208 protein-coding genes, 9 tRNA genes, 1 pseudogene and 1 riboswitch (1 of these 219 cut by a window edge) are annotated in these 230686 nt (G+C 41.9%); of the genes and pseudogenes, 135 read left to right on the top strand and 83 right to left on the bottom strand.

Annotated features, from left to right (window positions below):
• From parE to FTU29_RS06970, 7 genes are all read left to right on the top strand, one after another.
• Positions 1-724 carry the 3' end of a DNA topoisomerase IV subunit B gene (gene parE, locus FTU29_RS07000; protein ID WP_180066486.1) on the top strand. 1157 nt of this gene lie to the left of the window's left edge, so only the last 724 of its 1881 coding nucleotides appear in the window; its start codon lies off the left edge, out of view; its stop codon occupies positions 722-724.
• A 374-nt stretch (positions 725-1098) separates the two neighbouring features.
• The gene (urtA, locus tag FTU29_RS06995; RefSeq protein ID WP_180121092.1) at positions 1099-2385 is read left to right on the top strand and encodes an urea ABC transporter substrate-binding protein; all 1287 of its coding nucleotides are present in this window, start codon (positions 1099-1101) and stop codon (positions 2383-2385) included.
• A gap of 95 nt (positions 2386-2480) precedes the next feature.
• Positions 2481-4115 carry an urea ABC transporter permease subunit UrtB gene (urtB, locus tag FTU29_RS06990; RefSeq protein ID WP_180121090.1) on the top strand — a complete coding sequence of 545 codons (1635 nt, stop codon included), beginning with the start codon at positions 2481-2483 and terminating at the stop codon, positions 4113-4115.
• A 4-nt stretch (positions 4116-4119) separates the two neighbouring features.
• The gene (urtC, locus tag FTU29_RS06985; RefSeq protein WP_180121088.1) at positions 4120-5193 is read left to right on the top strand and encodes an urea ABC transporter permease subunit UrtC; all 1074 of its coding nucleotides are present in this window, start codon (positions 4120-4122) and stop codon (positions 5191-5193) included.
• Positions 5190-6011, top strand: coding sequence for an urea ABC transporter ATP-binding protein UrtD (gene urtD, locus FTU29_RS06980; protein ID WP_180121087.1), 822 nt, complete (start codon positions 5190-5192; stop codon positions 6009-6011). Before urtC ends, urtD begins: the two co-directional genes overlap by 4 nt.
• A gap of 10 nt (positions 6012-6021) precedes the next feature.
• Positions 6022-6720 (top strand): urea ABC transporter ATP-binding subunit UrtE, encoded by a 699-nt coding sequence (gene urtE, locus FTU29_RS06975; protein ID WP_068532840.1) that lies wholly within the window; start codon positions 6022-6024, stop codon positions 6718-6720.
• A 354-nt stretch (positions 6721-7074) separates the two neighbouring features.
• Positions 7075-7557 (top strand): DUF1877 family protein, encoded by a 483-nt coding sequence (locus FTU29_RS06970; RefSeq protein WP_180121085.1) that lies wholly within the window; start codon positions 7075-7077, stop codon positions 7555-7557.
• A gap of 17 nt (positions 7558-7574) precedes the next feature.
• Here FTU29_RS06970 and FTU29_RS06965 read toward each other — a convergent pair whose 3' ends face one another.
• Together FTU29_RS06965 and FTU29_RS06960 are read right to left on the bottom strand one after the other, a co-directional pair.
• Entirely contained in the window at positions 7575-8075 is a 501-nt protein-coding gene (locus FTU29_RS06965) for a GNAT family N-acetyltransferase (RefSeq protein ID WP_180121084.1), read from the bottom strand.
• Between the two features lie 101 nt (positions 8076-8176).
• Positions 8177-8914, bottom strand: coding sequence for an outer membrane protein OmpK (locus FTU29_RS06960; RefSeq protein ID WP_078190594.1), 738 nt, complete (start codon positions 8912-8914; stop codon positions 8177-8179).
• A gap of 497 nt (positions 8915-9411) precedes the next feature.
• Between FTU29_RS06960 and FTU29_RS06955 the strand changes: the two genes are divergently transcribed.
• From FTU29_RS06955 to FTU29_RS06935, 5 genes are all read left to right on the top strand, one after another.
• Complete coding sequence (locus tag FTU29_RS06955) at positions 9412-9777, top strand: HPF/RaiA family ribosome-associated protein (protein ID WP_078190593.1); 366 nt, start codon at positions 9412-9414, stop codon at positions 9775-9777.
• A 128-nt stretch (positions 9778-9905) separates the two neighbouring features.
• Positions 9906-10448: an ankyrin repeat domain-containing protein gene (locus FTU29_RS06950; protein ID WP_180121082.1), complete on the top strand. Its 543-nt coding sequence runs from the start codon at positions 9906-9908 to the stop codon at positions 10446-10448.
• Between the two features lie 14 nt (positions 10449-10462).
• Positions 10463-11233 carry a transporter gene (locus FTU29_RS06945; protein ID WP_180054175.1) on the top strand — a complete coding sequence of 257 codons (771 nt, stop codon included), beginning with the start codon at positions 10463-10465 and terminating at the stop codon, positions 11231-11233.
• Between the two features lie 54 nt (positions 11234-11287).
• On the top strand, positions 11288-13084 hold the full coding sequence (dsbD, locus tag FTU29_RS06940; protein ID WP_180121080.1) for a protein-disulfide reductase DsbD: 1797 nt from the start codon (positions 11288-11290) through the stop codon (positions 13082-13084).
• A gap of 2 nt (positions 13085-13086) precedes the next feature.
• A complete protein-coding gene (locus tag FTU29_RS06935) occupies positions 13087-13755 on the top strand; it encodes a glutathione S-transferase family protein (protein WP_180121078.1) in 669 nt (222 codons plus the stop codon).
• A gap of 34 nt (positions 13756-13789) precedes the next feature.
• Here FTU29_RS06935 and FTU29_RS06930 read toward each other — a convergent pair whose 3' ends face one another.
• The gene (locus FTU29_RS06930) at positions 13790-14956 is read right to left on the bottom strand and encodes a GGDEF domain-containing protein (protein WP_257226904.1); all 1167 of its coding nucleotides are present in this window, start codon (positions 14954-14956) and stop codon (positions 13790-13792) included.
• A gap of 281 nt (positions 14957-15237) precedes the next feature.
• Between FTU29_RS06930 and FTU29_RS06925 the strand changes: the two genes are divergently transcribed.
• Positions 15238-15807 (top strand): FMN-dependent NADH-azoreductase, encoded by a 570-nt coding sequence (locus tag FTU29_RS06925; protein ID WP_180121074.1) that lies wholly within the window; start codon positions 15238-15240, stop codon positions 15805-15807.
• An 88-nt stretch (positions 15808-15895) separates the two neighbouring features.
• On the opposite strand, the gene FTU29_RS06920 is transcribed toward FTU29_RS06925, so the two are convergent.
• Entirely contained in the window at positions 15896-16807 is a 912-nt protein-coding gene (locus tag FTU29_RS06920; protein ID WP_078193228.1) for an alpha/beta hydrolase, read from the bottom strand.
• A gap of 155 nt (positions 16808-16962) precedes the next feature.
• On the opposite strand from FTU29_RS06920, the gene FTU29_RS06915 reads away from it, so the two are divergent.
• Positions 16963-17400 carry a DUF2147 domain-containing protein gene (locus FTU29_RS06915; RefSeq protein ID WP_078193227.1) on the top strand — a complete coding sequence of 146 codons (438 nt, stop codon included), beginning with the start codon at positions 16963-16965 and terminating at the stop codon, positions 17398-17400.
• 104 nt (positions 17401-17504) lie between these two features.
• Here the strand turns inward: FTU29_RS06915 and FTU29_RS06910 are convergent, their stop codons facing one another.
• On the bottom strand, positions 17505-17852 hold the full coding sequence (locus FTU29_RS06910; protein ID WP_180121072.1) for a Spx/MgsR family RNA polymerase-binding regulatory protein: 348 nt from the start codon (positions 17850-17852) through the stop codon (positions 17505-17507).
• A gap of 629 nt (positions 17853-18481) precedes the next feature.
• Positions 18482-19300: an exodeoxyribonuclease III gene (locus FTU29_RS06905; protein WP_180121070.1), complete on the bottom strand. Its 819-nt coding sequence runs from the start codon at positions 19298-19300 to the stop codon at positions 18482-18484.
• 40 nt (positions 19301-19340) lie between these two features.
• Here FTU29_RS06905 and pyrE point away from each other — a divergent pair, with 40 nt between their 5' ends.
• The 3 genes from pyrE to FTU29_RS06890 all read left to right on the top strand — a co-directional run bounded on the left by pyrE (position 19341) and on the right by FTU29_RS06890 (position 21555).
• Complete coding sequence (gene pyrE, locus FTU29_RS06900) at positions 19341-19991, top strand: orotate phosphoribosyltransferase (protein ID WP_078190583.1); 651 nt, start codon at positions 19341-19343, stop codon at positions 19989-19991.
• A gap of 291 nt (positions 19992-20282) precedes the next feature.
• The gene (locus tag FTU29_RS06895) at positions 20283-21005 is read left to right on the top strand and encodes a hypothetical protein (RefSeq protein ID WP_078194509.1); all 723 of its coding nucleotides are present in this window, start codon (positions 20283-20285) and stop codon (positions 21003-21005) included.
• A gap of 85 nt (positions 21006-21090) precedes the next feature.
• The gene (locus FTU29_RS06890) at positions 21091-21555 is read left to right on the top strand and encodes an SMI1/KNR4 family protein (RefSeq protein WP_076753373.1); all 465 of its coding nucleotides are present in this window, start codon (positions 21091-21093) and stop codon (positions 21553-21555) included.
• A 41-nt stretch (positions 21556-21596) separates the two neighbouring features.
• On the opposite strand, the gene FTU29_RS06885 is transcribed toward FTU29_RS06890, so the two are convergent.
• Positions 21597-21794 (bottom strand): DUF3565 domain-containing protein, encoded by a 198-nt coding sequence (locus tag FTU29_RS06885; RefSeq protein WP_180024624.1) that lies wholly within the window; start codon positions 21792-21794, stop codon positions 21597-21599.
• 125 nt (positions 21795-21919) lie between these two features.
• Positions 21920-22822, bottom strand: a complete 903-nt coding sequence (locus FTU29_RS06880; protein WP_180121068.1) for a sensor domain-containing diguanylate cyclase — start codon at positions 22820-22822, stop codon at positions 21920-21922.
• 326 nt (positions 22823-23148) lie between these two features.
• On the opposite strand from FTU29_RS06880, the gene gshB reads away from it, so the two are divergent.
• The 8 genes from gshB (at position 23149) to lpxC (ending at position 32513) form a co-directional block, all read left to right on the top strand.
• On the top strand, positions 23149-24093 hold the full coding sequence (gshB, locus tag FTU29_RS06875) for a glutathione synthase (protein ID WP_180121066.1): 945 nt from the start codon (positions 23149-23151) through the stop codon (positions 24091-24093).
• Between the two features lie 303 nt (positions 24094-24396).
• A complete protein-coding gene (gene murG, locus FTU29_RS06870) occupies positions 24397-25494 on the top strand; it encodes an undecaprenyldiphospho-muramoylpentapeptide beta-N-acetylglucosaminyltransferase (RefSeq protein ID WP_180121064.1) in 1098 nt (365 codons plus the stop codon).
• A 14-nt stretch (positions 25495-25508) separates the two neighbouring features.
• Positions 25509-26957, top strand: a complete 1449-nt coding sequence (gene murC / locus FTU29_RS06865; protein WP_078190576.1) for a UDP-N-acetylmuramate--L-alanine ligase — start codon at positions 25509-25511, stop codon at positions 26955-26957.
• Positions 26958-27016: 59 nt separating this feature from the next.
• Positions 27017-27946, top strand: coding sequence for a D-alanine--D-alanine ligase (locus tag FTU29_RS06860; RefSeq protein ID WP_078193219.1), 930 nt, complete (start codon positions 27017-27019; stop codon positions 27944-27946).
• A gap of 3 nt (positions 27947-27949) precedes the next feature.
• A complete protein-coding gene (locus FTU29_RS06855; RefSeq protein WP_180121062.1) occupies positions 27950-28804 on the top strand; it encodes a cell division protein FtsQ/DivIB in 855 nt (284 codons plus the stop codon).
• A 68-nt stretch (positions 28805-28872) separates the two neighbouring features.
• Complete coding sequence (gene ftsA / locus FTU29_RS06850; protein WP_180084436.1) at positions 28873-30135, top strand: cell division protein FtsA; 1263 nt, start codon at positions 28873-28875, stop codon at positions 30133-30135.
• A gap of 159 nt (positions 30136-30294) precedes the next feature.
• Positions 30295-31485, top strand: coding sequence for a cell division protein FtsZ (ftsZ, locus tag FTU29_RS06845; protein WP_111884463.1), 1191 nt, complete (start codon positions 30295-30297; stop codon positions 31483-31485).
• A 125-nt stretch (positions 31486-31610) separates the two neighbouring features.
• Positions 31611-32513 (top strand): UDP-3-O-acyl-N-acetylglucosamine deacetylase, encoded by a 903-nt coding sequence (gene lpxC / locus FTU29_RS06840; RefSeq protein ID WP_078193215.1) that lies wholly within the window; start codon positions 31611-31613, stop codon positions 32511-32513.
• Positions 32514-32610: 97 nt separating this feature from the next.
• Here lpxC and FTU29_RS06835 read toward each other — a convergent pair whose 3' ends face one another.
• Positions 32611-33051, bottom strand: a complete 441-nt coding sequence (locus FTU29_RS06835) for a DciA family protein (protein WP_180121060.1) — start codon at positions 33049-33051, stop codon at positions 32611-32613.
• A 106-nt stretch (positions 33052-33157) separates the two neighbouring features.
• Between FTU29_RS06835 and FTU29_RS06830 the strand changes: the two genes are divergently transcribed.
• From FTU29_RS06830 to FTU29_RS06820, 3 genes are all read left to right on the top strand, one after another.
• Positions 33158-33853 (top strand): M23 family metallopeptidase, encoded by a 696-nt coding sequence (locus tag FTU29_RS06830; protein ID WP_078193213.1) that lies wholly within the window; start codon positions 33158-33160, stop codon positions 33851-33853.
• Between the two features lie 281 nt (positions 33854-34134).
• Positions 34135-36837, top strand: coding sequence for a pyruvate dehydrogenase (acetyl-transferring), homodimeric type (gene aceE, locus FTU29_RS06825; protein ID WP_180121058.1), 2703 nt, complete (start codon positions 34135-34137; stop codon positions 36835-36837).
• Positions 36838-36839: 2 nt separating this feature from the next.
• Positions 36840-38825, top strand: coding sequence for a 2-oxo acid dehydrogenase subunit E2 (locus FTU29_RS06820; protein WP_180121056.1), 1986 nt, complete (start codon positions 36840-36842; stop codon positions 38823-38825).
• 48 nt (positions 38826-38873) lie between these two features.
• Here the strand turns inward: FTU29_RS06820 and FTU29_RS06815 are convergent, their stop codons facing one another.
• Positions 38874-39584, bottom strand: a complete 711-nt coding sequence (locus FTU29_RS06815) for a methyltransferase type 11 (RefSeq protein ID WP_180121054.1) — start codon at positions 39582-39584, stop codon at positions 38874-38876.
• A 58-nt stretch (positions 39585-39642) separates the two neighbouring features.
• Positions 39643-39785: riboswitch (yybP-ykoY riboswitch) on the top strand.
• Positions 39786-39859: 74 nt separating this feature from the next.
• Here FTU29_RS06815 and FTU29_RS06810 point away from each other — a divergent pair.
• From FTU29_RS06810 to recJ, 7 genes are all read left to right on the top strand, one after another.
• Positions 39860-40438, top strand: a complete 579-nt coding sequence (locus FTU29_RS06810; RefSeq protein ID WP_078193209.1) for a TMEM165/GDT1 family protein — start codon at positions 39860-39862, stop codon at positions 40436-40438.
• 194 nt (positions 40439-40632) lie between these two features.
• Positions 40633-41430, top strand: a complete 798-nt coding sequence (locus tag FTU29_RS06805; RefSeq protein WP_078190564.1) for an MBL fold metallo-hydrolase — start codon at positions 40633-40635, stop codon at positions 41428-41430.
• 98 nt (positions 41431-41528) lie between these two features.
• Positions 41529-41894, top strand: a complete 366-nt coding sequence (locus FTU29_RS06800; protein WP_180121052.1) for a YkgJ family cysteine cluster protein — start codon at positions 41529-41531, stop codon at positions 41892-41894.
• A 220-nt stretch (positions 41895-42114) separates the two neighbouring features.
• On the top strand, positions 42115-43581 hold the full coding sequence (gene guaB / locus FTU29_RS06795; protein WP_078190562.1) for an IMP dehydrogenase: 1467 nt from the start codon (positions 42115-42117) through the stop codon (positions 43579-43581).
• A 118-nt stretch (positions 43582-43699) separates the two neighbouring features.
• Complete coding sequence (glmM, locus tag FTU29_RS06790) at positions 43700-45031, top strand: phosphoglucosamine mutase (RefSeq protein WP_180121050.1); 1332 nt, start codon at positions 43700-43702, stop codon at positions 45029-45031.
• Between the two features lie 18 nt (positions 45032-45049).
• On the top strand, positions 45050-45706 hold the full coding sequence (gene pdxH / locus FTU29_RS06785; protein WP_180121049.1) for a pyridoxamine 5'-phosphate oxidase: 657 nt from the start codon (positions 45050-45052) through the stop codon (positions 45704-45706).
• Entirely contained in the window at positions 45707-47410 is a 1704-nt protein-coding gene (recJ, locus tag FTU29_RS06780) for a single-stranded-DNA-specific exonuclease RecJ (protein WP_180121047.1), read from the top strand. It begins immediately after the preceding gene.
• A 71-nt stretch (positions 47411-47481) separates the two neighbouring features.
• Here the strand turns inward: recJ and FTU29_RS06775 are convergent, their stop codons facing one another.
• Positions 47482-48267 (bottom strand): putative porin, encoded by a 786-nt coding sequence (locus FTU29_RS06775; RefSeq protein ID WP_180121045.1) that lies wholly within the window; start codon positions 48265-48267, stop codon positions 47482-47484.
• Positions 48268-48593: 326 nt separating this feature from the next.
• Complete coding sequence (locus FTU29_RS06770; protein ID WP_180121044.1) at positions 48594-49412, bottom strand: putative porin; 819 nt, start codon at positions 49410-49412, stop codon at positions 48594-48596.
• A 181-nt stretch (positions 49413-49593) separates the two neighbouring features.
• On the opposite strand from FTU29_RS06770, the gene prfB reads away from it, so the two are divergent.
• The 5 genes from prfB (at position 49594) to FTU29_RS06745 (ending at position 54672) form a co-directional block, all read left to right on the top strand.
• Positions 49594-50689, top strand: a protein-coding gene (gene prfB / locus FTU29_RS06765) for a peptide chain release factor 2 (protein ID WP_111884474.1) whose coding sequence is annotated in 2 segments (ribosomal slippage) — positions 49594-49665 and positions 49667-50689 — 1095 coding nt in all. Because the reading frame shifts where the segments join, the coding sequence is not laid out codon by codon here.
• Between the two features lie 154 nt (positions 50690-50843).
• Positions 50844-51143 carry a helix-turn-helix transcriptional regulator gene (locus tag FTU29_RS06760; protein WP_078190555.1) on the top strand — a complete coding sequence of 100 codons (300 nt, stop codon included), beginning with the start codon at positions 50844-50846 and terminating at the stop codon, positions 51141-51143.
• A 37-nt stretch (positions 51144-51180) separates the two neighbouring features.
• Positions 51181-52269, top strand: a complete 1089-nt coding sequence (locus FTU29_RS06755) for an alkene reductase (RefSeq protein ID WP_180084429.1) — start codon at positions 51181-51183, stop codon at positions 52267-52269.
• Between the two features lie 87 nt (positions 52270-52356).
• On the top strand, positions 52357-53637 hold the full coding sequence (locus tag FTU29_RS06750; protein ID WP_180121042.1) for a 3-deoxy-D-manno-octulosonic acid transferase: 1281 nt from the start codon (positions 52357-52359) through the stop codon (positions 53635-53637).
• A 324-nt stretch (positions 53638-53961) separates the two neighbouring features.
• Entirely contained in the window at positions 53962-54672 is a 711-nt protein-coding gene (locus tag FTU29_RS06745; RefSeq protein WP_180121040.1) for a 16S rRNA (uracil(1498)-N(3))-methyltransferase, read from the top strand.
• Here FTU29_RS06745 and FTU29_RS06740 read toward each other — a convergent pair.
• Entirely contained in the window at positions 54658-55629 is a 972-nt protein-coding gene (locus FTU29_RS06740) for a mechanosensitive ion channel family protein (protein ID WP_078193200.1), read from the bottom strand. The two genes, FTU29_RS06745 and FTU29_RS06740, sit on opposite strands and share 15 nt — an antisense overlap.
• A 123-nt stretch (positions 55630-55752) precedes the next feature.
• Entirely contained in the window at positions 55753-56331 is a 579-nt protein-coding gene (locus tag FTU29_RS06735; protein ID WP_180121038.1) for a DUF805 domain-containing protein, read from the bottom strand.
• Between the two features lie 284 nt (positions 56332-56615).
• On the opposite strand from FTU29_RS06735, the gene acs reads away from it, so the two are divergent.
• On the top strand, positions 56616-58559 hold the full coding sequence (gene acs, locus FTU29_RS06730; protein WP_111884479.1) for an acetate--CoA ligase: 1944 nt from the start codon (positions 56616-56618) through the stop codon (positions 58557-58559).
• 305 nt (positions 58560-58864) lie between these two features.
• Positions 58865-60043: an acyl-CoA dehydrogenase family protein gene (locus FTU29_RS06725; protein WP_180121036.1), complete on the top strand. Its 1179-nt coding sequence runs from the start codon at positions 58865-58867 to the stop codon at positions 60041-60043.
• Positions 60044-60114: 71 nt separating this feature from the next.
• Here FTU29_RS06725 and FTU29_RS06720 read toward each other — a convergent pair whose 3' ends face one another.
• The 4 genes from FTU29_RS06720 to msuE all read right to left on the bottom strand — a co-directional run bounded on the left by FTU29_RS06720 (position 60115) and on the right by msuE (position 64648).
• Positions 60115-60729, bottom strand: a complete 615-nt coding sequence (locus tag FTU29_RS06720) for a riboflavin synthase subunit alpha (protein WP_180022763.1) — start codon at positions 60727-60729, stop codon at positions 60115-60117.
• A 125-nt stretch (positions 60730-60854) separates the two neighbouring features.
• Positions 60855-62273, bottom strand: a complete 1419-nt coding sequence (locus tag FTU29_RS06715; RefSeq protein ID WP_180121034.1) for a deoxyribodipyrimidine photo-lyase — start codon at positions 62271-62273, stop codon at positions 60855-60857.
• Positions 62274-62770: 497 nt separating this feature from the next.
• Complete coding sequence (gene sfnG / locus FTU29_RS06710) at positions 62771-63877, bottom strand: dimethylsulfone monooxygenase SfnG (protein WP_180121033.1); 1107 nt, start codon at positions 63875-63877, stop codon at positions 62771-62773.
• Between the two features lie 39 nt (positions 63878-63916).
• Positions 63917-64648 (bottom strand): FMN reductase, encoded by a 732-nt coding sequence (gene msuE, locus FTU29_RS06705; RefSeq protein ID WP_078190544.1) that lies wholly within the window; start codon positions 64646-64648, stop codon positions 63917-63919.
• Between the two features lie 374 nt (positions 64649-65022).
• Between msuE and FTU29_RS06700 the strand changes: the two genes are divergently transcribed.
• Positions 65023-65673, top strand: a complete 651-nt coding sequence (locus FTU29_RS06700; protein WP_078190543.1) for a response regulator transcription factor — start codon at positions 65023-65025, stop codon at positions 65671-65673.
• 169 nt (positions 65674-65842) lie between these two features.
• Here FTU29_RS06700 and FTU29_RS06695 read toward each other — a convergent pair whose 3' ends face one another.
• Both FTU29_RS06695 and FTU29_RS06690 read right to left on the bottom strand, forming a co-directional pair.
• Positions 65843-66610, bottom strand: a complete 768-nt coding sequence (locus tag FTU29_RS06695; protein WP_180121031.1) for a hypothetical protein — start codon at positions 66608-66610, stop codon at positions 65843-65845.
• A gap of 429 nt (positions 66611-67039) precedes the next feature.
• Entirely contained in the window at positions 67040-70528 is a 3489-nt protein-coding gene (locus tag FTU29_RS06690; protein ID WP_078193193.1) for a PAS domain-containing hybrid sensor histidine kinase/response regulator, read from the bottom strand.
• 181 nt (positions 70529-70709) lie between these two features.
• Here FTU29_RS06690 and FTU29_RS06685 point away from each other — a divergent pair, with 181 nt between their 5' ends.
• Both FTU29_RS06685 and FTU29_RS06680 read left to right on the top strand, forming a co-directional pair.
• The gene (locus tag FTU29_RS06685) at positions 70710-71042 is read left to right on the top strand and encodes a DUF485 domain-containing protein (RefSeq protein WP_078193192.1); all 333 of its coding nucleotides are present in this window, start codon (positions 70710-70712) and stop codon (positions 71040-71042) included.
• A 1-nt stretch (position 71043) separates the two neighbouring features.
• Positions 71044-72759, top strand: a complete 1716-nt coding sequence (locus tag FTU29_RS06680; RefSeq protein ID WP_111884487.1) for a cation acetate symporter — start codon at positions 71044-71046, stop codon at positions 72757-72759.
• Positions 72760-72847: 88 nt separating this feature from the next.
• Here FTU29_RS06680 and FTU29_RS06675 read toward each other — a convergent pair whose 3' ends face one another.
• Complete coding sequence (locus tag FTU29_RS06675) at positions 72848-73222, bottom strand: hypothetical protein (RefSeq protein ID WP_180008801.1); 375 nt, start codon at positions 73220-73222, stop codon at positions 72848-72850.
• A gap of 251 nt (positions 73223-73473) precedes the next feature.
• Here FTU29_RS06675 and FTU29_RS06670 point away from each other — a divergent pair, with 251 nt between their 5' ends.
• Entirely contained in the window at positions 73474-74169 is a 696-nt protein-coding gene (locus tag FTU29_RS06670; protein ID WP_180008803.1) for an ion channel, read from the top strand.
• A gap of 58 nt (positions 74170-74227) precedes the next feature.
• Here the strand turns inward: FTU29_RS06670 and omp33-36 are convergent, their stop codons facing one another.
• Positions 74228-75103 (bottom strand): porin Omp33-36, encoded by an 876-nt coding sequence (gene omp33-36 / locus FTU29_RS06665; protein ID WP_180121029.1) that lies wholly within the window; start codon positions 75101-75103, stop codon positions 74228-74230.
• A gap of 1096 nt (positions 75104-76199) precedes the next feature.
• Here omp33-36 and FTU29_RS06660 point away from each other — a divergent pair.
• Positions 76200-77906 (top strand): diguanylate cyclase, encoded by a 1707-nt coding sequence (locus FTU29_RS06660; RefSeq protein WP_180121021.1) that lies wholly within the window; start codon positions 76200-76202, stop codon positions 77904-77906.
• Between the two features lie 41 nt (positions 77907-77947).
• On the opposite strand, the gene FTU29_RS06655 is transcribed toward FTU29_RS06660, so the two are convergent.
• A complete protein-coding gene (locus tag FTU29_RS06655) occupies positions 77948-78757 on the bottom strand; it encodes a toxin-antitoxin system YwqK family antitoxin (protein WP_180121019.1) in 810 nt (269 codons plus the stop codon).
• Positions 78758-78951: 194 nt separating this feature from the next.
• Between FTU29_RS06655 and blaOXA the strand changes: the two genes are divergently transcribed.
• Positions 78952-79803: a class D beta-lactamase gene (gene blaOXA, locus FTU29_RS06650; RefSeq protein ID WP_180121017.1), complete on the top strand. Its 852-nt coding sequence runs from the start codon at positions 78952-78954 to the stop codon at positions 79801-79803.
• Between the two features lie 419 nt (positions 79804-80222).
• On the opposite strand, the gene FTU29_RS06645 is transcribed toward blaOXA, so the two are convergent.
• Both FTU29_RS06645 and uvrA read right to left on the bottom strand, forming a co-directional pair.
• On the bottom strand, positions 80223-80735 hold the full coding sequence (locus FTU29_RS06645) for a hypothetical protein (protein WP_180121015.1): 513 nt from the start codon (positions 80733-80735) through the stop codon (positions 80223-80225).
• Between the two features lie 59 nt (positions 80736-80794).
• On the bottom strand, positions 80795-83626 hold the full coding sequence (uvrA, locus tag FTU29_RS06640) for an excinuclease ABC subunit UvrA (protein ID WP_180121013.1): 2832 nt from the start codon (positions 83624-83626) through the stop codon (positions 80795-80797).
• 179 nt (positions 83627-83805) lie between these two features.
• On the opposite strand from uvrA, the gene FTU29_RS06635 reads away from it, so the two are divergent.
• The 3 genes from FTU29_RS06635 to FTU29_RS06625 all read left to right on the top strand — a co-directional run bounded on the left by FTU29_RS06635 (position 83806) and on the right by FTU29_RS06625 (position 85574).
• On the top strand, positions 83806-84189 hold the full coding sequence (locus FTU29_RS06635) for a hypothetical protein (protein WP_180121011.1): 384 nt from the start codon (positions 83806-83808) through the stop codon (positions 84187-84189).
• 134 nt (positions 84190-84323) lie between these two features.
• Positions 84324-84662: a GlpM family protein gene (locus tag FTU29_RS06630; RefSeq protein WP_180121009.1), complete on the top strand. Its 339-nt coding sequence runs from the start codon at positions 84324-84326 to the stop codon at positions 84660-84662.
• Between the two features lie 189 nt (positions 84663-84851).
• Positions 84852-85574: a hypothetical protein gene (locus FTU29_RS06625; protein WP_180121007.1), complete on the top strand. Its 723-nt coding sequence runs from the start codon at positions 84852-84854 to the stop codon at positions 85572-85574.
• Positions 85575-85681: 107 nt separating this feature from the next.
• On the opposite strand, the gene tenA is transcribed toward FTU29_RS06625, so the two are convergent.
• On the bottom strand, positions 85682-86347 hold the full coding sequence (gene tenA, locus FTU29_RS06620; protein WP_078193179.1) for a thiaminase II: 666 nt from the start codon (positions 86345-86347) through the stop codon (positions 85682-85684).
• A 207-nt stretch (positions 86348-86554) separates the two neighbouring features.
• Here tenA and FTU29_RS06615 point away from each other — a divergent pair, with 207 nt between their 5' ends.
• The 4 genes from FTU29_RS06615 (at position 86555) to ahpC (ending at position 90646) form a co-directional block, all read left to right on the top strand.
• On the top strand, positions 86555-87640 hold the full coding sequence (locus tag FTU29_RS06615; RefSeq protein WP_180035454.1) for a DUF475 domain-containing protein: 1086 nt from the start codon (positions 86555-86557) through the stop codon (positions 87638-87640).
• A 155-nt stretch (positions 87641-87795) separates the two neighbouring features.
• On the top strand, positions 87796-89160 hold the full coding sequence (locus FTU29_RS06610; RefSeq protein WP_111884498.1) for an MFS transporter: 1365 nt from the start codon (positions 87796-87798) through the stop codon (positions 89158-89160).
• Between the two features lie 51 nt (positions 89161-89211).
• Positions 89212-89799, top strand: a complete 588-nt coding sequence (gene ssb, locus FTU29_RS06605) for a single-stranded DNA-binding protein (protein WP_078193176.1) — start codon at positions 89212-89214, stop codon at positions 89797-89799.
• 283 nt (positions 89800-90082) lie between these two features.
• Complete coding sequence (gene ahpC, locus FTU29_RS06600) at positions 90083-90646, top strand: alkyl hydroperoxide reductase subunit C (RefSeq protein WP_078190520.1); 564 nt, start codon at positions 90083-90085, stop codon at positions 90644-90646.
• Positions 90647-90713: 67 nt separating this feature from the next.
• Here the strand turns inward: ahpC and FTU29_RS06595 are convergent, their stop codons facing one another.
• Both FTU29_RS06595 and ycaC read right to left on the bottom strand, forming a co-directional pair.
• On the bottom strand, positions 90714-91637 hold the full coding sequence (locus FTU29_RS06595; RefSeq protein WP_180025069.1) for a LysR substrate-binding domain-containing protein: 924 nt from the start codon (positions 91635-91637) through the stop codon (positions 90714-90716).
• Positions 91638-91744: 107 nt separating this feature from the next.
• Positions 91745-92371 carry an isochorismate family cysteine hydrolase YcaC gene (gene ycaC, locus FTU29_RS06590; protein ID WP_078193174.1) on the bottom strand — a complete coding sequence of 209 codons (627 nt, stop codon included), beginning with the start codon at positions 92369-92371 and terminating at the stop codon, positions 91745-91747.
• A 327-nt stretch (positions 92372-92698) separates the two neighbouring features.
• On the opposite strand from ycaC, the gene FTU29_RS06585 reads away from it, so the two are divergent.
• The 3 genes from FTU29_RS06585 to FTU29_RS06575 all read left to right on the top strand — a co-directional run bounded on the left by FTU29_RS06585 (position 92699) and on the right by FTU29_RS06575 (position 96135).
• Positions 92699-93577, top strand: coding sequence for a pirin family protein (locus FTU29_RS06585; protein ID WP_078193173.1), 879 nt, complete (start codon positions 92699-92701; stop codon positions 93575-93577).
• A gap of 430 nt (positions 93578-94007) precedes the next feature.
• On the top strand, positions 94008-95306 hold the full coding sequence (locus FTU29_RS06580; protein ID WP_143221600.1) for an FAD-dependent oxidoreductase: 1299 nt from the start codon (positions 94008-94010) through the stop codon (positions 95304-95306).
• Between the two features lies 1 nt (position 95307).
• Positions 95308-96135, top strand: coding sequence for a cyclopropane-fatty-acyl-phospholipid synthase family protein (locus FTU29_RS06575; protein WP_180121005.1), 828 nt, complete (start codon positions 95308-95310; stop codon positions 96133-96135).
• Positions 96136-96186: 51 nt separating this feature from the next.
• On the opposite strand, the gene FTU29_RS06570 is transcribed toward FTU29_RS06575, so the two are convergent.
• The 3 genes from FTU29_RS06570 to FTU29_RS06560 all read right to left on the bottom strand — a co-directional run bounded on the left by FTU29_RS06570 (position 96187) and on the right by FTU29_RS06560 (position 97198).
• A tRNA-Thr gene (locus tag FTU29_RS06570) sits at positions 96187-96262 on the bottom strand.
• 189 nt (positions 96263-96451) lie between these two features.
• Complete coding sequence (locus tag FTU29_RS06565) at positions 96452-96679, bottom strand: hypothetical protein (protein ID WP_078190515.1); 228 nt, start codon at positions 96677-96679, stop codon at positions 96452-96454.
• Positions 96680-97107: 428 nt separating this feature from the next.
• Positions 97108-97198: transfer RNA gene (locus tag FTU29_RS06560), tRNA-Ser, on the bottom strand.
• Positions 97199-97320: 122 nt separating this feature from the next.
• Here FTU29_RS06560 and FTU29_RS06555 point away from each other — a divergent pair.
• A complete protein-coding gene (locus tag FTU29_RS06555) occupies positions 97321-99201 on the top strand; it encodes a potassium transporter Kup (RefSeq protein WP_180121003.1) in 1881 nt (626 codons plus the stop codon).
• Positions 99202-99403: 202 nt separating this feature from the next.
• On the opposite strand, the gene FTU29_RS17645 is transcribed toward FTU29_RS06555, so the two are convergent.
• On the bottom strand, positions 99404-100120 hold the full coding sequence (locus tag FTU29_RS17645) for a hypothetical protein (RefSeq protein WP_180121001.1): 717 nt from the start codon (positions 100118-100120) through the stop codon (positions 99404-99406).
• A 263-nt stretch (positions 100121-100383) separates the two neighbouring features.
• Here FTU29_RS17645 and FTU29_RS06545 point away from each other — a divergent pair, with 263 nt between their 5' ends.
• Both FTU29_RS06545 and FTU29_RS06540 read left to right on the top strand, forming a co-directional pair.
• Positions 100384-101472, top strand: coding sequence for a DNA/RNA non-specific endonuclease (locus FTU29_RS06545; protein WP_180121000.1), 1089 nt, complete (start codon positions 100384-100386; stop codon positions 101470-101472).
• A gap of 117 nt (positions 101473-101589) precedes the next feature.
• Positions 101590-101838 (top strand): hypothetical protein, encoded by a 249-nt coding sequence (locus FTU29_RS06540; RefSeq protein WP_111884516.1) that lies wholly within the window; start codon positions 101590-101592, stop codon positions 101836-101838.
• A 99-nt stretch (positions 101839-101937) separates the two neighbouring features.
• On the opposite strand, the gene aqpZ is transcribed toward FTU29_RS06540, so the two are convergent.
• Positions 101938-102624, bottom strand: a complete 687-nt coding sequence (gene aqpZ / locus FTU29_RS06535; RefSeq protein WP_111884517.1) for an aquaporin Z — start codon at positions 102622-102624, stop codon at positions 101938-101940.
• A 165-nt stretch (positions 102625-102789) separates the two neighbouring features.
• The gene (locus tag FTU29_RS06530) at positions 102790-103800 is read right to left on the bottom strand and encodes an AraC family transcriptional regulator (protein ID WP_078193156.1); all 1011 of its coding nucleotides are present in this window, start codon (positions 103798-103800) and stop codon (positions 102790-102792) included.
• A 111-nt stretch (positions 103801-103911) separates the two neighbouring features.
• Here FTU29_RS06530 and FTU29_RS06525 point away from each other — a divergent pair, with 111 nt between their 5' ends.
• On the top strand, positions 103912-104532 hold the full coding sequence (locus tag FTU29_RS06525; protein ID WP_180120998.1) for a hypothetical protein: 621 nt from the start codon (positions 103912-103914) through the stop codon (positions 104530-104532).
• A gap of 375 nt (positions 104533-104907) precedes the next feature.
• Here the strand turns inward: FTU29_RS06525 and hisF are convergent, their stop codons facing one another.
• A complete protein-coding gene (gene hisF, locus FTU29_RS06520) occupies positions 104908-105669 on the bottom strand; it encodes an imidazole glycerol phosphate synthase subunit HisF (protein ID WP_373423585.1) in 762 nt (253 codons plus the stop codon).
• Positions 105670-105779: 110 nt separating this feature from the next.
• Between hisF and FTU29_RS06515 the strand changes: the two genes are divergently transcribed.
• From FTU29_RS06515 to FTU29_RS06505, 3 genes are read left to right on the top strand one after another with little or no spacing between them, the layout of a single operon-like run.
• Positions 105780-106730: a homoserine kinase gene (locus tag FTU29_RS06515; protein WP_111884520.1), complete on the top strand. Its 951-nt coding sequence runs from the start codon at positions 105780-105782 to the stop codon at positions 106728-106730.
• A gap of 27 nt (positions 106731-106757) precedes the next feature.
• The gene (locus tag FTU29_RS06510) at positions 106758-107384 is read left to right on the top strand and encodes a DUF1294 domain-containing protein (RefSeq protein WP_180022370.1); all 627 of its coding nucleotides are present in this window, start codon (positions 106758-106760) and stop codon (positions 107382-107384) included.
• Positions 107385-107423: 39 nt separating this feature from the next.
• Positions 107424-107816 carry a hypothetical protein gene (locus tag FTU29_RS06505; RefSeq protein ID WP_168378990.1) on the top strand — a complete coding sequence of 131 codons (393 nt, stop codon included), beginning with the start codon at positions 107424-107426 and terminating at the stop codon, positions 107814-107816.
• Positions 107817-107906: 90 nt separating this feature from the next.
• Here the strand turns inward: FTU29_RS06505 and FTU29_RS06500 are convergent, their stop codons facing one another.
• The 8 genes from FTU29_RS06500 to hisB form a co-directional block, all read right to left on the bottom strand.
• A complete protein-coding gene (locus FTU29_RS06500) occupies positions 107907-108794 on the bottom strand; it encodes a DMT family transporter (RefSeq protein WP_180024922.1) in 888 nt (295 codons plus the stop codon).
• Positions 108795-108863: 69 nt separating this feature from the next.
• The gene (gene hisA, locus FTU29_RS06495) at positions 108864-109595 is read right to left on the bottom strand and encodes a 1-(5-phosphoribosyl)-5-[(5-phosphoribosylamino)methylideneamino]imidazole-4-carboxamide isomerase (protein WP_078190493.1); all 732 of its coding nucleotides are present in this window, start codon (positions 109593-109595) and stop codon (positions 108864-108866) included.
• A gap of 193 nt (positions 109596-109788) precedes the next feature.
• On the bottom strand, positions 109789-110553 hold the full coding sequence (locus tag FTU29_RS06490) for a hypothetical protein (RefSeq protein ID WP_180120996.1): 765 nt from the start codon (positions 110551-110553) through the stop codon (positions 109789-109791).
• A 433-nt stretch (positions 110554-110986) separates the two neighbouring features.
• A complete protein-coding gene (locus FTU29_RS06485) occupies positions 110987-111652 on the bottom strand; it encodes a 3'-5' exonuclease (protein ID WP_180035466.1) in 666 nt (221 codons plus the stop codon).
• A 155-nt stretch (positions 111653-111807) separates the two neighbouring features.
• On the bottom strand, positions 111808-112281 hold the full coding sequence (locus tag FTU29_RS06480) for a DUF805 domain-containing protein (protein WP_180035467.1): 474 nt from the start codon (positions 112279-112281) through the stop codon (positions 111808-111810).
• A gap of 230 nt (positions 112282-112511) precedes the next feature.
• Complete coding sequence (locus FTU29_RS06475; RefSeq protein WP_180120995.1) at positions 112512-113021, bottom strand: DUF805 domain-containing protein; 510 nt, start codon at positions 113019-113021, stop codon at positions 112512-112514.
• Between the two features lie 130 nt (positions 113022-113151).
• A complete protein-coding gene (gene hisH / locus FTU29_RS06470; protein ID WP_180120993.1) occupies positions 113152-113769 on the bottom strand; it encodes an imidazole glycerol phosphate synthase subunit HisH in 618 nt (205 codons plus the stop codon).
• On the bottom strand, positions 113769-114362 hold the full coding sequence (gene hisB, locus FTU29_RS06465) for an imidazoleglycerol-phosphate dehydratase HisB (RefSeq protein ID WP_078190487.1): 594 nt from the start codon (positions 114360-114362) through the stop codon (positions 113769-113771). The genes hisH and hisB overlap by 1 nt, the downstream gene beginning before the upstream one ends.
• A gap of 97 nt (positions 114363-114459) precedes the next feature.
• On the opposite strand from hisB, the gene FTU29_RS06460 reads away from it, so the two are divergent.
• The 10 genes from FTU29_RS06460 (at position 114460) to FTU29_RS06415 (ending at position 121258) form a co-directional block, all read left to right on the top strand.
• The gene (locus FTU29_RS06460) at positions 114460-114849 is read left to right on the top strand and encodes a GNAT family N-acetyltransferase (RefSeq protein ID WP_078193146.1); all 390 of its coding nucleotides are present in this window, start codon (positions 114460-114462) and stop codon (positions 114847-114849) included.
• A 194-nt stretch (positions 114850-115043) separates the two neighbouring features.
• Positions 115044-115119: transfer RNA gene (locus tag FTU29_RS06455), tRNA-Phe, on the top strand.
• A 137-nt stretch (positions 115120-115256) separates the two neighbouring features.
• A tRNA-Phe gene (locus FTU29_RS06450) sits at positions 115257-115332 on the top strand.
• Positions 115333-115489: 157 nt separating this feature from the next.
• Positions 115490-115939, top strand: coding sequence for a hypothetical protein (locus FTU29_RS06445; RefSeq protein WP_180106120.1), 450 nt, complete (start codon positions 115490-115492; stop codon positions 115937-115939).
• A complete protein-coding gene (locus FTU29_RS06440; protein WP_180116111.1) occupies positions 115939-116661 on the top strand; it encodes a hypothetical protein in 723 nt (240 codons plus the stop codon). The genes FTU29_RS06445 and FTU29_RS06440 overlap by 1 nt, the downstream gene beginning before the upstream one ends.
• A gap of 104 nt (positions 116662-116765) precedes the next feature.
• Entirely contained in the window at positions 116766-117500 is a 735-nt protein-coding gene (locus tag FTU29_RS06435) for a class I SAM-dependent methyltransferase (protein WP_180120991.1), read from the top strand.
• Between the two features lie 193 nt (positions 117501-117693).
• Complete coding sequence (locus FTU29_RS06430) at positions 117694-118221, top strand: hypothetical protein (protein ID WP_257226903.1); 528 nt, start codon at positions 117694-117696, stop codon at positions 118219-118221.
• 192 nt (positions 118222-118413) lie between these two features.
• Positions 118414-119163 (top strand): hypothetical protein, encoded by a 750-nt coding sequence (locus FTU29_RS06425; protein ID WP_180120990.1) that lies wholly within the window; start codon positions 118414-118416, stop codon positions 119161-119163.
• Between the two features lie 79 nt (positions 119164-119242).
• Positions 119243-119521, top strand: a complete 279-nt coding sequence (locus FTU29_RS06420; RefSeq protein WP_078190480.1) for a hypothetical protein — start codon at positions 119243-119245, stop codon at positions 119519-119521.
• Positions 119522-119896: 375 nt separating this feature from the next.
• Entirely contained in the window at positions 119897-121258 is a 1362-nt protein-coding gene (locus FTU29_RS06415; RefSeq protein ID WP_180120988.1) for a GGDEF domain-containing protein, read from the top strand.
• Between the two features lie 55 nt (positions 121259-121313).
• Here FTU29_RS06415 and FTU29_RS06410 read toward each other — a convergent pair whose 3' ends face one another.
• Positions 121314-121934: a hypothetical protein gene (locus FTU29_RS06410; protein ID WP_180120986.1), complete on the bottom strand. Its 621-nt coding sequence runs from the start codon at positions 121932-121934 to the stop codon at positions 121314-121316.
• 297 nt (positions 121935-122231) lie between these two features.
• Here FTU29_RS06410 and tehB point away from each other — a divergent pair, with 297 nt between their 5' ends.
• A complete protein-coding gene (tehB, locus tag FTU29_RS06405) occupies positions 122232-123104 on the top strand; it encodes an SAM-dependent methyltransferase TehB (RefSeq protein WP_180116106.1) in 873 nt (290 codons plus the stop codon).
• Between the two features lie 149 nt (positions 123105-123253).
• Here the strand turns inward: tehB and FTU29_RS06400 are convergent, their stop codons facing one another.
• From FTU29_RS06400 to fadB, 3 genes are all read right to left on the bottom strand, one after another.
• Positions 123254-123973, bottom strand: a complete 720-nt coding sequence (locus FTU29_RS06400) for a hypothetical protein (protein WP_180116105.1) — start codon at positions 123971-123973, stop codon at positions 123254-123256.
• Between the two features lie 369 nt (positions 123974-124342).
• Positions 124343-125515: an acetyl-CoA C-acyltransferase FadA gene (fadA, locus tag FTU29_RS06395; protein WP_180036233.1), complete on the bottom strand. Its 1173-nt coding sequence runs from the start codon at positions 125513-125515 to the stop codon at positions 124343-124345.
• 12 nt (positions 125516-125527) lie between these two features.
• Positions 125528-127681: a fatty acid oxidation complex subunit alpha FadB gene (gene fadB, locus FTU29_RS06390; RefSeq protein WP_180120984.1), complete on the bottom strand. Its 2154-nt coding sequence runs from the start codon at positions 127679-127681 to the stop codon at positions 125528-125530.
• Positions 127682-128152: 471 nt separating this feature from the next.
• Here fadB and lpxO point away from each other — a divergent pair, with 471 nt between their 5' ends.
• On the top strand, positions 128153-129067 hold the full coding sequence (gene lpxO, locus FTU29_RS06385; RefSeq protein ID WP_111885964.1) for a lipid A hydroxylase LpxO: 915 nt from the start codon (positions 128153-128155) through the stop codon (positions 129065-129067).
• A 152-nt stretch (positions 129068-129219) separates the two neighbouring features.
• Here lpxO and FTU29_RS06380 read toward each other — a convergent pair whose 3' ends face one another.
• Positions 129220-129450, bottom strand: a complete 231-nt coding sequence (locus tag FTU29_RS06380) for a hypothetical protein (RefSeq protein ID WP_180120975.1) — start codon at positions 129448-129450, stop codon at positions 129220-129222.
• Here FTU29_RS06380 and FTU29_RS06375 point away from each other — a divergent pair.
• From FTU29_RS06375 to FTU29_RS06365, 3 genes are all read left to right on the top strand, one after another.
• Positions 129449-130531 carry a diguanylate cyclase domain-containing protein gene (locus tag FTU29_RS06375; protein ID WP_180120973.1) on the top strand — a complete coding sequence of 361 codons (1083 nt, stop codon included), beginning with the start codon at positions 129449-129451 and terminating at the stop codon, positions 130529-130531. The genes FTU29_RS06380 and FTU29_RS06375 overlap by 2 nt on opposite strands.
• Positions 130532-130712: 181 nt before the next feature.
• The gene (locus tag FTU29_RS06370) at positions 130713-131123 is read left to right on the top strand and encodes a PH domain-containing protein (RefSeq protein WP_180120959.1); all 411 of its coding nucleotides are present in this window, start codon (positions 130713-130715) and stop codon (positions 131121-131123) included.
• Positions 131124-131170: 47 nt separating this feature from the next.
• Entirely contained in the window at positions 131171-132421 is a 1251-nt protein-coding gene (locus FTU29_RS06365; RefSeq protein WP_180120957.1) for a WG repeat-containing protein, read from the top strand.
• A 26-nt stretch (positions 132422-132447) separates the two neighbouring features.
• Here FTU29_RS06365 and FTU29_RS06360 read toward each other — a convergent pair whose 3' ends face one another.
• Positions 132448-133494: an AAA family ATPase gene (locus FTU29_RS06360; protein WP_180120955.1), complete on the bottom strand. Its 1047-nt coding sequence runs from the start codon at positions 133492-133494 to the stop codon at positions 132448-132450.
• 178 nt (positions 133495-133672) lie between these two features.
• Here FTU29_RS06360 and uvrC point away from each other — a divergent pair, with 178 nt between their 5' ends.
• The 3 genes from uvrC (at position 133673) to pgsA (ending at position 137095) form a co-directional block, all read left to right on the top strand.
• Positions 133673-135472 carry an excinuclease ABC subunit UvrC gene (gene uvrC, locus FTU29_RS06355; protein WP_180120954.1) on the top strand — a complete coding sequence of 600 codons (1800 nt, stop codon included), beginning with the start codon at positions 133673-133675 and terminating at the stop codon, positions 135470-135472.
• Positions 135473-135608: 136 nt separating this feature from the next.
• Complete coding sequence (locus tag FTU29_RS06350) at positions 135609-136403, top strand: thioesterase family protein (RefSeq protein WP_180121162.1); 795 nt, start codon at positions 135609-135611, stop codon at positions 136401-136403.
• 104 nt (positions 136404-136507) lie between these two features.
• A complete protein-coding gene (gene pgsA, locus FTU29_RS06345) occupies positions 136508-137095 on the top strand; it encodes a CDP-diacylglycerol--glycerol-3-phosphate 3-phosphatidyltransferase (RefSeq protein WP_078190467.1) in 588 nt (195 codons plus the stop codon).
• A 912-nt stretch (positions 137096-138007) separates the two neighbouring features.
• Here pgsA and FTU29_RS06340 read toward each other — a convergent pair.
• Both FTU29_RS06340 and argH read right to left on the bottom strand, forming a co-directional pair.
• The gene (locus FTU29_RS06340) at positions 138008-138280 is read right to left on the bottom strand and encodes an oxidative damage protection protein (protein ID WP_180084384.1); all 273 of its coding nucleotides are present in this window, start codon (positions 138278-138280) and stop codon (positions 138008-138010) included.
• A 27-nt stretch (positions 138281-138307) separates the two neighbouring features.
• Positions 138308-139738, bottom strand: a complete 1431-nt coding sequence (gene argH / locus FTU29_RS06335) for an argininosuccinate lyase (protein ID WP_180120952.1) — start codon at positions 139736-139738, stop codon at positions 138308-138310.
• Between argH and FTU29_RS06330 the strand changes: the two are divergent.
• The 30 genes and pseudogenes from FTU29_RS06330 (at position 139729) to FTU29_RS06185 (ending at position 169109) form a co-directional block, all read left to right on the top strand.
• Positions 139729-140882, top strand: a pseudogene (locus FTU29_RS06330) (sensor histidine kinase). The gene argH and the pseudogene FTU29_RS06330 sit on opposite strands and share 10 nt — an antisense overlap.
• A 53-nt stretch (positions 140883-140935) precedes the next feature.
• Positions 140936-141676: a LytTR family DNA-binding domain-containing protein gene (locus FTU29_RS06325; RefSeq protein ID WP_078190465.1), complete on the top strand. Its 741-nt coding sequence runs from the start codon at positions 140936-140938 to the stop codon at positions 141674-141676.
• Between the two features lie 95 nt (positions 141677-141771).
• Complete coding sequence (gene hemC, locus FTU29_RS06320) at positions 141772-142689, top strand: hydroxymethylbilane synthase (RefSeq protein ID WP_180024939.1); 918 nt, start codon at positions 141772-141774, stop codon at positions 142687-142689.
• A 3-nt stretch (positions 142690-142692) separates the two neighbouring features.
• Complete coding sequence (locus tag FTU29_RS06315) at positions 142693-143472, top strand: uroporphyrinogen-III synthase (protein WP_180120948.1); 780 nt, start codon at positions 142693-142695, stop codon at positions 143470-143472.
• A complete protein-coding gene (locus FTU29_RS06310; RefSeq protein ID WP_180120947.1) occupies positions 143469-144311 on the top strand; it encodes a hypothetical protein in 843 nt (280 codons plus the stop codon). Before FTU29_RS06315 ends, FTU29_RS06310 begins: the two co-directional genes overlap by 4 nt.
• Positions 144312-144317: 6 nt before the next feature.
• Positions 144318-145511: a heme biosynthesis protein HemY gene (locus FTU29_RS06305; RefSeq protein WP_180120945.1), complete on the top strand. Its 1194-nt coding sequence runs from the start codon at positions 144318-144320 to the stop codon at positions 145509-145511.
• Between the two features lie 9 nt (positions 145512-145520).
• Positions 145521-145952: a thioesterase family protein gene (locus FTU29_RS06300; RefSeq protein WP_180120943.1), complete on the top strand. Its 432-nt coding sequence runs from the start codon at positions 145521-145523 to the stop codon at positions 145950-145952.
• Between the two features lie 142 nt (positions 145953-146094).
• On the top strand, positions 146095-146421 hold the full coding sequence (locus FTU29_RS06295; protein WP_078190459.1) for an H-NS family nucleoid-associated regulatory protein: 327 nt from the start codon (positions 146095-146097) through the stop codon (positions 146419-146421).
• A gap of 167 nt (positions 146422-146588) precedes the next feature.
• Positions 146589-147332 carry a type II secretion system protein N gene (gene gspN, locus FTU29_RS06290; protein ID WP_180120941.1) on the top strand — a complete coding sequence of 248 codons (744 nt, stop codon included), beginning with the start codon at positions 146589-146591 and terminating at the stop codon, positions 147330-147332.
• Positions 147332-148198 carry a type II secretion system protein N gene (locus FTU29_RS06285; protein ID WP_180120934.1) on the top strand — a complete coding sequence of 289 codons (867 nt, stop codon included), beginning with the start codon at positions 147332-147334 and terminating at the stop codon, positions 148196-148198. Before gspN ends, FTU29_RS06285 begins: the two co-directional genes overlap by 1 nt.
• A gap of 42 nt (positions 148199-148240) precedes the next feature.
• Positions 148241-150472 carry a type II secretion system secretin GspD gene (gspD, locus tag FTU29_RS06280; RefSeq protein ID WP_180024946.1) on the top strand — a complete coding sequence of 744 codons (2232 nt, stop codon included), beginning with the start codon at positions 148241-148243 and terminating at the stop codon, positions 150470-150472.
• 77 nt (positions 150473-150549) lie between these two features.
• On the top strand, positions 150550-151299 hold the full coding sequence (locus FTU29_RS06275; RefSeq protein ID WP_180120932.1) for an FHA domain-containing protein: 750 nt from the start codon (positions 150550-150552) through the stop codon (positions 151297-151299).
• Positions 151300-151376: 77 nt separating this feature from the next.
• The gene (gene gph / locus FTU29_RS06270; RefSeq protein WP_180120930.1) at positions 151377-152045 is read left to right on the top strand and encodes a phosphoglycolate phosphatase; all 669 of its coding nucleotides are present in this window, start codon (positions 151377-151379) and stop codon (positions 152043-152045) included.
• A gap of 117 nt (positions 152046-152162) precedes the next feature.
• Positions 152163-153656 carry an anthranilate synthase component I gene (gene trpE, locus FTU29_RS06265; protein WP_180121160.1) on the top strand — a complete coding sequence of 498 codons (1494 nt, stop codon included), beginning with the start codon at positions 152163-152165 and terminating at the stop codon, positions 153654-153656.
• Positions 153657-153754: 98 nt separating this feature from the next.
• Positions 153755-153830 (top strand) — tRNA-Thr (locus FTU29_RS06260).
• A gap of 54 nt (positions 153831-153884) precedes the next feature.
• Positions 153885-153968: transfer RNA gene (locus FTU29_RS06255), tRNA-Tyr, on the top strand.
• 38 nt (positions 153969-154006) lie between these two features.
• A tRNA-Gly gene (locus FTU29_RS06250) sits at positions 154007-154082 on the top strand.
• A gap of 23 nt (positions 154083-154105) precedes the next feature.
• Positions 154106-154180, top strand: a tRNA-Thr gene (locus FTU29_RS06245).
• 155 nt (positions 154181-154335) lie between these two features.
• Positions 154336-155526 (top strand): elongation factor Tu, encoded by a 1191-nt coding sequence (gene tuf, locus FTU29_RS06240; protein WP_180120928.1) that lies wholly within the window; start codon positions 154336-154338, stop codon positions 155524-155526.
• Between the two features lie 55 nt (positions 155527-155581).
• Positions 155582-155657 (top strand) — tRNA-Trp (locus FTU29_RS06235).
• A 76-nt stretch (positions 155658-155733) separates the two neighbouring features.
• Positions 155734-156174: a preprotein translocase subunit SecE gene (secE, locus tag FTU29_RS06230; RefSeq protein WP_078189832.1), complete on the top strand. Its 441-nt coding sequence runs from the start codon at positions 155734-155736 to the stop codon at positions 156172-156174.
• A gap of 7 nt (positions 156175-156181) precedes the next feature.
• Complete coding sequence (nusG, locus tag FTU29_RS06225; RefSeq protein WP_078189831.1) at positions 156182-156715, top strand: transcription termination/antitermination protein NusG; 534 nt, start codon at positions 156182-156184, stop codon at positions 156713-156715.
• A gap of 115 nt (positions 156716-156830) precedes the next feature.
• Positions 156831-157259 carry a 50S ribosomal protein L11 gene (gene rplK, locus FTU29_RS06220; protein ID WP_004868049.1) on the top strand — a complete coding sequence of 143 codons (429 nt, stop codon included), beginning with the start codon at positions 156831-156833 and terminating at the stop codon, positions 157257-157259.
• A 3-nt stretch (positions 157260-157262) separates the two neighbouring features.
• Entirely contained in the window at positions 157263-157958 is a 696-nt protein-coding gene (gene rplA, locus FTU29_RS06215) for a 50S ribosomal protein L1 (RefSeq protein ID WP_078189830.1), read from the top strand.
• Positions 157959-158259: 301 nt separating this feature from the next.
• Positions 158260-158766: a 50S ribosomal protein L10 gene (gene rplJ, locus FTU29_RS06210; RefSeq protein ID WP_111885844.1), complete on the top strand. Its 507-nt coding sequence runs from the start codon at positions 158260-158262 to the stop codon at positions 158764-158766.
• Between the two features lie 48 nt (positions 158767-158814).
• Entirely contained in the window at positions 158815-159186 is a 372-nt protein-coding gene (gene rplL, locus FTU29_RS06205) for a 50S ribosomal protein L7/L12 (protein ID WP_180120927.1), read from the top strand.
• A 303-nt stretch (positions 159187-159489) separates the two neighbouring features.
• Entirely contained in the window at positions 159490-163578 is a 4089-nt protein-coding gene (gene rpoB / locus FTU29_RS06200; protein ID WP_180024736.1) for a DNA-directed RNA polymerase subunit beta, read from the top strand.
• A 141-nt stretch (positions 163579-163719) separates the two neighbouring features.
• Entirely contained in the window at positions 163720-167919 is a 4200-nt protein-coding gene (gene rpoC / locus FTU29_RS06195; protein WP_078192842.1) for a DNA-directed RNA polymerase subunit beta', read from the top strand.
• A gap of 160 nt (positions 167920-168079) precedes the next feature.
• Complete coding sequence (locus FTU29_RS06190; protein WP_111885842.1) at positions 168080-168622, top strand: hypothetical protein; 543 nt, start codon at positions 168080-168082, stop codon at positions 168620-168622.
• A 130-nt stretch (positions 168623-168752) separates the two neighbouring features.
• Positions 168753-169109: a DNA transfer protein p32 gene (locus FTU29_RS06185; RefSeq protein WP_180120925.1), complete on the top strand. Its 357-nt coding sequence runs from the start codon at positions 168753-168755 to the stop codon at positions 169107-169109.
• 50 nt (positions 169110-169159) lie between these two features.
• Here FTU29_RS06185 and FTU29_RS06180 read toward each other — a convergent pair whose 3' ends face one another.
• Positions 169160-169642 carry a DUF4442 domain-containing protein gene (locus tag FTU29_RS06180; protein WP_078189823.1) on the bottom strand — a complete coding sequence of 161 codons (483 nt, stop codon included), beginning with the start codon at positions 169640-169642 and terminating at the stop codon, positions 169160-169162.
• 128 nt (positions 169643-169770) lie between these two features.
• On the opposite strand from FTU29_RS06180, the gene FTU29_RS06175 reads away from it, so the two are divergent.
• From FTU29_RS06175 to FTU29_RS06150, 6 genes are all read left to right on the top strand, one after another.
• Positions 169771-170646 carry an alpha/beta fold hydrolase gene (locus tag FTU29_RS06175; protein ID WP_180078033.1) on the top strand — a complete coding sequence of 292 codons (876 nt, stop codon included), beginning with the start codon at positions 169771-169773 and terminating at the stop codon, positions 170644-170646.
• A 95-nt stretch (positions 170647-170741) separates the two neighbouring features.
• The gene (locus FTU29_RS06170) at positions 170742-172109 is read left to right on the top strand and encodes a Na+/H+ antiporter family protein (RefSeq protein WP_180120923.1); all 1368 of its coding nucleotides are present in this window, start codon (positions 170742-170744) and stop codon (positions 172107-172109) included.
• A 307-nt stretch (positions 172110-172416) separates the two neighbouring features.
• Positions 172417-173004, top strand: a complete 588-nt coding sequence (locus tag FTU29_RS06165; RefSeq protein WP_180024739.1) for an OmpW family protein — start codon at positions 172417-172419, stop codon at positions 173002-173004.
• Between the two features lie 158 nt (positions 173005-173162).
• Positions 173163-173510: a lysozyme inhibitor LprI family protein gene (locus FTU29_RS06160; RefSeq protein WP_078189819.1), complete on the top strand. Its 348-nt coding sequence runs from the start codon at positions 173163-173165 to the stop codon at positions 173508-173510.
• A gap of 117 nt (positions 173511-173627) precedes the next feature.
• Positions 173628-175547, top strand: coding sequence for a molecular chaperone HtpG (gene htpG, locus FTU29_RS06155; RefSeq protein WP_180120921.1), 1920 nt, complete (start codon positions 173628-173630; stop codon positions 175545-175547).
• 153 nt (positions 175548-175700) lie between these two features.
• Positions 175701-175976, top strand: coding sequence for a hypothetical protein (locus FTU29_RS06150; RefSeq protein ID WP_180120919.1), 276 nt, complete (start codon positions 175701-175703; stop codon positions 175974-175976).
• 68 nt (positions 175977-176044) lie between these two features.
• Here FTU29_RS06150 and FTU29_RS06145 read toward each other — a convergent pair whose 3' ends face one another.
• The 5 genes from FTU29_RS06145 to FTU29_RS06125 form a co-directional block, all read right to left on the bottom strand.
• Positions 176045-177184: a hypothetical protein gene (locus FTU29_RS06145; RefSeq protein ID WP_180120917.1), complete on the bottom strand. Its 1140-nt coding sequence runs from the start codon at positions 177182-177184 to the stop codon at positions 176045-176047.
• Positions 177185-177282: 98 nt separating this feature from the next.
• Entirely contained in the window at positions 177283-178731 is a 1449-nt protein-coding gene (locus tag FTU29_RS06140; protein ID WP_180120915.1) for a hypothetical protein, read from the bottom strand.
• Positions 178732-178742: 11 nt separating this feature from the next.
• Positions 178743-178922, bottom strand: coding sequence for a hypothetical protein (locus FTU29_RS06135; protein ID WP_078189814.1), 180 nt, complete (start codon positions 178920-178922; stop codon positions 178743-178745).
• Between the two features lie 351 nt (positions 178923-179273).
• Positions 179274-179462 (bottom strand): hypothetical protein, encoded by a 189-nt coding sequence (locus FTU29_RS06130; RefSeq protein WP_078192831.1) that lies wholly within the window; start codon positions 179460-179462, stop codon positions 179274-179276.
• A gap of 234 nt (positions 179463-179696) precedes the next feature.
• Positions 179697-179945, bottom strand: coding sequence for a glycine zipper domain-containing protein (locus tag FTU29_RS06125; RefSeq protein WP_078192883.1), 249 nt, complete (start codon positions 179943-179945; stop codon positions 179697-179699).
• A gap of 237 nt (positions 179946-180182) precedes the next feature.
• On the opposite strand from FTU29_RS06125, the gene FTU29_RS06120 reads away from it, so the two are divergent.
• On the top strand, positions 180183-180383 hold the full coding sequence (locus FTU29_RS06120) for a dodecin family protein (protein ID WP_067761311.1): 201 nt from the start codon (positions 180183-180185) through the stop codon (positions 180381-180383).
• Between the two features lie 75 nt (positions 180384-180458).
• Here FTU29_RS06120 and FTU29_RS06115 read toward each other — a convergent pair whose 3' ends face one another.
• The 5 genes from FTU29_RS06115 to ompR all read right to left on the bottom strand — a co-directional run bounded on the left by FTU29_RS06115 (position 180459) and on the right by ompR (position 186036).
• Positions 180459-181145 (bottom strand): DsbA family protein, encoded by a 687-nt coding sequence (locus FTU29_RS06115; protein ID WP_111885832.1) that lies wholly within the window; start codon positions 181143-181145, stop codon positions 180459-180461.
• A 149-nt stretch (positions 181146-181294) separates the two neighbouring features.
• On the bottom strand, positions 181295-181714 hold the full coding sequence (locus tag FTU29_RS06110) for a GNAT family acetyltransferase (RefSeq protein WP_078189811.1): 420 nt from the start codon (positions 181712-181714) through the stop codon (positions 181295-181297).
• A 126-nt stretch (positions 181715-181840) separates the two neighbouring features.
• Positions 181841-183358: an acetyl-CoA hydrolase/transferase family protein gene (locus tag FTU29_RS06105; RefSeq protein ID WP_078189851.1), complete on the bottom strand. Its 1518-nt coding sequence runs from the start codon at positions 183356-183358 to the stop codon at positions 181841-181843.
• A 206-nt stretch (positions 183359-183564) separates the two neighbouring features.
• The gene (locus FTU29_RS06100) at positions 183565-185025 is read right to left on the bottom strand and encodes an ATP-binding protein (protein ID WP_180024744.1); all 1461 of its coding nucleotides are present in this window, start codon (positions 185023-185025) and stop codon (positions 183565-183567) included.
• Between the two features lie 246 nt (positions 185026-185271).
• On the bottom strand, positions 185272-186036 hold the full coding sequence (gene ompR / locus FTU29_RS06095; protein ID WP_078189809.1) for a two-component system response regulator OmpR: 765 nt from the start codon (positions 186034-186036) through the stop codon (positions 185272-185274).
• 335 nt (positions 186037-186371) lie between these two features.
• On the opposite strand from ompR, the gene FTU29_RS06090 reads away from it, so the two are divergent.
• Positions 186372-188732 carry a Tex family protein gene (locus FTU29_RS06090; RefSeq protein ID WP_180120913.1) on the top strand — a complete coding sequence of 787 codons (2361 nt, stop codon included), beginning with the start codon at positions 186372-186374 and terminating at the stop codon, positions 188730-188732.
• 250 nt (positions 188733-188982) lie between these two features.
• Entirely contained in the window at positions 188983-191163 is a 2181-nt protein-coding gene (locus FTU29_RS06085) for a SulP family inorganic anion transporter (protein ID WP_180120911.1), read from the top strand.
• 71 nt (positions 191164-191234) lie between these two features.
• Here FTU29_RS06085 and FTU29_RS06080 read toward each other — a convergent pair whose 3' ends face one another.
• The 7 genes from FTU29_RS06080 to FTU29_RS06050 all read right to left on the bottom strand — a co-directional run bounded on the left by FTU29_RS06080 (position 191235) and on the right by FTU29_RS06050 (position 197527).
• Positions 191235-191549: a hypothetical protein gene (locus FTU29_RS06080; RefSeq protein ID WP_078189807.1), complete on the bottom strand. Its 315-nt coding sequence runs from the start codon at positions 191547-191549 to the stop codon at positions 191235-191237.
• A 72-nt stretch (positions 191550-191621) separates the two neighbouring features.
• Positions 191622-192701, bottom strand: a complete 1080-nt coding sequence (locus FTU29_RS06075) for a patatin-like phospholipase family protein (RefSeq protein ID WP_180120910.1) — start codon at positions 192699-192701, stop codon at positions 191622-191624.
• A 106-nt stretch (positions 192702-192807) separates the two neighbouring features.
• Positions 192808-193215 (bottom strand): hypothetical protein, encoded by a 408-nt coding sequence (locus FTU29_RS06070; RefSeq protein WP_180120908.1) that lies wholly within the window; start codon positions 193213-193215, stop codon positions 192808-192810.
• A 104-nt stretch (positions 193216-193319) separates the two neighbouring features.
• Positions 193320-194939, bottom strand: coding sequence for an AarF/ABC1/UbiB kinase family protein (locus FTU29_RS06065; protein WP_111885633.1), 1620 nt, complete (start codon positions 194937-194939; stop codon positions 193320-193322).
• A gap of 18 nt (positions 194940-194957) precedes the next feature.
• Positions 194958-195626 (bottom strand): SCP2 domain-containing protein, encoded by a 669-nt coding sequence (locus tag FTU29_RS06060; RefSeq protein WP_180115931.1) that lies wholly within the window; start codon positions 195624-195626, stop codon positions 194958-194960.
• 16 nt (positions 195627-195642) lie between these two features.
• Complete coding sequence (gene ubiE, locus FTU29_RS06055; protein ID WP_078192823.1) at positions 195643-196587, bottom strand: bifunctional demethylmenaquinone methyltransferase/2-methoxy-6-polyprenyl-1,4-benzoquinol methylase UbiE; 945 nt, start codon at positions 196585-196587, stop codon at positions 195643-195645.
• Positions 196588-196813: 226 nt separating this feature from the next.
• Positions 196814-197527 carry a hypothetical protein gene (locus tag FTU29_RS06050; protein ID WP_078192822.1) on the bottom strand — a complete coding sequence of 238 codons (714 nt, stop codon included), beginning with the start codon at positions 197525-197527 and terminating at the stop codon, positions 196814-196816.
• 205 nt (positions 197528-197732) lie between these two features.
• Here FTU29_RS06050 and FTU29_RS06045 point away from each other — a divergent pair, with 205 nt between their 5' ends.
• A complete protein-coding gene (locus tag FTU29_RS06045; RefSeq protein WP_180084363.1) occupies positions 197733-199151 on the top strand; it encodes a phosphate--AMP phosphotransferase in 1419 nt (472 codons plus the stop codon).
• 141 nt (positions 199152-199292) lie between these two features.
• On the opposite strand, the gene FTU29_RS06040 is transcribed toward FTU29_RS06045, so the two are convergent.
• On the bottom strand, positions 199293-199814 hold the full coding sequence (locus tag FTU29_RS06040; RefSeq protein ID WP_078192820.1) for a hypothetical protein: 522 nt from the start codon (positions 199812-199814) through the stop codon (positions 199293-199295).
• A 179-nt stretch (positions 199815-199993) separates the two neighbouring features.
• Here FTU29_RS06040 and FTU29_RS06035 point away from each other — a divergent pair, with 179 nt between their 5' ends.
• The 6 genes from FTU29_RS06035 (at position 199994) to FTU29_RS06010 (ending at position 214374) form a co-directional block, all read left to right on the top strand.
• On the top strand, positions 199994-203779 hold the full coding sequence (locus tag FTU29_RS06035; protein WP_180120906.1) for an exodeoxyribonuclease V subunit gamma: 3786 nt from the start codon (positions 199994-199996) through the stop codon (positions 203777-203779).
• Positions 203776-207546 carry a UvrD-helicase domain-containing protein gene (locus tag FTU29_RS06030; RefSeq protein WP_180120904.1) on the top strand — a complete coding sequence of 1257 codons (3771 nt, stop codon included), beginning with the start codon at positions 203776-203778 and terminating at the stop codon, positions 207544-207546. Before FTU29_RS06035 ends, FTU29_RS06030 begins: the two co-directional genes overlap by 4 nt.
• 194 nt (positions 207547-207740) lie before the next feature.
• Positions 207741-209468, top strand: coding sequence for an exodeoxyribonuclease V subunit alpha (recD, locus tag FTU29_RS06025; protein WP_257226905.1), 1728 nt, complete (start codon positions 207741-207743; stop codon positions 209466-209468).
• 868 nt (positions 209469-210336) lie between these two features.
• Positions 210337-210606: a 30S ribosomal protein S15 gene (gene rpsO / locus FTU29_RS06020; RefSeq protein ID WP_067761248.1), complete on the top strand. Its 270-nt coding sequence runs from the start codon at positions 210337-210339 to the stop codon at positions 210604-210606.
• Positions 210607-210879: 273 nt separating this feature from the next.
• Complete coding sequence (pnp, locus tag FTU29_RS06015; RefSeq protein WP_180078135.1) at positions 210880-212967, top strand: polyribonucleotide nucleotidyltransferase; 2088 nt, start codon at positions 210880-210882, stop codon at positions 212965-212967.
• A 138-nt stretch (positions 212968-213105) separates the two neighbouring features.
• Positions 213106-214374 (top strand): magnesium transporter CorA family protein, encoded by a 1269-nt coding sequence (locus tag FTU29_RS06010; protein WP_180120902.1) that lies wholly within the window; start codon positions 213106-213108, stop codon positions 214372-214374.
• A gap of 50 nt (positions 214375-214424) precedes the next feature.
• On the opposite strand, the gene FTU29_RS17415 is transcribed toward FTU29_RS06010, so the two are convergent.
• The 11 genes from FTU29_RS17415 to FTU29_RS05960 all read right to left on the bottom strand — a co-directional run bounded on the left by FTU29_RS17415 (position 214425) and on the right by FTU29_RS05960 (position 223988).
• Positions 214425-214616, bottom strand: coding sequence for a DUF2147 domain-containing protein (locus tag FTU29_RS17415; RefSeq protein ID WP_257226902.1), 192 nt, complete (start codon positions 214614-214616; stop codon positions 214425-214427).
• Positions 214613-214858: a hypothetical protein gene (locus FTU29_RS17410; RefSeq protein WP_257226901.1), complete on the bottom strand. Its 246-nt coding sequence runs from the start codon at positions 214856-214858 to the stop codon at positions 214613-214615. The genes FTU29_RS17415 and FTU29_RS17410 overlap by 4 nt, the downstream gene beginning before the upstream one ends.
• A 158-nt stretch (positions 214859-215016) precedes the next feature.
• The gene (locus FTU29_RS06000; protein ID WP_078192816.1) at positions 215017-215280 is read right to left on the bottom strand and encodes a YdcH family protein; all 264 of its coding nucleotides are present in this window, start codon (positions 215278-215280) and stop codon (positions 215017-215019) included.
• A gap of 81 nt (positions 215281-215361) precedes the next feature.
• On the bottom strand, positions 215362-215700 hold the full coding sequence (locus FTU29_RS05995) for a chaperone modulator CbpM (protein WP_111885626.1): 339 nt from the start codon (positions 215698-215700) through the stop codon (positions 215362-215364).
• Positions 215701-215710: 10 nt separating this feature from the next.
• Entirely contained in the window at positions 215711-216673 is a 963-nt protein-coding gene (locus tag FTU29_RS05990; RefSeq protein WP_180035035.1) for a DnaJ C-terminal domain-containing protein, read from the bottom strand.
• A gap of 141 nt (positions 216674-216814) precedes the next feature.
• Positions 216815-217279 (bottom strand): DUF2147 domain-containing protein, encoded by a 465-nt coding sequence (locus FTU29_RS05985; protein WP_078192815.1) that lies wholly within the window; start codon positions 217277-217279, stop codon positions 216815-216817.
• Positions 217280-217468: 189 nt separating this feature from the next.
• Positions 217469-217933: a DUF2147 domain-containing protein gene (locus tag FTU29_RS05980; protein WP_180120900.1), complete on the bottom strand. Its 465-nt coding sequence runs from the start codon at positions 217931-217933 to the stop codon at positions 217469-217471.
• 285 nt (positions 217934-218218) lie between these two features.
• Positions 218219-218671: a DUF2147 domain-containing protein gene (locus FTU29_RS05975; RefSeq protein WP_180120899.1), complete on the bottom strand. Its 453-nt coding sequence runs from the start codon at positions 218669-218671 to the stop codon at positions 218219-218221.
• A gap of 247 nt (positions 218672-218918) precedes the next feature.
• A complete protein-coding gene (gene hslO / locus FTU29_RS05970; RefSeq protein WP_111885623.1) occupies positions 218919-219794 on the bottom strand; it encodes an Hsp33 family molecular chaperone HslO in 876 nt (291 codons plus the stop codon).
• A gap of 50 nt (positions 219795-219844) precedes the next feature.
• Positions 219845-221686: a monovalent cation:proton antiporter-2 (CPA2) family protein gene (locus FTU29_RS05965; protein ID WP_180120897.1), complete on the bottom strand. Its 1842-nt coding sequence runs from the start codon at positions 221684-221686 to the stop codon at positions 219845-219847.
• A 79-nt stretch (positions 221687-221765) separates the two neighbouring features.
• On the bottom strand, positions 221766-223988 hold the full coding sequence (locus FTU29_RS05960) for a primosomal protein N' (RefSeq protein WP_180120895.1): 2223 nt from the start codon (positions 223986-223988) through the stop codon (positions 221766-221768).
• A 150-nt stretch (positions 223989-224138) separates the two neighbouring features.
• On the opposite strand from FTU29_RS05960, the gene gspF reads away from it, so the two are divergent.
• From gspF to FTU29_RS05940, 4 genes are all read left to right on the top strand, one after another.
• Positions 224139-225344 (top strand): type II secretion system inner membrane protein GspF, encoded by a 1206-nt coding sequence (gspF, locus tag FTU29_RS05955; protein ID WP_180120893.1) that lies wholly within the window; start codon positions 224139-224141, stop codon positions 225342-225344.
• A gap of 36 nt (positions 225345-225380) precedes the next feature.
• Positions 225381-225818, top strand: coding sequence for a type II secretion system major pseudopilin GspG (gspG, locus tag FTU29_RS05950; protein WP_078189784.1), 438 nt, complete (start codon positions 225381-225383; stop codon positions 225816-225818).
• 283 nt (positions 225819-226101) lie between these two features.
• Positions 226102-226437: a hypothetical protein gene (locus tag FTU29_RS05945; protein WP_078189783.1), complete on the top strand. Its 336-nt coding sequence runs from the start codon at positions 226102-226104 to the stop codon at positions 226435-226437.
• Between the two features lie 250 nt (positions 226438-226687).
• Positions 226688-227026 (top strand): tRNA-binding protein, encoded by a 339-nt coding sequence (locus tag FTU29_RS05940; protein WP_180120891.1) that lies wholly within the window; start codon positions 226688-226690, stop codon positions 227024-227026.
• Between the two features lie 83 nt (positions 227027-227109).
• Here FTU29_RS05940 and lnt read toward each other — a convergent pair whose 3' ends face one another.
• On the bottom strand, positions 227110-228669 hold the full coding sequence (gene lnt, locus FTU29_RS05935; RefSeq protein ID WP_078189782.1) for an apolipoprotein N-acyltransferase: 1560 nt from the start codon (positions 228667-228669) through the stop codon (positions 227110-227112).
• On the bottom strand, positions 228666-229505 hold the full coding sequence (locus FTU29_RS05930) for an HlyC/CorC family transporter (protein WP_078189781.1): 840 nt from the start codon (positions 229503-229505) through the stop codon (positions 228666-228668). Before FTU29_RS05930 ends, lnt begins: the two co-directional genes overlap by 4 nt.
• 200 nt (positions 229506-229705) lie before the next feature.
• On the opposite strand from FTU29_RS05930, the gene tusA reads away from it, so the two are divergent.
• Both tusA and FTU29_RS05920 read left to right on the top strand, forming a co-directional pair.
• Positions 229706-229963 (top strand): sulfurtransferase TusA, encoded by a 258-nt coding sequence (tusA, locus tag FTU29_RS05925; RefSeq protein ID WP_078189780.1) that lies wholly within the window; start codon positions 229706-229708, stop codon positions 229961-229963.
• Positions 229964-230096: 133 nt separating this feature from the next.
• Positions 230097-230686: phage late control D family protein (locus tag FTU29_RS05920; RefSeq protein WP_180120889.1), on the top strand; the 590-nt coding region annotated here is incomplete at its 3' end.

The following is a 230686-nucleotide window of genomic DNA, read 5'->3' as shown; positions in this document are numbered from 1 at the left end:
TGAACGTAAAAAGATTGTTTCAGGTCCAGCTTTACCAGGTAAATTGGCTGACTGTGTGGGGCATACCCTCGAAGAATCAGAACTGTTTATTGTGGAAGGGGATTCTGCAGGTGGTTCTGCAAAGCAAGCACGTGATAAGAACTTCCAAGCGATCATGCCGATCCGCGGTAAGATTTTAAATACTTGGGAAGTGTCTTCAGACGAAGTTTTGGCATCGCAAGAAGTACACGATATTGCAATTGCCATTGGCGTTGATCCGGGCAGTGATGACTTATCTGAATTACGTTATGGCAAAATTTGTATTTTGGCCGATGCCGACTCGGATGGTTTGCACATTGCGACTTTACTCTGCGCACTATTCGTCAAACATTTCCATACTTTGGTTGAGGAAGGACATCTGTTTGTGGCGATGCCACCGCTGTTCCGTATAGATGACAATAAAGATGTGCACTATGCCTTGGATGAAGATGAACTAGAAAGCATCTTAAAGAAATGTAAAACCAAAAATCCTCAAATCACACGATTTAAAGGGCTAGGCGAGATGAACGCGAGTCAGCTGCGTGAAACGACTATGGATCCCGATACACGTCGTTTGGTGCAACTAGACTTGGATGACGTACAGTTTACTTCAGGTTTACTCGACAAATTATTGGCGAAGAAGCGCTCTTCAGACCGTAAGCATTGGTTGGAACAGAAGGGTAATTTGGCCGATTTAGCGGTTTAAAATTGCAACAAGGAAAAAACCACGCAAGTGGTTTTTTTTTGCTTCAAATTTAGGAAAAGCTGCATGATTTGTGTGCTAAAACACCGTGTTTTTTGAAAAACGTCGCAAAATTGTTCAATTATAGGTCAAATGTTGGATACAAGTTTGTATGCATCTTTGCGGTGATTTTACGATTTTTGAATTGACCCATAAAAAATTAAAAGCAAATTTTATGATTGTAACTATGTGAAAAATAACATTTAAAAATAAATAAAAGCACTCAATCAAAATAAAAAATAAGGCTTGGCACAGTTATTGAATTGCTCTGTTGTGATGAAAGACAACAAATGCATTTTAAAAATGTGAATTACAAGCTTAGGTTGGGAGTGTGAATAATGTTTCAACGCAATGTATTTGCTAAAAGTATTTTAGCGGCAACGATGACTGGGGCGATTGCTTTAACGGGCTGTTCAAAACCTGCAGAAGAAAAAACAGAAAGCGCTACATCAGAACCAAAAGCCGCTGCAGCAAGTGGCGATACTATTAAAGTCGGGATCTTACATTCGCTGTCAGGCACGATGGCGATCTCAGAAACTTCTCTAAAAGATACGGCCTTGATGGCGATTAATGAAATTAATGCCAATGGCGGGGTATTGGGCAAAAAACTAGAACCTGTGGTGGTGGATCCGGCATCGGACTGGCCATTATTTGCGGAAAAAACCCGTCAGTTGATTACCCAAGACAAAGTAGCCGTGATTTTTGGTTGCTGGACGTCGGTATCTCGTAAGTCGGTTTTACCCGTGGTTGAAGAATTAAATGGCTTATTGTTCTACCCTGTTCAGTATGAAGGTCAGGAACAATCTAAAAATATTTTCTACACAGGTGCAGCACCGAATCAGCAAGCGATTCCTGCTGTCGAATATCTGATGAGTGAAGAGGGTGGTAAGGCAGAACGCTTTGTACTGTTGGGCACAGACTATGTTTACCCACGCACTACCAACAAAATATTACGTGCATTCTTGAAGTCAAAAGGCATTGCCGATGCAGACATCATGGAAGAATACACGCCATTTGGTCATAGCAACTATCAAACCATTGTGGGCAATGTGAAGAAGTTTGCGGCAGGGAAAAAGACTGCTGTGATCTCGACCATTAACGGCGATTCAAATGTGCCGTTCTATCGTGAATTGGGCAACCAAGGCATCAAAGCTGCGGACATTCCAGTGATGGCGTTCTCTGTAGGTGAAGAGGAATTACGCGGTATCGACACCAAGCCGCTGGTCGGACACTTGGCATCGTGGAACTACTTCATGTCAGTGAAAAATCCAATGAATACTGAATTCACCAATAAAATGAAGCAGTATGCCGTGGAATACAAATTGCCAAATGCAGACAAGTTTGTGACCAATGACCCGATGGAAGCTACCTATGTCGGCATCAATATGTGGAAACAAGCGGTAGAAAAAGCAGGAAGCACAGATGTCGATAAAGTGCGTGAAGCTATGGCCGGCCAAGAATTTAAAGCTCCATCGGGCTATACCTTGCAAATGGATGCGTCGAACCATCATTTGCATAAACCAGTCATGATTGGTCAGATCCGTGCCGATGGTCAGTTTGATGTGGTACACAAAACTGCAAAAACCATTGCTGCAGAGCCATGGAGTCCGTATATCCCTAAATAATTCAATCCGAATGCCTGTTGCTATTGTGTAGCAGGCCTTTTTTGATGTGATCCCTAGATGGGGTTGTTCTATTACTCAATAGGGATGCTTATAAGATGAAAAAATTACGCAATTTTCCGATCCTTTTTTTATTCCTGAGTCAATTATTCTGTCTGCAAATCGTGCATGCAGAAACAGCAGCGGATGTGGTGCCTACGGTGCAATCTGTGCAGCAAGTTGACGCCATTCAGCAATTTGTTCGCGGGAGTTTTACCGAGCGACGCAGCTTACTCAATCAATGGCCGGGCGATATTGAATCCTTAGATCAGTTGGCCGCATTGGTCGAAAAAGACCAGTTATATAGTGGTCAAAGCGGTCAAACCTATATTTTAGAAACTGACGAAAAATTATTGAGCTATCCAGATTTGCAAACCGTGACGGATTGGCCTGCCGATTTATCTCAAGTCACCTTGGTGAATACCCTTCGTAAAGCCTTAACGTTTGCGCAAGCGAAAGAAAAGCTGCAATCGGATGATTTAAACCAGCGTTTAGATGCGATCGATATTTTAGAAAATAACTTGGCTGAGTTGGATGTTAAAAATATTAATCAATTGTATTTAAATGAAAAAAATAACAAAGTTAAAGCCCGTTTAGCGCAGCTCAAAGCACGCTTGGATTATCAAAACCCCGATGTATTACAAAAAATACAGGCGGCCAAAGTGCTGGAAGATTCTAACCGTCCCGATGTGTTGGCAATGGTGGAGCAGGAATTACAACAAGCCAATCTGCATCCCGAGTTAAAAGCTGCACTGACGGAAGCCAAGAGCAATATTAAAACTCGGATTCAGGCGAGTGAATGGACTGGACATGTCTTTTCAGGTCTCAGCACGGCCAGTATTTTACTGCTTGCAGCGTTGGGACTAGCCATCACTTATGGTCTGCTAGGCGTAATTAACATGGCGCATGGTGAACTGATCATGATCGGGGCCTATACCACGTATGTGGTGCAAAGCCTGTTTAGGAGTCATCTCAGTAGCTATGTCGATTGGTACCTCATTGCCGCGATTCCTGCCGCATTTATTGTAAGTGCTCTGATCGGCATGTTGATTGAACGTACTGTTATTCGTCCCTTGTATGGCCGTCAATTGGAAACACTATTAGCCACCTTTGGTGTGAGCTTAATTTTGATGCAATTGGTGCGCATGGTTTTTGGTGCGCAGAACGTTGAGGTGTCGAATATTTCATGGCTGTCAGGAGGGATCGCTGTGACACCGAGTCTGATACTGCCTTATAACCGCATTGCCATTATTGGCTTTACCGTTGCGGTACTGTTGTTACTGGTTTACTTGCTGAATAAAACCCGCTTTGGTTTATTTGTTCGTGCCGTGACGCAAAACCGTCAAATGGCACAGGCCGTGGGTATCCGTTCTAGCCGTATTGACATGATGGCTTTTGGTTTAGGTTCGGGGCTTGCAGGTCTAGCAGGCTGTGCCTTAGCACAAGTCGGCAATGTCGGTCCTGATTTAGGACAAAACTATATTATCGATGCGTTCTTGGTGGTTGTGGTGGGTGGTGTTGGCCAAGTATGGGGCGCAGTACTGGCTGCATTAGGTCTAGGTGTTAGTGGCACAGTGCTGGAAATCGGCATGGGTGCAGTCTTAGCGAAAATTATTCTACTGGTTCTTGTGATTTTGTTTATTCAAAAACGTCCACAAGGTTTGTTTGCCATCAAAGGCCGTTTTGTGGAGTAAGCGCATGAAAATCACTTCGTTATTATCGGATAAACCCTATAGCGGTATGGCGATTGCCGTGTGCTTTGCCATTTTGCTGATTTTGCCTTGGTTACATGTATTGCCAGCCGATTCAGCACTGCATTTATCAGCGTATTGGGTCACGCTCATTGGCAAGATTATGTGTCTCGCCTTGGTGGCATTGGCCTTAGATTTGGTTTGGGGCTATGCCGGCATTTTAAGTTTGGGACATGGTCTGTACTTTGCCTTGGGCGGCTATGCCTTTGGCATGTATCTCATGCGTGAAGCGGCAGGCGATGGCTTACCCGATTTTATGCGCTTTTTGAGTTGGACCGAGCTACCGTGGTACTGGATGGGCACTGAACATATCATGTGGGCATTAGCTTTGGTGGTTTTGGTCCCAGGACTGATTGCCTTCATTTTTGGCTTCTTTGCCTTCCGCTCCAAAATTAAAGGCGTGTATTTTTCAATTATTACCCAAGCCATGACCTTTGCCGCTGCGCTACTGTTTTTCCGCAATGAAACAGGCTTTGGCGGTAACAACGGCTTTACCGGTTTTAAAACCATCTTAGGTCTAGATATTACCTCTGCACCAATGCGCGCAACCTTGTGTTTCCTCACTGCACTGACTTTGCTGGTCTGTTTTGTCGGTTTACGTCACCTGATGAATAAACCCTATGGTCGCGTACTTGGTGCAATTCGTGACAGTGAAAACCGTTTGCAATATTTAGGTTATCGCACCTTATGGTACAAGCTCTCTGCATGGGTGTTGTCAGCAGTGATCGCAGGGATTGCTGGTGCTCTGTATGTCCCTCAAGTCGGCATTATTAACCCGAGTGAAATGAACCCTGTCAATTCGATTGAAATGGCGGTGTGGGTGGCTGCAGGGGGACGCGGTACGCTGATTGGCCCAATTTTGGGTGCAGGTTTAATCAATGGGGTGAAGACCTATTTCACGGTGGCTTATCCAGAGGCATGGCTATTGATTTTAGGTGCGCTGTTTATTGTGGTAACGATATTTCTGCCAAAAGGTGTGATTGGGTTATTAGAGCGGTTTAAAAAGGAGCGCAGCGAATGAATGATCAATGGGTTCAACCGCATGGCGGTCATGCTGCTGAAGGTTATGGACGACCAAAGGAGCAGGGTGCGGATTTCAGTCACGGGATTGCCTTGTATTTAGAAAAAGTCAGTGTCTGGTTTGATTCTTTCCGTGCATTAAATGATTTGTCGTTATATATCAAAGAAGGTGAGCTGCGCTGCATCATTGGTCCCAATGGTGCAGGCAAAACCACGCTGATGGATGTGATTACGGGGAAAACTCGCCCAACAGCAGGTTCGGCTTTTTTTGGGCAAACCTATGATTTGGCAAAAATGAGTACAGAGCAAATTGCAGAAGCCGGGATCGGTCGTAAGTTTCAAAAGCCTACTGTATTTGAAAATTTTACCGTGATGGAAAACCTGTTATTGGCTGCACCGAAAGATAAACGGGTGAAAAAGAGTTTTTTCAGCAAACTTGATCCAGATGCGCAAAATGCCTTGGACGAATCTTTAGCACAAATCCGCTTAGAAGAATTGATTCATAAACCGGCAGGGCTGTTGTCACATGGTCAAAAGCAGTGGTTAGAAATAGGCATGCTACTGATGCAGCGTCCAAAGTTGATTCTGCTGGATGAACCTGTAGCAGGGATGACCGATGCTGAAACAGAGCGTACCGCAGAGCTGTGTTTAGAGTTGAAAAAGAACCATACCCTTATCGTGGTTGAACATGACATGAGCTTTATTGACACCATCAGTGAAAAAGTCACCGTGTTGGCGCAAGGTGCGATTTTGGCCGAGGGTACATTGGCCGAAGTCCAAGCCAATGAAGATGTCATTGAAAAATATCTTGGACGTTAAGGAGCAGACCATGTTAGAAGTCAAAGACGTCAATCAGTTCTATGGTGGCAGTCATATTTTAAGAGATGTGACATTTGCCGCTCCTGTGGGCGCATGTTCGGTGGTGCTCGGGCGAAATGGTGTGGGTAAAACCACCCTCTTAAAATGTTTAATGGGTATTTTACCAATCAAGTCAGGGCAGATCTTACTGGATGGCAAAGACATTTCTAAACTGAGTCCAGAGCAACGTGTACGTGAAGGCTTGGCTTATGTACCGCAAGGACGGGATATTTTCTCGACCTTGACCGTTGAAGAAAATATTTTGATTGGGATGGCAAAATTTAAGGGCGCTAAGACCCGAAAAGTGCCAGAACATCTCTACGAAATTTTCCCCGTATTGGATGAAATGAAACATCGTCGAGGTGGAGATTTATCTGGTGGTCAGCAGCAACAATTGGCGATTGCCCGTGCGCTCGCTTCCGAACCACGGGTATTGATTTTAGATGAACCGACTGAAGGTATTCAGCCCTCGATTATTAAAGACATTGGTCGTGTGATTCGTCAGTTAGCTGATGGCGGAGAAATGGCGATTGTTTTGGTTGAGCAGTTTTACGATTTTGCAGAAGAACTGGCAGATGAATATACCGTGATGGCGCGGGGGCAAGTGATTGCACAAGGTGTCGGTAGTGAAATGCCTGAAAAAGGCATTCGGGAACTGGTGGCGATTTAACATTTAGTTGACTACGATGTGTGGCGGGCTTGTATGAATCAAGCTCGTTACTCTTTTAATTCAATTTACTAAGATCAAAAAATCGTTGCTGGTCATGGCAGTGGCATCAAAAAAACGAGGGGCTTCAAAAAAAATTTGTTTTAAGCCATAAGCTTAAGTTGTTCTCAGCATTGTCATTTGAAGCTTCAGCATCTAGTGCTTAAATGATGCTAAGCGCAGTACTGAAACTTGGGTAAAAGGCGAATTGGAATCCATCAGTATTCGATCAAATGCGGCCGAATATACAAAATATCTGCTTTATTTTTGTGTGGATTACATTAATCTAAATGTACGACATAACAAGAAGATAAGAATATGGACGCGATATTATATTTGATCCCACCGAATGATTTGGAAACACTGATTTTAGAAGCAGAAACCCCTCAAGATGTCTTGGATTCACCTTTTGTACAACACTCCTTTTTTTTAGGGGAAGCGTGGCAAGAGTTGAATCCATTATTAAGCCTGAACAGTGATTCAGCTGCGGCACTGAGTTATGCCATTCAGGCAGAACATCCATTGTCAGAGCGACGCCCGGGACTGAGCCTTGCAGTGCATTACAATACTGTAGTTCGCGTTGCAGAAATCCATCAGGCATTACAGCAGTTAAGCGTGGATGAAATCAAAAAACGTTATTTGGTCACGATTGCTGAAACCGCACCTGAGCAAGAGCTTAAATTGGCCGAATTAAAACTGCTTTTTTTACAGTTACAAGATCTTTATCGTGATGCGGTGCATAATAACCTATCGGTGCTGAGTGTGATACAAGATGGTATTCGTTTGGATAAATTACCATAAACACAGCTCAACACGGGCTATAACTGAAGTTGCATCAGGACCAGATCACGCCATTCACCAAACTTTTGTCCCACTTCAGGCATATAACCTGTTTGCTTAAAGCCTAATTTTTTGTGCAGGGCAATCGAGGCGCTATTGCCGTGATCTATGCCAGCGATCATGACATGCATATTTTGGCTTTTAGCATGCTGAATTAGGTGCTCTAATAATTGCTGACCGAGACCCAGTCGAGCATAGTTTGGGTCAATATAGACAGAATGCTCAACAGTATGTCGATAGCCAGCAAAATGACGGAAAGAACCATAGTCAGCATAACCGGCGATTTGCTGTTGATCCTGATCTTCAATCACCACAAATGGAAAATTTTGCTTTTGGAATTCCAGCAATTTCTGTTGAAAAGAGTCAAGGGTATAAGCTTGATCATTCCATGTAGCAAAGCCGTTGAGAACTTCATGATTATAGATTGCGAGCATGGCCGCTAAGTCTTGTGGAATTGCAGGTCGAATGAGAAAAGACATGCGCAAATTTCTGATAAAAATAAAGTCAATTTAAAAACTTAGGCATAAAAAAAGCAAGGTAAAGAACCTTGCTTTTTTCTTCATCGCGTTCTGAGTCGAACTTAGAAGTGGTATTTCACCAAAGCACTGACATCGTTTTGGTCTACGCCTTTAATACCAAATTTGTTGTTCCAAACTGAATGTTCGATACCAACATATAATTTAGTTTTTGGTGAAATGTGTTTACCCACATTCCATTTGTACTGAGATGTCCAGTTTAATTCACTTGCATGGTCTGCCTCAGCAGTAGACCAGTCTAGGAAGGCATCTGCTAAAAACTCTTCTGAACCTAATTTGAACGGCACTGCATAAGTGATTGTCATTTGATAATCATCTTTAGTTTTGTCGTTAGCCGCTTTATAGAAGTTCACATTCGCATATTGTGTATATGGAATATCGAGAGAGAAACCTACACCGTACAAGAAGTTGTTAAATTCAGAGTTGTGGTGATCGTAACCGGCATTATGTTCCCAAGTCGTTGCAATAAGAACGTCTTTGATTGGACCCATAGAAAGGTCTTTACCAGAAACTTCACCTAAGCTTAAACGTGGCGCTAATTCTGCATAAGTTGATTGATCATCGTTACCATCCAATTGTTGGTCAACGAAGAAGAATACATCTGAATATTTCAGTTTAGCTGCATATTCGGCTGTGATCGTTGTACGGTCTTCAGTACCAACTTCATAGTTTTCACCATATAAGCCAGTTAAGCTGAAATCTTGCCATACGATAGGTGAAGCTTGAGTGAAAGCAGCAGCAGATGCTAATGCACATGATGCAACGATTTGTGTAAGTTTCATTAAAAAAATATCTCCCCCCGAGAAGCACTGAAAGCATACAGATTATTAAGCAAAAATAAAGCCAAATTTTACTCAACGGCAAAATTGTTTTGTAATTTGAAGGGGAAATATGCCGTGAATGATCAATGACGGTAAAAGCGAGATTTTGAGTTGGAATGGAATTGTACAAATAGAAGGTGGGCGTCGAGGAAATGCACAAAAATATGACCCAAATCAATTAAAACAATGCAAATCTACAATAAAGTCTTACTTTTTGTATGGATATTAAAAAAATATCAAAATAGCACTTGCAAAATTCTAACTTAAGACCGATATTCGAAGTATAAGGACACGGATCTGCAGACTCTAAAGTGTTCATCATTCAATGTGGAGGACGACGTTCCATACAAAGTTGAAGATGGTCATTGCTGTAACATTTACAGCAAATGTAACGTGCCAAGATAATAAGTTTTGCACAAATATTTATAGATATTACAGATAGATATGAGGATGATATTATGAACATAGAAATCCGTACAGATAAAAACATTATAAACAGTGATCGATTAATTACATACGTTCGTGCAGAACTTAATGAAGAATTTCAGCGCCATAGTGAACGCATTACTCACTTTTCGGTGCATTTAAGTGATGAAAATGGGGACAAGGGCGGTAGCGACGACATTAAATGTATGATTGAAGCGCGTCCTGCTGGTTTGAAGCCTGTGGTGGTCAACCATCGTGGTCATAATGTAGATACAGCTATTCACGGTGCAATTGATCGACTTAAACGTAGTCTTGAACATGTGTTCGAAAAGAAAGAGAACCCACGCAGTACACAACCTGCTTTTGCTGAAGCAGATGACAGCGTAGACGACGAATAAGTCTCAAAATTTAAAAAAGCCCTGCGGGGCTTTTTTTGTGTGTTTTGTATTTTGTTTTACATGAAATTCAAACAAACGCAGCTTTATTCGGCATAATAGATCAAAATAGATTGAAGTGAGCTTTCCCGATGTTAACAGCGCAACAACAGCTTTTTGTGCAAGCGTTAGAAGAACAAGATCTTGCACAGGTGCAACGCCTGTTGGCAGATGGTCTAAATCCAAATTTTATCGATTTTGAAAAAGGACCAGCCGTTTCTGTATGGTCTGATGGTTTGTTTAAATGGTGGGAAATGGTTTGCGAAGCGTATGAAGCAGGTGAACCCTTAACAGCTGAACAGAAAACACAACATTTAGACGTACATATGCAAATCTTGGAAGCGCTGATTCAAGCCAAAGCCAATGTGCATTTATGGGATGCTGAAGAAATTTATGGTCCATTATGGGACGCCGCGAGTGCAGCATGTGTCCCTGCGGTACAGCGCTTATTGGATGAAAAAGTGAATCCAAATATGATTGATAGCGATGGTTTAACCATTTTGTCGTCGATTAGCGAATTATTTTTTGACTGTGATTTTGACGCGGTAAATTGGTCGGAAGCATTGGAAGAAGAAAAACAAACCTTGGAGCTTTTGCGTAGCCATGGCGCAAAAATGAGCAAAGAATTAGCATAATTGTGAGTAAAAACATGACTGTATTTAAAGTTTTAAGCATTGCAACATTATCCAGTTTGAGCCTGTCTGCATTTGCGGCGGATTTTTCATTTGACCGTCCGGGCGCGGGTATGGGCACAGGCATTACCCCTGTAGGTCGTTTGGCATGGGAACAAAGTTTGCCAGCAGCGAGCTATAGTGAAAGTCGTGATGACAATGGTGAAAAAGTAAAAAACACCACTTTAAATGCAGACATGTTATTCCGTACTGGTTTGGCAAAAGATTTGGAATTGCAATTGGGTTGGCAAGGTCCTGCATGGTCTAAAACCAAAGTTGCGGGTCGCTCAGTTGAAGAAGATGGTTTGGGTGATGTCAGCATTGGCCTGAAAAAAGCCATTGATTTGAATGATGAGAAATTGTCGATGGCCATTCTTGCAGAAGCCATTATTGCAACAGGCAATGAAGGCTTTAGTGCTGAAGATGACATTTATAGTCTGACTTCCGCTGTGGCTTATGATTATAGCGATACAATTGGGACTTCAATGACCATGCGTTATGAAGTTCAAGATGGTGATTGGGCTGTGAGTGCTATTCCTGGATTGGAATATCAAATAGCGGGTAATTTATCGGGTTTTTCTGAGCTGGTTTATCGCAAAGCAGAGAGTACCGATCAGGAAGTGTCATTAGCATCAGGTTTGACGTATGCCGTTTCAGATCGTATGCAGTTGGATGCGAGCGTTGGTCTAGAACTCACTGGCGGTCATAAAAATTATCAGTCAGGTTTAGGTGTATCTTACCTGTTCTAAAAGAATCCTAAATTTTAAAACGTATAAATACAGACTGAGGATGAATTCAGCTGAATGAAACAATGGACTTATGTTGCGGCAGCGGCTGTGCTGTCGTTCAGTATGGGCGTCTCTGCTCAGGATGCATTACTTTCAGCTGAAGATGCTTTTCCTTTCTCGGTCGTCTCTGAGCGTGCAGATCAGGCGGAGCTGAGTTGGGATATTCCAGCGCATTATTATCTGTATCAGCACAAAATAGAGGTGAAGCAGGGCAATCAAGTTTTAGCTTTGGATTTGCCTGCTGCTGAGAATTTAAAAGACGATAACTATGGTCATACGCAGGTGTATTACCAACAGTTGAGTTTTAAAATTCCGACTCAAAAACTGCAGACCTATCAAGTCAGTTGGCAAGGCTGTGCCAAGGATCGGGTGTGTTATCCACCACAGAGCATCAGCTTTGAAACGGATGCTTCTGGCTTGGTCACACAGCAAAATCTTGCCAGTCCAAATAAACGCTTACTCGACTTTGCAGCAGAAAATACTGCCGAACAGCCTATGGCGAATCGTTTAGATCAGCAGCGGGCAGAGAATGCTGCATTGGCTTCTGAACGCTATACCGCAAGTGACCAAATGTGGTCTGAAAAATTAGCACAAAGCTCTATATTTTATGGACTTTTACTGTTTTTTGGACTGGGTTTTTTGCTGGCTTTTACCCCATGTTCATTGCCAATGCTGCCGATTTTAACCTCACTGATTGTCCGCGACAGCCGAGGTTTAAAAGCATGGATGATTGCACTGACTTTTGTCACCAGTATGGCGATGGTGTATGCCATTCTCGGCTTGGTGGCATCGTCTGCAGGTTTGAATTTCCAGCGTTGGTTGCAACAACCCTCGACTTTAATTGCCTTTAGCGTGCTCTTTGTAGTTTTTGCCCTGAATTTATTTGGTTTATTTGAACTGAAATTGCCACGCAGTTGGGTCAATCGCTTAGACCAAGCGCAGTCGATGCAAAAGGGCGGTAGTCTCGTTGGCACTGGAGTCATGGGGATGATTTCAGCATTGCTGGTCGGTCCTTGTATGACAGCACCGTTGGCAGGTGCATTATTATTCATTTCCCAAACCCAAAGTCAGTGGCAAGGTGCATTATTGTTATTCACCCTCGGCTTTGGCATGGGGACCCCACTATTGTTGGCCAGTGTCCTTGGCTCACGGGTATTGCCTAAAGCGGGATTGTGGATGAATCAAATCAAGGTGCTTTTTGCTTTCATCATGTTGGCATTGGCTTTGTATTTTATTCGACCATTGATCAATGAAGCTTGGTTACAGTGGTTATCCCTTGCTCTGGGGCTGGTGTTTAGCGCTTATGTGCTTTGGCGCATTTTATGGCGCAGTACTCAGCTCAAATGGTTATATATCTTGGTGTTCTGTGCAGCTGTACCTTATATTGTGTACAGTCAATATCAACACAGCCAACGTTTTTTAGTCGAAGAAAGTCAACAACAAAGTGCTTGGCATGTGGCGCATACAGCGGAAGAGTTTCAACGTTTGTTAAGTGAAATTCCTCAAGGTCAATCCGCGATTATTGATGTCTATGCCGATTGGTGTGTGGCCTGCCAGCCGATTGAACATAAAGTTTTAAAATCGGCTGCGGTACAACAGGCTTTGGCACCGTATTACTTAATTAAGTTAGATTTGAGTCAGTATGATGCAACCCATCAAGTACTGCTCAATCAATGGGATATTTTAGGGCCACCGACCTATTTATTTTTAGATACAGCGCATCAAGAGATACGTGGACTGCGTTTGACGGGTGCTTTTAGCGAGAAAGAATTGCTAGCGCAATTGGAAAAATTTAAATCGCGTGGAGAATAAAAATGATGCAATTATATATTGCCAATAAAAACTATTCGACGTGGTCTATGCGACCGTGGTTGGTGTTACACGCGTTTAATTTACCCTTTCAAGAGATCTTGATTCCTTTTTCTGAAGAAGCAGATGGCGGAGCATTCAAGCAGCAAATGTTAGCCCTACATGCCAATGGTAAAGTGCCCCTACTGCAACATGACGGTGTGATGATTTGGGACTCATTGGCAATTTGTGAATATTTGGCAGAGCAGTTTCAAGATCTTCCACTGTGGCCTAAAGATCCCGCGCAACGCGCATGGGCACGTAGTATTTGCGCGGAAATGCACAGTAGTTTTATGCAATTGCGTAGCTTATGTAGTATGAATCTGCAGGCGGATTATGGTCGTCATGGTCAGAGATTATGGTCTGAACATGCTGAATTGCGTGCTGAAGTGACTCGAATCGAGCAGATTTGGTCGAGTCGTCCTGCGGTGGATGGCTTTCTATGCGGTGAATTTAGTATTGCCGATGCATTTTTTGCACCCGTGGTGACACGTTTACAGACCTTCCAGCTACCTGTTAGTGACAACACACAGCGTTATATGCAAAAGATTTTGCAGCATCCTTCTGTGGTGGCATGGATCACGGCTGCTCAACTGGAACAGCCAGTCCGCCGTATGGAACAGTATCTTCGTTAAAAGCTTAATGCCACGTCTGACTTGTAGAAAAGTTTTAAACCAAATGGCTAAAGCTTTGTTGTTCGGTGTAAGCCATGACCATGTTACGGCCGCCAGCTTTAGCTGCATATAGCGCCTGATCTGCATGGGTCAGCAATTGTTGCGGTACCAATTCTGGCGTAGAAATCGCAATGCCAAAACTGGCTGTCACATGAATTGACTGACCGTCATGTCCCCAAATTTCAAGCTGCTCAATGGCTTTTCGACAGCGCTCTGCAATGAATATTGCTTGTTCCAAGTTAGAATTTTTTAACACCAAAATAAACTCTTCCCCGCCAAAACGCCCAACCACATCACTACCGCGTAAATGTTGGTTTAATACTTGGCTGACGAGAATCAAGGTTTCATCGCCTTTATCGTGTCCATATTCATCATTGATGCGTTTAAAATGGTCTAAGTCCAACAAGACCAGTGCATATGTATCTGTTTTAGCACTATCGAGCTGTTCCAAACACTGATTGATACTGCGTCGATTAAATAAATTGGTCAGTGGGTCGACTTGACTGAGTTTTTGAATCAAATGCTCACGGTGACGCCATTGGCTCAGTAAGATTTCAAATAAAGCCAGACAGGTTAATAAAATAGGAACAATGAAAAAGATCATTGAGAAGAGCCAAAAACTATTTTGATAGCCATAGGCATGAGGTTGAAAAATCGGGGCATAGGGAATAATGCCGCGAATACTCAAATACATGCAAATAGATAAAAAAATCGTGGCTGGAATCAGCATGCTATAGACGATTTTTCGTGTAAATAGCACTAATCCAACGGTCACTAGGCTCACATAGGAGATCATGGTGGCTGGGCTCATGACACCAATTAAATAACCATCACGACATAAAGAAATGACGAATAAGCCGACCGAAAGATAAGGTAAAACAAGCTGAATTTTTGGGTTTTCTTTTCCAGCATAGCAAGGCCAAATCAATAGCACCATTAAGCTAAAAAAGACGATGTTGGTCCACAATTGAGAGTGGATGAGTTCAAGGTTAACCCACTGCCAAAGTTCTGGCGTGAGTGAAATATATAATTTCCAAATGATCCAAAGCAGATGAATGGCTGAGCCAAGCATCAGCATGAGCATACACTTTTTCAGGATACTCCAATTCATGACCACTTCATCTTCCAGTAAATACTGGGCGATTCTATTGCGAAGGATCATGTCACGTATGCTTGATTTCACCGTCATCCTGTGTCATTGCCCTGTTCGAGTTATCAGTTTTTTTCTTAAAGTTTATATAGATATCATTTTATAGGCTTACATTAGCATGAAAATTTACACTTGATAACGGTCAAGAACCGCTCAGTAATTTTAAATTTTTTACGAGTTCAAAAAAATTGTTCTAAAAATAAAACATACTGTCATAAGGATCGGGATTATTCTATTTATGAAAAGTGATTACACTAGGCTCAAGTTAATAACAACAGCTTTAGGTTTTAGTCATGAAAATTTTGCATATTGATTCAAGCATCATGGGCGACGCTTCAGTTTCACGTCAACTCAGCGCTGAAATTGTACAACAGCTACAGCAAAAACATGGTGATGCGGCACAGGTTCAATATCTCGATTTAGCAGTACATCAGATTCCACATCTCAGCAGTGAAATTTTGATGGGTCAAAATGCAGAACAATCGGCTTTAGGCGAGCAGTTGTTACAACAGTATTTAGATGCCGATGTGGTTGTGGTTGGTGCTGCTATGTATAACTTCGGTTTGCCATCAACTTTGAAAGCATGGATTGACCGTATCAGTGTTGCAGGTCGTACCTTTAAATATACAGAACAAGGTCCAGTGGGTTTGGCAGGTGACAAAAAAGTCTATATTGCCAGCAGTCGTGGCGGTGTGTATGGCGATAACAGCCCTGTAGATTATCAAGAAGGTTTATTAAAAGCCGTGTTTAATTTCACAGGTGTCAGCGATATTGATGTGATTCGTGCCGAAGGTGTCAATATGGGACCAGATATGAAAGCACAGGCAATGGCGACAGCTCAGACTCAAATTCAAGCCATTTAATAGATTGACATTTCCCTCTTAGGTCAGCATCTGCTGACCTTTTTTTATGGTGACTTTGATCTGTTCTTAGGGAATTAGTTTTCAGGGATTAGTCCTGATCTAGTCGGTGTGCAAAATCGGCTAAATCACTCAGCGCACGCTGTCCTTCTTCAAACCATGGGCTAAACATTTGGAAGTTATGCCACATGCCAGTGTATAACTTGAATTCGACATCTAGGCCGGCTTCTTCTGCTTTGACTTTAAAACGCTGCGCATCATCCAATAAAATTTCTTTAGAACCCACTTGAATATGAATCGGAGGTAGTCCTTTGAGCTCTGCAAAAAAAGGCGAGACCAATGGATCAGCTCGATCGACCGAGCGGGGTACATAATAATCAATGCCTGTTTCAAGGGCTTCTATGCTTAACAGCGCATCATGCTTACGGTTATAACGCAAAGACTCACTGCTCAGGGTCAGGTCTAAAAACGGTGACATCAACACCAAACCACTGACTTGTGGAAGTTGGTCCTGTTGAATTTTAAGGGCTAAGGCAAGTGCCAAGTTTGCACCACAAGAGTCGCCTGACAAAATAATGTCTTTGGCTTGAACCCCTTGATCTAATAACACCGCATACACATCAAAAAGGGCATCGAGTGCTTCAGGGAACTGTGCTTCTGGGGATAAAGGATAATCCAAATGTAACACTTGCATTTGCGTGCGTGCCGCAACTTGAGTCAGAAACGCCCGATGCGTGTTCATCGAACCCAAGAAAAATGCGCCCCCATGAATATGAAAAATGAGTTGGGTCGATGCCTGTTGTGGTTTGATTTCTTCGGCTTTTAAGCCGGCTAAGCGAATAGGACGAATTTGTACATCGGGGTTTTGGGGAAATGCACGACACATTTGTTCCAAAGCAAACCTTAAAGTATTGGGCGGTAAATTGAATTGGCTCGGCCCACGAATTGTGGTTTTTAAAATGCTTTCTGTAATCAGTTGTTTCGTCAGTGGCGATATCTTCATTGTCTTTCCATCTTTTTCTATTTTTGGAATCGTGTGAGCATATTTACCAACACAAATTACAAGGTTACACTAAACGGTCACATACAAAAATTGATAAATTGTTGTGACTTTTGGATACTAATGTCGTCTATATCAGACCAGGGAAATAAACAAAAATGAAAAAAATTGCACTAGCATTAGGATTGATGAGTTTAGCCGCATTTGCAAATGCTGCAGATCCGCTAAATGGTACAACTTGGAAAACCATTGATGATAAAACCAAGCAGCCAAAAGCGATTGTAAAATTCACTGAACAAAAAAATGGTACGCTTTCTGCGAGCATTCAGTCAGTTTTGACACCAGGTGAAGAAAACGCTTGTAAAAAATGTGAAGGCCCATATCACAACAAATCATTAAAAGGCTTACGTATTGTGACAGGTCTTAAAAATGTAGGTGGTACAAGCTATGAAGACGGTTCAATTTTGGATCCTCAATCAGGTAAAACTTACAAGTTAAAAGGTCAATTGGCTGATGGTGGCAAAAAACTAGAGCTTCGCGGCTTTATTGGCGTTGCTGCTTTAGGTCGTAATCAAACATGGATTCGTGCCAACTAATTTGACATGATTCAAACAAAAAAAGCCTGACAATGTCAGGCTTTTTTATAGCCTATTTTCAGCCACAATTGAACTAGAGCCGTGCATGAGTGTGATAAAAAAATTTATTTCAATGCACGGTAAGCGCTTTCATCAAAGCCAATCAATAAATCGCTACCTGTATCGAGTACAGGACGTTTAATCATGCTGCTATGCGCTATTAAACATTGAATCAAATTTTCTTCACTGGCTAACGCTGTCTGTTGCTCTTCTTCACTGAGTTTTTTCCATGTTGTGCCTTTTTTGTTGAGAATCACATCAGCGCCTTTGGCATTAAGCCATTTTTTTACGGTTTTAGCATCAATCGCTTGTTTTTTATAGTCATGAAATTCGTAGCTTAGGCCTAATTCGTTGAGCAAGTCGAAAGCTTTTTTCATGGTATTACAGTTTTTGATGCCATAAATTTTAAGCATGAACAGGTGTCCTCAATTATTCAAACAATAAGATAAAAATACAATTCAGCATTATCCTACAGGCTAATTCATCAATGCTCAAAGCTCGATCTGGATGTGGATTGAGAAATAAATGTTTTGCTGTAAAAGTCGCATGTAATAAATATTGGGTATTGTCATCAAAACGACATTTTGGTCTTTTAGAATAGCCTACAGAACAAAACGATGCTCAGAAATGAAAGCGATGCAATAACAAGAAAATTCAGCTTAAGGTTGCACAGTCAAAAGTAGAAAGAAAGCGAGAATAAGAAAATGCTGTGCAGATCGAATTTTTAGCTGTTTTATTTGGGGGATGTTTGAGTCTATAGATGTGGGGACTAGATAAGAGAAAACCCGCATTTAATCATCCTGATCATGCGGGTCTCAATCCAACGTCCATTGTCACATCCTTGAAAACAAGCTAAATCATTTAGTTTGTTTTTATACTTCCTTCGGCGTCCAATCCTTTTATGTCATCCTGACATGTCCCTTTGCCGTGCGACCATAATGCTATGTTCAAGTTATGAGATAAATCCACAAATTCGTCATGTAATGTGAGAAATAAGCTCTAATTGAGTAAACAATCGTTCACTCAATTAATTGTTGGAAGCTTAAATTTTATAATCAATAATGACAGGGGCGTGGTCGCTAAACCATTCATCTTTAAATATCCAAGCATTGACTGTACGTTCTTTCCAGTCTGGTGAACATGCATGGTAGTCGATACGCCAACCCACATTTTTGGCACGCGCTTGTCCTCGGTTAGACCACCAAGAGTAAAGCTCGGCTTCTTTACGTACCTCACGGAAGGTGTCGACATAGCCAAGCTCATCATAAATATGATCGAGCCATGCACGTTCATGTGGTAAGCAGCCTGAAGCCTTTTGGTTCCCAGACCAATTTTTAATATCAATACGTTTATGCACGATGTTGTAGTCACCGCAAACAATCACTGACTTATTTTCAGCACGCCATTGCTTCAAAATTTGTTTGTATTCGTTTAAAAATAAATCTTTACGTGCCTGAGCTTCTTCACCCGATGAACCAGAAGGCAGGTAGAGCGAGCAAATATGTGCAGTTTGTCCAAGTCCTAAATCGAACTCAGCAGAAATAAAGCGGCCTTGGCTATCGGCTAATTCAAAGCCTAAGCCATCTTTCACTGATACAAAGGGTAGGCGGCTATAAATCGCAGTACCGGCATAGCCTGGGCGTTCTGCAGGGAAAAGGTGTGTAAACCAACCTTCGGGTTTAAATTTATCGGTCCATTGTTCATGGGTAATGCGGCTTTCTTGCATGCAGATGACATCGGCATCTGAAGTTGCCATCCAGTCAAAAATACCTTTTTTTTCAGCGGAACGCAGACCATTCACATTAATTGAAACGACACGTAAAATTTTTTGATCACTTGGATAGCTACTCTTTGGTATCATGCTCAGGTTTAACCTCAAACTTAAAAAAATGGAGCACCTCATGACAGCGCAAGCGGCATTTAATCCACAAGCTTTTATCGAACTCGCATTATCACGTGGTGTGCTTAAATTTGGTGAGTTTACTTTAAAATCGGGTCGTGTGAGTCCTTATTTTTTTAATGCAGGTCTACTAAACGATGGCGAAGCCTTATCATTATTGGCTTCTGGCTATGCAGCTAAATTAACAGAATGCGATAATGTGGAAGTGGTCTTTGGCCCAGCTTATAAAGGTATTCCATTTGTAGCAGCAACGGCTGTCGCACTGTCACAGAACCATGGTGTGAGCGTACCTTGGGGCTTTAACCGTAAAGAAGCGAAAGACCATGGCGAAGGCGGTGTATTGGTTGGTGCGTCTGTTGAAGGTAAAAAAGTCTGGATTATTGATGATGTGATCACTGCGGGTACAGCGATTCGTGAAGTGGTGACTATTTTGAAAAATGCTGGCGCGCAAATTGCGGGCGTATTGGTTGCACTAGACCGTCAAGAAAAAGGACAAGGTGATTTGTCTGCGATTCAAGAAGTACAAAAAGAACTCGAAATCCCAGTTCATGCCTTAATTACCATGAAAGATTTGATGACTTTCTTAGAGGCTAAAGGTGAAACTGAAGCTTTAGCGAAAATGGAAGCGTACCGTGTGAAGTATGGGATCTAAGATTTTTTAGATTTTAGGGTTATAAAAAAGGAAGCGGAAGCTTCCTTTTTTTGTGTAGTTTTGAGATTAGGATTGTTGAATTTAGCTAATCAAAAATGTGGAAAAATTGATTGGTTGGTATTCATGAAACGTGAAAAATCATTAAAAAAGCCCAACCCGAGATGATTGGGTTTTTCTCTATTTTATAACACTATGATTTATAATAAATAAAAATAGAATTTCGTATAACGTGTATTATGTTAATTTTAGGAAAGCTCACTAATCATCAAATTAAAAATATAAGAGAGACTTATGGACTCATATCTTAATTCAGGGGCTGGTTTTCCTGCTGGAACACGTATAAATACAGACAAAGGTTTAATCGCCATTCAGAACATTAAAGTCGGAGATTTAGTACTGTCAAAGCCAAAAAATGGTGACGGAGAGTTATGCTATAAACCTGTTATAAGAATATCTACTTGTGAGAATAGTGAGATTTGGGAGCTAACCTATTTCCAAATTAAAGCAAATACAGATTTATCAAAATTAAATAAAAGCAAATTATTGCAACTTTCTCGCAAAGGAAAAATGGTCAGTAATATGCTGAGGTCTAATCAGACATTCTGGGTTAAGAATATTGGATGGACGCGCTTGGATGAGTTGAAGAACGGTCAAGCTATAGAAACATCTGATCAAGAAATCATTGGTCTTGTTTTTATGGTGAATCCATTACGAAAAACAAGTATGGAAAATGTGGCTGGAAGTTACCATCCTAGCAATATATTTAATGCGGATAAAAAAGGTTTTGATATTGAAAATGTTGAATATTTTACTTTTATCAAATATGGCTTAGAAGGACCTATCGAATGTATAGGTGATGATAATGTACCTAGTCCAATATGTGTTAATGGTGAAAGTGTTCACGTTCTCTCAGAGACATTCCGATTAAAAACTTACAGCTTTGACGTTGAGGATGATTATACTTGCTTTATTACGAAGCTAGGATTGTGGGTTAATAATACTGCCTATAAATAATATAAGAAATAAATTACTAATTTTCTTATTTAACATAATGGCGATTATACGAAATTTCGTTATTCCTAGCAGGTAAAACAATCATATGCCTTATCAAAACTTAAATATTATGTATGACTTCGGACCAATCGACGTAAAGGTCATAGAAATTTTTGAGCAAGATAATAAAATTAATTTTCCTTTAAGTTATAAAAAGCTGATTGCTTCCCACAATGGGGTGCAATTTATTGAGAATAGCTTTGAATATTCTGATTCTAACAATGAAGTTGGAGAATCTAGCATAGCCTTTTGTTGTTTTGGACAAGGGGTAGGAGGTGATCATATTGAAAACTGTCAAGATCAGGATATATATGGCCATGATAAGATAGTCGTCTTTGGACTAAATGGTTGTGGTGACTATATCGGATTTGACTACAGATCTGACGTTAATAATCCGAAAGTAGTTCTTATGTACCATGATCAATATATCAAGGATCAACATGGACAGCCTAAATTAGAATTGATAGAAGTATGTGATAGTTTTGATAATTTTTTGAACTTACTAAGATAGCTTAAATTATTAGCCTGAGACTATATTTAACATAAAATCTCTTATACGAAACTCTCTTCATCACACTTCTTACATTCCAACATTACCCCTAACTTTTCTTTCCGTCCTTGCTCAGTGATAACCCAAGGACGGTTTTGCCATGGAGGATCATGGCGGACATGCTGTGTATGACCACAAGCTAAAATGGCATACCAATGATTTTCATCATCCAAGGCAAAATCAACAATGGCTTGCTGCATATCAAACACCTATCTAAATTAAAATGATGCTGAAAAGGGAAAAGAGTTCATGTTGAGCAATCACAACGGCTTGAATATCGAATTGCAAAATAGACTGTGAAATTTGGTTTATTTCTGGCGCACGCTTAGGCTGCGACAATTCTATTTTTCCCGCCATGTTTGGCTTTATACAGCGCTAGATCAGCGCGCTTAATCGTATCTTCATAGGTGCAATCTTCAGGCATGATGGTTGTCACTCCTATGCTCACGGTGACATGCGCGTTATCTATTGAAAACCGACTTAACTCTTTTCTGGAATGTTCATGAATCCGTTTGGCAAACTGGATGGCCTGCTCGCAGCCCGTGTTGGGCAAGGCGACCACAAACTCATCTCCGCCTAAGCGGCAGGCGCAATCGGTCTTACGCAGCGTTAAACGAAGAATATCTGCGACTGCTCGGATTGCTTCATCACCAACATGATGGCCTTTGCTGTCGTTGATCTTTTTGAGGTTATCAAGATCGAACATCAAGATCGAGGCCTGTATGGAATGCCGTAGGTATGACTCATAATGTAATGCTAAGTCATGCTCTAATTTTCTTCGATTGAAAAGACCGGTTAACTGATCTGTATGGCTGAGTTCTTTCAGCTTGATTTCCAGGTTGTGACGCGCTGAAATATTACTTGCGACCCAAAGTACAACGTCTTCTTCATCTACTGAAAAACTAAGGGCTTGGATGCGCACCTCAAACCAAATGGGCTCTTCAGGACCATAATCGGGCAGACCTTTTACATCCCTATTGCTCAATTCGTACTCTTCGATGAGTAGATTTCCTGACGCTAGAGCTTGGTCGATCAGTTGCATAAACAAGTTGGCTTTATCTGGCTTGATCACATCTGAAATATAGGTACCCACAAGACCGGAACCATCGTGGTAATAGCGATTATCGCGCCCACCAAAAACCGCAACGTATTTTCCACTACGCGATATGACAAATGCAGGGTCTGGTAAAGCATCAAGAATGATAGCCATCTGCTCAATGTTGATCATCAATGAATTCTATTTTTTTTATTTACAATAATTAACACAATATCTAAAAAAAATAAAAAATCACGTATTTTTTAACCAAAAATAGGGCTAAGTATATTTGGAACTAATTAAACAGGTAGCAATGCTTTGGTATTTATTTATACAGACCTATCACATGATGTTATTAAAGCTTATTTCCATTATTGAGATAAGGCGGATGATAGAAATGTTTTGAAATATTGCATGCATCACACGAATCCATACATACACATGCAAAATCAGAATAAACAAAAGAAAAATCTCGGCTATACTCATTCATAAATTAATAATGAACAGAGCACTGAATAATGCGTGTACTTGTTGTGATGGATCCCATCGAAAATGTAAACCTAAAAAAAGATACCTCAATGGCGATGTTATGGGCAGCAGCACGTCGTGGACATGAGCTAGGCTATGCATTACAGCAAGATTTATATATCGATCAAGGCAAAGCCTTTGGTTTGATTTCACCGCTAAAAGTTTTTGAAGACTACAATCACTATTTTGAACTCGGCGAAAAACAAAAAGAATCAATTGCTGCTTATGACGTAGTTTTGATGCGTAAAGATCCTCCGTTTGACATGAACTTTGTCTACACCACCTATATTTTGGAACAGGCTGAACGCGAAGGCGCATGGATTATTAACAAACCACAAAGCCTACGTGACTGCAATGAAAAATTGTTTGCGACGCAATTCCCTGAACTTCAAGTACCGACCTTGGTGACTTCACAGCAAAGTCTGATTCGTGAATTTTTACAAGAACATGGCGATGTGATCGTGAAACCATTAGATGGCATGGGTGGTATGGGCATTTTCCGTTTATACCAAGATGGCGTAAACATTGGTTCAACCATTGAAATCCTGACTAACAACGGCACACAGCCGATTATGGCGCAGCGTTATATCCCCGAAATTGTGGATGGCGACAAGCGCATCTTGATGATCAATGGCGAGCCCGTACCGTATTGTTTGGCGCGTATTCCGCAAAATGGTGAAGTGCGTGGAAACTTGGCGGCAGGTGGCTTGGGCGAGGCGCGTCCATTGACCGAAAATGATAAAGCCATTGCAGCCAAAGTCGGGCCATTCCTTCGTGAAAAAGGTTTAGTCTTTGTTGGTCTGGATGTGATTGGTAATTACGTGACTGAAATTAATGTCACCAGTCCAACCTGCGTACGTGAAATTGATGCGCAATTTGGCACCTCGATTGCCGATGATTTATTCGATGTCCTTGAGGCAGGTTTAAAAGCTTAATTTTGCACTAGATTTAAAAGAGTCCTCCACGGGCTCTTTTTTTGTCCTGCCCTCAGGGGAGGGGAGCTTAAAAAGCAAAAAAAATGTAAGTGAATGCAATTAAAGTGAAAAATTGTCTGATTTTTTTTCAATTCTCATAGATTAATAATAAAACTAGTTTAAACTTTTAAAATAGTAGAAAAAAACAATCATACGCCTGTTGAAAAAAAGTAAATTACCTTTCACGGTCATGCGTTTGTGATTACAATTGTTAGCTTAAAATCGAATATCATTAGCCTCATTTTAGAATTGAAGAATTAGACAGTGACCGAAGTAACGCAAGTAAAGCCGAAACATGTCATGATGATGGCTGCCGGAACCGGTGGTCACGTCTTTCCAGCGCTCGCTGTTGCCAAAGAGTTGCAACAACAAGGCTGTGAAGTTTCTTGGCTCGCAACGCCAACAGGCATGGAAAATCGCCTGCTAAAAAATCATAATATTCCAATTTATCAAATTGATATCCAAGGCGTACGCGGCAATGGAGTCGTGCGTAAGCTGATGGCACCGTTTAAAATTCTCAAAGCTACTTTGAGTGCCATGCGTTATATGAAACAACTCAAAGTCGATGCAGTTGCAGGCTTTGGGGGGTATGTGGCTGGGCCGGGTGGCTTGGCCGCTCGGGCATTGGGCATTCCAGTCATTATCCATGAACAAAATGCGGTGGCAGGTTTTACCAATACGCAGTTGTCACGTGTGGCTAAAATTGTCTGTCAGGCATTTCCAAATACCTTTCCTGCACAAGATAAAATCGTGACTACAGGCAATCCTGTACGGAAGGAAATTACAGAAATTTTAAATCCGTCATGGCGTTACCAAGAGCGTGAAAAAGCTGGGCTGCCATTACGGGTTTTAATTGTGGGCGGCTCATTGGGTGCACGTGCCTTAAATGAATGTGTGCCAGCTGCCTTACAGCAATTAGAACAGCCCCTCAGTGTATATCACCAATGTGGTCAAAATAATGCTGAAAGCACATTGGCTCGTTATGCAAATTCACCTGAACATATGCAAGTTGAAGTTCAGCCGTTTATTGAAGATATGGCAGCAGCCTATTCTGCAGCGGATTTGATTATCTGCCGTGCTGGTGCGCTAACCGTCACTGAAATTGCGACAGCGGGTGTAGCAGCCGTCTTTGTTCCTCTGCCAAGTGCAGTGGATGACCATCAAACTGCAAATGCAGGGTTCTTGGCCAATATCAATGCTGCAAAAATTTGCCCACAAGTGGACATGACCGCAGAAAGTTTAACAGCGTTGTTGAAGCCGCTGATGAATCGCCAACGACTTATGGAAATGGCGGTTAAGGCTCGACAACAGGCACAACCCGATGCGACACAGCACGTGGTTGGTTTAATTCAAGATTTGTAAAATTCGAGTAATCTATGTCTCCATCAACGCCTGCCGATCAAGCGAAAAAGCTCATTAAAGTGCCAGAAATGCGCCGTATTAAACACATCCATTTTATTGGAATTGGTGGTGCGGGCATGTGCGGTATTGCCGAAGTATTGAAAAACCAAGGCTATAAAGTTTCAGGTTCAGATATTAAAGCGTCGAAAACCACGGCTCAGCTTGAAGAAAACGGCATTCAAGTTTTCATTGGTCATGCTGCTGAAAATATTCAAGGCGCCAATGTAATCGTGGTATCAACAGCTATTGATTCTGAAAACCCGGAAGTGAAAGCGGCGATTGAAACCCGTACACCTGTCGTGCGTCGTGCAGAAATGTTGGGTGAATTAATGCGTTACCGTCATGGTATTGCCGTTGCGGGGACGCATGGTAAAACCACGACAACCAGTCTTGTGACCTGCATGTTAGCAGAAGAAAATCTGGATCCAACTTATGTCATTGGTGGTTTGTTAAATCGTACTGGTGTGAATGCCGCATTGGGTGCAAGCCGTTATATCGTGGCTGAAGCGGATGAATCAGATGCGTCATTCCTGCATTTACAGCCGATGGCAACGATTGTCACCAATATCGATGCTGACCATATGGATACTTATGGCGGTAGTTTCGATGTATTGAAAGATACCTTCGTACAATTCTTACAGCGTCTTCCATTTTACGGTTTAGCCGTGATGTGTGGTGATGATGCCAACATCCGTGAAATTATGCCGCGTATTGGTCGTCCTGTCGTGACTTATGGTTTCAATGAAGACAACGACATTCGTGCTGTTGATGTGGCTCAAGAAGGCATGCAATCACACTTTACCGTTTTGCGTAAAGACCGTGAGCCGTTACGTTTAACCATTAACTTGCCGGGTCTTCATAACATCTTAAATGCCTTGGCAGCGATTGGTATTGCAACGGATGAAGGTGTTTCTGATGCTGCGATTGCGCGTGCCTTAGAAAGCTTCAGTGGTGTAGGTCGTCGTTTCCAAGTACAAGGCGAATTTGAAGTTGAAGATGGCTTGGTGAAATTGGTCGATGACTATGGTCACCATCCAAAAGAAGTCGAAGCGACCATTAAAGCGGCACGTGCAAGTCATCCAGATCGTCGTTTGGTGATGATGTTCCAACCGCACCGTTTTAGCCGTACGCGTGACTGTTTTGATGACTTCGTCGATGTCTTGTCACAAGTCGATCAACTGTTGTTATTAGAAGTTTATCCAGCGGGTGAAAAACCAATTGTGGGTGCGGATAGTCGTGCATTGGCTCGAAGCATTCGTCTACGTGGTGAAGTTGAGCCGATTCTCATCGATCCAGTAGAAGGCAACTTACAAGCAGTAATGAAAAAAGTGTTACAAGCAAATGACTTGTTATTAACACAGGGCGCAGGTAATGTTGGAGCAATCTCAATCGAACTTGCTCAAAACAATCTCTATGTAAAATGATCATCGCTTGGTGATCCAAAGTTTGTTTAGACCGTAGATAAAAGTTTAAGGATATAAACGTGTCAAATGCTTCAAAATTCGGCAAAGTTGCCGTGTTATTAGGTGGGAAATCTGCCGAACGTGAGGTTTCTCTCGATAGTGGTAAAGCTGTACTTGAAGCATTGGTGCGTTCGGGTGTAAATGCCGAAGCATTCGATCCGCAGCAACGCAGTGTGACTGAGTTGGTGGCTTATGACCGTGCATTTATCGTACTTCATGGCCGTGGTGGTGAAGATGGTCAAATTCAAGGTACTTTGGAATGGTTAAACATTCCGTACACTGGAACGGGCGTTCAAGGCTCGGCGATTGGTATGGATAAAGTCAAAACTAAACAAGTTTGGCAAGGTTCAGAACTACCGACAGCACCTTATCGTATTGTCAGCAAAGATTCAGATTTACAAGAAATTGTAGATTCAATTGGTTTGCCATTTATCATCAAGCCCGTGCATGAAGGTTCAAGCATAGGTATGAGCAAAGTTGAAAAAATTGAAGACTTTGCAACAGCAATTGCAAAAGCGACCCAGCATGATGCAGTTGTGATGGCTGAAAAATGGATTACGGGTCGTGAATTTACCATTGTGATTTTAAATGGTCAGGCATTACCGGTGATCCGTTTGGAACCGCCTGCAGATGTGGCTTTTTACGATTACGAAGCGAAATATAACCGTAACGATGTGCAATATGGTATTCCATGTGGCTTGACTGAAGATGAAGAAAAGCGTCTACAAGCTTTATCTTTACGCGCTTTCCAAGCGGTAGGTGCGAGTGGTTGGGGCCGTATTGACGCGATGCAAGATGCAGAAGGAAACTTCTGGTTACTTGAGGTAAATACTGTTCCGGGTATGACTAGTCATTCTCTAGTGCCAAAAGCTGCCAATGCTGTAGGCTATAGTTTTGATGATCTTTGTGTTGCGATTTTGGAACAAACCCTGACAGGTGCGGCACACTAAATTATGGCTCAACTTCCTGCGTCTATGCGCCGTAAACGTGCAGCAACGACATCGATACATGACAAACCACCGACACGTAAGGAAAAACTTACCAATGTGGGTGGATGGCTGTTGTTGTTTATTGCATGTGTGGTTTTGATTGCCGGAATTTGGGGGCTATATAAAGTCATGACGGATGCACGTGTGGCTGAACTTGATGTGGTGGGTGTGCGGAGCACCCAAGAAAAACAACAAGTCATATCATACGTTTCACCGATGATGACTGAAAACTATTTTACCTCTGATTTACGTGTCATTCGTGACCGTACTTTAGAAATCTCTTGGGTCGATCGCGTGGTGGTATCGCGTGCTTGGCCAAATGCAATTCGTGTACGGGTGATGCCGCGTCAAGCGATTGCACGTTGGGGAACTGGGCGACTGTTAAGCGACAGTGGTGATGTATTTGCCGAATTAACCCCGACCAATCATCAGAATTTACCGTTATTGCATGGGCCGACGAGTCAGTCCAAAATGATGATGCGTCGCTATAATGAAATTAATCAACTATTTATACCTGTTGGCATTCGTTTAAAAGAATTATATTTAACCGAACGAATGACTTGGTTTATGCAGTTTGATTCAGGCTTACGCGTGATTGTCGATCAAGATCAGACCATGAGTAAGTTGCAGCGTTTAAGTTATCTCGCACACAGTGACTTAAAACCTGTTTGGCCACGAATTTCTGCCATCGATTTGCGCTACCGAAATGGTTTAGCGATTCAATGGAAAAACTCTGTGCCAGCAAAGTCGGTAAATGGTCAGTTTGTTGTAACCAGTGATGACATAGGCATTGCGAATGCAGCGCCTGTAAAGCCATAATGATCGGCTTTATAAGTAGAGGCTTTAAGCCATAAATTAAACAAACATGTGAATGGTAGTAGTAAATAATGAATGAAGCTGTTCCCTCGGTTGTTGCGATTGACATTGGGACACACAAAGTTTCAGTTTTGATTGGTAAGGTACACGCGCCAGACAATATCCAAGTGGTAGGGATGGCGACCGCTCGTAACCGCGGCATGAATAAAGGGAAAATTGTCAGTCTCGATAAAGTTGTTACCGCAATTAAAAATGCAGTGCAGGAAGCGGAAGATATGGCGGAATGTCGTGTACATTCTGCGTGGATTTCCATTCCCAGTGCTGAACTAAAAAGTTTTTATGCCTCTGGTCGTACTCCAATTGAAAATAATGACCATGCGATTACCACCAATGAAGTGGTGCGTGCATTAGAACTGGCCAAAGCCAGTCATTTAACGTCTGACCACTATTTGGTGAGTGCTGTACCTTTAGGTTTTGAACTAGATGATGAACCTGAATGGGTGTTAAACCCGATTCGCATGTCAGCACGGAGTATGATAGGACATTATCATTTGATGATGTTGCCCATCAGCACCATGCAGAATTTGGATCGCGCATTAAAAGGTGCCAATATTGGTGTTGAACGCATGGTCATTTCATCATTAGCAACAGCTGAAGCCAGTTTGCTTAAAGATGAAAAAGAATATGGTGTGTGCTTGGTTGATATTGGTGCTGGTACGACCAACATTGCGGTGTATTTAGATGGTCGCTTGGCGATGACACACACCTTGCAACGTGGCGGTGAGCATGTAACACGTGATATTGCTGCTGTATTGCAAACCACAACAGAAGAAGCTGAACGCATTAAGCTGTTGTATGGTTGTGTTGATCTGAAAGTGGTTAAACCTGAAAGTATGATTCAGTTCCAAGGTATTGATGGTCCACAAACCATTAGCCGTATTGAACTGACCGAAATCATTATTGCGCGCTATGAAGAAATCTTTAATCAAGTGCGTAATGAGTTGGTCGATCATGGTGCGATTCATGGGTTATACCATGGTGTTGTACTCACAGGTGATGCCTGCCAAATTGAAGGAATGGTGACATTTGCGCGTCGGATGTTAGGTGTTTCTGCACATTTAGGTAATCCACCTATGCAAGTGTATGCTGATGATCAACAGCAAGCCGCTTTACGTCGTTCACAATACGCGACTGCCGCAGGTCTGTTAATTTTCAGTCAAAGTGAAACACAAGATACGATCGTTGAGCCAGAAGATACGGAAAAACTTTCAGTATTGAATCGGGTAAAACGTGCATGGTCGGGCTTCAATGACACCTTGAAGTCGATCTTTTAAGTTGAAATATTTGGGAATATTGTTGGGAAGTTGTACGGATTATTGCTTGTACTTGACAAGCTGGAACTTGGACAGCATTCTAAAAAACAATTTTTATTAAGATCAAGGCAGTATACGGGCTGAAGTGTCTGCCAATTATGGATTAGGAATTTTTTAGGCATGGCCTCATTTGAATTTTTAGAAGATGATCAAAGCGACAGCAACGGTCAAGCCCGTTTCACAGTATTCGGTGTAGGTGGTGCTGGCGGCAACGCTGTGCAACATATGTTGGAATCAGATATCGAAGGTGTAAAATTTGTTTGTGCCAATACAGACAAACAGGCACTCGACCGCATGAATGCACAATTTAAAATCCAACTCGGCGAGCAAAGTACCCGTGGTTTGGGTGCAGGTGCAAATCCACAAGTGGGTCAAACTGCTGCTGAAGAAAGCCGTGAGTTGATTCGCCAACACCTTGAAGGTACGGACATGGTGTTTGTGACTGCAGGTATGGGTGGTGGTACAGGTACAGGTGCTGCGCCAGTTGTTGCTGAAATTGCCAAAGAAATGGGTATCTTAACTGTAGGTGTGGTGACGACTCCGTTTAACTTTGAAGGTAAACGTCGTCAGCAGTCTGCTGAGAAAGGTATTGAAGCACTTGAGCAACATGTTGATTCTCTGATTATTATTCCGAACCAACGTTTACTTAAAGTATTCCGCGATATTTCAATGAAAGATGCTTACAAAAAAGCAGACGACGTACTGTTAAATGCTGTACGTAGTATCTTTGATCTTGTCGTGCGTCCTGGTCATATCAACCTTGACTTCGCCGATTTGAAAACTGCGATGAGTACACGTGGTTATGCCATGATGGGTGCAGGTTCTGGTCGTGGTGAAAACCGTGCGCGTCAAGCTGCTGAACAAGCGATCCGTAGCCCATTGTTAGATAACGTGACCATCATGAATGCAAAAGGCATTTTGATTAACGTTACAGGTGGCGATGACGTAACCTTCGGTGAAATTGAAGAAATCACTGATGTGGTGAACCAAATTGTGGATCTTGATGAAGGTCAAGTGTTCTACGGTACGGTATTTGATCCAGATGCACGTGATGAAATTAGCGTAACGGTGATCGCAACGGGTTTAACTCGTAATTCTGCCGATTCTGCTGAGCCAGTGAAACGCCCTGTCTCACAAGCAACGCGTACAGTCGCTTCTGCACAAGTACCTGTAGATGAAGATGATGTGCCAGCGATTCAACGTCAGCACAATGAAGCAGCAGCTCCAGCTGCAGCAGCGGCGTCAGCATCCAATTCACGCCCTACGCCAATGAGTATTCAAGACTATTTGAAAAATCAGCAACGTAAATAACATAAATTCAATGACTTAAATGTCTGTTGATTACAAAAGGTAGCTGATCAGCTACCTTTTTGTTTTTTATCAATGGCTAAATATGCTAACGTATAGCGGTTTTGTGAACTGATGATAGAAGACACATGTTGAAACAACGTACCCTGAAACGCATCGTGAAAGCGAGTGGCATCGGACTGCATAGTGGGCAAAAAGTGATGATTAACTTTGTGCCACATCATGCCGATGGGGGAATTGTGTTTCGTCGTATCGACTTAAATCCACCGATTGATATTCCAGCCGATGCTATGCTGATTCAAGAAGCATTCATGTGCTCTAACTTGGTGCAAGAAAATGCCAAGGTGGGCACAATTGAGCACATTATGAGTGCGATTGCTGGTTTAGGGATTGATAACCTGATCGTGGAAGTGTCGGCGTCTGAAGTGCCCATTATGGATGGGAGTGCCGGCCCGTTCATTTATTTGCTTATGCAAGGTGAACTACAAGAACAAAATGCACCTAAAAAATTCATAAAAATACGCAAACCTGTCGAAGCACTGATCGATGATAAACGTGCTGCCTTCCAACCCCATGACGGTTTCCAATTAAATTTTACGATTGATTTTGACCATCCTGCATTTAAGAAAGAATTTCAGTCGGCAACCATCGACTTTTCAACCGAAACATTTGTCTATGAAGTTAGTGAAGCGCGGACTTTTGGCTTTATGAAAGATTTGGACTACCTAAAAGCTAATAATTTGGCTTTAGGGGCGAGTCTCGAAAATGCCATTGGTGTAGATGACAATGGTGTGGTCAATGAAGAGGGCTTACGCTTCTCGGATGAGTTTGTTCGTCACAAAATATTAGATGCTGTGGGTGATTTATACTTGCTCGGTCATCAAATTATTGCGAAATATGATGCCTATAAGTCAGGTCATGCATTAAATAATCAGTTATTACGCAATGTCAAAAGTGATCCAGACAGCTATGAAATTGTAACATTTGATGACATTAAAGATTGCCCAATTAGTTATGTGAATGTGACATAAGTCATTGTCTTATAATAGTGATGTTATATTGTATCATTTGTAAGTGTTAAGTCTGTCACATTCTGAATATTCAAATTTATCTGTTACAACTCGGTGGTTACTTTTTATTGCTTGCCAAACGCAGCATTGCTTGGCTAAGCTTAGGGTCGCTCACAAAGTCAGCAGCATTACGGAGTAAATCCTGAGTTTCTGTACTGAGGGTTCTTGAAATTTTTTCAGGGGAATAGGGCGTTGGAGACGGAGTTCTCAGATGGACTTGAATCTTGTGTAAATCCTTGAATTCGTATATTTGTGATAACTGTGCAATATATTGCTTTTGTAAATAGGCCAACTGACTTATCAGTGCCTGATTTTCTCCAGTTAATATAAGTACACCGTTTATATAACAAACGACTTGCCATTGATCCGGTTGGGGTAATAGCGGTTGGACAATTTTCGTAAGCTTCTGCCATGCAGCAACTTGCGTTGAGAGAAACGAAAAGTTTCCTGTTTTTATGTGTTTTCTTGTTGGTTGAAAGACGTTGACAGGTTCTGACATACATATTTCCTACATGTTTATGTCTTAATCTTATGCGCTCCTTTTGGCTGATATCAAGGACGAAATCACACAAGGAACAAAAGAGAACAGTTTATAGAGGTTTTTTATGCATTTACGACGTATTTTATTGGCGTTTTCATTGGCTGCTTCGGCCGCTTCAGTCGCTTTTGCAGATTTAGTTGAATTAAATCAAGCAGACTCATCATCAGATCGTATTGAACAGTTAACTCGCACTTTGTCTCAAGGTGCTTACTCTGAAAGCAATGATATTGATATTCCAGCAGAAACTAAGTTGAATGTTAAAATTCGTGAAAAATCAATTGAACTCAACAATGCGACAATCGCAAAAAAATACGGTTCAAGCAATTCCTCTAAAAACTATTCAGCAAGTTCAAATAATCCATATTCATGGTTAATTGCCCACCCACTTCCAGACATGAAGCGTGTAAGTTCAAACTATGGTGGTCGTACCATGGGTGGCCGTGCAGAAAATCATTCAGGTTTAGATCTTTCTGCGGCTAGTGGCACACCTATTTATGCAACGGGTCCAGGCATTGTAACAAAGTCAGGTTGGGGCACAGGTTATGGTCAATATGTTGAAATTAACCATGGTAATGGTTACCTGACACGTTATGCACATGCATCACGCTTAATTGCACGTGTAGGCGACCGTGTTGCTGCGGGTGAGCATATTGCTAACGTCGGTTGTACTGGTCGTTGTACTGGCCCACATTTACATTACGAAGTAGTGAAAGATGGTCAACGTAAAAACCCATCAACGTATTTAGCGATGTTACCATAAGCACATATAACATCTATATACGAAGCCATTGTCTGAACCTCTACAGACAATGGCTTTTTTATTTATCGCTAATAACTATAAAATTATCATTTTAAAAAATATTGTCTGTATGAAAAATGGCGAAAATTGACCCAAAAATGTAAATTTGTGTAATTGTTAATCAATGAGTATTTAGTAAATAAATAACAGAGCTATTTCGTATTCATTTGTGGCGATAACTGAGCCTAGCCAAAATATGGTACTAATAGAGCCATATATTTAGCACATAGGATAGGTGAAGTATGGCGTTTTATGGCGATACAGATGCGCAAGAAACCCAAGAATGGCAGGACGCATTTGATTCAGTTTTACAGCACATGGGAACTGACCGCGCTGCATTTTTGCTTGAAAAACTCTATCAACAAGCGATTGCTAAGCACGTTCCCATTCAGCGACTAAATACTCCTTACTTAAATACCATTTCAGTTGAAGAACAACCGCCTATGCCGGGTGATTCGGATATGGAGCGCCGTATTCGTGCGCTGATCCGCTGGAATGCGTTAGCAATGGTACTGCGTGCCAATAAAACCGGTGACGATTTAGGTGGTCACTTGGCAAGTTTTGCATCATCTGCAACTTTATATGACGTGGGCTTTAACCACTTCTTCCGTGCCAATAGCGAAAGCTTTGGCGGTGACATGATCTATTATCAAGGTCACTGTGCACCGGGTATCTATGCACGTTCGTTCTTAGAAGGTCGTTTGACTGAAGAGCACTTAAATAATTTCCGTCGTGAAGTTGGCGGTAAAGGTTTGCCGTCATACCCACATCCATATTTGATGCCAGATTATTGGCAGTTCCCAACCGTATCGATGGGTCTAGGCCCGATCATGTCGATCTATCAAGCACACATTCAAAAGTACTTGATGAACCGTGGCCTGATCAAAGAAGAAAACCGTAAAGTTTGGGCTTACCTCGGTGATGGTGAAATGGATGAGCCTGAAAGTACAGGTGCCATTTCACTTGCAGGTCGTGAAAAGCTCGACAACCTAATTTGGGTCGTGAACTGTAACTTACAGCGTCTAGATGGCCCAGTTCGTGGTAATGGTAAAATTATTCAAGAACTTGAATCATTGTTCCGTGGTGCAGGCTGGCGCGTGATTAAGGTGGTATGGGGTCGTCATTGGGATCCGCTACTAGCAAAAGATGATTCAGGTGCCTTAAAAGCGGTGATGGAAGAAGCGGTCGATGGTGACTTCCAGCGTTATCAAGTGAAAGGTGGTGCGTATACGCGTGCACATTTCTTTGGTAAGTATCCTGAAGCTGAAGAGTTGGTGCGCAACTTAAGCGATGAAGATATTGATAACCTGAACCGTGGTGGTCATGACCCATTCAAAGTGTATGCGGCTTATGCCGAAGCGATGAAGGAAACGGGTCAGCCAACAGTTATCTTGGCAAAAACAGTCAAAGGTTATGGTTTGTCGGAAGAGATTGAAGCAGTCAATAAGACGCATCAAATCAAGAAAATGCAGCTTGAGTCGTTGAAATACGTGCGTAACCGTTTCAACTTGCCATTTACCGATGAACAGCTTGAAGAAGTTCCATTCTACCGTCCAAGTGAAAATTCACCTGAAATTAAATATATGAAAGCACGTCGTGAGGCATTGGGTGGTTATTTACCTGCACGTCGTAAAGAAAGCGAGCAGCTGGCGATTCCTGAATTGTCTGTGTTTGATGCGGTACTCAAAGGCAGTGGCGGTAAAGAGCAATCGACCACTATGGTGATGGTGCGTTTGATCTCTGCACTGCTTAAAGAAAAAGCGATTAAAGATCGTGTTGTGCCAATCGTACCGGATGAAGCGCGTACTTTCGGTTTGGAAGGTATGTTCCGTCAGTTGGGGATCTATGCTGCGCATGGTCAAAAATATACCCCTGAAGACCAAGAACAGTTGATGCATTACCGTGAAGCCAAAGATGGTCACATGCTACAAGAAGGGATTAACGAAGCGGGTGCGATGAGTGCTTGGGCTGCGTTAGGAACAAGTTATTCAACCAATAACTTGCCAATGATTCCGATGTATATGTACTACTCGATGTTCGGTTTCCAGCGTATTGGCGATATTGCATGGGCGGCAGGTGATGCGCAGGCGCAAGGTTTCTTGCTCGGTGCAACTGCGGGTCGTACAACACTGAATGGTGAAGGTTTACAGCACCAAGATGGTCATTCACATATCTTGGCAAATACGATTCCAAACTGTATCTCTTATGACCCATGTTTTGGTTATGAGCTAGCAGTGATCGTACATGATGGTTTAAAACGCATGTACGTGAACCAAGAGCGCGTGTTCTATTACTTAACAGTAATGAATGAAAACTACGAACATCCAGCTATTCCTGAAGGTGCTGAAGAAGGCATTAAGCGTGGTATGTATCTCTTCGAAGAAGATGAGAAAGCAACGGTTCAGTTGATGGGTTCAGGTGTGATTCTGCGTGAAGTGATTAAAGCAGCGAAAATCCTTCGTGATGAATATCAAATTCATTCAAATGTGTGGAGCGTCACTAGCTTTAACGAATTAGCTCGTGATGGTATGGCGTGTGAAGAATACAACCGCCTACATCCATTGGCTGAAGATACGAAAGAAGCTTGGATCTCTCAATTACTTCGTGAAAAAGACGGTATTGTGGTATCGGCAACCGATCACATGCGTGCTTATAGCGAACAAATCCGTGCTTATCTTCCAGACAATCGTCCGTTCGTTGCATTAGGTACAGATGGTTATGGTCGTTCAGATACACGTGGCAACTTACGTAGCTACTTTGGTGTCGATGCCGCACATATTGTGGTAGCAACATTGAAAAAACTCGCGGATGAAGGCGAAGTTGATGCACGTTTGGTTAAAGATGCCATCTCAAGCTTTGAGCTAGATACTGACCGTCCAGTGGCATGGGCTCCGCAGGAAACGCCGGAACTGCATGCTGTGGCTGACTACAAAGAGGAGAACTAATCATGCAAATTACGACTCCTGATATTGGTGTAGATAAAGCAACGGTCGCTGAGATTTTAGTGAAAGTCGGCGACACCATTAGCGTCGATGACAGCATTGTGTTGTTAGAGTCTGATAAAGCCTCTGTTGAAGTGCCAAGCACTTCGGCAGGCGTGGTGAAAAGCATTGCAGTTAATCTGGGTGACAGTGTTGCTGAAGGTGTTGTGCTGATCGAGTTGGAAGCAGAAGGTCAAAGTACTGCTACCGTTGAGCCAGTACAAAATGCAACTGAAGACCAAGCAGCAGAACCAAGTCCGGTTGTGGAAGCAGAACAAGCTGCAGCAGCACCTGTTGCAGCCAATGCTCCTCAGTCGCAAAGTGTCGATGTGCAAGTCCCTGATATTGGCGTAGAAAAAGCTACGGTAAGTGAGATTTTGGTCTCTGTTGGTGATGAGATTGATGTTGATCAAAGTATTATCGTGGTGGAATCAGATAAAGCGACAGTCGAAGTCCCAAGTACTGTATCAGGCCGTGTCGAATCGATCACGATCAGCGCTGGCGATGTAGTGAAAGAAGGTGTAGTGATTTTAACGGTGAAAACGGCGGCTTCATCTGCTGCGGTTGAATCGGCTCCTGTGCAAGAAACTGCACAGCCTGTTGCTGCACCTGTTGTTGCAGAAGCAGCACCAGCGCCGTCTACGGCTGCGGCGTCTGAACCTGTTGAAATTGCAGTGCCTGACTTAGGTGTTGATAAAGCAGCAGTGGCTGAAATTTTAGTCGCTGTGGGTGATGTGGTTGAAAAAGACCAAAGCATCATCGTGGTGGAATCAGACAAAGCAACGGTAGAAGTGCCAAGCTCTACAGCTGGTAAAATCACCGCGATTCATGTTCAGTTAGGGCAAAGTGTCTCTGAAGGCGTCGCTTTAGTGACGATTGAAGCCGAAGGTCAAGCTGTTGCAGCACCCGCGCCAGCAGCGAAACCTGCACCAGCTGTAGCACAGCCTGCGACAGTTGCACCTAAAGCTGAAAGCAAAGTTGAAGCAGCAGCACCGCAACCACAAGGCGCAGATAAGCTCACCAAAGAGCAAAATGCTGCCAATGCCAAAGTGTATGCAGGTCCGGCCGTTCGTAAGCTTGCACGTGAATTGGGTGTGGTTTTGGCAGAAGTCAAAGCATCTGGCCCGCATGAGCGTTTAATGAAAGAAGATTTATTCGCTTATGTAAAAACCCGTTTGACCACTCCGCAAGCTGCACCAGCAGCGCAAGCTGTGGCACAGGTTTCAGGTTTGCCGAAGTTGCCAAGCTTTGATGCTTTTGGTGGTGTCGAAGAGAAAGTTTTGACACGTTTACAACAAGTGTCGATTCCGCAATTGTCTTTAAACAACTTTATCCCGCAAGTGACGCAGTTCGATGCAGCGGATATTACTGATCTTGAAGCTTGGCGTAATGATTTAAAAGCTAACTTTAAGAAAGAAGGTATTGGCTTAACCATTATGGCTTTCATCATCAAAGCAGTGGCTTATTTGTTGAAAGAAGAGCGTGAATTTGCAGGTCATTTGTCTGATGATGGCAAGTCAGTATTGTTACGTAATGAAATCCATATGGGGATTGCCGTTGCCACGCCTGATGGTTTGACCGTGCCTGTACTGCGTAATCCAGATCAAAAATCGATTAAGCAGATTGCAATTGAGTTGGGTGAGCTGAGTCAAAAAGCACGTGACAAAAAATTGTCGCCGAAAGATTTACAAGGTGCGAACTTTACCATTACCAGTCTGGGTTCAATTGGTGGCACGGCATTTACACCGTTGGTCAACTGGCCACAGGTGGCGATTTTGGGTATTTCACCTGCAACCATGCAGCCAGTATGGAATGGTGAAAGCTTTGATCCACGTTTGATGCTGCCGCTGTCATTGTCATACGATCACCGTGTAATTAATGGAGCGGATGCTGCACGTTTTGCCAATAAACTGACGAAGCTGCTCAAAGATATCCGAACTTTATTGATCTAATCTGACCTGTTTAAGTTTCAAAATGAACCCTGCTTTGGCAGGGTTTTTTTATGGCGTGGTGGTGGTGGACTGACAAAGCCAATCAGGAAGTTCAATGGGTGAAGGGTAGAGCTTTAATGCCGAGTTTGCGTTGAGGTTATAGGTGAGTGGAAGCGTACGATGTGGCTGCGCCGTCGACCAAAGCTTATGTCGTAAATGTTCAAAGCGTTGGAAGTCTTTTAAAAATAAACCCCAAAACTTTTCATAATGCCCCAGTTCTTGCACATGTTGATGTTGATACGCATGTGTTTGGCCCTGTTGGTGCTGGAAGTCATAGCCCATCAGCCAAATACGCTGCGGTTGAAAGAGATGTGCGAGTGAATAGGCTTGAAGGCCGCAATTATTACCATAAACAAAGTACGGTGAATGAAATAACTCCGCTTGCGTATCGATACGCACGGTTTTAAAGTTAATCACTTCATGTTCAGGATATGGACGGTTGTGACCTAAACCACATCCGCTAATGATGTCACCTTGAAAGCAGGCTTTGAGCATGGGTTGATAGTGTAACCACCATGCATAATCTGAATGATGGGCAATTTGAGCCTGAGGAAGTTGAAGAAAACTTTGATTACAGCAAATGATTAGCAGCTTTTTTGAGGGCTGAATGGTGGTTAAGTCAAAACTGAGCTGAGACGGGCCGCCTGCAATGATTAATACATCCTGCACATGCATATAGTGTTGAATAAATTCTTGAAATTTTTGATTATTGTTTTGCATATCAAATTGAGTCATCGAAAATTAAAATTGCGAAAACATGCATTCCTCGCTAGAATAGCATTACTTCATTGGGGAGTAGCCGCTTTTTACGCAAAGTAAAAAGGTGATGGTCAACATATTTGCTCTAAAACGAGCATGGTCATCATAGCAAAGAACCAAATGAGCTCTTCGTAGCTTTCTTTTGTTGGCAAGACCTTTGATTTATCACTCTGCACATTGGCTAGCAGGAGGGATAAGTCATCGGTATATGTTATTGCTAGCCAGAGAAATGCACCATGTTAACCGCTTTCTTCATTTCCCTTGCTGTTGTTGCCCTGTCAGAAATGGGTGATAAAACACAATTACTTGCCTTACTGCTTGCTGCACGTTTTCGTAAACCCGTTCCGATCTTAATTGCAATTTTCCTCGCGACTGTGGTGAACCACGGGGTTTCTGCTGTGCTGGGTCAATGGATTACCACCGTTTTAAGCCCAATCGTTTTATTGTGGATCGTTTCTCTGGGCTTTATTGCCATGGCGGTGTGGATGTTGATCCCCGATCAATTGGATGATGAATCTGAAAGTATCAATAAGTGGCAAAAATATGGGGTTTTCGGCGCCACTTTCGTTTTGTTCTTCTTGGCTGAAATTGGAGATAAAACCCAAATTGCCACTGTTGCACTGGCTGCACGCTTTGACAGTATTGGCTGGGTGACTTTGGGGACGACATTAGGCATCATGTTGGTTAATGCGCCTGCGGTATTTATTGGCAACAAACTAGCAGAAAAACTACCGATTTCACTGATTCATAAAATTGGCGCCTTGGTATTCTTGGTGATTGGTTTGGCTGCGTTGGCACAACACTATTTATTTTAAATAATGATCTCACCATATTAAAAATACATGAAATCCTGAGTTAAAAACTCAGGATTATTTGCCAATAAATGAGACCCAATTCACTGATATTTCAGATAATATTGACTGAATATTTATTGTAAGTTTCCCTAAATAAATATATGTTATTCACCTATAGAATATATATTTTTTGATAAAAAATTTGGGGAATGGGAATGGCTTTCGAACGCACAACATCACAGGTACTTTATGATGATGGAAAGCATAAATGTATTAGCTTTACCAGCTTGGTAAAAGGCGAGGGCGTACAGGCGAACCAGTTCCTGATTTTGGATAATGAGCGCGCAGCAGTGCTCGATCCGGGTGGTGACTTGACCTATGTCCCACTGACTATGGAACTGAATAAATATACCCGTTTGACCAATCTTGACTATGTGATGGCCTCGCATCAGGACCCTGACATTATTACTTCGATGCCACGTTGGTTGGTTTATACCGACGCCAAAGTGGTGGCATCTAAACTGTGGGCGCGTTTCTTACCACATTTAAACTCTGCATTCATGAGTGACCGCATGAAAGGCAACTGGTTGGATCGTCTGATCGAACTGCCAGATCATGGTCAGGTGATTCCATTAGGCAACAGTCATTTGGTGGCTGTTCCTGCACACTTCCTACATTCAGTTGGTAACTTCCAATTTTATGACCCGATTGCCAAAATTTTATTCTCAGGGGATATGGGCGCATCTATGGTGGATGATGCCTCTAAACCTTTAGAAAATTTTGCCGCTCATATTCCTAAAATGAAAGGCTTCCATCAGCGCTACATGTGTTCAAACAAAGTGATCCGTCTTTGGGTCAACATGGTACGGACGATGGATGTGGAAATGATCGTACCGCAGCACGGCACGCCATTTATTGGTAAAGAACAGATCAATCAATTCTTAGATTGGATCGAAACCTTGCAGTGTGGTGTCGATTTAATGGATGAAACAGTCTTTACTTGCCCAGTATAATGACTTGAAAATTTCAAAAAATAATTGAGTTTGCAGATAACATTTTTTAATATTTTTCGTCCATAAAATAAGCTTTTAGATGACGAGAATAGATAAAAATGTTGTCTCAAATACCGACTCAGGATGCATGTTTAACCTGTGGAGCATGTTGTGCTCACTATCGCGTTTCTTTTTATTGGGCAGAAGGGCTAAATATGCCTGAACATTATACGGAACCTGTGACATCGGTGTATTCATGTATGGTGGGTACGAATCAGGCAAATCCACGTTGTATTGCTTTGGGTGGAGAAGTAGGTAAACGGGTGAGTTGTAACATGTATGAGGCACGTAGTTCATCTTGTAAAGAAGTTCAAATCGCCGATGAGCAATGTAATAAAGCACGCATCGCGCATCAAATGATTCCATTGATCAGTATTCCACTGCATGATGCTGAAAATGACGAAGATTTCGATCAAGTCAGTTAAGGCTTTATTTCCAGAATAAATTTATTGAAATCTAAGAGGTAGAGTCTTCGGATTCTGCCTGTATTGCACTGGATGCTGACCAACCCCCAGAGTATTCTTGCTGAAAACAGCATATTCGATGGTAAATATTGAAAACTCCGTAAAGAATTGCCGCAATTAAAATGAAAATTGAACGGAAATTTGTATATAATGGCTCACGGAAATTACCAGCGAGACTGTTATGTTGACCATCGTTCAAGAAGCCCTAACCTTTGATGATGTCTTATTACTCCCTGCCTATTCTACTGTTCTCCCAAAAGATGTCTCTCTTAAGACACGTTTCACACGTGGCATCAATTTGAATATTCCACTTGTTTCTGCTGCGATGGATACTGTGACTGAATCACGTATGGCGATTGCAATGGCGCAAAACGGTGGTATCGGTATCCTGCATAAAAACATGGATATTGCTGCACAAGCTGCAGAAGTTCGCCGCGTGAAAAAATTTGAAGCAGGTATGGTGAAAGACCCAATTACCGTTACACCAGAAACGACTGTACGTGAGCTGATTGCTTTAACTCAAGCAAATAACATCAGCGGTGTACCAGTGGTGAAAGACGGTCAAGTGGTGGGTATTGTTACTGGTCGTGACACTCGTTTTGAAACCAATCTTGAGCAACCTGTTAGTAACATCATGACAGGCCATGATCGTTTGGTGACTGTTCGTGAAAACGAATCAAAAGAAAACATCCAAGCATTACTTCAAAAACACCGTATTGAAAAAGTCCTTGTTGTAAATGACAACAACGAACTGAAAGGTTTAATCACGGTTACTGATTTCCGTAAAGCTGAAAACTATCCAAACAGCTGCAAAGATGACTTAGGTCGTTTACGCGTTGGTGCTGCAGTTGGTACAGGTGCAGAAACACCAAGCCGTGTAGAAGCATTGGTAGAAGCGGGTGTTGATGCGATTGTTGTTGATACAGCACATGGTCACTCTGCAGGTGTAATTGAACGTGTACGTTGGGTTAAAGCCAACTATCCACAAGTTCAAGTGATTGGCGGTAACATCGCGACTGGTGATGCAGCTCTTGCATTATTAGATGCTGGCGCAGATGCAGTGAAAGTGGGTATTGGCCCGGGTTCAATCTGTACTACACGTATTGTGGCTGGTATTGGTATGCCGCAAATCTCTGCGATTGACAGCGTTGCCAATGCACTAAAAGATCAAATTCCATTGATTGCAGACGGTGGTATCCGTTTCTCTGGTGATATGGCAAAAGCGATTGGTGCAGGCGCGAGTACCATCATGGTAGGTTCATTAATGGCTGGTACAGAAGAAGCACCGGGCGAAGTTGAATTCTTCCAAGGTCGTTACTACAAAGCGTATCGTGGTATGGGTTCATTGGGTGCGATGGCAGGTGCAACAGGTTCTGCTGACCGTTATTTCCAAGACTCAAAAGCAGGCGCTGAAAAACTTGTACCAGAAGGTATTGAAGGTCGCGTACCGTACAAAGGCCCAATGGGTAACATCGTTCATCAAATGATGGGTGGTTTACGTTCATCTATGGGTTATACCGGTTCTGCGGTGATCGATGACTTACGTAAAAATGCACAGTTTGTCAAAATTACTGCGGCAGGTATGTCTGAATCTCACGTACATGACGTGACTATTACTAAAGAAGCACCAAACTACCGTGTTGGTTGATATTTAGTAGCTTTTAGCCGAAAAGGCCGTCATTAATATGACGGCCTTTTTGTTTTTGGTGTAAAGTATTTGCAGTAAAAAGTGATGATTAAGATCACCATTAAGAAGTGAGTACAACATGAGTTATTTTGGTACAGATGGCATTCGTGGCAAATTCGGTGAATTGCCTATTACCCCTGAATTTGCATTAAAACTAGGATTTGCCGCAGGTAAAGTATTAAAACAATACAGTAAAAAAGCAAAGCCCATCGTTGTACTAGGTAAAGATACCCGATTATCGGGCTATATTTTAGAGTCAGCATTACAAGCCGGTTTAAACGCAGCAGGTGTTTATGTTCATTTGTTGGGTCCATTACCTACACCTGCAATTGCCCATTTAACCCGTGCATTACATGCCAGCTTAGGCATCGTGATCTCGGCGTCGCATAATCCGTATTTTGACAACGGCATTAAGTTTTTCTCGAGCGAAGGTAAAAAATTGCCGGATGAAATTCAAGAAGCCATAAACAAAGAACTTGAAAATGACTTGGTGATCGAAGACCCTGCAAACTTAGGTAAAAGTGTGCGTGTAAAAGATGCCAATGGTCGTTATATCGAGTTTTGTAAATCAACCTTCCCGTACCATTTTGACCTGACAGGCTTAAAAATTGTAGTGGACTGTGCTAATGGTGCAGCCTATAGCGTTGGTCCTTCGGTGTATCGTGAACTGGGTGCAAAAGTGATTGCGCTGTTTAACGAACCGGATGGTTTAAACATCAATAAAGACTGTGGTTCGACGCATCCTGAGTTTTTACAAAAAGCAGTGGTTGAACATCAGGCGGATTTAGGGATTGCCTTTGACGGTGATGCTGACCGCGTGATTATGGTCGATAAAAATGGTCAGCAAATTACTGGTGACCATATTCTGTATATTTTAGCCACTCAAGCGAGTCAAAAACCTGCGGGTATCGTGGGTACGGTAATGAGCAATATGGCGCTTGAAATTGCGCTAGATAAAGCCCAAGTGCCATTACTGCGTGCCAAAGTCGGTGATCGTTATGTATTGCAAGGTTTGGAAGAAAAAGGTTGGGTAACAGGTGGTGAGCCATCAGGGCATATTCTGACTTTAGATAAGAGCACCACAGGTGATGCGATCATTGCTTCACTACAAGTGTTGACCGTCATGGTTGAACAAGGCAAAGCCTTGCATGAACTTGTGGAAGGTTTTGAATTATTGCCAAACGTATTAGTGAATGTACGCCTTGCAGCGATGTTTGATCCCTACGCCGTACCTGCACTGGTGAACGAGTTTGAAAAAGCTGAAGCTCAGCTTAAAGGGCGTGGTCGCATCTTGATTCGTAAATCAGGCACAGAGCCGGTCATTCGTGTCATGGTTGAAGGTAATGACCTTGAAGAAGTCACCGCATTGGCAAATCATTTGGCTGATGCTGTTCGTGCCAATGCAGCTTAAATTAAGAGGGGAAATTGCATGAATGATGTGATTAAGGACTTAAGTGAACTGCGTTTAACTTATCAAAAAGGTGAGTTGCATGAAGATCAGGTGAACCGTGATCCACATGAGCAGTTTTTATTATGGTTTAACCATGCCTTAGCAGCACAATTGCATGAACCCTATGCTATGTCTTTGGCTACGGCAAATGCCCAAGGCCGTCCGCACGTGCGGACGGTCTTGTTGCGCGGTGCGACCCATGCAGGTTATGACTTCTACACCAACTATGACAGTCAAAAAGGTAACGATCTGCTCAATAATCCTTATGCAGAGTTATTGTTTTATTGGCAAGAGCAGGAACGTCAAATTCGGGTCAGTGGTCGTGTGGAAAAGATATCTCTAGAAGAATCTACGGATTATTACCATAAACGACCGCGTGATAGCCAAATCGCAGCGCACATTAGCACTCCACAAAGTGGTGTTATTGCCAGCCGTGAAGAATTACAACAGCGATTCCAAAATTTGCATGATCAAGTGGAAAGCAAAGACGTATTAGCGAAACCTGAGTTTTGGGGTGGCTATCGTTTAGTTCCGGATTATTATGAATTTTGGCAAGGCCGTCCGAATCGTTTACATGACCGCTTGAGTTATAAACTACAGGATGGTCAATGGGTTTTACAGCGACTGATGCCATAAATGTCTAAACTTTTAATTCAACAAAGACCCTATTTGACGCGCCCTGAAGATATTCAGGGCGTTGCCCCGTTTATTGCTGATTTATTGGCACGTCGCGGGGTTTCTTCCGCACAAGAGCTGGAATTGAAGCTTAAGCATTTACATGCCCCGACCTTAAAAGGCATGCAGCAAGCCATAGAGTTGATCGACCAAGCCATTGATGCACAGAAAAAAATCGTCATTGTGGGCGACTATGATGCCGATGGTGCGACTAGTACTGCATTGATGGTCTTGGCACTGCGTGATATGGGCGCGGATGTTGAATATCTGGTTCCAGATCGTTTCAAATATGGTTATGGTCTGACACCTGCCATTGCTGATTTGGCCTTCGTGAGCTTTACTCCAGATTTGCTGATTACGGTCGATAATGGTATTTCGAGCCATGCTGGTGTAGCACAGGCACAGGCGCATGGTATGCAGGTGATCATTACCGACCATCACCTGACCACAAAGGAAACACCACAAGCAGAAGCGGTGGTAAATCCCAATCAATTGGGATGTGAATTTCCAAGTAAAGCCTTGGCTGGCGTAGGTGTTGCATTTTATGTGTTGGCAAATTTGGCCAGTATGCGCAAAAAAAATGCTAAATCCACAGCCAACCTCAGCCAATATTTGGATTTGGTGGCCTTAGGTACTTATGCTGATGTTGCAAGTCTAGATCTGAATAATCGGATTTTGATCGATGCTGGTTTGAAGCGGATACAGCAAGGATTATGTCGTCCAGGAATCAGTGCATTATTGGACATTGCCGGTCGTGATCCTGCACAGTTAAAAGCACAGGACTTGGGCTTTGTGGTCGGCCCACGACTCAATGCAGCTGGGCGTATGGAGACTATGGATATTGGGATTGAGTGTCTGATTGCGGCAGATTTAAGTACGGCTTATCCGATTGCGCAGCAGTTGAATCAACTCAATATTGAAAGACGCCAAGTCGAAGGGCAGATTAAACAGGAAGCTCTGGCTGAGTTAGAACATATTCAGCTTGATCAGGATAACTTACCTGCAGCCTTGATCATGTTTGAACAGCATTGGCATCAAGGGGTGATTGGGATTGTTGCAGGGCGTTTAAAAGAACAATTCCATAGACCTGCAATCGTCTTTGCCGCAGATGAGGATGGCGTACATATTAAAGGCTCTGCGCGTTCTATCGAAGGTATTCATATTCGAGACAGTATTGAGCGTATTGCTGAATTACATCCGCATTTGGTGAGTCATTTTGGTGGACATGCTGCCGCAGCAGGACTAACCATTCAAAAGCAGCATTTTTCTGAATTTAAAACCGCTTTTGAAGCACTCATCGCTGCGCAAGATGAAAGTTTATTTCAGGCCACTATTTGGACAGATGGCGAATTGCCCGATTCGGCCATTAATGTCGAAACCGTCGATCTTCTGCAAAATTTAAGTCCATGGGGACAAAAATTCCCTGCACCGGTCTATGAAGGCCTATTTAAAATTTTAGATTATCGTTGGTTGAAAGACCTACATTTGAAATTAAAACTTGCTTTAGATAATGGTTTAATGGTGGACGCAATTGCATTTAATGCGGCAGAAAAATATGAATTTAATCCTATGCAAGATAAAATCCGCTTGGTCTACGAACTCGATAAAAATGAATTTAGAGGAAATGTCAGTGTTCAATTGAGAGTTTTACACTTGGCTCAATAAATTCCATTTTTACAGGCAAATAAAAAACCGCTCAGAAGAGCGGTTTTTTTTATGGTTTTGACTTCAATGGATTAGAAGCGGTATTTCGCTGCTACACCAAATGAATTGTAGTCATTGTTGCCAACTTCACCGAAACCAACACGACCTTCAAGGCTCACTTGTTGGTTGAAGAATTTACGTGCATTGATCCCAACTTCGTTACGATCAGTAACATCGTTGTTGTAGTAGTCAGCACCAACACTGAATGTTTTGTCGATGAAGTAATCCGCTGCTAGATTGAATTCATCTAGATCACCGAATGCTGCACCCGCTTCAAGGTTGATGTCTTTACCATTGCTTAAAGTTGTTACGTATTTAGCACGTAAAGTTGGATCTACGCCGTCATCTTCATCGTTATCCCAACCTTTCACACCAACTGCAACTAAGAAGCCAGGTGCAGGAAGATAACCGACTTCAGCACCGTAGTAAGTTGTATCGTTGTCTACTGTGCCGACTGGAGTGTCAACTTCGACATTATTACGGCTTACATCACCAGATACATAGAAATCTGAGTTTGGTACGAAGTATTCGATACCAACGCCATAAGTATTGTCGTCAACATTGCCGCGGTCAGCGAAAGTTGCATGTGCATTTACGTTACTTGCACGGTTTAAGAATGCAGCTTCTGCAAGAGGAGCGTTACGCGTTTGAACAGGGTTGAAGTAATAAGTACCGTTTACACCAAATTCACTGCCAGAGCTTCCATTATCTGGGTCGATGTAACCAGCTGAAGCGCCCACTTCTGCTTGATAAGCATGAGCTGTACCTGTAATAGCAAGTGCAGAAAGAAGTGCTGAAGCAATTGCGAGTTTTTTCATGGAAACTACCCCTCTAAATTGTTTGGCTAAATTTAATACATTTTTTGTTACAAGTTTTAGTCTAGAGAATTTTTAAAGATGGTCAATCGCTGCAAAGTTGCAGAACTGTGTATTCGGTAATTTTATGTAATTAAAATTATTTAAAATATTGAAAAGTATGTATTTATTTATAATGTTTTGTTTTATTAAAACTGTGTAGATATTATGAATTTGTAGATTATTTGGTCAACAACTGGACTTTTTTTAAAGTAAATATTACATCGAAAAGAAAAAAGCACCTCAAATTTGAGGTGCTTTTTTAATGCACATTCCTAATTCAAACGAAATTAGAAACGTAAAGTTGCATTGATGTTGAACGCTTGAACGTCATCACCAAAACCAACTTGACCACCGATTGCTAGGTTCGGGTTTAGGAAGTATTTTGAACGAATAGCGAAGTAATCCGTGTCTTCATCACCATCATCTTCGATGTTGTAAGATGCACCAATGCTAAAAGCTTGGTCGAAGTAGTAGTCTGCACCAATCGTAACAGAGTCTAAATCACCAAAAGCGCCATCTGCCTCTAGGTTGATGTATTGACCATTGTTCAACGGCGCAACATATTTTGCTTTAACAGCAAAACGGTTGTCTTCGTCTTCATCATTGTCGCCTTGATAGCCATCAATACCTGCAGCAAGTAAAAGGTTAGAAACAGGTAAATAACCCACTAATGCGCGGTAAGTAGTCACATCGTAGTCGTCATCATAAAGAGTTTGACCATATTCTGTTGCTTTAGCATTTTGTTGACCAAAACCAATTTCACCATTGAGGTAGAATTGATCGACAAAATATTCAATACCTGCGGTTAAGTGGTGAATATCAGATTCAGCTTTGAAACCAAAAACTTCATTGCTTTCCATAGTGTTATATGAATACCCAAGATAGGCATTGCTGTTATGACCTAGAAAAGCAGCTTCATTTAATGGACCATTACCAGTTTGTACTGAGTCAAAATACAAAGTACCTTTAAGATTGAATGTATTATCAGTATCAATAATATCATTATCCCAATCTGTATAAGTAAAACCGCCATCAACTTGACCATCATAAGCAAAAGTTGATGAAGTGATAACAGCTAATCCTAGTGCAAGTAATGTCTTTTTCATAAAACCCTCGAAACATTATTGTTGTAAATAAAATGTAATAAATAGTAACGCGAGCGTATTGTTCATATTATGTGCATTGAAGTCAATGATTTGGATGATCAATCTGGCTGAATCTGTGCAAATTCTCTGTGATATAATAGGCGGCTATTTAAGCCAAATTTTTTGATTGAGAGTAATTCACGTGGAAATTAATCCGTATCTATTACAGCTAAAAGACTTAAACGACCGTGGTCAAACATTACGGGGGTATCTTTGACTACGATCTGAAAAAAGAGCGTTTAGAAGAGGTTCTACGTGAGCTGGAAGACCCAGCAATTTGGAATGATCAAAGCCGTGCACAAGCAATGGCAAAAGAAAAAGGTGAACTCGAAAACGTCATTAACGTGCTCGAAGGGCTTTCAACTCAGCTAGAAGATGCCCAAGCGATGTTGGATCTTGCGGTTGAAGCAGAAGAAGAAAGCTTACTTGCGGATGTGCAAGCAGAGTTAACTTCAGCGGAAGCAGAACTTGCTAAATTAGAATTCCGTCGTATGTTCAGTAATCCGATGGACCCGAACCCATGCTATGTCGAAATCCAAGCAGGTTCTGGTGGTACTGAAGCACAGGATTGGGCATCCATGTTACTGCGTATGTATCTACGTTGGATTGAACGTCATGGCTTTAAAGCAGAAGTGATGGAAGAGTCTGATGGTGATGTGGCAGGGATCAAGTCTGCAACCATCCGTGTAGAAGGTGAGTATGCATATGGTTGGTTACGTACAGAATCTGGTGTACATCGTTTAGTCCGTAAGTCACCTTTTGACTCGGGTAACCGTCGTCATACTTCATTCTCAGCGGTTTTTGTATCGCCTGAAATTGATGACAATATTGAAATTGAAATCAATCCAGCTGATGTACGCACTGATACCTATCGTGCATCTGGTGCGGGTGGTCAGCACATTAACAAAACAGACTCTGCGGTACGTTTAACTCACGCTCCAACAGGGATTGTGGTGGCTTGTCAGAACCAACGTTCACAGCACGCCAACCGTGACCATGCATGGAAACAGCTACGTGCAAAATTGTACGAACTTGAAATGCAAAAACGTAATGATGCGGCACAAGCGTTGGAAGATACCAAGTCAGATATCGGTTGGGGCAGCCAAATTCGCTCATACGTTTTAGATGACTCGCGTATTAAAGACTTACGTACCAGTGTGGAAAGTTCAAACACCGGTGCAGTGCTTGATGGTGATTTAGATAAGTTTATTGAAGCTAGCCTCAAACAAGGTTTGTAATTTAAATTTATATAGAAAACAAAGTTCTATCTGTTCTTGATCAATATATCTAAAAAAATCGATATAAAAATCGAAAAAATACGATATAGTGTATTCAAGATGCTGAATAGAACTTTGTTGTCCAAATTTTTATTTAATTAAACCCGTTTAAATTATGGATATTGATTTAATTTTTAAAGCACTTGCCAATCCGACTCGACGTCAAATCTTGGAATGGTTGAAAACACCAGAACAGTTTTTGTCAGAAGAACAATGTGGCGGCTTTAATCGTGGTGTATGCGCTGGCAATATCGAAAAACTCGGTAATGTTTCGCAGTCTACGATGTCTAATCATTTGTCTGTGTTACAACAGGCGGGCTTAATTCAAGCCGAGAAATATGGTCAATGGTCGTATTTCTCACGCAATGAAGAACTCATTCAGCAATATATTGATTATCTGCAGAACTCACTTTAAATCATTTTTCGCATTTGAAGTGTCAGGCGAGACATATATGGCTGAACTTAATACTCCTCTCATTTTGGGTGATTTACACCTCAAAAATCGCGTTGTAATGGCGCCACTAACCCGTAGTCGTGCAACCATTGACCGTGTTCCAACGCCGATGATGGCTGAATATTATGCACAGCGTGCAAGTGCTGGATTAATCATTTCAGAAGCAACAGTCATTTCAGAAGCAGCTAATGGCTATTTGCAGACGCCGGGTTTATTTACCGATGCTCAAGTTCAAGGCTGGAAACTGGTGACCCAAGCCGTACATGAACAGCAAGGTTTAATTGTGGCGCAATTGTGGCATGTCGGACGTGTCTCACATCCAGATCTTTTGGATGGTGATACACCAGTGTCTGCCAGTGCGGTACAACAGGCAGGTTATGTCAGTCTGCTTCGTCCAAAACGCGAATATGTCGTGCCACGTCCATTAGAGATTGCAGAAATCAAAAGCATTGTAGAACAATACAAACAGTCTGCGATCAAAGCCAAAGAAGCGGGATTTGATGGTGTGGAATTGCATGCGGCCAATGGTTATTTGATCGATCAATTCCTACAAAGCAAAACCAATTTACGTGAAGATGAGTATGGTGGTTCTGTAGAAAACCGCGCACGTTTATTGCTTGAAGTGGTGGATGCGCTGATTGAAGTGTGGGGGGCAGGTCGTGTAGGTGTGCATCTTGCGCCGCGTGGTGATGAACACGACATGGGCGATCATGATCCACGTGAAACCTTTGGCTATGCTTTAGAGCAGTTGGGGCAGAGGAAGATTGCATTTTTCTTTACCCGTGAATATCTAGCGGATGACAGTATCAGTGATTATCTGAAACAGCGCTCAAATGGTGTGCCATATATTGCCAATATGCGTTTAAGCCGTGAAGATGCTGTAGATTTATTGGCCTCAGGTAAAGCCGATGCGGTGTCTTTTGGTAAAGCCTATATTGCCAATCCAGATTTGTTTGAACGTTTGCTAGCGAATGCTGCACTGAATGAATTGCAGTTGGAAAATATGATTGGAACAGATGTAGCCGAAGGCTATATTGATTATCCAAGCATGAAAAATAAATTTGGTTCAGGTCGTTCAACCTATTAATCGACACTTGAATACGCATTATCCATTAACATGTGGATAATGCTCTGATATATTCTGCCGATTCAAACCGTTTTTGAGCGTAATAATTTGACTACTCCTTTTTGGTATAACGCAGCTTTGGCACTGATTAAGCCGCTATATCAATGGCGCCTCAAAAAACGTGCTGAAGATCTCCAACTATATCAGCAAGAGTGTCTTGAGCGCTTTGGGCCATTTCAGCCGGTTAAAAACCGCAATGCAATTTGGTTTCATGTGGTTTCCGTAGGAGAAACCAACGCTGCACAGCCGCTGATTGAACATTATCTCAAAGCAGGTCATCCGGTCTTAGTCACCAATACCACCAAAACCGGACAAGCGCGTGCGAAACAATTATTTTTAAAAGCACCATATGAATCGCTATTTCAGGCCGTGTATCTGCCAGCAGATCAAAAAAAATTAGTCCGCCGTTTTATCGAAAAATATCAACCGAAAATGTTGGCTCTGGTCGAAACTGAACTCTGGCCAAATTTGATGATTGAAGCCGATCAGGCCAACGTTCCGTGTTTATTAATTAATGCCAGATTATCTGAAAAATCGGCGAAAGGTTATGGCAAAGTCCCGAGTTTGACGCAGCCGATGCTAAAGAGTTTGAAACAATTATTGGCGCAAGATCAGGCAACTTTAGCGCGATTTATTGAGTTGGGTGCAAATCCGCATACCAGTCAGGTCGTGGGAAGTATCAAATTTGATATTCATGCGCCCGATAGCTTTGTGCAACAAGCAGCGCAGTTGCGTCAAGATTGGGCTTTGCAAGATCGTAAAATCATCACCATTGCCAGTACGCATGCACCCGAAGAACAAAAACTGCTCGCGGCACTGCAGCCGATTTTGCAACAACAGCCTGAGCTGTTATGTATAGTTGTACCACGTCATCCTGAACGCTTTGATGAGGTTTTTGTAGAAGCGCAGAAACTAAATTTACGCACACAGCGCCGCAGTTTAAACCAAACAATTCAGCCTGAAACGCAGGTATATTTGGCGGATAGTATGGGTGAATTATGGCTTTGGCTGGCAATGAGTCAGGCGTGTTTTGTGGGTGGATCGCTCAATGAACCGGGCGGTGGACATAATATTTTGGAGCCCATCACGTTACATGTCCCGACAGTATTAGGTCAGCATTATTTTAATTTTCAAACCATTGTGGATGAATTTTTAGCGGCCCATGCGGTTGTGGTTGTGCGGGATTTTGAGCAGGCGGCCAGTGCATTGGTTGACATCATTCAAAATACTGCGAAAGCTCAGGCTTTAAATGATGCAGCTCAGCTGATTATGCAAAAGAATACCGGGTCGCTGCAAAAGCATATTCAGGTGATTGATCAGTACCTTTGATTTTTCAACCATGATTTAAATTGGTTGATGCTTTAAATAGATAAATGAATAGGCTCGACAGAGTCTTACATTTAAGATTTGAAGAAAGGGGTTAGCCTTCGGTTAGAGGTACTCTTACGAAACGTTGTTTCTCATTAGGTAAAATGAGATGCGAAGCTTCGCAAGGAAGCCATCTTGCGGTGCAATGCAGCTCACGACAAAACGCGTCGATTTTTTATGTCTAACAAATAATCGCTGAAACTCGAGTGATTCTATTGAGTGTTGCCTTGAACCGTTGTGGATGACGTTTTCGTGTATCCAATTGAGCTGGGTAAGAGAATTTTTATGAACATCGTCCTGCTTGACCCACGTCAAACTGAATCTGAACTGTGGAGTATCAGTGCCAAACGTCAAATTGAGCATTTAAAAAACCATGTGAATATACAGGTGGGCGATACACTCAAAGTCGGTATTCGGGAAGGAAAACGCTATTTAACCCAAATCGTCAGTATCAGTGATGAGCGCATTCAACTTAAACCCTTACAAGAAGAAGAAGTACCTGCAAAGCATCCGGTGACTTTAATTGTGGCAATGCCTCGTCCGAAAGTGTTGCGCCGTCTGATCATGGATGCCGTCACCTTAGGTGTAGAAAAAATCATTTTGCTGCACAGTTATCGCGTGGATAAAAGCTATTGGCAGACACCATTTTTACAGCAGCTCGATCACTATGTGACGTTGGGTTTGGAGCAGGCAGGTGACACCATTGCGCCCAAAATTGAACTGTATAAACGCTTTAAACCCTTTGTGGAAGATGTTTTACCGAGCATGATTTCATCGGACTATCCCGCTTATGTGGCGCACCCTTATGTCGAAGATGTGATGCCTGCAGGGATTCAACATGGATGTACGATCATTATTGGGCCTGAAGGTGGATTTATCCCTTATGAGGTCGATTTGCTCATAAAAAACGGTTGCCAAGCAGTCAGCTTAGGCAACCGAATTATCCGTACAGAAACTGTGATTCCGTACGTTTTAGGGCGATTATTTGGCTGTTGACGCTTCTGTCTCAGCTTGATCACCACGGTAAACTTTAACTTCCTGTACAGGGTAAGGAATTGAAATACCATTTTGATTGAATGCTTGGATAACGTGTTCTTGCACTTCACTGATTGAGTTCGCAGTAGTGGTTTCAGTGGTATCTACCCACCAACGGACATTCAGATTGACTGAGAAATCAGCCAAAGCATTTACGTTTACGGTAAACGCAGGTTGGCTCAAAATGGTTGGGTCTTTGTCCAAAATAGCCAAAACAATATTTTTAGCTTTTTGAATGTCATCTTCATAACCAATACCCACCACAAATTCACAACGACGACGCTGATAAGCGGTATTCACCGTTACCGCACTGGTGTAAACCGTCGCGTTTGGAATCACGATACGACGACCATCTGGAGAGCGTAGGAAGGTTGCGCGGATCTGAATATCTTCAACTGTACCTTCCATGCCTGACACAATAATGTCGTCACCGATTTTGAATGGTTCACCGAGGAGAATCAAAATACCCGACAGTAAGTTCTGGAAAATATCTTTAAACGCGAAACCGATTGCGACCGAACCAATCCCCAATGCACTCATGAGCTGACCCGGTGTGAAACCTGGGATTGCAATGACCATTGCAATTAGGAAACCGAAGAACATAATGGCTGAGCTACCCACACGGTTCAGGACCAAAACTAGATTTTGTTTTGAGTAAGAACGGTCAGTGAGCGCTTTACGAACAAAGAATCTAAAGAGTTTAGACAGTAGATAGAAGATCGTAAAAACAATTAATGCGATACAAATATATGGCAGGCGTTCCCAAAATCCATCGACAAATTTATCGATCGTTGAGTATGCGTCATTATATTTAGAGGTATGTTCCAGCACGGTTTGTGCGGTTTTTTCTGTTGCCTCTTGCAAAAGTTGAGTCGTGCCTTGAGTGACATCACTCAAGGCATTTTCTTTTTCAGCCACGAGTTTTCCAAATGTTTCGATTTTTCGCTATTTTGCCTGAAATTAGTGGCGAAAATAACCCTCATTTACAGGCTGGCGAACAGATGTATCAAAATTCAGACAGGCTTAAATTCGGTCAGTGGTTTAGAAATATTCAGTACCTTGTTGAATGATTTCTGTCGGCGATTTAATTTCACCGCTACCCATCATATACGAGGTGATGCTACCTGTAGCCAAGAGCGACAAGACACTGATTAAAATCATCAACCATGCCAGAATTTTTTCCCAAACTGCAGCAGGGCGTGGCGCGCCGTATTGATTTACGGTCGCTGTACCTGAGGCTAATAATAAATATAGGATAAAGAAAAGATTGATCACGGGGATAAATAATAATAGTAGCAACCAACCGGCTTTATTGAGGTCATGCAGCCGACGCACGACAAAGACACAATAAAAATAAATGTAAAGAATCATAATCGCCAAATAGGCGAGGCCAGATATCCCAGTGAATATACCAACAAATTGCTCATTTAACGCCATGGTATTGATGTTGAAAATACCCACGGCAAGGCTTAAAGCGATTATGGCAAAAAAGCTGATGATATTGAGAAAGCCATACCAACCAATCATGCTCAGTCGACCAAAACGTCCATCAGGTTTCAGGGGATTATCCGATGTAGTGGTCGTCTGACGGGAAAAGAAAGAAGAGTCATTGGTGTTCATGATCGGATCAACTCAACGTATATGAAAGAATAAAAAAGCGGAGTGCTGAGTAAAATTACCTTTGCAGTATAGGTTTAATTGAACTGGTCAGATACTGAATTAAAACATGTTTTTGTTGAAATTTTGCTTATAGATGTGCTTTAAATGGGAAAGAATAATACGACCAAAGCATGATTGCTGCGATTAAAAATTAATCGTCATACTGCTGTGATGCAGGAATTATAAAAGTAGAAATGTGGCATGGCATCTCGTGATGAGATGAATCAGATCAAGGAAAATACAATATGAAAGAGATCTATCCAGTACCTGAAAGTTTCAAAAAAACCGCACGCATCAACGAGTCGGAGTACTTTGAGCGTTATCAAAAATCGATTGAACAACCAGATGAGTTTTGGGCAGAGCAAGCGCAAAAGATCGATTGGATCAAACCGTTTACCCAAGTTAAAAATACAAATTTTAAGCAAGATGATTTCAAGATTGAGTGGTTTGCTGATGGTGAATTGAATGTCAGTGCCAACTGTCTCGATCGACATTTAAAAGAACATCCACATAAACCGGCCATTATTTGGGAAGGTGATCATCCTTCACGGCATAAAATCATTTCTTTTGAAGAACTGCATGATGAAACTTGCCGTTTTGCTAATGTGCTGAAAAAACATGGCGTGGGCAAAGGCGACCGTGTGGTGCTGTATATGCCAATGGTGCCCGAAGCGGCAATTGCGATGTTGGCCTGTACCCGAATTGGTGCAGTACACTGCGTGGTTTTTGGCGGGTTCTCACCAGACTCATTGGCAAGTCGTATCGATGATAGTCAGGCGAAAGTCGTGATTACTGCGGATTGTGGGATGCGTGGTGGCAAGCCCATTCCACTCAAAGAAAATGTCGATCTTGCACTCGACATTGAAGGCACATCTTCGGTTCAAAATGTCATTGTGGTACACCGTACAGGTAACCCGATCGAAATGAAAGCAGATCGTGATTTGTGGTATCACATGGAAATCATGTCGGTCAATGATATTTGTCCACCTGAACCTATGAATGCCGAGGACCCGCTATTTATTTTGTATACATCAGGTTCGACAGGAAAACCGAAAGGTGTATTGCATACCACAGGCGGCTATTTAACCTATGTGAATTGTACCTTCCGTGAAGTTTTTGACCTTAAACAAGATGATGTGTTTTGGTGTACTGCCGATGTTGGTTGGATTACGGGACACTCTTATGTGTTGTATGGGCCATTGTCGAATGGCACCACGACCGTGATGTTTGAAGGTGTACCACAATATCCAAGTTGGGCTCGGACCGGACATATTGTTGATAAACACAACGTCACTATTTTATATACGGCACCGACTGCAATTCGCGCCATGATGCGAGAAGGGGATGCCTTTGTCCGAGAAAGTGACCGCAGTAGTTTGCGTTTACTGGGTTCGGTGGGTGAACCGATTAACCCAGAGGCATGGAATTGGTACTACACCGTGGTAGGTGAAAGCCGCTGCCCAGTGGTGGATACATGGTGGCAAACAGAGACGGGTGGTTTCATGATTACGCCATTGCCTGGAGCAACCGATTTAAAACCAGGTTCAGCGACGCGTCCATTCTTTGGTGTGCAACCTGCGATTGTCGATGCTGAAGGCAATGAGCTTGAAGGTGCCGTAGAAGGTAACTTGGTGATTAAGGATTCTTGGCCGGGACAAATGCGAACCATTTGGGGTGATCCTGAGCGCTTTATTGAGGCCTATTTCTCCACTTATCCGGGGACGTATTTTACAGGTGATGGCGCACGTCGTGACGAGTCTGGCTATTATTGGATTACGGGTCGTGTGGATGACGTCTTGAACGTTTCAGGACACCGATTGGGAACGGCTGAAATTGAAAGTGCATTGGTTGCACATGATGCTGTGGCAGAGTCTGCAGTGGTGGGTATGCCGCATGATATTAAAGGGCAAGGGATTTGCGCCTTTGTCACCCTACAAGCAGGGACAGCAGAGACGGATGAGTTACGTCAGGAACTGGTGGCTTGGGTACGCAAAATCCTTGGACCAGTGGCAACGCCAGATGCATTGCATTGGGCGCCGGCCTTACCGAAAACCCGTTCTGGTAAAATCATGCGCCGTATTTTAAGAAAAATTGCGGCCAATGAATTGGACTCTTTAGGTGATACCTCGACCTTGGCAGAACCTCAAGTGGTTGAACATTTGATTGCTACGGTTTATCCGAAGTCATAAAAACCATTTGAGCGTGAGTGATCACGTTCTGATGAAAGTTCACTATGGCTTATACGAAGGATTATTAAAGCAATAATGAACGTCCTTTCTCCTATAAAAGTTGATTAGGATGAAGGGCCGTTCATGATGCATTTTATCCATCCTAAATACGACGTATAAAATGATCAAATTATAAGTCGCCTGAATCTTGGTGACTTAGATTTCATTAGATATAGATTTTACAGATATAGACTGTAGGCATTGAGATAAGCTGAATGCCTCTACTTTGTTAAGCTAAAACGGTAACAGAATAATCAGACAGATATATGAACGCTTCAACTCCATTGACTCAAGATCCGATCGATATTGCCCAAAAACTGGCGGCAGAATTTGCCACGACGGCTGCTCAGCGTGATAAGCAGGGGGGAAATCCCAAAGCTGAACGTGATTTGATTCGTCAAAGTGGTTTACTTGCATTGTCCATTGGACAGCAATACGGTGGACAGGGGGCAGATTGGCTGACGATTTTTAAAACCATTCAAACCATTGCTCAAGTGGATAGCTCATTGGCGCATGTTTATGGTTTCCATCATTTATTAATTGCAACGGTACAGTTGTTCGCGCAGCCAGAGCAATATGGCCCGTGGTTTGAACAGACTGCACGTGAGCATTTATTTTGGGGCAATACCTTAAACCCCTTAGACCGTCGTACTACAGCGACGCAACTGTCTGAACACGAATACGTCTTTCATGGCGATAAAAGTTTTTGTTCGGGTTCCATGGATTCAGACATTTTGCTGTGTTCTGGCTTCAATGAAGATGGAAAATTATTGATCGGGGTGATTCCTACAGCACGTGAAGGCGTCAGTTTTCTCGGCGATTGGGACAATATGGGACAACGTCAAACCGACAGTGGAAGTAGCCATTTTGAACAAGTTAAAATTTCCAAAGATGAATTACTACTGAACCCGGGGCCTTTGAGTACACCGTATTCAAGCTTACGTCCGTTGATTGCACAGTTGATCTTTGTGCATATGTTCTTGGGGGTAGCCGAAGGGGCATTTGAAACAGCAAAACAGACGGTTCAAAACCAAAAAGCATGGTCAAAATCATTGGTTGAAAATGCAGTGAATGACCCATTTATTCAAAAGCATTTTGCTGAGTTTTATGTGCAATTAGAAAGTGTACGTTTATTGGCAGATAAAGCGGTTCAGCGTTTGCAATGGGCTTGGGAGATTGGTGAAGCTTTAACGGCGGAACAACGTGGAGAAGTTTCTATTGCGATTGCAACTGCCAAAATCGCAGCCACCAATAGCTCGCTATACATTACGCAAAATATTTTCCAAGTGATGGGCGCACGTGCCACGACGGCCAAATTGAATTTAGATCGCTTCTGGCGCAATGTACGTACCCAAACCTTACACGATCCGATTGATTATAAATATCAGGAGGTCGGTGAATGGGTGCTCACAGCGAAAGTGCCAGATCCAAGTTTTTATTCTTAAACGTATATTGCACATGAGCCAATAAAAAGCCTCCGTTTTGGAGGCTTTTTTGCAATGTGCTGTCAGTCGATTTAACGCTGATGAATATTTTCTAAGGTATCGACTAAGGTTCGCGTCGTTTGATCAATCTCATAATTCACGGCATCACCGACTTGGACATCTTTCCATGTAGTGAGGCGCAGTGTTTCAGGAATAAGATCGATTGAAATTTCACTATTGGCACGATCAACACGGTTCACAGTCAAACTACAACCATTGAGCCCAATAAAACCTTTGAGAAAGAAATATTTAATATTGCCTGCCGGAATGTGAATATCGAGATGAAAGGTTTCCCCGCGATGCTCTAAGTTTTTGATCGTGGCGGTACCTTCGATATGACCATATAGATTGTGACCACCATTTTCTGCTCCAACTTTGGCTGAGCGTTCGACATTGACCTCATCACCGGCCTTGAGTGCTTTTAACGTGGTGAGTTGATTGGTCAAATCAGAGACATCAAAATGCACTTGGTTGGCTGCCAAATCAATATGTGTAGCCGTTAAACACACGCCATTAATCGCCACACTTGCCCCGATAAAGACATCATGAAAAAAATTCTGATGATTTGAAATCACCAAGGTTGTGAAGCCATTGCCTTGACGAATGTCTAAGACTTTTTCTAAACCTTGCACGATGCCTGTATACATGTGAACGTCTCTAAAATGATTTGCGTTTTCTGTATTGTAGGGACAAAACGACCGATCGGCTATGCCTTAGAGTGACCATTTCAGTACAGCATTTTGATCTGTCGCAGTTCGATATTGGCAATGGCCTACAATGCTCGGAATGTTTCAATTGCCGCTAGGCGAGACTGCTTTAAATCGACAATCGGCTGAGGGTAGTTCAATTCCAGTTGAGGATTTTTGGCAAAGGGTTGGTGAATTTGTTTGGCATCCAAATCTGCCAGTTCAGGTAGCCATTGACGTAAATAATCCCCGTTCGGATCAAATTTCTGAGATTGGCTAATCGGGTTAAAAATTCGAAAATAAGGTACAGCATCTGTACCCGTCGAGGCGCACCATTGCCAACCGCCATTATTGGCCGCTAAGTCGCCATCGACAAGGTGCTGCATAAACCATTGCTCCCCCAACCGCCAATCGATCAGTAGATTCTTACTGAGGAACATGGCACAAATCATCCGCACCCGATTATGCATCCAACCCGTAGCCAGTAGTTGACGCATCCCTGCATCGACGATCGGAATGCCCGTCTGGCCGTATTGCCACGCAGCAAAGTCTTGTGGTGCATGGCGCCATTTTATTTTTAAGGTTTTGGTTTGAAACGGCTGGTGCTGAGAAACTTGCGGGTAGTCAAATAAAATGTGCTGGTAAAATTCACGCCAAAGCAGCTCATCGAGCCAAGTTTGTTGTCCTCTGTGGTCGATCTGGAAATAGCCGCCTTGTTCACGAAAAAGGGCTTGCAGACATTGGCGAATAGACAAGATGCCCAAGTTTAAATACATGCCAATTCGACTGGTTCCATTGAGCGCAGGAAAGTCCCGATCATCAGCATAACGATGCAGATGTTGTTCAATAAATTCATCTAAGCACTGTATTGCGTGATCTTCTCCAATCGGCCAAAGCTCGATTTGAGCAGCTAACAGCGATGTGGGATAAAAAGGACGTAAATCAAATTGATTTTGCCACAGCGGATGCGGTTCGAGAGCCGCTTGGGCTTCAATAGCGGGATAACAAGTAGGCAGACTGATGCTCAATTTTTCGTAGCAATTTTTCTTAAATGCACCGAAAACTTGATAAGGATGTCCAGATTGATTGCGAATACTGCCAACAGGAAACAGGGTGCGGTCATGGTACAGCTCAACAGAGATGTGCTGCTGTTCTAATAACTGTTGTACTTCGCGATCTCGTTTAAGTTCATTCACACCATGTTCAATATGTGCATGAACAGTGTGTATATTGAGTTGAGTACATAAGGTTAATAGCTTAGTGGCGATGTCTGACCAGTCCGGAATATGCTGAATAATCAGTGGAATATTTAGTTCAGCCAATTGCTGTCGCAAAAGTTCCAGCTGGGCAAGATAGCGATGGATTTTAATGGGGGCATCATCATGCCTTGTCCATTGTTCAGGAGAAAGCGCAATAAAGGCAATCGTTGGACCAGACTGTGTCGCCTGCCACAGTGCGCTATGGTCATGTCGTCTTAAATCTTGTCGAAACCAAACCAGTTGCATATTTATTGCCTCGTTTGTGTTGGAAATATCACTGGAATTACGGGGGGTGTTAATTGGTGATAAAATCATCTAAAAAATATAGATTTTAATAAAAAACCATATAATATCTATCGTTTAACTTAACCGATTGCGCACAATTCTGTCAGCTTAAGCGTACAAGCAACGAAGTTTTTGACGCTAGGCGCACTTTTAAATTTTACCTAAGATGAACTCATACAGGAACAGGACGTTCCGGAACATAAAACAATAACAAAGTGTTCACCATCAGGACTGTGAAGCAAGACAGGAGTCATGCTTAAGTATCCATATAGAAAAAGCCCGACAGGATGTCGGGCTTTTTCTTTGTCTACAGGTCAGCTCATTTTTCTAGAATCAGAGCATGTCTTTAAATGGTACTCGAGATAAAAAATCCCCTAAGCCGAGCCTTAGGGGAGGAAAGTGAAGTGAGCCGGTTGTGATTATTATGCTGATTACATGAGCTGTGACTGCATCAACAATTATGCTGATTTAGCCTGCACAACTTGCTGCTGTTGAGCTTCCAGTTCACGAACCAGTGGCAACACTTTTTCGCCAAAGTATTCCACTTCTTCAATGAAGTGGAGAAAACCTGAGAGAACCAAATCGACACCTACACTTTTGAGTTCCACAATGCGTTCGGCAATTTGTTGTGGCGTGCCAATCAGATTGGTTTTAAAACCGTCGTTGTATTGAACCAAATCTTCAAAAGTAGATTTTGCCCAGTTACCTTCGCCTTCTTTTGTGGATGCACCTGCTTCACGAGTTGCATCGCCAAAGGCATTGACCGCTTCAGTATTGGCATTGTCGATAATAGTTTGAAGCACCGCTTGGGCTTCTTCCTCAGTATCTCGGGCAATGATGAAGGCATTCACCCCGATTTTGACCTGATGGTTATTGGCCTTGGCTTTTTCACGAATATCATCGATCTGCTTTTTCAACTCAGCAGGGGTATTGCCGTTGGTGAAGTACCAATCGGAAACACGTGATGCCATGTCACGTGCTGCACGTGAACTGCCACCTTGAAAGATTTCAATATGCGGTTTTTGCAACGGTTTCGGAGATAGAGTGTAGTCTTTAAATTGATAGTATTTACCATCAAAACTAAAGTTATCTTGCGTCCAAACGCCTTTTAGGCTACGAATGAATTCTTCAGAACGCGCATAGCGTTGATCATGCTCGGGCCATTCTTCACCAATCGCATCAAACTCACTACGGAACCAGCCACTCACAACATTGATTGCAATACGGCCATTGGTAAGATGATCGATGGTCGCCAATTGTTTTGCAGCCAGAGCCGGTTTCCAAGGGCCGGGTAAAATCGCTGCAATGACTTTGAGCTTTTCAGTTTTGGCCAAAATTCCATGGCTGAAACTAACCGATTCGTGTTGATTTTCTGCGTTATAGCCTGCGGTAAAACGAATTTGAGTCAGCGCATAATCAAAGCCACTTTTTTCTGCAGCTTGTGCCAAACGCACGTTATAGTCATAGCTCCAATCGGTACGCTGTTCAATATTACTGACCACCAAACCACCACTGACGTTTGGTACCCAGTACGCAAATGTAATGTTTTTTTCTTGTACTGACATTTTGCAAACCCTCGGGATCGAATTGTTATGCTGTGGTGTTTAGGCCACTTGCGTTTTTGGCTTTTTACTATGCAGTCGAGCTTCAGCGGCATCCAAACTTGGAACAGCTGCAGAAGGAAGGACTTCTTCTTGCTCGATTTGCTTATTAATGCCCAAGTTTTGGTTGGCTTGTTGAGACTTGGCTTTCACCACTTCAGCACGCTGACCTTTGGCTGGAGCCCATTCCAAAATCGGCAGCGCACGTGCTACAGCTAAAGTAATGCGGTCACGGAGTAATTCACTATGAATGGTGTATTCAGGGGTGAAATCACGATCTGTTGCGTAGACCCCAATCGGTAATGTTTGCGCTTGGAAGAAACTGAACAATGGACGCAATTGATGTTCAAGCACTAAGGCATGGCGTTCAGAACCACCCGAAGCTGCAAGCAAGACAGGTACATCGACCAATGCAGTTTGTTCGACAAAGTCAAAGAAGTGTTTAAACAGGCCTGTAAATGAAGCACGGTAAACTGGCGTTCCAACAATCAGTGCATCAGCAGCTTCAACGGCAGCAAGGTCATCTTGTACACGTTGTGGTAATTGGTTACGGTAAATTGCCCCACCTAATAAATTGCCAATTTCGCTAAACTTAATAAAATGCACATTGATTGGAGTCGCATCACCGAGCTCATCAACAATGGCTTGTACCAAAGCTTCGGTTTTAGATGGATTGTTTAGGCCACCTGATACAGCAACAATATTCAGGGGTTTTTGTAGATTAACTTGAGACATTTTTTAAACCTAAAAGTGTGGTTTCTCGGAATGCCTTTTATTAATCCCGATGGGTGGATCACTGTAAAATAACGAAAATCAGAAAAGTTATCTGATTTTTAGATATGTTGGAAAAACCACAAGATTCGTGAAATATCAAATTTTAAACTGTTGATATTTCAACATATAATGCTTAGATATAAGCATTTTTACTGTGTTGATAAAATTTATATGAAAATATGATTAGATTTAAAGATTTATAGAAAATGCGAAAAAAGACGCATTTTAGGTGAAAATCTACATTTTAAATGCAAAAAAATAAGTTCTTGCATATCCTTCACATAGCATGTGTGGTTAGAATAGGGTCATTGTGCACAAGATCTCTCACGTTGCTTATGAATATTTTAATCGTTGATGATCACCCGCTGTTTCGTCATGCTTTAATTCAGGCGGTTCGTTATAGTTTGCCTCAGGCGCAAATTCATGAGACTGCAGCAGTCAATGAATGCTATGAACGTCTTGAAAATGGCCCTGAGCCTGATCTTGTGTTATTGGATTTAAACTTGCCGGGTGCTTCAGGCTTTTCTGCCTTGGTGCATATTCGCGCACAATATCCATCGATTCCAATCATTGTGGTCTCTGCGCATGAAGAAGCGTCGATTATCCAACGTGCAATTGCACATGGTGCGATGGGTTATATTCCAAAATCTGCGCATCCAAGTCACATTGGTGAAGCGATTCGCCAAGTGCTTGAAGGTGAAATTTGGTTGCCACCAAACCTACCTGCCAATATGAACTTCGACCCACGTGCTGCAGATGAAACGGCATTGGCAGAACGTATTCAGTCTTTAACACCGCAACAATTCCGCGTGTTAATGATGGTGGCAGAAGGTTTGTTGAATAAGCAAATTGCCTATGAGTTGGATGTGTCTGAAGCAACCATCAAAGCGCATGTAACGGCGATTTTCCGTAAGTTGGGCGTACAAAACCGAACTCAAGCTGTTTTGGCAATTAATGCATTGAATATTGAAGAAAAGAAAATCTAAGGATTTTTTCAAAAAAAAAGACCTCCACGATGGAGGTCTTTTTTTATGCTGTTTAAGCGCTAATGCTGGCGCTGGATCATTTCGGTGTAAATGCTGTTAGGTCTTTACATGTGGTTTAAAAGCAATAGAGCAATGCAACTTAACAATGACTTAAACAAACCACTTCAACTTAAGCAATATAGTCTTGCTTAGGCGTCAGATCGGTACAGTACAAAGGGTTGAGCGCACATTGCAATTCATCAATTTGTTCATCGGACACATAGCCGCGCGCTTTGAGATAATCCGCGACACGGTCATCACGTAAACTTAGAAAAGCAGCATCATAAACGCCCAAATCCACAAATAGGGCTGCGGTTTCTAAACTGTTAAAACGGTCCAGATAGATATCATTGTCATACATCAGGAAGATATGGTCTTGCTTGGAGTTGGCATCGACATTTAAACGTTGAGCCAATTCAAATGGCGCCGTTTTAATAAACAGTAAATCGGATAATTCATCAAACTGTGTTTTATCCAGCTGGTTTTTGTCGGTTTTGACTTTACCAAGCCACGCTTTAAATACCAAGACCGCACCACCACGCAGTAGCATGCTCCAAATCTGATGACGGGTGTCCAAACCTAAGCAATTGGATTCGGCTTCTAAATTTTGCAGCAGTAGGTCTTCTTGCTCTGCCAGTCGATCGAATAAGCCAAGACCTTGAGGTTTATAGGCATTTGGTGCAAAGACATCAAAATTCAGTTCGTCAAATACCTGTAACGCAAGAGGAACGGCACTGCGATAGAGTGTTTCCAACGCTTCGACTTGCACATCACTTAATTTGCTGAACTTAAATAATTGACGCCAGTCGATCTCTGGCAAAATGGCATTGGCACCATACTGACGATGAAACTGTAGATTTTGATCAAAACCATGCGGCATTGTTTCTGAAATATTCACAAGATCACTCCTAATATGCGGGGGAGATCAGCTTCTCAAGTGTTGAGTTATGACGCTTCTTGAATTGGCTTGAAACTGATCAACTTCTTATGAATATTTTTAAAACGAATGGCGGCAGCTAAATATAAGACTAAAGTTTTAGTTTTTATTTTTGGTTGTAAAAATCTTTTTTAAATCAAATATATTTTTAATTGTAACTAAGTGTACAAGTGTTCACTCATGCATTCGATATTTTTTGCCATAGGCAATCTAAATTTGATATTTATGGCTAATAAATAGACGAAATGTCGGGGCTATTTTGAATGATCTTGCCGCTGAGACAAATTTTTTTGCCATTTAGGTAAGTTTAAGTAAGAACAAGGTAAACAAAAGCCCATTTCATGTGAATGAAATGGGCTATTTTTCACAGAGTGATGTCATGTAACAGCGCTACTGATTTGAAATCTTCAAACCAGATAACCATGAACGGAGTGAAGCCGGTTTCAACGGTTTTTTCAGTAAGACGATGTTTAACTCTTTTAGACGTTGCGGTAATTCAGGATCAGAATCTGCGGTAATCAGCGCCACAGGGACATTTTCCTGACGGTTATCTAAAATAAAGTCGAGACCGATCTTATTATTATTTAAGTGTTGGTCAACCAACCAAACTTGAATATTTTCTTGTTGAATTAACTCCATGGCCTGTTCAGGTTCAGTGGCCTTAAAGACTTGATAGCCCCATTTGGTCAGTAAGGTCGACATCCCTTCCAAAATCGTTTCATCATTGTCTAAGCACAGAATCTTATAGGCTTTGGTTTTCAGCGGAACAGCTTGGGTCGGTGCAGCGACCACTTTTGGCGCAGCGACCACCGGCACTTCAATCATAAAGCACGAACCATGACCAAGTTCTGAGAACACATGCACAGGATAGTCGAGTAGGCTGGTCATCCTTTGCACGATGGCTAAACCTAAACCTAGACCCTGTTCGCCCCAAGGAGAGGTGTGTCCACAGCGTTCGAACTCTTGGAACAACTTAATGCGCTGTTCTTCCGCGATCCCAGGACCTGTATCCCAAACGCCAATACGAATATGCCCCGGACGTGCTGAACGTAGCACACCCACCACAACACGACCACGCGCTGTATAGCGTAAGGCATTGCTGACGAAGTTTTGAATAATACGACGAATCCACTGTGGGTCGGTGTCAATCCAGAACTGAGCATCATGTACGGTCAGTTTGATATTACGCTGTGCTGCAATCGATTTAAATTGCAGTTCAAGATCGCTGAGTAAGTCATGTAGTGGATAAGGCTGACGTTTCGGTTGGATCGTTCCGCCTTCGAGTCGAGCAATGTCCAAGAGGGCAGAGAGCATACTTTCCGCACCATGCAGCGCACGATCAAGTTGCTGAAGCGTTTTACGATCATCGTCATTTTGTACGCTTTGCTCGAGGGCGGTACTAAACAGACGCGCAGCATGCATCGGTTGCAATAAGTCATGGCTTGCAGCAGCAATAAAGCGGCTTTTCGACATATTGGCTTTATCAGCTTGCTCACGTGCCAATTGTTGTTCAGACAGGGCATCTGCCAACTGTTGGGTACGATCTTGTACACGGCCTTCAAGCAAGGCTTCATTTTCACGGAAAGCAGTAATATCGGCAAAGGTTGTCACGAAACCGCCGCCTTCGATCGGATTACCACGCATCTGAATTACACGGCCATCTTTACGAATCCGTTCAAATTCGTGTGCGCTGCCGACTTGCATCCAATGCATGCGTTTACGCACATGTTCTTCGACTGAACCGGGACCACATTCGCCGCGTTCAGCGTTATAACGAATCAAGTCTGAAATTGGGCAACCGACGTAGACAATGTCTTTTGGATAATCAAACAGTTTGAGGTATTGATTGTTCCATGCCACCAAACACATATTTTCATCAACCACGGACACACCTTGAGTCATATGGTCGATCATGGTCATGATCAGGTTTTGGTTAAAGCGCTGCCACTGTGAGGCTTGGTCAAGAATATTGGCGACCTGACCGAGTGCTAAACCATTATTAACCATGGCTGTGGTGAGTAAGGTACGGGCAGATGCCGCACCGATGGTGCCTGCAAGATACTGTTCGGTAAAACGCCACCACATGCCGTTGGCGCTGCTATTTTCATTCAAAACGACATTGTTTTGTGCGCAGAACTGGTTGAAGGCACGCATGGTTGGGCCTTCACCGGTAATACGTTTTGCCAAGGTAATCAAATCACCTACTTTTAGACGCGCCACATCGTGGTGAATATAGCTGATGTCGTTTGATGTACTTTGAGCAGGGAGCGGCTTGGTTTCATAATAAAAGAAACTTTCGGCCTGAATTTGCTCGGCAACACTTGGACGGAAGACGCGGGAAATCCAAATATAGAGGGTGATATTTAAACCGAGCGCCCAAACTACGCCATGGGTAAGTGGATCGAAAGATTCAAACCCTAACAGTGCTTCAGGACGTAACCAACTCAAGCCTAGCGGACCCTGACTTAAAAGATTTTCGGTAAATGTTTTAAATTGTTCAGGTAAGCTACGCAATACGGTTGGTAATAACAGGGTATAAGCCCACATGCCAAAACCGACCAACAGACCCGCATATACGCCTTGTTTACTTCCGCCGCGCCAATATAAACCACCAATTAACGCCGGTGCAAACTGTGCCACAGCACTGAAGGCCAATAGGCCAAATACCGATAATTGGTCAATGTCATTGAAGAAATGGAAGAACAAGAAGCCCAATAACATGACTGCTAAAATACACACACGACGTGTGAATTTCAGTACGAGTGGTAGGCGTTTGTCATGACGTGACAATAAGCGTGTACGCCACAGTGCAGGCATGATCAAGTCATTACTGAGCATAATGGATAAGGCCACTGACGACACCAACAGCATACCTGTCGAAGCTGAAAAACCACCGAGAAATGCAAGTAAGGTCAACCAGTCTTGGTTATAACTTAAAGGCAGTGAGAGCACGGCAACATCGGGTATTGCCAAGTAAGCCGGTGCTGCATGCAGCGCCCAACTGGCAATCGGGATGATCGCGATAATGGTTAAAATCAGATAAATGGCGAACCAACGACGAGCACCACGGATATGCTTTTCATCACGTAGTTCAACTACCGCGACATGGAACTGACGTGGTAGACAAATAATTGCTAAAGCAGCCAATAATGTTTGAATCCAGAAGCTTTCTGGCACACCTTTGAGCTGGACATCTTTAAATGTACTGCTAATGTCATGGCTGATTTGCGCCATGTTTTCAGGTGATTCAAAAACAAAGAAAAATGCGACTGCAAGTAGTGCAAACAGCTTGACGAAAGACTCAAATGCCACAGCCAACATTAAGCCGCCGTGCTGTTCAGTATTGGCAATCTGTCGTGTCCCAAACATCATCGCCAAAATCGCCAATACACCGGTCAAAAACAGCACACTATTGGTGGTACCTGTCAGACCAGCGGTCGGTTCTAAAATGACTGTTGCACTTAAGGCAATCGCACGTAGCTGCAAGGCTAAATAGGGAATAATGGCAATCACGGCAAGGATTGTGACCAGTGATGCTAAGGGGCCACTTTTACCATATCGTGCTGCTACAAAGTCGGCAATCGATGAAATGGCATGATGCTGACGGACACGCCCTAAACGTCGCCAAATATCATAGCCGAGCGCAACAAATAGCAGCGGTCCCAGATAAATTGGCAGGAAAATAATGCCCTCACGAACGGCGGCACCTGTTGCGCCATAAAATGTCCAAGATGAACAGTAAACCCCTAAAGTTAGGCTAAAGAGAAGCATTCTGCCGCGAGTACTGAGCCTGCTGGCATGCTTTTCACCAAAGAATGCACATACAAAGAGTAATGCGATGTAAAGGGCCAATACCCCGACGATAAGCCAACTATTCATAAAGCCTGCAGCATATTAATTCTCGCTTAATGATAACGCATCCATAGGCTTAGGGAGGTTATTGCTCAAAATTTAACGACCAAAGTCTAAATTACAAGAGATAAGGAACATTGGTAAGTTTAGCTTCGAAATAATTCGAATTAGAAAATTGCGCGCCAAGGTTCGGCGTAAGGAGAATATTATGGATGAGAGACAGGTAGAACAAATTCTACAGAATCCAAAATTTAAGGAAATGGTCAGCCGTAAAAGTAAGTTGAGCTGGACTTTGACGATCATCATGTTGGTGGTCTATGTCGGCTTTATGCTCCTTGTGGGCTATAACAAAGAGTTCTTGATGCAATCCGTGAGTGGTGGTGTGACCACGATTGGTATGCCATTAGGTCTAAGCATTATCGTATTGTCATTCTTACTGTGTGGTGTTTATTCGTATATTGCAAACAACAAGTTGGATGCATTAAACGCAGAAGCAATGCGTGAAGTAGAAGCAATTACTCAAGAAAAAGGACCGCACTAAGATGAAATGGAATTCATTGAAAGCAATAGTATTAGCGGCTCCTGCTCTGCTCATGTCAAGCATGGCAATGGCTGGACCAGATTTAGGTGAAGCACAGCAACAAGCAACCAACTGGCATGCGATTATCATGTTCGCAATTTTTGTTGGCTTGACTTTGTTTATTACCAAATGGGCAGCGAAACAAACCACCAACACAGCTGACTTCTATACAGCGGGTGGTGGTATTTCGGGTTTCCAAAATGGTTTAGCGATTGCCGGTGACTACATGTCAGCAGCATCGTTTCTCGGTATTTCCGCAATGGTATTCAGTTCAGGCTTTGACGGCTTGCTGTATTCATTGGGCTTTATGGTGGGTTGGCCAATCGTATTGTTCTTGGTGGCTGAGCGTCTGCGTAACTTAGGTAAGTTTAACTTATCTGACGTGGTGTCATTCCGTCTAGCTGAAAAACCTGTCCGTACCCTTGCAGCAGTAAGCTCACTTGTGGTTGTAGCGTTCTACCTGATTGCACAGATGGTGGGTGCAGGTCAATTGATTAAACTACTATTCGGTTTGAACTACAACATTGCGGTTGTGATCGTTGGTCTACTGATGATGGCTTATGTAATCTTCGGTGGTATGTTGGCAACAACTTGGGTACAGATCATTAAAGCAGTGATGCTACTTTCTGGCGCAAGCTTCATGGCATTCATGGTCATGAAAGGCGTGGGCTTCAGCTTCTCTGAAATGTTCACTCAATCGATCCAAGTTTTCTCTAAAGTACATGACGTATCTTTAGCTGAAGCTGCAAACATTATGGGTCCAGGTAAACTTGCAGCCAACCCAATTGATGCGATCTCTCTAGGTCTTGCATTGATGTTCGGTACAGCAGGTCTTCCACACATTTTGATGCGTTTCTTTACTGTAAAAGATGCAAAAGAAGCACGTAAATCAGTAGTTGTTGCTACAGGTTTTATTGGTTACTTCTACCTATTAACTTTCATCATCGGTTTTGGTGCGATCCTTTATGTATCGAACAACCCACAATTTCTTGATGTAGCGAAAATGGCGGTAACTGGCAAGTTAGAACTTGTTGGTGGTAACAACATGGCAGCGGTTCACTTGTCTGATGCATTGGGCGGTGACTTGTTCATGGGCTTTATTTCAGCGGTAGCATTCGCAACGATTCTTGCAGTAGTTGCAGGTCTAACATTGTCTGGTGCTTCAGCAATTTCACATGACTTGTATGCAAACGTATTCAAGAAAGGTCAAACTACACCTGAATCTGAACTTCGTATGTCTAAAATCGCGACTTTAGGTCTTGCGATCTTCGCAATGATTTTAGGTATCTTGTTCGAGAAACAAAACGTTGCATTCATGGTAGGTCTTGCATTCTCTGTAGCAGCGTGTGCAAACTTCCCAGTGCTTGTATTGTCGATGTTCTGGAAAGGTTTAACGACGCGTGGTGCGGTGATTGGTGGTGTGGTTGGTCTAGCAACTGCCGTGATTCTAATTGTATTGTCTAAAGCAGTTTGGGTAGATACATTCGCAATCTCTGAAACACCAATTAACCCATTCAATGGTCCTGCTATCTTTGCAATGCCATTGGCATTCATCTGCTGCTGGTTGTTCTCTGTAACTGATAATTCAGCACAAGCACAAGCTGAGCGTAAAGCATTCGATGCACAGTATGTACGTTCACAAACTGGTATTGGTATCTCTGGTGCTTCAGATCACTAATCTGAATCGCCTAAAAAGCCCCTAATAAGGGGCTTTTTTTATATTTAGTGAATGATATGACGCAGAGGTTTGTAGACAAATCTCTGTCCTATTTGCGTGTATAATTTTCTCCATTGATCGACATTTTCCAATGGCCTTGATCATCTTGATAAGGCGAGCGCTGAATGGTGAATTGTTGAGAGAAATTATCCTGACCGATGCTAAAGCTCTGATCACCAAAACTGCTCAAATGGGCTTTTATTCGCGACTGTTCAGCACCACTGAAGGTTTGGTTGGCAATACTTTTTTCAGTATGTTCTTGATGGTAATACGTCACTTCGCCCGACGATTTGATCACTAATTCACTGTGGTTGTTTTGCCAAGTCCCCACATAATTTTCATGGCCTTTGAGGAGCGGACTGTTTTGTGTACAGGCAGAGAGCATGAGCAGACAGAGGGGTGCAAATACGAGATGTTTTTTCATAATGAAATCTACCACGTAGGAGATTCCTTTGAATATGTGCCTGAAAACTGAAACTTACAGTAGTTTTTTTGAACCTCTTTGGTAATAAGAAACCCAGCTAGAACAGTGCTCATATGGATGCTTTTTCAGATTAAGATCAACAAATTTTTGCAATAAAAAAAACTCACTTCGTGCTAATTTAAAATCAATCAGTTGATGATGCTTCAGATCGATCATTTCAGCGCATGAAAAAAATATAGAGATTGAAAATAATGCAAGGTTTTGTAGATTTTTGGAAAAGCTTTAGACTTTTACCCTCAGCATGGCTGTTACTGGTGCAGTTTCTGATCTTGGTTTTAACCGCGATTACCCGAGAAAGTCTGTCTTTTCGTGCGCTGATTTGGGTACTTGGGGTGTCGGTACTATTGATCATTGCCAAAGTGATTCGCCAAACTCCAATGTTTACGATTCTAGGACTGAGTTTTGTTGGCTGCGCCGTATTGTTTTCTACTTTGATTATGCTCGGTGTAAATCATCCCAATATTCAAATTATTGCGCATGGTTTTGAAGCCTGTGCGTATTTTAGTGCAGCCTATGGCTTATTACGCTATATGTTTGCCGATCGCTATTTAACCAAAGATGAACTTTTTGCAGCCGGGGCAGTATTTACCCTCATCGCATGGGGTTTTGCTTTTCTCTATAGTATTTGTCAGCTGATTTATCCGGATAGTTTTGTGAATCCTGCAGAGCCGGGCATGCAGTCGTGGTTAGATTTATTATTTTTAAGTTTTAGTTTGCAGTCTGCCACGGGCTTGTCGGATCTCATGCCTGTGAGCGCGCCTGCACGGGTGTTGGCTATGCTTCAAATGTTTTGTGGGGTGATGTATTTGGCTCTCATCGTTTCACGCTTAATTGCTTTGCAATATATTGCCCATTTACCGGAACGCCATGAGCCCAAAGACAAATAATGGCAGAATAAAAAAGGACGCAAATGCGTCCTTTTTGGTATTCAGTATCTAATATGAATTAGAAACGGAATTTAGCGTTTACGCCAACAGTTTGAGTGTCAAGCGCAACTTCTTCAGCATTAGCATTTACATAGCTAGCACCAACTGCAACAGCAGGAGTGATGAAGTAGTTTACGTTCGCGCCCCAAGCTGAGTCTGGAGTACCAGCAAAGCTAGATTCAGCGAAAGAAGCACCAACGCTTAATTTAGGAGTTACGAAAAGATCAGTTTTGAATTGGTAAGCAGTGTCATCACCGTAGATGATGCCTGATTCGAAACCAATTGCCATGTTAGTGTCGTCGATTGCGCCAACATATTTAGCACGTGCAGTGATTGCGTCTTGGTCTTGGCCAATAGTTGTAGCTTCAGCAACAGCTTTAGCAACACCGTTACCCATAACGTTGAACGCGTCAACAGCAGCTTGGTCAGCAACGCTAGTGTAACCAACAGCAACTAAGAAGTTTTGAGTTGGAAGCGCACCAACTTCTAATGCATAACGGTCGCCGTTGTCATCAGTGTTGTTTGCATTTTTGCTGTCAAGGATAGTGTGGCTGTAAGAAGCACTAGCGTATACAGGAACAACTTTAGTTGGAACATAAGCTTCAGCTTTAGCACCGAAGTTATGAGCAATTACGTCAGTACCTTTTGAACCAACTTCGCCGTAGTTGTAAGCAACAGATACGTTAGAAGCTTGGTTTAAGAATGCAGCTTCTGCTAAAGGACCTTTTGTAGAGTCAACATTTTTGAAGTAGTAAGTACCTTGAACACCACCAATGAAATCTTTGTCATTTGCAGTTGTGTCGATGTATTCTGCTTGGCCTTGAACTTCAAATTGGTAAGCTTGAGCACCGGTCATGGCTAATAATAAAGCAGTGGCTAAACCGAGTTTTTTCATGATTTTCTACCAGTTGTTACAAATGGATTAAACATTGAGCATTGTATTGTAACAATATATTAAGTCAATGATCCTAAAGGTTATTATTCAGTCTCTGACTCAGATCTTTATTTCATAATAAGAAATTCAGTTTTTACTCTAACTAATAAGTCACTGAAAAAAAATCATTGAGAACAATTAAGTAAGTTTTATTAAATTCTTAATTAAAAAAATACACTTGAAAAAATACACAACTTTTCAATCTAAAATAACAATTATTATTGTTATTTTAATTCAAAATAACATTTATTGTAGTGGGTAAATTCTAACGCTTTTCACGCATTTGAGGTAATAAATCGGGACTTTGACTGCTGAATTGTTGGGCTAAAACCACTTATTTGTATATTAAATAGACATTTTTGTTTTAAGTTTGAGGGATATGTCACTTAAATATGTGTCTTTGTGATATTTTTAATATCCTAGTGAAATACTTGGCTTTACATCAGGTTTTATTTGATTCATAATTTGCCAATCGAGTCGTCACACGGTTTAAAAGTGTGACTTTGACCCTGATTCTCCATTATTGTTTTTTATTCGCCCAGCTTTCCCCAAGGTTGGGCTTTTTTTTATTCAAAAATGCAACTTTATATTAAAGATAAAATATAGAGCAAATATCTTGTAGAAATAAATGCACTTTTATGGTGCGTTAATAATTCTATTTATCTTTCAATTAAAGTGATATAGACAAAAAAAATCCTGATTTTCAAGGAAAATCAGGATTTTTTAGCCAAAATTTTCGGGAAACTAAAATATTCTGCTGAGGAAGAAATCTAGTGTGCCCTAATACGGTGCATTCTGCACCAATTTATTGCAATTGTAAATATTTATTTAAACAAGTTAATAAAAAATATTTCGCTTTGAAATATGCTGCTGTTTTTTAGCAAATTATCTCGTTCTAAAGTGATAAAAATGTGACAGATTAAGCACATTTATATAGAATTTAGAGCTATAAATGTTCACTTTACAAATTAATAAATTATTGGTCATTAATTTAAATATTCCCGCGTTTAGTTGAGAAGTGGGTTGGGGTATGCAACAAGTGTGGGGCATAAAATAGATGGAAACATTACGAACAGAGCATATTAGTAAGCGCTTGCAACTTGCGATGCTAGTAATCGTCTTGTCTATCGTATTTATCAGTGTTCCATTGATTGTGAGCAGCAATCAACATTACCTCAAAAGTGCCGAAGCGCTGAAAGAAATTCAGATGCTGAAAATGGTGGCAGATTTAACCAACCAAATTTCCCGTGAACGTGCGCCAGCTAACAGTGCAATGTCGAGTCAAGGTGAACAGCGCGAGCAAAAAATTATTGAGTTGGCTGAATATCGTCAAGGCGTTGATCGGCAATATCAAGATACACTGAAAGTTTTAAAAGAAACGGGCTTTGCACCGATCGCCCAGCAGTTAGAGTCCAATTTATATCCATATTTGTTGCAGGGTCGCAAAACGGTCGATCAATATATTGCGCTGCCGACACAACAACGTGAAGCTAAAAAATTGGATCATGCCATTTTGGCGATGTTCCAAGCTTGGGATCAAAGCTATATTGCCATGCAGAAATTGGTCAATCATTCACATGGTAAAGATACCCGTGTATCGAACTATTACACCTTAATTTTATTACTGGCAGAATTACGTGATCAGGCGGGAAGAGTCGCATCAAATATTATGGCTGCGGTATCATTTCAACAGGAAATTCCAGAGCAAAATTTAGCGCGGAGTTTACAAACCCAGCGTCAAACACGCTATCTATGGGAATTGATCAATGTCGTGCAGTCTGAACATGACAAAACTCCCGAGTTTAAACAGTTACATCATGCGGTAAGGACGGAATTTTTAGATAAAGGTTTGCCAATTATTGATGGTTTGACTCAAAAAAGTCTTCAACATCAGCGTTATCACATGGATGGCACCCAGCTCACTGATGCAATGGTCAACAAATTTGTCACAGTGGTGGAATTGCAAAGTTATATTTTAGATTACAGTCTCAAAGTAGCTGCGGATGAACAACGTGAAGCGCGAAATAAATTGATCTTTACGCTTTTTGTCTCGCTCGTGTCATTACTGACTGCATTATTAACGATGTTCTATGCCAAGAAATGGGTGTTTGAACCTTTAATTCGTGCTCGTAATCAGTTATTTAAACTGGCTCGGCACCGACAAATGGATCAAGGCGTGATTGAACCTGCCAAAGTAGGTTATCTCAGTTTATTTGATGCCATTCAGCATATTGAAAACATGCTGGAACAGCGTGATGCCTTTGAATTTCAGCTTAAACATATTGCCAATACTGACTCACTCACCAATGTCGCCAATCGTTTTGCCTTAGATGAATATATTAAATTTCGCGACAGCCAAAATTCAGGCTTTTTACATACAGCACTGATCGTGATTGATATTGATCACTTTAAACAGGTGAATGATCGCTATGGGCATATTGTCGGCGATTTGGTGATTCAACATGTTGCCAATCAATTACGAAAACATATTCGTTCATCCGACTTGGTGGTGCGATATGGTGGAGATGAGTTTTTAGTCCTGATCCAGGGGATTAATATGCTCAAAGCCCAACACATTGCCGAAACTATACGGCACGATATTCAGAATGTGAATTTTAATTTGGCAGAGGACGAAGCCGATCTCATTGTGACGGTGAGTATTGGAGTGGCAGTGGGGGCCGAAAACTGGATCGATTTATTAGAGCGAGCAGACCAAGCATTGTTTAAAGCCAAAGCTGCGGGGCGTGATCGTGTTTCAGTCTAAACGCAGCTTGGCAGATTCATATAGTTAGCCAAAAAAATGAATTAATCTTCATCTTTATATAATTTATTGCAGGCTTGTTGGTTCATTTGACTACCATCTACATTCCAACACTGGGCTTGGGTAATTTTGCCTAAATCGTACTGAAGCACCGCTTCAGGTTGCCCATTGTCATACCAAATTTTATAACTGTTATGACGAACGCCATTACGATAATAACCTTGGCGTTCTAGTTTGCCGTTTTCAAACCACATTTTCAGCTCGCCAATCAGTTTATTGTTTTGAAAATTGGCATAGGTCCATGGTTTACCATCCCTATACCAGCGTTGGCGCAGGCCATTTTCGATACCATTTTTATAATTTTGAGAAAAAGCCAGTTGCCCATTCGGATGCCAAATTTTGTAATCCCCCTGAGATTCACCATTGATGATGCTACTTTCTTGCTCTTTTATCCCATTGGCAAACCAAAACTCGAGTTTGCCTTCGTACTCCCCATTTTTATAGGCAATGCGGCTACGGGATTTGCCGTTGGGGAAGAAACTTTCAAATACGCCTGAGCCTTGAATACCATCTGGAAAGTGAATTAGATGTTCACATTCACCATTTTTAATTTTGCTGTTGCTCAGAAAGATGGTGGTCAGGGCATTGCCATTGGCATAGACATATTGATTTTCAAAGATTCCCTTGTGTTGAGTCGGGGTACTGAGGGCTTTACATTGCGGCTTATCTTTCCATGGGCTAAGATCGGGGTCTTCTTGTGAGACAAACAGCACCATGTATTCGTTTAGATAGCCATCGGCAAAGCTATATATTGGACATAATAAGAGGCTGAAACTTAAGATAAATTTATTCATTGTTAGTATGCTTTTATATTTAAAAAATTATTCGTTGTTGAGTCCACGATAGGCGTCATCATAAGGATGTTTTGTTTAAAAATAAATAGTGGATGCGCTAAGTTTGCAACAGATAGAAGACTGTTGAAAAGTAAACAATTCAGGTTTGAACTTCATCTTATACTATGGATTTTAAACACCATAAAAATAGTGCAATGAAAAAAATATATCTATCGTTGATGACTGTCCTGAGTTTGTCAGCATGTACAACAAATGAAGGCATGTTGGATTCATCTCAACACTTAAAACAAAGGGCTCAAGCCAATTTAGTAAATTCACGGGTGAGAGAGATTCCGTCTTTATTTAATCAAGCACAGACACAGGCGGTATTTGTCACATTTGATGGTCAGCGTTTGAGCCATTATGGCAATGACTTACAGCGCGCCCATACCGAATACATTCCCGCATCTACTTTTAAAATGTTAAATGCATTAATTGGTTTGCAGCATCAGAAGGCGACAGCCACTGAAGTTTTTAAATGGAAAGGTGAAAAACGTGCTTTCCCGTCATGGGAAAAAGACCTGACTTTGGGTGAAGCGATGCAAGCATCTGCAGTTCCTGTATATCAGGAACTGGCAAGGCGAATAGGTTTGGCGTTAATGCAACAAGAAGTCAAACGGGTCGGTTTTGGTAATGCCAATATTGGCAAACAGGTGGATAATTTTTGGTTGGTTGGGCCGTTAAAGATTACGCCTGAACAAGAAGCTCAATTTGCGTATCAGCTTGCGACAGAGAAATTACCGTTTGATGTCGCGGTACAAAAGCAAGTCAAAGATATGCTTTATATTGAAAGCCGTGGGGATGCGAAGTTATATGCCAAGAGTGGTTGGGGTATGGATGTGGAACCTCAAGTCGGTTGGTATACCGGTTGGGTGGATGATGGTCATGGCAAGATCACGGCGTTTAGTTTGAATTTGCAGATGGCTGCAGGGGATGATGTGGCGGAGCGTAAGCAGTTGACGTTGGACGTGTTGGATAAGTTGGGTGTGTTTCATTATTTACGTTAATTTTTTGAATTTTGAATTTTGAATTTTGAATTTTGAATTTTGAATTGGCACGTCCTCGCTTTGCATTAGGTTTTAGCTTCCATTGCGTAGGATTTATCTTACTTTTGAAAGCACAAAAGTAAGCAAAATGCTTTTGTTTGACTGAAGGTACGTCCGAACGGTTCGAGTAGAATGTATAAAAGGATGGCGCAAATTTTGTGGATGGATTTAGTTCAGGTTATTTTCAAAAAAATATGCTTTCTAAACGTCCTCGCTTTGCATTGGGTTTGAGTTTCCATTGCGTAGGAGATTCCTACTTTTGAAAGCACAAAAGTAGGCAAAATGCTTTTGTTTGACTGAGGGCCCATCCGTGCTGCCCCAGTCAAACAGGCGACATCCATGTCGCCTTCATGTGATTGAATGTTGTGAAGAACAAGAATTTATTTAGAAATGGCTTTGTTTAAGCTCGTATAAAGTGATTTTCTAGCTTCTAAAATTTCAACTCTATATTGAGCAGTTGTTTCAACATTGATAGCTCCATTTTTACAAAGTGTATAAGCGTTAAATTTTCCGAGTAATTCGCCATAAATTCTTAGCTTTTCTTGTTGTTCAATATATCCATGTAAAAGAAGTAAACCTTCATTTTTGCTAAGTAAATTAAAGTCATTAAAAAGTGCGTGTCTTAGAGGTTTAAGTCTGTCTGAAATCTCATTAAGAGCTGGTTGAGATTGTTTTGTTTCAAATTCAAAAATTGCCCAAATTTTTAAAACGAGATGATTTATTTCCTCGAGATCTTTGGAAATATTGGTCAATAAATTACGATTATATAGAAGGTTATCTTTTGCTACTGATGCTGAAATATTTGCCTTTTGATTTAAGTAGGTAATTACGCCAGTTATCAGTGCTCCCAAACCAATTTTTACGGCTGTATCAATTATCTCTAATAAAGTCATATAAATATAAAACGGTGAATGAATCACCGTTTTATCATGCACTTAAAGGAAAGTGAATCTTATTTCAACATCGGCTTCAAGAACTTCGCTGTATGCGACACTTTATTCTTAGCCACTTGCTCTGGCGTACCTTCGGCAATAATCATACCGCCGCCAGCACCACCTTCAGGGCCTAAATCAATCACCCAATCGGCAGTTTTAATCACATCCAAATTATGCTCAATCACCACAATGGTATTACCCTTGTTGCGAAGCTCATGCAGGATATCGAGTAACTTGGCAATATCGTGGAAATGCAGGCCTGTAGTCGGTTCATCCAGTACATACAGTGTTTTACCGGTATCACGTTTCGCCAACTCACGAGCCAATTTGACACGCTGCGCTTCACCACCCGAAAGCGTGGTTGCAGATTGACCTAAACGGATATAACCCAAGCCAACTTGGTTCAAGGTTTCCAAACGACGGTGAATCACAGGAATAGCGTCAAAGAAATGCATTGCATCTTCAACCGTCATTTCTAACACATCTGAAATGTTACGACCTTTATAACCAACTTCCAACGTTTCTCGGTTATAGCGTTTGCCGTGGCAGGCATCACAAGGCACATACATATCAGGTAAGAAGTGCATTGCAACCTTAATCATCCCGTCACCTTCGCAGGCTTCACAGCGACCACCTTTCACATTAAATGAGAAACGACCCGCCGCATAACCACGTGCTTTAGCTTCAGGGGTTTGCGCAAACAGTTCACGAATAGGGGTGAACAAACCAGTGTAAGTTGCGGGGTTTGAACGTGGTGTACGACCAATTGGGCTTTGGTCAATATCGACGACTTTATCGAGGAACTGTAAGCCGTCAATCGAGTCAAATTTTTCCGCAGTCAGTGTGGTTGCACCGTTTAATTGAGTTGCTGCAAGTGGTAACAAAGTACGGTTAATCAGTGTCGATTTACCTGAACCCGACACACCCGTTACACAGGTCATTACCCCTAAAGGAATGGTCAGATCGACATTTTTTAAGTTATGACCCGCAGCGCCCATTAACTTGATTTGTTCTTCAGGTTTTGGCGGTTGTGTTCGTGTTTTCGGCACATCAATACTGAGTTTTCCTGATAGATATTGACCGGTTAATGAATCTGGATTTGCCAAAATTTCGTCATACGTCCCTTCGGCAATCACATGACCGCCATGCACACCTGCACCTGGGCCGATATCAATAATATGGTCAGCCGCTCGAATGGCATCTTCATCATGCTCAACGACGAGCACGGTATTACCAAGGTCACGTAGGCGAACTAAGGTTTCAAGCAAGCGATCATTATCACGCTGATGTAGACCAATCGATGGTTCATCGAGGACATACATCACGCCCATCAGGCCCGCGCCAATTTGCGAAGCCAAACGAATACGCTGAGCTTCACCACCCGACAGTGTTTCTGCCGAACGCGATAAACTTAAATAGTTCAAACCGACAGAGACTAGGAAGTGCAAACGTTCACGAATCTCTTTGAAAATCTTGTCAGCAATTTCGCCTTTGGCACCGTTTAAGTTGAGGTCTTGATAATAGCTTTCAGCATCTCCAATCGACATCTTGGTGATTTGCGCGATGGTTTTATCTTTAACTCGAACATGACGTGAAATTTCATTGAGACGTGAGCCACCGCAAGCATCACATGCAGCATTGGATAAATACTGTGCCAAATCTTCACGCACGTAGTTTGATTCGGTTTCACGGTAACGACGTTCTAGGTGCGGTAAAATCCCTTCAAAGGCTTGCACACGTTTGTGCGAACGACCACGCTCATCAATATAGCTGAGGTCAACTTTTTCTTTACCTGTACCATAAAGGAATTTCTTTTTGGTCTCGGCATCGAGTTCATTCCATGGGGTTTCCAAAGAATAGCCAAAATGATCTGCCACTTTTTGGATCATGCTATAGTAATACGGACGTTGACGGTCCCAACCACGGATTGCCCCTTGGCTAATCGAAACTTCATTATTGGGAATCAATTTGTCAGCACTAAAATGGCTGCGTGTGCCTAAACCATCACAAACAGGGCAGGCACCGAATGGATTGTTGAAGGAAAATAGCCGTGGTTCAAGTTCACCAACGGCACGTTCACATTCAGGGCAAGAGTGCTTAGCAGAAAATACGCGATCTTCTTGTTCGCCTTTCATCCACGACAAAATGGCAATATCGCCACCCATACGTAGTGCAGTTTCAAAGCTTTCTGCAATCCGGTTACCAAGATCATCACGTACTTTAAAACGGTCAACGACCACTTCAATGGTGTGCTTTTTCTTTTTGTCTAATTCGGGTGGTGTGTCGATATCAATGACTTCACCATCGACACGGGCACGGACAAAACCCTGACCTTGTAATTGTTCAAATAAGTTGGTGTATTCACCCTTACGGTCACGGACCACAGGGGCAAGCAACATAAGCGCCGTACCTTCTTCTAGACCTTTGACGGTATCAACCATTTCAGACACAGTCTGAGCCACCATCGGGAGGTCATGTTCAGGACAATACGGCGTGCCGACACGGGCATAGAGTAGACGTAAATAGTCGTAAATTTCGGTGATTGTTCCCACTGTTGAGCGTGGGTTGTGGCTCGTTGATTTTTGTTCGATGGCAATCGCAGGACTCAAGCCTTCAATCGAGTCAACTTCGGGCTTTTCCATTTGCGAAAGGAATTGGCGTGCATAGGCAGATAAGGACTCAACATAGCGACGTTGACCTTCAGCATACAAGGTATCAAAAGCCAAAGAGGACTTCCCTGAACCAGAAAGACCCGTAATGACCACAAACTTGTCGCGTGGAATATCGAGTGACACATTTTTTAAGTTATGGGTACGTGCGCCTCGAATACGGATATGGCTTTGGCTCATGCAAGGGGTCCTAAAATATTCATCGAAAAACCTATATATGATAGCGCATGAAAAATGTTCAAGTGTAATTTAAACCTAGATTTATGCGTGACTTTGTGAGAAAAATGGCCGAATCAAAACATAGCTGGCTGTGCCGATGCCCTGAAACATCGGCAAATCAGCAATCTAGGACTATTAACATGAAATGGCAACTTCATCTCAATCCAACATTAGGTGTGATGGGTTTATTGATGTGTAGTGTGTTTTTGAGTGCATGTACCCCGAACCACACACCGAAAGCGCAAAAATATGACAGCTTAGAACAAGCAACTTTGGCGCTGAATACCGAAAGTGAAAAAATTGATCTATATATTGCGAAATTAGGTCAAGCCAAAACAGACGCTGAAAAAAAGCAGCTGGCTTGCGAAAAAATTCCTCAACAGTTTGATTTAGTTTTGGCAATTGTTGAAAACAATCAACATTTGATGAGTGCTGAAGATTTAAAAGTTCAAGCGCAGTTTAAGCACATGGCTGAGCAACAAAAAGCGCGCTTTACATCTAGCCTGTGGTGTAAAGGTGCATAAATATAAAAGCGCTGTGACTGTTTTGAGTTCATCGTTTAAATCTCCTGTGTCATGCGCATAACAATCCATTGGAAAATCTCAGGACTATCGCAGAAAAGGCGTAAAATGCAGTTTTCTCGAAACTATAGAATGCCATGTTGTCCTTATTTCTCAAAAGCTTAATGGGTGCCTTTGTTGTGGTATTAATTGCTTTGCTGTCTAAAAGTAAGGCGTTTTATATTGCAGGTTTGGTTCCATTGTTTCCGACTTTTGCGTTGATTGCCCATGTGATCGTGGCAAATGATCAGGGTGCAGCCGCATTACAAAAAACTGCACTGTTTGGACTCTGGTCTCTCATCCCGTATTTCATTTATTTATTGATGGTGTACCTGCTCGCAACACGTGTGAGTTTAACGGCATGTTTGAGTGTAGCAACGTTGAGTTGGGTGCTTGCTGCGGCTGTTTTGATTTATGCATGGCATAGTTTTCAGTAAGCATCAAAAGCCTATATCGATGCTGATTTAGATCAATTTTTTATGGGTTCTAGATCATTTATAAAACTATAGATTTGGCTAAAATTATGATGAATTTCCAATCATTAAATATGTGATTTTGAATGTAAGTATTTGAATAAATAATTATAATTCTGCCAGAACAGAAAATAATCATGATAAGAGCAAATAATGTTAAAACAATTTTGGGTGATCATCTGCCTCATGTTTTCAAGCCAAATCCTGTGGGCTGAAGACAGTCAAATCCTCGCGTTTGAACAGTTTATTGACCCTGCAGCCGAGCAGCGTTATAGCGTGAGCGTGCCTGCGGTCGCACAAAATGAACAGCTATGGTCTGTGGTCTATATGGTACTGCAAACCAACCAAGTTCCTGACAATACTGTTCTGGACTTTAAAGTCGTTCCGCAAGGTTTATTGTTGAAAAATAATCCTGCACAAAAAACACAAGAGTATGCTTTTGATGGTGTACAGTTGGCACAGAAAAAAGACTATGTACTGTCCCAATTCTCCGATTTGAGTGAACAACTGGAAGATCAAACTGGCAAGAAAGTGCTGGATGCATCACTCTTTGATACCAGTCGTGCCCATGTATATGCCCGCGTAGAAGATTGGGTACCTGACTATAATGCACAAGCTACCCAACTGAATATCGAACTGGGCAAACTCAATGAAATGCAGGTGAAAGGACTGTATTTGATTTTAGGTAAAGGTGAAAAGCCCAAAGATTTCTTGGCCATTGCTCAACTTGATCCGATGGTCAAATCACAATTTCATTCAGAAGAAATGCAGGAACGCAAAGCAGCGCGCAGTGAATTGCGTGAAGCACGTTTGGCGATTTTTTTGGTGATTATCGCGATGGGGATTTTCCTCGGATGGTATCGTTTTAAACGCTAATGCCTGAAATGATCGTGCAAGGTCATTTGAACCGAATCCAACCGTATAAAAAAGGATCTAAAAGCAATTTTAGATCCTTAATTTTTTATACAGTTTAAATCAAAGGTTTATTCTACAGGCCATGTGCGCTGTTGATACGCGCTGTCCCAGAACATCCATTCTAATTTTGCGCCGTTCGTATAAGCCGCATGCATTTTTTCACGTGTATCCGCATCGCAGCGAGCCGCCACTCGATCAATAGTTTGAATCACGTTTTGCACAGCAGTATTGAAGTCTTCACCTGAGTAGGTGTCGATCCATGCTTGGTAAGGGTTATTAGGCACAGATTGGCTGACAATGGCTTTGCCGACTTCAGCATAGATCCAAAAGCAAGGCAGGAGTGAGGCAAGGACCACAGGGTAACTTTCTGACCATGCTGTCGCTGTTAGAAATGAAGTGTAATGATGGCAGGCAAGGGTCAGTGGAGTATTTTCAAACTGTTCTTTGCTAATGTTGAAACCTTGCATAAAGTCATTGTGCAGACTGCGTTCCACCACGATGGCAATTTTTGCCGCTTCAGAAAACTGAATCACATCGTCGGCATCAAATGCCTTGGCTGCACACACTGCAAGTGCACGACCATAGGCCAATAAATAATGGGCATCCTGAATGACATAGTGGCAAAAGGCGTCGCGGCTTAAACTGCCCTGAGCCAATTCCTGATTAAACGGTAGATGGAGAATCTGCTGATATAACGCGGTATTACGTTGCCAAACTTCTTCAGAAAAACGCATTGAACATTCCTGTCGTTAAAAATGAAAGACGGGTCTACACCATGATGCGATGTATTTGAGAGCCTCCATCTTAGAGTGTTTATTCAAAATGTAACGAATAATTTTTGGTTTCAATCCTGAAAAGCGGCATAATTGCGCCATAAACTTAGCTTCAAACTGGATATTCCCTCATTTTGAAATCTTATTGAATGAATAGGTCGATCTATCATGATGAAACATTTTGGTTTCTCAATCGTCTTTACGATCGTGTGTCTTGCTATTTCTGCATATTGGGGGCTGAATCATGGCCCAAATGCAGGCGTGCAAGCCATGCTGACAGCACTGACCATCACTGCCATTTTAGCGGTGATGGAAGTGTCTTTGTCTTTTGACAATGCCGTTGTCAATGCATCTGTACTCCGTGGTTGGGATCATTTCTGGAAAATGATTTTCTTAACTGTCGGGATCGTGATTGCTGTATTCGGTATGCGTTTGATTTTCCCAATCGTCATTGTTGCTGTAACGGCTGACATGGGCGCTATGGAAGTGGTGCAATTGGCATTGAATAATCCAATTGAATACTCTGCAAAATTGATGGCCCATCATGCAGAAATTGCGGCCTTTGGTGGTGCTTTCTTATTGTTGGTGTTCCTGAACTTCTTCTTAGATGAAGGGAAAGATACCCATTGGTTCCGTTGGTTAGAGCGCCGTTTGGCCAATCTTGCGAACGTTCCTGCGATGTCCGTGTTTATTGCCCTAATTGCGTTATTGGTAATGGCAGCAAACGTGGCCGAAGCCTCTCGTCTAGCGGTAGTCATGGCGGGTATCTGGGGGATCGTGGTGTATATCGGTGTCCAAGTACTGAGTCATTTATTGGGTGGTGAACCTGAAGTTGATGAAAACGGTAATGCGGTTGGACATGACGCAAATGGCGTACCGACGGGCGTGATCAAAGCAGGTTTTGGTGGTTTCCTTTACCTTGAAGTACTCGATGCCTCATTCAGTTTTGATGGTGTGATTGGTGCATTTGCGATTACCTCTGATGTGGTAATCATTATGCTCGGTCTTGCTATTGGTGCTATGTTTGTGCGTTCAATGACCATTTACTTAGTGGATAAAGGCACCTTAGATGCTTATATCTTCCTTGAACATGGTGCGCATTATGCGATTGGTGCTTTGGCCTTCATTATGTTGGCGAGTGGCACAGGTCTTCATGTCCCTGAAGTGGTAACGGGTCTAATTGGTGTGGCATTTATTGTTTGGGCTGTGATTGCCTCAATTCAATATAAAAAGCGTCAAGAAAATTTAGGCTAATTTAAATTTGCCTCAAATCTCCCAAAAAGCGCAGCATCAGCTGCGCTTTTTATTTGTCCAATCATCAGGATATTTAAAATCAATAAAAATCCTGCTTCGCTTTAAGCTGAATGTCCTATAATCCCATTCCAAGATTAATGAATTTTTAACCAGCTATGATGAATGCTCTTGAACGACGCTCAACTTTTGCTTTGAGTAGTATTTTCGCCTTACGTATGCTGGGGCTGTTCATGATTATTCCTGTTTTCTCTGTGGCAGGTCAGCAATATGCAGGGGCAACACCGGCACTCATTGGTTTAGCGGTGGGTGTCTATGGGTTGACCCAAGCAATTTTACAGATTCCGTTTAGTTTGATTGCAGACCGTTATAGCCGTAAACCGTTGGTGGTGATCGGGCTGCTGTTGTTTGCTTTAGGCGGTGCAATTGCGGCGATGTCCGATAGCATCTATGGCGTAATTATCGGGCGTGCGATTGCCGGTGGTGGTGCTGTATCTGCCGTAGTGATGGCTTTGTTAGCCGATGTCACACGTGAAGAACAGCGTACTAAAGCCATGGCCATGATGGGGATGAGTATCGGTTTGTCCTTTGTGGTCGCGTTCAGCCTTGGGCCTTGGCTCACAGGTTTAGTCGGCATCTCGGGTTTATTTTGGGTGACCACCATCATGGGACTTGCCGCGATTGCGATGTTGCTATTGGTACCGAAAGTAACGCGTCATCATAAAAATTTTCAACAAGGTTATCTGACGCAGTTAAAGCAAGTACTGAAAATGCCTGATCTAAATCGTTTACATGTTTCAGTCTTTTCATTGCATTTACTGCTCACAGCGATGTTTATCTATGTGCCATCTCAGTTGATTGACTTTGCTAATATTCCATTACATTCACATGGTCTGGTGTATTTGCCGCTTTTGGTCGTGAGCCTGTTTTTTGCATTTCCAAGTATTATTTTGGCGGAAAAATATCGCAAAATGCGCGGCATTTTCTTGACCGCCATTGGTGGCATTATTTTAGGATTGGGCATCTTAATTTTTGGTTTCGAATCAAAATATATTTTGCTGACAGGCTTAGGTTTATTCTTTATCGCATTTAATGTGATGGAGGCATTATTACCGTCATGGTTATCGAAAGCAGCTCCAATTCAATCCAAAGCGACTGCCATGGGGGTGAACGCCAGCAGTCAGTTTCTGGGGGCATTTTTTGGTGGTATGATTGGTGGGCAACTTCTGTTGCTAAATGATACGGCAATGGGATGGGGCATCCTGACAGGGCTAGCCATTTTATGGTTGATCATTAGTTTTGGGTTGGCTCAGCCGCGTTATTTATCGTCTATGGTTTTCAGTTTGCCTGAAGATAAAGAAACGGATGAATGGACTTCTCAGCTTTTAGCAATTCGTGGTATTGAAGAAGTTGTGGTGATGTCTGACCAGCAAGTGGCTTATGTAAAAGTGGATAAGCAGCAGATGGATGAATCTGCGCGACAACATTTAACGCACTTGTTAGGGAAAGAGGTAGCCATTTAACCATAACTCTTATAAAGTAAATAATAGAAACAAATAGGAAGAATACGTCTGATGCGTGGTGTAAATAAGGTCATTTTAGTTGGTACTTTGGGTCGTGACCCTGAAACAAAAACTTTCCCAAATGGTGGTTCTCTCACTCAGTTCTCAATTGCAACGAGTGATTCATGGACAGATAAAAATACAGGTGAACGTAAAGAGCAAACAGAATGGCACCGTATTGTGTTACATAACCGCTTAGGTGAAATTGCACAGCAATATTTGCGCAAAGGTTCTAAAGTTTATATTGAAGGTTCATTACGTACTCGTCAGTGGACAGATCAAGGCGGTCAAGAGCGTTACACGACTGAAATTCGTGGTGAACAAATGCAAATGCTTGACAATAATCGCCAACAAGGCGAACAAGGTCAAGGCGGTGATTTTGGTCAGCCTCGTTTTAATAATCAACAAGGTGGTTATAACAATAACCAAAACCAAGGTGGCTACGGTAATAGCTCAAACCAAGGCGGTTATGGCAATAACCAACCGGCTCAAGGCAATAGCTATGGCAATAACAACCCAGGTGGTTTTGCGCCAAAACAACAGCCTGCACCGACACCGGCTCCTGCAGCAGCAGATTTAGATGACGACTTACCGTTTTAATGAACCTTAAACACAGCGTTTAAAACGGTAGATCATCATCAAAAAAAGCCCTCAATCTTGAGGGTTTTTTTATGTGTATCTAAATGTTTGCCAGTACTGTGTTCAGCATTGAGCGAATAGATTATTGATTGGTAGCGTCGATTAAAATCTAATATTAATATAAATAATAAATCTAAAAATCCGATAGTTTTTATAAAAAAGTTCGGTTTTACCTATGGCTTGATATTTCGTATTCTAGCTTCAACAGATAAGCAATCCCTGAAATGAGTTAGAGGAATATCAAATGAGTTTAATTAATACTGAAGTAAAACCATTTAACGCTACCGCTTACCAAGACGGTCAATTTATTGAAGTTTCAGAAAAAGACTTCTACGGTAAATGGTCTGTGGTGTTTTTCTATCCTGCTGACTTTACTTTTGTATGTCCAACAGAATTAGGCGATCTTGCTGATCACTATGCTGAATTCAAAAAAATGGGCGTAGAAATTTATTCAGTATCTACTGATACACACTTCACGCATAAAGCTTGGCACGATTCTTCTGAAGAAATTAAGAAAATCGAATACCCAATGGTTGGCGATCCAACTTGGACACTTGCGAAAAACTTTGATGTTTTAATTGAAGCGGATGGTCTTGCTGACCGTGGTACTTTCGTAATTGACCCTGAAGGTAAAATCCAAATCGTTGAAATCAATGCAGGTGGTATTGGTCGTGATGCTTCTGAATTGATGCGTAAAGTAAAAGCTGCTCAATATGTACATGCACACCCAGGTGAAGTATGTCCTGCAAAATGGAAAGAAGGTGAAGCGACGCTTGCACCATCGATCGACCTAGTGGGTAAAATCTAATTTGGTGATCCAACCGTAGATTTAAAAAAGCCAGAACTCAGTTCTGGCTTTTTTGTGGTTTAGATCATTAGACTAAATAGCCATCATGTTCTGGAGCATAGCCACGAACTCCATCGACTAAATAGTCAATTAATCTTTCCATGACTAGGCGTTGACCTTTGCGCGAAGCATATACCAATTGCACCGTACCGACATTTGAGCACCATTCGGGGAAGAGGTGAATTAAACGACCTGCCTCAATATCTGCTTGCACGGTTAAATAGGGTAAGTCTGCAATGCCTAAACCATCGAGTGCTGCATAATAAGTACCGGCTAAGTCATTGCTTTTAATCCGAGGCTGTAAGGCAATTTCAATCTGTTCTTGCTGTCCCGTATGATGCAAATGCCATTGATAGCGGTTTTTCTGTGTGCCCAAAACGATACTCGGAAATTCTGTCAATTCGGTAATATGCTTTAACTCGCGTCCTTGTAAAAGTTCAGGACTAATCACTAAGCAATGCACGGTTTTAATCACGTCACGTACAATAATACTCGAGTCTTCATTCTTACTAAAATTGGTGCGAATCGCCAAATCAATGTCGTCATGTAAGACATCCACACGGCGGCTAGACAGCTCGAGTTCGACCTGAACTTTGGGATGATCTTTTAAAAACTGATTTAACAAGGGGCGAATTTGATGTTCCATCATGACTGGTGGACAGCTAATTTTAACCAAGCCTTCAAGTTCACTTTTTTGCTTCAGGAGTACCTGATGCGCACATTCGACTTGTTCGATCACTTTTATGCATTCTTCATACAATTCTTGGCCTAATGTCGTGACCTTAAAGTGTCGGGTAGAACGCTGAATAAGGGTGACATTATATTTGGCTTCAAGATCTAAAATGCGTCGGCTTAATTTTGATTTTGTAATATTCGATGCTTCACTTGCAGCGCTAAAACCGCCATGTTTCACCACCAAGTAAAAGTAGTAATAGTCATCAAATGAATGCATGGATCACCTTATGCAGTGAAAAATTATTTCAATTCCAATTATCATACGTCAATTTATACATCAGGTATAAAAAAAGCGGCTCGAAGCCGCTTTTTACTACTGGAGGATTATTTCTTTTCAGTATTTTGCGTATAGCTGTTGATGAGGTTACGGTAGTCTGGAATATGGTTGCCGAAAAGCGCACCTAAACCTTCAATATCATTACGCCAGTCACGGTGTAATTCACACGCGGTACCAAACCACGTCATGAGCTGAGCACCCGCTTGCGTCATACGTTCCCACGCTGAGTCGCGGGTTAAATGGTTGAAAGTACCTGAAGCATCGGTCACCACAAAGACGTCAAAGTCTTCTTCTAAAGCAGACAAGGTTGGGAATGCCACACAAACCTCAGTCACTACACCGGCAATAATCAATTGTTTTTTGCCGGTTGCTTTGACTGCTTTCACAAAATCTTCATTATCCCAAGCATTAATTTGACCTGGTCGTGCAATATAAGGTGCGTCAGGGAACATTTCTTTGAGTTCTGGAACCAATGGCCCGTTTGGACCTTGTTCAAAACTTGTGGTGAGAATTGTTGGAAGATTAAAATATTTAGCAGCTGCAGCAAGTGCGAGCACATTATTTTTAAATTTATCTGGATCAATATCGCGAACCAATGAAAGTAGACCCGTTTGATGGTCAACTAAAAGTACCGCGGCATTATCTTTGTCTAAACGAACGTAAGGTTTGCCCATTTTATTGTCCTCATTCCTGTTTGCAAGTACGCAGGATCAGATGAAGTCTGCGTGTTAACTAGATTTAGAATAGTAGTAAAAATGAGACAATGAAATGGGTTTAAATGAGAAGCTCAATCATAAAATTGGGATAATTCATCGTCATATATGACTAAAACCTTAGAATTTCGAAATTAATGCTTGGTTTTGAGTGAAGTTCAGATTGTATGACTGAATATTGTTCTATATTTGAGATATAGAATGCTATCTGGAAGATGGTCAACAAGTATTTCAAAACTTAAAATAAGCGCTATGTTCATCCTATCGTATGAATATAGGAGCTAAGAAATGAAAAAAGTAATTGGTGTTTATCGTAATCAGCAAATGCACTGGGTGGGTGATGGTTTTCCAGTCAAAAGCTTATTTTCCTATGATCGTCTAGGTCAGGCGATTAGCCCATTTTTGCTTTTGGATTATGCAGCACCTTATCAGTTCGATCCCACCACTGCACAGCATGGCGTGGGTTCACATCCACATCGTGGTTTTGAAACTGTGACTATCGCCTACAGCGGTGAAGTGACTCATAAAGACTCAAGTGGTGGTGGCGGCACAATTCAAACAGGCGATGTGCAATGGATGACTGCAGGGTCGGGTCTGGTACATGAAGAATTTCATTCGCCTGAATTTGCTCAAGCAGGTGGTCTTTTTGAAATGGTTCAATTGTGGGTGAATTTACCGGCAAAAGACAAAATGACCCAGCCTCGTTATCAAGCGATCACGCGCCAAGATATTCCACGCATAGACATGGATGAAGGTGCAGGCCATATTCGGGTGATTGCCGGTGAAATGGGTGGTCACCTTGGGCCAGCACAGACCTTTAGTCCAGTGAATGTCTGGGATGGTGAGTTGAAAGCTCAATATGAAACCACCTTACATGTACCTGAAGGGCATAACACCATTTTGGTGGTCTTGAAGGGTGAGGTTGTGGTGAATGAAAGCCATAAAGTGCAAGACAGTTCGATGGTCATGTTTGCCAAAGACGATATCGCCATTCAGCTACAAGCGTTGCAGGACACACAATTTTTGTTGCTTAGCGGTGAGCCACTAAATGAGCCGATTCAAGGTTATGGCCCATTTGTGATGAATAGCAAAGCTGAAATCATTCAAGCCTTTGATGATTTCAATAACGGAAAATTTGGTGAAATTGCAGTGGCGCATGAAGCTTAAGCGAAATTCATGACATTGAAATAGCCGAAAAAAAAGCCTCTGAACAGTCAGAGGCTTTTTTATTGAGCGCTGTAGTATTTATTGTTGTCATGATTTAAATATCATTTTACTTTTTATAAATTGTGATGAATTTATCACTTTCTTATGTGGCGCATCTTAGCGGTACTTGGCTTTAAAGTAAACCGAAAGTTATAAAAATGGTTAATTTAATTGTTTGGTTTTATAGGGTAATTAAAATTTTAAAGAAAAATATGTTTAAAAAACAAAGCTTAAATTGTGTGCTTTTTGACTGTAAATATTTGTAAATTTAACTTAAAAACGGCTGTACTGAAATCCATACAAAAAGTGCGAATCTGGTATTTTTTAATAGCTATTTTTAAGTTCTGATCAGTCATACTTTTAAACTGTGTTTTATAGATGGAAAAGAAAATTGGAAATTGCAGTCATCGGTAGTGGCATGGCTGGGCTGGCTACCGCAAGAATTCTTAAAGACGCAGGGCATAACATTACAATTTTCGAAGCTCTGCCTGGTCGTGGTATGGATAGCCACAGCACTGAGTTTGAAGGCGGCTTAATCGATGCCCCTTTGCGTGTGATGAATCCACACCTCTGGAAAAATACCTTAAGTTTGGCGACCCATTTAGGAATTAAAACTTTCCCTGTCCGTACCTATATGGCATGCAGTTGGCTCTTTGAAGATCGTACAGAAACGTGGTTGACCACCAGTCGTAGCCGTATTGGTAATTTTCCAATTATTAATAACCGTAAAGGCTTACAACAATATGGCTGGCGTTTAGTCAAAGGAATGTTGCAACTCAAAGCCGCGATCACTCGATTTTTTAAATCAAAAAATCAGGACATCACGCTTGCCGAGTTCATTAATAAAAATGAAATTGAAGAAGTATTTTGGCATGGTGCGGTCATGCCTGTGTTGTATACCATTTGCACTTGTAACCCGAAAACGATTGGCGAATGGCCTGCGAAACCGCTGTTGATTTTCTTGCGTCAATTGACCAATGGTGATGCCTTGTTGCGTATCCAAGGTGGTACGCCTGCGTTGGTTGATAAGCTGATTGAAGGTTTAAATATTCAAAGTGGTACGGCAATTACCAAAGTGCACGAGCAAGACGATAAAGTCTTGGTGGAAACTGAGGCCGGAGCACATCATCTATTCGATCGCGTGGTTGTTGCGACACCAACCACCAAAACGGAAGAATTTTTAGATTCAACCCAGTTTGCTGATGATATTGAGCTCTTAAAGAAATTTAAATTTGAGCAAGGTCAGTTGGTGATTCACACCGATCAAACTGTGATGCCGCCGAAGCGTAAAGATTGGTCTGTACTAAGTTATATGATGGACCGTAAATTTACCCGTCAGCAATTTACCGTGTGGCTGAACTCCATTGAGCCGAGCTTGGTGGGTAAAACCCCAGTGTTCCAAACCTGGCAGCCAGTGACTCCGATTGATCCTAAAAAAGTGATCTCTTCGGTTAGTTTGACACGCGCAGTGGTGGATTCTCATACCGTGGCGCTGAATAAAGAGTTACAGCAACGACATTTATCGCCTGAGCGTAAAGTCTTCTTCTGTGGCTCATGGTCTTGTGACGGTCTGCCGATTTTAGAATCTGCGGTAACGTCTGCTATGCATATTGCAGAAATTTTTGGTGCACCATTGCCGTTTGTAGGTTTAAAACCTAAAGTGGAGGTTGCCCCTCAACTCGGTTACTAACATGAAATGGCTTCAAGCAATTCGTCAGCACATCCCTAGCCATAAATATGCGATTAACAGTCGACTACTCGGAGATGATGCGGAACTTGCTTGGAGTAATTTGGGCTATTGGGATGATGCAAAATCATCCTATCCTGCAGCCTGTCAAAAACTCGCTTTCCATCTTGCCGAATCCATTCAATTAAAATCTACAGATCGTGTTTTAGACCTTGGTTGTGGGCAGGGCGCGAGCTTGGTTTTTTGGATGGAACATTTTCAAATTCAAAACTTATCCGCAGTCGAATTGCAAACCGAATGTGTGGAAAAAATCCAAAAAAATTTAAATTCAAAAATCAAAATACAACAAGATTCATTTTTGAATTTAAAAAATATTTATCCACAAAACTGTATGGATGCCGTTCTGTGTATTGATGCTGCGTATCATAGTGGTTTGAATTTATTGCTTTTATCAGTTGTTAATGTTTTGAATTCAAAGGGACGCTTTGCTTTTCACTATTTGATGTTGTCCGATGAGTTTTTGAATTTAAATTCAGTGCAACGATTGAAATATCAAAGTCTGTTGAAAGCAGCAGATGTGAATTTGAAAAATTTAAATTCAAAGCAAAATTTACAACACCAAGTGCAACAGGCAGGTTTCGAAAATATCCAGATTGAAGATATCAGCGAATTCGTATTTCAGGGTTTTGCCGATTATATTCAAGAACAAAAAAGTCAGATGAGCCTGAGTCATGTGGATCAATTCAAAATCAAGATGACGGCAAAATTGTGTGAGAAGTTGTATCGAGACGGGCTGATTCGTTATGTGCAGATTAGCGCGAGGAAGCCATAAAAGAGCGGCTCTAAAAACATCAAAGCCTCACTAAAAAGCGAGGCTAAGAAATGGTGCCGGCACACGGATTCGAACTGTGGACCTACTGATTACAAGTCAGTTGCTCTACCAACTGAGCTATGCCGGCGTTGTGGAATGCATTCTACAGATTTTTTGAAGTGGTGCAAGTTAAAAAAATAGCAAATCGAATGTAATTTATACGTTTGATTTATTCAGCATTCAACCGATGTTTGGCTCTAAAACCAGAGAAATAAAATTAGGCAATGTTTCGCCCACAAGATGTGGGCGAAAAAATAGGATGGATGAACGTTGAGTGCTATTTCATTCTTAAAATTTGGTCTAGATCCTGTGCGCATTCTTCAAGTGTATATGCCATCTCCAGTTGCATTTGGGGGCGGAGTTCATTGGCGAGCTTTCGCCATTCGTCAATCAGACGCTGTGCTTTTTGAATTTTATGTTTATTGATGTCTTTGGCAAGGGTTGGGGTATAGCCACCACGTTTGGCGTTCTTGATCTGCTTAACATAATTCTGGCTGTTATTCATGTTCTCTCCCGAATAGCAGTGATATATGAAAGGTGTTTTTTAAGTTTTTCATTGATCAAGTTAAAAGTACCGCAATCGCGTTTCAGTTCTATGATGTTTAAATAAATGAATAATTTTTTGAATGGTACCTATATTGAGAGGATGATTTATTTTTAGCATAGGCTTAAGTAATTGTCTTTAGAATATAAAATTTGTATTTGTAAATAAACGTGTCTTTCTTGCTGCCAATAAAAAATCCATAAGTCGTGCATTAGGAAAAAAACGTGTGATTTAAATCCATCAATCAGGACTCAAATACTGTGAAGTCATTGAGCTAAAAGGCTAAAAGATCAATTAGGGGAATATTTAATATTGAGAACAATAAAATTAAAAAAGGTCTAAATTTTATCAATTTAGACCTTCATTCTGCTTGGCATTGCAGTTTATTCTGGCGGTGAAAGAGGGATTCGAACCCTCGAAACGCTATAAACGTTTACACACTTTCCAGGCGTGCTCCTTCAGCCACTCGGACACTTCACCTTTTGCGCGGTGGATAATAGCGAAAAAAATATATTCTGCCAAGAGAAACAATTGAATTAGACAAAAACATCTTGAGCGGTGCTATGATTCGCAAAAATCCTGTCTAAATTGAAGACAATTATATGCAAAGTACTGCACAAAAAGCCGCATTGCCTGCCATCACCTTGGCAGCTTTGGGCGTAGTATTCGGAGACATTGGAACGAGCCCGTTATATGCGCTGCGCCAATGTTTCCTCACAGCACACTTGGCGATTAGCGAAGCGTCTGTGCTGGGTATTCTGTCCCTGATTTTCTGGTGCATCATGCTGACGATTAGTTTTAAATACGTCAGCATCATCATGCGCGCAGATAACAATGGCGAGGGCGGTATTATGTCGCTGTTGGCCTTAAATCTACGGACCACACGAATTGCCGAAAACAAAAAAATCTACCTGATTGCCCTTGGCTTTATTGGGGCATCTTTGTTCTTTGGTGATGGGATCATTACCCCCGCAATCTCCGTGTTATCCGCGATTGAAGGTTTAAGTATTGCGACGCCGATGTTTAACCAATGGCTGCAACCTTTATCGATTGGTATTTTGGCGGGGCTATTTTTAGTGCAACGCCATGGCACAGGCACGATGGGTAAATTCTTTGGTCCATTGACGCTCATGTGGTTTTTATCCATTGGTGGTTTTGGACTATGGAGTATTTCGCAAACGCCATTTGTGTTGACCATGATCAGTCCGCATTGGGCTTTCAATTTTGTGGTACAGCAGCCCTATGTTGCGTTTTTGACCATGGGTGCGGTCATCTTGACGATGACAGGTGGTGAGGCAATCTATGCCGATATGGGGCATTTTGGCCGACTCCCAATCCGCTTGGCATGGTTTATTGTGGTGATGCCGTGCTTGTTGTTGAACTATGCGGGCCAAGGTGCTTTGCTACTGCGTAATCCAGAAGCTCTAGCCAATCCATTCTATATGCTGATCCCAGAATGGGCACTGTATCCAATGATTGCTTTGGCGACAGCGGCCGCGGTGATTGCCTCTCAAGCGGTGATCACAGGGGTGTTTTCTATGGTCAATCAGGCGATTCAATTGCGTTATTTGCCGCGTTTGACAGTGAAACATACCTCTGAAGTTGAACGTGGTCAGATTTATTTGCCATTTATTAACTGGGCATTGTTTATCTCGGTGCTGATCTTGATCTTGCTGTTTGAAAACAGTGCGAATTTGGCCAGTGCGTATGGCGTAGCTGTGACCATGACCATGCTCTGCGGTACGATTTTGATCTCAGTTTTGGCTTATGGTTTATGGCGTTGGCCGGTTTGGAAAGTGGCAATATTTGCCGTGCCATTTTTATTGATTGATTTGATTTTTGTTGCATCGACATCATTAAAAATTGCAGCGGGCGGTTGGGTTCCAATCCTGATTGGTGCGGTATTGTTTACGATTTTAATGACGTGGAAAGATGGTCGGGCATTGGTGCTCAATCGACTCGGTAAAGATGCTTTGCCTATTGATCTGTTTATTCGCAGTGTCAGCATGGGCAGTGAAACTAAGTTTGTGCCAGGTGATGCCGTATTCTTGACAGGAACGCCTGAGATCGTGCCTCATGCCATGTTGCATAATATCAAGCACAATAAAGTCCTGCATGAACGCAATATTATGGTTACGGTCAACACCCGAGATGTGCCATTTGTACCCGAAAATGAGCGGGTGATCACGGAAAAACTAGATGATCGATTCTATCGAATCACCATGTTTTATGGGTTTAAAGATCAGCCGAATATTCCTGCCGCTTTGGAGCATGCGTATCGTGAATTGGGCTTTGAATTTAATTTAATGCAAATCAGTTTCTTTATTTCCCGAGACCGCATTATTCATACCTTGGGTGAAGGCATGGCACCTTGGCGAGAAAAGCTGTTTATCTCTATGCAGCGAAATACCAGTCCAGTCAGCGATTTTTATCAAATTCCAACCAACCGTGTGGTTGAGTTGGGCAGTCAGATTGAAATTTAAGACTTAGATTGAACTTTTAGGCATAGATTTAAAAGTTAGACACGAAAAAGCCAGATCAATTCTGGCTTTTTTTATCTGTAATAATTAAACTTTTTTAGTCCAAAGACATAGAGATCATTCTGTTGCTTTTTCCTGGGAGGAGTATGCGAGCAAAACAACAGAATGAAGATGTTGCGTTATTTCATCCTTGAAAATACGCTGATTAGTTGATTGTCGCGTCTACATCTGCAGAGGCTTCAGGCGCAGCTTGGATGGCTTCGTCAGCAACAGGTGCTTCTGGGTTGGCTTGAATTGATGCATCTGCAGGATTTACACTTTGAGTCTCAGGTGCTGCCATAAAAGCATCTTGTTGTGCTTGAGGAGCTTCAGGCAATGCAGCCGATGCGCTATCGGCATTCACTGGCGCTTCTGCAGAAGAGGCAATGACGGGTGCAGCATTGGCATCCGTTGCTACGGCTTCAGGTGCTTGCTGTGCTGTTTCCACAGGTGCTTCAGTTATAACGGCTTCAGGTGTATTGGCCACTGCTGTTTGTTCAGTTGGAACGGACTGCTCTGTAGGTGCAGCAGCTACACTTTGTTGTTCATTTGCGAGTGCATTTTCCGCTTCCGTCACTGCTTGTTCAGCATTTGCAGGGACTGCAGGGGCATTCGGATCGATTTGGTTTGCCTGAGCCTGTTCAGGGTTTAAGGGCTGTTCTGTTGCAGCGGCATTGACTTGTCCGGCAGGAGCTTCAACCAATTGAACTTGGCCACTTGAAACTAAGTCCTGAATGGAACCAGGTTGACCATTCACGGTGGTCACAATTTTGACTTTAGATAAGCTTTCTAATGTATCACCGGGTTGAATCGGCGGCTCTGCAAATGCTGCTGCGCTCATTAAACCTGAAATTAAACCTAAACCTAAAATTTTAGAATGCATAATCACTCCGTATATTTTTATCGCAATTTTTCGTATTTTTACCTTGTCATAATTCTTGAGGCGAATTCAATGAAACATACGCAACTGCTTCATGACCTCCTATAAAGAACTGCACAACTGCGACATAAAGTTACATCAACTGCTGCTTTGTTAAACAATATTTGTGTGATTGTTAAGCAAATTAAAAAAGAAAAGTGTACTAAAATTTGCACCCTTGCTAAGCTGCGGAAAAATAGTCCTTTTAGAAGTCATTGTTGTAAGTCATGGTCAAAAAGAAACGCAATTCAGCAAATCCACTTTCACAGTTATTTGGGCAAAATGGCATAAAAGTGCTGTTGGGTCTGGTGGCAACAGGAAGCTTTGCTATTGCTTTCGGGCAAGAAAAAATTCAACAACTTGTTTCTATGAGCAGCACTTCAAATAGCGCCTGTTTGGACCAATTTTATCGTGAAGTGCCACCTTATTTGGTCCGTGAAAGCCTACATAAAAACAGTTTTCCACTGTGTTTTAATGGCTTTAATGTCATGTATTCAGGGATATCCAAGACACCGCTTTGGGTTGCAGAAGCATTAACCCCCGCACGCCTGAGTCAAAAAATTCCGCGTGAAGATAACTTTCATGAAGAGACTCGCGTGCCGTCTGAATATCGGGCTTTGCTTTCAGACTATAAATCTTCAGGCTATGACCGTGGACACATGGCGCCAAATGCCGATATGCCCAATAAAGCTGCGCAGTTAGACAGTTTTTCTTTGGCCAATATGGTGCCGCAAGCTCCAAAAAATAATCAGCAAGTGTGGCGTGAGTTAGAAGAAGCCACACGGGCGATAGTGACCAAACAAAAGCAAGATGTCTATGTGGTAACGGGGCCGGTATATAGTGCGAAAAAATTAAAAACCATCGGGCAAGGGGTCATCGTGCCGACCGCTACTTATAAGGCGATCTATTTGCCGAAAAAAGGTGTTGCAGGCGTGTACTATGCAGACAATACCTTGCGAGATACGGAACCGACAGTCAAAGTCATGAGTATTTGTGCGCTAGAAGAACTGACTGGAATTAATTTCTTTCCAGAATTAACTGAAGACCAAAAGCGTAATACCTACCGTTTGCCACTCAAAGCCACCCAAGTAAAAGCAAATCAAGATATCGCTTATTTGCATTGGGATGCTGAAAGCCAGTGTGCTGCAGATGTCGCAGAAGACAAGATTTTAAGCTTGCAAAAAGAGTTTAAATCGAGTGGTGGTTCTGTGGGAGAGACATCCATGGCAAGCAGTGAAAATGACAACAATCAAGATGCCTTGGTCAAACAATTGATTGAAGAAATTTTGCAATATCTGCTACAAATTTTGAAATAATCAAGCAGATAATAGCGTTGAACTGCGAGCGATGAAGAGGATCATTGCTTGCAGTTGAAATCTTTTTCACGTATTTCTATTGCTGCATCACTACAACAAAAAAGAAGGATATCCAACATGTTTAAAGCATTTGAAAATGACACTGCGTCGCATGCAATTCATGACTTAACACTAGAAAATGGCCAAGATCGAATTAATATTTATGGCAACTTACAGGTGACGAAAGACCAAGCTGGTTTAGCTGCAGCGAAAGCTTTACAGGCATTTTTCAATGATGTGGTGACCACGCTTGAGGCAGAAACCAACTTAGCTGAAAAAATAGTGCAGGGCGGTGATGAAAACGAAGTGGAAAATCCATTTCTTTAATGCTGTTTCATCGGCCGTCGAAGGACGCAATGCTCAATTCGGGATGAATGAAAAAAAAAGCTCACAGGTTGTGAGCTTTTTTATGGTGTCTTCTTCTATTTATGCGTCTTTTGCCATCAGTTTATAGATGACAGCACCAATCACCGCGCCAATGATTGGGGCTACCCAAAATAGCCAAACTTGTGACAGCGCAGCAGTTTCAGCAAAGAATGCCACACCCATACTACGCGCTGGGTTGACCGAAGTATTGGTGACGGGAATGCTGATGAGATGGATCAATGTGAGCGCAAGACCGATCGCAATTGGGGCAAAGCCAGCAGGGGCGCGTTTATCTGTTGCTCCCATGATCACAATCAGGAAGCCAGCCGTCAGCACAATTTCAATAACTAACGCTGAGAGCATAGAGTATTTGCCCGGAGATAATTCACCATAGCCATTGGTGGCAAAACCGCCGACGCCTGCAAATCCAGCCTGACCTTGCACAATGATGAATAGAATAAATGCGGCGAGGGTTGCACCCAGCAATTGAGAAATAATATAGGGTGCTAGTTCTTTGGCTTCAAAACGACCGCCTGCCCACAAGCCGATACTCACGGCAGGGTTAAAATGTCCGCCTGAGATATGACCCAGCGCATAAGCAGCCGTTAATACGGTTAGACCGAAGGCCAGTGCCACGCCAGCGAAGCCAATGCCAAGTTCAGGAAAGGCTGCAGCCAAGACCGCACTACCACAACCACCAAAGACCAGCCAAAAGGTACCGATCAGCTCTGCTAAATATTTATTCATTTAAAACTCCATTTGTTTTTGTCATTTGGAATAGATTTTCAATCTTTCACTCAGCATGAGTGCAATCTAGTTGTGAAGTGTTGTTTTATTCATTTATTGAATATGCATAGATTTAATGGATTTTGCTGAAAATCACAACATTTAAAATGATAATTGTGTCACATTTTAACTTGCTGCTTCAATTTGCGATAAGCGCCATTGTTGTGGGGTTAAGTTTCGCCATTGTTTAAACGCACGTTGAAACGCACTCTGTTCTGAATAACCCAGCAGTAACGCAATTTCTTGCAAACTTAAATGCGGGTCTCTTAAAAATTCTTCAGCCATCATGCAGCGGACTTCCTGCATACGTTGCTGATAGGTGCTGCCTTGTTGTTGTAAATGGCGTTGTAATTGTCGGACGGAAAGATTGAGTTGCGTAGCGACATGTTCAATTTGGAACTGATTTTTTTGCAAACCCATTAAGATGGCTTGCTGTAAGCGTTGGTCGATTTGCGTGGTATTCGGCAGTTTTTCTAATAAAGACTGTGCCTGTTGCATCAACAGTTTTTGTAAGGTCTGATCGCCTTGGGAAAAAGGGCGAGACAGTTCTTGAATGGGAACGATAACCTTCGACTTTTCTTGGGAAAAACGAACTTTGCAGCGAAAATATTGTTCATACTGAGCGACATTTTTCGGTGCAGGATTATGAAAATGCACTTCGTGTAAATTGATATCTTCAAAACGCATGAATAATTTTAGAAACTGCAGCATTAACGCAATCGCAATTTCATCGGTCAATTGATTGGCCATATTCATGGGTAAATCATTCCAACCGATCGAAAAAAAATCATTTTGAATATCAATCAGCAATGGACTGCCATCGAAGATTAAGCGATGAAAATCATGGTAGCGGAGCAGCGCTTCGCCCAAGTTTTCACAGGACAGGGCAATATACGCAATAATGCCAATATGTTTGGGTTGAACATGTTCTGCAATTTCTAAACCCAGCGCCGGCTTTTGGATCTTTTGATCTAAATCCATCAATAAATCACGCCAAATGGCATAATCAAAACGCTCTAAGTTTTGAACTTTATTCAGTTTTTCAGGAATAGCAATGCCTTGAGCTTGATGATAAGCATAGAGCAAATGGCCCAGTCCTCCATAGACCGATCCTGTATAGTCCTTGAGTTGATGCATATTTTTTTAATTCTAAATTTTGTCGTGTTTTGTCAATAATATTAAAAAAAACGGTCAATATCTAGCCCTTTTCATTACCTATATTGGAGCTAAGAAAAGGAGATATTGGTCATGTTAAAAGGTTTTATTGCAGGGTTGGTCGTCGCCAATGCCTTTGAATGGTTCGCACATAAATATGTTTTGCATGGGACACATCGGCCAGGCAAGCCACGTTTTAGTCCAGTACCGAAAAGCATGAAATCACATTGGGAGCATCATCGTGAAGTTCGAAAAACAGATTTTCATGATCATGGCTATGTTGAAGGTGTACAGAACTGGCGCACGAAAAATGAAATATTGTCACTGGTGGCAGTTTCAGCGGTATTTGTCCCGCTGTTTTATCCCATTTCCAAAGGAATGAGTTTGTCTGTGCTGTATTGCGCAGGGAATTATTATTATATCCATCGTCGCGCACATCTTGAGCCAGAGTGGGCGATGAAAAAGATTCCATGGCACTATGACCACCATATGAACTCAAATCAGGATGCCAATTGGTGTGTGACTAAGCCGTGGTTTGACTATATTTTAGGGACTCGAGTGATCTCCTCGGCGAAATTACAGGAACAGAATCCACTAGGTGTGTTACTACCGACAGCGATTGCGAAACCATTGTCACACTGGGTCAATCGGGTATTTCCTGCAAAGTGGGTGGCTGAGCGTGAAAAGCCTGCTGCACTTCTTGAAACGGTCTAATATGTATGCGCTATGGGTTTTGACAACAAGTGTTGCCATCCAATTGAGCTGTCGCAATTTGTCAATAAATTATGAATCTACTGTCAATCAAATGCACTGCAAATGCCCTATATTTAAATCATCAAAAGGCTTGTACACGACGAGTTGATTGATGAAGTTGCTATGTATATTTTTTCATTTGTTTTAAGTATCAGACCAAGTGCTGTAGTTTTTCTTGGTTTATAGGAGCCGACAAGGCTCCTTTTTTTATGTCTATAGTAAATGAATTGTATGGACGATGCTCTGCTACAACGTCAATGACGTGGCATCAAAGCAACAAGGCAAAAAAAAGAGCGAATCATCGCTCTTCTTCAATCTTCATTGAAAATGAATCAATTAAAGGCGCATTTCAATGCCTTGTTCTGCTAGATATTTTTTCGCTTCAGGAATGGTGTGTTGACCAAAGTGGAAAATAGAGGCAGCAAGCACCGCATCTGCTCCACCTTTTAAAATGCCATCGGCCAAATGTTGGAGATTACCGACACCACCAGAAGCAATGGTTGGAATGGTCACACGGTCATTGATATTACGCATCAGTTCAATGTCATAACCCGCTTTGGTACCATCTGCGTCCATTGAGGTTACTAATAATTCACCCGCACCGAAGTCCGCCATTTTTACAGCCCATTCGATGGCATCGATACCGGTTTCTTTACGACCACCGTGGGTGAAAATTTCCCATTTATTATCGCCGGTTTTTTTCGCATCAATAGCAACCACAATACACTGTGCGCCAAAACGCTGAGAGGCTTCTTGTACAAATTCAGGATTATAAATAGCCGCAGAGTTAATCGAAACTTTGTCCGCACCCGCATTTAATAACAGGCGGATATCTTCTACTTTACGCACGCCACCACCGACTGTTAATGGCACAAATACAGACTCAGCCATACGCTCTACCGTACGGTAAGTAGTATCACGACCATTTGAGGTTGCGGTAATGTCTAAGAAGGTAATTTCGTCCGCACCTTGTTCGTTATAACGGCGTGCAACTTCAACTGGATCGCCTGCATCACGAATATCAAGAAATTGAACACCTTTCACTACACGACCGTTGTCCACGTCGAGGCAAGGAATAATACGTTTAGCAAGCATAATTTTTTCCAAAAATAACAGCCGATTATGAAACTTCGCGACTTAGATGCTACACCTTAGTAGTCGGAGCGGTTATTCTATCAAAAATATGTAAGTTTTTTCGCAGGTTTTCTATGTCGGTTTATACCACTTTGACTTTAAAGGAAGTTCAGGATTTTGCAGCACCTTATGGACTGGAGGTGATTGACCTGATTCCGATTCAAGGCGGTATTCAAAATACCAACTATTTTATTGTTTGCGAAAATGGCACGCAGTATGTATTAACCGTTTTTGAAGAGATGGACGAGCAAGGTGCAGGGGAGTTGGTGCCTGTACTCGAACACTTGGGGCAGGCTGGTCTAGCTGTGCCTGTACCACTGAATCATTCAGGTAAAGCGATTCATAGCTTAAAGGATAAACCTGCACAGATTGCGCCACGCATGCAAGGTCAACATCCCATGCCTGCGAGCTTAGCGCAAGCAGAAGCGATTGCTGTAGCCCAAGCGAAAATGCATGTGGCTTTACAAGATTTCCCTTTGGAACGTGCAGAATATCGTGATCATGCTTATTGGTTACAAGTTTCACGGGATATTCGTCCAACATTAAATGAAGCAGATACCACGTTACTTAACAATCTGTTGGGCTTATATGACATCTTAACGGCGATGTATCCAGACCGTCCTACCGGTTTTATTCATTCTGATCTGTTCCGTGACAATACTCTATTTGAAGGCGATCAACTCAACGGCATTTTAGACTTTTATGAGTTAAATAAAGACGAACTCTTGTTTGATATTGCTATTACTTTAAATGACTTTTGTACTGAATATCCGGATGTACATTTGAATGAAGACAAAGCCATTGCCTTTTTAAATGCCTATGAAAGCGTGCGTCCATTAACCGCAGATGAAAAATCATGCCTAGAGTTATATTTGGCGATGGCGGCGGGTCGTTTCTGGATGATGCGTTTACAGGTGGCACAGAAAAATGCGGCAGAAGGCCGTACAGGGGATGATATTTTGCAGAAAAACCCTGCTGAAATGCGTAATATGCTGATTGAACGATTAAAATTCGTCACAGCATAAATTTTAAAAACAACGAGGGGGAAAAGCATGCGTGATCAAGGACGCTTAGTAGAATGGTTTGATGACAAAGGCTACGGCTTCATTCAACCGAACGATAGCACCAAAGATCGCGTATTTTTGCACATCAAAGACTTTTCCCGTCCCGGCCCACGACCAATCGTGGGCTGCGCGTTGGATTATGCTGTGATCTTAGACGAACGCGGACGCTTTCGTGCGCAGCAAGTGCATTATTTAAAAGCCTCACAAACCAAAGCTACACAACGCCCCAATAAAAAAAATGTGGTGCAGATGCCGCGTCAGGCAGAGCCGATGCAAATCTTGTGCATCATTTATATCCTCGCCTTGGCGGGCTTGTCTGTGGCTGGTTTACTCAGTGGCATGGTGCTGCTTTTTGTAAGTATTATCAATGTCTTGACCTATTGGTTCTATGCGCAGGATAAAGAAGCTGCGCAAATGGGGAACCGACGCGTGCCAGAAAATACACTGCATCTTTTGTCTTTTTTAGGTGGGTGGCCGGCGGCATGGCTGGCTCAGCAACGTTTGCGGCATAAAACACAAAAACAACCGTTTCGAAAAATATATTTCTGTACCATAGCCTTTAACATACTACTGATTTTATGGCTAATTTCACCATTTAATATCCTGCATATTTAGGGTGGAATGATCCGCAAAATCATCATGACGGAGAGCGAAATGAATTATTCTATTGATAAAGATCCAAACCGCCTGCTCACGATTATTTTGTATATTCTTTATATTGTGGCGATTTTTTCTGCCGGCTTGCTTGCGGTCCTCGCGCTGATTATCAATTACGTCAAACGCAGTGACGTCCGCGGTACGATTTTTGAAAGCCATTTCACTTGGCAGATCCGTACGTTTTGGTGGTATCTCATTTGGAACATCATTGCTTTCGTGCCTTTTATTTTTCTGTTCTTTACCGGCAATAATGCCAATGCTTTTGCAGGTGTAGCACTGGGAGCGAGTACCTTCTGCGTCACGGTAATCGGACTGTCTTGGTTATGGATTGTGTACCGCGCGATTAAAGGTTTAATTCGTGTCAATGACAACCGACCTATGTATGAGTAATACGAGTTCAGAACTTTTTGGCATAAAAATCTTAGCATCAAAAAAGCGACCGTATGAGTCGCTTTTTTGATCTAATAGAGGATGCAGAAATTAGCGTTTCTTTAACCATTTCGGCCGCCATTCACTCACAATCACACCAAGCACTACACACAGTCCACCAATGAGAGCGAGCGGTGTTAAGCGTTCACCCGCAAGCCGCCCAATGATTGCGGCCCAAACCGGTTCACCTGCATAGATGATTGCCGCCTGTGCAGGATCAACCATACGCTGCGCCCAGTTCATCACCAGTTGAATCACGGCGCTGGCCAGCCCCAATCCGCACAGTACAGCGATTAATGGCCATTCAAATTTGGGCAATGTGGTTTCACCTACCAGTGGAGCAAAGCAAAAACAGAACAGTGAAGCAAATGCCAATTGTAGAACCGTCACTCTGCGTAGATTGACGCGGGGTGCAAAATAACTGATCAAGATAATTTCAAAGGCAATGGTAATTGACCCGAGCAACGTAATGATTTGTCCAAAATTGAGCTGAATAGCCCCAAAACCATTACCAGTTAAAAAGACCAAACCGACAAAAGCCAAACTTACACCTAGCCATGTCATCAGATGTGGTTTATGCCGAAAACACAGCCACATAAAAATCGGAACCAGCGGCACATACAGCGCAGTTAAAAAGGCCGATTCGCTGCTGCTGATACTTTGCAAGCCGACCGTTTGCGTCGCATAGCCGATCGCAATCACCGCGCCAATACTTGCGCCCGCAATGACATCATATTGAGAAAAATGTCTAAGATATTTGAGCGATAACAGACTCACAGCCAGTGTAGCTGCGGCAAAACGCAGACCGACAAACAGCACTGGACTGCTAAAATTTAAACCGTATTGCACGGTGATAAAACTGGCGCCCCAAATCATGGTAATCAGGATGAGTGCGAGCTGCGGAAACTTGGCTTTCCAAGCAGATTGGACGGTTGGCATGTGTATTTGAATGTTCAAAGAGGAGAAATAAAAAAAGAGGCCCGAAGACCTCTTTTCTGCTCGGGTATATTACAAGCTTTGTTGATCAAGCAGTAACTGAGCTTCACGAAGGTTCAATGTGCCTTCATAAATTGCACGACCGGTAATCGCACCTAAAATGCCCGGTTGGCCTTTTAAGTTACGCACGTCGTCAAGGTTGGTCACGCCACCCGATGCAATAACAGGTAAGCCTGAATAGGTTGCAAGGTTAACGGTTTGTTCAACGTTCACACCTTGCATCATGCCATCACGTGCGATGTCGGTGTAGACGATGCTCGATACGCCGGCATCTGCAAAGCGTTTTGCCAAATCAGTAGCTTTCACATCAGTGACATTTGCCCAACCATCCGTTGCTACCATGCCGTTCATGGCATCGATACCGACAATGATATGGCCTGCAAATTTTTTGCACGCTTCTTCAACAAATTCAGGCTCTTTTACCGCTTTTGTACCAATGATGACAAACGAGACGCCTGCATCAAGGTAATGTTCAATGGTTTCAAGAGAGCGGATACCACCACCAATTTGAATTGGCAATTCAGGCTGTGCTTTAGCAATCGCTTCAACCACAGGCTTATGAATCGGTGTACCAGCGAAAGCACCGTTTAAATCTACTAAATGTAAGCGACGCGCGCCTTCATTTACCCAATGCTGTGCAGTTGCCACTGGATCGTCAGAAAATACGGTATCGTCTTCCATACGACCTTGTTTTAAACGGACACATTTGCCATCTTTCAGGTCAATTGCAGGGATGATCAGCATGCTTTCGCTCCTTGCTCAATCAAATTAAGAATGAATTTGTACCTAATCTTATCAAATAAACGGCTATACACTAAATGCTAATATCAGAATTGATGAATTAAAAAAGCCTGACATGTGTCAGGCTAGTGCAAATAAAGGATTGGATTTTATTGTTGGTCTATAAAAATGCGCTGTGTATTAGCGTTTTTAGTCATTAAACATAAGCGGTTGTTTGTAATAAATCGCTGTTTACGGATTGAAGTAAGCTACCGACATCGTATAAGCCTTGATTGAGGGCTGTGGTACTTTCACCGACCACTTGAACAAGATCACCCACCACAGGAAGTTCAGTGGCAATCGATGTAATCGGTACAATGTCATCCAGTAAGGCATCTAAAGTGCCTGAAACATCTTGCACGACACTACCCATACTTGCTAAAGGATCATTCAGGACGGATGTTAATAATTCGGTAGGATCAATACTGGCTACATAGTCGCCCGTTTCAGCCAACAAGCCTGTTAAATTCCCCGTAGTTTCGCCTACTGCATCCAATAGACCGCCCAGCAATGGCAGGTCAGAAAGTACATCTGTGATTGGTGCAGCCACGCCACTGAGATGATCAACTAAACTTGCAACTTCAGTCACGGTTTGGCCGACCACACCAGTTACGCCATTGAGAGCGGTCTGTACACCTCCGAGAAGATCACCGGTCGCCAGTTGATCGGCTACCGCATGTAAGCCATCACCTAAGGTGCCGACCAACTGATTTTCAACCGCGAGTACTTTTTCGATGGTTCCACCAATGAGCGGAAGCTCAGTCAGTGCATTCGTTAAGGGCGCTGTTAAGCTACTCACGGTCTCGAAAACGCTGTCTACAGTATCCAAAACAGTATTTAAAACCAGTCCAACTGCTTGACTGATCCCTTGTAAAGTCAGGCTGAGTACACCGCTGATTTTTCCTGTAAATAAGTTCAACATGTCAGGTTCTCCAAGCTTTTAAATTATGATGTGTTATGTTTTTGGCAGACTTGTTTTAGCAAAAGGAGATTGATGAAAACAAATTATGAAAGTATAGAAAGAAGGAGATAAATCATGTAATTCTGCTAGAAAACCCAGAGAGATCAAAACCTTAGCTGAATAAAAATATAAATGTATATTAATGTAATTAAAATGATTTAAATCAAAGATATAAATGTACTTAAAAGGTGCGATTTTATTGTTTTTAGACTGTGCTGTGACTATTTTTAAGGCAATAACGTACTGTTTAAATCTCTAGTGCAAATAAACTGCAAATTCATTGGCACTCTTCAGCCGATCTTTGCACTTAGTCATGCCATAGGTTGGGGCAATATCCAGTTACAGAGCGGTTACATCGCTGAATATAAATTAAATCCTTAAAATAATTAAGGATTTATAAATTCATGTGCGGACGAATTCTTAGTTTGAGAGAAGTATTGGGAATGGTTTTGGGTAATAAGCCACGTTGTAATAATTCTTCAAAGACCAAAACAGGGGCATAGGCATCGGCAGCGGCATAACGAATTTGCTCCGGACTTAAGCGCTTTTTGGCCCAATTCGAGGTGCTGACCGATTTAGATTTTGGAAAATTCACACGAAAAAGCAGTGCCATGGCATTTTTTAAACCTAAAGGTTGGCTTAAGCCAAAAGAAGCAAAGCACTTGGAGAGTTCCAATACACTATTCAGTTCGATGCCTTTTTTACGAAATAAATGCGCATCATTTTTTAAGCCAAAACCCACTTTAATTTGATCACGATTACTCAAGATCGGCTTTAAAAAATCCCAAGTGCATTCGTTCATTTGAAACAACCACGCCTGTTGCGCCGTAGCGAGTTGGATTAAATGTGGACCGGTAGAGACCTCACCTTTACGAAAAGTCGGCTTAGATTCAGAGTCGAAACCGAATAAGGCAGTCGTCTGCAATTCATCGGCCCAGTGTTGGCATTGTTCTGCATTGTGAATGACATGGATCTGCTCTGGCACTAAATTTTGGAACAATGGAAAATCTTTAATCTGTTCTTTTGTTGGCAAAATAGGTGTCAGTAGAGCATCAGTCATTGTGATTCAATTCAAAGGCTTGTTGTTGCAGCCTAGAGCGTTTAGTAGGGAAATGCAAATACCGAGATGTGGCGTTGAGCATGAGCCATTGACTCACCTGCCTGTCATAGCGCGTTGCTATGACAGTGACCAATAGGCTTAAAGTCAGTGACGACTTAAAATAGAAAACGCGCAGTAAATAATACATTTACCAAGATCAGTAAGAATAAACCGATAAAGAGAAAGGCGAGGACCACTTCCCATGTTTTGGATGTACGTGGCTCGCCATATTGATTGGCATTTGCAGACCCCGGGATGAGCATCAGCGCAATGCACATGACGATATTGAGCAACGGAATCAACTCTAAGAGTGCAAACCAGCCTGAGAGATTAAAGTCATGCAAACGACGCACTGAAAAAATCATCAAAGGGATCAGCATTAAAATATTTAGGATCAATCCAATCACTTGCGTCATTGGATTTTCAGCATGAGCTATTAGGGCATTGAGGGTATTGGGCATCATGCTGACGATCAGTAGCATCAATATGCTCAGCATGAGGCCATAGAAGACATTCCAACCGATAAAAGACATGCGATTAAAACGACCGTCACGGTTCCAACCAGAGTTTATATTGGGTGAATTATTCATATTAAATGATCTTAAATTATCGTAAAAAGTATAGTTATCATTCATTTTTAGCCGCAAAAAAATTGAGCTAAAAACGACATAAAAATGTGAAAAAGTACAGGATTTGATCCTGAACATAAAAAGCGCGTTGATTATAAAGGTAAAGTACAAAAAAAGCCCACATGTGTGAGCTTGTTTGAGTAAATGTATTGCTGTTTAGAGCGATCTAGGCGGCATTTAATGATTTATCATTATTGTTGTTGAATCGTGGTTTGCTGAGAGCGGATCACATAGTTTTGGTAAGACGGAATCATGATCGCAGCAAGTATCCCGACTATAAACACCACGATATACAAAACAGCCAGCACTGTTTCCCAGCCTTTGGTCGGGCGTGGTTGTTCAAAGCTATTACTACCGCTATTACCCGGTGCAAATAACACATAGAGCGCAAATAATATATTCACTACAGGAACTAAGATCAGCAGTGCAAGCCATCCAGAATGGTCTCGGTCATGTAAACGACGGATTAAGAAAATGACGCTGTAATAAATGACGATGGCATACATGATAAAGAAAATAATCATGAGTGGCGTCGACATTGCACCCTCAGTCAACGCATTTTGCGCGCCGGGTATGAGCAGGCCGACTACAACAGCAATTAGTGTAAAAATAATGCCGAGCAGTAGATTCCATGCAAGATATGCGCGCCGGCTAAAGCGACCACTGGCTTGGGTCGGTGAGTCAGATGTGAAGGTATTCATTATTATTCCTAGGCTTTGGTATTTTTATAAGTAGGCAGATTCTAAAATGAATATGTAGAAAATAAAAGGATGAAAAATAAACAGTACAAAAAAGCCCGCAAGGAGCGGGCTTTTTTGAGAGGAAGGTATTTTAGATATCCCATTCCACAAAGTTTTTCAGCAATTGTAAGCCGGCTGTATGACTTTTTTCTGGGTGAAATTGTGTCGCAAACAAGTTTTCCTTGTGAATTGCGGTACAGAATTCCAAACCATAGTCACAGGTAGCAGCGACAATGCTTGAGTCTTGCGGCTCTACATAGAAGCTATGTACGAAATAGAAACGTGCATCTTGCTCAATGTTTTTCCACATCGGGTGGCTTGAGTCTGCCTGATGCACTTGGTTCCAGCCCATGTGCGGCACTTTTAATCCCTCTACATCAGGGAAGCGTTTAACCGAACCTTCAAAAATACCCAATGCATCTGCACCGCCATTTTCTTCGGAATGCTGCATTAGGGCTTGCATACCGACACAGATCGCAAGCACAGGTTTATTAAATGCCGCTTTACGGACCACTTCATCAATGCCTGCATCATGCATGCCTTGCATACAGTCACGCATTGCTCCCACACCAGGAAAGACAATTTTATCTGCTTGTGCAATCAGCTTAGGATCATTGGTGACATCAACAGTTGCACCCACGTGTTCGAGGGCTTTTGCTGCTGAGTGAAGATTTCCCATGCCATAGTCAAGAAGGGCAATACGGGTCATTACAATGTTCCTTTGGTAGACGCAACAGTATTTTCGGCACGAGGGTCAACTTCACACGCCATACGTAATGCACGGGCAAAGGCTTTAAATACGCTTTCAATTTGGTGGTGGCTGTTTTTACCTTTTAGGTTGTCGATGTGCAGCGTCATTAACGCATGGTTCACAAAACCTTGGAAAAATTCAGAGAAAAGATCCACATCAAAAGTCCCGATGCGCGCGCGAGTGAATGGAATATCCATCCAAAGACCCGGACGGCCAGATAAATCAACCACGACACGACTCAGTGATTCATCGAGCGGCGCATAGAAGTGACCGTAGCGACGTAAGCCTTTTTTATTGCCCAGTGCTTGAGCAAAGGCTTGGCCAAGTGTAATCCCGCAGTCTTCTACGGTATGATGATCGTCAATTTCAAGATCGCCATCACAATGAATATCAATATCAAACAGACCATGTCGCTTGATTTGATCAATCATATGATCTAAAAATGGAACACCAGTGTTTAAAGTGCCTTGACCAGTACCATCAAGATTCACACGAACTCGAATTTTGGTTTCGTTGGTGTTTCTTACCACTTCACTGATACGATCTGTCATAGACACGTTCCTCAAATACGTCAAAATGATTGATGTAAAAATATTTTCGCTGTGACGAAAAGTCACCGCATATTAGATTGCTCAGGAGGGTTTATCAATGCCTATTACCGTACATGCCTATACTTCTTTGGAAAATGATGAAGTGCGCAGCCAGCTTGAGCGACTGTATGACACCAGCCCTGAGTTTAGCGACGGTTCCGATGCGATTGAACAACTTGAGCAGAACTTAGCTCAGTATACCTTAGTTTATACTGCAGAATTTAATACAAAATTGATTGGCGCGATTTGGTGTACAGGCCAAGGTGAAAGCAAAACCCTTGAATATATTGTGGTACACCCAGCAAATCGTGGGCGTGGTGTTGCAGAACGTCTAGTGAGTGAAGCGACACGTATGGAGGAAGAAAAAGGGGTGAAAACTTTCGAGCCAGGTTGTGGCGCGATTCATCGTTGTTTAGCACACATTGGTAAAATTGACGTAGTTGAGTAAAGTTCAATTTTTAAAAGACAGTCTCCGTGCTGTCTTTTTTTCGTCTGAATAATTAAATTGACTCAGACTTAAATGTAAATAAGACAAAAAGTAAGCGATTAGTGTGAAATGTTGATTTAAAAATAAACATTTGAGAAAAAAGCCCATGCTTATGCTTGACGGCATACAGCTTAAATTGTTTAATACGCCCCATCGGCGTGATAGCTCAGTAGGTAGAGCAACGGATTGAAAATCCGTGTGTCCCCAGTTCGATCCTGGGTCTCGCCACCATATTCAAAACTGATTTTTCAGTTTATCAATCCCTGATCCCATCAGGGATTTTTTTTGCCTAAAAAATATGCATACAAAAAATATTTTTATAAATATGATTGACTAATTAACTAAGATACGGCTTAATACACCGCATCGGCGTGATAGCTCAGTAGGTAGAGCAACGGATTGAAAATCCGTGTGTCCCCAGTTCGATCCTGGGTCTCGCCACCATATTCGAAAAAACCTCAAACCATTGTTTGAGGTTTTTTTTTGCCTGTTGTTTTTTCGGTTGTTTATCATTTACACAATTTAACTGCTACAATCTACCGAATATAATTTGACTGATAGTTAAAAAAAATTTTTAAAAATAAAAGGTATGACAATGCATATGAAAAAAATGTTAATGGCTTTAACCATAATTACAAGCGCTGTATTAACAGCATGTGGCGGTGGAAGCAGTGGGAGTTTTAATTCATCATATGAAAAAGAATTTACTTTTGGTACTCAAACCTATATTTGCCACAGTGAAAAAGCAGCAAATGCATGCGGTAGTGCAAGTCGAGATTGTTCAGCGTGTGATCTTAAAACACCGTCTACCAATGTGATCACGGCAATATGTACTCAACCTGTAGCAAAAACCCATAAAGTGACAACAGCAGGCTGTGTATTAAAGCTAACAAATGATATCCAGACAGGAATCTGTACATCAGAAGGATTAAGATTATTGTCAGGCAGTAATCGAACTAAAGAAGAAGTGAATCAGGGGGCATTATTTACAAATGGAAGTCTGAAAATCACGCTGGCGAATAACGTGACTGAAACGATTACCTGTAATTAATGCTGATGAAATTCATTGTGCCAATGTTGATTGGCCTCGTCTGTTTGGGATTGGGCTATTTAATAGCCCCGTCTAATACTGTATCTGATGATCCTACAGTTATAGAAAGTAATAGAGATCAGACAGGGAATAGGTTTATTCAAAATTTTCAGCAGAATATACCTGAGCAGTCTGAAAATAATATCGAATTACAACAGCAACTCAAAAATCAAATGACTCAGGTGAATGCCGTCATTGATCAGGCGACACCACAACAGTTGGACCAATATTTAAAACAAGCCTTTCCTAGCTATGATTTATCGGCAATAAAAAACAAACGCGAATTTGCAAAGCATCTTGTACGCGAATTTGTTGATGCAAAAAATAATCCTCATGAGCCTATGAGTGGACGAGCCACGGTTATGGCACAACAAGAATACGGGGTTGAAAATGTACTGCCGCGTGACATTTATGCAGAACAGCAGTTGTTTGCTCACTTTGATACTTTAGGAAAAACTCCGAATAGTGAGCAGGTTTTTGTACGTTGGAGCGATCAATCTACTGGAGAAGTGCTGTTTTTTATGCCTCAACGGATTAGTGCTCAGCGTGAACAGAATTGGGTCAGTTTTAGTCCTGTCGCTGGCTGGAAGCCAGGGCACTATGATGTGAAATATTATCAAATGAATGATCAATTAAGCCCGATTGCACAGACCAGTTTTTATATACAGCACGTGATTGAGTAAATATTTGAAGCTCAAATTTTATCGCTGAAGCTATGACTTAAGTGCTAGTTTCCGACCCTAAAAATTCGATAAACTGATAAAAAAATAACCAATGAATCCCCGCAATGAAAGACCTTTTCTCTACAGGGAGTGCGCTGTATCAACAAGCACGTCCAAGTTATTCTGCTGAAGTCGTCGATAGCATCTTGCAGCATGTTGCCGTGCGTGAACTGGCATGGGACTGTGGTGCAGGTTCAGGTCAATTTACCAAAGGTTTGGCGCCCTATTTTCAACAGGTTTTAGCGACAGATCTGAGTGCCGAACAATTGGCACAAGCACCCAATTTAGACAATGTACGTTATGAGCAAGCTAGCGCAGAACATTGTCCGCTTGCTGACCATTCAGTGGATTTAATCACAGTCGCGCAAGCGATTCATTGGTTCGATTTTGCTGCCTTTTATGCAGAAGTACGACGCGTTTTGAAACCCCATGGTCACATCGCCATTGTGGGCTATGGTCTGATTCAATTTGAACATGCGGAATTAAACCAGCTTTTACAGGATCTGTATTTTGTCACGTTAAAGGGCTATTGGGACGCTGAACGTCGTTACATCGACGAAGAATATCGCAGTATTCCGTTTCCATTTCAGGAGTTAGCGACACCTCAACTGTTTTTAAATTATAGGTGGTGTGCACAGCAAATTTTAGACTATTTGCAAACATGGTCTGGATTAAAACACTATCAACAGCAACATCCAACACATCAACCGTGTGCAGCTTTGCATGACTTCTTTAGCCGTCATCCGCAGCAAGAGTTTGCTTTGTCATTTCCTGTGCTGTTAAGAATTGGAGCAGTATAAAAAAGAAAAAGCAGCCGCAATATAGATAGATAAAGGATGATATCTTAAGTCTAGAATGAGCAACGTGAGGTTTAAATAGGTCGTACTCTCCTGCCGTTTGTCGGGCTTAAATCTAGTAAATTGATTAATTGTTGTACAATAATGGCAGTGTAAATTTTTTCAATTTTCTATTTTTAAATCTCTCGGAATGAACATGATGAATCTCCCTAAATCTGTTTCCGTTTTGGTTTTTGTTAGCGCAGCAATGACGGCTATGAGTACTTTGGCTGTGGAAAAAGCCACTACAAAAGCTGAGGATACCGAACAACAAGCTATTCAGATGCCTGCTTTAACCATTATGGCAGAGCGTGAAATGCGTGCAGAGACGGGCATTGTTGAGTATCAAGAGCAGGTGGATCGCCGTAAAGCTTTACAGCAACGGGTGATGCAACTTGAGCGCGATACGCAAAACAAAGGTGTCGATGCAACAATCGTATCAAATGTAGATGTCTTGCCTGCGACAGCAGTGCCTGATATGTCGAATTTATCGCCTTTGATGCAGCAGCATGTTTTAGATATTGCCGCAGGTTTACAGTCTTCTGACCCACGCAATGGTTTATATATTATGTTGCAACCCTTTGGGATAGACCGAAATGCGACCAATGTGCAAATCAGTCGTGATCAAATCAATCTTGGCAATATTGACCGTCAGTTAAATACCAATCCGATCAAGACCCCATAATCGAATACATCTCTACAGTAAATTGAAGGCGAAAATTCATGTTTTATCCATGAATTTTCGTTTTGATGACATGCGCAATTTAAGTGTATTGACATTGATGTTTTCAAATAGCCTTCTTAAAAAGCATGGCTATTTTATCGTCAATCTTCAAACTTTTGGTTAAACTGAATAAAAGGGCATTCGGAGCTCATTATGCCGCGTATCTTTGTTGTCTTGGCCAGTGCAACGGTATTGGTCTTTGGATGGATGTTTTATCAATATTCAGTACAGCAAAAAGAAGCTGTGCAACTCTCGACCTATGAAACGGTTTTGCGCGAAAAAACCGAGCAAATTTTTCAGCAAGCTCAGCACTGGGAAGAGCCGATACAACTCAATGTGACAGATGCACGGCTAACGGGTGATTATAAAATCATGTCGGATTTTATTTTGAGCCAAATGCTGCAGCGTGCAGAAGCGCGGAATCAATATATTCGTGATCTTAAAGCACTGAATTGGGATAAATTTCTCGACATAGATCGTTTGTTGCAAGATAAAAAAAACCAATATCAAGAGACTGAGCAAATGCTGCAACAGGTGCATGCTGTGGTCGATGCTTATGAACAAAAAACCTCACAGCAAGAGGAAAATGGTTTAGCACAGGCCAAACAGTTGGCGGTCAAACAGGTGTTTCGTCAGCAAATTGCCCAGAGTTTAAGAGACAGTCGTGATAGTGAAGAGTCGCATGCTTTATTTGAGTTAGAAAAGCAAAGCTTGGCGAAGGCTGATGAAATTTTTGCTGTGCTGAAAGCCAATAAATGGGAAAAGAAAAATAAATTATTTATGTTCTATGAAGACGCGCCTTTAAAGCAGTTTAATCAGCTTTATACAGAGATGTTAGCGCTCAATGCACAAATGGATGAGATCCGCCAAAAGAACCGTTCAGAGTTGAAACAAAAGCTTTAACTGACTGTCATCACTCTTTCAAATTTGCGCGATAAAGTGGCTTATAGCAGGGTTTTACATCATATAAAGGTCCATGCTCATGCGAGCTATTCAGATTTTTGATGATATTCAGCAGGTCTATATCGACTTTATCGCGAACCGCCAATATCCACGTTTGGAAAGTCTAAACAATTGGGGCAAGAACCGGTTTTTCTTCAGTCAGTATTTTCGCATGATTGAAGATTGGCATCTGACTGAACAAATTGTGATTGAATTTAATCAACAATTTTATAGTTTGGATACAGGGACGGCCCCTGACTTTATGGATCAAGATAAATACATGGCTTGGTTGATGGAACAATTACAAATACTAAAATAAGTCCTTTCATTCAAATTATTCAGCACAGCTTCAAGACATGTTATACAAGTGAAAGCCATCCTTTAGCGGATGGCTTTTTTGTTGCTATCGAGCATCAATTTGGGAGCTGAGTTCCGAACTAGCATGAATAACGCAAAAAACATTGGCTTTAAAACAGTCTTTGATTGTTTAAATTGCAAATTTAATACAACTATTAATCAATAGTGTGACTTAAATCACTTAAAATACGCCGAAAATTTAAACATAAATTTTTAGCCAGCAGCCCATATCGCATAAGAAGCTGAGCTGTATTGAACTTGCAAGCATTCTAACCTTAGACCGATTGGCTTTGAATGAAAGGTTTATCGCCATTTTTAGAGACGATTTTTTTAGCATATGAAAAAATTAATACTGCTATGGCTTGCCATATGTGCGGTTTCATTGGTGTCGATAGGCTATACCTATGAATTATTTATTAGCCCTGTTTGGGTGGTAAATGCATTCACTGCCTATGGCATGATTTTAATGCGGAAGCATTTAAGCCACGATTTACTGATCGTACTCTATGCTTTTAGTGCGATTTTTGTGGCTTCGCTGATGGTCGATCCCGCCAAGACATTAGAGGATAAATTTCTCCTGTGTGCGATTTCGGCATTTCAAATTTGGGTATTTATTAAAGCCTATTTGGCACTGAGCCATTTAAAAAAGCACCGCTTTAAACGAACCCTGATGCTAACTGTTCCGAGTATCGTGGGTGCTTTTGCAGGCAGTCTATTATTCGTGGCATGCTTTCAGATGGACAACCAATACTTTGCCTTTGTTGATTATTTTCTAGAGCAATTTGCAACAAGTTTGGCTGTGGTGTGTTTATTATTTGGTGTTCAGCGCTGGATGAATGTACCGTGGATAGATTATGGCTATCTGATCGTGGCATTGGCCGTGCAATATGTGATCTCAAATGATCAGATCTTCTATGCCTGCATGGTCTTGCCTTTATTGATGTGTTATTACGCGATCAAATACGACCTCAAAACTTTTTGCTGGCTGATTGGTTTAATGACGCTGATCTGTGGCTGGTATGGTGCCATGCCATTGGCTGGGGAATATTGGTCAGATGCACAGGTACATATGCTCTCGCGGATCAGTTCTTATCGTTTGGCATTGGGTATTTATCTGATCATTTTTCTGTTTATTTGTGAGCTATATGCACGAAATAAACGCCTGTATTTGGCTTTGCAACGTGTAAGTTTTTGCGATGAGTTGACGGGGCTGAAAAATCGCCATGCTTTTAAAGAACAAATATTTATAGAGGGTGCGGTTGATAAAGGCTGTGTCATTTTGCTCGATGTCGATAATTTTAAAAAAATTAATGACCAATATGGACACCAAATGGGGGACAGTGTTTTGGTGCATTTGGCAAAAATCTTAAAAAATTGTAGTCCACGCGCGAGTTTTATCAGTCGCTGGGGCGGTGAAGAATTTTTAATTTTGCTTGAAGGTGCCGATTTGGAACAGGGTAAAATGTTGTGTGAAACGATTTTGGAACGCTGTGAACATGTACCGTTTCGAAAAAATCAATTAAGGCTAGATGTCAGCTTTAGTATGGGCTTGGCCGAGTTTCAACAGTTGAGTTTATCCAATTACTCCACGACTCTACAACATGTCGATGCCTGCTTATATCAGGCGAAATCACAAGGGAAAAATCAGTTTGTTTATCAAAAGATTATTCCGTTGGCAGAAAGCAGCATTGCGGTCTAAATCGGCATAAAAAAAAGATGCCGAGAAGGCATCTTTTTTAGCATTTAATCAACGATTAAGCTGCTTTTTTGAACCAAGAAAAGAAACCTTTTTTCTCAGCTTTCGCTGCTTCAGCTTTTTTCTCTGCACATTTTTTAGCACAGTCTTTTTTCGCTTCAGCTTTTACTTCTTCAGTTTTAGTTTCAACAGCTTCTTTTGCATCAGTTGCTTTTTCTACAGCTGCATCTTTTGCTTCAACAGTTTTTGCAACGACAGCATCTTTAGTTGCTACAGTTTTTGCTACAGTCGCGTCTTTTGCTGCAACAGTGTTCGCAACAACAGCGTCTTTAGCCGCTACAGTTTTTGCTACAGTTGCATCTTTTACTGCAACTGCAGTTTCTTTAGTTGCTGCTGCTTTTTCTACAACTGCTTTTTTCATGTCAGCAGTTTTTGCTTTAGTGGTTTCTTTCACTGTTAAAGTTTTAGTTTGAGTCGCTTTTTCTGCAACAGCCACTTGAGTTTTAGCAGCATCTTTAGTTGCTTGAGCAGCAGCTACAGTTGCAGTTTTTGCTTGTGCAGCTTGAGCTTTTACAGCTTCAACAGCAGTCGCAGGTTTTTGTTCTACAGCAGTAGTTGCCATAGCAGAAGTTGTAGCAGCAACTAAAGCAACAGCTAAAGTAGTTTTGATCGCGTTCATAGTCATCACTCTATAAAACTTAGTTAAAATAAGGCATTGTAAATTTTATGCCTTATCAACAGTACTTAGGTTACACGGCACAGAGTGAGGGATTCGATTGTGTGAATATTCCACCAATGTTACAAACGGATAACATGGTGTTACGCAGAAAAACAAACAAAAACAGCGTACATTCCACAGCATTCGAAATTTTCAATTCAAAGCTGATTTAAAATCACTGTTAAAGCCGTTATGGTGAATATACATTTCCGCCATTGGTATGGCATAAAAAAAACGTCGCATGAGGGATAACGACAGATGCAGCAGATTATTTGTTATAAACAGCTCCCTGTGTGGACGCAGCAGTCGATTCCACAAGGTTTTAAACAACAGCACAATACCAAAGCAGGCACATGGGCAAAACTCACCGTGCTGCAAGGTGAAGTAAATTTTGCCATGTTAGATGCGTCTGGAAATGTCCTCTCGACGCATGTATTTAGTCCAGACCTACCACCGCCGTTTATCGAACCACAGGCGTGGCACAAGATTGTCTCTGCGAGTGATGATGTGCAATGTCAGTTAAGTTTTTATTGCTTAGCACAGGATTATTTTTATAAAAAGTATCAGCTCAGCCCAACACACTCAGAACTTTTGGCAGCAACACCATATTTGCAAGGTGGTCGAGCTTTGGATGTCGGCTGTGGTCAGGGGCGTAATTCGCTGTACTTAAGTCAGTTGTCTGAGCAGCGTTTTGAGGTGGATGCATGGGATGTGAACCCACACAGTTTGTACAAGCTGCAAGAGGTAATCGCTGCGGAAGGCATTGAAAATATTCATGTACAGCAGCGTGATCTAAACGCTGACCCAAGCATTACAGGTACATACGACTTTATTTGCTGTACCGTGGTGATGATGTTTTTAGAGGCCAATACAGTCAAGCCGCTGATTCAGCAGATGCAGCAAGCGACAAGTGTAAATGGCTATAACCTGATCGTCTGTGCGATGGATACGCCTGATTTACCTGCGCAGCCTGACTTTCCATTTAGCTTTAAAGCAGGAGAGTTAAGTGCGTTGTATGAAGGCTGGAATATTGTGAAATACAATGAAAATGTCGGTGAGCTGCATCGGGTGGATGCTGAAGGGCAGCGGATTCAACAGCATTTTGCGACTTTGTTGGCGCAGAAAATTTAAGCCAAGAATTGTAGGATGTTGAGTTGAAGGATTGGTGATCAACTCAACACTTACTTTACTTAAATTGGAAAAAGGGAACCATTTTTGAGCTAGTCATGGTGTATGTGTACTTAGAAAATTCAACCAATTGAATATGATCATACTCTGATTTAAGGCTGATAAATAAAGCCTAAAGCTTTTAAAGGCAATTGAATGATGTCGATTGTGAGTGTTAAAGGCAATAGTGGTAATTCTGCCAATTTTTCCTGCCCTGACTTTTTGACATAGCCACTTTGGTCTTCGTAATGCTGGATACGGATCTTATATGGATGGCTTAAGGGCTTTAAATCTGCGGCATTCGCAACTTTTGGGTAAACCGTACCTGCAATTTCTAAGTTAAAGAGATGATCTTGCTGTTCTGCCTTTGAACAATCACATGGTGCTACGCCATATTGGTTGAATAATGCCCTTTCCGTAGGACTTAGTGTTCCATTGGGAGGCGCATAATAAAATTTAAAGCTTCCGCTAAATTTAGTGCTGTTCGGGCTCGGAGAATTAAAGTCAAGTTCTCGATGGAGACGAATATATTGTGGATTGAGTTGGCTAATCAGTTGAATAAAATCAGCACCGCCTTTATTGATCACATAGCTGTATTTATTGCCTGCGACTACGATGCTATCGATTGGTTCATTGGGTATTGCTTTAGCGGGTTTGCCAAATGCGATCACATCATCTTCAAGGATTGTTCTCCATGCATATTTTGTTTCGTATTTTTGAAACAGATCACGGGAGAGTTCACCGATTTCATTATTTGTAGCGCAAGCTGTAAGAAAAATAAAAGTGCTTAGGCAGCTCATCTTTAAGAGGTAGTGAAGTCGTTTATTTATCATTGTTATGCATATTTAAGTTTTAGTTCAGGCCTTACCATAATTCAAAAATCGCTGAAAATCGAGAATTAACGTATTAACTTTAAAAATATGCTGAGGCGTTTTTACGGTTTGTTTAGCACGGTTTTTTGTTGAAGATTTTTGAACAAAATTTATTGCACTATGAAATTTCCCTCTCCTTTTAAGGAGACTTGCGCAGAATACCGCTCAGGGATAGGATTTATATGAAAAATTTCCCCTCATCCTCTTGTGGTGCATGCTGCTCACCCCAGAGGGAGAAGGGGCTTCTAGTATTATTCATGCGAGTTTAGTTAACAAATAAAAAACCCCGCAATAAGCGGGGTTTCTTTTATCTCAGTATTTAATTAAAAATTAAACACGTTCGATAATGGTCGCGATACCTTGACCCAAACCGATACACATAGTCGCAAGACCGATTTGCGTATCTTGCTGTTCCATTACGTTCAACAATGTTGTTGTGATACGCGCACCAGAACAACCCAATGGGTGACCCAGTGCAATCGCACCACCGTTCAAGTTTACACGGTCTTGTTGGTCATAAATGCCTAAGCCTTTAAGAACAGACAAACCTTGCGCAGCGAACGCTTCATTCAATTCAAACGTTTGGATGTCAGCAATTGACAAGCCAGCACGTTTAAGCGCTTTTTGAGTTGCTGGTACAGGACCATAACCCATGATCGCAGCATCACAGCCTGCAACCGCCATAGAACGAATCACAGCACGTGGCTTAAGACCTAAAGCTTGAGCACGTTCAGCAGACATCAGCAACATTGCAGAAGCACCATCAGACAAAGCTGAAGATGTTGCAGCAGTTACTGTACCGCCTTTCGGATCGAATACTGGACGTAAAGCTTGGAATGCTTCAAGGTTTGCATCAGGACGAATCACTTCATCGATATCGCACAGAATTTTGAAGCCATTCGCATCGTGACCTTCAACGCCCACGATTTCATTTTTGAAACGACCTTCTTGTGTTGCAGCCCAAGCACGGCGGTGTGATTCAACACCAAACGCATCTTGTTCTTCACGCGAAATACCGTTCATACGACCTAACATTTCAGCTGTTAAGCCCATCATGTTAGATGCTTTTGCATAATGCTTAGACGCTTCTGGGTTGATGTCGATGCCGTGCATCATGCCAACGTGACCCATGTGCTCTACACCACCAATGATGAAGATATCACCTTGGTTGGTTGCAATTTGCGCAGCCGCTGTGTGGATTGCTTGCATAGAAGAACCACAAAGACGGTTCACTGTTTGACCTGCAACAGTCTTTGGAAGATCAGCCAATAACGCAATGTTACGACCAATGTTCATACCTTGCTCTAGGGTTTGGTTTACACAGCCCCAGATTACGTCTTCAACTTCATTGGTATCAAACTGGTTACGAGCAACAAGCGCGCGTACTAATTCAGCAGATAAGCTGTCAGCACGTACGTTACGGAACATACCATTTTTGGTTTTACCCATTGCTGAACGTACGCCATCAACGATGACAACGTCACGTGGATTTAAAGTAGCCATTCACGTTGCTCCTTAACCGTAGAATTTTTTGTTGTTTGCAGCCATGTCACGCAACATTTGTGGCGCTTCATAAGCCTTACCTAAATACGCATATTTGTCGCAAAGCGCTACGTATTCAGCGACACCTGTTTGGTCGATGTAACGGCATGGACCACCACGGAATGGAGGGAAACCTACACCCATGATCATCGCCATATCTGCTTCAGCAGCAGTCGCTACGATATTGTCTTCTAGGCAACGAACAGTTTCGTTACAGAACGTCAGCATCATACGGTCAATGATTTCTTGCGCATCAAATTCACGTTTTTCCGCAGTTGCAACAGAAGCCACAAGTTCGTAAGCCACTGGATCAACCACTTTGGCTTTCTTACCTTTACGGTCAAGTTCGTATTTGTAGAAACCAACGTCATTCTTTTGACCCAAACGTTTTGCTTCGTACATTGTTTGAATTGAACCTTTGAAGTCAGGCTTCATGCGGTCAGGGAAACCTTCTGCCATTACTTCCGCACCGTGTACGCCTGTGTCGATACCCACAACGTCGATGAGGTAAGCAGGACCCATTGGCCAGCCGAATTTTTCCATGACTTTGTCGACTTGTTGGAAGTCAGCACCGTCTTTCAATAGAAGGTCAAATGCACCAAAGTAAGGGAACAATACGCGGTTCACCAAGAAGCCTGGGCAGTCGTTAACCACGATTGGTGTTTTACCCATTTTCTGAGCAAGAACTACAGTCGTTGCAATCGCTTCAGCAGACGTCTTTTCACCACGGATCACTTCTACCAATGGCATCATGTGAACTGGGTTAAAGAAGTGCATACCTACGAAGTTTTCAGGACGTTGTAGGTTTTCAGCCAAACGTGTGATTGAAATTGTTGACGTGTTAGACGCAATGATCGTGTTGTCACGAACATTTTTCTCAGTTTCAGCAAGTACGATACCCTTAACTTTAGGGTTCTCTGTTACTGCCTCAATCACGATGTCCACTTCTTTAAACTCGTCATAGCTTAAAGTCGGACGGATGCGCGCAAGAGTTTCACCCATTTTCGCCGCAGTCATTTTTTTGCGATCAACTTGTTTAGTCAACAATTTGTTCGCTTCAGACATACCTAACGCCAATTGTGGGTTACCAATGTCTTTCATGATGATTGGTGTGCCTTTGCTTGCCGCTTGGTAAGCAATACCACCACCCATGATACCCGCGCCTAATACAGCGGCTTGGTTGACAGGGTGAGCACCTTTTTCATATTTCTTCGAAGTTTTCTTCACAATTTGGTCGTTAAGGAATAAACCAATTAACGCACCTGCTTGTGGAGTCACAGCCGCTTTAGCAAAACCTTGCGCTTCGATTTTCAATGCTTCATCACGTGGAAGGCTTGCACCTGCTTGTAATGAGTCTAGAAGAAGTTTTGGCGCTGGGTATTGTGCAGGGTTTGCTTTAGCAAGCACTGCACCTTTCGCTGTATTGAATGCCATCATTTGTTCAAGCATGTTCAATTTAACAGGATCTAATTTTTCTTGACGTTTTGCTTTCCAGTCTACACGGCCAGCAATCGCTTGTTTCACAAGGTCAATTGCAGCGTCTTGTAGTTTGTCTGCAGCAACAACTGCATCAACAGCACCGTCTTTGAGCGCAGCAGCCGGCTTTTTCGGTGCAGCCATTGCCATCCATTCAACCGCATTGTCGATACCAATCACGCGGCTTAAACGAACCGTACCACCAAAACCAGGGTAGATACCCAGTTTGATTTCTGGAAGGCCAACTTGTGCAGCTTCTGACATCACACGATAGTCACACACTAAGCACATTTCAAAACCGCCGCCCAATGCCATACCATTGATTGCAGCAACTTTAGGAACGTTTAGATCTTCAAACGCATTGAAGATGTCGTGAACAGGCAATGCCCAATCCACAATCGCTTGTTCGCCTTGAGCGAAGTTGTCACCGAATTCAGTGATATCTGCACCCACGATAAATGTAGATTTACCTGAAGTAACGATTAAACCTTTGATGTCACCGTTTGCTTTAACAGCGTCAATTGCAGCTTTAAAATCTTCAATTGTTGCGCGGTTAAACTTGTTGACCGACTCACCTTGTAAGTCAAAGCGGAATTCTGCAATTCCGTCCGAAAGCATTTGGACGGTAATGGCATTGCCAGCGTGGATCATGCCTGATCTCCTTTATTTTGGAGGACTTCTAAGTTGATGTTGTGAAGCGAGTACGCGGTTCCTGCGTACACTTTATGCCTCGCTAATCTTACGATAACTATATCTAAAAAGAACATAACAAGTTGTATCAAGCCGTGACGCTAGGGTCATCAAAATTTCTTTTGGAAATAGCCTTCGGGTCTGCCTTTAAACGCTATCGCTCTAATTAAATATGTTGAAGCTTATGTTTCAGTTCACATTTTTTTATAAATGTAAGCTATAGATTGAGATGCGAATGAAAAATTCAAGAAAAAAGCAAGTGTATTTTTCGGCAGAATGGTCAATTCACTTTTAACATTGTCATCCATCTTTGCTGAGACACAGTGTTCTATGCTGCTTATTTAGGCATCACTGAGCACTATGCTATACTCGCCGCGTTCTCAAAAGTTAATTTTTCATTAAGCACAATGCTTATTAGCACCAGGTCCTCATATGATTAAGTGGATTATCCTGGCGGTCTTTGTCATTTCTGCGTTTTATATTCAGCAACGCGGTAAAGTCCGTCATTCATTTTATCGTCAGTTTTTTGATCATTCGACATTGCTCGCACCGATCAATTTTCTCATGTACATGTTTTCAAAAGTGCCGAGTCAACCTTATATCGACACGCAGCATTTTAAAGATTTAAAAGTCTTAGATGAAAACTGGGAAATGATTCGTGATGAAGCCAAGGCCTTGTATGAAAAAGGGGGTATCAAAGCATCGAGTACTTATGATGACCTTGGATTTAACTCATTCTTTAAAACCGGTTGGAAACGCTTTTATTTAAAATGGTATGACTCAGCTCATCCTTCGGCTGCTGAACTTTGCCCAAAAACTACGGCCTTGTTAAAAAATTTACCTACTATTAAAGCCGCGATGTTTACTGAGTTGGCGCCCGACAGTCGTTTAGTCCGTCATCGAGATCCCTATGCCGGTTCATTGCGTTATCACTTGGGCTTATTGACGCCCAATGACGACCGCTGTTTTATTGATGTCGATGGTCAGCGGTACTCATGGCGTGACGGCGAGAGTGTGGTGTTTGATGAAACCTATATTCACTATGCTGAAAATAAAACGGATCAGAACCGGATCATTTTCTTTGCAGACGTTGAACGGCCATTAAAGTCGAAGTGGATGGAAGCTTTTAACCATTGGTTTGGTAAAAATGTCATGACTGCTGCAAGTTCACCGAATGAAAGCGGTGATAAAACAGGTGGTTTAAATAAAGTATTTGGCTATGTCTATCAAATTCGCATAAAAGCCAAAGCCTTGAAAAAAACCAATCGTTCACTGTATTACTTTTTAAAGTGGTTCCTAATGTTGGGGTTGTTCTTCCTGATTTTTATACGTCCATATTTATTTTAAAAGTAGAATAAATATTGAAAAAATGCGCCCTTAGGGGCGTTTTTTTATGCTGACAGTCAGCGAAATATCAGTTATCGTGCAAGCAGAATAAAAATAATCATGCAGAGCAAATCAGCAAAAGCAGAAATAGTGTTAGCCAGAATAAGCCAGAATCAGAATAAGCCAGAAAAAATGAGCCAATAGACGAGGAATATGATGTTGACGTCCGAACTTAAGCCCATGCAAAACCGTTGAGCTGAAAGAAAAGCGTCATCATCAATGATAGCCAAAACCCAAGGGTGAAAACGGTGGAAGCTTTGCATGCAGGCATGAAGACCTACTGCATAGAAACTCAGTGTAAACGCTTGAAGGGATTGATTTGGCGGGAAGGGTATCCAATTCATGAAAGCAACCAACCAAACATTGATGCATCAAATGCATATTTCGATGCAAGATATAGAACGACGTAAACAGTTGCTTGGCTTGACTGATTTAGAGCTGGCGGAACTGGCTTCGATTGGTGGAATTGTGGCGCCGATCCTCGACAGTATGGTCGATGAATTTTATGAAAATCAGACCTCAATTCCAGAAATTGCAACATTGATTGGTGATCTTGATACCTTGAAGCGTTTGCAACGCGCGCAGCACCAGTATTTATTGGACTTATTTTCCGGGTGCTATGACAGCGCTTATGTGAATAACCGTTTACGGATTGGTTTGGTTCATAAGCGCATAGGTGTAGAGCCGAAGTTGTATCTCTCTGCGGTGCATACCCTAAAGACCATGTTGTTTCGCTTAATTCAGCGAACCTTTAATGATACGGAACAATATCAGCGGATTATTAACACCTTGGAAAAGCTCTTTATGTTCGACACCACATTGGTGGTGGAAACCTATGTATGGAGTTTGATTAATGAGGTGAAGATCTCCCGTGAAAAAATGGAACAGTATGCGCATGCGCTAGAGTTTCGTGCACAAGAAATGGAAGAACTTTCACAGCGTGATCCATTAACAGGACTCTTAAATGTCCGGCATTTATCGACCTTATTGACCAGTATTTTATATACCGCACAGCGTAATCATGAACCTGTAACAGTAGTGTTTATTGATATCAATGATTTTAAAAAGATCAATGATGAACAAGGTCATCCACGTGGAGATCAGGTACTACAAACGGTTGCTGCGGCCATAAAGTCGGTTGCACGTTTAGATGATCATTGCTTCCGTTATGGCGGAGACGAATTTTGTTTGGTCTTGTCTGGTTGCAGTGAAAAGCATGTGGAAGCGAGTTTTATCCCTCGTTTATTAGAAGCGGTGGCTGAAATGGAAGCAGGCTTAAGTTTAAGTATTGGGCTGTGCCAAACAGACCATCAACAAGGCTATGTAGATGCCATGAGCTTGGTACAACAAGCCGATGCTAAAATGTATCAAGAGAAAAAGAATTATAAACGTTTGCAGGAACAACCTATGTCGAAAGAAGCGTGATTCGAGCGTAAAGAAAGCCAAAAATAACAATAGAGGAATAGCGAAACTTGAGCTAAATGGATCTCTATATTCTTGAAAATAATGTGATAAATACGCTTATTTCCTGCAAAAATAAAAGCTGAAATAGCAGATGCATCCTTCAAAATCTTGTATAGAATAAAAGCAGTTGATGGGGGATAAGATGCAAGTTTTTCGTTCAAAAAAAGATTGGTGGGTGGTGGCGTTTATTGTTTGTATGAGCGGTTTACTCATTCAATTATTACTCACCATGCATGCCAAAGGCACGATGCAACAATATCCTCTTCATACCGCGGTGTATATTTTAACGGTATTACTGCTGTGGTGGCCAATATTCAATACACGTTATCAAATTTCCGCTACAGAATTAAACATCCGTAGCATGTTTCTACGTTGGCAGATTCCTTTGCAGGATATCCAACGCATCAGTGCAAGTCAGGATTTGTCTGCGGCACCGGCACTTTCCATTAAACGGTTAAAAATCGAATATATACAGGATGGACAACGCAAATTCGTCATGGTTTCACCCAAAGATCAACAGTATTTTTTGAAGGCCTTAGGTATATATAAATAGATTAAATTAATTTGATATGAAAATATTTGAAATACAAGGGAATAAAAATGACTCCAATAATTCCTTATCATAAAAATCAGAAATTTGGCATTGTTGATGTTGAGCTGAATTTTCTTATTGAATGTAAATATTTCCAAATACTCAAACCTTTCAAATTCAATCAAGGTTGGTTGTGTTTTACTTTAAATGAGCATAAACGCTATGGGTGGATCTATTATGAAAATGGTCAAATTGTTGAAATAGAACCACAATATTTAGCAGTAGATTATGACAGTCAAGAACTCATTGGTGTGCAGTCTGATGATGGAAGCTGGGGGTTTGTAGATTACTCAAATCAACAGTTGATTTCTATGCAGTTTTCAAAAATTCACCCATTCAGTAATCATCGTGCAATTGTGAGTATTGCTCGAAAAAATTTAGGTTCAATCTGGGGTGTGGTAGATGTCAATGGACATTGGACTATTCATGCACAATATCAATATCTTGGTGAAGAACAGTCCGGCTTGCGATGTTTTAAACGCTATGTTCCAAATCAAGGTAATCTTTATGGTTTTGTTTCGGATGAAACCGGGCAGGAAGTGATTTCTGCGCAGTTTAGCAATGCTAGTCATTTTTGTGATGGCATTGCTGTAGTGAGCTTTGGGAAGGGTAAACAACAATATTTTTCTGTGATTAATTCAATGGGAGAAATCATTGCTGATCAGCTCAAACATGCGGAGCTTTGTGCATTTGGCTATAGTTTGATTCAACGGACTAAATACCTAGAATTTATTAATAAAAGTGGTCAAGTTGTTTTAAAGACCAAAGAAACTAAAGTTCATCAGCTGAACTTTTTGAGTAATGAAAATCTCAATCTTATTCCCACAGGTAGACGGGCATTAATTGCGACTCAATATAAAAAGAAATGGGGCTTTTATAAAGTGGATGATTCAGGAGTTAAATTGCAGATTGAACATCAATTCGATGAGTTGAGTGATTACGGATTTCGGCAACAACGCTGCGCAGTATCTATAGATCAGCAAGCAACATATATAGATGAAAATGGAGTAATGAAAGCCTCTTTAGGCTGTACAGATGTATTTATGGATTATCACGGAGCACTATGTACGTTAGTTAAATACAGCTTAGAAAAGCCTTATGCTTTTATGGATCAAGAAGGACAGCGCGTAATTGATTTTAAATATGCTATGCATTTTGGGAATTTTGACGAATCAGGTTTACTTTATGTTTTTAAAGAGAAAGGATGTGATATTAATTCAGGATTTATAGACCAGCATGGCGTGGAATATTGGCAATAAATCCTGAGGTAGGGTTTTATAAAAAATTATTCGATGACCATAAATTTTTGATTTTGAAAATCTAATTGGAGACTATTTTTCTCAGAATATTGTAAAAAATACACCGCCACAATAGGTTCAAGTTCAACCCGTATTTTTCGTGCTAAATGTCGTGCGCCATAACGAATATCATGGTTCTGATAAAAATGTGCTTTGGCTGCATCTGTGAGTTTGATACTGCGTTTTTGATGTTGTAGGCGTTGATTAAGTTTTTCCAGTTCAATCTCCACCAAACGGGGCAAGGCATAATTTTGAACGGGTTGATATTGCAATACACGATCAATACGGTTAATAAATTCAGGGTCGAATTTACGTTGCATGACTTTTTCAATAATGCTGCTGACCGGCACGCTTTTGAGACAAACCTTCTGTATTTTTTCGGGTAAAAAATTTAACTTATCTAGATATTGCTGTGCCGCTTGTGCACCGACATTGCTGGTCATAAAGATCATACAATTACGAAAGTCGATGGTTTTTGTACCTGAGGTTAGGGTTAATTTTCCGCTATCCAGCACATTCATTAAGCCGCGAAGAACTTCGGTTGACGCTTTTTCCAGTTCATCAAAAAGCACGATGCCCGGTCGGGTATGACTACCTGCAATGGCAACTTCATCAAATAAACTATGGCCTTCTTTCGAGCCGACATAGCCCGGAGGCGCACCAGTAATGGCAGCCGCATAATGTTCCTGTGCGAGCGTGTTCATATCAATACGGCAAAAGGCATTAGGTCGGCCATAAATCACTTCACTGATTAAACGCACAGTTTCGGTTTTACCAACACCTGTCGGTCCAAGCATTAAGGTTACGGAGAGCGGTCGTTCAGGACTGGAAAAATCAGCCTTGACCACATGCAGCATTTTTTCAATTTCGTCTAATGCTGCTTCTTGTCCAATGATCCGTTGCTTTAGGCGTTGCATAACGTCATGCGGTTCAAAATGAAAACGCGGCTTACCCATCAAACGGTTTTTTTCAGCAGTGCTCTGCGTCGAAGTTGTCGGGTGTACGACATGGATGGCGGGATTGGCGTTCGTCATGCATCATGTTCCTAAAGCGTGATGTTTCGAGCATAGCAAATTTAGAATTTTGCATTAATAGCTTTTAGCAATCAGATCATTGCTATGAGCAACAATAAATTTGCGGGATTGCTTGAAAATGTAGGTAAAAGCATCACATCATGTCAAAGAGCAATATCGAAGACGGAACAAGGCAAAAGTGAACGAAAACGCACGCGAACATATTGAAAAAATTCTTGCCAATATGACGACTCTACCCGGTGTTTACCGCATGCTGGGTAAAGATGGTGAGTTGCTGTACGTGGGTAAAGCAAAGAATTTAAAAAATCGTGTGTCGAGTTATTTTGTGAAAACCATTGAGCATCCCAAGACGCAAGCCTTGGTCGCCCGTATTTATGATATTGAAACCTTGGTGGTGCGTTCTGAAACGGAAGCCCTATTGCTCGAACAAAACCTGATTAAGCTGCATCGTCCACCGTATAACATCATGCTGCGTGATGATAAGTCTTATGTTTATATTTTTATCTCTGCCGATAAACCCTATCCACGAATTGCCGCAGGACGTGGGAAAGGTAAGCATCAAGCTGGTAAGTTTTTTGGGCCTTATCCGAGTGCTTATAACGCGCGTGATACTTTGGTGGTGCTGCAAAAATTGTTTAATGTGCGTCAGTGTGAAAATAGCTATTTTTCGCAGCGTAAACGACCATGCTTGCAATACCAAATTAAGCGCTGTTCCGCGCCTTGTGTGGGGTTGATCTCACCCGAAGATTACAAAGAAGATGTCAATAACTCGATTCGGTTCTTACATGGCGACACCAAAGAGCTCAATCAAGAGCTGATTGGGAAAATGGAAGCTGCGGCAGAAGCTTTGGAGTTTGAAAAGGCAGTGTTTTATCGTGATCGTATGGCACTGCTACGTGATGTGCAAACTCAGCAAGCGATTTATAAAGTCAAAGGCGAGGCAGATATCATTGCCATTGCTTATCAAGCCGGTGTGACCTGTGTGCAAATCATGCATGTGCGCAATGGCAAAATGCTCGGCGGAAAGAGTTATTTCCCTGATATGCAGGGTGATGATCTAGGTCAAATGCTCTCGGACTTCATTGCCAATTTCTACTTTCAAGTTGCAGATGAGATTCCAACTGAACTCATCATCAATGTCGATATTCCAGATCGCAAAGACATGGAAGATGCACTACATCAACACTTTGATAAAAAAATTCAAATCAAACATAAAGTGCGTGAAACCCGTGCAGAGTGGCAAGAGCTTGCACAAATGAATGTGCAGCACGCCATTAAAGGTAAATTGGCCGATCATTTTGAATTGAATGAGCGCTTTCATCAGTTAGAGCAAGTCGTTGGGCGGCCGATTGACAGTATTGAGTGTTTTGATATTTCTCATACCATGGGTGAGGCAACCATCGCGTCTTGTGTGGTGTTTGATGCTGGAGGTGCAAGAAAGCGCGACTATCGCCAATTTTCCATCAATGACATCACCGAAGGCGATGATTATGCTGCAATGCGTCAAGCACTGACCCGCCGCTATAAAAAGCATATGTTGCCCGATTTGCTATTAATTGACGGGGGAAAAGGTCAATTACACATGGCGATGGAAGTCATGCAAGAACTCGAGCTCGATGCCTTTATGGTCGGGGTGTCCAAAGGTGAGGGGCGTAAACCAGGTTTGGAAACTTTGCACTTTACCGATGGTGAAAAAATTCAATTGCCCGAAGACCATAAAGCCCTGCATTTGATTCAACAGGTTCGTGATGAAGCCCACCGATTTGCCATTACCAAACACCGAGCGAAACGAGATAAAAAGCGCGGCTCATCGGTACTTGAGGTGATTCCGGGCTTAGGGCCAAAACGTCGTCGGGATCTGTTGACCCATTTTGGTGGCATTCAGGGGGTACTCAAAGCTTCTGAAAATGATTTAAAACTAGTGCCGGGCTTAGGCGATGTGATGGCACGTACCATTTATAAAATTCTGCATGAATAGAGTGAACTAGCCCCAATCGATGACGGGTCAATTCTGAATTTGCCAAAATGCTCATTGACGCATGAGTCACTAATCATTCACATCATTCGATTTTTATACAATGATATAAAAATCAAAAAAATGATCAGGGATGATGATGTCACTCGCACAGTTGTATCAACATATTGAACACAATGAATGGGTTGAGATTCCAGAAGGATGGTTGCAAGGGCGTACGATCTATGGCGGCTTAGTGGCTGGCATGATGATGCACAAAGCCGTTGCCATCATTGCAGATCCGCAGCGACGTTTACTCAGTTGTAATGTGACCTTTGTTGGGCCAGTACAATTGGCGCCCGTGCGTTTAAGTGCGGAAATTTTAAGACAGGGCAAATCCGTCACCACCATCGAAGTTCGAATTTGGCAAGATGATGCCGTACAAAGCATTTTATTGGCGAGCTTTGGTGTTCCACGTGAATCAAGCATTGTCGTCAATCAGGAGCGTCAAGCACCCGATTTTCCTGAAGTGAGCAGCTTAAAGATAGCCGAACATCATCCACTTGCACCCCAGTGCTTTCAGCAAATGGATTTGGCCTGGGTAGATGGGCAGTATCCGTGTACAGCAAGTCAAAAGCCTGACTTTAGTGGTTGGATGCGTTTTAATCCAGAACGCCACGATAACCGTAAGATGACCGTAGCTGATTTACTGGTCTCGATGGATATGTGGCCGCCCGGCGTGCTGCCTATGTACAAAACCATGGCACCTGCGAGTTCTTTAACGTGGACGTTGACCTATGTGCATCCCTTGCAATCAAACTTACATAATTGGTTTAAATATAAAGTATTTACCGATTATGCAGCGGATGGTTACGCTACGGAATATGCTCATTTATGGGATGAAAATGACCAGTTGATTGCGATTGCGCGACAGACTGTTACGGTGTTTGCCTAGTGACACTGCGGGGCATTTCGTATAAAGTGAGTGCAACTAACGATGGATAAATCCTCAAATTATTCTGCATTTTCATCGTGCATGAGGGGAAAACTGGGGTGTCTATGACAACAGGTCGAATCCTGAATATTCCTAATATTTTAACATTGGCACGAATTGCTTTAATTCCTGTGTTTTTGTTGGTGGCGTATTGGCCACCTGCAATGGGCGTGGGTGAGCATGCTGCAAGCATGTCACGTCATATATTGCTGACCGCTATTTTTGTGATCGCAGCTGTCACGGACTGGTTTGATGGCTACCTTGCGAGAAGTTTAAATCAGACTTCAGCATTTGGGCGTTTTCTCGATCCTGTTGCAGATAAACTGATGGTCGCAACTGCGTTGATCGTCTTGGTGCAATGGCAACCGACCATTTCGATGGCCTTTGCAGCGATTGTAATTATTTCACGTGAAATCACGGTGTCTGCGCTACGTGAGTGGATGGCTGAATTAGGCGCACGTACCAGTGTTGCGGTTTCAACCGTTGGTAAATATAAAACAGCATTTCAGATGATTGCGATTTCAGTGTTCTTGCTAAATTGGCAACCCCTAGAAATGTTGGCGTATGGATTGCTCTATACAGCCGTAGTTTTAACGTTATGGTCGATGTTTATATATTTGAAAGCCGCATGGCCGTATTTAAAGCAACCTTGATTTAAAGTAAGTTATTAAAAGCTCCGTGATCGGGGCTTTTTTATTGCCGAGTTTTTAGAAAAAATTGAGGGGGTTGACTAGTTTGAATAGCGCTTCATTTGATTAGAGCTTGAAGTTAAATGTGAGATGTTAGCGCAAATTTTGGATAAAAAAATTCCCAGATTTTGGGGGAAATCTGGGAAGGAAAATCGGGGTTACTTATCGCTATTATGGAAGATGTTTCCATCTTCTTGATTGCTATTATAGGAAAGCAGATTTAGAGATACATGGAGTTTATTGTAGTGTAATGTTGTGTTTTATTGAGAAATGTATCACAAATTTACATTAATAATTTTTGATACAAATTGGCCAATAACTTTGGTAGGTTTTGTTTGGATTTAAACAATAAAAATCGATATATGTTATGGAAAAAATACAATTAACATTATTTAAATAATAAATTCATTTATTTAAGTTTAAATAAAATTGATCAATAGATAAAAGATATTTCAGCAATGATGAAGATCATTTCTGAATGAAAACTTACACAGACGTCATCTTTGTTTTGCGAAAATAGCAGTGCTCCGAAGCAAAAAAAGGAGTCCTTTCAGACTTTATTTTGAAATTACGCACTTCGCTTGTCTTGCGTAATCTATAGAGTAGTAAAAAAAATCCCCAAATTTGGAGATTCTTTTCAATTAAAGCCTACGCGCAGCATAGCTGCTTGTCTTGCGGCGTGGCAGTACTCCTAAGCACAAAAAAAGGAGCCCCTTTGGACTCCTTCATGACATTTGAAGCTACGCGCTTCGCTTGTCTTGCGTAATTTTTAGAGCAATAAAAAAGAATCCCCAAGATTGGAGATTCTTTTCAATTAAAGCCTACGCACAGCATAGCTGCTTGTCTTGCGGCGTGGCGGAGCAGTGCTCCGCTTTATCACGCCTCAGGCTTTAGGCCTTCGGCTTTTTCTAAAGATTCATCATTGCTGAAGAATTTTTCACGCTGTTCTTCAAGAAACTTTTTTGCATCTGGTTCAAACACATTCAAACGCTTTTCGTTGATTAATGTTGTTTGGTGTTTTAGCCATTCTTGCCAAGCTTGTTTAGATACCGTATCAAACAATTCTTGTCCCTTCGCACCCGGGAATGGTGCAAAGTCTAAACCTTCCATTTCAGCCTGATATTTACGGCAAAAAACTTGTCGAGACATATCAATACTCCATTTAACTTGAAAAAGTTATGCGTAAAGTTTTTCTAAACGTGCGTGTGCGCGTTCAATTGCTGCTTCAACTTGAGCAGGTGCAGTACCACCAATGTGGTTACGTGCATTGACAGATGCTTCAAGTGTTAATGCTTTTTCGAAGACATCGGCCTGAATCAAGTCAGAGAACTGTTGAAGTTGCTCAAGGGTTAATTCTGAAAGATCTTTGCCTTCTTGAACACCGAGAGCAACTGCTTTACCCACAATCTCATGTGCATCACGGAATGCCACGCCATTTTTAACGAGGTAGTCGGCAAGGTCAGTTGCAGTTGAGAAGCCACGCAGCGCTGCTTCACGCATGATGTCAATGTTTGGCACTAGTGCAGGGATCATGTCGGCAAATGCCATGAGTGAGCCACGAACAGTATCAATTGCATCGAATAGTGGTTCTTTATCTTCTTGGTTGTCTTTGTTGTATGCCAAAGGTTGACCTTTCATTAGGGTCAATAGGCTCATCAAGTCACCATATACACGGCCAGTTTTACCACGAATCAACTCAGGAACGTCTGGGTTTTTCTTTTGCGGCATGATTGAAGAGCCAGTGCAGAAACGGTCAGGAATGTTCACAAATTTGAACTGAGCCGATGTCCAAAGAATCATTTCTTCTGACATACGTGATAAATGCATCATGATGAGTGATGCTGCAGCATTGAATTCAATACCAAAATCACGGTCAGATACAGCGTCCAAAGAGTTTTCAGCGACAGCTTCGAAACCTAGTAATTCTGCAGTGAATGCGCGGTCGATCGGGTAAGTTGTTCCTGCAAGTGCAGCAGAGCCTAAAGGTAGGCGATTTACACGTTTACGGCAGTCAATTAAACGTTCTGAGTCACGTACCAGCATTTCAAACCATGCCATTAAATGGTGACCAAAAGTCACTGGCTGTGCAGTTTGTAAATGCGTGAAGCCCGGCATGATGGTATTGGTATTTTTCGCCGCTAAGCCTAGGATGCCTTTTTGTAATTTTTTCAATAATTCTAAAATCGCATCGATTTCGTCGCGAACATACAGACGGATATCGGTTGCAACTTGGTCATTACGACTACGACCGGTGTGTAGTTTTTTACCTGTAATACCGATACGTTGAGTCAAGCGTGACTCAATATTCATGTGCACATCTTCTAGGTCAATGCGCCATTCGAAGTTACCCGCTTCAATTTCTGCTTTAATGGTGTTTAAGCCATTAATAATATCGTCACGCTCTTGTTCAGTCAGAACGCCGACTTTTGCAAGCATGGTTGCATGTGCAATTGAACCTGCAATATCTTGTTTATAAAAGCGTTGGTCAAACTGTACAGATGCTGTAAATTCAGCAACAAAAGCGTCAGTAGCTTCGGAAAAACGACCGCCCCACATGCCTGAAGTTTGGGCTTGTGACGGATTTGAGGAATTAGAAGATGTGGTCATGTCGGCTCAATAAGATAAAAAGCATAGAACTGAGCAAGAGTATAGCAAATTCGAACCCAGTTGCCGAAGGGCAAGTTGATCAAACTTTTAGACAAGGTTTGGGCCTATGACAATTTCTGTATTTTCAAGAAAAATGGGCCGCTGGCATTATTTGTGGGAGCTTTTTCTTGCGGGTAATATTGTGGCGTTGGTCTTGGCTTTGGCACAAGCTCATTCGTGGCAAGCCTTAAGTGTTTCCAGTGTCATGCAGCATGTGTTGTTTATTAACTGGATTTTATTGGCATTTGCTGCATTTTCAGAGCTATTGCAGAGCAAGACGCGTGGTTTAAGCATGAAAATGCTCATGTTTAGCGGGTTTGTTTTATTGCAAGCTTTGGTGTTATTCACCACCATAACTTTAAATGTTTTGATCTATTTTGGTGAAAATTTCAGTTTAGCTGGTTTGAGTGCAGACGTTTTAACTGCTGGTGTTGTTTTAAATCTGAGCTATGGGGTATTACTTGGGGCATTTTGTTTTCGATATTTATATTTAAGAGAACAGTGGGGTCGACAACATCATAGTGAATTAAACTCACGCATTCAGGCTATGCAAGCTCGGATTCATCCACATTTTTTATTTAATAGCTTAAACAATGTGATTAGCTTGATTGCGATTGACCCAGATAAAGCGGAGCAAATGCTACTGAATTTATCTCGATTGTTCCGTGCAAGTTTTCAAGAATTGAAGTTGGTAAGTCTCAAAGATGAGATCGATCTGTGTCAGCGTTATTTGGCCATTGAACAAATGCGTTTAGGTGATCGGCTTAAGGTGGAGTGGAAACTAGAAGGTATTGAACAATACGCTCAAGTACAAATTCCACTATTAACTTTACAACCTTTATTAGAAAATAGTATTTTTCATGGAGTTGAAAAGATTTTGACAAAGAGTACGATAAATATATTGATTGAAATATTACAAAATCAAATTAATATCGTTATTACAAATCCCTATACACAGGATACAATTAAATTACGTCAGGGGAATGGTATTGCCATCGAAAACGTGAAACAGAGACTTGAGGCATATTATGGTCAGCATGTCACTTTTCAAACCTACGCAGGCGAGGGAATGTATACGACTGTGGTGCAATATCAATATAAATAGAAATCTCAGTTGACCAATAAAAATAAATGATGTTAACGAGATAAGGAGGAGAAATGGACATCCTAATCTGTGATGATGAGCCTCTAGCAGTAGAGCGATTGTCACGTTTAGTCACTCAACTTGGACATCAAGTGGTTGCGAAAGCTTCACATGGTCAACAAGCGATTGACTTGGCTCAAAGCCTCGAGCCTGATGTCATCTTACTAGATATACAAATGCCTGAAATGGATGGGTTGACTTGCGCGAAATTGTTGCGTGAATTAGACCCCATGCCTGCTATTATTTTTTGTACTGCATATGATCATCATGCACTTGATGCATTTAAATCGAATGCAGAGGGATATTTACTAAAACCAGTTATGCAACAGGAATTGCAGCAGGTTTTAGATCATTTAACTAAATTAACCCAAGCTCAATTGAGCACGATAAAACAAAAAGAAAATATGGACGAAATTAAAATCAGCCGCCATCAAATCGCGGCAAAGACCTATCGTGGTGTAGAGTTGGTACCTGTGGAAAATATTTACTATTTTCTTGCAGATCAGAAATATGTCACTGTTCGGCACAAAAATGGCAGCGTACTCATTGATGAAACGCTGAAAGATTTAGAGCATGAATTTGGTGATCGCTTTATACGCATCCATCGTAATGCCTTGGTGTCTGTGAGCTTTTTAGATGGTTTAGAAGTCGTAAGCTCAGGGCAATATCAGGTGCGTTGTCGAGATTTAGAAGAACGTTTGGCGGTCAGCCGTCGACATTTACCGAATTTACGTGAGCGAATACAAAAATTATAGGGCAAGGGGCAAAGCACATTGCGAATTAAGCTTGCATTTTCAACTGAGCAAGTTAAGTTTAGAATAATAGCCCTATAGACTGTATTTAAAAATTTATGAATATCCTTAAGATCGCAACTCGACAAAGCCCGCTTGCACTTTGGCAGGCGGAACATATTCGTGCACGCTTAGAAGCACTTCATGCAAATTTGAAAGTTGAGTTGGTGACCTTTGTGACTCAAGGTGACAAGATTCTAGATACCCCTTTAGCCAAAATTGGGGGGAAAGGATTATTTGTAAAAGAATTAGAAGCGGCGTTGTTGGATGGTCGTGCAGACTTGGCAGTTCATTCGATGAAAGATGTGCCAATGGCTTTGCCTGAAGGTTTAAGCTTGGCCGTGATTTGTGAGCGTGAAGACCCATTAGATGCTTTCGTTTCAAATACCTATAACAGTTTTGATGAGTTGCCACAGGGTGCGAAGGTGGGAACGTCGAGCTTGCGCCGCAAATGCCAAATTTTAAAACAACGTCCAGACCTTGAGATTATTGATCTGCGTGGCAATGTGGGTACGCGTTTATCTAAACTCGATGCGGGTAACTATGATGCGATTATTTTGGCCAGTGCAGGGTTGAAGCGTCTGGGTTTAGGAGAGCGTATTCGTCATACTCTTGAGCCTGTTGTGAGTTTACCTGCAGTTGGACAAGGTGCATTGGGCCTAGAATGTCGTAGCCAAGATCAAACTGTATTGGATTTAATTTTGCCCTTAATGCATACAGAGACCAATGCTTGTGTACGCGCAGAACGTGCATTTAATGCATATCTAGAAGGTGGCTGCCAAGTACCGATTGCAGGTTATGCAACCTTAGAAAATGGTCAGATTCATTTAGAAGGTCGTGTCGGTAGTGTTGACGGTCAAACCTTGTTGAAAGCACAGCAAGTAGGTCTTCCTGAACAAGCTGAACAGCTCGGTGTCAAATTGGCACAAGACTTGTTAGCCCAAGGTGCAGGTGAAATTTTAAAGGCACTGTATTAATACATGCTTTTTATCAATACACGTCCAGCAGATCGTGCAACGCAGCTTAGCTTGACGCTGCGCTCTGCGGGTGTTGCTGTGGCTGAGCTTCCATTACTTGAGCTCAAGCCACGAGCATGGTCAGAAGCATTGGCAGCGTGCTACGCCCAGTTGAGTGCTGCGGATGTATTGGTTGTGGTGAGCCCTTCTGCGGTTACCTTTGGAATGCAAGGTTTGCGTAAGGCAGGTATTTCATTAGAGCAGCTCGAACATATTCAATGGGTTGCAGTCGGTGATGCAACTGCAGCAAAGCTGGCTGATTATGGCATTCACAGTGTCGTACCGCAGGTGGAAACCTCGGAGGGAATGCTCACCTTAAGCCATGTAGAACAATTAGAGGCCAGGGCTTGTGTTGCGTTTTGGCGCGGTGAAGGTGGTCGTCAATTTATGATGCAGCAGTTGCTAGCACGTGGCATTCAGGTTCTCAATTTTGTGCTATACGAACGGCATCTACCGGAAGAGACCACTCAAAAAGTAAAAACACTCATTTCTGAACATCAGTTGTCATCTCCATATTGTATGTTGATCACCAGTGAGGCCAGTTGGCTCAATTGGCTTGACCTGATTCAGTCGCATTTATCAGTACTGCGCCATGCACATTTTTTAGTTTTAGGTGTAAGGTTGTTCGAGCTACTTGAGCAAAGTCGTATAACACTGAACAAAGATTTTAAAATTATTCAACTCGAAGATTTAAACGCGACACACATATTGCAGCATGTGCAAGTCGTGCAGGGAAATACATGAAGAAGTTGTTTGTCGTTGTGGTCATTGTCGCCGTACTTTGGTTGGCTAAACTCAGTTTTGACCTATTTCAAGTCAATGCTCAACAAACCGAACTGATGCAACAGCAAACTTTATTGCAACAGCGCAATGCAGGTTTGAATGATCAGGTCGTGGCTTTGAAACGTCAGTTGAGCGGCACAACGACCGAGATGTCGGCTGCAACGACATCGAATGCTTCGATTGCTGCTGAGGCGACCCATAGTATTGAGCCAATGATGGTTGTTGGCCAGCAACTTGATTTGATTGAATTTGCCATGCAGCAACAACAATTTGCTGTTGCTTTGGAAAAATTAAACCAATTAGATCAACAATTAGACCAGTTGAGCTTGGCACCTGCACTGCGCATGAGTTTGCATCAGGTAATTCAAAAAGACCGTGAAACCTTAAAGCAATATGTGACAGAGCGTCAGTTGCAGTCTGATAAAGTGAAAAATACTCTGCAATCGATCGATCAATTGTTAGAAAAAGAAATATTAAAGCCCTATAGTTCAAAAGAGCAGCAAAAAGGTCTTTCTTTTTGGCAAAAATGGATTCAAGTCGAATCAGTCGAACAACCGAGTCCCGTATTAATGCAGCGTAGCTTGGTATTAAAAGAAATGCAGTTACGTTTAATTTTAGCTCAGCAGGTTTTAAATCAAGGACAATATCCTCAATTTCAACAAGAAATCACTGAAATTATTAAAATTATGAAGCAATTGCCAGATGCCTCATTAAAATTGATACGCCAACGTTTAGAACAATTAAAGGACATTCCGGTTATTTCTGTACCGCTGTTAAATACTCGGGCACTCATAGGATAATCGACTATGAAACATATTTTATTGGCCTATTTATTTATTAGTTTATTGGTTGTCGCCATTATTAGTTTGCTGAGTTTTGGACATGGTGCAGGTTATGTGTATTTATATTGGCGTGAATGGCAAGTTCAATCCAATATTTGGTTTTTAGCATTATTGCTAGCATTACTGAGTTTAGTCGTGCAAATGCTTTGGTATGCGGTTAAACGCTATTTAAGTCGAGAACAACGTAAATCTGAAACGGTCTTTAGTTTTAATAAACTACATCCCTATGAGCAATTGGCTGTCATTTGGCTTTTAAATGCTGCACAAGATCAAAAAAACTTTATTCAGCAAGCTTTTACTGAGTCTGGATTATTAAAAGGGGTGATCGATGCGCGTTTATATTGGATTCAGCAGCAATATGAAACAGCACTAAATGCATTAACTCAGACCAATCCAATGGCTTTTGAACTTGCAGAATTGCAACGGATTGAAATTTATTTATCCCAACAAGAGGGTGAAAAGGCTTTAACGCATCTTGAATTTTTGAATCAACATGAATTATCGCCATGGTTGCAAAAAGTCAGCACTGCCTATGAGCAGCGTTTAACCACGCTATGGGGCATGTTTGCGTTGCAGTTTCCTTGGTTGTATTTGCGTTCGACACGTTATGGACATTTAGATGAGTTGACAAAACAAGCTTGGTTGGAACAATTATTATCTGCGTTTGATCAAGCTGATGTCGATGACTTACAGTATTTAAAGCAGCGTTATTTGGATTTACAAGATCAAATCACAGAGCGTAAATATGCGGTCAAAGTGCTATGGTTGAAAGTCTTGTCTCGTATGCCAGAGATGAGTCAGGAGCATGAGCAATTGGCCATTCATTTGCTGGAACAGCAATTTAACAAAGAAGTGTTCTTTTTGTGGTTCCAGCAAAAAATGCTGAAGCAAAACCCTGACTATGTGGCTGTAGAACAGCAGATTCAACGTTGGGAAGAAAAGTATCCTGCGCTGCCTGTTTTTAGTTTTGCAAAATGGAATATTTACCAAGCGACAGCACGCCAAGCTGAGGCAGATGCATTATTAGAATTATATCCAGATGATGTGTTAATGAGTTATTTACGCATCAAGTCAGCTTTAAATCAGCAGGAATATTTGACCAAACAATTAAATTTAATATTTGAAAATAATGCTAATTTTATGGAAATTCGAATATAAGGATATTATATGCAAGAAGATTTAGCTCAATATTCATTGATTCATACTCAACACGTCGCTTGGGGGGATATGGATGCTTTTGGTCATGTAAATAACGTGCATTATTATCGTTATATGGAAAGTGCGCGGATTGGTTATTTAGATCAGTTGGATATATTTAATCAGTCTGTGGTTACGGTTGTTGCTTCAAGCCAGTGTAAATATTTAAGCCCAGTGGTTTATCCTGATATTTTAAAAGTGGCAACGCGCGTTGAAGAATTAAGAAATAGTGCATTTCGTATGAGTTATATATTATGGAGTGAACAGCAACAAAAAATCGTTGCAACAGGCGATGCGGTTATTGTGTGCGTGGATAAAACTACCCTACAAAAAACCTCTATTCCAGAAAATATTAAAACTAAAATAAAAGCCTTAGAAAATTCAGTGGGAAATAATATTTAAATACAATTTAACTTTATATATTTTAAGGAGTCGTGTTAAAATATTGTAGTAAAATGAAAGTTATTTATTGAATAAAAATTTTATTATAATATTATGAGCGAGTTTTCATAAGCATTATTAAAATGAAATTTCGGAGTTAAAGATTATGCCTGATATTAGTAATTTATCAGTTGAAGAGTTAAAGAAGCTTCAAGTAGAAGCTGAAGCGCTGATTGCATCTAAAAAAGATCAAGCGATTGAAGATGCGTACAACCGTATTGTTGAAATTGCAGAAAATTTAGATTTAAGCGTTGAACAAATCCTTGAATTTGGTTCAAGCAAACGTAAAAAATCAACTCGTAAAGCTGTTGAGCCACGTTACCGTAGCAAAACTAATGCAGATGACACTTGGACTGGTCGTGGTAAACAACCACGTTGGTTAGTGGCTGAGTTAGAAAAAGGCGCGAAACTAGAAGACTTCTTAATTTAAGAACAATTCATGAAATCGTCATATCCTGAGTTCAGGATAATTAAACCAGGCAAATGCCTGGTTTTTTTATCTCTTTGAATTGGCTATGCAGAAAAAGTATGCATAATGTGTCTATAAAGAAAAATGTTTAAATGATGGAAAAAAATTGATGGATCGGTTGTGGTGGGATGATCAATAAAACTAATAATATTCGGTGGCTCATTTTTGCTGCGATCAGTTTTTTAATTTTCGTTATGCTGCAAGTACCAGCAGCGTGGCTCATTACAAAGTTTTATAAAAATAACCAAATGCTACATAACGTCAGTGGCAATATTTGGCACGGGCAAGCAGATTGGACACGAGGAAATTTGAAAGGCTCGTTAAGCTGGAACACGCGCCCGTGGGACTTGATTTTATTGCGCTTGGGTGCAAATGTTGAAATTCATAGTGGCAATACCAAACTGCAAGGTGTGATGGGGTATGGTTTTGGCAAAAGTATCAGCATAAAAAACTTAGAGGGTCAAATTGCTCCTGAAACCTTAAAAAGTTTTGCCGATTGGCAATGGCCAACGAATGCCATTCAATTAAAAGATGTGCAGTTTAAATATAAGCCACAACAGGGATTTAGTCAGTCATCAGGTGAGATGCAGTGGGCAGGCGGGGATTTATCCTTTAGCTTTGCACAGCGTCAAGAGTCAATGAATGTGCCTGCCATGTTGGCCCAATTAAAAGATGATAATGGCAAATTATCGATTGATGTTCGAGATCAACGTAAACAAAAAATGATGAATTTGTCACTTGAGCCAGACCTCATGTTGGATGTGCAATTAACCCAGCGCTTTTTGATGAATGTTGCTTCCTATGAAGGTAAGGCCGGATTAGATACGTATGTGATTAGTTCGCGTCAACCCCTATTGAGTGGGGTGAACTGATGGCTGACTATTTCGAAAAAATCCGCGAGATCAATTGGAAGCAAACAGATCGACTTGCACCTGTGGTCTTAGTTTTAATAATTTTGTACCTGTGCTGGAAGTTAGCCGCTTTATTTTGGTTATTGATTGCACCGCCACAAGCCATGCAGTTAGACCGAGTTGAATTGGGTTCACAGCAAACGCAAGTTCCTAATATTAGCTCTTTTGCCTTGTTTCAGGAAAACCGCAGTTCAGCAGCTGACGCGCAGTTAAATATGGTGTTACAAGGTGTGGTGGTTGGACAGCCAAGTCGCTACTCGTCGGCAGTGATTAAGGTCAATGAGAGTTCAGATCGCTATTTGGTTGGAGAAACCATTCAAGGTTCATCATATCAACTGGCTGAAGTTTATTGGGATAAGGTGATTTTAACGCAGGGTAATGGTGCACGGCGTGAATTGGCGTTCCAAAGTATTGAAAACGGATTAGATCAACCGATTGTCCCTACAGCCAATGCAACATCAGGCGGATCTTTGCAGAATAACAGCATGCAAAATACAACTGATCCTGCAAATTTAGGGCAAAGCACAACGCAGTCCGCGATTGGTCAGGCCGTACAACGCATGACTGAAAATCGTGAACAATATATGCAGGAAATGGGGGTAAATCCATCAGTTAATGGTGGGTTTGAAGTTTCAAATCGAACACCTGCAGCCTTAAGAAATAAATTGGGTTTGCAGCCGGGTGACCGCATCATGTCTTTAAATGGGCAGGCGGTCGGTGCAGGACAATCTGAGGCGCAATTATTAGAACAAGCCCGCCGTGAAGGGCAGGTGAAACTTGAAGTCAAACGTGGTGATCAAGTGATGACCATACAACAGGATTTTTAGTGATGTCTCATCACTTTATAGGGTTAGGAAACACAGGCGTATATGGCTTTATTTAATAATAACCGTTCAACTTTAGCTGCCTATGCCATGGTGCCCTTGGTTGCTATGGTCAGCACAGCAAGTTATGCACAAACATGGAAAATCAATTTACGTGATGCAGATCTTACGGCATTCATCAATGAAGTCGCAGATATCACGGGGAAAAATTTTGCAGTTGATCCACGGGTACGAGGAAATGTAACGGTTATTTCCAATAAGCCTTTAAATAAAAATGAAGTCTATGACCTGTTTCTCGGTGTGTTGAATGTGAATGGTGTAGTGGCAATTCCATCGGGCAACACCATTAAACTAGTTCCAGACAGTAATGTAAAAAGCTCGGGCATTCCTTATGATGCGCGCCACCGTGCGTCTGGAGACCAAATTGTCACTCGAGTGATTTGGCTTGATAACACTAATGCCAACGACTTAATTCCAGCGTTGCGCCCATTGATGCCGCAATTTGCACATTTGTCAGCAGTGGCGGGGACCAATGCGCTGATCGTCTCAGATCGTGCAAGTAATATTTATCAGCTCGAAACGATTATTCGTAATTTAGATGGAACGGGTCAAAATGATATCGAAGCTGTGACGCTGCAATCGAGTCAGGCCGAAGAAATGATTGGACTGTTAGAGTCGATGAGTTCGACCGGCGCATCAAAAGACCCGAAAGGGTCACGAATTCGTATTATCGCGGACAATCGAACCAATCGCATTATCATTAAAGGTGATACAGCGACACGTAAGCGCATTCGTAAGATTATTGAAACCTTAGATGTGCCTGCAGCAGATCGATTGGGTGGGTTGAAAGTCTTTCGTTTGAAGTATGCCAGTGCAAAAAACTTGTCGGAAATCTTACAAGGCTTGGTCACGGGGCAAGCTGTTTCGAGTACGAATTCATCGAATAGCTCAAACAGCAGCACGATGAACAGCTTAATGAATGATAATAACAGCTCAAATTCACAGTCATTCAGTTCACAAAACAACACCAGTTCAGGCATTAACCTCAACAGCAATAACTCTTCCAATAATACGCAAAATGGTATTTCAAGTTTTAATGCCAATGGCGTGAGTATTATTGCCGATACCACACAAAATGCACTGATTGTGAAAGCAGATCCGCAGCTCATGCGTGAAATTGAATCTGCGATTTCTCAGCTTGATATTCGTCGTCAGCAAGTGCTGATCGAAGCGGCGATTATTGAAGTCGAAGGCACGGATACCGATCAACTCGGTGTGCAATGGGCGTTGGGTGATATCAGTAGTGGTATCGGCTTAATTAACTTTGATAACTTTGGTTCTAGTTTAAAGAATATTGCCGCAGGTTATTTAACTGGTGGCGCTGCGGGTGCAGGTAGCGCGGTGAGTGCGGGTACTTCTTTGGTCCTTGGTGATTATCGTGAAGGCAGTGATGGTTCACGCAAACTCTATGGTGCGATGATTCAGGCCCTAAAAGAAAAAACCAAATCCAATTTATTATCTACACCGTCGATTGTGACGATGGATAACGAAGAAGCCTATATTGTGGTGGGTGAGAACGTTCCATTTGTGACAGGCTCGGTCACCACCAATGGTGGTACAGCCAATCCATATACATCGATTGAGCGTAAAGATGTCGGTGTGACGTTGAAAGTTGTGCCGCATATTGGCGACGGCGGTTCGGTGCGTTTAGAGGTCGAGCAAGAAGTTTCTGATGTAAAAGACAATAAAGGCCAAGCGTCGGATTTGGTTACGACTAAACGCGCGATCAAAACCTCGATCTTGGCAGAGCATGGTCAAACAATTGTGTTGGGTGGTTTGATCTCTGATAATACATTGCATGGGCGTCAATCCGTTCCGGGGTTGGGGGCTATTCCTGTACTCGGCAAACTCTTTAGCTCGGAAGGAAAATCCAACAGTAAACGCAATTTACTGATCTTTATTCATCCGACTATTGTTGGAAATTCTGCCGATGTGAAGAAAATGTCTCAGCAGCGCTACAGTCAGCTCTATAGTCTGCAACTGGCATTGGATAATGACGGTAATTTTGCGAAATTACCTGAAAATGTGGACGATGTGTATCAACAGCGCATACCTGTTTCAAAAGGTACAGCGCCAGCCCCTGTGTATAAGACGGTACCGACAGCACCACAAATGACACAGCCAGCGGCAGTGGTCTCCACGCCAGTAGCCATTGAGCCTGCGGTGAAGCGCCAAACCATTACCGTACCGAATGGCAAAGTGGCGGGCATGCCTTAGGTTAGACAGCAGAGTGGTTTAGCTTTGAAACCACTGCATGCTATGATGAAAAAAACGAGCAATAGAGAATTAACTTCATGACTTGGAAAATTCAAGCAATTTCTGGTGATTTAACAGGACAAGAAATTAGTATTGAGCGTGATATGTTGGTGGGTCGCCATCAACAAGCAGATATTGTTTTGCAAGAATCTGATGTATCGCGTAAACATGCTGCCTTTGTACTGAAAGATCAGGCACTCTGGTTGCAAGATCTTAATTCATCCAATGGGACGTTTATTAATGATGTCCGTTTGACTGGTGAATCACTTTTAAAAGAAGGTGATATTGTACAGTTTGCCAGTGTGAAGTTTAGTTTATTGGCTCCAGCTAAAGCTGTTCAGATCCCAGCGGATATCGAACAAAGCTTTGAAGCATTGCAAACAGAAGAAATTACACCTGTTCAGCAGCCGTCTGAAGCTGTTGCAGTTTCTGAAACTGCGGCACCAAAGCCTGTAGTAAATGCGTCTGAGACTGTGACGCAAGAGCCTGTCGTTAAAACCGCAGCACAACAAATGAATGATCAAGGTATGCCAGAGTTGAAAGAGCGAGATGGCTCAGTTCAATTGACTCGTGATGGTATGCCAACCAATGTGGGTGTGCCTAAACCTGCACCAATTCCTGAGGGAATTGACGTAACTGCTGTTCCGAAAAATGAAGCATGTGATGTAGAAATTCCAGCGACATGTGTAGAGCAAGAGCGTGAAGCGCAAAAAAATGCCTCTGTGGGCTTAATCTCAGTCATTGTTTTAATCATTCTTGCAATTATTGCATGGGTCTTGTTTAAATAAACCGAGACATTCCTCAAAAGGCATGCATGGGCATGCCTTTTTTATGGGAAAAATTTACAAAAAAATAGAGGGACATTATGTTTGAAGTTCGTTTAGCAGAACGCCAAATGATTTTATTTGATCTGGATGGAACGCTAGTCGATTCAGCATCTGACTTACATCGTGCGATGAATATGAGTCTAAATGCGTTGCAATTACCGTTGGTCACAGAAGTGCAGGTGCGAAACTGGATTGGGAAAGGGACTTCATTGTTTTGTCATAGCGTACTTGAATACTTGACCGGGAAGGTGGATGCCGCACAGCACCATCTTTTACTGGAAACTTTTCTAAAGATTTACAATGCAGATCCTTGTGTTTTGACGCAGCCCTTTGATGGCATTCTAGAGTTCTTGGATTGGGCAAAAGCAGAAGAGAAAATTCTGATTTGTGTGACCAATAAACCAGAGCAACCGGCACGCAGTATTGTGCAGGCACTAGGTATGCATGAATACTTTGATGATGTGATTGGCGGAGATCATTTTGAAGAGCGTAAACCACATCCCAAGCAGCTAGAGTATTGTGCGGAGCATTATGCCTTGCCGAAACAGCAAATTTTGATGGTGGGTGATTCTGTCAATGATGTAGAGGCAGCACGTCGTGCGGGTATTGATTGTATTGTGGTCAGCTATGGCTATAATCATGGTGAAAATATTCGAGATTGTCAGCCGCAGCACGTGGTTGATAACTTAAAAGAATTATTGGGTTGAAATAAGTAGGGTTAAGGAAGTGAAAATGAGCAAGTGTGTAGTATTTCGATGGCGTCACTCAATCAGCATGAGAAGAAATTAACTGAAATTGACCACGCGAAATATAGAGAAACCCAAATGACTACACAAACTCAATTTGAACAACTGAAAACTGCTGGATATAACTTGATTCCAGTATATCGTCAGCGCTTGGCAGATACAGAAACTCCACTTTCTGTCTTTGCGCGATTAAAACAACATAAACAAGCCTATTTATTTGAATCTGTAGAGGGTGGCGAAAACTGGGCGCGTTACTCCATTATTGGCTTGGGCGAGTCCACCGTATTTTCCTGTAATGAAGGGCAGTTGACCGTTCAACATGTTGATGGCTCGATTGAAAAACAACAATGTGCAGACCCATTTCAATACATTCGTGACTTCCAAGCACAATATAAAGTGCCTACACAGCAAGATTTGCCAGCGTTACCGAGCTTTACAGGTGGATTGGTTGGATACTTTGGTTATGACGCTGTACGTTATATCGAACCAAAGCTCAATAATGTTCCAGAAGCTGACCCGGTCGGGATTCCGGATATTTGGATGATGCTATCAAAAACCGTCATCGTCTTTGATAACCTTAAAGATACCTTATTCTTAATTGTGCATGCCGATGTAAATGATGCTGAGGCCTATACCAAGGCGCAGCAACAATTGGATGAGCTAGAAGAACTTTTGGCAACCCCAATTGCACTCAAAGCAAATAAGCATACTGCACCACAGTTTGAATCCATCACTGGACATGACAACTTTATTGACTCTATTGCGAAAGTAAAAGAGTACATTAAAGCCGGTGATGTGATGCAGGTTGTGCCGGGCCATCGTATGGTATCCGATTTTGATGGTGAGCCTTTGCAGGTCTATCGTGCACTACGTCACCTCAATCCATCGCCATATTTGTTCTTGGTGCAAGGGCTGACACTAGAAAATGACATTCCTTTTCATATCGTCGGTTCATCACCTGAAATTTTGTCCCGTTTAGAAAATGGTGTGGCAACAGTTCGTCCTTTGGCGGGAACGCGACCACGGGGTAAAACAAAAGAAGAAGATTTAGCGCTAGAAAAAGATTTGCTATCTGATGAAAAAGAAATTGCAGAGCATTTGATGTTGATCGATTTGGGGCGAAATGATGTTGGACGTGTTTCTAAAATCGGTAAAGTTCACGTGACTGATCAAATGGTGATCGAACGTTATTCGCATGTCATGCACATTGTGTCAAATGTGCAAGGTGAAGTACGTGATGATGTCGATGCTTTGGATGTTTTTAAGGCAACATTCCCTGCGGGTACGCTTTCAGGCGCACCAAAAATCCGTGCTATGGAAATTATTGACGAAGTTGAACCAGTAAAACGTGGAATTTTTGGTGGTGCTGTTGGTTATTTAGGCTGGCATGGCGAAATGGACATGTCGATTGCGATTCGTACCTGTGTAATTCGAGAAAATAAGGTCTATGTTCAGGCTGGAGCAGGGGTGGTGTATGACTCAAATCCTGAATCAGAGTGGAATGAAACCCAAATAAAAGCTCGCGCAGTGATCAAAGCGGTTGAATTATCATCAAATGGATTGATTTTATGAGTTTTTCACGTTTTTTTTAGAAAAAACACTTGCAAGGATTTCAAGATTTGCTAAACTGCACACCGTTCCGATACGAAACGTACGAAACACTAAGAAACGCCGGCATAGCTCAGTTGGTAGAGCAACTGACTTGTAATCAGTAGGTCCACAGTTCGAATCCGTGTGCCGGCACCATCTTAGAAAGTTTGAGAGTGAGTAGAGAGAACGACACTGAAGTAAGTGTAAAATGGTGAGGTTCCCGAGCGGTCAAAGGGGGCGGACTGTAACTCCGCTACGAAAGTTTCGAAGGTTCGAATCCTTCCCTCACCACCAATTTTAAGACTTCAATAAGTGGTTTGTACCAACATCGTGCGGGAGTAGCTCAGTTGGTAGAGCGGTAGCCTTCCAAGCTACATGTCGCGAGTTCGACCCTCGTCTCCCGCTCCATATCTATTGAAGTGCTTATATTTGCTCTTATAGCTCAGTGGTAGAGCACTCCCTTGGTAAGGGAGAGGTCTCGAGTTCAAATCTCGATAAGAGCTCCAGATTTTACAGTTTAGCAACTTTAAATGTTGCGCAAGATTCCAGAAGCAGGCTTTTTAGTCTGCTTTTCAAGTATTGGGTGTTTATTTTTTTTAGGCGATATGTCGGAGCTGGGTTTTACTCAGAATTGTGTTCGACGTAAACGAGGAAGAAAAGCATGGCTAAGGCTAAGTTTGAACGTAATAAGCCGCACGTTAACGTGGGCACAATCGGTCACGTTGACCATGGTAAAACGACTTTAACAGCTGCGATTGCAACTGTGTGTGCAAAAAAATTCGGTGGTGAAGCGAAAGATTACGCTGCAATCGACTCTGCACCAGAAGAAAAAGCACGTGGTATTACAATTAATACTTCACACGTAGAATACGATTCTCCAATCCGTCACTACGCTCACGTAGACTGCCCAGGTCACGCCGATTATGTTAAAAACATGATTACTGGTGCTGCGCAAATGGATGGTGCGATCCTTGTTTGTTCGGCGACTGATGGTCCAATGCCACAAACTCGTGAACACATCCTCCTTTCTCGTCAGGTAGGTGTACCTTATATCGTTGTATTCCTAAACAAATGCGATATCGTAGACGACGAAGAATTAATTGAATTAGTAGAAATGGAAGTTCGTGAACTTCTTTCTACTTATGACTTCCCAGGCGACGACACTCCAGTAATCCGTGGTTCTGCTCTTGCAGCGCTTAATGGTGAAGCTGGTCAATACGGCGAAGATGCTGTAGTTGCTCTTGTTGAAGCTCTTGACTCTTACATCCCAGAACCAGAACGTGCTATCGACCAAGCATTCCTTATGCCAATCGAAGACGTATTCTCAATTTCAGGTCGTGGTACAGTAGTAACTGGCCGTGTTGAAACTGGTGTTGTGAAAGTAGGCGAAGAAGTTGAAATCGTTGGTATTAAAGATACAGTTAAAACAACTGTAACTGGCGTAGAAATGTTCCGTAAACTTCTTGACGAAGGTCGTGCGGGCGAGAACTGTGGTGTTCTTCTACGTGGTACTAAACGTGAAGACGTTCAACGTGGTCAAGTACTTGCTAAACCAGGTACAATCAAACCGCATACTAAATTCGACGCAGAAGTATACGTACTTTCTAAAGACGAAGGTGGTCGTCATACTCCATTCCTTAACGGTTACCGTCCACAGTTCTACTTCCGTACAACTGACGTAACTGGTGCGATCGCGCTTAAAGAAGGCGTTGAAATGGTTATGCCTGGTGACAACGTAGAAATGTCAGTAGAATTAATCCACCCAATCGCAATGGACGCTGGCTTACGCTTCGCGATCCGTGAAGGTGGCCGTACAGTTGGTGCGGGTGTTGTTTCTAAAGTAACTGCATAATATAATACAGTTATCTTTGTACAGATCGAGAGTTTCGACTCTCGATTTGCTCTGCAGGTCAGTAGTTCAATTGGTAGAGCGTCGGTCTCCAAAACCGAATGTTGGGGGTTCGAGTCCCTCCTGGCCTGCCAAATTTTTTTAAAAAGAAGCTTGATGCTGGCTCAACTGGTCATATAATAAGTCGCGAATCCTACGACGAGTACAAAAATGTCGAATGATAAATCGCGTGACGCATTAAGCGACGCGCCAATTCCTCAAAGAAATAATCCTGCTGAAGTTGTTAATTCTGGTTCCCCTTTAGACTATGTTCTGTGGGTTATCGCGTTGATTTTACTCGGTAGTTCTATGATGGTGAATCAACATTTGCCAGCATATTGGGCACCAGCGAATGATGTTTGGGTCCGTGTTGGGGTAATTTTGGCTTGTATCATCGTGGCTTTAGGTTTATTATACGCCACCCATCAAGGCAAAGGCTTTGTTCGATTGTTGAAAGATGCTCGAATTGAGTTACGTCGAGTGACTTGGCCAACCAAGCAAGAGACCATGACCACATCTTGGCAGGTACTTGCGGTAGTCTTAGTGGCATCTATTTTATTATGGTGCTTTGACTATGCTTTGAGCTGGTTAATGAAGTTTATTATCGGGTAAGAGAGCTATGAAACGTTGGTACATTATTCATGCCTATTCTGGTTATGAAAAACAAGTGTTACGCTCACTTAATGATCGAATCCAGCGTAGCGCTGTAGCCGATAGCTTTGGTGAAGTCCTTGTCCCTACTGAAGAGGTAGTGGAAATGAAGGATGGTAAGAAACGTAAATCTGAGCGTAAATTCTTTCCCGGCTATGTGTTAGTCGAGATGGAAATGAATGATGAAACTTGGCACATTGTTAAAGAATGTCCAAAAGTATTAGGTTTCATCGGTGGTACTGCAGAAAAGCCTGCACCAATTACGCAAAAAGAAGCTGATGCGATTCTTGCACGTGTACGCAATACTGGCGAAGCACCTCGTCCTAAGACGATGTTTGAACCAGGTGAAGAATTACTCGTAATTGACGGTCCATTCACCGATTTTAAAGGCGTGGTGGAAGAAGTTCTATACGATAAGTCACGTTTGACGTTGACGATTAATGTATTTAATCGACCAACTCAGGTTGAACTGGAATTTCGCCAAGTCGAAAAATCGGTTTAATTTAACTTGGTTGATAAACGCCCGATTTGTTATGAGTCGGGCATTGTTGTTGTAACGGTATCGTTACTTATATGTATGGGGAGCCTAGCGGCGTTAGTACCCAGAGGTAATTGAAATGGCTAAGAAGATTGACGGCTATATCAAGCTGCAAGTTCCAGCTGGTAAAGCAAATCCATCTCCACCGATTGGTCCTGCACTAGGTCAACGTGGTGTTAACATCATGGCATTCTGTAAAGAATTCAATGCTGCGACACAAAAAGTTGAAGCTGGTCTTCCAATTCCAGTAGTGATCACTGTGTACAACGACAAGTCGTTCACATTCATCATGAAAACTCCTCCTGCTGCGATTCTTCTTAAGAAAGCTGCGGGCATCCAAAAGGGTTCAGCTGTACCTAACAAAACTAAAGTTGGTAAGTTGACTCGCGCTCAATTAGAAGAAATTGCGACTACTAAAGAACCAGATCTTACTGGTGCTGATTTAGACGCACGTGTACGTACCATTGCTGGTTCTGCGCGTTCTATGGGCTTGGAAGTGGAGCTATAAGACATGGCTAAATTAACTAAACGTCAAAAAGCCATTGTTGCTGCTGTTGAAGCTAACAAAGTTTACACTTTGGAAGAAGCAGTTGCAGTTCTTAACGGCCTTCCAGCAGTAAAATTCAAAGAATCTTTGGATGTTGCTGTAAACCTAGGTGTTGATCCTCGTAAATCTGACCAAGTTGTTCGTGGCGCGACTACACTTCCTGCAGGTACTGGTAAAACTGTACGTGTAGCTGTGTTTGCTCAAGGCGCTGCTGCTGAAGCTGCTAAAGCTGAAGGTGCGGACGTTGTTGGTTTTGATGATCTTGCTGAAAGCATCCAAGCGGGTAACCTTGACTTTGACGTAGTAATTGCAGCTCCGGATGCAATGCGCGTTGTTGGTAAGTTAGGTACGATTCTTGGTCCACGTGGCTTAATGCCAAACCCTAAAGTGGGTACTGTAACTCCTGACGTAGCTTCTGCTGTTAAAAATGCGAAAGCTGGTCAAGCACGTTACCGTGTAGACAAAGCGGGTATTATCCACGCTGCGATCGGTCAAGTAGGTTTTACTGCTGAAGCTGTTCGTTCAAACGTTGAAGCTCTTGTAGCTGACCTTAAGAAAGCAAAACCTGCTACTTCTAAAGGTGTTTACATCCAAAAGATCACTCTAAGCTCTACTATGGGTCCTGGTCTTGTTGTTGATGTGGCAAACGTTTCTAAATAAGTTTCGACTTATTACAGAATTTTAAAGCCCTGAGTAATATTTGAAGCACTGCTTTAAATATTACGCAAGAAACGCTTCGTCGTATATTGCGTGATTCAGGCAAACTTTGAATTGATAAATTTAGATTTATCAGCGTCAAAGACCTCAGGCGAGGGGAGTTTTATGCTTTCTTCTTAATAGCCCAGCCTGAGTAGACGCGGTGGTGTGATTTGTTCCTCCTCCGCGTGTTGGTTCAGTGATGAGCTAACGAATTGGGAGTGCATCTGTATAGGTGCATAAATCACCGTTAGGAGGTTTTACAATGGCTCTTCTTATCGAAGGCAAAAAACAGATCGTAGCTGAAGTAACTGAAGTTGCTTCTACTGCGTATGCTGCTGTTGTTGCTGACTATCAAGGTTTAACTGTTGAGCAATTAACTGCTCTACGTGTTGAAGCTCGTAAACTAGGTGTTGCTACTCGTGTAGTTCGTAACACTTTGGCTAAACGTGCTCTTCAAGATACTCAATTCAATATCTTGAGCGACAACCTTGTTGGCCCAACAATCTTAGCTTTCTCAACTTCTGAAGACGACATGGGCGCAGCTGCTCGTTTGTTCGAAGAATTTGCTAAAACTAATAAAGCATTTGAACTTAAAGCTGCTGCATTTGACGGTAAGGTTTATCAAGGTGCTGAAGTTAGCGTTATCGCGAACCTTCCAAACCAAGAGAAAGCGCTTACTATGCTTGCAAACGTTCTTCAAGCTCCTATTTCGAAATTGGGTCGCCTTATTACTGCGCTCAAAGAGAAAAACGAGTCAGAAGCTGCTTAAGCTTAAATCAATTTACACACCATTCAATACCCATTTGGAGTTACTCTCATGGCTTTAACAAACGAAGAAATCTTAAACGCAGTTGCTGAAAAAACTGTTCTTGAACTTGTTGAACTTATTTCTGCTTTCGAAGAAAAATTCAACGTATCTGCTGCTGCTGTAGCAGTTGCTGCTGCTCCTGGCGCTGCTGGTTCTGCTGCTGAAGAACAATCAGAATTCAACGTTGAGTTGACTTCTTTCGGTGCTAACAAAGTTGCTGTAATTAAAGCAGTTCGTGAAGCTACTGGCCTTGGTCTTAAAGAAGCTAAAGATCTTGTTGAAAGCGCTCCTTCAGTTCTTAAAGAAGGCGTTTCTAAAGAAGAAGGCGAAGAACTTAAGAAAAAACTTGAAGAAGCTGGTGCTACAGTTACACTTAAGTAATCTTAAGGGGAGTCGATTTTTTTATAATCGGCTCCAAAAAATGGCTGGTGGCCCTTGGGTCATCAGCCTTTTTGCGTTACAATAATCGGCTCGATTTTTGTTTGCATGATATAAAAATCATACAAATTAAAAATAATTTATAAAACCAAACGCTTACCAATATTTTTCAGTAAAAAATATTGTTAAGCGTTTTAATACCACTAAAAATTGCAGCATTTGTGAAAGTGGTGGCCATATCGGCCTGCGTAATTCCTTCTAAGTTCGTTCTGCAGGCGGACTTAGTTTACTTTCCGAGGACTCCAGATGGCATACTCATATACCGAAAAGAAACGGATCCGTAAGAATTTTGGTAAATTGCCCAAGGTAATGGATGTTCCGTACTTGCTCGCGATTCAAGTCGACTCGTACCGAACTTTCCTTCAAGACGGCAAAACTCCAAAAAACCGCGAAGATATCGGTCTCCAAGCCGCATTTCGTTCAGTTTTTCCTATTGAAAGTTATTCTGGCAATGCTGCTTTAGAATTTGTTGAGTATAGTCTTGGTAAGCCTGAATTTGATGTGCGCGAATGTATTCTTCGTGGCTCAACTTATGCGGCGCCAATGCGTGTAAAAATTCGTCTGATCATTAAAGATCGCGAAACTAAAACAATCAAAGATGTGCGTGAGCAAGAAGTCTACATGGGTGAAATGCCACTTATGACAGACAACGGTACCTTTGTGATCAATGGTACTGAGCGTGTAATCGTATCTCAATTACACCGTTCACCAGGTGTATTCTTTGACCACGATAAAGGCAAAACTCACTCTAGCGGTAAAGTTCTTTACTCTGCTCGTATCATTCCTTACCGTGGTTCATGGTTAGACTTTGAATTCGATGCAAAAGATCTTGTATATGTTCGTATTGACCGTCGTCGTAAATTACTTGCGACTGTTGTGCTTCGTGCCTTGGGTTATAACAACGAACAAATCCTAGACATGTTCTACGAAAAAGTACCTGTATATCTTGATATGGGTAGCTATCAAATTGACTTGGTTCCAGAACGTCTACGTGGCGAAATGGCACAGTTTGATATCGTGGGTACAGACGGTAAAACAATTGTTGAACAAGGTAAACGCATTAACGCGCGCCATGTTCGTCAAATGGAAGCAGCAGGTCTTGAAAAACTTTCTGTTCCTGATGAATACCTATATGAACGTATTGTTGCTGAAGATGTAACGTTACGTGATGGCGAAGTAATTGCTGCAAATACAGTACTAAGCCATGAAATTATGGTGAAATTGGCTGAAGGCGGCGTTAAGCAATTCAACGTACTTTATACCAATGATATCGACCGTGGCCCATTCATTGCGGACTCTTTACGTGCAGATACTACAACTGGTCGTGAAGAAGCACTTGTAGAAATCTACAAAGTGATGCGTCCGGGTGAGCCACCAACAAAAGAAGCTGCTGAAAACTTATTCAACAATTTGTTCTTCTCTTCTGAACGTTATGACTTATCACCAGTAGGTCGTATGAAGTTCAACCGTCGTTTGGGTCGTCCTTACGAAGTGGGTACGGATCAGAAGTCTCGTGAAGTTGAAGGTATTCTTTCGAACGAAGACATCACTGATGTATTGAAAACATTAGTTGAAATCCGTAACGGTAAAGGTGAAGTCGATGATATCGATCACTTGGGTAACCGTCGTGTTCGTTCTGTTGGTGAAATGACAGAAAACCAATTCCGTGTTGGTCTAGTTCGTGTTGAACGTGCTGTTAAAGAACGTTTATCTCAAGCTGAAACTGATAACTTGTCTCCGCAAGATTTAATCAATGCGAAACCAGTTGCTGCTGCAATCAAAGAATTCTTTGGTTCAAGCCAGTTGTCTCAGTTCATGGACCAAAACAACCCGTTGTCTGAAATTACACACAAACGTCGTGTATCAGCATTGGGCCCAGGTGGTTTGACTCGTGAGCGTGCTGGCTTCGAAGTACGTGACGTACATCAAACTCATTATGGTCGTGTATGTCCAATTGAGACTCCTGAGGGTCCAAACATTGGTTTGATCAACTCACTTTCTGTTTATGCGAAAGCGAATGATTTTGGTTTCTTAGAAACGCCTTACCGTAAAGTTGTTGATGGCCGTGTAACGGATGACGTTGAATACCTTTCTGCGATTGAAGAAGTAGGTACTGTGATTGCACAGGCCGATTCAGGTGTAGATAAAGACGGTAATTTAACAGAAGAATTTGTTTCTGTACGTCACCAAGGTGATTTCGTACGTATGCCTCCTGAAAAAGTGACGCATATGGACGTATCTGCACAGCAGGTTGTATCTGTTGCTGCATCACTTATTCCATTCCTTGAACACGATGATGCCAACCGTGCATTGATGGGTTCAAACATGCAACGTCAGGCAGTACCTACGTTAATCGCTGACAAGCCGCTTGTTGGTACAGGTATGGAAGCAAACGTAGCGCACGACTCAGGTGTATGTGTTCTTGCGAAACGTGGTGGCCGTATTGAATTCGTCGACGCGTCTCGTGTTGTTATTCGTGTAAACGAAGACGAAATGATCGCGGGTGAAGCAGGTGTAGATATCTACAACCTGATCAAATATACACGTTCTAACCAAAACACTTGTATTAACCAAAAAGTGCTTGTAAGCCTTGGTGATCAAGTGGGTCGTGGTGACGTATTAGCTGATGGTCCATCTACAGATGGCGGTGAATTGGCATTGGGTCAAAACATGCGCGTAGCATTCATGACTTGGAACGGTTACAACTATGAAGACTCGATCTTATTATCTGAGCGTGTGCTTCAAGAAGATCGTTTAACATCAATCCACATTCAAGAATTGTCATGTGTAGCACGTGATACTAAATTGGGTGCGGAAGAAATTACTGCCGATATCCCTAACGTGGGTGAAGCAGCACTTTCTAAACTTGATGAGTCAGGTATTGTTTACATCGGTGCAGAAGTAACAGCGGGCGATATCCTTGTAGGTAAAGTAACACCTAAGGGTGAAACCCAACTTACTCCGGAAGAAAAACTTCTTCGTGCAATCTTCGGCGAAAAAGCGGCTGACGTTAAAGATTCATCTTTACGTGTATCTTCTGGTGTTAAAGGTACTGTTATTGACGTTCAAGTGTTTACACGTGATGGTCTTGAAAAAGACGAACGTGCTCAAGCAATTGAAAAAGCTCAATTAGATGCTTACCGTAAAGATTTGAAAGAAGAATTCAAAATCTTTGAAGAAGCAGCTCGTGAACGTATTGTTCGTTTGTTGAAAGGTCAAGAATCGAATGGTGGCGGTACAACTAAACGCGGTGACAAATTAACTGAAGAGTTATTGTCTGGTCTTGAGTTGGTTGATCTTATTGAAATCCAACCAGTTGACGAAGCGATTGCTGAGCGTTTAACTCAAATTCAAGTGTTCTTGAAAGAGAAGAGCCTTGAAATTGACGAGAAATTTGCAGAGAAAAAACGTAAATTGTCTACAGGCGATGAACTGACAACTGGCGTATTGAAAGTTGTTAAAGTTTACTTGGCTGTAAAACGTCGCATCCAACCGGGTGATAAAATGGCGGGTCGTCACGGTAACAAAGGTGTTGTATCAAACATCCTACCTGTAGAAGACATGCCACACGATGCAAACGGTGTTCCAGTTGATGTTGTACTTAACCCACTGGGTGTACCATCACGTATGAACGTGGGTCAGATTCTTGAAACTCACTTAGGTATGGCGGCTAAAGGTCTTGGCGATCAAATCGACAAGATGATGAAAGAGCAACGTACTGTACTTGAGCTTCGTGATTTCTTAGACAAGATTTACAATAAAGTTGGTGGCGAACAAGAAGATCTTGATAGCTTGACTGATGAAGAAATCTTGGTGCTTTCAGGTAACTTGCGTAAAGGTGTTCCTTTAGCAACACCGGTATTTGATGGTGCTGAAGAATCACAAATCAAAGAATTGTTAGAACTTGGTGGCATTTCACGTACTGGTCAAACAGTATTGTATGATGGTCGTACAGGTGAACGTTTTGACCGTCCAGTAACTGTGGGTTACATGTACATGTTGAAACTGAACCACTTGGTTGACGACAAGATGCATGCGCGTTCTACTGGTTCTTACTCTCTAGTAACTCAACAGCCGCTTGGTGGTAAAGCACAATTCGGTGGTCAGCGTTTCGGTGAGATGGAAGTATGGGCACTCGAAGCTTATGGTGCAGCATACACACTTCAAGAAATGCTTACTGTGAAGTCGGATGACGTTGAAGGTCGTACCCGTATCTATAAGAACATTGTAGATGGTAACCATTACATGGACCCAGGTATGCCTGAATCGTTCAACGTATTGACCAAAGAGATCCGTTCTTTAGGTATCAACATTGAACTGAAAAATGGTGACTAATTAGCTCCATTGAATCTCCCTTGTGAAGCAGTGCTTCTCACCTCTTTAATCAAGAGGGGCAAGGGGGATTTCTCAGTTAAAAAAACAATATTTGTGACCCAGTTGTGAAGTGAAAATCTCCACAACACACGGAGAAAAAAATTGAAAGACTTGCTCGATATCATGCGCAAAAAGACGGATTCAGACGGTCATGCTCCTGTAGAGTTTGATCGCATCCGTATTGGTCTTGCGTCACCAGAAATGATTAAGTCGTGGTCTCATGGTGAAGTTAAAAAGCCTGAAACCATTAACTACCGTACGTTCAAACCTGAACGTGATGGTTTATTCTGTGCCAAAATCTTTGGTCCAGTAAAAGATTACGAATGCTTGTGTGGTAAATACAAGCGTATGAAATACAAAGGCGTCATTTGTGAAAAATGTGGCGTTGAAGTAACAACTGCAAAAGTACGTCGTGAGCGTATGGGTCATATTGACCTTGCTTCTCCAGTTGCACATATTTGGTTCTTAAAATCACTTCCTAGCCGTATCGGTCTGCTTTTAGACATGACTTTACGTGATATCGAACGTGTATTGTATTTCGAATCATACGTTGTAACTGACCCAGGTATGACTCCACTTGAGAAATACCAACTTCTAAACGATGAAGAATACTTCACTGCTTTGGAAGAACACGGTGATGAATTCACTGCGAAAATGGGTGCGGAAGCAGTTCAAGATTTGTTGAAAGACATCGATCTTGAAGCTGAAATTTCACGTCTTCGTGAAGAAATTCCAAATACGACTTCAGAAACGAAGCTTAAGAAAGCCTCTAAACGTCTGAAATTGATGGAAGCGTTCAAAGAGTCGAACAACAAACCAGAATGGATGGTGATGAATGTACTTCCAGTACTTCCACCTGATCTTCGTCCGTTGGTTCCTCTAGAAGGTGGTCGTTTTGCGACTTCTGACTTGAACGATCTTTACCGTCGTGTAATCAACCGTAACAACCGTTTGAAACGTCTTCTAGACCTTGCAGCACCAGACATTATCGTACGTAACGAAAAACGTATGTTACAAGAGTCTGTTGATGCATTGCTTGATAACGGTCGTCGTGGTCGTGCAATTACTGGTTCGAATAAACGTCCTCTTAAATCTTTGGCAGACATGATCAAAGGTAAACAAGGTCGTTTCCGTCAAAACTTATTGGGTAAACGTGTCGATTACTCTGGTCGTTCGGTAATTACCGTAGGTCCGACTTTACGTCTTCACCAATGTGGTCTTCCGAAAAAAATGGCGCTTGAATTATTCAAACCATTCATTTTTGCGAAACTACAAGCATCTGGCCAAGCGACAACCATTAAAGCTGCGAAGAAAATGGTTGAGCGTGAAACTCCAGAAGTTTGGGACGTACTTGCTCACGTAATTCGTCAACATCCAGTGATGTTGAACCGTGCGCCTACACTTCACCGTTTGGGTCTTCAAGCATTTGAACCAACCCTGATTGAAGGTAAAGCGATCCGTCTTCACCCACTCGTATGTGCTGCGTTCAACGCCGACTTCGACGGTGACCAAATGGCGGTACACGTACCATTAACACTTGAAGCTCAGTTAGAAGCTCGTGCGTTAATGATGTCAACAAACAACATTCTTTCTCCTGCGAACGGTGAGCCAATCATCGTACCTTCTCAGGACGTTGTCTTAGGCTTGTACTACATCACTCGTGATGCGATCAATGCCAAAGGTGAAGGCATGGTGTTTGCGGATACTGACGAAGTAAACCGTGCACTTGCAACAGGTCAAGTTGATTTACACGCTCGCGTAAAAGCACGTGTACACCAAACTGTCATTGATGAAAATGGTAACCGTGAACAACAAACCATTGTTGTAGACACAACTCCAGGTCGTTGTTTACTTTGGGAAGTTGTACCTGAAGGTATGGATTTCCAACAAATCAACGTTGAGATGACTAAAAAGAACATCTCTAAATTGATCAACTCTTGCTACCGTAAATTAGGTCTTAAAGATACTGTTATCTTCGCTGACCAATTGATGTACTTGGGCTTCCGTCAAGCGACTCACTCAGGTGTGTCTGTTGGTATGGAAGACATGTTGATTCCGCCACAAAAACAAGCAATTATCGAAAAAGCTGAAGTTGAAGTTCGTGAAATTGAACAACAATTCGAGCAAGGTTTCGTAACTGCCGGCGAACGTTATAACAAAGTTGTCGATATTTGGGCGCGTACAAACGACCAAGTAGCGAAAGCGATGATGGACAACTTGTCTTTCACAACTGTTAAAAACAAACAGGGTGAAGACGAGAAACAAAAATCATTCAACTCGATCTACATGATGTCTGACTCAGGTGCCCGTGGTTCGGCAGCTCAGATTCGTCAGTTAGCGGGTATGCGTGGTTTGATGGCGAAACCAGATGGTTCGATCATTGAAACACCAATTAAAGCGAACTTCCGTGAAGGTTTGACCGTACTTCAGTACTTCATTTCAACACACGGTGCACGTAAAGGTTTGGCCGATACTGCATTGAAAACTGCGAACTCAGGTTACTTGACTCGTCGTTTGGTTGACGTTGCACAAGACTTGGTAATTACTGAGCCAGATTGTGGTACTTTCGACGGTCTTGTAATGACTCCGTTCATTCAAGGTGGCGATGTCATCGAGAACTTAGGTACTCGAGTATTGGGTCGTGTACTTGCTGAAGATGCGAAGAAACCAGGTTCGGATGATGTGATTCTTCCACGTAATACTTTAATCGACGAAAAACTTGCAAACTACTTAGAAGAGCAAGGTGTCGATGAAGTGAAAGTACGTTCAGTTGTAAACTGTGAATCTACTTTCGGTGTATGTGCGAAATGTTACGGTCGTGACCTTGCTCGCGGTCACTTGGTGAATCCAGGTGAATCTGTGGGTGTAATGGCTGCTCAATCAATTGGTGAGCCAGGTACACAGTTAACAATGCGTACGTTCCACGTAGGTGGTGCTGCGAGCCGAACTTCTGCTGCTAACAGCGTACAAGTTCGTAACAAAGGTACAGTACGTTTCCACAATGTGAAAACAGTACAACACGCTAAAGGTCACTTGGTATCAACTTCACGTTCAGGTGAAATCGGTATCGCAGATGACATCGGTCGTGAACGCGAACGTTACAAAATTCCATACGGTGCTTCAATCATCATTAAAGATGGTGAAGCTGTGGAAGCTGGCGGTATCGTAGCGACTTGGGATCCGCATACACATCCATTGGTTACCGAAGTTGCAGGTAAAGTGCGTTTCAGCCAAATCGCTGATGGCGTAACTGTGACATCGAAAACTGATGATGCAACAGGTATGACGACTATTGAGGTACTTCCAGTAACTTCACGTCCAGCATCTGGTAAAGATATGCGTCCAGCTGTTGTATTGGATACAACAGATGGCGGCGAACAGTTCTACTTCCTACCACAAAACACGATTCTGACTGTGCGCGACGGCGAAACAATTGGTGTCGGTGACGTTATTGGTCGTGTACCACAAGAATCTTCACGTACACGTGATATTACCGGTGGTCTACCGCGTGTAGCTGACTTGTTCGAAGCACGTAAACCGAAAGAACATGCGATCCTTGCTGAAATTTCAGGTATCGTAAGCTTCGGTAAAGAGACCAAAGGTAAGAACCGTCTTGTGATTACTCCGGATGATGGCTCTGAGATTTACGAAGAGCTAATTCCGAAATGGCGTACGATTAACGTGTTCGAAGGCGAGCATGTGAACCGTGGTGAAACCATTTCTGATGGTCCGCAAAACCCACACGACATCTTACGTTTGAAAGGCGAAGTTGCACTGACAAACTACATCGTGAACGAAGTTCAGGACGTATACCGTCTGCAAGGTGTAAAAATCAACGACAAGCACATTGAAGTGATCGTACGTCAAATGCTTCGTAAAGTTGAAATCACTGACGGTGGTGATACAAGCTTCATCAAAGGTGAGCAAGTGGAATACATCCGTGTTGTTCAAGAAAACCAAGCTGTGGCAGCTCAGAACAAGTTCCCAGCGAAGTTTGAACGTCAATTGATGGGTATTACCAAAGCGTCGCTTTCTACTGACTCGTTCATTTCTGCTGCATCGTTCCAGGAAACAACTCGTGTGTTAACTGAAGCTGCTGTAACAGGTAAAGAAGATGAATTACGTGGTCTGAAAGAAAACGTAGTTGTAGGCCGTCTGATCCCAGCGGGTACAGGTTTGGCATACCACTTAGAACGTCGTCGTCAAGAGTCTGAAGCTGCAGAGCTTGAGCTTCACAATGACTTCTCTGATGTAGATCAAGCGTTAAGCCAAGCATTTAGCGATGAATTTAACGGTCTTTAATTAGCCCTTAAATCATTCCAAAAAAGCCACCTTCGGGTGGCTTTTTTTATGCGGATGAATTGAAAATTAAAGCTTTCCTAATATTGAATTATTTCCTATAGTAAAAATAGAACATAACAAATCTCTTGATTTTTAAACTTAAACATAACGGGGTCTTTTGATGAAATTCGCACAGCAATTATTCGCAGTTTCTGCATTATTCAGCTCATTGACAGCGATTGCTGCACCTATGCCCAATTCGATTGTGGTAGAAGATAAAGCTGTAGTTCCAGTACTAAAAACAGAAGTGATTCGCCGTGTTGCAGGTCAAGAACCTGTACGCCAAGTGACTGCAACAGTGTTAGAAATGACCAATAAAGGTCAGGATATCGTGGCACGTGAAATTGAACTTTCAGATCATCAAAGTGATTTTTCAGAAAAGAAATTATCGATTCCAGTACTACAACGTGGTGGCGTCATCGTCCCGACCTCTAAAATTGAAACCAAGACGACGGTGAAGCAGGACGGTCAGATTATTCGTCAAAACACCAATATTGATGCAGAAGGTGTAGAGTTTAAGAAAGGGCAAGACCCGATTAAACGCACGCTAAAACTAGATCAGGCAACAGATCCAGAAAGCAAAGCCAAACTCTCTCATGCTGTGCTGACTGAAAATGGTGAAACCACAAAAGATTTGATGATTTTGGATGAAAATCCTGAGTGATTCGTGAGCGATTAGGCGTCGTTTTTTACAAAATGCAGCATTTATGCTCCAAGCCGTAACAAGCTATGTTTAATTGTTTCATACAATGGTTTTAGAATCATAGGTATCGAAGAAGACAAGGAACATCACAATGAAAAAAGTAATGAGCGTATGCGCAGTCGCGATGATGTCGACCGTAATGCTTGCTGGTTGTGAAAGTATGTCGCCCAATGAACAGCGTATTGGTGCTGCAGCTTTAGGTGGTGCTATTGGTGGTGGTGTGGGTAACAACGTCGGTGGTGGTGTAGGTGCTGCCGTTGGTGGTGGTGCTGGTGCAGCTGTCGGTAGTAAAACTCAAAACGGTTCAAACCGAAATGCCACATATAGTGGTGTAGGTGGTGCGATTGGTTCTGCAGTCGGTAAAAGTATCTTTGGTGGTAATACTGGTGCTGCGATTGGTGGTGCTATCGGTGGTGGCGCAGGTGCTGCAATTGAGCAAAATCGCTAATCCAATCCGATAAATTTGAATGAAAAGGCGCTTAAAGATAAGCGCCTTTTTTATTTGCGTGGACGGGGTTGCTTGCGACGAATGTATAGGGTTTTTTGAACTTCAGCGATACGTAAGCCTGCTTCATCAAAAATATTTAAGCTATAGTTCCGTAGTACAGGTGCGTGGTTATCTGCTAAGTTTTTAATATGATTGATTTCATTTGGGTCGAGCTGGATGTCAGCGTATACAGTTCCACGCCCGGGAGATAAAAATTGGATATTTGCCGCTTTGTCCCACACGATATAACGTGAGCCAAGGTGATGCATCAAAATCAACATATAAAATGGGTCAACCATTGAATATAGACTACCGCCAAAATGTACACCGACAATATTTTGATTTTTTCGAGTTAATGGCATTTTGACGCGAATGTGATAATTGGCGAGATCAATTTTATCAATCGAAATGCCAGCACCTTTATAAGGGGCATAATGATTGAGTAAGAATTTAGAGACAATAGGCATTGTCATTATTTTCTGGATTATGCTCATACTGGGTCAATTTTTTTTTATGCTGAACTTTGCATACTAAATGAGTTTCCAAACTGTGGCATTGATCACATTGCCCATGTTCACAAATAAAACGTCAATTCGATGGAATCGATAAAAGGACAAGAAGAATGCAACCACTAAATACGCAATGGGTGAATACCACAGATCAACAACGGCTCTATGTGAAGACATGGGGTGATGAAACTAAGCCGGCATTGGTTTTGGTTCATGGTTATCCTGATAATCAGGAAGTATGGGAACCGGTTATTGAACATCTTATTAATGAATTTTATATCGTCACCTATGACGTGCGAGGTGCAGGGCAGTCCTCTGTGCCCCGTAAAGTACGAGATTACCGTTTAGAACAACTTTCACTTGATTTAGATAGTGTGACGCAAGCGGTATTAGGCGAGCGTAGTTTTCATTTGGCCGCGCATGATTGGGGCTCTATCCAATCTTGGGAATCGGTAACTGAGCCAAAATTTCGCTCACGTATTTTGTCTTATTCAACTATTTCTGGGCCATGTTTGGATCATGCGGCATTTTTGCTCAGAAATAGCTTTAAGCATCAGCAGAAAAAATTACTCAAATTATTAAGTAAGTCATGGTACATCGGGGTATTCCAATTACCATTTTTGGCACCGACCGCGTGGCATTTTTTGAATGCTGAACGTTGGGGAAAAATTGTGAATGATTTAGAACGTACTCAAGAATTGCCTTTGAATCATAATATTCAGCATGATGGTAAACACGGTATTGCGCTTTACCGTGCTAATTTTATTCCCCGCTTAACTCAGCCTAGACAACGTCATGCGGTCTGTCCTGTACAAGCGATTGTGTTGAAACATGATAATTTTGTCAGTCCAGACTACATTAAAGAATTACCTAAATGGGTTGAGGATTTATCGGTGGTTGAAGTCAATGCCAATCATTGGGCTGTGCTGAGCCAACCCGAAAAAATTGCAGGTTATATCGCTCAATTTGCGCAATCACAGCAGCTTTAAGTAAATCTTTCAACAGTGTCACTTCATCGATAGGGGGCTAAATAGCGAGCAAATTCTGATAAAATACGGTTTTTTGTCAGACTCCCTTTTTTCTTATGTTTGCTATTCTTGCCGCAATTACAGTCATGTTTGGACTGTCGCTGGCACGCGTGCCTGTTGTATTTGCACTGATCATTGGTGCAGTAACAGGTGGCTTGTTAGCTGGCCTTGGTATTCATGGCACCATCGAAGCGTTTAATAGTGGCTTAGGCAACGGTGCTCAAATCGCACTTGCTTATGGCGTGTTGGGGGCATTTGCTTTGGCACTTGCGCGTTCAGGTTTGCCAGATTTACTGGCTTATCAACTCATTACTAAACTCAAAGGTAACAGTAATGTGAAAGCCCAGAATCGCGTGAAATACGTAATTTTCGCTACTATCGCTTTAGCCGCCGTATGTTCACAAAACGTGATTCCAGTGCACATTGCGTTTATTCCAGTATTAATTCCACCATTACTCAGTGTATTTAATCATTTAAAACTTGACCGTCGTTTGATTGCTTGTGTTCTGACTTTTGGTCTTGTGGCGACTTATATGCTGGTACCTTTTGGTTTTGGTGCTATTTTCCTTAATGATATTTTAGGTCAAAACATCAATACCTTTGGTAAGCCATACGGTTTCAACATCAGCTATGATCAAATTCCAACTGCTATGGCAATTCCAGTATTTGGGATGTTTGTTGGCTTATTAATTGCTGTTTTTTATAGCTACCGTAAACCACGAGAGTATGCTGACGTTCAGGTTAAGGAATCACAGCACACCATCTCATCTGATGTAAAAGCAGATGAAAATGGTAAACCACAAGTCGCTAAATTTACTTTGATCATGGCTGCGGTAGCAGTAGTTGCTACGCTTTCTGTTCAAGTCATATCTGAGTCGATGATTTTGGCGGGTCTCGTTGGTGTTGCGATCTTAAGCTGTGCAGGTATTTTTAAGTGGAAAGAAGCCGATGATGTCATTATCAGTGGTATGCGCATGATGGCACTGGTGGGTTTCATTATGATTTCTGCGCAGGGTTTTGCATCTGTGATTGAGGCTACGAATCAAGTACCAGTACTGGTACAAGCTTCGGTTGAATGGATTGGAAACAGCCAAGGTTTAGCTGCATTTTGGATGCTATTGATAGGGCTATTAATTACCTTAGGTATTGGTTCTTCATTCTCAACAATCCCAATTTTGGCCATTATTTATGTACCACTTTGTATTCAATTTGGTTTTAGCCCAGCGGCAACGATTGCCATTATTGGTACAGCAGCAGCTTTAGGAGATGCAGGTTCTCCGGCATCAGACTCAACTTTAGGCCCAACATCAGGCCTTAATATGGATGGTCAGCATGACCACATGAAAGACAGTGTGGTCCCGACCTTCATTCACTACAATATTCCATTAATGATCTTTGGTTGGATTGCCGCAATGGTACTCTAAAAAATTTTCAAAGATAAATAAAAAGGCGATTATATAATCGCCTTTTTTTGTTATTTAATTCTGAGGATTTTGGTTGGATTAAAATAATTCATTTTATTAATTCTGATTAAAAAGGTTGGTATATTGTGAATAATAAATTAATTATAGCGGTGAAAATATAAAACCAACCTTTATACTTTGATTAAAATAAATATAGTTAATTAATAATAACTTATATAATAGTGTAATAAATTATTAAATAATGTTATTGCATAATTTTAATACTAATGTTTAATATTAATTATTCATTCTAGAAGGTTGCTTAAAAATGTTAAAACAAGCTGCTCTTATTGCATTATTGGGTATGTCTGCTTCAGCGATGGCTGGTCAATGGCAGGTTAAAGTTGGTGGTTCTGTAATTTCTCCAACAGGTGACACTGAAACCGCATTAGGTACAGTAAAAGCGGATGATGAGTTAGCATTTACACCATCGGTTGAATATTTCTTTAATGACAACATTTCAGCTGAATTACTTTTAGCTACTCCAATTGGTCATGATGTACTTTTGGATGGTGATAAAGCTGCTAAAATTAAGCATCTTCCACCGACAATTACTGCAAAATATAACTTTAAAAATTCAACACGCTTTACACCATATATTGGTGTAGGTGGTACAGCATTTGTTGCTTGGGATGAATCTGGCGCGGCTAAAAATGTAAAAGAAGATTTTGGTTTTGCAGGTCAAGTCGGCTTTAATTACCAACCAGCTGATGCGAAAAACTGGGGTGTATACTTCGATGCTCGCTATGCTCAATTAAGCCCTGAAGTGACTTTAATTGATGAATTAGGTGGCGGTAAATTCGATTTAGATATCGATCCTATGGTGTATACAATTGGTTATAGCTACAAATTCTAAGCTTTAACTGATCTTAAAACCCTGCCATTAGGCAGGGTTTTTTTTATGCAGCATATTCCATTCATCAGTTGATCGAATTGAACAAATAGGCAATAGAAAATTTAGGTGGAACTGTTAGAGTCGAAATAAATCAGCAAGTTGGAAGAAGAGAAAAGACGATGAAAAAAATTATTCAGGGTATGCTGGTCTTGGGCAGTGCTTATTTTATTTCGACAAGTTATGCCGCAAGTTTTGATTGTAAAAAGGCGAAAACCATTACCGAACATGCGGTTTGTGATAACCGGAGTATTAATGATGCCGATGTCAAAATGGCCACGACCTATACGATTATTCGTCATTTAGTTCCCATGGGGACACGTGGTGCAATTCAAGATCAACAAATAAAATGGCTACAACTACGCGATCAGTGCCGTGACAATGTCAGTTGTTTAAGTGATGTATATAAAATGCGGCAGCAAAAACTGGATCTCTACATGGACCGCGTTTATAAACAAGGACCTTTTTAAACCTTAAAATTTAGTGCGACAGAATAAAAATTTTCCATTCACACTATTGAAAAATAGTGAAGTCCCTCCATTCATATAGGCAATTGATAATTTTACTCAGTATGAACGGAGAGACTGATGAGCGAACAACAATCTCAAAAACACAGCTTCCAAGCGGAAGTGGCTCAGTTACTGCATTTAGTAACACATTCTTTATATTCAAATCCTGAAATTTTCCTTCGTGAGTTAGTATCAAACGCATCTGATGCCTGCGATAAATTACGTTTTGAAGGCATTAACCATCCTGAATATTATGAAAATGATCCAGATTTACATGTGCGTATTCATTTAAATAAAGAGCAGAAGACAATTACCATTTCGGATAATGGTATTGGTATGACACAACAAGAAGCGATTGATCATTTGGGTACGATTGCTAAGTCTGGCACTAAAGATTTTATGTCGAAGCTTACGGGTGATCAAAAGTCAGATGCACAATTGATTGGTCAATTTGGTGTGGGCTTCTATTCAGGTTTTATTGTTGCTGAAAAAATTACAGTGGAATCACGTCGTGCTGGGGTAAATGCCGCTGAAGGGGTACGTTGGGTTAGTAATGGTACAGGTGAGTTTGATGTAGAGCCAATTAATAAGGCTTCACGTGGAACCGACATCATTTTGCATTTACGCGAGGATGCTTTAGATTATTTAGATCGTTACAAAGTTAAGCAGATTATTAATAAATACTCTGATCATATTAGTTTGCCAATTGAGATGCAGAAAGAAGTTTGGCAACAAGAGGAAGCTGCCGAAGGCGAAGAAGCAAAACCTGGTCAATATGTACTGACGGATGAATGGGAAGCGATTAACTCAGCAAGTGCATTATGGACGCGTAATAAAAATGAGATCAGTGAAGAACAATATACTGAGTTTTATAAAAACCTGAGCCATGATTTTGAAGCCCCGCTTGCATGGACACATAACCGTGTAGAGGGAAGTACGGAATATACACAGTTACTTTATATTCCATCTCGCGCACCAAGCAATATTTTCACACGTGAAGCTAAAGCAGGAATTAAGCTGTATGTGAAACGTGTATTTATCATGGATGATGCGGATAATTTGATTCCAAATTATTTACGTTTTGTTCAAGGTGTGGTGGATAGCGCAGACTTACCACTTAATGTAAGCCGTGAATTATTACAAGAAAGTCGCGACGTTAAAACGATTCGTGAAGGTAACGCCCGCCGTATTTTAACGGTGCTAGATGGTTTGGCGAAATCTGAAGATGTTGCTGATCAAGAGAAGTTTGCAAAATTCTACGCTGAGTTTGGTTCAGTCTTAAAAGAAGGCTTAGGCGAAGACATGGCGAATCGTGAGCGTATTCTAAAATTATTACGCTTTGCTTCGTCAAATAATGATGAAGTGAAAACATCATTTGCAGACTATAAAGCCAATATGAAAGAAGGCCAAAAGGCAATTTACTATGTGACTGCTGATAGTTTAAATGCTGCGAAAAACTCACCACAACTTGAATTGTTCAAGAAAAAAGGTATCGAAGTGCTGCTCATGACTGAACGAGTGGATGAGTGGGCGATGGAATTTGTTTTTGAGTTTGATGGAACACCATTACAGAATGTATCGAAAGGTGCAGTTGATTTGGGTGATCTACAAGATGCTGAAGAGAAAAAAGCACTTGAGGAAGCTGCTGAGCAGTTTAAACCTGTTGTTGAAAAACTGTCGGATGCGTTAAAAGATAAGACCTCTGAAGTGCGTGTAACAACACGTTTAGTGGACTCTCCTGCGTGTTTGGTGGTGGCTGAGGGTGAGTTATCACCGCAACTGGTCCGTATGCTAAAACAAGCAGGACAAGCGGTTCCCGAGTCAAAACCAGTCTTGGAAATCAATCCATCCCATCCGTTGGTACAAAAATTAGAAAGTTCGGTGCAGTTTGATGACTTAGCAAATGTTATTTTTGATCAGGCGTTGATTGCTGAAGGCGGTTTACCCGAAGATCCTGCCCAATACATCAAACGGATTAACAGCTTATTGCTGAAGTAACGGTAGATATGAAAAAACCTCCTTCGGGAGGTTTTTTTATTTGGTTTTTCGATAGAGCACATGAATAAAAACGTCCATGTTTTAATCTTTAAAATAAATTAAAAATAAATAATTAATCTATAATAGCGATCGTTAAGTATTGGGAATCTTAAGATGAAAATTTTAGTGATCGCTGTAATGGGCTCGCTGCTCTCTATGGGCCTCATGCAATCTGCTCAGGCAGACAGCTCCAAGCAAAAAATGGTGCGTAATGACCGTGTGCAGGTTTCAAAACAAATCGCACAATATGATATCAATTCTTTTGTAGATAGTCGCCGTGTGATGCGAAATGATCGTGTTCAGTATAGTTTTCCTAAAGTGAAAAAAGTCGCTGAAAAACAGCCGAGTATTCTACGTAATGATCGTGTGCGTGTGATTAAGCAAAATTGAAGCTGAGTTATTTAAAAAAAGCCCATCCTGTTGAAATGGGCTTTTTATTCGCTGTGAAATAGCGGGTTCTAGAACAAGGCTTCAAGGCGCACTAAAGCGCCCACAAAGTGGCTTTTATCGTCACGATGGTTGTTGAGGTAGTTGAGATCACCTTGGATATAAAACCATTCCCGTAGGAAGGGCTGTCGCCATGATACATAGGGTCCCCAACTGTTTAAACGCAGTTGATCGTTATTGTAAAAACCACCTGTATATAGGCCGTAGTTGAATCGGTTACCTTTAAAAAATTGGTGTTGGCGGTAACTGAAGTTATCCCATTTCAGATCATCATCCTGTGCATCTGCATAGGTCAGGTTGAATTGGTTTGAGATAAAGGGTTGGCCTGGACGGGCATGGGTTAATTCTAAATTGGTTCTCAGATAATTTTCACTATCGATACCATAACGATAAATTTGTTCGGCTAAAAAACTGTAATCATTGTCGAGTTGCCATTTTTTAGCTGCTTTTAAGCGGACATATAGGTCATCACCAGAACGTAAACCTAGATCAACGTCAGTTTCGAAAGGCAGTCGATCTGAAATTTCTGACCAACGTAAAGCCAGTGAACTGTTATCTTCACGGGTTTGCTTATTGTCATAATTTTTATCACTACGCCCCGCAGGGTTTTCATTGGTAATTGCAGCATTATTTTCTAATTCATTATCAAGTGAGTCATCACCAAAGACCACACTCAATTTTTTTTCTAAAGTGGGAAGCTTAATTTTACCGCGAATACGTGGCTTAATTTCGTATTCATCGTGCTTATTCCAACTGTTATCTAAAATCACCCGTAGGGTTGCATTGGCTGGTTTATCTGGCTCACTTTTCCCAAACCAATTATCCATACGAACGGCCGTTCGATCTGCCCAATTTCGGACTTTCTTCTGTTGTCGATCGGTCCAGCTATTATTTTCCGTTTGTTCTGTTGTCGGAACAATGGGGTGATCTGATTGTTCAGGTAAGAAGGTCGGTGTTGCATCAATCCAACGTGGAATTTGATCTAAAAAATCATAGGTTTTTGGCATGATATACGGTGAACTTTGCTCGGTTGCAGGCACATCCGGCGAATGTTGCCCCTCAGTTTCATTGGCCCAAGCAACTTGATACATCAAGCTCATTGATGCGGAAAAAAGCAAAGTCCGAATAAAGTACTGTTGTTTTTTATGCATATATTTTGGCTCTATTTAATTATCATCTGAGTATCCTGCATCTGTAGTTTTGTTATTTTTGTCGAATAAATGCAAGCCAAACTACAAAATAAATGCAATTAATCTTCGGTCATTTGCTTAAGTGCTTGATAAAGCGAAATCACATCAATGGGTTGAGGCAATTTTTGGATCACATTTTGGATGCTTTGCCAATTTAAACCTTGCTGTCGATGGAGGATCAAATAGGGAAAGGTTTGTTCGGTACGCAAGAGTGCCATGCGTTTTTGACCGTGGATTAATCGTATTTTTTGACGTTCTTGTAATAATAACAACGGGGTATGTAGCGTCGGTTCAGGTTCATCAAAATGAATGAATTTTTGCGTATGAATTAATTGTGCCGGGATAAAGGGGTAATAGTCGGTTTGTGACCAAATCATTTCAGCCTGCTGAGACTGTTGATAGAGCTGATCAGGTGCAGCACAGAGTTGCTCTAGATTGTCCCATGTCATGACTTTAATTGCGGCAAGTTCATGTTGATGTTGTTGGCAAAACAGCTGAGAGAGTCGAATGGCTTCCATTTGCGTTTGCGCACCAAACAACAAGAGATACTTGATGAAGCGACCCTCGGTATTGATTTGCTCTGCTAAATACAGTGGCTGGTTTTTCCAATCGGTACCATCTGTCGTATGCAATAGAACATCAAGTTGCGTTGTGAGTTCAGGCTGATCTATAAACTGCAATTCATACAAGGCCAATTGCGCATCGATGTTTTGCAGCGTTTGAACGCGAGCGGTATATTGAGCGATTGGAACCTGTTCAGGAAGTTCAACGCCTGCCATTGTCGAGTTGAGATTTTCCTCCGATGGGGCATGTGTTGGCTGCTTAATTAGAACAAGAGGAACGGTATCAGGTGCAGAAAGCTCTGGTTTATTTGTATTTGAGTTATCAAGCAACGTATCCGCTTCATTGATTTGCTTATCGCAATGATCTAGATCGACAGATCCGTCTTTATTTATCGCTTCAATTGGCAGTAGTTCGTCCACACTTGCTGCAACACAGCTTGGCGCTGTGATGGTTTCCTCCTTCAGGCGTAAGGCATGTAGACGTAGATCGGTATCACTGATTAAACATTTATATAGCTGTTGTTGTTCAATTAACCAATCATAGCATTCGCTGAAATTGCCCCATTCACTGAGTAACGCCGTGCGTTGTTTGGCTGGAATCATCCAAACTTGCCAACCTAACTCATGGTCATGCAGCAAGGCCCAACCCATCTCTGGATATTGATATAAAGCACTTTCGAGTGCAGCGTCATGGTTAAAATAGCCACGAAATAACCATGAATATGGCGTTTGTTTGGCAAATTCAGTGGCAGCCATCTGTGGTTCAGTTAATGCGCGATAACTTAATATTTGCTTTTGAAAAATCGGTTCGTCACATAAGGCAAAAATTTCATGAATCCGACGTTTAGAAAGCGCAGTTTCATAAAAACTCAAAGCACGGTGTTCAAGTTGATGGGTCAGTACATGGATTTCTTTTATTAATTGTACTTTCTCTTGTAAATTCATTTGTCCGCTTCCTAAAGGACTTTTTGTGCTTTTTCTAAATATTTAGCCAATACAATATTGGTTGCAAGTTCTACTAATTTATATTCAGCCGAGTTCGGGTTTCGATATGTATTGGCCAATTCAATCAGGCGTTCAATATCTATAACCTGCGGTGAAATTTTTCCTTGTATCAGTGCCTGAAGTTCTTGCATAGGACAATGTAAATTTAAAAATAAAGAAGTCGATTAGTTCATTTGATTATAGAGATTTCATTAAAAAAAACATGGAAATAAATGTCAGCTTCTACAAATTAAGCGTTAAATATGACAATTAATGCGCATTTTGTTTAAAAATAATACCAAATCATTAGCTTAAAGATAGGTTTTTCAAAAGATATAGCGGTATGGTTTGATCAATTTTTTTGAAGTCATCATCAGCGATCGAGCGCTTTTAGATGTTCATTTTTAATGTTAAGTAAAGAATAAAGCCCAAAGTAAAGGCACATAAAATAAAAAACCGATGGTGGGAGCCATCGGTTTTTTTATGGAAAAATCAGCTAAAAATTAAGCTTTTTTTTCTGTGCTTGTTATAACTTCAGTTGTATCAGCAGCTGGAGCTTGGCTCTCTGCATTGGCAGTTTCAGCAGTTACAGCTTTTTTTACTGGAAAATCTGGTACGTAAACGATTTGTGCAGAAACAGTTGCAGAAAGCGCCATCACAGCAACAGCCATAGCATATTTGATTGCGTTCATTTGTGTATTCCTATCAATCATTAGTAACTCAAAAATTGAGTCAGGGAGAAAATTAATCACTTGAATTTATGTGAAAATAATATCAAAAAATAATCAATTAAAAATGATCGATTCGGCAACACAAGATAAATGGTAGGATTTAATATTTATATAAAACAGTCTATTAGAGTTATTGCTCTAGAGTTTTTAGTGGCTGAGTGACAGCGGCGTATCACTCAGATATAGATGAAAAATCTATGAATGTTTGGCACATTTCTTTTCATAGACTTTGCCTGCGATACCACCAATAATGGCACCACTAATCGTACCAAAAACAGGCAATATACTGCCTGCAACAGCTCCGATCGCAGCACCTTTGACGGTCGGAGAAAAACGTGAGAGAAAGCTATTCTTCCCTGTTTGGGACTCGTTGGTGGTTGTTTGAGGGGGTGTATTGGTAGATAGTTCGGTTTCAGCAGAAGTTGCTTGAGGTTCAATAGTCATGACATTACTCCCGAGCATGATCGTTTGAAGAATGAAGCTTTTAGCCTAATCGGTAGTGGCCTTGGCTTAAACAGAAAGCATGTAATAAATGATGGTCAGTTTGTAATCCCTCGAAGTGGAATTCACTCCTGTGTAAGACATGTAATATTTTGCTGTTTTGATGTTTAAAAAATAACCAAAATAAGTGACTTAATCATATGATGAAGATTCAAAATCATAACAATGAGGATAAATACAATGTCTGTTGCTAAAGTCGTTGAAGTAAATGCAAGTAGCACAAAAAGTTTTGAAGATGCCATCCAAACGGGAATTAATAAAGTCACTGAAACCGTAAAGAATGTTCAGGGTGCATGGATTAATGAACAAAAAGTTGTGGTGAAAGACAATAAAATTGCGGAATATCGAGTGAACTTAAAAATCAGCTTCTTAGTGGAATAAGTTTCATTTTTTGATGTTAAAAACTAATCATAAAAAATCCCCGAAGTTCGGGGATTTTTGTTTGAACACGCTGAATTATTTTTCAGGCGTTTCACAGCTTTCATCATTACACACAGGTGTAGGAGCAAGCTCAGGAAGTTCCGCAGCTTTGTCCATCACTTTTTTAAATACATCTTTCGGTTGAGCGCCTGCTAAAGCAATGCGTTGCTCAAATACAAAGAACGGTACACCGGTAACTTTAAGTTGATCGCGTGCTACTTCTTCGTCGTATTTGACGAAATCAGCAAATTCATCTGAGTCTAATAAGTCATCGACTTCAACAGGGTTTAGACCAATACGAGATGCAACGTCTTCTAAGGTTTCACGTTCACCAATGGCCAAGCCTTGCGTCATATAGCTATAGAAGAAAGCTTCTTTGGCTTCACTGCCGAGACCTTTGCTTTGTGCAAGATGAATCAAGCGGTGCGCGTTGAAAGTATTGCCTGAATTGGCTTTTTGCCAGTTAAATTCAATACCTTCAGCTTTTGCCATTTCGGCGATATTGCGCTGCATTTCTTCAACTTCTTCAATACTGCGGCCATATTTTTGAGCTAGACGTTCAGTATTAGAAATTTCTAGGCGAGCGGGCGCATCTGCGTCAAGTTGATAGCTATGCCAAAACACTTCAAGCTCTACACCCGATTCTTCGGCAGCAGCTTCAAGGCGTTTTTTCGCAATATAACAAAATGGGCAAACCACGTCTGACCAGATATCTACACGCATGGGAAATCTCTTTTCTATGTTCTGGGAAAATGATGGGGGCAAATCCTAAAATTTAAAGCCAAGCAATGCAATCCATTTTTGTCTCGATGGCGCAATGTCGGTTTTTTTTTGATTTTGTTACAAGGATTGAATGAAGATTTGTCGAACGATTAATCCGTGATTAAACGTTTACCCAAACATATTACTTCAACCTCTTCATAGCCCAATTGTTCATAAAAATTTTGTACATCAATGTTGTCTTGGCGAATCAGTAATTGAAGTTTTGGACAGCCTAGAGCAATTAAGCGTTTTTCTAATTGCTGAATGAGGGCAGTAGCGACGCCATTACGCTGAAAATGTGGATGTACGGCAAGATAATTGACCCAGCCTCGGTGTCCATCATAGCCACCCATCACAGTTGCAATCAGTTGATCATCTTTGACTGCCAACAAGAATAATTGGTCGCGTTGCGCTAGTTTTCGAAATATATCAATTTCAGGATTATTCCATGGACGGGTCAGATCACACAGTTCCCAAAGTGCAATCACATCATCTAAATCAGATTCGAGATAGGGGCGGATAATAAACATAATTTTTGTTTTAGCATGTATTTTGACCAATTTAGATTAGTCGAGTTTTGCAGACTTGATAAGTCATATTGAAAAATAAAAGCCATAAAAAAACGCTCCGAAGAGCGTTTTTTTATTTCTCTGCAATTAAGCAGTTTTCACTTCAGGTTGAGCAGCTAACATATGGCCGTTCTCTTCGAAGTTGATGTGCCAAGACAATGCTTCACGTAGAAGGTGAGGTGTTTGACCACCTTTTGCACATGCACGGTCGAAGTAATCGTTCAATGCTGCACGGTAGCTTGGGTGAGCACAGTTGTCGATTACAGCACGAGCACGTTCACGTGGGGCAAGACCACGTAAGTCAGCAAGACCTTGTTCAGTAACCAAGATGTCAACGTCGTGTTCAGCATGGTCAACGTGAGAAGCAAATGGAACAACAGAAGAAATGTCGCCACCTTTTGCAATTGATTTAGTCACGAAGATCGCCAAGTGCGCATTACGTGCGAAGTCACCTGAACCACCAATACCGTTCATCATTTTTGTACCGCAAACGTGAGTCGAGTTCACGTTACCGTAGATATCAAACTCAAGTGCTGTGTTGATACCGATAATACCTAAACGACGTACAAGTTCTGGGTGGTTAGAAATTTCTTGTGGACGTAATACAAGTTTGTCTTTGTATTGTTCAAGGTTATTAAATACTTTTTCGCCATATTTCGCAGAAAGCGTAATAGAAGAACCTGAAGCAAATTTCATTTTGCCTGCGTCGATCAATTCAAATGTACAGTCTTGAAGTACTTCAGAGTACATGATCAAGTCTTCAAAGTTTGAATCTTTAAGACCAGTCAATACTGCGTTTGCAATTGAACCAATACCTGCTTGTAATGGACCTAGGTTTTTCGGTAAACGACCTTCTTCTACTTCTTTTTCAAAGAAAGCGATAAGGTGGTTTGCAATACCTTGAGTTTCATCATCAGGGGCAGTCACTGTAGATGGAGAGTCATGCAATTCGTTGTTAAATACGATACCTACGATTTTTGAAGGATCGATGTTGATTGCATGTGTACCAATACGTTCATCAACATGAGTCAATGGAATAGCTTGACGTGTTGGACGATATGTTGGGATATAAATATCGTGTAAGCCTTCAAATGCTGGGCTTAAGTTGGTGTTGATTTCAACAATTACTTTTTCAGCAAAAATTGCGAAGCTTGCAGAGTTACCTACAGAAGTTGTAGGGATGATGCCACCATCTTCAGTGATCGCAACAGCTTCAATAATTGCTACATCAGGCTTTTTAAGCTGAAGGTTACGCATTTGTTCAACTGTTTCAGACAAATGCTGATCGATGAACATTACTTCGCCTTTGTTGATCGCTTTACGTAATGTATTGTCTACTTGGAACGGTAAACGACGAGCAAGAACACCTGCTTCAGTCAATTTTTTGTCCAAATCGTTACCCAAGCTCGCGCCAGTAATTAGGGTGATTTTAAGAGGATTAGCATGAGCCTGTTGAACCAACGCTAAAGGTACAGCTTTCGCTTCACCTGCGCGTGTGAAACCACTCATACCTACCGTCATACCATCCTGAATGAATTCAGCAGCTTTTTCTGCGCTGATAACTTTGTCGTGAAGGGCAGCTAAACGGATGCGATCTAAAGACATCATATACTCTCGTGAAATTCTCAAAACTGATACGGATTGTACCGATCAAAAAAGCCATTTTGCATCCCTGTTAGGCTAAGGTCTAATTTTTTGAAAAAATGTGGGTATAAGATTTTATTATGATTTTTAAGCTACTGAATAATAAAGTTAAAAATAACAATGGTTAAGGATTAAACAAAACTGTTCGTTGCTTTTTTGAACGCTTGTTAAAAGCGTTCAGTTAAACTTTGCTTAATTTTTTCCAATGGGCTGTTGTTTAATATTTCATCATTTTCGAGTTTTTGCAGTGGTAAAGAAATGATCGCTTCGAGTCCACCTTCTGCTCGATTGTGAATTGAAAGTTGACCTTCGTGAATATCCACAATACGTTTTACAATGGCTAAACCGAGTCCACTGCCTTGAATGGTACGTGCATCATTACCACGTACAAAAGGTTGCATCAGGTCTTCAATTTGATCTTCAGGAATCCCTTCGCCATTATCGGCAACGCGAATTTGAATATGGTCACCTTCATATTCGGTAGACAGTTCAATCGGCTCGGCACCATAGCGTTTTGAGTTATTGATTAAGTTGCCTATTAGTCGTTTTAAGGACAGGCTACGTGCTTGAATAATCGGTAAGTCTTGAGGTTCAAAGCGAATATCTAAAGGTTTAAATTGAATCACTAATTCCTGCAATAGCGCATTTAAATCAGTATCTTGCGGAACTTCATCAGAGCCATCTCGCATATACGAAATGAACTGATTCAGAATTGCATCCATATCTTCAACATCGTAAATCAGACCTTCTTTTAGGAAGTCATCATCAGGCATCATTTCTGCGCTGAGTCGAATACGGGTCAGCGGAGTACGCAAATCGTGGGAAATACCGGCCAACATGATGCGACGATCACGTTCAGTTTGTTCCAGCGTGTAGACCATGTGGTTAAAGGCTTGGTTTACTTCACGGATTTCTTGTGGCCCATGGTTGGTTTCTAAATAAGGAGCAGTGCCTTGTTTACTATAGTTGTTTGCCGCATCTTGTAAACGTTTTAGTGGACGGTTGAGCTGACGAACCAAGGTTAAGATAATGATGCCAGCAATCAGCGGAATACCCAATAACCAGCCTAAAATCAGCTCTGCGCTATAGTTGGCATAGGTTTTTAAAGGCTCGCGAACCCAGTTTCCATTCATTTCTGGAGTTTGAATCCAGATGCGTGGGTCAGGTTTAAATTGGAAATACACGGTCGCATTATCAATGCGCATTTCTTTGGCCAGTTTCTTTTCAATTTGATTGGTAAAGAACTCTGCAATGACTTTGTCTTTGACGTTGGGGAATTCTTTCGGATCGGTCACATATTCGATCCCGACACGGTTGCGCATCCAGTCGTCGACATCCACTTCGGCATTGTTATGAAAAATCCGTAAATCAGGATTGTTAATGATTTCAAGTTCGACCGCGAGGTAACGAGCATGTTGTTGAATTTCGGGTAAATAGAGTGTGCGCCAAAAGAACCATAAGGACATAAACAGGCTAAAAAACACCACAAATAAGACCAATACGGTGGTCCGCATGGCTGCAGAGCGGGGTTTGATTTTATCGAGGAAGCGTTCCCAAGGTGTCCGTTTTTTTTCGGAGTAGGTAACGTAGTCGGTAAATTCCTGTGGGTCGATGGGTTCGAGTTTCACGCAGAATCCTTTAAGCAAATTTTTTGAAAGGCAGTTTTTATTCTTTGCGATGGAATCTTACTGCTGGAACGTTCTTCGGGAGGAGTTTGTTATGTTACTTTTTAAAAAAGTAACCAAAATTTTTGCCATTCGCTGAACTCGCGCACATTACTTTTATTCATTCAATTTCAAGTGGCTCAGACAGCAGCGAATGGTATTTCCGGACATGAGGTACGGTGACTCGATTCTCAGGTCTTATTTTATGGCTTATTCAGCACCATCTGGAACAAAGACATAACCTACGCCCCAAACGGTTTGAATATAGCGCGCACGTGCTGGGTTTTCTTCAACCAAACGACGCAGGCGAGAAACCTGAACGTCAATTGAACGTTCCATCGCGCCCCATTCACGACCACGAGCAAGATTCATTAACTTGTCGCGTGTCAGTGGTTCACGTGGGTGTTGAACTAATGCTTTGAGTACGGCAAATTCACCCGTTGTTAATGTGACGACTTGACCTTCACGGGTTAATGTACGAGTAGACAGGTCGAGTGACCAAGGACCAAAAGACACCACTTCCATTTGTTGGCTTGGTGCGCCCGGAACTTCACGCACTTGGCGACGTAGGACCGCACGAATACGAGCTAATAGCTCATTCGGGTTAAATGGTTTTGGTAAATAGTCATCTGCACCGGCTTCAAGTCCTGCAATACGGTCTGAATCGCTACCACGAGCGGTCAGCATAATGATCGGGGTATCGATGCTAGATTGGCGTAGACGGCGGCAAATACTCAAGCCATCTTCAACAGGCAACATAAAGTCGAGCACAATCAGGGAAAAGAGTTCCCGCTGCAACAGACGATCCATCTGAGTCGCATCATGTGCGGTTTTGACCACAAAACCTTTATCTTCTAGGAAGCGTTGTAAGAGGGTGCGTAGACGCACATCATCATCGACAACCAGAATGCGTTCGACTCGGTCGGTTTCGGCTTGTACGGCATCTGTTTTTTCAGCAGGTACAACTAAACTCATGACGTGCTCCTTATTCTTTATTGTCATCGTAAACAAAAAGTCGATTTCACTTGAGTATACGATTCATTTATATAAATTTACTATGCTCTAAAGCAACAAATATTGCAGTTAAAATCAAGACATAGATACCAAATGTATACATGTTGTTCGAATCAGTTTGCTTGTCTAAGTCTCGCTAATTTGCTGTTTCATAGTCAGTTTCGTAAAAAAATGTGTATTTGAGATGAATTGGCATTAAAAACCACGAATAAATTTATAAAAACAATTGTGGATTTTATGGTCTTGGTCTTTATAATCATGGCTTTTAGAACTTATCCTTGCAGGGATCTAATACGATGACTGACTTAGTTCAGCAGTTGGCAAAAGAAATTGCCGTACGTCCAAATCAAATTGAAGCTGCCATCAAGCTCATTGATGAAGGTGCCAGTGTTCCATTTATCGCACGTTACCGTAAAGAAGTGACGCAAGGTCTGGACGATACTCAATTACGTCAGCTTGATACACGTCTGACTTACCTGCGTGATTTATTTGAGCGCCGTGAGAAGGTAATCGAATCTCTAAAAGAACAAAACAAGTTATCTGATGACTTACTTGCTCGCGTGAATGCAGCAGAAACGAAAAATGCTTTAGAAGAGATTTACGCGCCGTACCGTCCAAAACGTACAAGTAAATCATTTAAAGCCAAAGAAGCGGGTTTAGGCCCAATCGCTGAAAAAATCTTTAATGAAGCGGTTGATCCAACCGAAGCTTTAGCTGGTTTTAGTCATGAAGATTATGCAGATGTTGAAAGCCAATTAGATGCGATTCAACACATTTTAATTGATGACTGGGCACAAAATATTGCATTAACCACTGAGCTAAAAGCGACATTTGCGAAAACCGCAGTGTTGAAAAGTTTAGTTGCAAGTGATGAGAAAAAGGAAGTCGGTAAAAAATTCCGTGATTACTTTGATTTCTCTGAAAGCTTAAATAAAGTCCCTTCACACCGTTTATTGGCGATGCTCCGTGGCCGTCAAGAAAATGTCTTGGGCTTAAAAGTCGATGGTGAAGATGATGCGCCATTGGCTCGTATTGATACTGAATACAATTTAGAAACAGCACAACCACAAGCGCGTGCAGATTTCTTAAAACAAACTGCAAAATTATTCTGGCTCGGTAAAGTTCGCCCTGCGATTGAACATTCATTATTGACTGAAAAACGTTTGGCTGCTGAAGCTGAAGCGATGGATGTCTTTGCTGAAAATCTACGTCATTTATTACTTTCTGCTCCTGCAGGCGCACGCTGCACATTGGGTGTAGACCCTGGCATCCGTACGGGTGTGAAATTGGCTGTTGTCAATGCATCAGGTGATGTTGTTGCACATAGCACGATTTACCCATTTGCTCCGAAAGAAGATAAAGCTGGTTCAGTTGCTGAACTTGCGCGCCTTTGCCGCGAATTCAATGTTGAATTAATTGCGATTGGTAATGGTACTGCAAGCCGTGAAACTGAAGCGGTTGTGGCCGAAATGATGGCTGCGAATACGGATTTGAATTTGATTCGTGTGTCTGTCTCTGAAGCGGGTGCATCTGTTTATTCAGCATCTGAATTGGCATCTCAAGAATTGCCAGAGCTAGATGTATCTATTCGCGGTGCAGTGTCGATTGCTCGTCGTTTACAAGATCCATTGGCGGAGCTTGTGAAAATTGATCCGAAATCGATTGGTGTAGGTCAATACCAACATGACGTGAACCAAACCGGTTTAGCAAAAACGCTAGAAGCGGTTGTGGAAGACTGTGTGAACTCAGTAGGTGTCGATGTCAACACTGCATCATCTGCAATCTTGGGTTATATCGCGGGTTTGAATAAATCAATTGCACAGCAAATTGTGGATTACCGTAAAGAAAATGGTCGTTTTGACAACCGCCAAAGTTTGAAAAAAGTTCCTCGTTTAGGCGAGCGGACCTTTGAACAAGCAGCAGGTTTCTTACGTATTCAAGATGGTTCTGAACCATTGGATGCATCTGCTGTTCACCCTGAATCTTATGGTTTAGTAGAAAAAATTGTGGCAGCGAAAGCAACCACAGTCAAAGATATTATTGGTAATACTGAAATTATTCGCCAAGTAAACGCCGAAGAATTTGTGAATGACCAATTTGGTCTACCGACAATTCAAGACGTTTTATCTGAACTTGAAAAACCAGGTCGTGATCCACGTCCAGAGTTCCGTACCGCAAAATTCCGTGAAGACATCACTGAGGTGGCGCAGTTGACTGAAGGTTTACAGCTTGAAGGTGTGGTTACGAATGTGACGAACTTCGGTGCATTCGTGGATGTGGGTGTACACCAAGACGGTTTAGTGCATATTTCTGAACTTGCAAATGAATTTGTTGCAGATCCGCACAAAGTCGTAAAACCAGGTCAAATTGTTCAAGTTCGTGTACTAAATGTCGATGTTGAACGTAACCGTGTCAACTTGTCGATGCGTGCTGAAGGTGCTGCTGCAGCGAAACCACAACGTCAATCACGTCGTGACAATGCCCAGCAAGAACAACGTGGTGAGCGTAAGCCACATGCGAAACGACCACAGCATGCTCGTACGCAAGGCGACCGCCCACAAGGTCATAAAAAACCTCAAGCAGCGAAACCACAAGAAAATAAAATTGGTGGTTTAGGTGCGTTGTTATTACAAGCAGGGATTAAAGGTTCGAAGTAATCTTGAACTGTTAAAAAAAACCTCCCATTTGGGAGGTTTTTTTTATTTTCTTTTACGGCCTATCAAAGATAAATGAGCTGAATCTTAAACTTCGCAATAAAGTGTAAAAATCACACAAATCACGTATCAAAACACACTATAGAATCGTTCGATTGTCAGACAATATAAGTCACGCCATAAAGTGGTCACAAACTTTAGGCTTTACATACTTACATCTAATTATTTGATATTTATTATAAACGGTAAAATGATGACATCTAAAATTGAACGACATCGATTTCATATTCACGACTTTTTATCTGGAACTGTGGTATTTCTCGTGGCTTTACCGCTATGCCTAGGCATTGCATTGGCTTCTGGCGCACCGATTCTCTCTGGCATTATTGCTGGCATTGTCGGTGGTATTTTAGTTGGGACACTGAGTGGCTCACATATCAGTGTTGCAGGGCCAGCAGCAGGTTTAACAGCAGTCATTTTGGTACAGCTTGAATTACTGGGCGGCAACTATGCCGCCTTTTTATTGTGTATTGTTTTTGCCGGTATCTTACAGATTGGATTTGGCATATTTCGGCTCGGTTTCTTTGCCAACTTTATTCCGAACAATGTCATATTGGGTTTGTTGGCAGCTATCGGGCTGATCTTGATTGGGAGTCAAATACCTTATTTGTTTGGCTTGAACCAATTTTCATGGTCTGTGCTGTGGCAGTCACAGCCGCTCGATTTGCAATGGGATATCGGTGCCGTTCTGATCGGTATAGGTAGCATTGTCTTGATGTTGCTTTGGGAGAGGAGTCCATGCAAAAAGTGGGTGCTGCCTTCAGCCTTGGTTGCTGTCGTTCTTGCTGCACTGTGCAATGCCGTGTTGGTGCTTAGTGGTTCGCCTTTGGCAGTTCATCCATCGAACCTCATCCAACTTCCAAATCTTTGGGATCAGCCACAAAATGTGATGATTTTTCCAGATTGGACCGCTTTAAATAATCCTCTGATTTACACAGGGGCAATCACTTTGGCGGTTGTGGCGTCATTAGAAACTTTATTGAATTTGGAAGCAGCAGATAAATTAGATCCGCATAAGCGTTCGTCCCCCCCCAACCGAGAGCTATGGGCGCAAGGTATCGGTAATGTTGTTTCGGGCGCTATAGGCGGGATGCCGCTAACTTCAGTAATTGTTCGTAGTTCGGTCAATGCCAGTGCTGGAGCTAAAAGTAAATGTTCTGCCATCTTTCATGGCGTGTTGCTCCTGTTTGCCGTGCTGTGTTTAGTGCCTTTGATGAACATGATTCCGCTTTCAGCATTAGCTGCAATTTTAATCCTCACAGGTTTTAAACTGACGCATCCCAAATTGTTTAAACAGTTGTATTTAAAAGGTTGGAAACAATTTATTCCTTTTATCATTACCTTGTTGGCGATTTTACTCACAGACTTATTGCTCGGAATCTTGATTGGTTTAGCCAGTAGTGCGGCCTTTATTTTATACGCCAATTTTAATAAGGGACTGAAGGTGTATAAAGAGCATCATTTACATGGGGTGATTACACGGATTGAATTGCCTTCACAAGTCAGTTTTCTCAACCGTTCGGCATTAATATCTGCATTGGAACATATCCATCGTGGCGAACAAGTGGTGATTGATGCCACACATGTGAGTGATATGGATGCTGATATTTTCCAGCTTATTCAAGAGTACCAACAGGAAAAGGCTGTGCAGCGTAAAGTGCAAGTGCAGTTGATTGGTTTCAAGGCACACTATGCCGATGCGCAGGAGGCGGCATTAGATATAGATATCAGTACCGCAGCTTTACAGCAACGTTTGACGCCAGAGGCCGTGCTCGCTTTGCTTAAAGCCGGCAATGAGCGGTTTGTACAAAATGAGCGTTTGCAACGAGATATCTATCGTCAACTGCGGGTGACCGCAGAAGAAGGACAGCATCCGATTGCGGCAGTGTTAGGTTGTATGGATTCTCGTGCGCCGACTGAAATGATCTTTGATGTTGGAATTGGCGATTTATTTAGTTTACGCATAGCGGGGAATGTCGCAGGGCAAAAAGTATTGGGTTCTTTAGAATTTGCCTGCGAAGCCAAAGGCGCCAAAGTGATCGTAGTGCTTGGTCATACGGACTGTGGTGCGGTTAGCAGTGCTTGTCAGTTGCATTTAGCTGGTCAATCGATTCAGAGCCTGACGCGTATGCCACATATTCAATATGTGCTGGGGCCACTCAATGAGTCTGTATCGCGTGTTGCCGAATTGATGCAACCACAAACGCTGAGTCCGGCATTTTTAGAGCAAGTGACGCAAATGAATGTGCATTACAACATCCGCTATATTTTGCAAAATAGTGAAGTGCTACAGCAATTGGTGCAAGAAGGTAAAGTGGCGATCGTTGGTGCGGTGTATGATGTAAAAACTGGACGGGTTAATTTCTTCGGATAAATAAAATCGGATGACATAAAAAAAGGAACATCATGAACACATGATGATCCTTTTTATTGAACTAAAATACATTAGCGAATCATCGGTACAATCCAACTGGTAATGATCAGCAAAATACCGAAATGTCCCAATTTACGGGTGACATATACCAATTTTGACGGCTTTTGTTCCAATTGTTTCGCATAGTCTTCGATGCTAATGCCTTGTTTTGCATTACTGGTAAATAAAAACACCGCCAAATCGATACAAATTAAAATGGTACCGACATCTGCCACCACTTCCATTAAATCGTATTGGCCGCTGATCAAGGCGGTTGACACTTGATAAACAAGGAAAAGTGCAAAAGCGATGCAGGCATACTGCAAAACAGTTAAAAATATCCGCATAAATCTATACTAAATAAGCTCAAAATTCTGAAACAGGATTATAGCGTCCCTCGCAAGAGATTACTGTAACGCTTAGAGTGCTTGCATGACTGCTGGAAAGTGTTGCTTTTCAACCAACTCCAAAAACTCATCGCCCATACGCTGACTTTCAGCCACACATTGGTTCCACATTTTAATCCGTTGTTGGTTGTCTAAGCCTTTGAGGGTAAAGTCTTTACGGTCAGGCAGTCGGCCAAGCGGCAAGCTTGCAAGGTATTCTTGTGAAGGCGACAGTAACAGGGTACGCGCTTGATTGTCTGGATTAGCCTGACGTTTAAATAATTTATCAAACCAACCTGGGGTGATGCTATCCGTGAAATGCGGATACAGCACGATGCCCTGACTTTGGAAGGGTAGGTCAATATGATAGTCAATCAGGCCGCCATCGCGGTAACTGCCTTGTGGCGCATCAGGGATATCACGGATCGCGGCCATGACACCGGGAATAGATGCAGATGCCATAAGCCACGGCATGACACTGTCTTGAGTCAATGCATGGTAATGCGTGGTAAAGCCATCATCCGCCACGGTAAATTGATGACCTGACACAGGCTGACTAATCACACGCTGCATGAAATAACGACTGTGTTTACGTGCAAGCGCTGTCGTGCCCACGATCCCTGCGACAGAGGCTAACAGCGGCAGGGCTTTATCACTTTGGAAAATATGCTGAGCTTTGACCGAAAGCACAGTGAGGTGATAATCAGGATGATTAACCAGTGCAGCTTCTTGACCTTGAATCAAATCGATCAGCATGCCACGACACACATCGCTGACTTCTTGACGACTCATCTTTTTATGAAAGCTCAGATTGGTATACAGCTCAGAGAGGCGTTTCGTGCCTTCGATAGCTCCCCAAGCAGCAATACTGGCAAAGCGCCAACTGCCAATCGATGAACCAATTAAAGTACGCTTTTGTTGCGCACGTGGCAAAAAGTCAGCAAAAATCGCCTGATCTAAACCTTGAATACCAATGCCTTTCGGGCCACCAGCAGCACCGGGCAGAATATCCACTTGAGCAGCGTTTAAACCTTCTTGTTCAATCAGTTGGCGTGCTAAATGGCCAGCACGGATATTGAGCGCAGGCGGTTTTTTTTGCAAAATTTGAGTCATGGCAGTCGCTTAAAATACAGTCGTAGAATTATTCTAGTGCGTTTTTGCACAGACCCAATGGCTGAAACTTACGACAAATGACTTCTCAGTCATATCAGGGTATCACTCAGGAATGCTGTAATAATTGTTCATTATGCCGATGCAATTGAAACAAACTGAGGCAGACGATTGCCCATGTCGCCATTGGAAAGACCGCCCAAGCAAATAGATTAATGATAAAAACCACGGCCCCAGCTAATAACCAATAATTTAACCCAGCCATCAGTTTTTGCTGTGGCAAACAAAGTAGGAATAAACAGGGAAGTGCATTAAAGAGAATGATCCACCAAAATGCAGCGCTATGTTGCATCCGATACAGGATGGTGTTGGCTGACGGTTGCCAGTTTAGAAACGGCATGTGTATATTTAATTTAACCAACACATCAAGCAGGGTCGAAAAACTATATAGCAATGCAGTGGCGCACGCTCTGAGTGGATTTCGACCATACAGTACCCCTAAATAACTGTATGACATGGCGTTCAGCCTTATTTAAATTTTTTGTTCTTATAGCTTTAAGCCCTTTATTGTCAAAGGGCCTAAAGGAGCTATGGATACGACATATTATTTAAATACAAAGATTATTTAAACACACGCCAAATGGCAAGTAAGCTTGAAAGTGCAATTAATACGATGGAAACGTACCATGGCGCAATTATCGCTATGGAGAGGAAGATGGCCATAACACTGCCAAATACCCAACTACGCTTTTGCTGATGTTCCATTTGCAAGCGCATGCTTTGCAGTTCATTGAGTTGTTTTGCATGCCAAGCTGACTGATTTTTTAAACCATTCAGACTGTCGATCATCAGCGTTGGTAAATCTTGCGCACCTAAAAGTAAGTCTGGAATTTTTTGTCCGAGTTCTTTTAAGTTTTTCTGCGGATTCATTTGCGCTTTAATCCAATCGGTGAGGATTGGTTTTGCCAAACTCCAAATATCCAATTCAGGATAGAGATCAGTTCCTAAACCTTCGACATGGACCAAGGTTTTGAGCAGCAACATCAGTTGTGGCGGAATCTCTAAATGGAAACGACGCGCAATATCCATCACTTGAATCAGGATGCCGGCGAAGTCCAATTCATGCATTGGTTTAGAGACCATTGGGCCAACAGTGCGACGCATTTCACGCGCCAAAGCATCTTGGTCTGTGCCCGGTGGAATCCAGCCCGCTTGGTGCACAATCTGAATCAGCTGCATAAAGTCGCTGTTCATAACAGCGAGCAACATACGTGCAACAGTCATCTGGTCATGCTTCGACAGCTCGCCCATAATCGCGCAGTCCAAGGCAATAAAGCGTGGATTGCTAGGATTGATGGTTTCGACGAAGACATTCCCCGGATGCATATCTGCATGGAAGAAGTTGTCGCGGAACACTTGGGTAAAGAAAATGGTGAGCCCTTTTTCGGCTAAATCTTTACGATCCATGCCCAAGCGATCAAAAGTCGCAATATCTGAAATTGGTACACCGGTAATACGTTCTTCGACCATGACATCACGGCTGTCCATATAGACTTCAGGCACGTACATCATGCTTGAACCGGTGAAGTAATGACGCATACGACGAGTGTTATCCGCTTCTAAAGTCAAATCCAACTCATTGAGAATAATTTGACGGTAGTCCTGAATAATTTCAGATAAATGCAGGGCACGAGCGGCTTCTAGACGTTTTTCAAGGAACTGACCAAGCCACTCTAATATTTCAAAATCTTCCAGAATTTGATTGCGAATATTTGGGCGAGTCACTTTTACCACGACTTCACGGCCATCATGCAGGGCTGCAGTATGCACTTGTGCAATAGATGCTGCTGCTAAAGGCTGCTCGTCAAAGCGTGCAAATAAGGTATTCACATCCGCTTTTAGTGATTCCTGAATACGCATTTTGGCAACGTCATTCGAAAAAGGTTTTACACGGTCTTGTAGTAGTACCAATTGCTGTAAAACTTCAGGTGGAATCAAGTCACGACGGGTAGACAGTAATTGCCCCATTTTAATGGCCAGCGGGCCCATCTCTTCCATGGCTTCTTTGAGCTTGAGCGGATTTTTACGCTCGCGGCTTGACCAAGCCGCAGGGTGCATGCGAATGAGAGAAAGAATATGACGGGCTTTTTCCGGTAATTCTTCCGCAGGAAACAACGTGTCGAGTCTATAGTGCGCAGCGATGCGCCAAAGGTCGAGTAAACGTGAAACGTGCGGAATCATATGTGCAATTACCTAGTCTTAAGTGTTGTCTTGTAATGAGTCAATTTGGCTATGCAGTTGCTGAATTTTTGCTTCTGCACGGTCCAGATTTTGATTCAAAATTCGTGTGTCTTGATTCAGGTCATCCATCTGCCAACGTGGGGCAAACAAGCCAGAATCTTCTTTTAACGCGTCTTCAGCAAAGAACAAATGGCTTTGTAAAGTACGTTTGAGATATTTGGGGGCAAGTTGCAACTTACCAATTTCATGCGCAAGGCTTGGACCTATCCAAGGGCTTAAATGCGAAGCTAAATCGGGCTCAGCTTGCTGCATAATGCGTTGGATATCCTGCAATAAATGATAATCACCTTGCAATGGGATATTGCCGACATCTTCAGCCAACAGCAGTTTAAGGAGCTCGACGACCGTTTTGACATGCAAGGTCGCTGTTGCTTCGGTCGTACTTGACTGCTGCTCGTAAGGGCGTTGCTCAAAGATAGATGCGGTTTCAGAGTGTCCTGTTGGCGTCGGTTCTAAGCGAACTTTCTGATCGTCAAAAAACACATCCACCGACAACTGTGGTGAGTCGATCACCACACGAAGCATTTTGCCTTGCAATTCATTCAGTTGGATGCGAGTAATAGCATCCAGATCAATGAAATGATGAATTAAGCGTTCAACTGCACCAAGTGCGAGAATCGACCACATAGTTCAGCCTGCAGTATTAAAGTTTGAAACCACGATGTACGGCTACGATACCACCTGTTAAGTTGTGATAATCACAGTTTTGGAAGCCTGCATTTTCCATCATACCTTTAAGAGTACGTTGGTCTGGGTGCATACGAATTGATTCTGCAAGGTATTTATAACTTTCAGAGTCATTTGCTACGATTTTTCCCATAATTGGTAATGCAGTGAATGAGTATAAGTCATACAGTTTTGAGAATGGTTCAAATACCGGTTTAGAGAATTCTAAAATCAGTAAACGACCACCTGGCTTAAGAACGCGGTACATTGCAGCAAGAGCAGCATCTTTGTCAGTCACGTTACGTAGACCAAATGAAATGGTTAATAGGTCAAAACTGTTGTCTGCAAAAGGTTCTAAAGTTTCAGCATTGGCCAAAACGAAATCGACATTGGTACAACCAGCATCAATTAGGCGGTCACGACCGACATTGAGCATCGATTCGTTAATGTCTGAAAGCACCACATGACCTGTCGGACCAACTTCACGACTGAACACTTTAGCAAGGTCACCTGTACCGCCTGCAATATCCAGTACGTGCTGACCGCGACGAACACCTGACATGTTAATGGCAAAACGTTTCCATAGACGGTGAATACCAAATGACATTAAATCATTCATGATGTCGTATTTCGCAGCCACTGAGTGGAACACTTCCGCGACTTTTTGCGCTTTATCTTCGCTGCTCACGGTCTGATAACCAAAGTGTGTGGTTGGCCCAACATTACCTGTGTTCGCGCCACGTGGCAGATTATATTTGGGTACTGAACCTGTCACAGGTGTGTCGGTCAGACGTTGTTCTAAAGATTGTTGCTGACCTTGCGCTGTCCCTTGTGGTAAAGGTTCAGTTAAGAATGGACTCGCTTTGTCTGTATTTTGTGCCGACTCAGGTGTAGGGACAGGCGTTTGATTCTCGTTAGACATTAGAGTCACTCCTAACTTATAAATAGGGTTAATGTTACTTTGTAAGCATGATGACAGATTCTCTGTTGTTATACAGCAGTCATTTGCGTTTGTTGTGAATAATATACAGAAAAAATAAGGGGCTGCTGTAATTGCTTTGCAAAACCCCTATAAAAAATCTGAATTCAGCCTTGAACGCCCTGTTTGTTTTATATCAAATAAGGGCTGAATGGGGATGATAATTTTGTTAGGCCGCAGGCTGAAACGGGTTCGGGTCTCCAGCATGTACACGGTCAATGATTTGACGTTCTACAGTGGTAAATTCACGCACAAATTTTTCTGCTGACTTAAGTGGTTTCATGGCGAGAAAACCATCTTGCATAAAGTCATACATCACTTCGAAGTTATATTTTATTGCTGCACCTTTGCACATCTTAAAGGCGGTATAGACCATAAATGAGCGCATATATTTATCTAAATTACGACCTAAATCGTCCAATAGTTGCAGCTGTAACATACGGTCCTTGCCCTGATCGAGCTTAAGATAAGTCTGGCGCATCATTTCATCGGTTAAGGGTAGATTGGATGGATAATCTTCTAATAATTGCATGGCCACTTGTTCATCAAGCTGTACGGCTAAAATGGCAAGTTGTACGCCCGAGGTACCAGTCTTTATAGCATTGTCTGGAATCAATTTTTCAGCTTTGTGTGCATAGCGCGTGAGACGAGCAATTTGTGCTGCTAATGCATCAAAATCAGGACCGCCATATAAACGATTAATAAAATATTCAGACATCAGCACATTGTGTTTTTCAGCAAATTGTACGGCATGAGTGCGTTGCATACGCTGTTTTTGCCACTGCTGGACATCTTGTAAACGCTGTAAAATTTCTGGCTTTTTGTGGTAGTTCAACTGGTAATACAGTTCAAGTAAATCATCTAATACTGCAAGTTTGGACATTGAGTGTCTCAATTATTTTTTAGATGTTTGAATCTTAGTGGGTGTTGTAGCTTAGGGCTATGACAAAGTGACGAAATTACAGGTTAATCTGAGTCAGTTTGTTGCAGAAATGGTCATATTTTGCATTTCAGCATATACATGAAAGCATTGTTGTGTGATGAACGGCATGGTTATACTCAAAACAGAATAAAACCAAGGGTCCGCCATGAGCTTAAAAGAAACAGAATTTCAATTGATGGATGAAGAACAACTCTCGGTTGAGCTGATTGAAGCGCAGTATCAACTGAAAAATACCAGCCGTCAGCCCAATGCCAAAAGCATGTTGATTTTAGTGAGTGGAATCGAGCTTGCGGGTAAGGGAGAGGCTGTCAAACAGCTCCGCGAATGGGTCGATCCACGCTACTTAAGGGTGAAAGCGGATGCCCCGATCATGTTTAATCAAAAACAAACGTTTTGGCAGTCTTATGCACGGTTTATTCCTGCCGAAGGGCAAATCATGGTGATGTTTGGAAACTGGTACAGTGATTTGCTCAGTACCGCCATGCATGTGTCGAAGCCTTTGGATGAAACCTTATTTGATGAATATGTTGAGAACATGCGGGCCTATGAACAAGACCTAAAAAATAATCATGTCGATGTGATTAAGGTCTGGTTCGATTTATCTTGGAAATCTTTACAAAAACGTTTGGATGAAATGGACCCGAGTGAAGCGCGTTGGCATAAATTGCATGGTTTAGATTGGCGCAATAAAAAACAATATGACAACTTGCAACGTTTACGTCAGCGTTTTAGTCATGACTGGATCATTATCGACTGTGAAGATGAGCAAGTCCGTGATCAGCAATTTGCACAGTATATTTTACGCACTTTAAAACATTGTCCAACACATGAAACTAAAGCGGTAGGGCGTTGGAAACAAGCCAAAACACCACAGGCTTTATTGGAGCCAAGTACAGCCGTCGCTGATGAAGCCGATTATAAAAAAGAATTAAAAAAATTAAGCCGTAAGGTGGCTGAAGCTTTACGTTTTGATTCACGCAACGTGGTGATCGTGTTTGAAGGGATGGATGCCGCAGGGAAAGGCGGAGCAATTAAACGTATTGTTAAAAAGTTAGACCCACGCGAATATGAAATTCATACTATAGCAGCACCTGAAAAATATGAACTACGCCGTCCTTACTTATGGCGCTTTTGGAATAAAATTGTCCCTGAAGAGAAAATCACGATTTTTGATCGCAGTTGGTATGGTCGTGTTTTGGTTGAGCGGATTGAAGGATTTGCTAATACCGTTGAATGGCAGAGGGCATACGATGAAATTAATCGCTTTGAAAAGGACCTATATAACAGTCAAACGGTTGTCATCAAGTTCTGGTTAGCCATTGGAAAGGATGAGCAAGCAGCAAGGTTTAAAGCTCGAGAAGAAACCGCGCATAAGCGTTTTAAAATTACTCCAGATGACTGGCGGAATCGTGACCGTTGGGATGACTATCTCAAAGCTGCTGCAGATATGTTGCAACGCACGAATACAGAATATGCGCCGTGGCATGTGATTGCGACCAATGATAAGCATAGTGCTCGTTTACAAGTGCTAAAAACGATTTTAGCGCAGTTGAAAGCAGATTGATTTTATGAAAAAAGCCACGCAATTCGTGGCTTTTTTCTTCATTTTCAAAACTCGCTCATTTTCAAATTTACTGGATCTTCAGGCCTATGATTTAGAGCGCTTGAATGTTTTAAACCTGTTCATAAACTAAACGTCACTGCATTAAGCATTGTTTGGTGTTGGGACAGGTTGGTTCGGAAATTTCTGTTGAATACGCTTCGCCAATTGGTAGCTTTCTTCTACATGGGTTTCAGCGACTTTTTTCATCACAATATAACCCAAACTGGCTGCCACCAATTGTCCACCTAATGGAATAAATTTAGTGACTTGTTTGGTAATATATTTTGCTGCAATGTTATTTAGCGATTTTTTCATCGCGGTTCGTGCAACCACTAAACCAGAAAATTCGACACCACGTTTACGCAGTTCTGTCCAATGAATTTGTTTGGTTTTCGGATCATACACACTAATTTGATCTGGCGCTAAACCAAAACGCGCATTAATTTCTGGAATGAGCTGTGACAAAATTCCGACGTCAATCACCACATCCAAAAATGGCACAGGAATAATAGCTGCACCTGCTGAAAAATAAGCACGTTTTTTGACGAGCTCTAAGCATTCAGCGCGAATAATGTCCAGATTTAAGTTAGGGTCGATGGAATCAGGAATGTTATCAATTTTCATAAGCAAATACCCTTAATACTGGATTGGTTTTTTTCTCATAAAGTATCATTAAGATACTTGTTTAAAAGCATTTTTTGCAATCTATTCTCTTGTCAAAGTCGCATAGACAGCCCAAGATGTATAGTAAATAATCATTGTTGTTTTGTAGTAGTTGGTCACTCAGGCTGTAAAGGTAATCCATGGCAATACATGTAATTCAGAGTCAAAGAATCGAAGTTTTGGTGGATTGTCTAATCAAAAAATTAAAATCAAATCAGTCGACTAATGCATTATCTGTCTTGCAAGAACGGCATATCGTGGTACCGGATCAAGCCATTGCAGCATGGTTAGAAAAACAAGTTGCTGAAAAAATCAGTATTAGTGCCAATATTAAGCATCATCGTAAAATTTTAGGGTTGCAGTGGAAAGCCTATGATTGGGCCTTGCCGAACAAACAAGACCGTGAGCGAATTAAAGGTATCAACATGCCGCCATTGATTATGCAATGGCGTATTTATAATGCTCTAGCCGGTTTTATTGCGGCTGATAAGTTTGATGCTGCTCAGATTCCGACAGACGTGCAGCCCTTAGTTCAGCGTATTTTTGACAGCACAGCACAACTCTCAGATCGAAAAAAACGTGAGCAAAAGCGCCAAGAAATGTTGTACTGGATCGCTGCTCAAGTCACCCGGCTTTTTACTAACTACATGGCCTTTCGTGGCAGTTGTATTCATACCCCTGATGAAGGTGTTGAGCAATGGATTTGTCCACATTGCGATACCGACTGGCTAAAAGCGTGGAGTCATAACCAGCCATTAAATATTATGCAACTCACAGGTCTGAAACCTGAACAAGCTGATGAATATTTACCGACGCAGGCTCGACAACTAGAGCAGTGGCAGCGTTGGCTGTGGCATCAAGTATTCAAAAAAGATTTTAATGACCGTCAGGAAATAGACAATAAATTTTGGTTTGCCTTGGCGCATGCTGAGCAAAATCGGCAGCAGCAGTTTGATTTGGATGCTGAGGATGATGAACGCGATGATGATGAGCGTCATCAAACCTATAACGGTTTACCTGAACAGATTTTTGTCTTTACTACCTTAGAACTACCACCTGCACAACTCAAATTTTTGTATCGTTTGGCGGCGTATACCGAAGTACATTTGTTGTATTTCAATCCATCGCGTGAGTATTGGGCAGACATGGTCGATCCTGTTTGGAAAGATCGTTATAACCTGAAATTGCAACAGCGTTATATTGAACGAAATCCTAATGTCAGCACAGCGCAAATTCAGGCCTATCTGAGTACCACCAATGCGGAATTTCGTGAATCACAGCATTCGTTATTGACTCGTTTAGGCAAACGTGCGCGGGATAACTTTGCATTATTGGTGAATATGTCTGGTGGCGAAGGCTGGGAAGATATTTTTCCAGATACTGAGCCGACAACGCTGCTCGCTCAAATTCAATATGACATCATGACTCTAGAAGAGCCCGAACAGCATCAATATGCACTCGCGGGTTCAGATGAATCGATTCAATTTCATGTCTGTCATTCTAGCCTGCGTCAGTTAGAAGTTTTACGTGAGCAGTTGGTACATTGGTTGACCGAAGGCTCGGAACAAGAGCCACGCCATCCGAGTGATATCTTGGTATTGGTGCCAAATTTAAAAGAACTGGAACCGCATATTCGGACGGTCTTTTCGACGACTCGAGGCATGGGTCGCAGTGCTGTGGATTTACCTTATATCCCAGTAAAAATTGCAGGAGTGGTTAGTCAAGATATTCAAAATGCATGGAAAGCCTTTGTTGGACGCATTGAAATTAGCCAAGGTCGTTTTACCGCAGAAGATTTTCACGATTGGTTGAATTTGAATGCGGTGCAAGAACTGTATCAGCTCGACCATGTACAAATGGAACGTATGATCGAACTGCTAATTCAAGCCGGTTTCCGTCGTGGTTTAGATGAACAGCACATGTTGGCTTATTTGTCTGAGCAAGACCGAGATTATCGTTATACCTTTAAATTTGCTTTAGACCGTTTGGCGTTAGGGATTGCGATTCCACAGCATGCCGTATTTGAGAATACTTTAAGTTTCGCAGGGGTGCAGAGTAGTGATTTTGAGTTGGTGCAAACCTTAATTCAGATCTATCAAGATATCAGTGCGCGTCGAGATTGGCTTAATCCTAACCTCAGTGCACAGACGGTCAAAGCGTGGTTGCAACAGCTAGATGCAGATTTAAAACCTTTTGTTGAAGCCAGTGGTCGAGCATTTGAAACCATACGCGGTGTGATGCGTGCAATGACACAACGACTGAAAAATGCCCAAAGTGAAAAAGTTGAGTCGCTACCAAATAGCTTTAATTTACCGCTATCTTTATTGCTCAAGGAGATACAACAAGGCATCGATGGTTCTGTCGACCAGATCGAACCAACTGGTTCAGTGACCTTTGCAGACATGGGTAAAATCCGTCAAGTCCCATTTTCACTGGTGGTGTTGTTGAACATGGATAGTGGAAAATTCCCACGTCGTGATCAGAAAGTACCTTTTGATTTAATGGATGTGTTTAAGCCAGTATTGGGTGATCGCTCACGTTTGGAAGATGATAAAGGTGCATTTTTAGATGCCTTGTTATTTGCCCGAAAGTCCTTATGGATTTTCTATAATGGCTTTGATGTCAATGGAGGTGAAAGTCGTGAACCATCATCTGTCATTTATGAGTTTAGCCAATTCCTCGCTCGAATGATTCAACCCCAGCAGTTAGATCAGCCACATGATGCCATGTTGGATTTGGATGGGTTACGAATTCCAGAGCAACTCGAACCGCTCTATCATATTTATCCTTTGCAGCCATTTGACCCGACAGGATTTCAGCAGTCGAAAAACGTACGATATAAAGATCAATGGTTTGCTGTGGCGGAACATATTTTAAATCAGTCTGGACAACGCCAACCCTGGATTAACCTTGATTATCCAGTGCATGATGCACAAGAAGTAAGGGTATTAGATGGTCAGGAATGGATTAAAGATGTGGTATTCCCAGCTCGGGCATATTTGAAAACGCTTGGTGTGGCCAGTGTGTATACCGGTGATCAGTTACCACAGAAAGAGCCTTTATTACTTGACCGTTTACAGCAATACCATGTCCGTGAATTATTGCAAAAGCATTATGTGCAGCCTGCTTCTCGTGTCAATCAAGCTGAGGATCAGAACTCTACGACTCCAACTGAACCAGATATAGCATTATTCCAAGATGTACTGCCTGTAGGACATAGCCAAATAGCGACTTGGAAGCTTAGTTTGCAAGAGCAGACACAATTGTTAGCACGTTTAGATGGACGTTATGTAACTGCGACCACTTTACAAAACTTACAGCTTGAACCGCATTTGATACTGAGCATCACCGTGCCTGAAGACCGTCAGAGTATGCATTGGTTAAGCTGTATGGCATCTGGGGCAAAGCCTAAACGTCAGACGCAAACGTGGCTCGAATATCTACTGTGGTTGAGCTATTTAGACTTAGGTGATGAGGGGGCTGCATATCGTCGGGAAGTGATTTGTAATGATAAAAGCATAGTCTGTTGTGGTTTAAGCTCTGCACAAGCCAAGCTACAGCTCAGTGAATGGCTGGCGATGTGGAAACATGCACAAAAACGTCCTGTGGTGCTGCCTGCTGCCTTAATTCGCCAAGAAAAATGCACTTGGGTGGAAAATGAAACAGGCCAACTCATGCCATATAATTTTGCAAAACTTCAAGAGGAATGGTTGAAAAATCATAGTTTTGGTGGTGTGGAGTTGGAGTCGAATGAAGCCAATAGCCACCATCGTGATTGGAGCTTTATTTTACAGCAACAAGCGGCAGATGAGCTTTTGGCATTGTCCTGTCGTTATTATGCAGAACGTTTATATCATGTGATGGATACCGAGGCGGATGATGGCCTAAAAAAACTCAATGTCATCAAGCCTGAGGTGAAAAAATGAACAAGCCACAGCAAACAATGAAAATGTCCACCAACCCGATTGCAGACATGAGCTTTACGGGACTGCATTGGATTGAAGCTTCTGCGGGTACTGGTAAAACCTATACGCTTTCCAGTCTGATGGTGCGGATTTTTCTCGATCGCTATATGCCGAATCAAGTCATTGCCACCACTTTTACTCGTAAAGCCACAGCAGAACTCAAAGCGCGGGTTCGACTGCGGATTGAAGAAACCCGTGACTTTATTTATAGCCTGTTAGCGGCTTCTCAAGATGAATTGGCCGAACTTCAGCAAAGTTTGAGTGACCCTTTGTATCAACAAATACTAAAAGATCATGGGCATCATTTAGATTATGCTTACAATCGGCTGAATGTGGTTTTACAACAATATGAAGAATTATTCGTTGGGACCTTGGACAGCTTTAGCCAAAAGTTATTACGTGAATTTGCCTTTGAAAGTGGTCGTATTGAACAGGTGCAAATCAGTGAAGATGAAGATCTACATATTGAACGTATTATTCATGATTTATTAAGAGATTGGATTCAGCAGCAGCCTGCGCATTTGATTGAATATTTGATATTAAATCATCATTTGAAAGGCCCTGAATACTATCTGGGCGTGGTAAAGGAAAGTCTAAACTTCCCATCAGTGGATTTACGTGTTCCTGAATTACCCGAAAATGCTTTGGCACATTTTGAGGCGATGATTCATCAGCTTGCGCAGATGCTGCCTGCCGCTCGTGTAGAGCTTGCAGCGTGTTTTGACGCCGAAAGTCATTATAAGAACCTTGTCGACGCTCGACGTTTTAATAAAGGGGCATTCTTTGTCACCTTTAACACACGCATTCCCGAGTTTTTACAGCACTTTGAAGCATCGGGTAGCCAAGGGGTTTTGACTCAGTCCGACGTGTTACAACCGACGATGAAAGCCATTCGTTCATTGTTTTATGATCCGAATAAAACTGAATTTAAGCCACGTGTCTTTAAAGACAAAATCGTTGAGGAACAGCCAGATGTCTCAAAAGAATTTTATCAACATGCTTTTGTTCAACAACTCCGAGCGGTGCTCAATGCTTATGAACATATCAATCAAGCAGAACAATTTCTAAACTTTTATTTGGCACAGGAAGTCAAAAAGCGTTTACCTCAAGTGTTGTCCCACGCTGGCGAAACCACCTTTTCACAACAAATTAGGACCTTATCGGAAGCCTTACAGCAAAGCTCAGCAGCAGGGAAAGACAGTTTTGCCGCTCATGTTTTGGCAAGATATCCACTGATTTTAGTCGATGAATTTCAAGACACCAACCAAGATCAAGATGACATGCTATCCAGTATTTGGCGGGTCAAGGAGCGCTTACATCAGGGTTGTATGATTATGGTCGGCGACCCCAAACAGGCGATTTATGGGTTCCGTGGCGGTGACATGCTGACCTATCGTAAAGCGCGTCATGATATTCAAACTAAGGGTGGACGTGGTTATACCTTGAACAAAAACCATCGTTCAGTCAAAAATTTGGTTGAAGTGGTGGATGCCTTGTTTCATCGGCAAATGGATTTTGGTGAACATGTTGAATACACCCCAATTCAAGCAGGGGAGCGCGAGCATCCTCCGTTGATTGATCATGATCAAGTCAATCCACAACCGCTGCGTTGGTTGGCTTTGGATGAAACGCTAAATGAAGCTGAACAAGTAGCTTGGCAGATTCAGTCATTACTCAACCAAGCTCAGCAAGGACATTTATATTTTCAAGACAACAATATCCAGCGAGCACTGACAGCAAACGATATTGCGGTCTTAGGGCAAAACCATTTCGACTTAGAGCAAGTGCAACAATGTTTATTGCAACTGGGTGTTCCTTGTTATAAAGCATCACGGGACAGCGTCTATAAAAGTTCCGTCGCACAAGACGTTGCCGCTTTGCTGACCGCAATTTTAAATCCTTATCAAGAAGCCAAGGTGAAACGTGCGCTGCTGAGCCGTTTATTGGGTTTTGATCTGAAACAACTGGTCGCACTCGAACAGCAGGCAGATGGACTGAGCGAAATTATCGAAAAACTCGAACAGATCCGACAAATTTGGAATGAGCAAGGATTCCGCAGCGCGTGGAATAGCTGCATGACGGTCTTTCAGGTGTGGACGCGTTTGGTGGCTGGGCAAAGTCGAGATAATGAACGCACAGTGGTGAATTTACGCCATATCGCAGAATTATTAAGTCAGCAAAGTGAACATTACACAGGTGCACATAAGCTTTATCAATGGTTTATTCGCCAAATCAATTTAGGCATCAATAATGAAAGCACCCAAGAGCGAAAATTGACTGGGCAATTGGGGGTGCAATTGATGACGATCCATGCATCCAAAGGCTTAGAGTTTGGTTGTGTATTTTTATTGGGAGCAAATGCAGGCTTAAGTGAAAAAGGCAATTTGAATTTTTCCCTTAAAGACAATCAGCAAAAAAGCCTTGGGTTAGAACGTGTGATTGCTGTGAAGTCTTCGGACTTACCTGAAGATGATATTCAACAAAATGATGCGCGCAATGAAGCAGAGCATCATCGCTTGTGGTACGTGGCGTTGACCCGTGCCAGTTATCGTGTTTATGCGGTGCTACGTCATCATGAGGTCGAAAAGAAACAAGTGGCAGAAGCGCGTTCAGGACTGACTTTTTGGCGTGGAAGCGCACCAGATCTGTTCCAACACGCAGATAGTGTGGATGCCGATGTCCTGCGTGCAGCACCACCGATTTTGACCCAGACTCAGGTTGAAGCTGTTGTATTAGACGCGGCAGAAATTCCCAACAGCCATTTTTATCCACGGGAAACCACCAGCTTTACCGCGCTCACGCGCACGGCGCATAAGGCGCACATACAACGTGACCAATTGGCGGCGGCAATGACCGAGCCAGAAGACAGTGCTGCCGATGAAGTTGAACAAATTGAAATCATTGAAGCAGAAACTGCAGAGAAAATTAGTTGGATTAAACGGCACTTTCCAAAGGGAACCAAGCCCGGAAGTTTCTTGCACAAGTTGATGGAAAAAGTTCGATTTAGCACCCCAGAAGATAAGTTGGCCAAAGCCATCGCATCGCGTTTTCATAGTGATGTTGAGTTTGATTCGCCGCAAATATTGCAAAATTTGATTAAACAGTTTGGGCAAACGGCGAACCCTGAGCAAGATGAAGCTGAACTGATTGAAGAAATGCAGGAATGGTACAGTCAAATCATTCATACACCGTTGCATGATGGTTTTAGCCTGCATCAGTTAAACGATGGCGAATACCGTTCAGAAATGGACTTTCATTTAAGTATGGCAGATCGTGCATTGGCGATACGTAAAATACGCATGCTATTTGAAAGCCTGAATGAGCCAGATTTACAGATACAAGATTTGAATGATGTGTTTACAGCACGCTATCTGATGGGGTCGATTGACTTGGTATATTTTGATGGTCAGCGTTATCACATTGCCGATTATAAAAGTAATTTCTTAGGCGATCAGACCGCACATTATGATCATGCCTATATTCGAGAAAGTATGAGTCATTCTAGTTACTGGTTGCAGGCGGCTTTATATTTGGTGGCCCTACATCGTTATTTGAAAGCCGTGATGAAAGACTATGACATGACGCAGCATTTGGGTGGGGCGAGTTATTTATATCTTCGCGGTATGGATGGACAGTCCGATCGTGGAGTATATCACTGGAAGCCGGCGGATACATTCATTCAAAACCTCGATGGAATATTGAGCGAAAAGGTTGTGGCTAAAACGTGAATAAGCACGAAAAAGATAAAAATATTCACGCTGAAACAATAAGTTGCATTGTGGATAAGTTTGAGGATAACTGTGTGGAAAATGATCAAAAAGCCTTATCAGCACAGCCTTTGCACGCGGGACAAGAAAATACTGTAGAAACGCAGGTTTTAGTTCCCCAAAATACCCAAGAAAAAGCTGATTTAGATGCGGTTTTGCCGGATTGGATTGAATATTTAATCCAACATTATTTACCCAATCAGGCCAGTCATCCTGCTGCAAATCAGTTAATTCAACAATTGATGCAAGCCGTGGAAAAAGGCGATAGTTGTATTTTGGCCGAAGATGCGCAGATTCAATGTTTGGCTCAGATGGTTCAGCATGAGCAAGCTGAAAAAACACCTGTTGCGCCTTTTATTTTTGATTCACAGCGACTTTATCTTTATCGCTATTGGGCACTAGAAAATGCTTTAGCCAAGCAAGTTGCACGTTTAAAACAGCAAACAGAGCAAAATCTCAATCAAACGCAGATGCTGAATATTGAAAAGGATTTACTGACCGATCCCCATCAGATCCAAGCACTGCACATGGTGTGTCAGCACAATTTTAATATCATTACCGGTGGGCCTGGGACAGGTAAAACCTATACCTTGGCACGGATTATTGCCGTGTTGAATGAGCAAAATCCAAATATAAGAATTGCGATGGCAGCGCCGACAGGAAAAGCGGCGCAGCGAATGGAGGAAGCCTTACAAGCAGCGTTTAAAGATCCTGCATTGCAGCATTATTCGATTATTCACAAACATTTGAAACCCGTAACTTTGCATCGTCTATTGGGTTTAGGGACGCGCGCTATCCCGCGGTTTAATGAGCGCCAACGCTTACCCTATGACGTTATTGTGGTCGATGAAGCCTCCATGTTGGATTTAAGTTTGGCGCAGATGCTATTCGCGGCAATCCCTCAACACAGCAAGCTGATTCTATTGGGGGATGCAGAACAGTTGGCTTCGGTCGATGTTGGCGCAGTCTTGGCTAATCTTCAGGATGTGGATGCCTTACAAGCCAACCGCACCCATTTACAGACCAGCCGTCGCTTTGTACAGGGTGCAGCCATTGGTGAGTTTGCTCGTTTTATTCAACAACAAGAACAACAGCAAACAACCACAGAAGTTCTGGCGAAATTCGAACATCAGGTGGTATCTGCATCCGAACTTCAGCCGATTCAACTGACACCGAATATGAGCGATGTGATTCAGTTGAAATATCTCCCCGACGCTACAAACAGTGCGGCACATTGGGCAAAATATTATGATCAACTGATGTATGGTTTTCAGCCCTATGTGGCATGGTTAAAACAATGGCCAGAGCAACCCGCTGAATATGCAGATTGGTTAGCCCAATTGATTCGCTATTTTGATGATTATCGGATTCTATCGGCCATTCGACATGGAAAATTAGGCTTACACGAACTCAATCAGCAGATTGAACTTCGGGTCTTAAATGCCTTGGGTGTGTTGAAACAAGGGGATTGGTATGTCGGTCGTCCAGTCATGATGACCTATAACGATTATCAACTTGGACTATCAAATGGTGATATTGGGATTTGCTTAAAACGACCGATGACGGAAAAGTCGCAGTTTGAGGTTTATTTTCCGAGTTTGGATAAATGGGTTGTGGCAACACGGTTACCTAAAAATATAGAAACTGCCTACGCATTGACCATACATAAGTCTCAAGGTTCTGAATTTACCCATACGGCGGTAGTTTTGGAAAATCATGCAACCGAAATGATGAGTAAAGAGCTGATTTATACCGCCATCACTCGTGCGAAAAAAGTGGTGAGTTTACTTGTTGCAAAAGATGCATTGGCAAAAGCGCTTATAAAAAGAACAGCACGAGTTAGTGGTTTGTTAGAAAAAATTAACAATCACCTATCTTTGTAAAGCCTGGTAAAAATGTACCGTATTTTGTAAGAAATAGCTTACATTGATTCAGGAGATTTGCGCATAGAGCTTCTTATAGCTTTTTGAGAAGATGACTTCACAGAAAAAGAACTCAACACGGATGGTTGAGTAAAATCGCAAAAGTATAAGAATAACGTCAAAAGACAGCGAACTTACAGTGAAGTAAGGAAATAGGAAACTTACAGCCGCTAAGCCTTGTAGTTTTGGGAGAGACTACAAGGCTTTTTTATGTATAGAAAATAAGAAATGCCTATATGCTGTAACAGAAAAGAAATAGAGCTTAACCGATGTACGAAAAAGCTTACATATAGATACGAAAAATACGACTTTTATCTAACAGCCGTTGTGGCAAAATCTACCACATAAGGAAGTGCAAGTTAAAACATGGAATGTTTAACATAAGGACGCGGAAAAGCGCCACATAAAACAATAAATAATAAAACAATAACTAAAAAAGAAGAAACTACAGCGCAAAAAAGCCCGAGCCTAGCTCGGGCTTTTTTTTAATCATTCCACTTTGAGTTTTGCATGCTAAACATCGAGTGGCAAAATATATCAAAAAATCAGTTTAAAATTCATTCAATGACATCGTATTCAACATGTTAGAAATATGCGGTTTTGTGTCGCATAAAGTATCGAAACATATAAAAAATTTATAATGAAATTGAGATGAAAAATAAGGCGCTATTGTCGTCATGAAAACCTGACGAAGTCGGCCATCTCTTTTTGCAATTAAGACGATTTTCCCTTAATATAATGCACTTGCTGTAGTGATGCACGGCAGTCAGCTGATTTATCAGTTGATTCGTATCAAAAGTTAACTTTATAAGCATCTCGGAGAAATCGAATGGCTTTAACAAACGCAGATCGCGCAGAGATCATTGCAAAATTCGCTCGCGCTGAAAACGACACTGGTTCACCAGAAGTTCAAGTAGCTCTTTTAACTGCTCAAATCAATGATTTACAAGGTCACTTCAAAGAGCACAAACACGACCACCATAGCCGTCGCGGTCTTATTCGTATGGTTAACCAACGTCGTAAGCTTCTTGACTACCTTAAAGGTAAAGACGCTACTCGTTACAGCGCATTGATTGCTGCTTTAGGCTTACGTCGTTAATTCGATTTAAACTTTTATTTTCGGACTATTGCATGCTAAGTGCCGTATTACTGAAAACTAAAGTCTATCCAACCTTGGTTGGATAATGGGGAAGGGGCGATGATTCGCTCCTTCTTTGTGTCTTAAATTAGTATTTTAAATTAATGTTTTTAATCTCTAGTGAGGTCGGCTTCTAAGCTTTGTCATTTATGTTACAGCGTTTGGGGCGTTGAATGAATGCCAAACCTTAGGGGTCTCCACTAGAATAAAATCAGGAAAAAATAAAACATGTCGATGTTTAATATTATTCGTAAAGAATTCCAATATGGTCAGCATCAAGTTGTCCTAGAAACAGGTCGTATTGCGCGTCAAGCGAATACTGTGATCATCACTATGGGTGGTGTACAAGTTCTTGTTGCTGTTGTTGCTCAGCCAACAGCGAAAGCAGGTCAAGACTTCTTCCCATTGACTGTTAACTACCAAGAAAAACAATATGCTGCAGGTCGTATTCCGGGTGGTTATGGTAAACGTGAAGGCCGTGCGTCTGAAGCTGAAACGCTTATTTCACGCTTAATTGACCGTCCAATTCGTCCATTGTTCCCAGAAGGTTACTACAACGAAATTCAAGTGACTGCGACTGTTATTTCTTCTGATAAGACAATGGAAGCTGACATTGCTGCAATGTTAGGTACTTCAGCTGCTCTTGCAATTGCGGGTACACCTTTCCGTGGTCCAATCGGTGGTGCACGCGTTGGTTTAATCAACGGTGAATACATCCTAAACCCGAACCACGAACAGCTAAAAGAATCTGACCTTGACCTTGTGGTTGCAGGTACAGAATCTGCGGTATTGATGGTTGAATCAGAAGCGAAAGAGCTTTCTGAAGACCAAATGCTTGGCGCTGTATTGTTCGGTCATGACGAAATGCAAATCGCGATCCAAGCGATTAAAGAATTTGCTGCAGCTGCTGGTGCAACAGAGTCTACTTGGACTGCACCTGCGAAAAACGAAGAGCTTCGTGCGAAATTAAAAGAAGCGTTTGAAGCGAAAATCTCTGAAGCATACACAATCGCGGTTAAACACGATCGTTATGCAGCGCTTGATGCGCTTCAAGCTGAAGCTGTTGCTCAATTCGTTCCAGAAGATGACGTTGACGGTATCGCTGACGACTTAGCTGAATTATTCGAAGACCTTAAATACCGTACAGTACGTGACAACATCTTGTCAGGTAAGCCACGTATTGATGGTCGTGATACGAAAACAGTTCGTGCGCTTGACGTACAAGTTGGTGTATTAGACCGTGCTCACGGTTCTGCATTATTTACACGTGGTGAAACTCAGGCGTTGGTAACAACAACTTTGGGTAATACACGTGATGCGTTAATGGTGGATACATTAGCAGGTACGAAAACTGACAACTTCATGTTGCACTACAACTTCCCTGCATACTCTGTAGGTGAAACTGGTCGTGAATCTGGTCCTAAACGTCGTGAAATCGGTCACGGTCGTCTAGCGCGTCGTGGTGTACAAGCTGTTCTTCCTGCAGCTGACCGCTTCCCGTACGTGATTCGTATCGTATCTGATATTACTGAATCAAACGGTTCATCTTCAATGGCGTCTGTATGTGGTGCTTCTTTATCACTTATGGATGCTGGTGTGCCAATTAAAGCGCCAGTTGCTGGTATTGCGATGGGTCTTGTGAAAGAAGGCGAACGTTTCGCAGTGCTTTCTGACATCTTGGGTGATGAAGACCACCTTGGTGATATGGACTTTAAAGTAGCCGGTTCTGCAAACGGTATTACTGCACTTCAAATGGATATCAAAATCGAAGGTATCACTGAAGAAATCATGGAAGTTGCATTAAACCAAGCGTATGCAGGTCGTATGCACATCTTAAATGCAATGAACCAAGTGATTTCACGTGCTCGTCCTGAAATTTCAATGCATGCACCTACATTCCAAGTGATCAACATCAACCCTGATAAGATCCGTGACGTGATTGGTAAAGGCGGTGCAACAATCCGTCAAATCACTGAAGAAACCAAAGCGGCAATTGATATCGAAGACAACGGTACAGTTCGCGTATTTGGTGAAACCAAAGCGGCTGCTTCTGCTGCTGTTGCGAAAATCCAAGCGCTTACTGCTGAAATCGAACCAGGTACAATCTACACTGGTAAAGTAATCCGTATCGTTGAATTTGGTGCGTTTGTAAACATCCTTCCAGGTACTGATGGCTTACTTCACATCTCTCAAATTTCTAACGAACGCATTGCGAACGTTTCAGACGTATTGTCTGAAGGTCAAGAGATCAAAGTACAAGTTGCTGATGTCGACAACCGCGGTCGTATCAAATTAACCATGAAAGACATCGAACAAGCTTAATGGTTTGTTGATTCACAGAGTTTCGGCTCTGTGAATGGATTCACAAAAGCCTTGAGTGCAGTCAGAGTATGAACTTTGACTTGCTCAAGGCTTTTTTTATGGCATCATGCAAAAAGTAAACACAATAATAAATGAGATATGCAAACCTATTATTTTTTTCAGCATCTAACAGCCGCGCATATCTATGTGCAAGACCAAGTGCAATGTGAGCATCATCCTGAACTTGAACCTGAGTTTATTTGGATTGATTGTACCCGTGAAGATGTCGTCAACCGCCCAGAGCAGTGGCAGAGTGATATTTTTCAGGCATCAGATCTACGGGTCAATGAATACCATCTGCGGGATATTTTAAATTTAGAGCATCCGTGTGCCTTTGACACACTCGATGATTATGATTTATTAATTTTTAGAAAAATGGTCACACCCGATGATCAAATTGTTGCAGGTGCAGATGCGCTTGAAAAGCATGAGCGGGTCTTTGGTTTGGCGACCACCCCGATCAGTTTTTTGCTCACGCCCCAAGTGCTGATCACGGTGCGCGAAAAAGGCAACAAAGCCATTGAAAGTTATATCCAACGAATTGAAACCTTAATTTCTCGGCCGATTGATGAACAAAATAAACCACGAAAATTAGCCCTTACACCCTTAGATTTGGCATTGCGTTTACTGAATAATATGGTGGATGGATACCTCGATTTACGTGTTCCATTGACCCGCCGTGTCGAGTTTTGGCAGCAAGAATTGCTGCAAGGGCATCGGCGTTTTACCAAGTGGCATCAGCTGCTGCAGGAAAATATGGCCTTTCAGCAAGTGGAAAATTTGTGTGAAGAGCAAATTGAAGCTTTGCAAGAACTGCGTGATGAAGTTGTAGATAATTACCCGCATTTGAAAGGTAAAAAGCGCAGTGAAAAGCAGGATATCATGCTGGTTCGCGTAGATGATTTAACCAGCCATATCGAACGCATTCAAAAACACACTACACGATTACGCAGTGCCGTGCAGGCCGCCATTGATCTGCATTTTTCAGCCGTTGCTAACCAAACCAATGAAAATATGCGTATTTTAGCGATTATTACGGCAATTTTCGCACCATTAACCTTATTAACCGGTATATACGGTATGAACTTTGAGTTTATTCCGGGACTCAAATCGCCAACCGGTTTTTGGATCATGCTCGGCATCATGCTGATGACCACGATTTTACTACTGTATTATTTTTATCGACGGCATTTGGTCGGGCGCGGTGAAAAAAGCGTGATTGATATGTTGGCACAGCAGCACGGCGATCAACACATGAATCTGTTTTGGTTTATGGATTATGAACCAATCAAACAGACGGTGAAGGGCACAGTCAAAGGTACGGTTAAAACCATGAAAGAAATTGAGAAGCTGACGAAACTCAAATAGTTCGCGTCAGTTTCTCTGATGGGTGGGTTTAGTTGCTAATCATTACGAATTCATGTGGTGCTACGTCCGAGTGCGGACACGCCAATATAGCCGCGCATGGTTAAACGTTTGCCATTTGTACTCAGCTTGCCTTTGCCTTTATAGACATTGCCCGAGAGGGGATCCAGCACGGTTCCATTGCTATATTGATTTGGATGTTGTGGGGCTGGTTTAAATTCTTTGATAATTTCGGAACCTATCAAAACCCAGTTTTGAGTTTGTCATTACATTTTAAGCATACTTCAACCAAGGGTTTGTACGGCAATGGGCATATTGCAGTGAGTGTTCCACTATACGTCCCGTCGGCATTTTTAACGACGGTGACATCGCCGCGTGAATATCCTGTTTGGTCATCAATTATTTTCCAAACACTGGTCATATCATTGGCATGCAACAGAGCGCTGAAACTGAGTAATGCTCCAAATAGCACATGATGTATTTGCATGATGAATCCTTTGTCATGATTTTATTGTTTTTTAAAAATCTGCAGTACAACGCGATTTGACCGATCCTTATGGTCTTAGTAATTCAATTGCGTAGCCTCGTGGGTTGTACTGCGAACGACATGCATCATGAAAAATCCCCTATACATGAGTCGATATCTCAAGATATATCATCATTTTCATTACTTTTCAGCAAGCGATAAATTTCATCTTTTAGCTTTAATTTCTTACGCTTAATGGTCTCAATATCCGTGTTATGATGATTGACAGGATTTAATTCCAATTGAATAATTTCACGATCTAACTCATCATGTTCTTCAAAGATCCGTGCAAAATATGGATTTTCATCACGTAACTGAGAGACCAAATCACGGTACTCAGGAAACATGTTTTTGACTTTTTTATTGCAATCTCGTGTTTTCATGGTTGTCGATCACTTCCTCTACAAGACAAACTCTACAAGAAAAGAAAAACGCCCTGCGAGGCAGAGCGTTCATGATTACATTTAATGTGAATGAAACTGTTGGTGTTTGACTTGGCGACGTAGTTGTTGAACTTCGTCAATTAAATCAAGCATCATAGCGACCGCAGTAAAACTGGCATCGAAATCTCGTTGAAGCCGATACGCACGCCGTGCGCGAGATATATCATCGCCAAAAAATTGATGAATCCTGTCTTCTGAACGGCTAGGCAGAATATCGTATTCGAGTAGTTGCAGAACCCATTCTGGACTTTGCCCACAGGCAGAGGCAAAGTGTTGTAGATCAAAACTACTTTTTTCGTCTACGATTTCAGTCTGTTTACATCCGTCACAGACAATTTCACGATAATGAATTGTTGTCATGGTGCTCTCCTTAAGACTGTCGTGGATTAAATGACGGAAAAGCTTGAGCAAAAGCCGCATATGCTTGTTGCTCTTGTTCGGTTTGTGCAGCTGGTATCTGTATATTTAAAATCAGGTAAAGGTGTCCGGGTGTTTTATTTGGTATCCCTTTGTCCTTTAATCGTAGCTGCTGACCAGTACGTGCATTTTTAGGAATTTGTAGTTCTAATGTTTTGCCATCAGGACTGGTAAATGCAATTTTTTGACCCAATGCGGCTTCCCATGGACTGATATTCAGTTGTTGGAAAATATCAACGCCTTCTACACGGGTTTGCTCAGTTTGTTTATACAAAATTTCAATGTATAAATCGCCAGCGGCTCCACCGTTATAGCCGGCTTGCCCTTGGCCGGAGAGTCGAATTTGTTGACCTGATTTCATACCTGCAGGAATTTTGACTTGCAGGGTTTTACGTTGGACTTCAGGCTCACCATGGGCGTTGAGGCTTGGAATCTGTAAGGTGATATTCTGCGTTGCACCATGAAAAGCGATTTCTAAATCCACTTCTAAACTGGCGTGTTGGTCTTCACCACGGAAGCTCTTGGTTTGGCGGTTTGCACGTTGATACTGATAGTCACCGCCACCAAAGCCTTGCCCAAAACGACCAAACAAGTCTTCAAATCCACTAAAGTCCGCATGCTGACCATCACTCGTCGATTGGCGATAAAACTGAGATTGGTCAAAACCACCTTGGTTGCCAGCATTAAACCCAGCAAATCCTTGTGGATGATCGAGTTCAAAATCGTATTGTTTTTTCTTTTCGGCATCACTCAAGGTGTCGTATGCAACATTAATCGCTTGCATGCGCGCTTCAGCATCAGCTTCTTTGCTGACGTCAGGGTGATATTTACGCGCCAATTTTCGATAGGCTTTTTTAATTTGATCTGCCGAAGCATCTCGGGCGATCCCTAAAGTTTGATAGTGATTGTCTGGCATACTCTCTGTATAAATATTGATCATGTTTTAATCAATATAGAAGGGTTCATCAAACTGTCATAGGGGCAAACTGCAGCTTATTGTTTCAAAACATGACAATAAAAAAGCCTCACGAGGAGGCTTTTAAAAACACATTTAAAATTAATACTTTATCCAAGTGACACTACGACCAATCACAGATACCCCAACATACCCACGTATAGTTAAATGTTTTCCTGAAGCACTAAGTCTTGCTTTGCCTTTATAGATTTTTCCACCAATCGGGTCCAGAACTTTACCGTTTTGGAATTCACGTGGATTTTTTGGATCTTGTTTAAAGTCCCAAATAAATGGCAAGCCGATAAAAGGTTTATTTTTCAATTCACCTGGGCAGTTCGAGCAGACGCCCATTTTTTCAGTGCCAGGGACATTGCGTGTGGTGACAATGATGCCTTCATAGCTTCCATCGGCTTTTTTGCGAATTTCAACGTCTGCACGCGAATATCCTGTACGGTCATCGACGGTTTTCCACTTCCCCACTAGCGGATCGGTTTCCGCAGCGATTGACAATCCTGACAAAGTGCTAAGTAGTATTCCGGCAAATAATTGTTGATATATTTTTTTCATTTCATCCCCTGAAAATTCAGAATTGTGTTTTTAGAGTAAGTTGCCTAATTTATATATAAAGCCCTACAAAATCAATGTGATAGTTTGTGATGTATTTGGCATATTTTTTTAAAACGCTGCTTTAATATGGAGTTTTTACTCTAATTTTTAAGTTAAAAAAAGGCCTTTAATGATTTAAAGGCCTAGTGCTTAGTTTTTGACCCAAGTGACATTGCGTCCAATTGCAGAGCCTTCAGTACGACCATTGATGATCAAATGCTTGCCATTATTCATCAAACGAGCGCGTGCATTGTAGTGCTTGCCTGATTTGGGATCGAGCATCACTCCACCCACAAATTCATTGGGCTTTTCTGGATCAGCGCTTAGGCCGCTTAAAGTGGTTAAACCGACCATGGGTTTATTTTTCTGAGCACCTGTACATTGCGTGCATGTCGAAACATTTGCCGTTCCCGGTACGCTTCGGCTTTGGATAATAGTGGCCGAATACAGGTCATGCTTATCTTTACGAATCACCACATCGGCAAGGGAATAACCTGTTCGATCATCAATGGTTTTCCATGTCCCCACTAAGGGGTCAATCGCTGCAAAAGCAGAGGATAAACTGCAGATGGAGAACATGCCGAACAGGATAGAAGGGAGGAGTTTAACAGCCATATAATTACCCACATTACACAAAAAGCGGATGCCTAAAACTTAAAGGCATAAAAATATTATGGGTTTAATGTAGCCTGAACTAATATGAATATTCTAGTGATTTTTTAAGAATTGGTATTTATATTTTGAGCCAAAACATGAACGTGTTGGCGCTAAATGAGGTTTATGCTGAACGTCTACGCACTAGTAAAATAGTCGGAATTCATCTCAAAAGTCGATTGTTATTGGCATGATGAACTCGTCTGGAGTTGAGTTCATCATGCCAATGAAAGCCGAATGGCCGCTTTAGTTGACGCGGATCCAAGATACCGTCCGGCCGAGGAGCGTGGTTCCAACATAACCTCGAAGTGTCAGCACATTGCCGCGCGCATTCAATTGCCCTTTACCTTGATAGGTATTGCCTGAAAGTGGGTCGATCACCTTGCCATCGGTATAGGCATTCTCTTTTGCATTATGTTTAAAGCCAGAGAATATCGGTAAACCAATTAAGGGTGCATTTTTGAGTTTACCTTCGCATTTTTCACAAATCGTGGTGACAGGGCGGTTGGGGATAGCATGCACTTTGGTGATTTTACCGCTATAGCTGCCGTCTTTTAATTTGGTGATTTGGACTTCAGCACGGGCATAGCCTGTTTTGTCATCTATAGTTTTCCATGTCCCGACGAGGTCTGCTGCATGTGCTGTTATTGGGCTAAAGCAGAATATGGCTAAAGCAATAGCGAGTGTTTTGAGTTTCATATTTTATCCAGTTTTTTTACATTATTTTTCTATCAAAAAATAAAGCTTTGTTGGTTTTTTTGACTTTATTTCTGGCGCGATTCTACTCGAAAAAAAATTGATCGCAAATACAGCTGATCATCTTGAGGTTATAAAGTTCGAAACCATTCGACTAAGCGGAAGAAAGTAGCTGTTCTAAATTTAATCGGAATAATAAAAAAGCACCCCGAAGGATGCTTAGTTTTAGGCTTTCAATCATCATGATGATTTAGCTGAGGTGTTGACCAAAAAGGGATAAAGCTTCTTCTGCAGTAAAGGTATATTTTGTATTACAGAATTGGCAATCCATTTCAATTGGGTTTTGAAACTCTAGGGTTTCACGAACAGCAGCAACACCGATTTGTTCAAGTGCTGTCGCACAGCGTTCTTTTGAACATGTACAGCCAAATTTTAAGGCCTCAGTTTCAGGAAGACGAACTTCTTCTTCGTTATATAAACGATATAAAATTTCATTTGCAGATAAAGACGTTAACTCTTCTGCTTTTAAAGTCTCAGTCAGCATGGTTAAACGTGGCCATAGGTCTTCATCGACACGGCGTTGTTCTTCTTCGTTGTTACGTGGTAATAATTGAATCAGTAAACCACCTGAACGGCTGTTGCTGCTTGCTAAGACGATACGTGTTGGGATCTGTGCAGATAGATCATAATATTGCATCAAGCAACCCGCTAATGTCGGTTTATCTAAAGGTACAATCCCTTGATAACGCTCACCAAATTCAGGCTCGATATTAATGAAAAGTACTGGGTTTACCAAGGCTTTGAGTACCGTGCTGCTGTCTTCAGCGGCTTGAAAGTGCGGGTCTTCTTCATAATCTGCAAGTGCGCGAACTTCACCGAGATGATTACATTCCGCCATTGCCCATTTAAATGTGCCTGCAGCCTGAATTTGTAAGCTAATACGACCTTTAATTTTTAAGGTACTGGCCAACAAGGCAGTCGCGCTGAGCATTTCACCCAAGAGAATTTGTACAGCAGGTGCATAGTCACGCTGTGCAAGAATCGTTTGTAGGGCTTCTTCAAGATGAACCACTTCTCCACGAACAGGGCTATCTTCAATAAAAAAGCGTTGGCGTAAATCTGACATAAAATTCTCCATAACCCTGCTTTAATGGTGACGATATTGTAAAACACAAGTCATTCATTATCATCTCTTGTGACATCAATACGATGACGTTGTAAGCTGCGTTGTAAATCAACACCTGTAGGTTTTTCACGGGCTTGCGCATCGCTTTCAAACAAATGTTCCAGTTCAGCTAAAGCGTTACGATGCGTTTCATAAATCTTTTGTTCATCGGTATAGATTTGCTGCTGTTGAGTCAGCAGTTTTTCATCATAATCACGGAACAATTCGATACTTTTATATGCATCTTCATCGCTGATGCCTAAGTCGCACAGCATGTGATAGGCCATTCCTAAAGAGGATAAATAGGTTTCACGCCAAATATGCTCAATTCCTAAATCACGCAGCAAATGTACCTGATGACGGTCACGCGCGCGAACCAATAATTTTAGCTGAGGGTAATTCAGTCGAATATGACGCGCCACGTTCATTGAGTCTTCAATATCATCAATGGCAAGGACGAACACTTTGGCATGCTCAATGCCCGCAGCACGTAAAATATCTGGTTGTGTGGCATCGCCATAATACAGATGACCACCATAATTACGTACGAAATCGACTTTGTCTAAGTTGCTATCAATGGCGGTAAAAGACAAATGCTGTAAATGCGCCACACGAGCAATGATTTGTCCAAAACGTCCAAAGCCCGCAATAATCACAGGATTATGTTCATCCGGAATGTCGTCATACTCGGGGATGGTTTTTGGATTAAAACGTGGCAAAATTTGTGATTGTATTAACCAATACAACATAGGGGTCAACACCATCGACAAGGTGACGATGAGGGTTAATGGCTCCAAAATGGCTTGCTGTACGACATTTTCACTTTTCGCCACACTAAAGACCACAAAGGCAAATTCACCGCCTTGAGCCAAACAGGTCGCCAGTAAAATACTGTTGCGCCATGAATTTTTGAGATAACGTGCAATCGCGGTAACTGACACCATTTTGATGAGCATCAGTGCCAATGCACCACCGATAATGAACCATGGCATTTCAACGAATAATGACAGTTTCGTAGTCATGCCCACGGTCATAAAGAACAGACCAAGTAAAAGCCCTTTAAACGGAGCAATACTGGCCTCGAGTTCGTGGCGGAATTCTGAGTCCGCAAGTAACACACCTGTGAGGAATGCACCCAGTGTGGTACTGATGCCAAGTACATCCATCAACACCACGACACCCAGCACTATAAATAAACCGACAGCGGTGATCAGTTCATGCGCACCACTTTTCGCGACGAAGCGGAAAAAAGGCCGCATTAAGTATCGACTAAATAAAAATAAGCCTGAAAAAGTCGCAATGATGGCAGCGAAATAGGCGATTCCGTGATGTGATGATTCTGTTCCTGCGAGCAGGGGAATGACTGCAATCAGGGGAATCGCGGCCATATCTTGAAACAGCAAAATCGAAAAGGATTGTTGCCCATAGGTGGTGTTTAATTGCTGCTTCTCACTCAGCATCTGCAAGACAAAGGCAGTAGAAGAAAGAGCGAGAGCGAAACCGATAACGATACTGGCTGCAATGCCTTGTTGTAAGGCAAAAAAACTGCCTAGCGCTAAAACAAGACCGGTCAGACCGACTTGTAAACTCCCCATGCCGAAAATAGAACTACGCATACTCCATAGACGCTGTGGACGGAGTTCGAGGCCGATCAGGAACATCAGTAAGATCACGCCAAACTCAGCGAGATCTTGGATCGCTTGGGGATCACTGGCAATGTTAAAGACATCGGGGCCGAGCAAAATACCAGTGAACAGATATCCCAATACCGTTGCAATACCAAAGCGCTTGAGCAAAGGGACAAGCAATAAGGATGCGCCAAGGAAAATTGTGATCTGTAACAGTAGTGACATTTACTCGTCCTAGAGTTGTGTTTTTGGTCGAAAGTTGCAATTCAGTATGACTGATATTTTCAGACTGAATTGTACGCGTTTAACTGAGTTCCTGTGGGTCTATATCGAGGCTCAATTTCATATTTGATGGCTTGTTATGCAAGATGTTTTGCCACCAATAACGCAGATAATAATGTAAGCGCGCACGATCTGTAGACAGTAAAACCATGTGGGATTGGTAACGCCCTGCTTTGCGCTCCATCGGGGCAGGAATCGGCCCCCAAATATCAATAATTCCAGCAGAGTCCTGACGCAGCAATTGGGCATGTTGCTGTAAAAATTCAGTATTGATTTCTTGGTTTTTTGACTCACAGCGTACCAATGCTGCATAGCGAAACGGTGGCATTTGTGCCATTTCCCGTTCTTTCATGGTTTCTTTGGCAAATTTTCGATAGTTCTCATTGACCAAAATATTCAAAAGTGGATGGTCGGGTCTTAATGTTTGTAGGAATACATCGCCTTTACGTTCGCCACGGCCGGCACGCCCTGTGACTTGCACAATGAGTTGAGCGGTACGTTCGATGGCACGGAAGTCCACACTCAGCAGACCTGAATCGATATCTAAAATCGCCACCAAGGTGACGTAAGGGAAATGATGACCTTTGGCCAGCATTTGCGTACCAAGCAAAATAGCAGGCTCACTTTTTTGAATTTTTTCATAAATCTTTTGCCAACTACCAACGCGGCTGGTTGAGTCACGATCCACTCGAATGATGTCATGTTCAGGAAACAACTCATTTAAACTTTCTTCAACTTTGGCTGTGCCCATCCCAATAGATTTGAGCTCCTGATGATTACACTGTGGACAGTGATCTGGCATACGGTGAATGGTGCCGCAGTGATGACAATGTAAATGTTGATAAGGTGTGCGATGAACCGTGAAATTGGCATCACAGTGCGGACATTTGGCCTGCCATGCACAGCTTTCACAAATTAAAACCGGGGCATATCCGCGACGGTTTAAGAACACTAACACCTGTTCTTTTTTTTCTAGGCGCTTACGGATTTCACCAATTAATAATTGGCTAATTCCATGCTGTTTCTGTGCCACTTTCAAATCAAGGATGTGTATTTTCGGCATGACCGCGGTGCCTGCGCGTTGGTTTAGTTCCAAAATTGTCATCTTGCCTTGTTTGGCAAGGGCATAGCATTCAATACTAGGTGTGGCAGAGCCAAGAATGACAGGACATTGCTCTAAATGCCCACGGAACAGAGCAACATCGCGTGCATGGTAGCGAAAGCCTTCTTGTTGTTTAAAGGACAGATCATGCTCTTCATCAATCACAATTAAACCTAGATTAGGCAGTGGCGTATAAATCGCAGAACGTGTGCCTAAGATAATTGAAGCCTTGCCCGTTTGCGCAGCTTGCCAAGCTTGCATACGTTTTGAATCGTTTAGCCCCGAATGTAATAGGGCAATATTGCAATGAAAACGTGATTGGAAGCGGCTAATCGTCTGTGGGGTGAGTCCAATCTCAGGAACTAAAACCAAGACCTGTTTGCCTTGCTTGAGAACCTCTTGCATGATCTGTAAATAGACTTCAGTTTTACCACTGCCAGTTAAGCCATCGAGCAGGAAGGCCTGATATTTTTTACGTGCTTTTAATACGGTATCGATCGCTTTTTTTTGGTCAGGGTTTGCCGTAAGTGGCATTTGCGCCATGCTCATCGGCATCGGGCTAAAGTCTTGTTCTGCTAACACACATTCGCAGATGCCTTTTTTCTCTAAGGCTTTGAGTGTTGCTGTTTCCACACCTGACAAATTTAAAAGATTTTCACCTGTGCCTGTGGGATGTAATTTTAGTATTTTATACGCTTCTTGTTGACGCTCTGAACGTTTAATTTTGGCTTCAGCATTATGGTCGATCAGATTCCATGTCCGTGCCAATAAATTATAGGGCTTTCCTTGGCGTAACAGCGTCGGAAGGGCACTTTGCATCACTTCACCAATCGGAAATTGATAATACTGTGCAGACCATGTCAATAAATTTAAAACTTTCTCATCTAAAATGGCGCGATCATCAAGTAGTTCAGTAATGGCCTTGAGTTTAAAGCTTGAATCGAGTGGTGCATCGGGAGCAATTTTTTTCACGATGATACCGGTCAAATTTTGCCGACCAAAAGATACAGCAACGCGTGCACCTACTTCAGCTTGTTGGTATTGCTCTTGGTTTAAGCTGTAATCGAAGCAGTCGTATAAATATACCGGAACGGCGACTCGAACGCGGTAAATAGGTGTTGCAATGCTCGCTGAATTTGCCATAAAACGTGGATAAGTTCCTGATTAAATTTCGTCGTGATCGTAAAGGAGTTGTGTTAGAGTGAGCTCATATTTTATATCTAAGAATATGAATGATTTTGATGGTCAGACGCAACTGCGCTGATAGAAATTTTGGAAAATTAGAGCATTACAATGCCTGCATATCAGTTTACTGCCATAGACGCTTCAGGGAAGCAGCAGAAGGGTGTACTTGAGGGTGATTCTGCGCGTCAAATTCGTCAACAGCTCAGAGATCAGACACTCATTCCAGTTGCTGTCGATCCGATAGAGCAAAAAGACAAACACGCGCAGCAGCGCTGGTTTCAAAAAGGGCTGAATGCCTATGACTTGGCTTTATTGACTCGCCAACTTTCAGTTTTGGTTGCCGCTGCAATTCCATTAGAAGAAGCGATTCGTGCTGTGGGAAAACAAAACGAAAAAGCCCATGTGCAAAACCTGTTGATGTCGGTGCGTTCTAAAGTTTTGGAAGGGCATTCTTTAGCCAACGCACTACAACAAGCGGGACGCTTTCCTGAACTGTATATTGCCACGATTGCAGCAGGTGAGCGTTCAGGTCATCTCGATCTCATTCTCGACCAACTTGCCGATTACACCGAAAACCGCTTTGCCATGCAAAAAAAAGTGCAGGGTGCGATGATTTATCCCATCATCCTGATGTTAATGTCTTTCGGTATTGTGATGGGACTCATGACCTATGTGGTCCCAGATATTGTCAAAACCTTTGACCAAAGCAAAGATGCCTTGCCGTGGATAACGATCGCTTTAATGAAAGCCAGTGATTTTATTCGAATGGCCTGGCCATTTTTATTGGTCGGTAGCGTAGTCTCGATTTTTCTCTTGGTTCGATTCCTCAGAACAGCGGCGGGACATTATGCCTTTGACCGATTGACCTTGAAATTACCGTTATTTTCCAAACTGTCTAAAGGCATTAATGCCGCTCGTTTTGCCAGTACCTTGTCGATTTTAACCAAGTCTGGCGTGCCATTGGTCGATGCTTTAAAAATTGGCGCAGCGGTCAGTAATAATTGGGTGATTCGAGATTCGGTCAACCTTGCGGCAGAGAAAGTAACAGAAGGTGGTAATTTAGCAACACAGCTTGAGCGAAGTGGTTATTTCCCACCGATGATGGTACAAATGATCAAAAGTGGTGAAAGTTCAGGCGAATTGGATCGGATGCTAGAACGTGCGTCGACGATGCAAGACCGTGAAGTGACGACCTTAATTTCAACTTTATTGGCGTTGCTTGAACCGCTGATGTTGGTATTTATGGCGAGCATTGTACTGGTGATCGTGATTGCTGTGATGCTGCCAATCGTGAATATGAATAATATGATTTAAGACATTCGAACAATGATGTGAACAGAGATTTGTAACATGCAAGTGAAGACAAAAAATATGAAGCAACAAGGTTTTACTTTAATTGAAGTGATGGTGGTCATTGTCATTTTAGGTGTTTTGGCAGCGCTGATTGTACCGAACGTGATGGGCCGTGGTGAAAAAGCTAAAGTCGATACTACGGCCATTACTTTAAAAAGTGTCGCTGGCTCATTAGATCAATACAAAATGGACAATGGTAAATTCCCTTCAATGCAAGACGGCGGATTAAATGCTTTGGTCACTAAACCTGAGTCTGCTAAAAACTGGTTGCCAGGTGGCTACATCAAAGGTGGCTATCCAAAAGACAGTTGGGACAATGACATTCAATATGTGATTCCCGGTTCTGAAGGCCGTCCTTATGATCTTTATTCATTTGGTGCGGATGGTCAGTCTGGCGGTGAAGAAAATGATGCCGATATTTACTATAAACACTAACTGAGAATAATTATAAATTCAGTTTTAATGGAATTAATCACTTCACTTAATAGGATGTTTCAATATTGAGTGAAGTGATAATAAATCTTAATTATAAAATTAATATTAAGTTGTTGAATTTACTTTAAATAACATAATATGAAATATGTGATATTTATAATAAGAATTATTCCCAATTTTATTGATTACAATAATCGCAAAATATGAATAAATATAGGCTTTTCATTTAAATAAAACCGCGCATAATATCTTTTATGGTACTTTTTTAGCCATGGAGGATAGTATGAAAGCATTATTATTAACGGATGAAATTAACCAATTTCATTGGTCTATGCTGAAATCTGTTCTTTTGATTTTAAGTATTCTGCCGATCAGTCAAGGCATTGTGTATTTATGGCAAAGCACTGAGGGCAGTAGCCAAATTATGGTGGGCTTCTTTGCCATGAGCTTAATGAGTTCATTACTGGCTTTAAGTTTTTGGTCTGCATTAAAAGCGACTGTGGCAAATTTAAAACAAGAACATGCATCTGCCATCGAACAAATGGTTGTTCGTCTTTATCGATATATTCCAATGGTGTCTTTAGCTGCCATGCTTTCCTATTTAGTTACGCAGTTATAACCCCAAAATTAAACCTTCAAAACTGGAGCTTGCTCCAGTTTTTTTATGTCTCGTGTTAATGAACAGTTCGTAGCGTACATCAGTGCATACTTCTACATGGTACGCGCTCTAACATAACCTTGCTTTGTCCGTTTTGACGCATCGAATGTCTGTTTCACATATGGTCAGCCTGAATGAAATTTTTATAATCTTTAGATATCAGATCTTAGATAGTTGGATGAAGTACAACAAAGAAAAGAAAGAGGGAAAAATGCAACAGATCGATTGGCAAGATTTTTTGAAAGTTGAATTACGTGTGGGGAAAATTGTGCAGGCTGAAGTCTTTGAGCAAGCACGTAAACCCGCGTACATTCTCCATGTGGATTTTGGAGAGGAACTGGGCATTAAAAAATCCAGTGCGCAAATTACACAGCTATATCAGCCGGAAAATCTATTGGGAAAATTGGTCATTGCCGTCGTGAATTTTCCAAAAAAACAAATTGGTCCGATCCAGTCAGAGTGTTTGGTCACAGGCTTTCATAATGCAGAGGGGCATGTTGCTCTTTGTGTGCCTGATGCAGAGATTCCCCTAGGCACCAAGTTACTTTGAAAAAGTAGGGTGAACTGGCACCCTGAAAGTTTATCAATAAAAAACCGAGCCAAAGCTCGGTTTTTTGATCTTTTGTAGCGGAATTAACGGCGTGATTTAAAAGAAATATCAACTTTACGCGGGCGATAAATCCAACCGAGAACCAATAACAAGAATGAGAAAATCAACACAGGCCAATCACTTAAGCGTGTGTAAAGTGTCTCGCCTTGCATGGCAGGTAAATCACCACGCAGTACTGCATCTTTATCCATCGGTGCTTGTTTCACAATGTGACCATTATGATCAATAAAGGCGGTAATGCCGGTATTGGTTGCACGGATAAACCAACGGCCATTTTCTTTGGCACGCATTTGAACCATTTGTAGGTGCTGATGTGGGCTCGCTGTTCCAGTAAACCATGCGTCATTGGAAATAGTCACTAGGTAGTCACTTTGACTGGCATTACGACGGGTTAAGTTGGGATAAGCCACTTCATAGCAAATCGCTGCGCCTAAATCATGACCTTTAACATTCAAAGGCTTTTGGTTGTTTGCGCCACGTGAAAAGCCACTCATCGACGGGTCATTTTGTAGGGCAGGTAGTACCCAACTTAACATCCCTGAAAGCGGAATGTATTCACCAAAGGGGACTAGACGTTGCTTCTTGTATAGACCAGAAGATTCATCACCAGTTGCCATGATGGTGTTGTAATACATAGGGTGTTGGTTTTGCTGTGATTCCGCTAAATCCCAATAGGGAATACCTGTCACCCAAGCCGTCCCTGTTTTATTGGCTTGGACTTTCATCGCATCCAGAAACGGCTCAATATCGGTTTGGAACATAGGAATGGAGGATTCCGGCCAAACAATGACATCACGCCCCCATTCGGTCCGACTTAATGACGCATATTTCATTAAGGTTTGAGCTTGGTATTCTGTTAACCATTTTAAATCTTGTGGAATATTGCCTTGAATTAAGGAAACACTCAGCGGTTTTTCATTTTTAGGCTGAACAAATTGCAGTTGCGCTGCACCCCATGCACCGAGCAAAACAAGGGCAGAGGGAACAATCCAGAAGATGCGTTTACGCAGGATTTCAACCAAGGCGCAGGCCAATACAATGACCGCGAAAGATACCCCAAAGATCCCGAATAATGGCGCATAGCCATCGAGGAATCGTTCAGTAAAGGCATAACCTGCAAACAACCATGGAAAACCAGTAAAGACCCAAGTTTTACTCCACTCGAAAAACACCCAAAGTGGCGCAAAGGTCAGTGGTGTTTCTGGAAAGAAGCGGCGGTAGAGCCAACTCTGAACTGCGGTAAACAGCCCCATCACAATTGCCATAATGGCAATCATCAAAACACTGAGTGCTGAATTGGTATCACCATAGACATGGATCGAGGTATACAGCCAAAAAGCCCCGACAAACCATAAGCCAAAGCCATAAGCTAGACCAATGAAAAACGATTGTTTAGGTGCACGTTGACTTAAGCAAGCATACAGCAGGGCTGGAGATAAAATTGCCAACCACCAATAATGATAAGGTGCCAGCGACAAGCTGAAGATGGCACCTGAAAATAATGCAATCAGCAAAGGATAGATGAAAGGTAGCTGTTTTTTTTGTTGTGAATGGTTTAGCAGCTTATCAAAGTAGGTTCTCATTTACGGACAGCTCGGATCAGATGAATAGTACGTGCATCTGCCTCCAAAATGGTAAATTCCCAGTTTTCAAGTTCAATCACTTGACCTTGTAAATCACTGACCAAGCCCATTTCTTGTAGCAGTAAGCCGCCCACAGTTTCTACTTCATCATCTGAAAAATCAGCATCTAAAAGATTGTTAAAGTGTTCAATTGGTGTAAGTGCTTGAACCAACCATGTATTTGCGCTCAGCGGGTCTTCATCTGGAATGATAAATTGAGCTTCTTCATCAACTTTGTCGTGTTCATCTTCGATTTCACCCACAATTTCTTCAAGAATGTCCTCTAAAGTGACTAAACCTGAAGTTGTGCCATATTCATCAATCACAACAGCGATATGGGTTTGGGTATTTTTCAACATACGTAAAACTTGGTCAGAACGCGCGCTCTCGGGTACAAATAAGGGTTGACGCATTAATGCACGAATATCGACTTTGGTGGTCGGCTCTGTCAAAAATGGCAACAAATCTTTGGCCAACAAAATACCGACAACATTGTCTGGCTGGTCTGAGGAAAAGACTGGGAAACGTGAGTGTGCAGATTCAACAAGTACATGCAAAATATCTAATAGCTCATCATCTTCTTGTAAGCTGATCATCGCAGTACGGGGGGTCATAACCTCGCGGATTTTAGTTGCAGGTAAGTCGAGTACCCCTTCGAGCATGGCAACTGTATCGGGTTCTAAGAAGCGACGTGAATCTTGTACCAATTTCAACAGTTCGTCACGGGTTTCTGGTGCAGTGCCCAGCCATTTACGTAAGCCGCGCATGCCCCACGACGGGCCGGATTCCTCTTGCATGATCTTTCCTAAAGACTCTTAATATCTAATAAATGATGATTTTATCATACCGTAGAAAATACAGTTGTCTATTGTTAATGTTGATCTAGATGATGAGCGATCAAGTCATTTTAAGACGTTATCATCTGCATTTTTCAAGCTAACATTCGGTCGTCAGGATTATGCTAAAATAGCCTTAGATTTTAATACTGAGTTTTCTAATGTCTGAGCCTTCTGTGCCCCCATCAATTCAATTAAACACCCGTGGCTTACGTTGCCCTGAGCCTGTGATGATGTTGCATCAAGCCATTCGTAAATCAAAATCGGGCGATATTGTTGAGGTTTTTGCAACAGATAATTCGACCTCTTGGGATATTCCGAAATTTTGTATGCATTTAGGTCATGAGCTATTGCTTCAAGAAGAACGTCTTGATGAAAATGGAAATAAAGAATTTCATTATTTGGTTCAGAAAGGTTAATTTAAGAGATTGTAAAAAATAATAATTATTAAGATGTTACATTTTTATTAATAAAATAGGCTGGTCAAGTCTGATGGCTAGCCTATATCATTCGCAGCATAATTATACAAAGTTTAAAAAACAGACTTTTAAAATGTTAAATTCGATTGCTCTTATACTTGAAAAATTAGGCTTATCCGCCCAAAAACGTGCCATTCATGTGCAATTTTCCAACCCTGCGTTGAATGATGAGCTTTTTATTCAACGTATTGATGGAGAGCATGTCTTAAACCAAGGCCTGCAAGCGACTTTGATTTGCCTATCTACTAATGCCCTTATTCCATTAAAACAATTTATTGGCGCACAAGTCGCCGTTGATCAAGTGACCGATCAGGGCGAACTCTTCCGTACCACGGGTATTATTACCGAAGCCACCCAAGGGCAGAGTGACGGTTCACTCACGCTGTATAAACTCACTTTAGAAGATGCAACATCGCTGTGGCATAAACGCAGGAACAGCCGTGTGTTTATGAACAAATCGGTGCGTGATGTCAGTGAGACTCTTTTTAAAGAATGGCAAAGCAAAAGTCCGCTCTTTGCTGCCAGTCTAACGCTAGATCTAAGCGGTTTAAGCCAAAACTATGATGTACGACCTTTCATCATGCAGTCGAATGAAAGCGATTATGACTTTTTAACGCGACTTTGGCGCAGTGAAGGCATTAACTGGCTCATCGATGAAGCACA

Source organism: Acinetobacter sp. YH12086, from assembly GCF_013419345.1.
Classification (GTDB): Bacteria; Pseudomonadota; Gammaproteobacteria; order Pseudomonadales; family Moraxellaceae; genus Acinetobacter; species Acinetobacter amyesii.
Note: the sequence above shows the minus strand (reverse complement) of the source record. Positions and strands in the feature narration are given on the sequence as shown.

Coding starts and splice junctions, on each gene's coding strand:
- urtA (WP_180121092.1), top strand. CDS start 1,099: ATGTTTCAACGCAATGTATTTGCTAAAAGTATTTTAGCGGCAACGATG.
- urtB (WP_180121090.1), top strand. CDS start 2,481: ATGAAAAAATTACGCAATTTTCCGATCCTTTTTTTATTCCTGAGTCAA.
- urtC (WP_180121088.1), top strand. CDS start 4,120: ATGAAAATCACTTCGTTATTATCGGATAAACCCTATAGCGGTATGGCG.
- urtD (WP_180121087.1), top strand. CDS start 5,190: ATGAATGATCAATGGGTTCAACCGCATGGCGGTCATGCTGCTGAAGGT.
- urtE (WP_068532840.1), top strand. CDS start 6,022: ATGTTAGAAGTCAAAGACGTCAATCAGTTCTATGGTGGCAGTCATATT.
- FTU29_RS06970 (WP_180121085.1), top strand. CDS start 7,075: ATGGACGCGATATTATATTTGATCCCACCGAATGATTTGGAAACACTG.
- FTU29_RS06965 (WP_180121084.1), bottom strand. CDS start 8,075: ATGTCTTTTCTCATTCGACCTGCAATTCCACAAGACTTAGCGGCCATG.
- FTU29_RS06960 (WP_078190594.1), bottom strand. CDS start 8,914: ATGAAACTTACACAAATCGTTGCATCATGTGCATTAGCATCTGCTGCT.
- FTU29_RS06955 (WP_078190593.1), top strand. CDS start 9,412: ATGAACATAGAAATCCGTACAGATAAAAACATTATAAACAGTGATCGA.
- FTU29_RS06950 (WP_180121082.1), top strand. CDS start 9,906: ATGTTAACAGCGCAACAACAGCTTTTTGTGCAAGCGTTAGAAGAACAA.
- FTU29_RS06945 (WP_180054175.1), top strand. CDS start 10,463: ATGACTGTATTTAAAGTTTTAAGCATTGCAACATTATCCAGTTTGAGC.
- dsbD (WP_180121080.1), top strand. CDS start 11,288: ATGAAACAATGGACTTATGTTGCGGCAGCGGCTGTGCTGTCGTTCAGT.
- FTU29_RS06935 (WP_180121078.1), top strand. CDS start 13,087: ATGATGCAATTATATATTGCCAATAAAAACTATTCGACGTGGTCTATG.
- FTU29_RS06930 (WP_257226904.1), bottom strand. CDS start 14,956: ATGATCCTTCGCAATAGAATCGCCCAGTATTTACTGGAAGATGAAGTG.
- FTU29_RS06925 (WP_180121074.1), top strand. CDS start 15,238: ATGAAAATTTTGCATATTGATTCAAGCATCATGGGCGACGCTTCAGTT.
- FTU29_RS06920 (WP_078193228.1), bottom strand. CDS start 16,807: ATGAAGATATCGCCACTGACGAAACAACTGATTACAGAAAGCATTTTA.
- FTU29_RS06915 (WP_078193227.1), top strand. CDS start 16,963: ATGAAAAAAATTGCACTAGCATTAGGATTGATGAGTTTAGCCGCATTT.
- FTU29_RS06910 (WP_180121072.1), bottom strand. CDS start 17,852: ATGCTTAAAATTTATGGCATCAAAAACTGTAATACCATGAAAAAAGCT.
- FTU29_RS06905 (WP_180121070.1), bottom strand. CDS start 19,300: ATGATACCAAAGAGTAGCTATCCAAGTGATCAAAAAATTTTACGTGTC.
- pyrE (WP_078190583.1), top strand. CDS start 19,341: ATGACAGCGCAAGCGGCATTTAATCCACAAGCTTTTATCGAACTCGCA.
- FTU29_RS06895 (WP_078194509.1), top strand. CDS start 20,283: ATGGACTCATATCTTAATTCAGGGGCTGGTTTTCCTGCTGGAACACGT.
- FTU29_RS06890 (WP_076753373.1), top strand. CDS start 21,091: ATGCCTTATCAAAACTTAAATATTATGTATGACTTCGGACCAATCGAC.
- FTU29_RS06885 (WP_180024624.1), bottom strand. CDS start 21,794: ATGCAGCAAGCCATTGTTGATTTTGCCTTGGATGATGAAAATCATTGG.
- FTU29_RS06880 (WP_180121068.1), bottom strand. CDS start 22,822: ATGATCAACATTGAGCAGATGGCTATCATTCTTGATGCTTTACCAGAC.
- gshB (WP_180121066.1), top strand. CDS start 23,149: ATGCGTGTACTTGTTGTGATGGATCCCATCGAAAATGTAAACCTAAAA.
- murC (WP_078190576.1), top strand. CDS start 25,509: ATGTCTCCATCAACGCCTGCCGATCAAGCGAAAAAGCTCATTAAAGTG.
- FTU29_RS06855 (WP_180121062.1), top strand. CDS start 27,950: ATGGCTCAACTTCCTGCGTCTATGCGCCGTAAACGTGCAGCAACGACA.
- ftsA (WP_180084436.1), top strand. CDS start 28,873: ATGAATGAAGCTGTTCCCTCGGTTGTTGCGATTGACATTGGGACACAC.
- ftsZ (WP_111884463.1), top strand. CDS start 30,295: ATGGCCTCATTTGAATTTTTAGAAGATGATCAAAGCGACAGCAACGGT.
- lpxC (WP_078193215.1), top strand. CDS start 31,611: ATGTTGAAACAACGTACCCTGAAACGCATCGTGAAAGCGAGTGGCATC.
- FTU29_RS06835 (WP_180121060.1), bottom strand. CDS start 33,051: ATGTCAGAACCTGTCAACGTCTTTCAACCAACAAGAAAACACATAAAA.
- FTU29_RS06830 (WP_078193213.1), top strand. CDS start 33,158: ATGCATTTACGACGTATTTTATTGGCGTTTTCATTGGCTGCTTCGGCC.
- aceE (WP_180121058.1), top strand. CDS start 34,135: ATGGCGTTTTATGGCGATACAGATGCGCAAGAAACCCAAGAATGGCAG.
- FTU29_RS06820 (WP_180121056.1), top strand. CDS start 36,840: ATGCAAATTACGACTCCTGATATTGGTGTAGATAAAGCAACGGTCGCT.
- FTU29_RS06815 (WP_180121054.1), bottom strand. CDS start 39,584: ATGCAAAACAATAATCAAAAATTTCAAGAATTTATTCAACACTATATG.
- FTU29_RS06810 (WP_078193209.1), top strand. CDS start 39,860: ATGTTAACCGCTTTCTTCATTTCCCTTGCTGTTGTTGCCCTGTCAGAA.
- FTU29_RS06805 (WP_078190564.1), top strand. CDS start 40,633: ATGGCTTTCGAACGCACAACATCACAGGTACTTTATGATGATGGAAAG.
- FTU29_RS06800 (WP_180121052.1), top strand. CDS start 41,529: ATGTTGTCTCAAATACCGACTCAGGATGCATGTTTAACCTGTGGAGCA.
- guaB (WP_078190562.1), top strand. CDS start 42,115: ATGTTGACCATCGTTCAAGAAGCCCTAACCTTTGATGATGTCTTATTA.
- glmM (WP_180121050.1), top strand. CDS start 43,700: ATGAGTTATTTTGGTACAGATGGCATTCGTGGCAAATTCGGTGAATTG.
- pdxH (WP_180121049.1), top strand. CDS start 45,050: ATGAATGATGTGATTAAGGACTTAAGTGAACTGCGTTTAACTTATCAA.
- recJ (WP_180121047.1), top strand. CDS start 45,707: ATGTCTAAACTTTTAATTCAACAAAGACCCTATTTGACGCGCCCTGAA.
- FTU29_RS06775 (WP_180121045.1), bottom strand. CDS start 48,267: ATGAAAAAACTCGCAATTGCTTCAGCACTTCTTTCTGCACTTGCTATT.
- FTU29_RS06770 (WP_180121044.1), bottom strand. CDS start 49,412: ATGAAAAAGACATTACTTGCACTAGGATTAGCTGTTATCACTTCATCA.
- FTU29_RS06760 (WP_078190555.1), top strand. CDS start 50,844: ATGGATATTGATTTAATTTTTAAAGCACTTGCCAATCCGACTCGACGT.
- FTU29_RS06755 (WP_180084429.1), top strand. CDS start 51,181: ATGGCTGAACTTAATACTCCTCTCATTTTGGGTGATTTACACCTCAAA.
- FTU29_RS06745 (WP_180121040.1), top strand. CDS start 53,962: ATGAACATCGTCCTGCTTGACCCACGTCAAACTGAATCTGAACTGTGG.
- FTU29_RS06735 (WP_180121038.1), bottom strand. CDS start 56,331: ATGAACACCAATGACTCTTCTTTCTTTTCCCGTCAGACGACCACTACA.
- acs (WP_111884479.1), top strand. CDS start 56,616: ATGAAAGAGATCTATCCAGTACCTGAAAGTTTCAAAAAAACCGCACGC.
- FTU29_RS06725 (WP_180121036.1), top strand. CDS start 58,865: ATGAACGCTTCAACTCCATTGACTCAAGATCCGATCGATATTGCCCAA.
- FTU29_RS06720 (WP_180022763.1), bottom strand. CDS start 60,729: ATGTATACAGGCATCGTGCAAGGTTTAGAAAAAGTCTTAGACATTCGT.
- FTU29_RS06715 (WP_180121034.1), bottom strand. CDS start 62,273: ATGCAACTGGTTTGGTTTCGACAAGATTTAAGACGACATGACCATAGC.
- sfnG (WP_180121033.1), bottom strand. CDS start 63,877: ATGTCAGTACAAGAAAAAAACATTACATTTGCGTACTGGGTACCAAAC.
- msuE (WP_078190544.1), bottom strand. CDS start 64,648: ATGTCTCAAGTTAATCTACAAAAACCCCTGAATATTGTTGCTGTATCA.
- FTU29_RS06700 (WP_078190543.1), top strand. CDS start 65,023: ATGAATATTTTAATCGTTGATGATCACCCGCTGTTTCGTCATGCTTTA.
- FTU29_RS06690 (WP_078193193.1), bottom strand. CDS start 70,528: ATGAATAGTTGGCTTATCGTCGGGGTATTGGCCCTTTACATCGCATTA.
- FTU29_RS06685 (WP_078193192.1), top strand. CDS start 70,710: ATGGATGAGAGACAGGTAGAACAAATTCTACAGAATCCAAAATTTAAG.
- FTU29_RS06680 (WP_111884487.1), top strand. CDS start 71,044: ATGAAATGGAATTCATTGAAAGCAATAGTATTAGCGGCTCCTGCTCTG.
- FTU29_RS06675 (WP_180008801.1), bottom strand. CDS start 73,222: ATGAAAAAACATCTCGTATTTGCACCCCTCTGTCTGCTCATGCTCTCT.
- FTU29_RS06670 (WP_180008803.1), top strand. CDS start 73,474: ATGCAAGGTTTTGTAGATTTTTGGAAAAGCTTTAGACTTTTACCCTCA.
- omp33-36 (WP_180121029.1), bottom strand. CDS start 75,103: ATGAAAAAACTCGGTTTAGCCACTGCTTTATTATTAGCCATGACCGGT.
- FTU29_RS06660 (WP_180121021.1), top strand. CDS start 76,200: ATGGAAACATTACGAACAGAGCATATTAGTAAGCGCTTGCAACTTGCG.
- FTU29_RS06655 (WP_180121019.1), bottom strand. CDS start 78,757: ATGAATAAATTTATCTTAAGTTTCAGCCTCTTATTATGTCCAATATAT.
- blaOXA (WP_180121017.1), top strand. CDS start 78,952: ATGAAAAAAATATATCTATCGTTGATGACTGTCCTGAGTTTGTCAGCA.
- FTU29_RS06645 (WP_180121015.1), bottom strand. CDS start 80,735: ATGACTTTATTAGAGATAATTGATACAGCCGTAAAAATTGGTTTGGGA.
- uvrA (WP_180121013.1), bottom strand. CDS start 83,626: ATGAGCCAAAGCCATATCCGTATTCGAGGCGCACGTACCCATAACTTA.
- FTU29_RS06635 (WP_180121011.1), top strand. CDS start 83,806: ATGAAATGGCAACTTCATCTCAATCCAACATTAGGTGTGATGGGTTTA.
- FTU29_RS06630 (WP_180121009.1), top strand. CDS start 84,324: ATGTTGTCCTTATTTCTCAAAAGCTTAATGGGTGCCTTTGTTGTGGTA.
- FTU29_RS06625 (WP_180121007.1), top strand. CDS start 84,852: ATGTTAAAACAATTTTGGGTGATCATCTGCCTCATGTTTTCAAGCCAA.
- tenA (WP_078193179.1), bottom strand. CDS start 86,347: ATGCGTTTTTCTGAAGAAGTTTGGCAACGTAATACCGCGTTATATCAG.
- FTU29_RS06615 (WP_180035454.1), top strand. CDS start 86,555: ATGATGAAACATTTTGGTTTCTCAATCGTCTTTACGATCGTGTGTCTT.
- FTU29_RS06610 (WP_111884498.1), top strand. CDS start 87,796: ATGATGAATGCTCTTGAACGACGCTCAACTTTTGCTTTGAGTAGTATT.
- ssb (WP_078193176.1), top strand. CDS start 89,212: ATGCGTGGTGTAAATAAGGTCATTTTAGTTGGTACTTTGGGTCGTGAC.
- ahpC (WP_078190520.1), top strand. CDS start 90,083: ATGAGTTTAATTAATACTGAAGTAAAACCATTTAACGCTACCGCTTAC.
- FTU29_RS06595 (WP_180025069.1), bottom strand. CDS start 91,637: ATGCATTCATTTGATGACTATTACTACTTTTACTTGGTGGTGAAACAT.
- ycaC (WP_078193174.1), bottom strand. CDS start 92,371: ATGGGCAAACCTTACGTTCGTTTAGACAAAGATAATGCCGCGGTACTT.
- FTU29_RS06585 (WP_078193173.1), top strand. CDS start 92,699: ATGAAAAAAGTAATTGGTGTTTATCGTAATCAGCAAATGCACTGGGTG.
- FTU29_RS06575 (WP_180121005.1), top strand. CDS start 95,308: ATGAAATGGCTTCAAGCAATTCGTCAGCACATCCCTAGCCATAAATAT.
- FTU29_RS06565 (WP_078190515.1), bottom strand. CDS start 96,679: ATGAATAACAGCCAGAATTATGTTAAGCAGATCAAGAACGCCAAACGT.
- FTU29_RS06555 (WP_180121003.1), top strand. CDS start 97,321: ATGCAAAGTACTGCACAAAAAGCCGCATTGCCTGCCATCACCTTGGCA.
- FTU29_RS17645 (WP_180121001.1), bottom strand. CDS start 100,120: ATGCATTCTAAAATTTTAGGTTTAGGTTTAATTTCAGGTTTAATGAGC.
- FTU29_RS06545 (WP_180121000.1), top strand. CDS start 100,384: ATGGTCAAAAAGAAACGCAATTCAGCAAATCCACTTTCACAGTTATTT.
- FTU29_RS06540 (WP_111884516.1), top strand. CDS start 101,590: ATGTTTAAAGCATTTGAAAATGACACTGCGTCGCATGCAATTCATGAC.
- aqpZ (WP_111884517.1), bottom strand. CDS start 102,624: ATGAATAAATATTTAGCAGAGCTGATCGGTACCTTTTGGCTGGTCTTT.
- FTU29_RS06530 (WP_078193156.1), bottom strand. CDS start 103,800: ATGCATCAACTCAAGGACTATACAGGATCGGTCTATGGAGGACTGGGC.
- FTU29_RS06525 (WP_180120998.1), top strand. CDS start 103,912: ATGTTAAAAGGTTTTATTGCAGGGTTGGTCGTCGCCAATGCCTTTGAA.
- FTU29_RS06515 (WP_111884520.1), top strand. CDS start 105,780: ATGTCGGTTTATACCACTTTGACTTTAAAGGAAGTTCAGGATTTTGCA.
- FTU29_RS06510 (WP_180022370.1), top strand. CDS start 106,758: ATGCGTGATCAAGGACGCTTAGTAGAATGGTTTGATGACAAAGGCTAC.
- FTU29_RS06505 (WP_168378990.1), top strand. CDS start 107,424: ATGAATTATTCTATTGATAAAGATCCAAACCGCCTGCTCACGATTATT.
- FTU29_RS06500 (WP_180024922.1), bottom strand. CDS start 108,794: ATGCCAACCGTCCAATCTGCTTGGAAAGCCAAGTTTCCGCAGCTCGCA.
- hisA (WP_078190493.1), bottom strand. CDS start 109,595: ATGCTGATCATCCCTGCAATTGACCTGAAAGATGGCAAATGTGTCCGT.
- FTU29_RS06490 (WP_180120996.1), bottom strand. CDS start 110,553: ATGTTGAACTTATTTACAGGAAAAATCAGCGGTGTACTCAGCCTGACT.
- FTU29_RS06485 (WP_180035466.1), bottom strand. CDS start 111,652: ATGACTGATGCTCTACTGACACCTATTTTGCCAACAAAAGAACAGATT.
- FTU29_RS06480 (WP_180035467.1), bottom strand. CDS start 112,281: ATGAATAATTCACCCAATATAAACTCTGGTTGGAACCGTGACGGTCGT.
- FTU29_RS06475 (WP_180120995.1), bottom strand. CDS start 113,021: ATGAATACCTTCACATCTGACTCACCGACCCAAGCCAGTGGTCGCTTT.
- hisH (WP_180120993.1), bottom strand. CDS start 113,769: ATGACCCGTATTGCCCTTCTTGACTATGGCATGGGAAATCTTCACTCA.
- hisB (WP_078190487.1), bottom strand. CDS start 114,362: ATGACAGATCGTATCAGTGAAGTGGTAAGAAACACCAACGAAACCAAA.
- FTU29_RS06460 (WP_078193146.1), top strand. CDS start 114,460: ATGCCTATTACCGTACATGCCTATACTTCTTTGGAAAATGATGAAGTG.
- FTU29_RS06445 (WP_180106120.1), top strand. CDS start 115,490: ATGAAAAAAATGTTAATGGCTTTAACCATAATTACAAGCGCTGTATTA.
- FTU29_RS06440 (WP_180116111.1), top strand. CDS start 115,939: ATGCTGATGAAATTCATTGTGCCAATGTTGATTGGCCTCGTCTGTTTG.
- FTU29_RS06435 (WP_180120991.1), top strand. CDS start 116,766: ATGAAAGACCTTTTCTCTACAGGGAGTGCGCTGTATCAACAAGCACGT.
- FTU29_RS06430 (WP_257226903.1), top strand. CDS start 117,694: ATGATGAATCTCCCTAAATCTGTTTCCGTTTTGGTTTTTGTTAGCGCA.
- FTU29_RS06425 (WP_180120990.1), top strand. CDS start 118,414: ATGCCGCGTATCTTTGTTGTCTTGGCCAGTGCAACGGTATTGGTCTTT.
- FTU29_RS06420 (WP_078190480.1), top strand. CDS start 119,243: ATGCGAGCTATTCAGATTTTTGATGATATTCAGCAGGTCTATATCGAC.
- FTU29_RS06415 (WP_180120988.1), top strand. CDS start 119,897: ATGAAAAAATTAATACTGCTATGGCTTGCCATATGTGCGGTTTCATTG.
- FTU29_RS06410 (WP_180120986.1), bottom strand. CDS start 121,934: ATGAACGCGATCAAAACTACTTTAGCTGTTGCTTTAGTTGCTGCTACA.
- tehB (WP_180116106.1), top strand. CDS start 122,232: ATGCAGCAGATTATTTGTTATAAACAGCTCCCTGTGTGGACGCAGCAG.
- FTU29_RS06400 (WP_180116105.1), bottom strand. CDS start 123,973: ATGATAAATAAACGACTTCACTACCTCTTAAAGATGAGCTGCCTAAGC.
- fadA (WP_180036233.1), bottom strand. CDS start 125,515: ATGGCTACTTTAAATCCACGTGACGTTGTCATCGTTGATGGCGTACGT.
- fadB (WP_180120984.1), bottom strand. CDS start 127,681: ATGATCCACGCTGGCAATGCCATTACCGTCCAAATGCTTTCGGACGGA.
- lpxO (WP_111885964.1), top strand. CDS start 128,153: ATGATTAAGTGGATTATCCTGGCGGTCTTTGTCATTTCTGCGTTTTAT.
- FTU29_RS06375 (WP_180120973.1), top strand. CDS start 129,449: ATGAAAGCAACCAACCAAACATTGATGCATCAAATGCATATTTCGATG.
- FTU29_RS06380 (WP_180120975.1), bottom strand. CDS start 129,450: ATGAATTGGATACCCTTCCCGCCAAATCAATCCCTTCAAGCGTTTACA.
- FTU29_RS06370 (WP_180120959.1), top strand. CDS start 130,713: ATGCAAGTTTTTCGTTCAAAAAAAGATTGGTGGGTGGTGGCGTTTATT.
- FTU29_RS06365 (WP_180120957.1), top strand. CDS start 131,171: ATGACTCCAATAATTCCTTATCATAAAAATCAGAAATTTGGCATTGTT.
- FTU29_RS06360 (WP_180120955.1), bottom strand. CDS start 133,494: ATGACGAACGCCAATCCCGCCATCCATGTCGTACACCCGACAACTTCG.
- FTU29_RS06350 (WP_180121162.1), top strand. CDS start 135,609: ATGTCACTCGCACAGTTGTATCAACATATTGAACACAATGAATGGGTT.
- pgsA (WP_078190467.1), top strand. CDS start 136,508: ATGACAACAGGTCGAATCCTGAATATTCCTAATATTTTAACATTGGCA.
- FTU29_RS06340 (WP_180084384.1), bottom strand. CDS start 138,280: ATGTCTCGACAAGTTTTTTGCCGTAAATATCAGGCTGAAATGGAAGGT.
- argH (WP_180120952.1), bottom strand. CDS start 139,738: ATGACCACATCTTCTAATTCCTCAAATCCGTCACAAGCCCAAACTTCA.
- FTU29_RS06325 (WP_078190465.1), top strand. CDS start 140,936: ATGGACATCCTAATCTGTGATGATGAGCCTCTAGCAGTAGAGCGATTG.
- hemC (WP_180024939.1), top strand. CDS start 141,772: ATGAATATCCTTAAGATCGCAACTCGACAAAGCCCGCTTGCACTTTGG.
- FTU29_RS06315 (WP_180120948.1), top strand. CDS start 142,693: ATGCTTTTTATCAATACACGTCCAGCAGATCGTGCAACGCAGCTTAGC.
- FTU29_RS06310 (WP_180120947.1), top strand. CDS start 143,469: ATGAAGAAGTTGTTTGTCGTTGTGGTCATTGTCGCCGTACTTTGGTTG.
- FTU29_RS06305 (WP_180120945.1), top strand. CDS start 144,318: ATGAAACATATTTTATTGGCCTATTTATTTATTAGTTTATTGGTTGTC.
- FTU29_RS06300 (WP_180120943.1), top strand. CDS start 145,521: ATGCAAGAAGATTTAGCTCAATATTCATTGATTCATACTCAACACGTC.
- gspN (WP_180120941.1), top strand. CDS start 146,589: ATGATCAATAAAACTAATAATATTCGGTGGCTCATTTTTGCTGCGATC.
- FTU29_RS06285 (WP_180120934.1), top strand. CDS start 147,332: ATGGCTGACTATTTCGAAAAAATCCGCGAGATCAATTGGAAGCAAACA.
- gspD (WP_180024946.1), top strand. CDS start 148,241: ATGGCTTTATTTAATAATAACCGTTCAACTTTAGCTGCCTATGCCATG.
- FTU29_RS06275 (WP_180120932.1), top strand. CDS start 150,550: ATGACTTGGAAAATTCAAGCAATTTCTGGTGATTTAACAGGACAAGAA.
- gph (WP_180120930.1), top strand. CDS start 151,377: ATGTTTGAAGTTCGTTTAGCAGAACGCCAAATGATTTTATTTGATCTG.
- trpE (WP_180121160.1), top strand. CDS start 152,163: ATGACTACACAAACTCAATTTGAACAACTGAAAACTGCTGGATATAAC.
- tuf (WP_180120928.1), top strand. CDS start 154,336: ATGGCTAAGGCTAAGTTTGAACGTAATAAGCCGCACGTTAACGTGGGC.
- secE (WP_078189832.1), top strand. CDS start 155,734: ATGTCGAATGATAAATCGCGTGACGCATTAAGCGACGCGCCAATTCCT.
- nusG (WP_078189831.1), top strand. CDS start 156,182: ATGAAACGTTGGTACATTATTCATGCCTATTCTGGTTATGAAAAACAA.
- rplK (WP_004868049.1), top strand. CDS start 156,831: ATGGCTAAGAAGATTGACGGCTATATCAAGCTGCAAGTTCCAGCTGGT.
- rplA (WP_078189830.1), top strand. CDS start 157,263: ATGGCTAAATTAACTAAACGTCAAAAAGCCATTGTTGCTGCTGTTGAA.
- rplJ (WP_111885844.1), top strand. CDS start 158,260: ATGGCTCTTCTTATCGAAGGCAAAAAACAGATCGTAGCTGAAGTAACT.
- rplL (WP_180120927.1), top strand. CDS start 158,815: ATGGCTTTAACAAACGAAGAAATCTTAAACGCAGTTGCTGAAAAAACT.
- rpoB (WP_180024736.1), top strand. CDS start 159,490: ATGGCATACTCATATACCGAAAAGAAACGGATCCGTAAGAATTTTGGT.
- FTU29_RS06190 (WP_111885842.1), top strand. CDS start 168,080: ATGAAATTCGCACAGCAATTATTCGCAGTTTCTGCATTATTCAGCTCA.
- FTU29_RS06185 (WP_180120925.1), top strand. CDS start 168,753: ATGAAAAAAGTAATGAGCGTATGCGCAGTCGCGATGATGTCGACCGTA.
- FTU29_RS06180 (WP_078189823.1), bottom strand. CDS start 169,642: ATGAGCATAATCCAGAAAATAATGACAATGCCTATTGTCTCTAAATTC.
- FTU29_RS06175 (WP_180078033.1), top strand. CDS start 169,771: ATGCAACCACTAAATACGCAATGGGTGAATACCACAGATCAACAACGG.
- FTU29_RS06170 (WP_180120923.1), top strand. CDS start 170,742: ATGTTTGCTATTCTTGCCGCAATTACAGTCATGTTTGGACTGTCGCTG.
- FTU29_RS06165 (WP_180024739.1), top strand. CDS start 172,417: ATGTTAAAACAAGCTGCTCTTATTGCATTATTGGGTATGTCTGCTTCA.
- FTU29_RS06160 (WP_078189819.1), top strand. CDS start 173,163: ATGAAAAAAATTATTCAGGGTATGCTGGTCTTGGGCAGTGCTTATTTT.
- htpG (WP_180120921.1), top strand. CDS start 173,628: ATGAGCGAACAACAATCTCAAAAACACAGCTTCCAAGCGGAAGTGGCT.
- FTU29_RS06150 (WP_180120919.1), top strand. CDS start 175,701: ATGAAAATTTTAGTGATCGCTGTAATGGGCTCGCTGCTCTCTATGGGC.
- FTU29_RS06145 (WP_180120917.1), bottom strand. CDS start 177,184: ATGCATAAAAAACAACAGTACTTTATTCGGACTTTGCTTTTTTCCGCA.
- FTU29_RS06140 (WP_180120915.1), bottom strand. CDS start 178,731: ATGAATTTACAAGAGAAAGTACAATTAATAAAAGAAATCCATGTACTG.
- FTU29_RS06135 (WP_078189814.1), bottom strand. CDS start 178,922: ATGCAAGAACTTCAGGCACTGATACAAGGAAAAATTTCACCGCAGGTT.
- FTU29_RS06130 (WP_078192831.1), bottom strand. CDS start 179,462: ATGAACGCAATCAAATATGCTATGGCTGTTGCTGTGATGGCGCTTTCT.
- FTU29_RS06125 (WP_078192883.1), bottom strand. CDS start 179,945: ATGACTATTGAACCTCAAGCAACTTCTGCTGAAACCGAACTATCTACC.
- FTU29_RS06120 (WP_067761311.1), top strand. CDS start 180,183: ATGTCTGTTGCTAAAGTCGTTGAAGTAAATGCAAGTAGCACAAAAAGT.
- FTU29_RS06115 (WP_111885832.1), bottom strand. CDS start 181,145: ATGCGTGTAGATATCTGGTCAGACGTGGTTTGCCCATTTTGTTATATT.
- FTU29_RS06110 (WP_078189811.1), bottom strand. CDS start 181,714: ATGTTTATTATCCGCCCCTATCTCGAATCTGATTTAGATGATGTGATT.
- FTU29_RS06105 (WP_078189851.1), bottom strand. CDS start 183,358: ATGTCTTTAGATCGCATCCGTTTAGCTGCCCTTCACGACAAAGTTATC.
- ompR (WP_078189809.1), bottom strand. CDS start 186,036: ATGAGTTTAGTTGTACCTGCTGAAAAAACAGATGCCGTACAAGCCGAA.
- FTU29_RS06090 (WP_180120913.1), top strand. CDS start 186,372: ATGACTGACTTAGTTCAGCAGTTGGCAAAAGAAATTGCCGTACGTCCA.
- FTU29_RS06085 (WP_180120911.1), top strand. CDS start 188,983: ATGACATCTAAAATTGAACGACATCGATTTCATATTCACGACTTTTTA.
- FTU29_RS06080 (WP_078189807.1), bottom strand. CDS start 191,549: ATGCGGATATTTTTAACTGTTTTGCAGTATGCCTGCATCGCTTTTGCA.
- FTU29_RS06075 (WP_180120910.1), bottom strand. CDS start 192,701: ATGACTCAAATTTTGCAAAAAAAACCGCCTGCGCTCAATATCCGTGCT.
- FTU29_RS06070 (WP_180120908.1), bottom strand. CDS start 193,215: ATGTCATACAGTTATTTAGGGGTACTGTATGGTCGAAATCCACTCAGA.
- FTU29_RS06065 (WP_111885633.1), bottom strand. CDS start 194,939: ATGATTCCGCACGTTTCACGTTTACTCGACCTTTGGCGCATCGCTGCG.
- FTU29_RS06060 (WP_180115931.1), bottom strand. CDS start 195,626: ATGTGGTCGATTCTCGCACTTGGTGCAGTTGAACGCTTAATTCATCAT.
- ubiE (WP_078192823.1), bottom strand. CDS start 196,587: ATGTCTAACGAGAATCAAACGCCTGTCCCTACACCTGAGTCGGCACAA.
- FTU29_RS06050 (WP_078192822.1), bottom strand. CDS start 197,527: ATGTCCAAACTTGCAGTATTAGATGATTTACTTGAACTGTATTACCAG.
- FTU29_RS06045 (WP_180084363.1), top strand. CDS start 197,733: ATGAGCTTAAAAGAAACAGAATTTCAATTGATGGATGAAGAACAACTC.
- FTU29_RS06040 (WP_078192820.1), bottom strand. CDS start 199,814: ATGAAAATTGATAACATTCCTGATTCCATCGACCCTAACTTAAATCTG.
- FTU29_RS06035 (WP_180120906.1), top strand. CDS start 199,994: ATGGCAATACATGTAATTCAGAGTCAAAGAATCGAAGTTTTGGTGGAT.
- FTU29_RS06030 (WP_180120904.1), top strand. CDS start 203,776: ATGAACAAGCCACAGCAAACAATGAAAATGTCCACCAACCCGATTGCA.
- rpsO (WP_067761248.1), top strand. CDS start 210,337: ATGGCTTTAACAAACGCAGATCGCGCAGAGATCATTGCAAAATTCGCT.
- pnp (WP_180078135.1), top strand. CDS start 210,880: ATGTTTAATATTATTCGTAAAGAATTCCAATATGGTCAGCATCAAGTT.
- FTU29_RS06010 (WP_180120902.1), top strand. CDS start 213,106: ATGCAAACCTATTATTTTTTTCAGCATCTAACAGCCGCGCATATCTAT.
- FTU29_RS17410 (WP_257226901.1), bottom strand. CDS start 214,858: ATGCAAATACATCATGTGCTATTTGGAGCATTACTCAGTTTCAGCGCT.
- FTU29_RS06000 (WP_078192816.1), bottom strand. CDS start 215,280: ATGAAAACACGAGATTGCAATAAAAAAGTCAAAAACATGTTTCCTGAG.
- FTU29_RS05995 (WP_111885626.1), bottom strand. CDS start 215,700: ATGACAACAATTCATTATCGTGAAATTGTCTGTGACGGATGTAAACAG.
- FTU29_RS05990 (WP_180035035.1), bottom strand. CDS start 216,673: ATGCCAGACAATCACTATCAAACTTTAGGGATCGCCCGAGATGCTTCG.
- FTU29_RS05985 (WP_078192815.1), bottom strand. CDS start 217,279: ATGAAAAAAATATATCAACAATTATTTGCCGGAATACTACTTAGCACT.
- FTU29_RS05980 (WP_180120900.1), bottom strand. CDS start 217,933: ATGGCTGTTAAACTCCTCCCTTCTATCCTGTTCGGCATGTTCTCCATC.
- FTU29_RS05975 (WP_180120899.1), bottom strand. CDS start 218,671: ATGAAACTCAAAACACTCGCTATTGCTTTAGCCATATTCTGCTTTAGC.
- hslO (WP_111885623.1), bottom strand. CDS start 219,794: ATGTCAGATTTACGCCAACGCTTTTTTATTGAAGATAGCCCTGTTCGT.
- FTU29_RS05965 (WP_180120897.1), bottom strand. CDS start 221,686: ATGTCACTACTGTTACAGATCACAATTTTCCTTGGCGCATCCTTATTG.
- FTU29_RS05960 (WP_180120895.1), bottom strand. CDS start 223,988: ATGGCAAATTCAGCGAGCATTGCAACACCTATTTACCGCGTTCGAGTC.
- gspF (WP_180120893.1), top strand. CDS start 224,139: ATGCCTGCATATCAGTTTACTGCCATAGACGCTTCAGGGAAGCAGCAG.
- gspG (WP_078189784.1), top strand. CDS start 225,381: ATGCAAGTGAAGACAAAAAATATGAAGCAACAAGGTTTTACTTTAATT.
- FTU29_RS05945 (WP_078189783.1), top strand. CDS start 226,102: ATGAAAGCATTATTATTAACGGATGAAATTAACCAATTTCATTGGTCT.
- FTU29_RS05940 (WP_180120891.1), top strand. CDS start 226,688: ATGCAACAGATCGATTGGCAAGATTTTTTGAAAGTTGAATTACGTGTG.
- lnt (WP_078189782.1), bottom strand. CDS start 228,669: ATGAGAACCTACTTTGATAAGCTGCTAAACCATTCACAACAAAAAAAA.
- FTU29_RS05930 (WP_078189781.1), bottom strand. CDS start 229,505: ATGCAAGAGGAATCCGGCCCGTCGTGGGGCATGCGCGGCTTACGTAAA.
- tusA (WP_078189780.1), top strand. CDS start 229,706: ATGTCTGAGCCTTCTGTGCCCCCATCAATTCAATTAAACACCCGTGGC.